Annotated in this window: 181 protein-coding genes, 2 pseudogenes and 1 riboswitch (2 of these 184 cut by a window edge); of the genes and pseudogenes, 68 read left to right on the plus strand and 115 right to left on the minus strand. The window is 73.9% G+C overall.

Annotated features, from left to right (window positions below; all coding sequences use genetic code 11):
• Positions 1-385: the start of an adenosine deaminase gene (locus LIX60_RS11510; protein WP_019710386.1), read on the minus strand. The gene continues 770 nt to the left of window position 1, outside the view; only the first 385 of its 1,155 coding nucleotides appear in the window; it begins with the start codon at positions 383-385; the stop codon falls past the left edge of the window.
• A 156-nt stretch (positions 386-541) separates the two neighbouring features.
• Between LIX60_RS11510 and LIX60_RS11515 the strand changes: the two genes are divergently transcribed.
• Positions 542-1,336: a prolyl oligopeptidase family serine peptidase gene (locus LIX60_RS11515; protein WP_227958348.1), complete on the plus strand. Its 795-nt coding sequence runs from the start codon at positions 542-544 to the stop codon at positions 1,334-1,336.
• A 106-nt stretch (positions 1,337-1,442) separates the two neighbouring features.
• On the opposite strand, the gene LIX60_RS11520 is transcribed toward LIX60_RS11515, so the two are convergent.
• On the minus strand, positions 1,443-2,405 hold the full coding sequence (locus tag LIX60_RS11520) for a LysR family transcriptional regulator (protein ID WP_227958349.1): 963 nt from the start codon (positions 2,403-2,405) through the stop codon (positions 1,443-1,445).
• 120 nt (positions 2,406-2,525) lie between these two features.
• On the opposite strand from LIX60_RS11520, the gene LIX60_RS11525 reads away from it, so the two are divergent.
• Positions 2,526-3,884, plus strand: a complete 1,359-nt coding sequence (locus LIX60_RS11525; RefSeq protein WP_227958350.1) for an MFS transporter — start codon at positions 2,526-2,528, stop codon at positions 3,882-3,884.
• Between the two features lie 86 nt (positions 3,885-3,970).
• Here the strand turns inward: LIX60_RS11525 and LIX60_RS11530 are convergent, their stop codons facing one another.
• From LIX60_RS11530 to LIX60_RS11585, 12 genes are all read right to left on the minus strand, one after another.
• Positions 3,971-4,561, minus strand: coding sequence for a Uma2 family endonuclease (locus LIX60_RS11530; RefSeq protein ID WP_227958351.1), 591 nt, complete (start codon positions 4,559-4,561; stop codon positions 3,971-3,973).
• 130 nt (positions 4,562-4,691) lie between these two features.
• The gene (locus tag LIX60_RS11535) at positions 4,692-5,978 is read right to left on the minus strand and encodes a thymidine phosphorylase (RefSeq protein WP_227962724.1); all 1,287 of its coding nucleotides are present in this window, start codon (positions 5,976-5,978) and stop codon (positions 4,692-4,694) included.
• A gap of 8 nt (positions 5,979-5,986) precedes the next feature.
• Positions 5,987-6,439, minus strand: a complete 453-nt coding sequence (locus LIX60_RS11540) for a cytidine deaminase (protein WP_227958352.1) — start codon at positions 6,437-6,439, stop codon at positions 5,987-5,989.
• On the minus strand, positions 6,440-7,741 hold the full coding sequence (locus LIX60_RS11545) for an ABC transporter permease (protein WP_374117843.1): 1,302 nt from the start codon (positions 7,739-7,741) through the stop codon (positions 6,440-6,442).
• The gene (locus LIX60_RS11550; protein ID WP_227958353.1) at positions 7,738-8,916 is read right to left on the minus strand and encodes an ABC transporter permease; all 1,179 of its coding nucleotides are present in this window, start codon (positions 8,914-8,916) and stop codon (positions 7,738-7,740) included. Before LIX60_RS11550 ends, LIX60_RS11545 begins: the two co-directional genes overlap by 4 nt.
• Complete coding sequence (locus LIX60_RS11555) at positions 8,913-10,640, minus strand: ABC transporter ATP-binding protein (RefSeq protein WP_227958354.1); 1,728 nt, start codon at positions 10,638-10,640, stop codon at positions 8,913-8,915. The genes LIX60_RS11550 and LIX60_RS11555 overlap by 4 nt, the downstream gene beginning before the upstream one ends.
• An 87-nt stretch (positions 10,641-10,727) precedes the next feature.
• Entirely contained in the window at positions 10,728-11,762 is a 1,035-nt protein-coding gene (locus LIX60_RS11560; RefSeq protein ID WP_227958355.1) for a BMP family protein, read from the minus strand.
• A 182-nt stretch (positions 11,763-11,944) separates the two neighbouring features.
• On the minus strand, positions 11,945-13,330 hold the full coding sequence (locus LIX60_RS11565) for an amidohydrolase (protein WP_374117971.1): 1,386 nt from the start codon (positions 13,328-13,330) through the stop codon (positions 11,945-11,947).
• A gap of 247 nt (positions 13,331-13,577) precedes the next feature.
• Positions 13,578-14,600 (minus strand): hypothetical protein, encoded by a 1,023-nt coding sequence (locus LIX60_RS11570; protein WP_227962727.1) that lies wholly within the window; start codon positions 14,598-14,600, stop codon positions 13,578-13,580.
• Between the two features lie 226 nt (positions 14,601-14,826).
• Positions 14,827-15,753 carry an N-acetylneuraminate synthase family protein gene (locus LIX60_RS11575; protein WP_019710398.1) on the minus strand — a complete coding sequence of 309 codons (927 nt, stop codon included), beginning with the start codon at positions 15,751-15,753 and terminating at the stop codon, positions 14,827-14,829.
• 320 nt (positions 15,754-16,073) lie between these two features.
• Positions 16,074-17,357 carry an acylneuraminate cytidylyltransferase gene (locus tag LIX60_RS11580; RefSeq protein ID WP_227958356.1) on the minus strand — a complete coding sequence of 428 codons (1,284 nt, stop codon included), beginning with the start codon at positions 17,355-17,357 and terminating at the stop codon, positions 16,074-16,076.
• Positions 17,358-17,503: 146 nt separating this feature from the next.
• Positions 17,504-18,928 (minus strand): DUF6716 putative glycosyltransferase, encoded by a 1,425-nt coding sequence (locus tag LIX60_RS11585; protein WP_227958357.1) that lies wholly within the window; start codon positions 18,926-18,928, stop codon positions 17,504-17,506.
• Positions 18,929-19,115: 187 nt separating this feature from the next.
• Here LIX60_RS11585 and LIX60_RS11590 point away from each other — a divergent pair, with 187 nt between their 5' ends.
• From LIX60_RS11590 to LIX60_RS11600, 3 genes are all read left to right on the plus strand, one after another.
• Complete coding sequence (locus tag LIX60_RS11590; RefSeq protein WP_227962728.1) at positions 19,116-20,099, plus strand: glycosyltransferase family 2 protein; 984 nt, start codon at positions 19,116-19,118, stop codon at positions 20,097-20,099.
• The gene (locus LIX60_RS11595; RefSeq protein ID WP_227958358.1) at positions 20,099-21,673 is read left to right on the plus strand and encodes an alpha-2,8-polysialyltransferase family protein; all 1,575 of its coding nucleotides are present in this window, start codon (positions 20,099-20,101) and stop codon (positions 21,671-21,673) included. Before LIX60_RS11590 ends, LIX60_RS11595 begins: the two co-directional genes overlap by 1 nt.
• A 106-nt stretch (positions 21,674-21,779) precedes the next feature.
• Positions 21,780-22,958 (plus strand): acyltransferase, encoded by a 1,179-nt coding sequence (locus LIX60_RS11600; RefSeq protein ID WP_227958359.1) that lies wholly within the window; start codon positions 21,780-21,782, stop codon positions 22,956-22,958.
• 863 nt (positions 22,959-23,821) lie between these two features.
• On the opposite strand, the gene LIX60_RS11605 is transcribed toward LIX60_RS11600, so the two are convergent.
• The 3 genes from LIX60_RS11605 to LIX60_RS11615 form a co-directional block, all read right to left on the minus strand.
• Complete coding sequence (locus LIX60_RS11605) at positions 23,822-25,171, minus strand: HNH endonuclease signature motif containing protein (protein WP_227958360.1); 1,350 nt, start codon at positions 25,169-25,171, stop codon at positions 23,822-23,824.
• Positions 25,172-26,118: 947 nt separating this feature from the next.
• Positions 26,119-26,427, minus strand: coding sequence for a glutaredoxin domain-containing protein (locus LIX60_RS11610; RefSeq protein WP_227958361.1), 309 nt, complete (start codon positions 26,425-26,427; stop codon positions 26,119-26,121).
• Between the two features lie 23 nt (positions 26,428-26,450).
• Positions 26,451-26,729, minus strand: coding sequence for a helix-turn-helix domain-containing protein (locus LIX60_RS11615; RefSeq protein ID WP_227958362.1), 279 nt, complete (start codon positions 26,727-26,729; stop codon positions 26,451-26,453).
• 149 nt (positions 26,730-26,878) lie between these two features.
• Here LIX60_RS11615 and map point away from each other — a divergent pair, with 149 nt between their 5' ends.
• Complete coding sequence (gene map, locus LIX60_RS11620) at positions 26,879-27,646, plus strand: type I methionyl aminopeptidase (protein ID WP_227962729.1); 768 nt, start codon at positions 26,879-26,881, stop codon at positions 27,644-27,646.
• Positions 27,647-27,950: 304 nt separating this feature from the next.
• On the opposite strand, the gene LIX60_RS11625 is transcribed toward map, so the two are convergent.
• The 3 genes from LIX60_RS11625 to LIX60_RS11635 form a co-directional block, all read right to left on the minus strand.
• Positions 27,951-28,634 carry a GNAT family N-acetyltransferase gene (locus LIX60_RS11625; protein WP_227958363.1) on the minus strand — a complete coding sequence of 228 codons (684 nt, stop codon included), beginning with the start codon at positions 28,632-28,634 and terminating at the stop codon, positions 27,951-27,953.
• Between the two features lie 230 nt (positions 28,635-28,864).
• Entirely contained in the window at positions 28,865-30,310 is a 1,446-nt protein-coding gene (locus LIX60_RS11630; RefSeq protein ID WP_227958364.1) for a GntP family permease, read from the minus strand.
• Positions 30,297-30,875: a gluconokinase gene (locus LIX60_RS11635; RefSeq protein ID WP_227958365.1), complete on the minus strand. Its 579-nt coding sequence runs from the start codon at positions 30,873-30,875 to the stop codon at positions 30,297-30,299. Before LIX60_RS11635 ends, LIX60_RS11630 begins: the two co-directional genes overlap by 14 nt.
• Before the next feature lie 389 nt (positions 30,876-31,264).
• On the opposite strand from LIX60_RS11635, the gene LIX60_RS11640 reads away from it, so the two are divergent.
• Positions 31,265-31,969, plus strand: coding sequence for a FadR/GntR family transcriptional regulator (locus LIX60_RS11640; RefSeq protein ID WP_227958366.1), 705 nt, complete (start codon positions 31,265-31,267; stop codon positions 31,967-31,969).
• A 106-nt stretch (positions 31,970-32,075) separates the two neighbouring features.
• On the opposite strand, the gene leuE is transcribed toward LIX60_RS11640, so the two are convergent.
• The 7 genes from leuE to LIX60_RS11675 form a co-directional block, all read right to left on the minus strand.
• On the minus strand, positions 32,076-32,816 hold the full coding sequence (gene leuE, locus LIX60_RS11645) for a leucine efflux protein LeuE (RefSeq protein WP_227958367.1): 741 nt from the start codon (positions 32,814-32,816) through the stop codon (positions 32,076-32,078).
• Between the two features lie 312 nt (positions 32,817-33,128).
• On the minus strand, positions 33,129-34,727 hold the full coding sequence (locus tag LIX60_RS11650) for a methylmalonyl-CoA mutase (protein WP_019710411.1): 1,599 nt from the start codon (positions 34,725-34,727) through the stop codon (positions 33,129-33,131).
• A gap of 992 nt (positions 34,728-35,719) precedes the next feature.
• Positions 35,720-37,270, minus strand: coding sequence for a hypothetical protein (locus LIX60_RS11655; protein ID WP_227958368.1), 1,551 nt, complete (start codon positions 37,268-37,270; stop codon positions 35,720-35,722).
• Entirely contained in the window at positions 37,270-37,965 is a 696-nt protein-coding gene (locus tag LIX60_RS11660; protein WP_227958369.1) for an RNA polymerase sigma factor, read from the minus strand. Before LIX60_RS11660 ends, LIX60_RS11655 begins: the two co-directional genes overlap by 1 nt.
• Positions 37,966-38,463: 498 nt before the next feature.
• Positions 38,464-39,774 (minus strand): hypothetical protein, encoded by a 1,311-nt coding sequence (locus tag LIX60_RS11665; protein ID WP_227958370.1) that lies wholly within the window; start codon positions 39,772-39,774, stop codon positions 38,464-38,466.
• Positions 39,771-40,409: an RNA polymerase sigma factor gene (locus LIX60_RS11670; RefSeq protein WP_039820152.1), complete on the minus strand. Its 639-nt coding sequence runs from the start codon at positions 40,407-40,409 to the stop codon at positions 39,771-39,773. Before LIX60_RS11670 ends, LIX60_RS11665 begins: the two co-directional genes overlap by 4 nt.
• A 96-nt stretch (positions 40,410-40,505) precedes the next feature.
• Positions 40,506-41,021 (minus strand): hypothetical protein, encoded by a 516-nt coding sequence (locus LIX60_RS11675; RefSeq protein WP_227958371.1) that lies wholly within the window; start codon positions 41,019-41,021, stop codon positions 40,506-40,508.
• A 434-nt stretch (positions 41,022-41,455) separates the two neighbouring features.
• Here LIX60_RS11675 and LIX60_RS11680 point away from each other — a divergent pair, with 434 nt between their 5' ends.
• Positions 41,456-42,115, plus strand: a complete 660-nt coding sequence (locus tag LIX60_RS11680) for an HhH-GPD-type base excision DNA repair protein (protein WP_227958372.1) — start codon at positions 41,456-41,458, stop codon at positions 42,113-42,115.
• A 170-nt stretch (positions 42,116-42,285) separates the two neighbouring features.
• Here LIX60_RS11680 and LIX60_RS11685 read toward each other — a convergent pair whose 3' ends face one another.
• A complete protein-coding gene (locus tag LIX60_RS11685; RefSeq protein WP_227962730.1) occupies positions 42,286-43,920 on the minus strand; it encodes a glycoside hydrolase family 20 protein in 1,635 nt (544 codons plus the stop codon).
• A 241-nt stretch (positions 43,921-44,161) separates the two neighbouring features.
• On the opposite strand from LIX60_RS11685, the gene LIX60_RS11690 reads away from it, so the two are divergent.
• The 5 genes from LIX60_RS11690 (at position 44,162) to LIX60_RS11710 (ending at position 48,484) form a co-directional block, all read left to right on the plus strand.
• Positions 44,162-44,875: a 2-oxo-4-hydroxy-4-carboxy-5-ureidoimidazoline decarboxylase gene (locus tag LIX60_RS11690; protein ID WP_227958373.1), complete on the plus strand. Its 714-nt coding sequence runs from the start codon at positions 44,162-44,164 to the stop codon at positions 44,873-44,875.
• Positions 44,876-45,074: 199 nt separating this feature from the next.
• Positions 45,075-45,455: a succinate dehydrogenase, cytochrome b556 subunit gene (gene sdhC, locus LIX60_RS11695; protein WP_039822710.1), complete on the plus strand. Its 381-nt coding sequence runs from the start codon at positions 45,075-45,077 to the stop codon at positions 45,453-45,455.
• Between the two features lie 5 nt (positions 45,456-45,460).
• A complete protein-coding gene (locus LIX60_RS11700) occupies positions 45,461-45,937 on the plus strand; it encodes a succinate dehydrogenase hydrophobic membrane anchor subunit (protein WP_019710417.1) in 477 nt (158 codons plus the stop codon).
• 19 nt (positions 45,938-45,956) lie between these two features.
• Positions 45,957-47,711 carry a succinate dehydrogenase flavoprotein subunit gene (gene sdhA / locus LIX60_RS11705; RefSeq protein WP_227958374.1) on the plus strand — a complete coding sequence of 585 codons (1,755 nt, stop codon included), beginning with the start codon at positions 45,957-45,959 and terminating at the stop codon, positions 47,709-47,711.
• Positions 47,711-48,484 carry a succinate dehydrogenase iron-sulfur subunit gene (locus tag LIX60_RS11710; protein ID WP_019710419.1) on the plus strand — a complete coding sequence of 258 codons (774 nt, stop codon included), beginning with the start codon at positions 47,711-47,713 and terminating at the stop codon, positions 48,482-48,484. The genes sdhA and LIX60_RS11710 overlap by 1 nt, the downstream gene beginning before the upstream one ends.
• A gap of 194 nt (positions 48,485-48,678) precedes the next feature.
• On the opposite strand, the gene LIX60_RS11715 is transcribed toward LIX60_RS11710, so the two are convergent.
• The 3 genes from LIX60_RS11715 to LIX60_RS11725 all read right to left on the minus strand — a co-directional run bounded on the left by LIX60_RS11715 (position 48,679) and on the right by LIX60_RS11725 (position 52,189).
• Positions 48,679-50,238, minus strand: a complete 1,560-nt coding sequence (locus tag LIX60_RS11715) for an ABC transporter substrate-binding protein (protein WP_227958375.1) — start codon at positions 50,236-50,238, stop codon at positions 48,679-48,681.
• A 215-nt stretch (positions 50,239-50,453) separates the two neighbouring features.
• On the minus strand, positions 50,454-51,875 hold the full coding sequence (locus LIX60_RS11720; RefSeq protein WP_227958376.1) for a metallophosphoesterase: 1,422 nt from the start codon (positions 51,873-51,875) through the stop codon (positions 50,454-50,456).
• On the minus strand, positions 51,872-52,189 hold the full coding sequence (locus LIX60_RS11725; protein WP_227962731.1) for an SCO4848 family membrane protein: 318 nt from the start codon (positions 52,187-52,189) through the stop codon (positions 51,872-51,874). The genes LIX60_RS11720 and LIX60_RS11725 overlap by 4 nt, the downstream gene beginning before the upstream one ends.
• A 239-nt stretch (positions 52,190-52,428) precedes the next feature.
• On the opposite strand from LIX60_RS11725, the gene LIX60_RS11730 reads away from it, so the two are divergent.
• Positions 52,429-53,874, plus strand: coding sequence for a D-alanyl-D-alanine carboxypeptidase (locus LIX60_RS11730; protein WP_374117972.1), 1,446 nt, complete (start codon positions 52,429-52,431; stop codon positions 53,872-53,874).
• A 127-nt stretch (positions 53,875-54,001) separates the two neighbouring features.
• On the opposite strand, the pseudogene LIX60_RS11735 reads toward LIX60_RS11730, so the two are convergent.
• Positions 54,002-54,826 (minus strand): annotated as a pseudogene (locus LIX60_RS11735) (YihY/virulence factor BrkB family protein); the annotation flags it as partial.
• Between the two features lie 183 nt (positions 54,827-55,009).
• Complete coding sequence (locus tag LIX60_RS11740; RefSeq protein WP_227958377.1) at positions 55,010-55,639, minus strand: TetR/AcrR family transcriptional regulator; 630 nt, start codon at positions 55,637-55,639, stop codon at positions 55,010-55,012.
• A gap of 69 nt (positions 55,640-55,708) precedes the next feature.
• Between LIX60_RS11740 and LIX60_RS11745 the strand changes: the two genes are divergently transcribed.
• Entirely contained in the window at positions 55,709-56,602 is an 894-nt protein-coding gene (locus LIX60_RS11745) for an NADP-dependent oxidoreductase (protein ID WP_227958378.1), read from the plus strand.
• A 154-nt stretch (positions 56,603-56,756) separates the two neighbouring features.
• On the opposite strand, the gene LIX60_RS11750 is transcribed toward LIX60_RS11745, so the two are convergent.
• Both LIX60_RS11750 and trpS read right to left on the minus strand, forming a co-directional pair.
• Entirely contained in the window at positions 56,757-57,347 is a 591-nt protein-coding gene (locus LIX60_RS11750) for a 2'-5' RNA ligase family protein (RefSeq protein WP_227958379.1), read from the minus strand.
• Positions 57,348-57,404: 57 nt separating this feature from the next.
• Complete coding sequence (gene trpS, locus LIX60_RS11755; RefSeq protein WP_125624809.1) at positions 57,405-58,418, minus strand: tryptophan--tRNA ligase; 1,014 nt, start codon at positions 58,416-58,418, stop codon at positions 57,405-57,407.
• Positions 58,419-58,552: 134 nt separating this feature from the next.
• On the opposite strand from trpS, the gene rocD reads away from it, so the two are divergent.
• A complete protein-coding gene (gene rocD, locus LIX60_RS11760; RefSeq protein WP_227958380.1) occupies positions 58,553-59,764 on the plus strand; it encodes an ornithine--oxo-acid transaminase in 1,212 nt (403 codons plus the stop codon).
• Positions 59,765-59,807: 43 nt separating this feature from the next.
• On the opposite strand, the gene LIX60_RS11765 is transcribed toward rocD, so the two are convergent.
• The 6 genes from LIX60_RS11765 to LIX60_RS11790 are packed head-to-tail and all read right to left on the minus strand — an operon-like array spanning position 59,808 to position 65,786.
• On the minus strand, positions 59,808-61,310 hold the full coding sequence (locus LIX60_RS11765; protein ID WP_227958381.1) for a PLP-dependent aminotransferase family protein: 1,503 nt from the start codon (positions 61,308-61,310) through the stop codon (positions 59,808-59,810).
• A 39-nt stretch (positions 61,311-61,349) separates the two neighbouring features.
• Positions 61,350-62,174 carry an IclR family transcriptional regulator C-terminal domain-containing protein gene (locus tag LIX60_RS11770; RefSeq protein ID WP_227958382.1) on the minus strand — a complete coding sequence of 275 codons (825 nt, stop codon included), beginning with the start codon at positions 62,172-62,174 and terminating at the stop codon, positions 61,350-61,352.
• A gap of 54 nt (positions 62,175-62,228) precedes the next feature.
• Positions 62,229-63,185, minus strand: coding sequence for an ABC transporter ATP-binding protein (locus LIX60_RS11775; protein ID WP_227958383.1), 957 nt, complete (start codon positions 63,183-63,185; stop codon positions 62,229-62,231).
• Between the two features lie 38 nt (positions 63,186-63,223).
• Positions 63,224-64,003, minus strand: coding sequence for an ABC transporter permease (locus LIX60_RS11780; RefSeq protein ID WP_227958384.1), 780 nt, complete (start codon positions 64,001-64,003; stop codon positions 63,224-63,226).
• A complete protein-coding gene (locus LIX60_RS11785; protein ID WP_227958385.1) occupies positions 64,000-64,818 on the minus strand; it encodes an ABC transporter permease in 819 nt (272 codons plus the stop codon). Before LIX60_RS11785 ends, LIX60_RS11780 begins: the two co-directional genes overlap by 4 nt.
• The gene (locus tag LIX60_RS11790) at positions 64,815-65,786 is read right to left on the minus strand and encodes an ABC transporter substrate-binding protein (RefSeq protein ID WP_227958386.1); all 972 of its coding nucleotides are present in this window, start codon (positions 65,784-65,786) and stop codon (positions 64,815-64,817) included. The genes LIX60_RS11785 and LIX60_RS11790 overlap by 4 nt, the downstream gene beginning before the upstream one ends.
• A gap of 460 nt (positions 65,787-66,246) precedes the next feature.
• On the opposite strand from LIX60_RS11790, the gene LIX60_RS11795 reads away from it, so the two are divergent.
• The gene (locus LIX60_RS11795) at positions 66,247-66,690 is read left to right on the plus strand and encodes a carboxymuconolactone decarboxylase family protein (RefSeq protein ID WP_227962733.1); all 444 of its coding nucleotides are present in this window, start codon (positions 66,247-66,249) and stop codon (positions 66,688-66,690) included.
• A 146-nt stretch (positions 66,691-66,836) separates the two neighbouring features.
• Here the strand turns inward: LIX60_RS11795 and LIX60_RS11800 are convergent, their stop codons facing one another.
• From LIX60_RS11800 to purN, 13 genes are all read right to left on the minus strand, one after another.
• On the minus strand, positions 66,837-67,799 hold the full coding sequence (locus LIX60_RS11800; RefSeq protein ID WP_227958387.1) for an ABC transporter substrate-binding protein: 963 nt from the start codon (positions 67,797-67,799) through the stop codon (positions 66,837-66,839).
• A gap of 70 nt (positions 67,800-67,869) precedes the next feature.
• Positions 67,870-69,927 carry an ABC transporter permease subunit gene (locus tag LIX60_RS11805; RefSeq protein ID WP_227958388.1) on the minus strand — a complete coding sequence of 686 codons (2,058 nt, stop codon included), beginning with the start codon at positions 69,925-69,927 and terminating at the stop codon, positions 67,870-67,872.
• 112 nt (positions 69,928-70,039) lie between these two features.
• Positions 70,040-71,209 (minus strand): glycine betaine/L-proline ABC transporter ATP-binding protein, encoded by a 1,170-nt coding sequence (locus LIX60_RS11810; RefSeq protein ID WP_227958389.1) that lies wholly within the window; start codon positions 71,207-71,209, stop codon positions 70,040-70,042.
• Positions 71,206-72,783: a GMC family oxidoreductase gene (locus tag LIX60_RS11815; RefSeq protein ID WP_227958390.1), complete on the minus strand. Its 1,578-nt coding sequence runs from the start codon at positions 72,781-72,783 to the stop codon at positions 71,206-71,208. Before LIX60_RS11815 ends, LIX60_RS11810 begins: the two co-directional genes overlap by 4 nt.
• A 62-nt stretch (positions 72,784-72,845) precedes the next feature.
• Complete coding sequence (locus tag LIX60_RS11820) at positions 72,846-74,348, minus strand: aldehyde dehydrogenase family protein (RefSeq protein ID WP_227958391.1); 1,503 nt, start codon at positions 74,346-74,348, stop codon at positions 72,846-72,848.
• Between the two features lie 243 nt (positions 74,349-74,591).
• Complete coding sequence (locus tag LIX60_RS11825; RefSeq protein WP_227958392.1) at positions 74,592-75,581, minus strand: malate dehydrogenase; 990 nt, start codon at positions 75,579-75,581, stop codon at positions 74,592-74,594.
• A gap of 602 nt (positions 75,582-76,183) precedes the next feature.
• A complete protein-coding gene (locus LIX60_RS31450) occupies positions 76,184-77,410 on the minus strand; it encodes an XRE family transcriptional regulator (RefSeq protein WP_265584844.1) in 1,227 nt (408 codons plus the stop codon).
• Positions 77,411-77,882: 472 nt separating this feature from the next.
• Positions 77,883-79,115, minus strand: coding sequence for an XRE family transcriptional regulator (locus tag LIX60_RS11845; RefSeq protein WP_227958393.1), 1,233 nt, complete (start codon positions 79,113-79,115; stop codon positions 77,883-77,885).
• Positions 79,112-80,056 (minus strand): peptidoglycan-binding protein, encoded by a 945-nt coding sequence (locus LIX60_RS11850; protein ID WP_227958394.1) that lies wholly within the window; start codon positions 80,054-80,056, stop codon positions 79,112-79,114. Before LIX60_RS11850 ends, LIX60_RS11845 begins: the two co-directional genes overlap by 4 nt.
• Before the next feature lie 552 nt (positions 80,057-80,608).
• Entirely contained in the window at positions 80,609-81,103 is a 495-nt protein-coding gene (locus LIX60_RS11855; RefSeq protein WP_227958395.1) for a DUF3017 domain-containing protein, read from the minus strand.
• Positions 81,093-81,974 carry a bifunctional methylenetetrahydrofolate dehydrogenase/methenyltetrahydrofolate cyclohydrolase gene (locus LIX60_RS11860; protein WP_125626986.1) on the minus strand — a complete coding sequence of 294 codons (882 nt, stop codon included), beginning with the start codon at positions 81,972-81,974 and terminating at the stop codon, positions 81,093-81,095. The genes LIX60_RS11855 and LIX60_RS11860 overlap by 11 nt, the downstream gene beginning before the upstream one ends.
• A 210-nt stretch (positions 81,975-82,184) precedes the next feature.
• A complete protein-coding gene (gene purH, locus LIX60_RS11865; protein WP_227958396.1) occupies positions 82,185-83,798 on the minus strand; it encodes a bifunctional phosphoribosylaminoimidazolecarboxamide formyltransferase/IMP cyclohydrolase in 1,614 nt (537 codons plus the stop codon).
• Positions 83,795-84,466, minus strand: coding sequence for a phosphoribosylglycinamide formyltransferase (purN, locus tag LIX60_RS11870; protein WP_227958397.1), 672 nt, complete (start codon positions 84,464-84,466; stop codon positions 83,795-83,797). The genes purH and purN overlap by 4 nt, the downstream gene beginning before the upstream one ends.
• Positions 84,467-84,713: 247 nt before the next feature.
• Between purN and LIX60_RS11875 the strand changes: the two genes are divergently transcribed.
• Positions 84,714-85,769 carry a hypothetical protein gene (locus tag LIX60_RS11875; protein WP_227958398.1) on the plus strand — a complete coding sequence of 352 codons (1,056 nt, stop codon included), beginning with the start codon at positions 84,714-84,716 and terminating at the stop codon, positions 85,767-85,769.
• 106 nt (positions 85,770-85,875) lie between these two features.
• On the opposite strand, the gene LIX60_RS11880 is transcribed toward LIX60_RS11875, so the two are convergent.
• The 3 genes from LIX60_RS11880 to sucC all read right to left on the minus strand — a co-directional run bounded on the left by LIX60_RS11880 (position 85,876) and on the right by sucC (position 89,674).
• Positions 85,876-87,378, minus strand: coding sequence for a DUF6350 family protein (locus tag LIX60_RS11880; RefSeq protein ID WP_227958399.1), 1,503 nt, complete (start codon positions 87,376-87,378; stop codon positions 85,876-85,878).
• Between the two features lie 214 nt (positions 87,379-87,592).
• Positions 87,593-88,477, minus strand: a complete 885-nt coding sequence (gene sucD, locus LIX60_RS11885; protein WP_227958400.1) for a succinate--CoA ligase subunit alpha — start codon at positions 88,475-88,477, stop codon at positions 87,593-87,595.
• Positions 88,478-88,498: 21 nt separating this feature from the next.
• Positions 88,499-89,674, minus strand: a complete 1,176-nt coding sequence (sucC, locus tag LIX60_RS11890) for an ADP-forming succinate--CoA ligase subunit beta (protein WP_227958401.1) — start codon at positions 89,672-89,674, stop codon at positions 88,499-88,501.
• Positions 89,675-90,692: 1,018 nt separating this feature from the next.
• On the opposite strand from sucC, the gene LIX60_RS11895 reads away from it, so the two are divergent.
• From LIX60_RS11895 to LIX60_RS11990, 20 genes are all read left to right on the plus strand, one after another.
• Positions 90,693-92,540, plus strand: coding sequence for a phage tail sheath C-terminal domain-containing protein (locus LIX60_RS11895; protein WP_227958402.1), 1,848 nt, complete (start codon positions 90,693-90,695; stop codon positions 92,538-92,540).
• Between the two features lie 7 nt (positions 92,541-92,547).
• Positions 92,548-93,072, plus strand: a complete 525-nt coding sequence (locus tag LIX60_RS11900) for a phage tail protein (RefSeq protein WP_019710451.1) — start codon at positions 92,548-92,550, stop codon at positions 93,070-93,072.
• Positions 93,073-93,091: 19 nt separating this feature from the next.
• Positions 93,092-94,081, plus strand: coding sequence for a hypothetical protein (locus LIX60_RS11905; RefSeq protein ID WP_265584845.1), 990 nt, complete (start codon positions 93,092-93,094; stop codon positions 94,079-94,081).
• The gene (locus tag LIX60_RS11910; RefSeq protein WP_227958403.1) at positions 94,074-94,805 is read left to right on the plus strand and encodes a hypothetical protein; all 732 of its coding nucleotides are present in this window, start codon (positions 94,074-94,076) and stop codon (positions 94,803-94,805) included. Before LIX60_RS11905 ends, LIX60_RS11910 begins: the two co-directional genes overlap by 8 nt.
• A 3-nt stretch (positions 94,806-94,808) precedes the next feature.
• Positions 94,809-95,978, plus strand: a complete 1,170-nt coding sequence (locus LIX60_RS11915) for a DUF4255 domain-containing protein (protein ID WP_227958404.1) — start codon at positions 94,809-94,811, stop codon at positions 95,976-95,978.
• A 45-nt stretch (positions 95,979-96,023) separates the two neighbouring features.
• On the plus strand, positions 96,024-98,186 hold the full coding sequence (locus LIX60_RS11920) for an AAA family ATPase (protein ID WP_374117973.1): 2,163 nt from the start codon (positions 96,024-96,026) through the stop codon (positions 98,184-98,186).
• Positions 98,177-98,614: a hypothetical protein gene (locus LIX60_RS11925; RefSeq protein ID WP_227958405.1), complete on the plus strand. Its 438-nt coding sequence runs from the start codon at positions 98,177-98,179 to the stop codon at positions 98,612-98,614. The genes LIX60_RS11920 and LIX60_RS11925 overlap by 10 nt, the downstream gene beginning before the upstream one ends.
• The gene (locus LIX60_RS11930) at positions 98,611-105,144 is read left to right on the plus strand and encodes a DUF4157 domain-containing protein (protein WP_227958406.1); all 6,534 of its coding nucleotides are present in this window, start codon (positions 98,611-98,613) and stop codon (positions 105,142-105,144) included. The genes LIX60_RS11925 and LIX60_RS11930 overlap by 4 nt, the downstream gene beginning before the upstream one ends.
• Before the next feature lie 10 nt (positions 105,145-105,154).
• Positions 105,155-105,835 carry a hypothetical protein gene (locus tag LIX60_RS11935; protein ID WP_157916280.1) on the plus strand — a complete coding sequence of 227 codons (681 nt, stop codon included), beginning with the start codon at positions 105,155-105,157 and terminating at the stop codon, positions 105,833-105,835.
• Positions 105,832-106,542: a hypothetical protein gene (locus LIX60_RS11940; protein ID WP_227958407.1), complete on the plus strand. Its 711-nt coding sequence runs from the start codon at positions 105,832-105,834 to the stop codon at positions 106,540-106,542. The genes LIX60_RS11935 and LIX60_RS11940 overlap by 4 nt, the downstream gene beginning before the upstream one ends.
• Positions 106,543-106,546: 4 nt before the next feature.
• Positions 106,547-106,963, plus strand: a complete 417-nt coding sequence (locus LIX60_RS11945; protein WP_019712138.1) for a hypothetical protein — start codon at positions 106,547-106,549, stop codon at positions 106,961-106,963.
• 43 nt (positions 106,964-107,006) lie between these two features.
• Positions 107,007-108,098: a hypothetical protein gene (locus LIX60_RS11950; RefSeq protein ID WP_227962737.1), complete on the plus strand. Its 1,092-nt coding sequence runs from the start codon at positions 107,007-107,009 to the stop codon at positions 108,096-108,098.
• 40 nt (positions 108,099-108,138) lie between these two features.
• On the plus strand, positions 108,139-108,678 hold the full coding sequence (locus tag LIX60_RS11955) for a phage baseplate assembly protein V (protein WP_227958408.1): 540 nt from the start codon (positions 108,139-108,141) through the stop codon (positions 108,676-108,678).
• A 22-nt stretch (positions 108,679-108,700) separates the two neighbouring features.
• A complete protein-coding gene (locus tag LIX60_RS11960) occupies positions 108,701-109,150 on the plus strand; it encodes a hypothetical protein (protein ID WP_227958409.1) in 450 nt (149 codons plus the stop codon).
• Positions 109,147-109,542, plus strand: a complete 396-nt coding sequence (locus LIX60_RS11965; RefSeq protein ID WP_227958411.1) for a GPW/gp25 family protein — start codon at positions 109,147-109,149, stop codon at positions 109,540-109,542. Before LIX60_RS11960 ends, LIX60_RS11965 begins: the two co-directional genes overlap by 4 nt.
• Entirely contained in the window at positions 109,539-113,183 is a 3,645-nt protein-coding gene (locus LIX60_RS11970) for a baseplate J/gp47 family protein (RefSeq protein ID WP_227958413.1), read from the plus strand. Before LIX60_RS11965 ends, LIX60_RS11970 begins: the two co-directional genes overlap by 4 nt.
• Complete coding sequence (locus LIX60_RS11975; RefSeq protein WP_308101224.1) at positions 113,180-117,220, plus strand: putative baseplate assembly protein; 4,041 nt, start codon at positions 113,180-113,182, stop codon at positions 117,218-117,220. Before LIX60_RS11970 ends, LIX60_RS11975 begins: the two co-directional genes overlap by 4 nt.
• Positions 117,217-119,553, plus strand: coding sequence for a hypothetical protein (locus LIX60_RS11980; protein WP_227958414.1), 2,337 nt, complete (start codon positions 117,217-117,219; stop codon positions 119,551-119,553). Before LIX60_RS11975 ends, LIX60_RS11980 begins: the two co-directional genes overlap by 4 nt.
• 136 nt (positions 119,554-119,689) lie before the next feature.
• A complete protein-coding gene (locus LIX60_RS11985; protein WP_227958415.1) occupies positions 119,690-121,402 on the plus strand; it encodes a DUF6519 domain-containing protein in 1,713 nt (570 codons plus the stop codon).
• Between the two features lie 338 nt (positions 121,403-121,740).
• A complete protein-coding gene (locus tag LIX60_RS11990; protein ID WP_125622492.1) occupies positions 121,741-122,622 on the plus strand; it encodes a peptidoglycan-binding protein in 882 nt (293 codons plus the stop codon).
• Positions 122,623-122,918: 296 nt separating this feature from the next.
• On the opposite strand, the gene LIX60_RS11995 is transcribed toward LIX60_RS11990, so the two are convergent.
• From LIX60_RS11995 to LIX60_RS12010, 4 genes are all read right to left on the minus strand, one after another.
• Positions 122,919-124,052: a VWA domain-containing protein gene (locus LIX60_RS11995; protein WP_227962739.1), complete on the minus strand. Its 1,134-nt coding sequence runs from the start codon at positions 124,050-124,052 to the stop codon at positions 122,919-122,921.
• 194 nt (positions 124,053-124,246) lie between these two features.
• The gene (locus LIX60_RS12000; RefSeq protein WP_227958416.1) at positions 124,247-127,186 is read right to left on the minus strand and encodes a DUF5682 family protein; all 2,940 of its coding nucleotides are present in this window, start codon (positions 127,184-127,186) and stop codon (positions 124,247-124,249) included.
• Between the two features lie 63 nt (positions 127,187-127,249).
• Positions 127,250-128,359 (minus strand): AAA family ATPase, encoded by a 1,110-nt coding sequence (locus LIX60_RS12005; RefSeq protein WP_227958417.1) that lies wholly within the window; start codon positions 128,357-128,359, stop codon positions 127,250-127,252.
• Between the two features lie 136 nt (positions 128,360-128,495).
• Entirely contained in the window at positions 128,496-128,942 is a 447-nt protein-coding gene (locus LIX60_RS12010; protein ID WP_227958419.1) for an MmpS family transport accessory protein, read from the minus strand.
• A 153-nt stretch (positions 128,943-129,095) separates the two neighbouring features.
• On the opposite strand from LIX60_RS12010, the gene LIX60_RS12015 reads away from it, so the two are divergent.
• Both LIX60_RS12015 and LIX60_RS12020 read left to right on the plus strand, forming a co-directional pair.
• Entirely contained in the window at positions 129,096-130,535 is a 1,440-nt protein-coding gene (locus tag LIX60_RS12015) for an SWIM zinc finger family protein (protein ID WP_227958420.1), read from the plus strand.
• Positions 130,536-130,976: 441 nt separating this feature from the next.
• Positions 130,977-132,848, plus strand: coding sequence for a DUF5691 domain-containing protein (locus LIX60_RS12020; RefSeq protein WP_227958421.1), 1,872 nt, complete (start codon positions 130,977-130,979; stop codon positions 132,846-132,848).
• Positions 132,849-133,034: 186 nt separating this feature from the next.
• On the opposite strand, the gene LIX60_RS12025 is transcribed toward LIX60_RS12020, so the two are convergent.
• Positions 133,035-133,445, minus strand: a complete 411-nt coding sequence (locus LIX60_RS12025) for a cobalamin B12-binding domain-containing protein (protein WP_030542657.1) — start codon at positions 133,443-133,445, stop codon at positions 133,035-133,037.
• 412 nt (positions 133,446-133,857) lie between these two features.
• Between LIX60_RS12025 and LIX60_RS12030 the strand changes: the two genes are divergently transcribed.
• On the plus strand, positions 133,858-134,868 hold the full coding sequence (locus LIX60_RS12030) for a triacylglycerol lipase (RefSeq protein ID WP_227958423.1): 1,011 nt from the start codon (positions 133,858-133,860) through the stop codon (positions 134,866-134,868).
• Positions 134,869-135,063: 195 nt separating this feature from the next.
• A complete protein-coding gene (locus tag LIX60_RS12035) occupies positions 135,064-136,866 on the plus strand; it encodes a peptidoglycan DD-metalloendopeptidase family protein (protein ID WP_227962740.1) in 1,803 nt (600 codons plus the stop codon).
• Positions 136,867-137,000: 134 nt separating this feature from the next.
• Here LIX60_RS12035 and pcrA read toward each other — a convergent pair whose 3' ends face one another.
• Positions 137,001-139,547, minus strand: coding sequence for a DNA helicase PcrA (pcrA, locus tag LIX60_RS12040; protein WP_227958424.1), 2,547 nt, complete (start codon positions 139,545-139,547; stop codon positions 137,001-137,003).
• A 392-nt stretch (positions 139,548-139,939) separates the two neighbouring features.
• Positions 139,940-140,120, plus strand: a riboswitch (cyclic di-AMP (ydaO/yuaA leader).
• A 6-nt stretch (positions 140,121-140,126) separates the two neighbouring features.
• Between pcrA and LIX60_RS12045 the strand changes: the two genes are divergently transcribed.
• The gene (locus LIX60_RS12045) at positions 140,127-141,314 is read left to right on the plus strand and encodes a C40 family peptidase (protein ID WP_227958425.1); all 1,188 of its coding nucleotides are present in this window, start codon (positions 140,127-140,129) and stop codon (positions 141,312-141,314) included.
• Positions 141,315-141,484: 170 nt separating this feature from the next.
• Here the strand turns inward: LIX60_RS12045 and LIX60_RS12050 are convergent, their stop codons facing one another.
• Both LIX60_RS12050 and LIX60_RS12055 read right to left on the minus strand, forming a co-directional pair.
• Entirely contained in the window at positions 141,485-142,783 is a 1,299-nt protein-coding gene (locus LIX60_RS12050; protein WP_227958427.1) for an MFS transporter, read from the minus strand.
• A complete protein-coding gene (locus tag LIX60_RS12055; RefSeq protein WP_227958429.1) occupies positions 142,780-143,007 on the minus strand; it encodes a hypothetical protein in 228 nt (75 codons plus the stop codon). The genes LIX60_RS12050 and LIX60_RS12055 overlap by 4 nt, the downstream gene beginning before the upstream one ends.
• 25 nt (positions 143,008-143,032) lie before the next feature.
• On the opposite strand from LIX60_RS12055, the gene LIX60_RS12060 reads away from it, so the two are divergent.
• From LIX60_RS12060 to LIX60_RS12075, 4 genes are all read left to right on the plus strand, one after another.
• On the plus strand, positions 143,033-143,710 hold the full coding sequence (locus LIX60_RS12060; RefSeq protein WP_227958431.1) for a metalloregulator ArsR/SmtB family transcription factor: 678 nt from the start codon (positions 143,033-143,035) through the stop codon (positions 143,708-143,710).
• On the plus strand, positions 143,707-144,060 hold the full coding sequence (locus LIX60_RS12065; RefSeq protein ID WP_227958434.1) for a sulfurtransferase TusA family protein: 354 nt from the start codon (positions 143,707-143,709) through the stop codon (positions 144,058-144,060). Before LIX60_RS12060 ends, LIX60_RS12065 begins: the two co-directional genes overlap by 4 nt.
• On the plus strand, positions 144,057-145,211 hold the full coding sequence (locus LIX60_RS12070) for a cysteine desulfurase family protein (protein WP_227958435.1): 1,155 nt from the start codon (positions 144,057-144,059) through the stop codon (positions 145,209-145,211). Before LIX60_RS12065 ends, LIX60_RS12070 begins: the two co-directional genes overlap by 4 nt.
• Before the next feature lie 83 nt (positions 145,212-145,294).
• Positions 145,295-145,651, plus strand: a complete 357-nt coding sequence (locus LIX60_RS12075; RefSeq protein ID WP_227958436.1) for a DsrE/DsrF/TusD sulfur relay family protein — start codon at positions 145,295-145,297, stop codon at positions 145,649-145,651.
• Between the two features lie 88 nt (positions 145,652-145,739).
• On the opposite strand, the gene LIX60_RS12080 is transcribed toward LIX60_RS12075, so the two are convergent.
• Positions 145,740-146,093 carry a hypothetical protein gene (locus LIX60_RS12080; protein ID WP_227958437.1) on the minus strand — a complete coding sequence of 118 codons (354 nt, stop codon included), beginning with the start codon at positions 146,091-146,093 and terminating at the stop codon, positions 145,740-145,742.
• A gap of 431 nt (positions 146,094-146,524) precedes the next feature.
• On the opposite strand from LIX60_RS12080, the gene LIX60_RS12085 reads away from it, so the two are divergent.
• Positions 146,525-146,995, plus strand: coding sequence for a tetratricopeptide repeat protein (locus LIX60_RS12085; protein WP_374117844.1), 471 nt, complete (start codon positions 146,525-146,527; stop codon positions 146,993-146,995).
• Between the two features lie 102 nt (positions 146,996-147,097).
• Here the strand turns inward: LIX60_RS12085 and LIX60_RS12090 are convergent, their stop codons facing one another.
• The 4 genes from LIX60_RS12090 to LIX60_RS12105 form a co-directional block, all read right to left on the minus strand.
• Positions 147,098-147,820 carry an RloB family protein gene (locus tag LIX60_RS12090; RefSeq protein WP_227958440.1) on the minus strand — a complete coding sequence of 241 codons (723 nt, stop codon included), beginning with the start codon at positions 147,818-147,820 and terminating at the stop codon, positions 147,098-147,100.
• The gene (locus tag LIX60_RS12095; protein ID WP_227958442.1) at positions 147,820-149,076 is read right to left on the minus strand and encodes an ATP/GTP-binding protein; all 1,257 of its coding nucleotides are present in this window, start codon (positions 149,074-149,076) and stop codon (positions 147,820-147,822) included. Before LIX60_RS12095 ends, LIX60_RS12090 begins: the two co-directional genes overlap by 1 nt.
• 113 nt (positions 149,077-149,189) lie before the next feature.
• Positions 149,190-149,981, minus strand: coding sequence for a response regulator transcription factor (locus LIX60_RS12100; RefSeq protein ID WP_227958445.1), 792 nt, complete (start codon positions 149,979-149,981; stop codon positions 149,190-149,192).
• Positions 149,982-150,165: 184 nt separating this feature from the next.
• Entirely contained in the window at positions 150,166-151,545 is a 1,380-nt protein-coding gene (locus LIX60_RS12105; protein ID WP_095756974.1) for an ATP-binding protein, read from the minus strand.
• Between the two features lie 177 nt (positions 151,546-151,722).
• Between LIX60_RS12105 and LIX60_RS12110 the strand changes: the two genes are divergently transcribed.
• Together LIX60_RS12110 and LIX60_RS12115 are read left to right on the plus strand one after the other, a co-directional pair.
• A complete protein-coding gene (locus LIX60_RS12110; RefSeq protein WP_227958447.1) occupies positions 151,723-153,126 on the plus strand; it encodes a PspC domain-containing protein in 1,404 nt (467 codons plus the stop codon).
• Positions 153,113-153,394 (plus strand): hypothetical protein, encoded by a 282-nt coding sequence (locus LIX60_RS12115; RefSeq protein WP_227958449.1) that lies wholly within the window; start codon positions 153,113-153,115, stop codon positions 153,392-153,394. The genes LIX60_RS12110 and LIX60_RS12115 overlap by 14 nt, the downstream gene beginning before the upstream one ends.
• Before the next feature lie 39 nt (positions 153,395-153,433).
• On the opposite strand, the gene LIX60_RS12120 is transcribed toward LIX60_RS12115, so the two are convergent.
• From LIX60_RS12120 to guaA, 3 genes are all read right to left on the minus strand, one after another.
• The gene (locus tag LIX60_RS12120; protein WP_227958450.1) at positions 153,434-153,955 is read right to left on the minus strand and encodes a DoxX family protein; all 522 of its coding nucleotides are present in this window, start codon (positions 153,953-153,955) and stop codon (positions 153,434-153,436) included.
• A gap of 150 nt (positions 153,956-154,105) precedes the next feature.
• A complete protein-coding gene (locus LIX60_RS12125) occupies positions 154,106-154,705 on the minus strand; it encodes a Uma2 family endonuclease (protein ID WP_227958452.1) in 600 nt (199 codons plus the stop codon).
• Positions 154,706-154,831: 126 nt separating this feature from the next.
• Entirely contained in the window at positions 154,832-156,436 is a 1,605-nt protein-coding gene (gene guaA / locus LIX60_RS12130) for a glutamine-hydrolyzing GMP synthase (protein WP_227958454.1), read from the minus strand.
• Positions 156,437-156,752: 316 nt separating this feature from the next.
• On the opposite strand from guaA, the gene LIX60_RS12135 reads away from it, so the two are divergent.
• Positions 156,753-157,145 carry a chorismate mutase gene (locus LIX60_RS12135; protein ID WP_374117845.1) on the plus strand — a complete coding sequence of 131 codons (393 nt, stop codon included), beginning with the start codon at positions 156,753-156,755 and terminating at the stop codon, positions 157,143-157,145.
• Positions 157,146-157,221: 76 nt separating this feature from the next.
• Here LIX60_RS12135 and LIX60_RS12140 read toward each other — a convergent pair whose 3' ends face one another.
• Both LIX60_RS12140 and LIX60_RS12145 read right to left on the minus strand, forming a co-directional pair.
• Complete coding sequence (locus LIX60_RS12140) at positions 157,222-158,085, minus strand: ABC transporter permease (protein WP_227958456.1); 864 nt, start codon at positions 158,083-158,085, stop codon at positions 157,222-157,224.
• Positions 158,082-159,185: an ATP-binding cassette domain-containing protein gene (locus LIX60_RS12145; protein WP_227958457.1), complete on the minus strand. Its 1,104-nt coding sequence runs from the start codon at positions 159,183-159,185 to the stop codon at positions 158,082-158,084. Before LIX60_RS12145 ends, LIX60_RS12140 begins: the two co-directional genes overlap by 4 nt.
• Before the next feature lie 897 nt (positions 159,186-160,082).
• On the opposite strand from LIX60_RS12145, the gene LIX60_RS12150 reads away from it, so the two are divergent.
• The gene (locus tag LIX60_RS12150) at positions 160,083-161,216 is read left to right on the plus strand and encodes an LAETG motif-containing sortase-dependent surface protein (RefSeq protein WP_227958459.1); all 1,134 of its coding nucleotides are present in this window, start codon (positions 160,083-160,085) and stop codon (positions 161,214-161,216) included.
• A 110-nt stretch (positions 161,217-161,326) separates the two neighbouring features.
• Here the strand turns inward: LIX60_RS12150 and LIX60_RS12155 are convergent, their stop codons facing one another.
• From LIX60_RS12155 to LIX60_RS12180, 6 genes are all read right to left on the minus strand, one after another.
• Complete coding sequence (locus LIX60_RS12155) at positions 161,327-163,291, minus strand: GMC oxidoreductase (RefSeq protein ID WP_227958461.1); 1,965 nt, start codon at positions 163,289-163,291, stop codon at positions 161,327-161,329.
• Positions 163,292-163,482: 191 nt separating this feature from the next.
• A complete protein-coding gene (locus LIX60_RS12160; RefSeq protein ID WP_227958462.1) occupies positions 163,483-165,219 on the minus strand; it encodes a succinic semialdehyde dehydrogenase in 1,737 nt (578 codons plus the stop codon).
• A 210-nt stretch (positions 165,220-165,429) separates the two neighbouring features.
• Positions 165,430-167,211, minus strand: a complete 1,782-nt coding sequence (locus LIX60_RS12165; RefSeq protein WP_227958463.1) for a serine/threonine-protein kinase — start codon at positions 167,209-167,211, stop codon at positions 165,430-165,432.
• A 169-nt stretch (positions 167,212-167,380) separates the two neighbouring features.
• A complete protein-coding gene (locus LIX60_RS12170; protein WP_308101229.1) occupies positions 167,381-168,997 on the minus strand; it encodes a serine/threonine-protein kinase in 1,617 nt (538 codons plus the stop codon).
• Between the two features lie 146 nt (positions 168,998-169,143).
• A complete protein-coding gene (locus LIX60_RS12175) occupies positions 169,144-173,520 on the minus strand; it encodes a protein kinase (protein ID WP_227958465.1) in 4,377 nt (1,458 codons plus the stop codon).
• Positions 173,521-173,800: 280 nt separating this feature from the next.
• The gene (locus tag LIX60_RS12180) at positions 173,801-175,990 is read right to left on the minus strand and encodes a serine/threonine-protein kinase (protein ID WP_227958466.1); all 2,190 of its coding nucleotides are present in this window, start codon (positions 175,988-175,990) and stop codon (positions 173,801-173,803) included.
• A gap of 228 nt (positions 175,991-176,218) precedes the next feature.
• Between LIX60_RS12180 and LIX60_RS12185 the strand changes: the two genes are divergently transcribed.
• Entirely contained in the window at positions 176,219-177,403 is a 1,185-nt protein-coding gene (locus LIX60_RS12185) for a serine hydrolase (protein WP_227958467.1), read from the plus strand.
• A gap of 126 nt (positions 177,404-177,529) precedes the next feature.
• Here the strand turns inward: LIX60_RS12185 and LIX60_RS12190 are convergent, their stop codons facing one another.
• Entirely contained in the window at positions 177,530-178,963 is a 1,434-nt protein-coding gene (locus LIX60_RS12190; protein WP_227958468.1) for a DUF1996 domain-containing protein, read from the minus strand.
• Between the two features lie 313 nt (positions 178,964-179,276).
• On the minus strand, positions 179,277-180,986 hold the full coding sequence (locus LIX60_RS12195) for a glycerol-3-phosphate dehydrogenase/oxidase (protein WP_227958469.1): 1,710 nt from the start codon (positions 180,984-180,986) through the stop codon (positions 179,277-179,279).
• Between the two features lie 196 nt (positions 180,987-181,182).
• Between LIX60_RS12195 and LIX60_RS12200 the strand changes: the two genes are divergently transcribed.
• Complete coding sequence (locus tag LIX60_RS12200; protein WP_227958470.1) at positions 181,183-182,445, plus strand: nucleotide sugar dehydrogenase; 1,263 nt, start codon at positions 181,183-181,185, stop codon at positions 182,443-182,445.
• A gap of 165 nt (positions 182,446-182,610) precedes the next feature.
• Positions 182,611-183,198, plus strand: a complete 588-nt coding sequence (locus LIX60_RS12205) for a hypothetical protein (RefSeq protein ID WP_227958471.1) — start codon at positions 182,611-182,613, stop codon at positions 183,196-183,198.
• A gap of 128 nt (positions 183,199-183,326) precedes the next feature.
• Here LIX60_RS12205 and LIX60_RS12210 read toward each other — a convergent pair whose 3' ends face one another.
• The 4 genes from LIX60_RS12210 to LIX60_RS12225 all read right to left on the minus strand — a co-directional run bounded on the left by LIX60_RS12210 (position 183,327) and on the right by LIX60_RS12225 (position 187,662).
• Complete coding sequence (locus LIX60_RS12210; protein WP_125624209.1) at positions 183,327-184,451, minus strand: GuaB3 family IMP dehydrogenase-related protein; 1,125 nt, start codon at positions 184,449-184,451, stop codon at positions 183,327-183,329.
• 73 nt (positions 184,452-184,524) lie between these two features.
• Positions 184,525-186,027, minus strand: coding sequence for an IMP dehydrogenase (gene guaB, locus LIX60_RS12215; RefSeq protein ID WP_227958472.1), 1,503 nt, complete (start codon positions 186,025-186,027; stop codon positions 184,525-184,527).
• Positions 186,028-186,183: 156 nt separating this feature from the next.
• Positions 186,184-186,789, minus strand: a complete 606-nt coding sequence (locus LIX60_RS12220) for a sigma-70 family RNA polymerase sigma factor (RefSeq protein WP_019710499.1) — start codon at positions 186,787-186,789, stop codon at positions 186,184-186,186.
• A gap of 261 nt (positions 186,790-187,050) precedes the next feature.
• The gene (locus LIX60_RS12225; protein WP_003948568.1) at positions 187,051-187,662 is read right to left on the minus strand and encodes a response regulator transcription factor; all 612 of its coding nucleotides are present in this window, start codon (positions 187,660-187,662) and stop codon (positions 187,051-187,053) included.
• A gap of 382 nt (positions 187,663-188,044) precedes the next feature.
• Between LIX60_RS12225 and LIX60_RS12230 the strand changes: the two genes are divergently transcribed.
• The 3 genes from LIX60_RS12230 to LIX60_RS12240 all read left to right on the plus strand — a co-directional run bounded on the left by LIX60_RS12230 (position 188,045) and on the right by LIX60_RS12240 (position 190,314).
• Positions 188,045-188,374, plus strand: a complete 330-nt coding sequence (locus LIX60_RS12230) for a WhiB family transcriptional regulator (protein WP_095756982.1) — start codon at positions 188,045-188,047, stop codon at positions 188,372-188,374.
• Between the two features lie 213 nt (positions 188,375-188,587).
• Positions 188,588-189,277 (plus strand): MOSC domain-containing protein, encoded by a 690-nt coding sequence (locus tag LIX60_RS12235; RefSeq protein ID WP_227958473.1) that lies wholly within the window; start codon positions 188,588-188,590, stop codon positions 189,275-189,277.
• A gap of 263 nt (positions 189,278-189,540) precedes the next feature.
• Positions 189,541-190,314, plus strand: a complete 774-nt coding sequence (locus LIX60_RS12240; protein ID WP_227958474.1) for an SDR family oxidoreductase — start codon at positions 189,541-189,543, stop codon at positions 190,312-190,314.
• Positions 190,315-190,494: 180 nt separating this feature from the next.
• Here the strand turns inward: LIX60_RS12240 and groL are convergent, their stop codons facing one another.
• The 4 genes from groL to LIX60_RS12260 form a co-directional block, all read right to left on the minus strand.
• Positions 190,495-192,120 carry a chaperonin GroEL gene (groL, locus tag LIX60_RS12245; protein ID WP_227958475.1) on the minus strand — a complete coding sequence of 542 codons (1,626 nt, stop codon included), beginning with the start codon at positions 192,118-192,120 and terminating at the stop codon, positions 190,495-190,497.
• A 93-nt stretch (positions 192,121-192,213) separates the two neighbouring features.
• Positions 192,214-192,522, minus strand: coding sequence for a co-chaperone GroES (groES, locus tag LIX60_RS12250; protein ID WP_019710502.1), 309 nt, complete (start codon positions 192,520-192,522; stop codon positions 192,214-192,216).
• Positions 192,523-192,905: 383 nt separating this feature from the next.
• Positions 192,906-193,313 (minus strand): VOC family protein, encoded by a 408-nt coding sequence (locus LIX60_RS12255; protein WP_227958476.1) that lies wholly within the window; start codon positions 193,311-193,313, stop codon positions 192,906-192,908.
• Positions 193,314-193,512: 199 nt separating this feature from the next.
• Complete coding sequence (locus LIX60_RS12260; RefSeq protein WP_227958477.1) at positions 193,513-194,763, minus strand: polysaccharide deacetylase family protein; 1,251 nt, start codon at positions 194,761-194,763, stop codon at positions 193,513-193,515.
• 71 nt (positions 194,764-194,834) lie between these two features.
• Between LIX60_RS12260 and LIX60_RS12265 the strand changes: the two genes are divergently transcribed.
• The 3 genes from LIX60_RS12265 to LIX60_RS12275 all read left to right on the plus strand — a co-directional run bounded on the left by LIX60_RS12265 (position 194,835) and on the right by LIX60_RS12275 (position 196,714).
• Positions 194,835-196,166, plus strand: a complete 1,332-nt coding sequence (locus LIX60_RS12265; RefSeq protein WP_227958478.1) for a methyltransferase domain-containing protein — start codon at positions 194,835-194,837, stop codon at positions 196,164-196,166.
• A gap of 156 nt (positions 196,167-196,322) precedes the next feature.
• Entirely contained in the window at positions 196,323-196,535 is a 213-nt protein-coding gene (locus LIX60_RS12270; RefSeq protein ID WP_227958479.1) for a hypothetical protein, read from the plus strand.
• Positions 196,481-196,714, plus strand: coding sequence for a DUF397 domain-containing protein (locus LIX60_RS12275; RefSeq protein WP_227958480.1), 234 nt, complete (start codon positions 196,481-196,483; stop codon positions 196,712-196,714). The genes LIX60_RS12270 and LIX60_RS12275 overlap by 55 nt, the downstream gene beginning before the upstream one ends.
• Before the next feature lie 220 nt (positions 196,715-196,934).
• Here the strand turns inward: LIX60_RS12275 and LIX60_RS12280 are convergent, their stop codons facing one another.
• From LIX60_RS12280 to LIX60_RS12295, 4 genes are read right to left on the minus strand one after another with little or no spacing between them, the layout of a single operon-like run.
• Positions 196,935-197,699, minus strand: coding sequence for an LUD domain-containing protein (locus LIX60_RS12280; RefSeq protein WP_227958481.1), 765 nt, complete (start codon positions 197,697-197,699; stop codon positions 196,935-196,937).
• Complete coding sequence (locus LIX60_RS12285; protein ID WP_227958482.1) at positions 197,696-199,240, minus strand: lactate utilization protein B; 1,545 nt, start codon at positions 199,238-199,240, stop codon at positions 197,696-197,698. The genes LIX60_RS12280 and LIX60_RS12285 overlap by 4 nt, the downstream gene beginning before the upstream one ends.
• Complete coding sequence (locus tag LIX60_RS12290; RefSeq protein WP_227958483.1) at positions 199,237-200,076, minus strand: (Fe-S)-binding protein; 840 nt, start codon at positions 200,074-200,076, stop codon at positions 199,237-199,239. The genes LIX60_RS12285 and LIX60_RS12290 overlap by 4 nt, the downstream gene beginning before the upstream one ends.
• A gap of 22 nt (positions 200,077-200,098) precedes the next feature.
• Positions 200,099-201,760, minus strand: coding sequence for an L-lactate permease (locus LIX60_RS12295; RefSeq protein WP_227958484.1), 1,662 nt, complete (start codon positions 201,758-201,760; stop codon positions 200,099-200,101).
• Positions 201,761-201,962: 202 nt separating this feature from the next.
• Between LIX60_RS12295 and LIX60_RS12300 the strand changes: the two genes are divergently transcribed.
• A complete protein-coding gene (locus LIX60_RS12300; RefSeq protein WP_227958485.1) occupies positions 201,963-202,757 on the plus strand; it encodes a FadR/GntR family transcriptional regulator in 795 nt (264 codons plus the stop codon).
• Between the two features lie 81 nt (positions 202,758-202,838).
• Here the strand turns inward: LIX60_RS12300 and LIX60_RS12305 are convergent, their stop codons facing one another.
• The 4 genes and pseudogenes from LIX60_RS12305 to tsaB form a co-directional block, all read right to left on the minus strand.
• The gene (locus LIX60_RS12305; protein WP_227958486.1) at positions 202,839-203,102 is read right to left on the minus strand and encodes a hypothetical protein; all 264 of its coding nucleotides are present in this window, start codon (positions 203,100-203,102) and stop codon (positions 202,839-202,841) included.
• Positions 203,099-204,271, minus strand: coding sequence for a tRNA (adenosine(37)-N6)-threonylcarbamoyltransferase complex transferase subunit TsaD (gene tsaD, locus LIX60_RS12310; protein ID WP_227958487.1), 1,173 nt, complete (start codon positions 204,269-204,271; stop codon positions 203,099-203,101). The genes LIX60_RS12305 and tsaD overlap by 4 nt, the downstream gene beginning before the upstream one ends.
• 163 nt (positions 204,272-204,434) lie before the next feature.
• A pseudogene (locus LIX60_RS12315) lies at positions 204,435-205,025 on the minus strand (GNAT family N-acetyltransferase); the annotation flags it as partial.
• A gap of 143 nt (positions 205,026-205,168) precedes the next feature.
• Positions 205,169-205,855 carry a tRNA (adenosine(37)-N6)-threonylcarbamoyltransferase complex dimerization subunit type 1 TsaB gene (tsaB, locus tag LIX60_RS12320; protein WP_227958488.1) on the minus strand — a complete coding sequence of 229 codons (687 nt, stop codon included), beginning with the start codon at positions 205,853-205,855 and terminating at the stop codon, positions 205,169-205,171.
• Positions 205,856-206,079: 224 nt separating this feature from the next.
• Here tsaB and LIX60_RS12325 point away from each other — a divergent pair, with 224 nt between their 5' ends.
• The gene (locus tag LIX60_RS12325; protein WP_227958489.1) at positions 206,080-206,661 is read left to right on the plus strand and encodes a hypothetical protein; all 582 of its coding nucleotides are present in this window, start codon (positions 206,080-206,082) and stop codon (positions 206,659-206,661) included.
• A 281-nt stretch (positions 206,662-206,942) separates the two neighbouring features.
• Here LIX60_RS12325 and LIX60_RS12330 read toward each other — a convergent pair whose 3' ends face one another.
• From LIX60_RS12330 to LIX60_RS12380, 11 genes are all read right to left on the minus strand, one after another.
• Positions 206,943-207,161 (minus strand): hypothetical protein, encoded by a 219-nt coding sequence (locus tag LIX60_RS12330; protein ID WP_095756987.1) that lies wholly within the window; start codon positions 207,159-207,161, stop codon positions 206,943-206,945.
• A 239-nt stretch (positions 207,162-207,400) separates the two neighbouring features.
• Positions 207,401-208,042, minus strand: coding sequence for a tRNA (adenosine(37)-N6)-threonylcarbamoyltransferase complex ATPase subunit type 1 TsaE (gene tsaE, locus LIX60_RS12335; RefSeq protein WP_374117846.1), 642 nt, complete (start codon positions 208,040-208,042; stop codon positions 207,401-207,403).
• A 391-nt stretch (positions 208,043-208,433) separates the two neighbouring features.
• Positions 208,434-209,684 (minus strand): alpha/beta hydrolase, encoded by a 1,251-nt coding sequence (locus LIX60_RS12340; RefSeq protein ID WP_227958490.1) that lies wholly within the window; start codon positions 209,682-209,684, stop codon positions 208,434-208,436.
• Positions 209,685-210,198: 514 nt separating this feature from the next.
• Positions 210,199-211,341 (minus strand): alanine racemase, encoded by a 1,143-nt coding sequence (gene alr / locus LIX60_RS12345; protein ID WP_227958491.1) that lies wholly within the window; start codon positions 211,339-211,341, stop codon positions 210,199-210,201.
• Between the two features lie 96 nt (positions 211,342-211,437).
• A complete protein-coding gene (locus LIX60_RS12350; RefSeq protein ID WP_227958492.1) occupies positions 211,438-212,289 on the minus strand; it encodes a L,D-transpeptidase in 852 nt (283 codons plus the stop codon).
• Positions 212,290-212,747: 458 nt separating this feature from the next.
• Positions 212,748-214,373 carry an NAD(P)H-hydrate dehydratase gene (locus LIX60_RS12355; RefSeq protein WP_227958493.1) on the minus strand — a complete coding sequence of 542 codons (1,626 nt, stop codon included), beginning with the start codon at positions 214,371-214,373 and terminating at the stop codon, positions 212,748-212,750.
• An 88-nt stretch (positions 214,374-214,461) separates the two neighbouring features.
• A complete protein-coding gene (locus tag LIX60_RS12360) occupies positions 214,462-214,746 on the minus strand; it encodes a DUF1540 domain-containing protein (RefSeq protein WP_227958494.1) in 285 nt (94 codons plus the stop codon).
• Between the two features lie 215 nt (positions 214,747-214,961).
• Positions 214,962-215,714, minus strand: a complete 753-nt coding sequence (locus LIX60_RS12365) for a ZIP family metal transporter (protein ID WP_227958495.1) — start codon at positions 215,712-215,714, stop codon at positions 214,962-214,964.
• A gap of 91 nt (positions 215,715-215,805) precedes the next feature.
• A complete protein-coding gene (locus LIX60_RS12370; protein ID WP_019707859.1) occupies positions 215,806-216,174 on the minus strand; it encodes a holo-ACP synthase in 369 nt (122 codons plus the stop codon).
• On the minus strand, positions 216,171-218,018 hold the full coding sequence (glmS, locus tag LIX60_RS12375; RefSeq protein WP_227958496.1) for a glutamine--fructose-6-phosphate transaminase (isomerizing): 1,848 nt from the start codon (positions 218,016-218,018) through the stop codon (positions 216,171-216,173). The genes LIX60_RS12370 and glmS overlap by 4 nt, the downstream gene beginning before the upstream one ends.
• A 100-nt stretch (positions 218,019-218,118) precedes the next feature.
• Complete coding sequence (locus LIX60_RS12380) at positions 218,119-218,406, minus strand: hypothetical protein (protein ID WP_227958497.1); 288 nt, start codon at positions 218,404-218,406, stop codon at positions 218,119-218,121.
• 223 nt (positions 218,407-218,629) lie between these two features.
• On the opposite strand from LIX60_RS12380, the gene coaA reads away from it, so the two are divergent.
• The gene (gene coaA / locus LIX60_RS12385; RefSeq protein ID WP_227958498.1) at positions 218,630-219,625 is read left to right on the plus strand and encodes a type I pantothenate kinase; all 996 of its coding nucleotides are present in this window, start codon (positions 218,630-218,632) and stop codon (positions 219,623-219,625) included.
• 35 nt (positions 219,626-219,660) lie between these two features.
• Positions 219,661-220,632 carry a DUF389 domain-containing protein gene (locus tag LIX60_RS12390; protein ID WP_227958499.1) on the plus strand — a complete coding sequence of 324 codons (972 nt, stop codon included), beginning with the start codon at positions 219,661-219,663 and terminating at the stop codon, positions 220,630-220,632.
• Between the two features lie 45 nt (positions 220,633-220,677).
• Here the strand turns inward: LIX60_RS12390 and glmM are convergent, their stop codons facing one another.
• From glmM to LIX60_RS12410, 4 genes are all read right to left on the minus strand, one after another.
• On the minus strand, positions 220,678-222,036 hold the full coding sequence (gene glmM / locus LIX60_RS12395) for a phosphoglucosamine mutase (protein WP_227958500.1): 1,359 nt from the start codon (positions 222,034-222,036) through the stop codon (positions 220,678-220,680).
• A 184-nt stretch (positions 222,037-222,220) separates the two neighbouring features.
• On the minus strand, positions 222,221-222,709 hold the full coding sequence (gene rpsI / locus LIX60_RS12400; RefSeq protein WP_043473138.1) for a 30S ribosomal protein S9: 489 nt from the start codon (positions 222,707-222,709) through the stop codon (positions 222,221-222,223).
• Positions 222,710-222,747: 38 nt separating this feature from the next.
• Entirely contained in the window at positions 222,748-223,191 is a 444-nt protein-coding gene (rplM, locus tag LIX60_RS12405; protein WP_019707852.1) for a 50S ribosomal protein L13, read from the minus strand.
• Positions 223,192-223,427: 236 nt separating this feature from the next.
• Positions 223,428-224,369: a LysR family transcriptional regulator gene (locus LIX60_RS12410; RefSeq protein WP_227958501.1), complete on the minus strand. Its 942-nt coding sequence runs from the start codon at positions 224,367-224,369 to the stop codon at positions 223,428-223,430.
• Positions 224,370-224,443: 74 nt separating this feature from the next.
• Between LIX60_RS12410 and LIX60_RS12415 the strand changes: the two genes are divergently transcribed.
• Positions 224,444-225,580: a DMT family transporter gene (locus LIX60_RS12415; protein WP_227958502.1), complete on the plus strand. Its 1,137-nt coding sequence runs from the start codon at positions 224,444-224,446 to the stop codon at positions 225,578-225,580.
• Here LIX60_RS12415 and LIX60_RS12420 read toward each other — a convergent pair.
• Positions 225,485-227,104, minus strand: coding sequence for an ABC-F family ATP-binding cassette domain-containing protein (locus tag LIX60_RS12420; protein ID WP_227958503.1), 1,620 nt, complete (start codon positions 227,102-227,104; stop codon positions 225,485-225,487). The two genes, LIX60_RS12415 and LIX60_RS12420, sit on opposite strands and share 96 nt — an antisense overlap.
• Before the next feature lie 56 nt (positions 227,105-227,160).
• Here LIX60_RS12420 and LIX60_RS12425 point away from each other — a divergent pair, with 56 nt between their 5' ends.
• Both LIX60_RS12425 and LIX60_RS12430 read left to right on the plus strand, forming a co-directional pair.
• Positions 227,161-228,000: a hypothetical protein gene (locus tag LIX60_RS12425; protein ID WP_227958504.1), complete on the plus strand. Its 840-nt coding sequence runs from the start codon at positions 227,161-227,163 to the stop codon at positions 227,998-228,000.
• Between the two features lie 380 nt (positions 228,001-228,380).
• Positions 228,381-230,686, plus strand: the 5' portion of a protein-coding gene (locus LIX60_RS12430) for a LuxR family transcriptional regulator (RefSeq protein WP_227958505.1). It continues 928 nt past the right edge of the window; 2,306 of the gene's 3,234 nt are visible here — the first part of the coding sequence; the start codon lies at positions 228,381-228,383; the stop codon falls past the right edge of the window.

Genomic DNA, 230,686 nt, shown 5'->3' on the forward strand with positions numbered 1-230,686 from the left:
CCTCCAGGCCGAGCCCGCCGGTCAGGTGCTGCTCGGGCGCGTACCGGACCTCGGCGTAGACGACGCCGTCGGCGGCGAGGTCCTCGGCGCACTCCGCGGCCACCCGGAACAGCGCCTCCCGGGTCTGCATGACGGCGCAGGTGTGGGCGAAGGTCTCCAGGTAGCGCTCCAGCGAGCCGGAGTCCGCGGCCTCGCGGAACCAGCGGCCGAGCGCGGCGGGCTCGGTCTCCGGCAGGCCCTCGTACCCCTGTTCGCGGGCGAGTTCGACGACGGTGGCGGGGCGGAGGCCTCCGTCGAGGTGGTCGTGGAGCAGCACCTTCGGGGCGCGGCGGATCTGGTCCGCGCCGGGGGTCCTGCCTCGGGTCTGGTTCGTCGTCTCCGTCATCTCCGTACTCTAACTCCTACGCGCGTAGATCCGCTGCCGTCCCGCTGCCGTCCCGCCGCGGCCCGCCGGGAAGCGGCCGGTGGGCCCGGTGATGGATGCAGAACGGTGACCTCTCCGTGTGATGGAGTACACCCCGTCTTCTGCCAAGGTTCTGTCATGGCTCAGCAAGCAGTGCCGGCGCGGGGTGCCCGGTTGGGACGGGCGGTGGGGACGACCGGGCGGAGAACGGCGGTGAGCGGAGCCGTCGTCCTGCTGGCGGACGGCCCGCCCGCGGGCACGGAACGGCAGTCCCCGCTGACGGCGGCGGCCGTGCTGCCGCTGGCCCGCCACCTCGCCCGCGCCGGGCACGACGACGGGCTCGTCGTCCACTCCGTCCGCTACCGCGGCCGGGGCTGGAACGGTTCCGCAGCCCATCCGGCGGAGGACGCGGCGTGGGCCGTCGACGAGGTCGTGCGGCGCTACGGCGACATACCCGTCTGCTTGGCCGGGACGGGCATGGGTGCCCGGGCCGCGCTGCTCGCCGCGGGCCGGCCAGGGGTCGGCTGCGTCCTGGCGCTCGCCCCGTGGCTGCCGGCGGAGGGCAAGGACGCGCCCGACCCCGACCCCGTGAAGCAGCTGGCGGGACGCCGGGTGCTGCTGGTGCACGGCACGAACGACGAGCGGACCGACCCCGAGCAGTCCTACCGCTACGCGCAGCGCGTGAAGAAGGCCAACCGCGACGTGTGCCGCTTCGAGGTCCACTCGGACGGGCACCGGCTCCAGCAGCACCGCGCCGAAGTCCGGGCGCTGGCCGCGGACTTCGTGCTGGGGTCGCTCTTCGAACGCGGGTTCTCCCGCCCGCTGGAGGACGCGCTGGCGGCCCCGCCGCCGCTCGGGCTGCGGATGCCGCTCGCGGTGGGATTCAGGGCCACCGTGCCCGGGGCCCGGACGGGGCGCCTCCGGCGGGGGTGAGGTCCTCCGGCCGGGCGGGGCCGTTCCGCGCGGGGCGGCCCTCCGCGCAGCCGTCCCCGCTCCCGCCCGGCGTCCCCGCTCCCGCCCCGCCCCGGCCCGCCCCGGCTCAGCGGGGCAGCAGACGGCCGCGGCGGGAGAGGAGGAAGCGCTTGAAGGCCGCCACCGGGGGTGTGTCCGGATGGCCGTCCAGCCAGGCCACGCCGATCTCCCGTACCGCGCGCGGCGCCGTGACCGTCAGCTCGGCCACCCCCGGCCGCGGTACCGCCGGTGGCGGCAGCAGCGCCACGCCGAGTCCGGCGGCCACCAGCCCCCGCAGGGTCTCCGCCTCCTCCCCCTCGAACGCCACCCGCGGTTTGAAGCCCGCCTCCGCGCACAGCGCGTCGGTGATGAGGCGCAGCCCGTACCCCGGTTCGAGCGTGACGAAGACCTCCTCGGCCGCCTCCGCGAGCCGCACGCGCCTGCGCCCGGCCAGCCGGTGGTGGTCCGGGACGACCAGCCGCAGCCGCTGCTCGTCCAGCCGCCGGGCCACCAGGTCCGGGGCGTCGGGGACCGGCGCGGTGAGGCACAGGTCGAGCTCGCCCGTGCGGAGGCGTTCGAGCATCGCCTCCCCGTAGTTCTGGACGAGCTGGAAGCGGACCCGGGGGTGGTCGGCGCGGAAGGCACGGATCAGGCCGGGCACGGTCTCCGGGCCGAGCGTGTGGAGGAAGCCGAAGGCGACCTTGCCCGCGGCCGGGTCGGCGTCGGCCCGCACGGACTCGGCGGCGCGCTCGACCTCGGCGAGGGCCCGTTCGACGGAACGGAGGAAGGTCCGGCCCGCGGGGGTGAGCGACACGGTGCGGCCGTGCCGGGCGAAGAGCGCGACCCCGAGGTCCTGTTCCAGCCGGACCATGGCCCGGCTCAGGGTGGACTGCGGTACGGCCAGCTCCTCCGCCGCCCGCGTGACGTGCTCGTACCGGGCGACGCCCGCGAACTGCGCCAGGCGCGGGGCGAGCAGCGCCGGCCAGGAGCCGGCCTCCAGCCCGGCGGCCGCGGCGTCCGGCGCGGGGGTGCTCCCGGTGGTCACCGGCATGTCTTTTTCGTTCCTGTTCGGTGACACGCGCGCCTCTCAGCTCTCCTCATGCAGCAGTGCATCGTTTTCCCGGAATCCGTGCATTGGACGCATTAAACCGCGCGTGCCTACGGTTCCGGTATGTCTCCCGCCGATACCGGGGCGTCCGCCGTGATCCGCGCGGGCGCCGCCGACCCGACGTCCCCCTCCGCTCCCGGCCCTTCCGCGCCCCGCCCCGACTCCGGGGCCGACTCCGGGGCCGGTGCCGACGCCACCGGGCTCCACCCCGGCGGCCCCGGCTACCGGCGCCTCAGCCTCGCCCTCTTCGCCGCCGGTGTCGCGACCTTCGCCCTGCTCTACTCCACCCAGGCGCTGCTCCCCGCGATCTCGGCCGATCTGCGGGTCACCCCCGACGCGGCGAGCTGGACCGTCTCCGGCGCCACCCTCGGTCTGGCGCTGGCGGTGCTGCCGCTGAGCGCGCTCTCCGAGCGCTTCGGGCGGCGGGCGCTGATGACCGGCTCGCTGACGGCGGCCGCGCTCATCGCGCTGGCTGTCCCCTTCGCCCCGGACCTCGCCTCGCTCGTGGCGCTGCGCACGGTCCAGGGAGTGGCGCTCGCCGGGGTGCCCGCCTCCGCGATGGCCTTCCTGGCCGAGGAGGTGCGGGCGAAGGCCCTGGTCGGGGCGGTCGGCCTGTTCGTGGCCGGCAACAGCATCGGCGGCATGTCCGGCCGGATCGTGACCGGCTGGGTCGCCCAGCTGTGGGGCTGGCGGGCGGCCCTGGGCGCGATCGCCCTGCTCGCGGTGGTCTGCACGGCAGTCTTCCGGCTGCTGGTGCCCCGGGCCGCGCACTTCACCCCCGTCAAGGCCGGCCCGCGGGCCCTGCTGCGGACCGTCGGCGGGCACCTCTCGGACCCGCTGCTGTGCCGGCTGTACGCGATCGGCGCGCTCTTCATGACCGTCTTCGGCGCGGTCTACACGGTGATCGGCTACCGGCTGGCCGACGAGCCGTTCGGACTGCCCCAGGGCATCGCCGGTTCGGTCTTCCTCATCTACCTGGTGGGGACGGCGGCGTCCGCCACCGCGGGCCGGCTCGTCGCCCGGCTGGGGCGGCGCGGCGCGCTCTACGCGGCGGTGGTGACGACGGCGGCGGGGCTCCTGGTCAGCCTGGCCGACGCGATCGCGGCGGTCCTCGCCGGGCTGGTGCTCGTCACGGCGGGCTTCTTCGCGGGCCACGCGGTGGCCTCGTCCTCCGTCAGCCGGTCGGCGCGCACGGGCCGGGCGCAGGCGTCGGCGCTGTACCAGGCGGCGTACTACGTGGGCTCCAGCGCGGGCGGCGCGGTGGGCGCCCTGGCGTACCACGCGGCGGGCTGGCCGGGCACGGTGGCTCTCGGGCTGCTGGCGGTGGTCACGGCGGCAGGCATCACGGTGTACGCCACGCGCAGGGCCCTGGCGGAGCGCCGCTGCCGGGCGGCGCACCCGGCGGCGTACGCGCGGTCCTGACGCCGGCCGGCGCGGGGCCCTTCCCAGCCGGCGGCGAGGAAGGGCCCCGCGTGTGCCGCGGAGCGGAGACGGGAGTCAATCCGCCATCAGTCCACCGGGAAGACACCCGTGTCGATGGTGAGACCGAACGGCTCGGGCAGTTCGATCTCCTCGCCGTACACGACTGTCGCCAGAAGGCGGTACGTTCCGCTCTCGGGCCGCCCGTAGAGGGTCGCCGTCGGTTCCCCGGAGTGCCACGGATCCAGCAGCAGGTACAGCGGGACTCCCGCCCGCGCGTAGCCGTGCACTTTGCTGACTCTGTCGTGGTTGGCGTTGCCGCTGGAGGTGATCTCCACGACCAGCTCCGCCTCGTCGGCCGGTACGGCGTGGCCGGGGCGCTTCATCGACTCCAGGGGGATCACGGCCAGATCGGGAATGTACAGTCCCGACCGCTCGGGCACGGACAGCCCCTGGGTCTGGAAGATCTCCCAGTTCTCCGGGAGTACCTGGTAGAGCATGCGCTGCAGCTTGGCAGCGGTGGTGTTGTGCATGTTGCCCGGCGGCGGTGACACGGTGATGATCCCCTCGATGATCTCCACCCTGCAGCCCTCGGGGGCGTCCGTCTCCTTCCAGAAGCGGACGAGGTCGTCCCACTCGTAGCCGTTGCCGGACTGGTGGTCGACGGTGAGTGCGCTCACGGCGGTCTCCTCATTCGGTGCGTCACCGATCCCAGCATGCCGAAAGGGACCGGTGCGGGTCCACCGGTCCCTTTCACCCGTACGGGGCGGGGTGGGGCCCAGCCCCTGTACGGGCGGTCTTCGGGCCGTCTCAGGCGTCCGGGGCGATGCGCTCCAGCACGATCGGGGACGGCTCGTACGCCGTGCCCGGGGGCGCGATCTCCGCGGCGCCGTCGAGGGCCTCCAGGGCGTAGCCGAAGCGCTCCGGGGTGTCGGTGTGCAGGGTCAGCAGCGGCTGCCCCGCGGTGACCTCCGCGCCCGGCTTGGCGTGCATCTCGATGCCCGCGGCGGCCTGCACCGGGTCCTCCTTGCGGGCCCGGCCCGCGCCGAGGCGCCAGGCGGCCACGCCGACCGCGTAGGCGTCGAGGGCCGTGAGCACACCCGAGGCGGAGGCGGTCACGACGTGCTGCTCGCGGGAGACCGGGAGCGGCGCGTCCGGGTCGCCGCCCTGGGCGGTGATCATGCGGCGCCAGTGGTCCATGGCGGATCCGTCGGCCAGCGCCTTCGCCGGGTCGGCGTCCGGCAGTCCGGCCGCGTCGAGCATCTCGCGGGCCAGCGCCAGGGTCAGCTCGACGACGTCCGACGGTCCGCCGCCCGCCAGCACCTCCACCGATTCCCGGACTTCGAGGGCGTTGCCCGCGGTGAGGCCGAGCGGGGTGGCCATGCCGGTGAGCAGGGCGGTGGTCCGCACCCCGTGGTCGGTGCCGAGGCCGACCATGGTGGCGGCCAGTTCGCGGGCGTCGGCGAGGTTCTTCATGAAGGCGCCGGAGCCCACCTTCACGTCCAGCACCAGGGAGCCCGTGCCCTCGGCGATCTTCTTGGACATGATCGAGGCGGCGATCAGCGGTATCGCCTCGACGGTGCCGGTGACGTCGCGCAGGGCGTACAGCTTCTTGTCGGCCGGGGCGAGTCCGTCGCCCGCCGCGCAGATGACGGCGCCGGCGTCCCGCAGCACGGCCATCATCTCGGCGTTGGACAGCGACGCCCGCCAGCCGGGGACCGACTCCAGCTTGTCGAGGGTGCCGCCGGTGTGGCCGAGGCCGCGGCCGGAGAGCTGCGGCACGGCGGCGCCGCAGGCGGCGACCAGCGGCGCCAGCGGCAGGGTGATCTTGTCGCCCACGCCGCCGGTGGAGTGCTTGTCGGCGGTGGGGCTGGACAGCGCGGAGAAGTCCATCCGCTCACCGGAGGCGATCATGGCGGCGGTCCAGCGGGCGGTCTCCGCGCGGTCCATGCCGTTGAGCAGGATCGCCATGGCGAGCGCGGACATCTGCTCGTCCGCGACCTCCCCGCGGGTGTAGGCGTCGATGACCCAGTCGATCTGGGCGTCGGTCAGCCGGCCCTTGTCGCGCTTGGTCCGGATGACGGAGACGGCGTCCATGGGTTCCATCAGTTCGCTTCTTCTTCCTGGTGTTCGCCGCCCGCCGGGCGGCCGAGGCGCGCCAAGTCCTCCGCGCCGAAGGCGTCCGGCAGCACCTCGCTCATCGGGCGGATGCCGGACGGGGTGTCCACGAGCAGGTCCGGGCCGCCGTGCTCCCACAGCAGCTGGCGGCAGCGGCCGCAGGGCATCAGCCGTTCGCCGTCCCGGCCGCAGCAGGTGAAGGCGGTGAGCCGGCCGCCGCCGCCCGCGACGAGGTCCGAGATCAGGCCGCACTCGGCGCAGAGCGCCACCCCGTAGGCGGCGTTCTCCACATTGCAGCCGGTCACGGTGCGGCCGTCGGCCGCGAGGGCGGCGGCACCCACGGGGAAGCCGGAGTAGGGGGCGTAGGCCCGGGACATGACGTCCCGGGCCGCGCCCCGCAGGGCTTCCCAGTCGGTTTCCCGGACGGGGACAGCGGTCACTTACTTGCCCTGGCCCTTCTGATAGGTACGGCCGATGGCCTTGGGGGGCCGCAGCCGCTGGGCCGCCAGTGCGAGCACCAGCAGCGTGGCGACGTACGGGGTGGCCTCGACGAACTCGCGCGGCACCGTCTCGGTGAAGGCGTACCAGAGCACGAGCAGCACCGCGAACACCGCGCTGATCGCGGCGGTGCGGCGGCTGGTGGCCCGCAGCTTCCACAGGGTGACGGCGACCAGCAGCACCACGGCCAGCAGCAGCAGCGCGTGGACGGTGTCGCCGCCGCCGCGCAGCTGGAGGCTGTCCATGAAGCCGAAGAGGCCCGCGCCCATCGCGACACCGCCCGGCCGCCAGTTGCCGAAGATCATCGTGGCGAGGCCGATGTAGCCGCGCCCGCCGGTCTGGCCGTCGGAGTAGAAGTGCACGCCGATGGCCATGAACGCCCCGCCCAGGCCCGCGAGCCCGCCGGAGACCAGCAGCGCCGCGTACTTGTACGTGTAGACGTTGACGCCGAGCGACTCGGCGGCGGTCGGGTTCTCACCGCAGGAGCGCAGCCGCAGGCCGAAGGAGGAGCGCCACAGGACGAAGAAGGTGCCGACGAAGAGACCCGCGGCGACCAGCGTCAGCCAGGACACGTCCGTGGTCAGACCGCGGAGGATGCCCGCGGCGTCGGAGAGCAGGAACCAGTCCTTCTTCTCCAGGGTGCCCAGCCCGTCGGAGAGCAGGGGGACGGAGAACCTCGACATGTCGTCCATCGGCGGCGACTGCTTGTCGTTGCCACCCGCGGCGGCCGCCTCGGAGCCCTCGGCGCCGAACAGCAGCTTGGCGAGGTACTGGGTGACGCCCAGCGCCAGGATGTTGATCGCCACACCGGAGATGATGTGGTCCACGCCGAAGGTGACGGTGGCGATGGCGTGGATCAGTCCGCCGAGGAGACCGCCGATGACACCCGCCAGCGCGGCGGCCCACGGCCCGTACTGGTAACCGGCCCAGCCGGCGCAGAAGGTGCCGAGCATCATCATGCCCTCGAGGCCGATGTTGATGACGCCCGCGCGCTCGGCCCAGAGGCCGCCGAGTCCGGCGAGGCCGATCGGCACGGCGGCGATCAGCGCGCCCCCGTACTGGCCGGAGGAGGTGAGGTCGCCCGCGCCGGTCCAGGCGCGCAGGACGGAGAGGAGCAGCAGCACACCGGCGATGATCAGCAGGACCACCGGGTACGACAGCCTGCGGCGCTCCCGCTTGCCGTCCTGCTTGCCGTTCCTGCCGCTCAGTCCCTTCGCGACCGCGGCTGTGAGGTTGGTGCTCACGCGGACACCTCCGCCTTCTCGGTCTTCCCGTTGTCCCGGGCCTCGGCGGCGAGGCGTTCGCCGACCTTGCGCTGCTGGGTCCGCAGGCCGTAGCGGCGGACGACTTCATAGGCGATGACGACGCAGAGGACGATCACGCCCTGCATCACGCCGACGATCTCCTGGGCGTAGCCCTCGAATTCGAGCCGGCCGCCGGTGCGCTCCAGGAAGCCCCAGAGCAGCGCGCCGAGCGCGATGCCCACCGGGTGGTTCCGGCCGAGCAGGGCGATGGCGATACCGGTGAAGCCGATGCCGTTGGGGAAGTCGGTGCCGAAGTTGTACGACTCGCCCAGCAGGGTCGGCATGCCGACCAGGCCGGCCACGAGGCCGGAGAGGAGCATGCTGGTGACGACCATGCGGCCGACGCTGACGCCGCCGGCCTGCGCGGCCGATTCGGAGCGTCCGACGGTGCGCAGGTCGAAGCCGAACCGGGTGCGGTTCAGCAGGAACCAGTACAGGACTCCGACGATCACCGCGACGACGATGAAGCCGTTGACCGGGGCCTGCCCGGTCGGGATCTCGAAGAAGTGCGCGGACTCGGGGATCGGCTCGGTGTGGATGATGTTGCCGTCGCGGACCGCGAGCCGGCCGTCCTGGAGGAAGTAGCCGATGATCGCGCCGGCGATGGCGTTCAGCATGATGGTGCTGATGACCTCGCTGACGCCGCGGGTGGTCTTCAGCAGGCCGGCGATGCCGGACCAGAGGGCACCGACCATCATCGCGACGATCATGATCACCGGGATCTGGATGATGCCCGGCAGCGCCAGCGCCCCGCCGACGACGGCGGCGAAGAAGGCGGCGATGCGGTACTGGCCGTCCACACCGATGTTGAAGAGGTTCATCCGGAAGCCGATGGCGACGGCCAGCGCGGACAGGAAGTACGGGATCGCCTTGTTGACGATGACGATCTGGCTGTCGCTCTTGGAGCCGTACTCGACCATGATCGAGAAGGCCCGGAACGGGTTGTCGCCGGTCGTCAGGAAGATCAGCGAGGTGATGGCCAGGGCCGCGACGATGGCGAGCAGCGGGGCGGCGACGCCGAGGCCCACCCGGTGCCAGTCGATGGCGGCGCGGGAGCCGGCCGCCGGGGCGGCGGTCCCTCCGGACCCCTGGGGGGCGGGGGTGGTGGTGCTCATGCCTCTTCCTCCCCACGGGTCTCGTGCGCTTCGCCGTCACGGTCGGCGGACGGCTGCAGGGTGCCGCTGGCGGCGCCGGTCATGGCCGAGCCCAACTCCTCGGGGGTGATGGTCGCGGGGTCGGCGTCGGCGACCAGGCGGCCGCGGAACATCACCCGCAGGGTGTCGGAGAGGCCGATCAGCTCGTCGAGGTCGGCCGAGACCAGCAGCACGGCCAGGCCCTCGCGGCGCGCGGCCCGGATCGCGTCCCAGATCTGCGCCTGGGCGCCGACGTCCACGCCCCGGGTGGGGTGCGCGGCGATCAGCAGCTTGGGGTCGTGGCTCATCTCGCGGCCGACGATCAGCTTCTGCTGGTTGCCGCCGGAGAGGCTGGCCGCGGTGACGTCGATGCCGGGGGTGCGGACGTCGTACTCCCGGACGATCCGCTGGGTGTCGGCACGGGCGGCCTTGATATCGAGCAGGCCGCCCTTGCTGTTGGGGCGTTCGGTCACGTGCCCGAGGATGCGGTTCTCCCAGAGCGGGGCCTCCAGCAGCAGGCCGTGCCGCTGACGGTCCTCGGGGATGTAGCCGATGCCGCCCTCGCGGCGCTTGCGGGTGGGGGCGTGGGTGACGTCCTCACCGTCCAGCACGACGCTGCCGCCGTCGGGTATCCGCATGCCCATGATCGCCTGGACCAGTTCGGCCTGGCCGTTGCCCTCCACTCCGGCGATGCCCAGGACCTCGCCCCGGTGGATGGCGAAGGAGACGTCGTCGAGCACGGCCCGCACCACGCCGTCGGGGTCGGTGGCCGACAGGCTGAGGGAGTCGACCGTCAGCATCGGCACATCGGTGACCGTGGACTCGCGCGTCTCCGGCGAGGGGAGTTCACTGCCGACCATCAGTTCGGCGAGCTGCTTCCGCGTCACGTCCGCCGGCTTGACCGAGGCGACCGTGGTGCCGCGCCGGATGACGGTGATGTCGTCGGCGACGGACAGCACCTCGCCCAGCTTGTGGGAGATGAAGATGACGGTCAGGCCCTCGGCCTTGAGCTCGCGGAGGTTGTCGAACAGCGCGTCGACCTCCTGCGGCACGAGGACGGCCGTCGGCTCGTCGAGGATGAGCGTGCGGGCGCCGCGGTAGAGGACCTTGAGGATCTCCACGCGCTGGCGGTCGGCGACCCCGAGGTCCTCGACGAGGACGTCCGGGCGGGCGCCCAGGCCGTAGGCGTCGGAGATCTCCATGATCCGGGCGCGGGCGCGGCCGGCGATGCCGTGCAGCTTCTCGGCGCCGAGGACGACGTTCTCCAGGACGGTGAGGTTGTCGGCCAGCATGAAGTGCTGGTGCACCATGCCGATGCCGCGGGCGATGGCGTCGCCGGGGCTGTGGAACGACACCTGCTCGCCGTCGACGGAGATGGTCCCCTCGTCCGGCTTCTGCATGCCGTAGAGGATCTTCATCAGGGTGGACTTGCCGGCGCCGTTCTCACCGACGAGCGCGTGGACGGTGCCGCGGCGGACGGTGATGTCGACGTCGTGGTTGGCGACGACGCCGGGGAATCGCTTGGTGATGCCGTGCAGTTCGACCGCGGGGGCGCTGTCCGCCCGTGAACTGCTGCTGGACGCTTTGATGGCGCACTCTCCTCGGAGAAGGGAGCGGGACGGGGGCGCCGGCCGGGACCGGCCGGGCGAGGTGGGAGGGATACAAGCGTTCGGGGGGACAGTAGCGAAGCTACCCCGCCCCACCATGCTACGCGCGTAGCATCCCGTCCGTACACGGGCCCGGAGAAGGTCGGACCTTCCCCGGGCCCGGGGGTTCCGCTACGGAAGCCGGTGTCAGCGCTTCGGCTGCTCGTCGACCTTGACCTCGCCGCTGACGATCTTCTCCTTGGCGGCGTCGATCTTCGGCTGGATGTCGTCGATGAAGCCGCCGGAGGTGGCGAGGCTGACGCCGTCCTCCTTCAGGGTGTAGGCGTTGACGCCGGTCAGCGGCTTGCCGTCCTCGACGCTCTTGATGAGGTCGAAGACCGCCACGTCGACGTTCTTGACCACGGAGGTCAGGATCGAGTCCTTGTACTTCGCCAGACCCGGCTGCTGGTACTGGTCGGAGTCGACGCCGATCGCCCAGGTGTCCTTCTTGCCCGCGATGGCCTCGATCGAGCCGGCACCGGACTGGCCGGCCGCGGTGTAGATCACGTCGATGCCGCGGTCGAGCATGCCCTTGGCCTTCGCCTTGGCGGCGGCCGGGTCGTTGAAGCCCTTGTCGTTGTTCGGGTAGAGGTACTCCGGGAAGACCTCGATGTCCTTCTTGGTGTCCTGCGCGCCCTGGACGAAGCCGGCCTCGAACTTCTGGATGAGCGCGTTGTTCACGCCGCCGATGAAGCCGACCTTGCCGGTCTTGGACTTGAGCGCGGCCGCCACTCCGGCGAGGTAGGAGCCCTCGTGCTCGGAGAAGACCATGCTGTCGACGTTCTTGCCCTCGGACACGGAGTCGACGACGCCGAAGGTGGTGTCCGGGAACTGCTTGGCGACCTTCTCGATCGACTTGCCGTAGTTGAAGCCGACGCCTATGACCGGGTTGTAGCCGGCCTCCGCGAGGGAGGACAGCCGCTGCTCGCGGTCGGCCTCGGTCTCGTTGTTCTTGGCCGTCATCAGCTTGGCGTCGACGCCCAGCTCGTCCTTGGCCTTGTCGACACCGCGGGCCGCCGACTCGTTGAACGAGTGGTCGTCACGGCCGCCCACGTCGAAGGCGAGGCCGACGCCCTTCTCCTTGCCGCCCGACTCCGTCGAGGACTCACCGCAGGCGGCGGTGGTGAACATGAGAGCCGCGGAGGCCATACCCGCGGCAGCGATCTTGGTTACCCGGCGCACGAGGACTTCCCCTTAGGACGAGCGCTGCCGTTGGGCGGCGCTGTGTAGGACGAGCGCCTGGCAACGGCGCTGGCTTTTTCGCATCGTAACGCGCGTAGATGCCGGGAAATCACCTCTTCCGCAGCCGTTATCGGATCGACGCGAAGTGGTGTCGACCAGTATGTGGACGGCGTGTTGCGTGCTTACGGACGGTGTCCGTCCAGCAGCGCAGCGGCGGTGAACAGCTCGACGCCGACCCGGATCGCGTTCTCGTCGACGTCGAAGTCGCCGCAGTGCAGATCGCGGCGCGCGGTGTCCCCGGGCCGCCGCACGCCCAGCCGGGCCATGGCGCCCGGGACCCGCTCCAGGTACCAGGAGAAGTCCTCGCCGCCCAGGCTCTGCTCGGTGTCCTCGACGGCGTCCGCCCCGCGGCGCGCGGTCATCGCGTCGGCCAGCAGCTCGGTGGCGCCGTGCTCGTTGACCACCGGGGGCACCCCGCGGACGTAGTTGATCTCCGACTTGGCCCCGCCGAGGGTGGCGATCTCGTCGATCGCGGCGTGCACCAGGTCGGGCGCCGCCCGCCAGGCCGGCAGGTCCAGGCAGCGGACCGTGCCGGACAGCTCGGCGTGCTGCGGGATGACGTTGCAGGCGTGCCCCGTCTCCAGCCGGCCCCAGGTCACGACGAGCCCGGAGCGGGTGTCGACCCGGCGGGCGAGGAGAGCGGGCACCTCGGTGGCCACCTTCGCGGCGGCCGTCACCAGATCGGTGGTGAGATGCGGACGGGCGGTGTGCCCGCCCGGGCCGTCGAGGGAGACCTCCAGACGGTCGCAGGCCGAGGTGATCGGGCCGGTGCGCAGGCCGATCCGGCCCGCGTCCACCCGGGGGTCGCAGTGCACCGCGAGGATGCGGCCGACCCCGTCCAGCACACCCGCCTCGATGGCGTCGGGCGCACCGCCGGGCAGCACCTCCTCGGCGGGCTGGAAGATCAGCCGCACCGGGTGCGGCAGCCGGCCCTCGCGGGCCAGCGCGGCGAGGACCAGCCCGGCGCCGAGGACGACCGTGGTGTGCACGTCGTGGCCGCAGGCATGGGCCCGGTGCGGGATCGTCGAACGGTACGAGACCGTCTTGGTGTCCGGGATCGGCAGCGCGTCGAGGTCCGCGCGCAACGCCAGGACGGGACGGTCCGTGCCCGGGGCGGGGTCCGTGGCCGTGGCTGTGCCCGTGGCCGTGCTTGTGGCTGTGCCCGGGGCTGTGGCGTCTCCGTCCGGGGCCGGTGCGGAGCCGATGTCGCAGACGAGCCCGGTGCCGGCCGGGAGCACCCGCGGGGCGAGACCCGCGTGCTCCAGCCGCGCCTTGACCGCGGCCGTGGTGCGGAACTCCTGGTTGCCCAGCTCCGGGTGCATGTGGAGATCCCGGCGGAACGCGACGAGCTCGGCGAAGAGGGCGTCGGGCAGCGTGCCGGGCATCCGGGGGCCGGCGGCGGCGATCCGGGCGGACACGGCCGCCGCGGTAGGTGCCGTTCCGGATCCCGGAGCGTGGGGTTCCGCGGTGTCGTCCGCGGACAGCTCGGCGTCGGGCTCGGGGGACATCACATGGTTCACCCTGTGCAGGGTACGGCCGTTGGACCTGCCGTCGCCTGTCGATCAGTAAAAGTTCAGCCCGTCAGGGGAAGAAAAAACGGGTCCGCGCCGCATAACCGCAGCATCTGGGGGGTAGCCAGCTTTGATACCCATCTGCGGCCGCTGCCCGGCATGTGAGACCGCACGGGTGAGCGGGCGGCCGGCGGGGGAACCGGCCGGGTGACCGGGCACCGTTCCCGTCCCCGCCGCCCCTGGTTCACTGCCCGGCCGACGGAGCCGAGCTCAGCCGGTGCACATCGCGGGCCGTCCCCGTGACCACCGCTAGAAACCCCTCCGCCCGGGGCGAGGCGCTCTCCGTCAGCCACCCGGGGTCGATGTCACAGGCCGATACCCGCACCCCCGTGCCCGCGAGCGCGAGCGGCAGCGTGTGCAGCACCGTGGAGGGAAAGCTGACGACGCTGCGCCCGATGGGGCCCCGGCGCGCGATCAGCTCCAGCGGCAGCTCAGGCCGGACGATCTCCAGCCCCGCCTCGTCCGCCAGCCGGTGGAGTTTGTCCGTGCTCTCCCTGCGGTGGGCGAAGTACCGGGTGGCGCCGTGCTCGCGGGCCAGGGCGGTGACGGCGCGGATGTAGTGCTCCGTGTCGACCACCCCGGTCTCGGCGAGGTTGGTGCCGACCAGGTCGGCGCCCCGGGTGAGCGCGGGCGGCCCGAAGCGGTGGCGCGTCCAGGCGAAGTCGTTGGTGCCGAGGGTGATGCCGTCCGGCACCTCGACGGGCATCGAGCTGAACACCTCGACGGACCGCCCCGCGCGCGGGGTGAGCCGCCGGCGGGCGGCGGCCGAGACGGGCGCGTACACGGCGTCACGCACCCCCCCGATGCCGCCCCTGCCGCTGCGGTGCCAGCGCACCAGGCGTTCCCCGCGAGCCAGTTGGGCGACGAACTCCATGGTGGCCGTGCCGTCGTCCACGACGACGATCTCCGGCGCGCCGGTGAGCGTCAGCAGCAGTTGCACATAGCGCGAGAACGGATCGCCGATGACGACCCGGCGTGCGCGCCGGAGCGCGCCGGAGAGCGACCCCACGGTGCGCAGGGGGGCCGACGCGCCGCCGCGCGCGTCCTCCCAGCGCACGCCCACCCCCTCCTCGCGGGCGAGTTCGGCCATCCGCCGCAGCTGGCCGCGGGTCATGGGGTCGTTGTTGGACAGCACCACGACGGTGACCCCGGCCGGCCCCCCGGCGCCCCGGCCGAGGTGCGCGTGCAGCCACTCCAGGACGTTCAGGAGCTGGACGGGGCTTTCGACGAAGGCGAGCGTGTCCCCGCTGCCGGGCCCGTCCGGCTCCGTGGCGGCGCGCCGGGCGGCCCGGCGGCGGAGCGCGCGGGGGCGCTCCGCCGCCGGGTCCGGCCGGCCGTCACGGGCGCCGCTGCCGCCGCCCGTCACGCCGTCCGCCGCCCCGTCCGTCCCCCCGTCCGTACGGGATCTGCTCACCGCGGCCGACCTCCCGGTCTCAGACCGTCGCGGGTTCGCGGTCGGCGCCCTCGGCGACGACCCCGGCGACCCGGCGCAGCTTCTTCATGGGGCCGAGCTCGCTCTCGTAGACCTTCTTGACGCCGTCACCGAGCGCCTCCTCCACGACGCGGATGTCGCGGACGAGGCGCTGCAGGCCCTGCGGCTCGACGGAGGCGGCCTGGTCGGAGCCCCACATGGCGCGGTCGAGCGTGATGTGGCGCTCGACGAAGGCGGCGCCGAGGGCGACGGCGGCGAGGGTGGTCTGCAGACCGGTCTCGTGGCCGGAGTAGCCGATCGGCACGTTCGGGTACTCGGCCTGCAGCGTGTTGATCACGCGCAGGTTGAGCTCCTCGGCCTTCGCCGGGTAGGTGCTGGTGGCGTGGCAGAGCAGGATGTTGTCGCTGCCGAGCACCTCCACCGCGTGCCGGATCTGCTTCGGGGTGGACATGCCCGTCGAGAGGATGACGGTGCGGCCGGTGGCGCGCATGGCGCGCAGCAGGCCGTCGTCGGTCAGCGAGGCGGAGGCCACCTTGTAGCAGGGGACGTCGAACTTCTCCAGGAAGGCGACGGACTCCTCGTCCCACGGGGAGGCGAACCAGGCGATGCCGCGCTTCTTGCAGTGCTCGTCGATCTGCCGGTAGCCGTCCTCGTCGAACTCGACGCGGTGCCGGTAGTCGATGTACGTCATGCGGCCCCAGGGGGTGTCGCGCTCGATCTCCCACTGGTCGCGCGGGGTGCAGACCTCGGGGGTCCGCTTCTGGAACTTGACGGCGTCGCAGCCGGCGTCGGCGGCGGCGTCGATCAGCGCGAAGGCGTTGTCCAGGTCACCGTTGTGGTTGATGCCGATCTCGCCGGTGATGTACACGGGCTGGCCCGGTCCGGCGAGACGGTCACCGAGGGTGCGAAGACGGGACGTGGTGCTCATCAGGAAGATCCTCTTTTTCGGGGTTCGCGGGGTTCGCGGTGTTCCGGGGTGCTCCGGAACGTTGGGAGTTCCGGGGTGCGGGCCCCGGGCGGGCGACCGGTCCGGTCCGGTCGGACCGGGTCGGATCGGGTCGGGTCTGCGGGGACGTGCTGTCGGGTCGGTTCGGGTGGTGGGGCTGTGCGGGTGGGGCGGGTGGGGCGGGTGGGGCGGGGCGCAGCCGGGTGGAGCGGGTGGCCGGTGCGGGGCTCGGGGGCGGTCGGTGCGGGCGGTGGTCGGGACCGGGGTCGGGGTCGGGCGTCGGGAACCGGTGTCGTGTGCGGTCAGAGCGAGGGGCCGAGGACCCATCCGGCGATCTCGCGGATCGCGCCGTCGCCGCCGCGGGTGGCCGTCACCGCGCGGGCGGCGCCGCGGACGATGTCGTGGGCGTCGGCGACGGCCACGGGCCAGCCGACGAGGCCGAAGCAGGGCAGGTCGTTCACGTCGTTGCCGACGTAGAGCACGCGTTCGGGCGCGATGCCCTCCTCCTCGCACCACTGCTTGAGCGCGAGGTCCTTGCGGTCGATGCCGTGGAGCACGGGAACCCGCAGCTTGCGGGCCCGGGCGGCGACGACCGGGTTCTGCTCCGTGGACAGGATCAGCAGCTTCAGCCCGCCGGCGCGGCGGAGCGCTGCGATGCCGAGGCCGTCGCCGCGGTGCACGGCGACCATCTCCCGTCCGTCGGAGTCGACGTACACCCTGTCGTCGGTCTGGGTGCCGTCGAAGTCGAGTACCACCGCGTCCACGTCGTCGCGGGTGGGGAGCGCCCGGGGCCGGGTCGCCGCGTCCCCGCCGGAGCCCGAGGGGGCGTCCAGCAGCGGCGCGAGAGCGCGGGCGCGGGCCAGGTCGTGCGGGTCGTCGATCTCCAGGACCCGGGCCGGGTCGGTGCGCACGGGCACGGTGCGGCCGAAGAAGCGGTGACCCGCCTCGCGGAAGCCCGCGGCGTCCATGGCGTACGCGGCACCGGTCTCCAGGAAGTCCTGGGGGCGGTCCTGGCGGCGCGGGCGGTACGCCTTGTCGTGGTTGACGCCCAGCCCGTCGGCGCCGTCCGCGCCACCGGAGGTCTCGCGCCAGACGAAGCCGTGGAACGGCGCGACGGTCAGCGCACTGTCGGCGCCGTCCTCGGCCACCGCCGCGGCCACCCCGTCGACGTCCGAGCGGAGCAGGAACGGGCTGGTGCACTGCACGAGCAGGACGACGTCCGTGCTGCCGCCGTGCCGGGCCTCGTGGGCGTCCATGGCGTGCAGCACGGCGGCCTCGCTGGTGGCGGTGTCCCCCGCGATGCCGGCCGGGCGGCGCACCACCTCCGCCCCGGCGCCGAGCGCCGCCGCGGCGATGGCGTCGTCGTCGGTGGAGACGACGACGTCCGTGACGAGCCGGCTCGCCAGGCACTCCCGGACGGCGCGCACGACCAGCGGCACGCCCCCGACCGGTGCGAGGTTCTTGGCGGGCACGCCCTTCGACCCGCCCCGCGCGGGGATGACGGCCAGTACGGACCGCTGGTCCTTCCCGGGGCGGCTCGCGGACCGGCCCGCTGCCTCTGCGGCCTCTGCTCCGGCCTGCGGCATGGTGGCTCCTTCGGAGGGGCCCGGGGCCCCGGTCTGCCCGCTCCGGTGCGGCGGCTGCCGCCGTTCCCCGGAAGCGGATACGGATACGGGTGCGGGTCCGGACGGCGCGGACGGGGCCGGGCCGGCGGCCGCGTCCCGGCGGCCGCTCACAGCTCCCCCAGCCGGCGGATGACGGGCGCCACGCGCTGCACTCCGTGGCGGTAGGCGCCGCGCGCCGCGTCCCGTACGGCACCCCGGACGACGTGCCGGACCCCGCGGGCGGCCGTGTCCTCGCCGGCGCCGGCGCCGGTCGGCTCGCCGCGGACGTCCAGGCCGTAGCGCGCGAGGATGCCGGGCAGATATCCGGGTGCGGTGAAGGTGGTGTAGTACGGCGCGATGGGCGGCAGGGCGGGCCCGGCCAGCAGCTCGGCGATCCGCTCGCGGGCGGCGTCGAAGGCGTGTTCGTAGTGGCCGTCGGCGGCCACCCCCTGCCGGGCGAGCCAGGAGCGGTCCGGCTCCGGCCGGTGCCCGGCGTCGAGTTCGTCCCAGGAGGCCAGGCAGCCGGAGCCCAGGAAGTGGTGGTTGCCGAGCGCCTCACGGATGCCGAGATCGGTGAGGACGGCCGTGGGGATCCCCCGGTGCAGGGACTCCAGTGCGGCGGTGGAGCTGACCGTGACCAGCAGGTCCGTGCGGTCCAGCACCTCGCCCATGTGCCCGTAGACCAGGCGGCAGTTGGCGGGCAGGCCGCCGGGCAGCCTGGCCACCAGCTTCTGGTACGGCAGTTCCTCGATGTGCGTGGTGTGCTCACCGGGCTTGCTGCGCAGCTTGATCAGCACCTCGCGGTCCGGGTGCAGCCGCGCGTGCCCGGCGGCCCGGCGCAGCAGGTAGTCGCGGCCCGCGCGGTTGTCCGGGACGGACGGCTGGACGGCGAAGCACACGGTGTGGGGACGCTCCCCCGCGGCCGGCTCCCGGTAGGGCTCGCCGCCGAGGAACGGCAGGGCCGCCTCGACGACGCTCCGCGTACCGGCGCGCACACCGGCGTAGACGGCGCGGAAACGTTCCGCGTCGTGCCGGGAGTTGGCGAGGACCACATCGGCGCCGTGGCGCAGCAGCAGGCCGTCGGCCAGCTTCTCGTAGACGACACCCACATAGCCGGTGACCACGACGGGGCGCCTGCGGGGCGGCTCCCCCGTGGCGCCGCCGTCCGCCGCACCGCCGTCCGTGCCACCGCCGTCCGTGCCACCGCCGTCCGTGCCACCGCCGCTCGCCGCACCGCCGCCGGCCGTGGCGCGGGCCAGACCGTGCAGCATCGCCTGGACGGCGCCACCGACGCACGCCAGGACGACCACGTCGTACGGCTCACGGGTGACCGCGCGGAGGAACCCGGCGGTGGTCACCTCGCGGAGGGAGTCCGCGCGGACTCCCACCTCGTCGAGCTGACGGGCGGTCGGCGTGGCTCGTCCGCGCAGGAGAAAACCGTCGAGCCGGTGTTCCGGCGCGATGCGGTGCGCGGTGAGCGCGCCCCATTTCCATCGCGTATCGGAATCGGCGAGTACGGCGACCCGCGGACGATGACTGGTACTGGCTGGCACATCGAAAACGCTAGGAAGCCTTTTCGTTTCCCGGCCCAACGCCGTCTCAACAAAGGGTTAACAAGAAGTCGCCGGAAGGCGAATCAGTCTGCGCAAAAGTCGAGTTAACCGTTCCGCCATGCTTCGTTCACCAGAATTCTCACCCCTGGACAAGACGAATGACCGGCCTCCGCCTAACGTCGCCCGGGTGGTCAAGCTCTCCGTCATCGTGCCCTTTTACAACGTCCAGACGTTCGCACCCGACGCGCTCAGAAGTCTGCACGCCAACGCACGGCAGGATTTCGAATTCATCCTCGTCGACGACTGCTCGACGGATGGAACACCGGAAATCCTGGCCCGCGCCGAGCGTGAACTCCCGGGCGCCGTGGTGCTCCGGCACGAGAAGAACAGCGGGCTCGCGACCGCACGCAACACCGGCATCGACGCGGCCCGCGGCGAGTACCTGACCTTTCTCGACGGCGACGACTGGCTCGCCCCCGGCCACTACGGTGAACTCGTCGCCGCCATCGAGGACCTCGGCTGCGACTTCGTCCGCACCGACCACGTGGAGAACACCGGCCGGAGCCGCTCGCTCCGCCGCGTACCGCACGGTCCGCGCCAGGTCGTCATGAACCCGCGCGACGCCATCCTGCCCCCGGGGCGCTCCACCTCCGTGGACTACGCCTACGCGTGGGCGGGCATCTACCACCGGCGGCTCGCGGACAACGGCGTACTGCGCTTCCTGGACGGTCTGCGCACCGCCGAGGACCGGCCGTGGATCTGGCGGCTGCACCGGGAGGCGGAGTCCTTCGCGGTCGTCGGCCTGCACGGCGTCTTCTACCGGCGCGGCGTCGCCTCGTCGCTGACCCAGATCGGGGACGTACGGCAGCTCGACTTCATCCGTGCGCTGGATCAGGTCGTCGAGGAGACCTCACGGGACCCGGACGCGGACCGGCTGCTCCCCAAGGCGGTACGGACGTACTGCGCGATCATCGCCCACCATCTCGGCAACATGGAGAGGTTTGAACCGGCCGTGGCACGTAAGTTGCGCTCGATGAGCGCCGCAGCCCTGCGGCGCATGCCGCAGGACGTCCTCAAGGACGCCCTCGACTCGATGGACCTGCGGCGCGGCTCGCGGCTCCGGCGGCTGCGCCGACGGGCCGCCCTCTCCGGCCCGGAGGTGGCGGCCTGATGCCCGGCCCCGCCGAGCGCGACACCGAGCGCGACACCGACCGCGGCTCCGAACGCGCCTCCGAACGCGACGAGACCCCGGGCGGCACCGACGCCGGTCCCGGCCCGGCAGCCGGACCGGGAGCCGGCCGCGGCCGCACGCAGATCTTCGTCGCCTCCACCCTCTACGGCGCCGCGACCCTCGCCGCCGCGCTCGACGCGGGCTGCTTCCGGCCGAGCGGCCGCCGGCTGCTGCTCGTCAGCAACAACGCCGCCACACCGGAGACCGCGCCCCCGCTCGACACCATGCCCGGCTTCCGCCCCCTGCGGTCCCGCTTCGACCGGGTGCTGTCCTGGAACGACACCATCAGCCCCTACCACCCCAGTGGCTGGGCCCCGCGCCCCGACGACGTACCGCTGTGGGAGCGGCAGTTGCGGCTGCTGTGGGGGCTGGGCGACGACGACGTGGAGGTCGTGGTCGAGTCGATCCAGGTGAACCCCGCGCTGGCGCTGGCACAACTGTTCCCGGACGCCGCCGTCGACGTGTACGCCGACGGGCTGATGAGCTACGGGCCCACCCGCAACAAGATCGACGCGCTCGTCGGCACCCGTATCCGCCGGCTGCTCCACCTGGACCTGGTGCCGGGCCTGCGCCCCCTGCTGCTCACCGAGTTCGATGTCGAACAGCGGATCATCCCCACCGCGGCCTTCACCTCCGTACTCGCCGAGGTGACCGCCGCCGTGGACGACGACGTGCTGGGCACGAGCACGAGCACCTCCGGTGCCTCCACCGGTGCGGCCTCCTCCGGTGCCGCTTCCGGCGGGAGGACCGGGACGGCCGACGCGCCGGCCCTGCTGCTGGGGCAGTACCTCTCCGCGCTCGGCATCCTCACCGCCGAGGAAGAGGAACGGCTCCATGTGCGGATGCTGCGCGGGGTTGCCGCGCTCGGCCACCACCACGTCGTCTTCAAACCGCACCCCACCGCGCCCGCACGCTGGTCGCGGATGCTGGAGAAGGAAGCCGGTGAACTCGGTCTCGAACTCACCGTCCTGGACGCCCCGGTGCTCGCCGAGGTGCTCTACGAGCGCATGCGGCCCGCGCTCGTCGTCGGCTGCTTCTCCACCGCGCTGCTGACGGCCGCCGCCTTCTACCGGCTGCCGGTCGCCCGTACGGGGACGGAGCTGCTGCTGGAGCGGCTCAGCCCGTACCAGAACAGCAACCGGGTGCCCGTCACCATCGTCGACGCCCTGCTGCCCGACCTGGACGCCGACAGCGCCGTACTCCGCGGTGCCACCACGCCCGCGCTGCTGCGCTCGGGCGAACAACTGACCGATCTGGTCACGGCCGTCGGCTACGCCATGCAGGCACAGCTCCATCCCGGACTGAGGCCGGCGGCGGAACGCTATCTCCGCGCTCACCTGGACGGTTACACCTGGCGCTACTTCAAGCGCCGCCGCCTGACCTCGCTCGGACTGCCCGGCGCGGTCCCGTCGCAGCTCGCCTTCCTGCCGCGCAACCCGGCGGTCCGGCGGGCCGTCCGGCGGGCGCGCACGGTGCAGCGCCGGATCGCCCGCAAGCGGGGCGGAGCCCGATGACGGGGTTCCCATGACGGGCGCCGGCAGCGACACCGTGCGGGCGGCGCCGCCGCTGACCGCGGCATCATCCGCGGCGGCGGCGCCGAGTGCGCCAGACAGGTCCGACGTGAGGTCCGGCGCCCCGAGCACGCCGGCCGGGCCGGGCACGCCGGACGCCTCCTCCCGTGAGGCCGCGCTGCCCGGCGCGGGGCTGGAGGGCGGCGGGGCCGGAGCGCGCGGACGGCCGCAGCCCCGGCTGCGCGCCCTCGACGGACTGCGGCTCGTCGCCGCCCTGATGGTCGCCTGCTACCACTACGGCGGACGGGACGGCGACATCGGCCGGGCCTGGGGCACCTCACCCGCCGACCAGTTCCCCACCGCCTCACAGGGCTTCGCGTACGGCAGTCTGGGCGTGCAGATCTTCTTCGTCATCAGCGGCTTCGTGATCTGCATGAGCGGCTGGGGACGCCCGCTGCGCTCCTTCTTCGCCTCCCGCGTCGCCCGGCTCTACCCGGCCTACTGGGTGGCGGTCGTGCTCGTCACCCTGGTCTTCACGCTGCCGTGGGTGGCCTACGACGCCGTCTCGCCCAGTGACGCACTGGTCAACATGACGATGCTGCAGGAGCCGGTGGGTGCCGAACGAGTCCTGGGCGTGGACTGGACTCTCTGGGTGGAGCTGCGGTTCTACGTCCTCTTCGCGCTGTTCGTGGTGGTGCCCGGCGCGACGAGAGGGCGCGTCCTGGTGTTCTGCGCCGCCTGGACGCTGGCGGCGGCGATGGCCGAGGCGAGTGGGGAACCACTGCCGGCCGTCGTCCTGATGCCGGAGCACTCCGCCTTCTTCATCGGCGGCATCGGACTGTTCCTGCTGCACCGGGACCGGCGCGACGCGGTCGCCTGGGGTGTCGTGGGCATCAGCTGGCTGATCGGCCAGAAGTACGCGGTGGACAACCTCTGGCACCCTGCGGACGTGCCGGCCTTCTCGTACCGGTCGTCGCTGGTCATCATTCTGATCGTCACGGCCGGCTTCGTGGCGGTCGGCCTCGTCGCGCTGGGACACCTCCACTGGGCGAACTGGAGATGGCTCACCGTCGCGGGCGCGCTGACCTATCCGTTCTATCTGGTGCACGAACACCTGGGCTGGGTCGCGGTCCACCTGCTGCACCGGACGTGGGCAGTGCCGTCAGCCGTGACGTTCGCCGGAACGCTCGCCGGGATGCTGATGCTGGCGTGGCTGCTGCACCGCTGGGTGGAACGGCCGTTGACGCCGTGGATGAGGCGGATGCTGGCGGACACGCGCCGACGGTAGGGGCAGCACCGGTACGGCGGCAGGAAGCCACAGGCCAGGGGCGGCGACGGGAGACGCGAGACGGTCCGGACCGGCGGGCCGGACGGGCGGGGTCAGACGGGCCGGACGGGCGGGACGACGGGCGGGGCCAGGCGGGCCGGGCCCCGGCGGGTACCGGCCACGGGCTGGAGGCAAGGTCACGGAGACTGCACCCGGCAAGGCCACCCCTCGCAGGGACTGATCCGGCCAACGATCCGGAGACCAGTCTCGGTCGGGGCGCCGGACGGGGACGGTTCGGTGGCGTCTGAAGGGGACGGCGCGATGGTGGTGGCGGGTGCGTCGCGGGCTGTCCGGTGGCGTGGTGATTGGGGTTACGGCGCCGGGTGGGCGGCGCGATGGTGGTGACCGGTGCGTCGCGGGCTGCCCGTTGTTGTTTCGGTGGGGGTTACGGCATCCGTGCTGGGGGTGGGCCGGTGGTCGGTCGTCTATCCGGGACCGTGCGCACCCGGGGTCGTTCGGAAAGACGATGGCGTGGCTGGTGCCGGTGGGTGGTTGCGGGGGCACACGCGCGCCTGGGCTTGTCGGCTTTCCCGCCGTCGTGGCGGGCTTTCGGTGGTGACGGTCGTGGCGGGTGGCGGCGTGGCGGGCTCGGTTCTTCCTCTTGACGGTCGCCGGTCGCCGGTCGGTGGTGGCTGGGGCAGCTCGTGCCCGTGGAGGCCGAGGTGCCTGCCGTCGCTGGTACGCATCAACGCCGAGGGGCGTGCCCCCTGCCAGCTGCTGCCCGCCCGGTAGTTGTCCGGAGCAAGGTTCCGGGTTTCAGGCAGGGGTATGGGCCCCTCCGCGCGGTGGCGGAGGGGCTGGTGCCGGTGGTCAGCCCCCTCGGGCTAGGTGTGGGTGTGGGTGTGGGGTGGGTTGGTGTAGGTGTGGCCCGTCGGCGCGGTCCAGGTCACTTCGCCGGTGTCCGGGTTGCGTTCGGCCTGCCATCGGGTGCGGTGTTTCAACAGGTGGTGGCGTCGGCACAGCGGCATCAGATTGTCCGGCTCCGTCGCCCCGCCCGCTTGCGGGTCCTGGTGGTTGAAGGGCTGGATGTGGTCGAGGTCGCAGCGGTGGGCGGGCATCTGGCAGGAGGGGAAAGCGCACGTCCCGTCGCGGGCGATGACGTGCCGTTCAGCCTCCGCGGTGGGCCGGTAAGTGGCCGGGTCGGTCTTGATCAGCAGGCCGGTCTTCGGGTGGGTGATCAGACGCCGCCAGATCGTGCCCGGGGCGAAAGCCACCTCCCGCGCCTGCCCGGCACTGATCGGTCCGTAGCCCTTGAGCTGTCCGGGCTCCTCATCCACCCCGATCAGGGTGTCGAGGGACACCGTCACCTGCACCACCGCCGCCGACCGGCCACCCGGAGTGTCCTGCCCGGCAGGGCGGTTGACGACCAGGTCATACAGAGCGTCCACCCGCTTCTGGTTCAGGGTGCGGCCGTCATCGGCGAAGGTGGCGGCGTGGGCGTCGACGGCCGCGTCGAGCTGTGCGGCCTGCGGGACGGGCAGGAAGGCGGTCCAGGTGGCCATGCCGTCCTCGGTGGCCCGGTGCCAGATCGTGCGGTCCTCCCGCCGCCGGCGATGCCGCACCTCCGCCCCCTGCGGGTCGGCTTTGAGCACCGCCCGGTTCAATGCGCGCCGGGTCTGGCCGACGGACTGGGTGGGCATCTTGGGCAGCACCATGGCCTCCACCTGCCCGGCGGCTTCGGGGTCGAGGGTGCCGGTGACCTCCGCCACCGCCTTCGCCTGCAGATAGCAGATCTCCCCGCGCTCCAACAGGCTGACCGTGGTGGGGAAGCGTCCCTCCAGGGCGGTGGCGACGGCCAGGCGGTCCGCGGCTGTGTTTCCCGACAGCTTCAACGCGCAGGCGACATCCTCACAGGCGAAGTTCCAGTCGTAGTCCGCCCAGCCGATCTCATTCGGCGTCGCGTCCAGTGCATCGGCCTCGATATCGGCCAGCAGACCAACCTGCTGAGCCTGGATCCAGGAGGTGTGCCGCTCCCAGGCCTTCAGCGCATCGATCCGCCCCGTGGTGGAGAGCTGCCCGCGCTCCAGCAGAGCGAGCATCGCCGCCGTCTGCGGACCCGGCACAGCCGACGCCAGATGCGCCGCCCACTCATCCGCCGTCACCGGCTCCCCCGGCACACCGGTGGTGGCCCCGGTGGTGGCCGTGTCGTCGTGGTCGAGCAGCGTGGCCTGCATGACATTCCCCCCGTCCGGATCACCGCGTGAACTCCCGCCCTCACGGAGCGAGTTCTTACCCCCTATTTTCCGTCACGTACGGTGATGAATCCAGGTCCAGAGCGTGGAACCACCCGAACGAGTGAGCGAAAACGGACCCGGGAACTCCACTCATCGCCCACACCGAACACCAGCAACGCCACCCACGATCGCCACCACGACCGAGGACCCGCCACGACAGAGCCCAAGAACAGGGCACGCGCGCCCGGGCCGCGCCTCCCCAGCCGGGTGTCAACACCCGTGAGCGACCCACACCGGCCACCGCCTGCCCACCGGAAGAGCCACCACCCAGGCCCCAACCCCAGCGACAGCCGACATCACCACAGCAGCCACAACAACCGCCACCACCGACAGCCCGCCACGACGAACGGGAAAGCCGACAAGCCCAGGCGCGCGTGTGCCCCCGCAACCACCCACCGGCACCAGCCACGCCATCGCTTTTCGAACCGTCCCCGGGTGCGCACGGTCCCGGATAGACGACCGACCACGGGCCCGCCCCCGGCACGGATGCCGTAACCCCCACCAAAACGACAACGGGCAGCCCGCGACGCACCGGTCACCACCATCGCGCCGCCCACCCGGCGCCGTAACCCCAACCCGCTGCCGGGCCGCAGTTCGCCACTCCGGGGACCCGCGACCCGCCGCTCGCCCACCCGCCGATCCGCCAACCGCCCCCAACCGCGCCGAAGGCCCGGCCGTTTCCGGCCCGCGCCACGTACCGACGGACCCAACGCCGATCAACCGATCCACCAACCTGCCGTGCGCCGACCGTGCACGGGCCTCGGACCGACCTCGGACCGACCTCGGACCGACCTCACGCCGAACGCGCGCCGACCGCGCACCCACCCGCGCACCGGCGGGCGCGTCAGCCGCGAGCCCGCCGGCCCCGGGCCCGGCCCCGGGCCCGTCTACGCCAGCAAGTGCGGGGCGTACGTCTCGACGGCCTGCATCAACTGCCGCTTCGACGGGTTGATCAGTGGATGGCCTGCCACGGTCACCGTTGGCACGGTTTCGTTCCCGTTCGCCACCGAGCGGACGAAGGCCGCGGCTTCCTGGTCCCGCCAGATGTTCACCTCGGTATACCGGAGCCGCGCGAAGCGCAGGCGCAAGCGCAGCTTCATGCAGAACGGGCAGCCCGGCCGCCAGTAGACGACCACGCCCTCGCCCGCCCTCTCGCCCACTTCCTGATCCACACCCTCGCCCGCTTCCTGGTCCACGCCCTCACCCTCACCCTGCCGCCTCATGCGGACAACGCCCGTTCCTGCTCACTGCCCGGGTCCTCCGCGCAGGACGCGGCCAACTCGTCAAGGGACAGCCCCAGCACTCCGGCCAGTGCCGCCACCGTGAAGAAGGCGGGTGTCGGGGCCCGGCCGGTCTCGATCTTGCGCAGCGTCTCCGCCGAGACCCCGGCCGCCACGGCGACCTCCACCATGCTGCGGTCGCCACGGGCCCGGCGCAGCAACGCGCCGAACCGTTCACCGCGCTGCCATTCCCACGGACTCAGAGGAGTTCTCACCATGCCGTGATACTAATACCGGTATAAGAATTGGACGACGGCGCCGTGTCGTGCCATGCGGTGGCGTGCCATACCGTGCCGTGCCCACCGCTACGGGCGCGCTCGGCCGTACGACCAGGTGCCAGCAGCGTGGAGACGGAGTGTCGCAGGACATGGTGGAGATCAAGACCGATACGGCGCTGGAAGCGATGCGGGAGGCCGGGCGCGTCGTGGCCCACGCGCTCGCCGCCGCCCGGGACGCGGCGGGCGTGGGGGTGCCACTGCGCGAACTCGACGAGGCGGCCCGCGCCGTGCTGTCCGAAGCCGGGGCGCGCTCACCCTTCCTCGGCTACCGGCCGTCCTTCGCGCCCACCCCGTTTCCGGCGGTGATCTGCACCTCCGTCAACGACGCCGTCGTCCACGGAATCCCCACCGGTGACCGGCTCCGGGACGGTGATCTGGTGAGTATCGACTGCGGTGCGGAGCTGGACGGCTGGACGGGGGACGCCGCCATCAGCTTCACCGTCGGCACGCCGCGGCCGGCCGATCTGGAGCTGATCGGGGCCACCGAGGAAGCGCTCGCCGCGGGGATCGCCGCGGCGGCCCCCGGCCGGCGGATCGGTGACATCTCCCATGCCATCCAGTCCGTCGCGCTGGCGGCCCGCTGCGGTATGCCCCGGGACTTCGGCGGGCACGGCATCGGCCGGCGCATGCACGAGGACCCGCACGTCCCCAACCGCGGCCGTCCCGGACGGGGATTCCCGCTGCGCCACGGCCTGGTGCTGGCCCTGGAGCCGATGTTCATGGCGGGCGGGGGCGACGACTACCGGACCGAACCGGACGGCTGGACGCTGTCCACCACGGACGGCAGCCGGGCGGCCCATGTCGAGCACACCGTCGCGATCACGGAGGACGGCCCCCGCATCCTGACCCTGCCCTGACGACGGCCCGGCTCCGCACTCGGCCTTCCGCGCACCGCCCTCCGCACACCACGCGCCGCGCGCCGCACACCACACGCCGCGCGCCGTACCCCTCGGGCGCCCCGGTGGCCTGTTCGGCTGTGGCGCGGCTGCTCTCCTCCCGGGCTCCTCCCGGTCTCCTCCCGGGCCGCCCGAGTGGCCGGCTCCTCAAGGGAGATGCCGGTCGAAGGTCGGGGCCCGCAGGAGCTGTGCCGGAGAGGAGGCGCTACGGGGGCGGCGCGGTCCCGACCTTCACGACCGCTTCGGCGGCGCGGGCCGCGGCCCCTCATCGCGTCCCGGTGAAGGGGGCGGACTCCCGGGGCAGGCCGAGGAGTTCACGGCACGGTTCCAGGCCGTGGACCTCCACCGGGACGGTGCGGTGAGCCTCCCAGCCGGCGCGGTCCAGACGCATCCGGTGCAGAGTCCGGGCCTCCCCCCGTACCGCCAGCACCGTCTCGCCGTCCGGGCGGTAGCCGCACTTCCGGGAGACGGCGATCGACCGCGGGTTGTCCGTCATGGCTCCCGTGGTCATGGCGCGGGCACCCAGGCCCTCGAAAGCCAGGTGCAGCACAGCGGCACGCATCTCGGTGCCGATGCCCTTGCCCTGGTGGGCCATGCCGAGCCAGGAGCCGGTCTCGCCCTCGCGCGTCACGGCGAAGTCGTTGGTCACCATGTCCTGCCGGCCGACGACACGGCCGTCACAGAGCACCGCGAGACTCAGCGTCCACTTCTCGGGGCTCCACTCCGCGACGGTGCGCAGCACGTGCTGGAAGGTGGAGCGGCCACGCTCCTCGGGGGTTCCGTCCGTCCACGGGAAGGAGAACGGCATCTCCGCCGGGTCGTGCACCCCGTCCGCCGCTACGGCGGCCAGCGCGTCCAGCAACGCGATGTCCGGGACGCGCAGTTCCAGGCGCGGGGTGGTGATGCGCAGTCCGTAGAGCGGCCAGTAGTGCGAGTCGTGCGTTTCCATGACGGAATCCTGCCGGACGCACACGGGCCCGTCGAAGGCATTACACCCGGGCCGGTCCGGGCAGGGGGCTCGGCCGGGGGCTCGGCCTGGCGCCGGAGCCCGCCGGGCCCGGCCGAGCCACTGGCTCACCGGGACCGGCGGGGCCACCGGGCTCACCGGGCCGGCCGGACTGACAGGTCTGCCAGGGCCGACCGGACCGACAGGGCCGACAGGGCCGGCGGGAACTCTCGTCAGACGACCATCCAGAAGCCCAGCGCGATCACGAAGGCCGACAGGCCGAGCGTGGTCTCCATCACCGTCCAGGTTTTCAGCGTCGTCTTCTCGTCCATCCCGAAGAAGCGGCTGACCAGCCAGAAACCGGAGTCGTTCACATGCGACAGCACGGTCGCGCCCGCCGCGATGGCGATCACTATGAGCGCGGTCTGGAAGTCCCCGAGATCGGCTTCGGCGACCGCGCCGGCGATGAGACCGGCGGTGGTGGTCAGGGCGACCGTCGCCGAGCCCTGCGCCACTCGCAGCAGGGTGGCGATGACGAACGCCTGGACGATCAGCGAGATACCGAGATCGGCGAGGGAGCCGCTCAGCGCGTCACCGATGCCGCTGAGCCGCAGGACGCCGCCGAACATGCCACCGGCTCCGGTGATCAGGATGATGGAGCAGATCGGCCCCAGGGCGTCGTCGAGGATCTTGGTGACCTCGGTCATCCGGGCCCGGGGCCGGCCGAGGACGGCTATCGCGACGAGCACGGTGATCAGCAGGGCCACCGGGGTGTGCCCGAGGAGGCTGAGGAACGCGGCCCAGCTCTCGCCCTCCTCCAGAACGCCGGTGACGGTGAGGGTGTCGAGAACGGTGTCGAAGGAGATCAGGACGAGCGGCACCAGCAGGAGCAGCAGGACGGTGCGGAAGGACGGCGGCTTCCGGTCCATCCGCGCCGCCGCATCGGAGCCGGTGCCGTCTCCGGTCTTCTCCTCGCCGTCGCGCGCTCCCTGCCCGCGCCCGTCGTTGACCTCACCGAACAGTGCGACGGGCACCGAGACGTCGATGCGCGCCCCGAGATAGCGGGAGACCAGCAGGACACCCACGTACCAGGACGCCACGGCGACCGGGATGCCGACGAGCAGGATGACGCCGACGCTGCCGCCGAGCGCCTCGGCCGCGGCGACGGGGCCCGGGTGCGGCGGGACGATCGCGTGCATGGCCGCGAAGGCACCCGCGGCGGGGAGCGCGTACAGCAGCAGGGAGCCGCCGAAGCGCCGGGCCACGGTGAGGATGATCGGCAGGAAGACGACCAGACCGGCGTCGAAGAAGATCGGGAATCCGAACAGCAGGGCGGCGACGCCGAGGGCGAGCGGGGCCCGTTTCTCCCCGAACCGGCCGATCAGGGTGTCGGCGAGCACCTGCGCTCCGCCGGTGACCTCCATCAGCCGTCCCAGCATCACGCCGAAGGCGACGAGCAGGGCCACCGAACCCAGCGTGCTGGAGAAGCCGAACATCATGGCGGCGGGGATGTCCGTGAGCGGGAAACCGACGACCAGGGCCGTCAGAACGCTCACCAGGACGAGCGCCACGAAGGCGTGCAGCTTCACCTTCATGATCAGGAACAGCAGCAGGGCGACGGCTCCCGCCGCGATGAGCAGCAGGGTGGCCGTGCCGTAGGCCGGGTCAATCGCTTCCATGAGAACGCTCCATTGGATTCTCCGGTGTCTCCGTGGGGAGGGTGGGGGGAACGGGTGGTGCGGGCAGGGCGCGGAGGGCCGCGGCCGCGCGGGCGGTGATCTCCTCCGGTTCCGCGGTGACGGACACCGTGATGCCCTGCTCGTCCTCTCGCAGCGGTTCGAGCGCGGCGAACTGGGAGTCCAACAGGGCTCCGGGCATGAAGTGGCCCCGGCGCTGTTCGAGCCGCTGCGCGATCAGGTCGCGGTCGCCCGCGAGATGGAGGAAGAAGAGTCCGGGCGCGGCGGCGCGCAGCCGGTCTCGGTAGGCCCGTTTGAGGGCGGAGCAGCTGACGACCCCGCCCTTGCCGGTACGGCCGTGCGCCCAGGCACCGATGGCGTCGAGCCAGGGTTCGCGGTCCCGGTCGTCGAGCGGGATGCCGGCGCTCATCTTCTCGATGTTGGCCGGGGGGTGGAAGTCGTCCGCCTCGGCGTACGGGACGCCGAGCTCGTCCGCCAGGAGCCGGCCGACGGTCGTCTTGCCCGTGCCGGACACACCCATGACGACCACGACGTGGGGGGTGGGCATCACTACCTCGCTGTCTCTGCCGGTTGGTGGGTGGCGGTCGGTGGTGATCGGTGGTGATCAGTGACGGTTGATGACTGACACCGGCACCGGCCGTCTCGCCCGCCGTCCCGGCCCTGCGGTCGGCGCCGTCAGCCGCCACCGGATCGCGCCTGTCCGCCATCCCTGCCCGGCGGCACAGTGCCGCAGTACTGCCGGGCAGCCGCGGTCCGGTGCCGGGGAGAGGCCCACGGACCGCGTCCGTCGTCCGACGCCACAGCACACTCAAGCCCATATGTATGACGTATTCAAGAGTTCGTCATCTAAAAGACATACTTAACTTGGGAGCGCTGCCGAGCCGTAGGCTTGCTTCCACTCGGTGGAGTGATCCGGAGACGGGGAGACGCAAACGCATGACCAGCGGCCAGGAGCGGGGACTGCACGCGAAGCTGCTGGCGTCGCTCGGCCCCGCGATCGCGTCGGGCGAGTACCCGCCCGGAACGGTGCTGCGTACGGACCAGCTCGAACAGCGCTTCGACGTCTCGCGGACCGTCGTCCGGGAAGCGGTGCGCGTACTGGAGTCGATGCGGCTGGTGGAGTCCCGGCGCCGGGTGGGAGTCACCGTGCGGCCCACGGAGGAGTGGAACGTCTTCGATCCCCAGGTGATCCGCTGGCGGCTGGCGGGCACCGACCGGCCGCGGCAGCTCCGTTCGCTGACCGTACTGCGCTCGGCGGTCGAACCCGTCGCCGCCGGACTGGCCGCCCGGCTGGCGACGGCCGAGCAGTGCGCGGAGCTCACCGGGCACGCGCTGGGCATGGTGGCGACTTCGCGCGGCGGGCAGCTGGAGTCCTATCTGGTGCACGACGTGGCGTTCCACCGCATCGTGCTGCGGGCCTCGGGCAATGAGATGTTCGCCAAGCTGGGCGACGTCGTGGCCGAGGTGCTGACCGGCCGCACCCAGCACCGGGTGATGTTCAGCGACCCCGACCCGGCCGCCGTCACCCTGCACGTCCAGGTCGCGGAGGCGGTACGGGCCCGGGACGAGGAACGCGCGGAACGGCTGACCCGCGAGATCACGGTCGGTGCCATGGCCGAACTGGACGTGCTGGCGCCGTAGCTCACGCCGCCCGAGCGGCGAGTCCCATCCCGGCCCGGAGCCCGAGTCCGGCCCCGGCCCGGAGCCCGAGTCCGGCCCCGGTCCCGAGCCTGAACCCGGGTCCGCGTCAGCCCGCGGCGCTGCTGAGGGACAGCTTCACCGCGAAGCCCAGGAAGAGCGCGCCCGCGGCCGAGGTGACACCGGCGGAGAGGCGGCTGCGGCTGCGGAACCGCTCGGCGATCCGGCTGCCACCCAGGATCAGGGTGGTGAGGTACAGGAAGCTGAAGAGGGTGCAGAAGGTGCCGAGCAGCAGGAACGACAGCGCGGGATGGGCGTAGCCCGGGTCCACGAACTGCACGAAGAAGGAGACGAAGAACAGGATCGCCTTCGGGTTGAGGAGACTGATCACCAGCGCCCGGCGGAAGGGCCGCTCGGCCGGGGCGGCGGTGCCGGTCGCGGTGCCAGTGCCGGTGCCCGCGGTGGCGATGCCGGCGGGGCCACCCCCCGCGCCGGTCGCGGTGGCCGCCAGGCGCCGCTCAGGGGCGTCCCCGTCCCGTCCCTGCCGCTTCCGCCACATCCCGGCGGCGGCCCGCAGCATGCCGACCGCCAGCCACGTCAGATAGCCGGCGCCCGCGTACTTCACGATGCTGTACAGCAGGGCGTTGGCCTGAAGCAGCGAGGCGACACCGGCGGCGGACAGCAGCATGAGCACCGCGTCCCCGCAGAAGACCCCGCCCGCCGCCGCATAGCCGCGCCGCACCCCGCGGCGTGCGGCGACGGACAGCACATACAGGCTGTTGGGCCCCGGCAGCAGGATGATCAGGGCAAGTCCGACCAGATACGTCGGAAGATCGGCGACTCCCAGCATGAGCGGAGTTTCGCACACAAAGGCGGTTGCGCGTCAGGCGGATTCCGGGTGCCGGCGGCCACCGCGGGGCGGCCCGCCGAACACTCCGGCCCCCGGCCCCGGAGCCGGGCAGTGGCGCAACCGGGACACGGCCCGGCCGGGACACGACACGACCCGGACACGACACGACCGGAACCGGACGCGACCGGAACGTGACGCGGCCGGGCCCGTCCCCCTCGCCCGGCGGGACGGCCCCGGCCGCACCGCTCCGCGCCGTGTCGGGTGGGTCGTGTCGGGTCGTGTCGGGTCGGGTCGGGTCGGGTTACAGCGGGATCAGAACGCGTCCGTGGGGACGTACGCCCCCCAGACCTCCCGCAGCGTGTTGCAGACCTCCCCGACCGTGGCCTTCGCCGCCAGCGCCTTCTTCATCGGGTAGAGGACGTTGTCGGTGCCCTCGGCCGCGGCCCGCATCTCGGCCAGCGCCGCGTCCACCGCGTCCTGGTCGCGCTCCGCCCGCAGCTTGGCGAGCCGCTCGGCCTGCTGCGCCTCGATGGCCGGGTCCACGCGGAGCGGCTCGTACGGTTCCTCCTCGTCGAGCTGGAAGCGGTTGACGCCGACGACGACCCGTTCGCCGCTGTCCGTCTCCTGCGCGATGCGGTACGCGCTGCGCTCGATCTCGCTCTTCTGGAAGCCGCGCTCGATGGCGTTGACCGCGCCGCCCATGTCCTCGACCTTCCGCATCAGCTCCAGGGCCGCGGCCTCGACCTCGTCGGTCATCGACTCCACCACATAGCTGCCGGCGAACGGGTCGACGGTGTACGTCACATCCGTCTCGTAGGCCAGCACCTGCTGGGTACGGAGCGCCAGCCGCGCCGACTTGTCGGTCGGCAGGGCGATGGCCTCGTCGAAGGAGTTGGTGTGCAGCGACTGGGTGCCGCCGAGGACGGCGCCCAGGCCCTGCACGGCGACGCGGACCAGGTTCACCTCGGGCTGCTGCGCGGTGAGCTGCACCCCGGCGGTCTGGGTGTGGAAGCGCAGCATCAGGGACTTGGGGTTCTTGGCGCCGAACTCCTCCTTCATCACCCGCGCCCAGATCCGGCGCGCGGCGCGGAACTTGGCGACCTCTTCCAGGATGGTCGTGCGGGCGACGAAGAAGAACGACAGCCGGGGCGCGAAGTCGTCCACGTCCATGCCGGCCGCCACGGCCGTGCGGACGTACTCGATGCCGTCGGCCAAGGTGAACGCGATCTCCTGCGCGGGCGAGGCCCCGGCCTCGGCCATGTGGTAGCCGGAGATCGAGATGGTGTTCCACTTCGGGATCTCGGCCTTGCAGTACTTGAAGATGTCCGCGATCAGCCGCAGGGAGGGCTTGGGCGGGAAGATGTACGTGCCGCGGGCGATGTACTCCTTGAGCACGTCGTTCTGGATGGTGCCCGTGAGCTTGTCCGCCGGGACGCCCTGCTCCTCGCCGACGAGCTGGTAGAGCAGGAGCAGCAGCGCGCCGGGAGCGTTGATCGTCATCGACGTGGACACCTTGTCCAGCGGGATGCCGCCGAACAGGATCCGCATGTCCTCGATCGAGTCGATGGCGACACCGACCTTGCCGACCTCACCGCTCGCGATGGGGGCGTCGCTGTCGTGGCCCATCTGGGTCGGCAGGTCGAAGGCGACCGACAGGCCCATGGTGCCGTTGGCGATCAGCTGCTTGTAACGGGCGTTGGACTCGACGGCGGTGCCGAAGCCCGCGTACTGGCGCATCGTCCAGGGGCGCCCGGTGTACATCGTGGGGTAGACACCGCGGGTGAAGGGGTACGAGCCGGGCTCGCCGAGCCTCTCGTCCGCGTCCCAGTCCTTGAGCGAGTCCGGCCCGTAGACCGGCTCGATGGGCAGCCCGGACTCGGTCATTCGCTTCTTGCCGGACTCGCGCGCCATGTTCGCCTTGCCTCCTGTAGAGCGGGTGGGGTGCCGCCGCCCGGTACTCACCGGTAGTCGGTTGGGTCCGCCACGGACTGTAGCGGCGCGGCGCACGTGCCGTGGAGGCCCGCACGCTGGGACGTTGCTCACAGAGACCAGCATGGGCTCATCCGTGCGGCCACGCAGGCGGGGCGGAGGGCCGGGTGGAGCGGACGCGACGGGCGGAGCGGACGCGACGGGCCCGCGGGAGGCGGGGACGAGGGCGGAGGGAGGAGGCAGAGGACGGGGGTCCGTGGACGGGCCGGGCCACTGCGGGACGGTTCGGCCACCACCGGACGAGGCCGGACCGACGGCGGCCACGGGGCGCTCGCCTGCCTGCCGTCCGTGGTGGCCCGGCGCGCCGCCGTAGCCGTCCGAGCCGGGGCGTTCGTCCTGCTCCGGGCCGGGTTGCCGTGCCGTGATCCGTGGCCCCAGCAGGATGGGCACATTTTTTCGGCGGCAGGTGTGACGTTTTTCGAGCGGGGGGCGCAGTTAGAAGTGAGCCGACTGGTCATCGGCGGCACGTGAGCCCGGGTTCCCCCCGTACCTGAGGCTCCGTGCATGGCGCGGGCGGGGCACGTTCCCCCGGCCCTGCCCGCGCCCTCTCTTCTCCCCGGCCCCCTCTTCTCCGCCGGCTCCCGGGACAGCCCGGTCTCCACGGTCTCCTGGGGCAGCCGGGTTTCCACGGCCCGCCGCCTCGGCCTCGTACCCGCCGCGGCGCAGTCGGTCGCCCGGCTTACCGTTGCGTCCCCACCCGCGTTGCCCCGCTCTGTCGCCCTGCGGCAGTCGGGGCTGTCCGGACTGTCGCCCTGCTGCAGTCGGGGCCGTCCGGCTCGGCCACCCGGCGCAGGGGTGACCGGCAGGAGCCGGGGTGAAGGCGACGGAGCCGGCGGCGGCGGGGCGGCGGGCCTCCGAGGGCCGAGGGCCGGGGGCCGGGGCGGGGCCGCCCGGCGCCGATCCGCGTCCGGTGTCTAACCGGCGTCGGGGGAAGCCGCTGCCGTGGGGGCGCCGTCCGGCGTGCCGGACGGCGAAGTGTCCGACGGCTCGGCGGGAGAGGTCGTCGGGGACGAAGCCCGGGAGCCGGCCGGGGCGTCGTCCCGCTCCGTCGCCGACCCGTCCGAAGAGCGGCCGTTCGCAGGGCGGCTGTTCGCCCGGCTGTTCCCCTGGCCGCTCTCCTGGCCGCTCTCCTGGCTGTTCGGCTGCGTGATTCCCCGCGTGTTGCCCTGCCCGTTCGACCGGCTGCTCGCCGTACCGCCGGCCGGGCCGCTCGTCTGCTTGTTCCCCCGCCCCGTCGCCTGGCTGCTCGCCCTGCCGTCGGCCGCGCCGCTCGTCCGCTTGTTCTGCTGACCGCTCGCCGGGTTGTCCCGGTGGCCCCCAGGGCTGCGGTCATCCCGGCCGGAGCGGTCATCGCGGGCCGGACTGTCACCGCGGCCCGGACGGTCATCGCGTCCGGAGCGGGACCTGTCACGCAGGGTCCGGGTCCGGTCCGCGGTGTCCCCGCGGTCGCCGGCCCTGTCTCCGCCGTCGTGGCTGCTGCCGGGGGTCGGCGGGTTTGCGGTGCCGGGGCCGGCACCGGTGTACGGGTCGGCCTGGGAGCCGGAGCCGGAGCCCGGCGCCGCACCCGAGCCCCCGGCATCCGTCCCCTTGCCGGAGCCCGTGTCCGAGCCGGAGCCCTCGCGGGAGCCCCCGGCATCGTTGTCGTCCGTGGTGTTCAACAGCCGCGCGCAGTAGTCGCCCGCCGCCGCGGGTCCGCCCGCGGCGGCTTCGAGCCGTTCGCGGGTCTTCCGGTCGAGTGTGTCCGCCGCGTACTTCCGGCAGAGCACGATCGCGGCCCCGCGGGTCCTCTCGTCGCCGAAGCCCGGGTGGCCGGGTATGCCGTCCAGCGTGCCGCCCTGGCCGTCGGCGGGCCGGTCCTGTTCGCCGCCCAGGCCCTTCGTGCCGCCGTGGCCCCCGGTGCCGGGGCTCTTCTCACCGTGCTCGTTGGGCTCGTGGCCGTCGCCGGGCGACTCGCCGTCCGTACCGCCCGCGCCGTGCCCGGGGGTGGAGGGGTCGCTGCCGGTGCCGGGAGCGCTGCCGGTCGGCCCCGGCTCGACGGAGTGGTTGAACGGTGTCGGGAGCACCCCCGTGCCGGCGGCGACCGCGACCCCTCCCAGGGCGCAGCCCGCCAGCGCCGCGGCGATGCCCGCACGCAGCGGCCGACCCAGGGACGTACGGCGGCCGCCTCCGGCGGTGGTGCGGGGCAGACGGAACAGGGAACGGCCCCGGGTGCCGGGCCCCGCGCCGGGGGCCGTTTCGCGGAAGGCGGCCAGGACGACGGCCTCCGAGAGGAACGCGCCTTCCTCGTCCGTGCCGGCCGGCAGCCGGGCCGGGTCCGCCACGCACTGGAGGGCGGCCGAGAGTCTTCGGGCCCGCTCCCGCTCCGGGCCGTCACCGGCTCCGGCGCCCGGCACGTCGAGGGGCTCGCCGCGCAGCAACCGCTCCGCGGCGTCCTCGTCGAGCCAGCTGTAGCGGTTGTCGGCCATCACATGTCCTTCTGCGTCCGCACATACGTTTCCGTCACACCGGCCGCCGCCGTGTCACTTCTCGGGCCGCGCTGCGGAGGCACGCCGTCCAGTCCGCCCTGGCGTGCGGGACGCTCGCCGACGGCCGGGACGCCGTCGGCGGCCGCCGTCTCGTCGAGGAGCTCGGCGAGCCGCCGCAGGCCCCGGTGGGCGGCGGTGCGCACCGCGCCGGCGCGCTTGCCCAGCACATGGGCCGCGCTTTTCGCGTCCAGCCCCACGACGACCCGCAGCACCACGGCCTCGGCCTGGTCCTGCGGGAGCTGGGCGATGAGCCGGAGCGTGCGGCCGGTGCCGAGGGCTTCCAGCGCCTCGGAGGCGGTGTCGGCGTCGGCCGCGCGGTCCGCCAGTTCGGTCTCGTCGCCACTGACGGCGGGGCGCCGGCCGCGCATCCGGATGTGGTCGAGCGCCCGGTTGCGCGCGATGCGCGCGGCCCAGCCCCGGAAGCGGTCCGCGTCGCCGCTGAACCGGCCCAGGTCCCGGGCTATCTGCAGCCAGGCCTCGGATGTCACGTCCTCCGAGTCGGGCTCGCCGACCAGTGTCCGGACATAGCCCAGCAACCGCGGGTGCACGGCGCGGTAGACAGCACGGAAGGCGGTCTCGCTTCCGTCCTGTGCCGCGTGCACTGCGGCGGTCAGCTCCGCGTCGTCCCCCAGCACGCTTTCATCCTGCCTGACTATTTCCGGACTTCCGACATCAGGTCCCGGAGATACGGCTCCGTGAACCCGCCGGACGTTCCGGTGGCGGTACGGCCCTCCCGGGCCGCAGGTCATGTCGCGGAAGTGCCCCGGCGAGTGCCACTCCCATGAACGCTACGGGTAGTTGCGCGCTCCAGTCCACGGCCGGGTTCCATGGACGGGATCACGCCACGGGCCGCGGGCCACCGGCCCGGCGGTGGACCGGGCGGGCCGGGCCGGACGGCACTGTGACACAAATCGCTCGTCCGGCGCTGAAGGGAGTACGGACCCCGACGGGTCCTCCAGAACGACGGCCGGGGTCTCTCCTGTGGGGGGTGGCGACCCCGGTCGTCCTCTTTTCCGGGGTGCCGCTCTCCGGGGTGCCGCTTTCCTGGGGGCCGCTCTCCGGGGTGCCGCGGTCCCTGCCGGGTCGCGTCCCGCGCCCCGTCCCGCGAGGGACGGTGGCCGCGGGCCTGCCGCTCACGCATCGCCACCACCGCGTGCGGGGGCGCCGCCGTCCCCGGGCTCTCCCGGGCCGCCCCGGTCGCGGCGGCGGGGAGGGCCCGTCCGCCGGCCGGCCCTTCTCTCGCGGGCGTCGGCGGCGGTACCGGACCTGTCCGCGTTGCCGGCCCGGAGGAGCTCCGCGTCAGCGTCGGCCTCTGGGGCGCCACCGGCTTTGCCGCGCTCCCGGGCGTTCGCCCCTCCGTTCGCGTTCCCGGCGCCGTTCGCGTTCCCGCCGCCGTTGGCATTGCCGCCACCGTTGGCGTTCCCGCCGCCGTTTCCGTTCCCGTTCCCGCCGCTGTTCGCGTTGCCGTTGGAGCCGCCGGTCGCGTTGCCGCGGGAGGTGCCGCTCGTGGTGTCGTTGGTGTTGCCACCGCTGTTGGCGTTGCTTCCCGCGTTCTCGCCGCTGCCGCTGTTGGCATTGCCGGTGCCACCACTGTTGGCATCGTTGCCACCGCTGTTCGCGTTGCTGCCGCCGCTGTTGGCATTGCCGGTGCCACCGCTGTTGGCGTTGTTGCCGCCGCTGTTCGCGTTGCCGTTCCCGCCGCTGTCACCGGCTGCCGGTCCGTTCTCCGCGCCGCCGGTGGCCCCGGGGGCGGTGAGCCAGTCGCAGTAGTCGCCCACCCGGTTCTCGCCGCCCGCCGCCGCGGCGAGCCGTTCCCTGGCCTCGGGGCTCAGCTGTTCACCGGTGCCCTTGCCGCTGCCGCCGCCGTTCGCCTTGTCGTACGTCCGGCACAGCTTCCGCAGGGCCTTCGCGTCCTTCTCCGCGCTGCCGTCGTCGTGGCGGTCCCGGCCGTCGGGACGGGAGCCGTCCGGCCCGCCCGGTCCCGGCTGCCCCGGGCTCTCCGTGCCGTCCCCTCCGGGCCGGGAGCCGCCGGGCTCGTCGCCGGAGACGAACGGCACCGGGAGGACTCCGGTGCCGGCGGCCACTGCCACGCCGCCGAGCATGAGCCCGGCCACGACGCCGCCGACCACCGCCTTCGCCGGGCGGTGCCGCGCCCACAGGCCGGCCAGTCCGCGCTGCCGCTCCGGCCGCCAGTCGTCCTGCGGCCGCGGCTCGGTGCCGGCCACCCCCGCGACGCGGGCGGCCCGGAAGGCCGCCAGGGCCGCCTCCTCGTGGATCCGGGCGCGCTCCGGATCGGCCGCGGGCGGCCGGGCCGCCGCCGCCAGCAGCCGGTCGAGCTCGGAGCCGGCGGCGCCTCCCGCGACACCCGAGGGCTCACGGTTCAGCAAACGCTCCGCCTTCTTCCGGTTCACGCTGCTCCCGTCGGGGTGTCGGTGCCCGCTCATTCCACTTCCCCAAGCGTCCGGGAGGCGGGAGTCGTCACGGACCGGCCCCCCGCCGGCGCCCGGTCCGCGAGTTGTCCGGCCAGCCTCTTGAGCCCCCGGTACGAGGCGGTGCGGACCGCGCCGCTGCGTTTGCCCAGCACACGGGCGGTCGCCGGGCCGTCGAGGCCGACGACCACCCGGAGGAGCACCGCTTCGGCCTGGTCCCGCGGCAGTTCGGCGACCATCGCCAGGGCCTCCTCGGTCGACAGGGTCTCCAGCGCCTCCCGCTCGGTGTCCTGACGGCCCGGCAGCTCCAGCACGTCCTGCTCCAGCAGGGCGGTGCGCGGACGGCTGCGCTGCCGGCGCAGATGGTCAAGGGCGCGGTGCCGGGCGATGGTCGCCGTCCAGCCGCGGAAGCCGTCGCCGTTGCCGCGGAAGCGGCCGAGGTCCCGGGCGATCTCCAGCCACGCCTCGGCGGTCACGTCCTCGGCGTCGTCGCCGACCAGGCCCCGTACGTAGCCGAGCAGCCTCGGCTGAACCAGCCGGTAGAGCAGGGTGAATGCCTCCTCATCGCCGTTCTGGGCGCGTTCGACGGCTTCCCCGAGCCCTCCGTCGTCACCCTGCTGCGTACGTCGGCGCTCCCCACGCTTGCCCACGCTGTCCTCTTCGTCCGCCGCTGTCACGCATCCGGGCCCTGGCCCGCCCTCTTTGTCACGCGGGCCGGACTGCTGATTCACCCGGAGGTGACATCCTCACGCCCCGGCGGCCTGGATGCCGAGCTTTTCCAGGACTTCGTGGAAGAGCTTCTCGACATCCGGGTCCGGTTCCGCGCTCAGGACGTCGGCCAGGCGCCGGGAGTCCACCGTACGCCCGGCCGCCGCGGCCCACCCCGCGGCATGGACGGCGGCGCCCGCCGGGGAGGGGAAGACGTCGTCCAGCACGATCTCGTTCTCGCCGACGTGCCGGGCCAGCGCGGTCCGTCCCAGGCAGGCCGTCCAGGAGCCGCGGACCGGACCGGCGCCCTCCAGAACGGCGCAGTCGCCGTCCATGACGTACGCCAGCAGGGTCGGGGCGCCGGTCTCCCTCGCCAGGGCGCCGGCCACGTCGTCGAGGTCGCCCAGCCCCGGCTCGCTCGGGTGCTGCCACAACTGCCAGCCGTCGGCGAAGGTTTCGGCCAGCTCCAGCCGCTCCCGGCCGGGCGCGAGCGTGGAGCACTCCGCCAGTTCGCGGTCGCTCCTGCCGACGACTAAGTAACCCCAGAAACCCATCGTGATCTCCCTCCGTGGCGGCCCGTCCACCGGCACCAGCGCGAGCGGAGTGGTAAACGTCACACCGGCCCCCGGGTGCGGACGCTGTGACGTTCCGCGGACACGCAGCGCTGAACAGGTAGGACGGCGCCGGTGATTCGGGTGTGGTGCCGCACGGCGCCGCCGGTGGCGGCGCCGGCCGCGGCCACCGGGCAGCCGGGCCGCCGGGCGGGGTTCCGCCCGGCGGGCGTGCGGACGCCGCGACGGTTTGCGGAACCGGGGATCACCCTCCGGTACCGCGCACGCCGGTCCGCCCCTCACAGGGGAGGGGGCGGACCGGCGTTCCCACTCCGCCGCGCCCGCGGCGCCCGGACGGCCCCCGGCCCCGCGCCGCCCGGGCCGCCGGGCGGGCGTGTCGGCGGGCGGCGGGCGGCCCGCGGCCGGACGATGACCGGATGGACGACATCACCCTGCGCATCGCCCAGCAGCCGGAGGCCGACGCCCTGCTCTCCCGCAGCCCGCTGGCCGTGCTGGTCGGCACGCTGCTCGACCAGCAGGTCCCGATGGAGTGGGCGTTCACCGGCCCGTACACGATCGCGCGGCGCATGGGGGGCGACGACCTGGACGCCCACGAGATCGCCGCCCGCGACCCGGAGTCCTTCGCGGCGCTGCTCTCGGAGAAGCCGGCGGTGCACCGCTACCCCGGTTCGATGGCCAGGCGGGTGCAGGAGCTGTGCCGCCATCTGGTCGAGCACTACGGCGGGGACGCGGCGGCGGTGTGGCGCGACGCCGGAAGCGGGGCCGAGCTGCTCCGGCGGCTGGAGGAGCTGCCCGGGTACGGCAGGCAGAAGTCCCAGATCTTCGTCGCGCTGCTCGGCAAGCGGTACGGGGTGCGGCCCGAGGGCTGGCGGGAGGCGGCGGGCCCGTACGGCGAGGAGGGCTCCCGCCGGTCGGCCGCGGACGTCACCGGGCCGGGGTCACTGGCCGAGGTCCGGGCCTTCAAACAGGAGACCAAGCGCGCCGCGAAGGCCGCCAAGTCGGCGAAGGCCGCCGGCGCCGGCGGCACCGGGCCCGGAACGCCGGACCGGACGGTCAGGCGACCCCGGCAGCCCTGAGGCCCCCCGGACCGGCCCGGGCAGCCCTCCCCGGCAGGCCCCCGGCCCCGTCCGCCGCCCGGGCCGCACCCGTCTCAGCCCGGCAGGCCCCCCGGACCGCGTCCGCCGCCCGGCCCCTGCGCCCGGTCCCTGAGACCGGTCCCTGAGACCGGTCCCTGTGACCGGCCCCGTCAGCCGCCCGGTCTCCGCTCCCGCTCGGCCTCCAGGCGGTCGGCGAGCTTCCGGAACTCCGTCCAGCTCGCCGACGGCTTCCGCGGGTCCCACAGCTTCTGCGCGACCGCCCGCAGCGGCATCCGGATCCCGGTGGCCACCTGGGCCTCCGTCTGGGCCCCGGCCAGATCGCACCAGACGGCGAGCCGGCCGCCGAGCACCCGGTCGGGGCCGGACAGCGCGGCCGGCACCGGCTCGGTGCCGCGCAGCACGGCGGGGGTCCAGCTCTTGTAGATCCGCTCACCGGTGGGATAGGTGAACTGGTTGGGCTCGCCGAGCACGTAGTACAGATACTCGTCGTTGAGGTTGACCAGCTTGCGGCCCTCGCGGAGGTACTCCGCCGGCGGCCGGGCGCCGATCTCCTTGCCGGTCCAGTACTCGACCTCGATGTCCTCGTCGGGCCGTACGGATCCGCCGCTGAAGAAGCCGTCGTTCCACGCCTTGGGCCGCTTGCCCGCCTTCCGCACCGTCTCGGCGCGGTTGTTGAGCCAGGCCGTCGCCAGGTCCTGGACGCGCCCGGCGGAGCCGTAGTCGCGGCGGGCCTGCGCAGCGAGGCCCGGGTAGGCGGCCTCGGGGTTCTCGGCCATCAGCGCGCGGTACTCGTCGGCGCCGAGGTGGAAGTACCGGCCGGGGAAGACTCCGGAGTACTCGCGCAGCAGGTCGTCGATGAGCTCGGCCGACCGCGGCTTGGTGATGTCGATGGCGCCCCGGACCGGTACGCCCTGCGCGTTGCGGAGTTGCAGGTCCGGATGCGCCCGGAGGACGGCGCCGAGGTGGCCGGGCGAGTCGATCTCGGGGATGACCGTGATGTGCAGCCGCTTCGCGAGGTCGAGGATCCGCCGCAGCTGCTTCTTGGTGAGGTGCTGCTCGGAGACGATCTCGGGGTGCGAGTCGCTCTCGATGCGGAAGCCCTGGTCGTCGGAGAAGTGCAGACCGAGCTGGTTGAACTTGAGGTCGGCGATCTCCCGGATGCGGGCCTCGATCCACTCGGGGGTGAAGTGCTTGCGCGCGATGTCGAGCATCAGTCCGCGCTGGGCGCGGTCGGGGCGGTCGTCGACGGTTCCCTCGGGGACGGTGCCCTCGGTGCGCAGGACCTGCAGCACGGTGCGGGTGCCGTAGAAGACGCCCGCGTCGGTGGAGCCGGTGATCCGGACGCGGCCGTCGCGGGTGGTGAGCCGGTACGCCTCGGCGCCGCCTTTCCGCTCCCGGTCGATGGCCAGTTCGAGGTCGCCGCGCCGGGCCGGGCCGTCGTGACGGGGCAGGTCCAGCTCCGCGGCGACCGTCCGGGCCTCGTCGGCCAGCGGCCCGTCCGGGTCGGCGACGACGCGGCTGCCGGAGCCGGGCCGCCAGCCGGGCCCCCGGCCGCTCTCGAATTTCCGTACGGCGGGGATGGTCACGGGCGGGGACGACGGCGGATAGGAGCGGGTGGCGGTGGCCGCCGGTGACCTCTCGTCGGTACCGGTTCCGTCGGCCGGTCCGTCCGAACATCCGGCCAGCAGGAGCGCCGCGACCATCACGGCGGTCCGGGCGAGCGGCCGCCGGCGGATTCCCGGCGCGGGGAGCGGCCGCCGGGTCGCCTTCGGCGCGGAGAGCATGGGCAAGGGAAAACCTCCTCGTTCACCCGCGAAGGTAAGGCCCCGTACGGGCTTTCCCGTCCGTCACACGCGCGGGCGGCCCCGACCGGGCGGGCGCCTCCCCCGCCGAGCCGACCGGCCGGCCCGACGAAAGCGCAGGTCGGACCGGGTGGCCGCGGCCGGTGGCACCGGCGGCGCGGAGCCGTCATCAACGCCACGTCAAAAACCCTCCCCCGGTGGGTGAAATTCGCGCATCTGTGGCATGGCGGCCATCACCGCCCGCTACGGTTACCCCCTCACCCCATCGCGTCGCCCGGGCCCACCGCGCGGGTGCGCACACCGCGTCATCTCTCGCACCTCACCTCACCTCACCTCCCCCGGCCCTGCCAGGGGGCTCCCAGAGGAGTCCACCGTCTTCGGCCTCGACCACTTCAACGCCCAGCCGCCCGGCACCGCGGAACGCGCGCTGCTCGCCTGCTGCGGCAGCCGCCGCTGGGCCCGCAGGCTCGCCGGCCACCGGCCGTACCCGGATGTCGCCGCGCTGCTGGCGGCCGCCGACGAGGCGAGCTACGACCTCTCCCCCGCCGATCTCGCCGAGGCTCTGGCCCGGGAGTCCGCGCCCGGGCTGCCGGGGCTCCCGCTGCCGCGCGCCCGCTCGGGCGAGGAGCGGCAGCCCGCCCTGGCGGGCCCGCGCGACTCCTGCTGCGGCAGCGGGCAGCCGGACGCCGTCCCGGCCCGGCGACCGGGCGTCCTGGCGGCGCACACCGCGCTGCGCGCCGCCCACGCCGCGTACGAGAGCCGCTTCGGCCACGCCTTCGTGATCTGCCTGGACGGTGTGGACCCGGCGGAGTCGCTGGACCATGTGCTGGCCGGCCTCCGCACCCGGCTCGGCCACGAGCCGGAGAAGGAGCGGGTCGTGGTGGCGGAGGAGCTGCGCCGGCTGAGCCGCGGCAGACTCGCCCGGCTCGTGGCCTGAACGGCCCGTCCCGGGGTTTCCGGCCGGGTTTCCGGCTTCCGGTAGCCCGTACGTGCCTGTTTGATCACACCTGAGGCCCCCCGTGGGAGTGATCAGCTCCGGCGTGGCTACGATGGCCGGGGCCGGTGGACCGTACCCGGCCGGGCCATACCGACATCCGAGCCGGCAGGCCCCAGTCCCGCTTCCGGAGGGTAAGTCCGTGCCGGCTGGAACGCTTTACCGCGGCCGGGAAGGCATGTGGAGCTGGGTGGCTCATCGAGTCACCGGTGTCCTCATCTTCTTCTTCCTGTTCGTCCATGTGCTCGACACGTCCCTCGTCCGCGTCTCCCCCGAGGCGTACGACGACGTGGTCGCGACCTACAAGACTCCCCTCGTCGCCCTGATGGAATACGGCCTCGTCGCCGCCATCCTCTTCCACGCGCTGAACGGCCTGCGGGTCGTCGCGGTGGACTTCTGGTCCAAGGGCACCAAGTACCAGAGGCACATGCTCTGGACGGTCATGGCCATCTGGATCGTGCTGATGGCCGGGGCCCTGTACCCCGTCCTCGGCCACGCCGCGAGCGAAGTCTTCGGGAGCTGAGCACCATGGCAACCACTGAGAGCTCGTCCGTCGAACTGACCGGCAGCAGTGCCGGCTACAGCCCCGAGAACCCGGCTCCGGTCATCGAGCCGCCGCGGGCCCGCACCCAGAAGACCCCGCGGGCGTCCCGGACCAATTTCGAGATGCACGGCTGGCTGTTCATGCGGCTGTCCGGCATCGTGCTGGTCGTCCTCGTCATCGGCCACCTCGTGCTCCAGCTCGTGCTGGACGGCGGCGTGCAGAAGATCAACTTCGCGTTCGTCGCCGGCCGCTGGGCTTCGCCGTTCTGGCAGATCTGGGATCTGACCATGCTGTGGCTCGCCATGCTGCACGGCGCCAACGGCCTGCGGACGATCATCAACGACTACGCCGAGCGGGACACCACGCGCTTCTGGCTGAAGATGCTGCTGTGGACCGCCACGGTGTTCACCGTTCTGCTGGGCACGCTGGTGATCTTCACCTTCGACCCGAACATCCGCTAGAGCCGGGGCTGACGAGACCATGAAGATCCACAAGTACGACACCGTCATCGTCGGCGCCGGTGGCGCGGGCATGCGCGCGGCCATCGAGTCGACCAAGCGCAGCCGGACCGCGGTGCTGACGAAGCTGTACCCGACGCGCTCCCACACCGGCGCCGCCCAGGGCGGCATGGCCGCCGCCCTCGCGAACGTCGAGGAGGACAACTGGGAGTGGCACACCTTCGACACGATCAAGGGCGGTGACTACCTGGTCGACCAGGACGCCGCCGAGATCCTGGCGAAGGAGGCCATCGACGCGGTCCTCGACCTGGAGAAGATGGGCCTGCCGTTCAACCGCACGCCGGGCGGCACCATCGACCAGCGCCGCTTCGGCGGCCACAGCCGCAACCACGGCGAGGCGCCGGTCCGCCGGTCCTGCTACGCCGCGGACCGCACCGGCCACATGATCCTCCAGACGCTGTACCAGAACTGCGTCGAGGAGGGCGTGGAGTTCTACAACGAGTTCTACGTCCTGGACCTCCTCCTCAACGAGACGGACGGGGTCAAGCGCACCGCGGGCGTCGTCGCGTACGAGCTGGCCACCGGCGAGATCCACGTCTTCCGGGCGAAGTCCGTGATCTTCGCCTCCGGCGGCACCGGCAAGTTCTTCAAGGTGACCTCCAACGCCCACACCCTGACCGGTGACGGCCAGGCCGCCGCGTTCCGCCGCGGTCTGCCGCTGGAGGACATGGAGTTCTTCCAGTTCCACCCGACGGGCATCTGGCGGATGGGCATCCTGCTCACCGAGGGCGCGCGCGGCGAGGGCGGCATCCTCCGCAACAAGGACGGCGAGCGCTTCATGGAGAAGTACGCGCCCGTCATGAAGGACCTCGCCTCGCGCGACGTCGTCTCCCGCTCGATCTACACCGAGATCCGCGAGGGACGCGGCTGCGGCCCCGAGGGCGACCACGTCTTCCTGGACCTGACGCACCTGCCGCCGGAGCAGCTGGACGCCAAGCTGCCCGACATCACCGAGTTCGCGCGGACGTACCTCGGCATCGAGCCCTACACGGACCCGATCCCGATCCAGCCGACCGCGCACTACGCGATGGGCGGCATCCCGACCAACGTCCAGGGCGAGGTGCTGGCGGACAACACCACCGTCGTACCGGGCCTGTACGCGGCCGGCGAGGTCGCCTGCGTCTCCGTGCACGGCGCCAACCGGCTGGGCACCAACTCGCTGCTCGACATCAACGTCTTCGGGCGCCGGGCCGGCATCGCCGCCGCCGAGTACGCCGCGGAGCACGGCTTCGTCGAGCTGCCGGAGGACCCGGCCGCCCAGGTCGTGGGCCAGGTGGAGCGGATGCGGAGCGCCACCGGCACCGAGCGGGTCACCGAGATCCGCAAGGCGCTGCAGGAGACCATGGACACCAACGTCATGGTGTTCCGCACCGAGCAGACGCTGAAGACGGCGGTCGAGGAGATCGGCGCGCTGCGCGAGCGCTACCTCAACGTGTCCGTGCAGGACAAGGGCAAGCGGTTCAACACCGACCTGCTGGAGGCCCTGGAGCTGGGCAACCTGCTCGATCTGGCCGAGGTGACGGCCGTGTCCGCGCTGGCCCGCAAGGAGTCCCGCGGCGGTCACTACCGCGAGGACTTCCCCAACCGCGACGACGTCAACTTCATGCGGCACACCATGGCGTACCGCGAGGTGGGCGAGGACGGCACCGAGTCGATCCGGCTCGACTACAAGCCGGTCGTGACGACCCGCTACCAGCCGATGGAGCGTAAGTACTGATGAGCACCGCAACGCTCGACAAGCACGAGCCCCAGGACGCGCCGGCTTCCGCCACGGCCGCGGACCTGATCACGGTCACCTTCCGGATCCGCCGGTTCAACCCGGAGGTGTCGGCCGACGCGAGCTGGGAGGACTTCCGGTTCGAGATCGACCCGAAGGAGCGGGTGCTCGACGCCCTCCACAAGATCAAGTGGGAGCTCGACGGGACGCTGACCTTCCGGCGCTCCTGCGCGCACGGCATCTGCGGCTCGGACGCGATGCGCATCAACGGCCGCAACCGGCTGGCGTGCAAGACGCTGATCAAGGACATGAACCCGGAGAAGCCGATCACGGTCGAGCCCATCAAGGGCCTGGCGGTCCTGAAGGACCTCGTGGTCGACATGGAGCCGTTCTTCCAGGCGTACCGGGACATCATGCCGTTCCTCGTCACCAAGGGGAACGAGCCGACGCGCGAGCGGCTGCAGAGCGCCGAGGACCGCGAGCGGTTCGACGACACCACCAAGTGCATCCTGTGCGCCGCGTGCACCTCGTCCTGCCCGGTGTTCTGGAACGACGGGCAGTACTTCGGCCCCCAGGCGATCGTGGGCGCGCACCGCTTCATCTTCGACTCGCGCGACGAGGGCGGTGAGCAGCGGCTGGAGATCCTCAACTCCAAGGAGGGCGTCTGGCGCTGCCGCACCACCTTCAACTGCACCGAGGCGTGCCCGCGCGGCATCGAGATCACCAAGGCCATCCAGGAGGTCAAGCGGGCGCTGATCACGCGCCGCTTCTGAGCCGGCCGGCCGCCCGCCTGCGGGCGGCCCCGGGATGAACGCGACCGGGCCCGGTCCGTACGTGCGAGACGTACGGACCGGGCCCGCCGGCGTGCCGGGGCGGATCCGGTGGCGGCCGGGTCCCGGTGGCGGCCGGGTCCCGGGGCGCGGGACGGCTCCTGCTCCGTGCTCCGGCCGGTGCCCCGGGGCGCCGGTCAGATCCTGCTCAGCTCCCAGAGCCGCCAGGCCCCGCTGCCGTCCGACAGGTACTGGTAGCCGGCGACGCCGTCCGTGCTGAGCACATAGTCCTTGCGCTCCCAGAGGGGGATCAGCGGCACGTCCTCGGCGACGATCTCCTGGATCGCCGCGAAGTCGCGGGCGGCCTCGCGGCGGTCGGTGGTGCGCTGGGTGGCGCGGATGAGCCGGTCGACGCGGCTGTCGCGGTACTGGTTGTGGAAGGCGGAGCCGGAGCCGACGACCGGGGTGACGAAGGTCTCCGGGTCCGGGAAGTCGGCGACCCAGCCGATGCAGTAGGCGTCGTACTTGCCCTCGGCGAACCCCTTCTGGAACTGGGCCCATTCGTGCCGGGTGACGTCGACCTCGAAGAGCCCGGTCTCCTCCAGCTGGTCGCGGAGGAGTTCGGCCTCGGCGTCCGTGGCGGAGCCCTGGGAGTAGGCGATGCGGAACCGCACCGGCGTCTCGATGCCCGCTTCCTCCAGCAGTTGGCGCGCCCGGCTCGGGTCGGGCTTGGGGTCGTTCTCGAAGAACGAGGTGGTGTGGCCGTTGACCCCGGTCGGGATGAGCGAGTACAGCGGTGTGACGGTGCGGTCGTGGACGTCCCGCGCCAGGGCCTGCCGGTCGATGACGGCGGCGACGGCCTGCCGTACGGCCGGCTCGCTCAGCGGGGCGTTCTCGCGGAGGTTGAACACCAGCGAGCGGGTGGCGTACGCGGTGTTCTCCTCCACATTGACGTTGCGGGCGCCGGCTTCGACGACGGAGGTCAGGGCCTCCGGCGGCAGTCCGCGCGCGGCGACGTCGATCTCCCGCTTCTGCCAGGCCTTCTCGAGTTCGCCGGGGCCGTCGTAGTAGCGGATGGTGACCCGGTTGCCGAGGCTCCCGAGGGCTCCCCGGTAGCCGGTGTTGGGGACCAGCCGGGCCTCCCGGCCCTCCGAGTAGGAGTCGATGCGGTACGGGCCGGAGCCGTTGGCGTCGCCGTCCTTGCGCAGCCGGTCCTTCTCGTAGGTGGCGGGGTCGACGATCGACCCGGCCCCTGTCGCGATCTTGAACGGGAAGGTGGCGTCCGGCGACTGCAGGAAGAAGGTGACGGTGTTGCCCCGTACCTTCACGGAGCCCAGGGTGTCCAGCAGCGGCAGGGGGCCCTGCGGGCTCTTGATACGGCGGATGCGGTCGAAGGAGAACTTCACCGCCTCGGCCGTCAGGGGGTTGCCGTTGGCGAACTGCAGGTCGGAGCGGAGTTCGCAGCTGTACTGCAGCAGGTCGGCACCGGTGAACTCACAGCTGCGGGCGGCGTCGGGGACGGGCTCCTCCTTGCCGCGCTCGAAGGTCAGCAGCGACTGGTAGAGGTTGGAGTAGACCGCCCAGGAGCCCGCGTCGTAGGCGCCCGCGGGGTCGAGTGAGGAGACCGTGTCCGTGGTCCCCACGAGGATCGGTTTCTCGCCTTTCTCGTAAGCCTCCAGCAGTCGGATGCCGATCACGCCGAACGTCACGGATACCGCGACGATGATCGCGACGATCCGGAATTGGAACCACTCCACGGAAGCCCTCCCACAGCACACCTGCTCCACCGGTGGAAGGGCGCAGAGCGCCCCTGCCCCCCATCCGGTGATCTGCATCACTTAAACACAGTGTGCAGTCAGCGCATAGCCGTATGCGCCCAGGCATTTTCGGGCTGTGCGGGAGATCAAACCTGATAGTCAGATTTAGTCAAGTTCGATCATCAACGATCTGTTTCGATCAGCAAGGGCCGCCGTCAGGCGTGTGGTGAGGCCAGAGTGACCACAGTGATGTCGGATTCCGCCCCCACCCGGACCGGCGGGCCCCAAGCGCCCGCCCCGCGCGTCACATAGAGCTGGGTGTCGCCGTAGCGTTCCAGCCCCGCGACGGTCGGGTTGGCGAGCGCGGCGAGATACTCCCCGGGCCACAGCTGGCCGCCGTGGGTGTGCCCGGAGAGCTGCAGGCCGACGCCGTACCGCACGGCCTCGTCGATCACCACCGGCTGGTGCGCGAGGAGCACCGAGGCCCGCCCCGGGTCGCGGTCGCCCAGCGCCCGGCCGAAGTCGGGGCCCTCCCCCGCCGTGCCCTCGCGCTCCGCCGCCGGGTCGTTGACCCCGGCGAGGTCGAAGCCGGGCAGCTCCACCCGGGCGTTCTCCAGCGGATGGACCCCCAGCTCGCGCACGAAGTCCACCCACTGCGCCGCACCGGAGAAGTACTCGTGGTTGCCCGTCACGAAGAACGAGCCGTCCCGGGACCGCAGACCGGCCAGCGGCTCGGCGGCCGGGCCCAGATCGGCGACGTCGCCGTCGACGAGGTCCCCGACGACCGCGACCAGGTCCGGCCGCGTCCGGTTGATCGTCTCCACGATCCGGCGGGTGTGCGCCCGGCCGAGGACCGGGCCGATGTGGATGTCGCTGACCACGGCTATCCGGTAGCCGTGCGCGGAACGCGGCAGCTTGGCGAGCGGGACCGTGATCCGCTTGACCGAGGGGCCGTTCAGGACGTCCAGGGTGCCGTGGCCGACCGTGCCCAGCGCGGCCGCCGAGGCGGCGACGGCCACCGTGCGGGCCACGAACAGCCTCCGGCTGGGAGCGGGAGGGGCCGGCCGGTCGGACGAGTCCGGCGGGGCGGACGGGCCGGACGGTCCCGGAGCGGCCGCCGGGGCGGGGCCGGACCCGGCGGCCCGCGGAGCCGGCCCGGCGGGACCGGCTCCGGCGGAACCCGCCGTCTCCGCCGCCCCCGCCGGGGCCGTGACGGAGACGGCCTCCGGGGAAGTCTCGGGTGCCGTCTCCCGGGACCCCCCGGGGGAGGTGACAGCCGCGGGCACGGGCTCGCCCGGGGCGGCGGGCCGGGCCGCGCCGTCCCGGGACCGGAGCAGACGGTGGAGCAGCGGCCGCACCGCCTCGCCGGCCAGCAGGGCCAGCGTCAGATAGAGCACCACGGCCAGCCACAGATAGCCCGGCCAGGCCAGCACCTGTTCGACGGCGAAGGGAGCCCCGGCCCGGCCGCTCGTCAGGGCGGCGACCGTGGTCAGGGGCAGCAGCACGGCTGCGGCCGTGCCGATCCGCCGCCCGGCACCGCCCGGCGCCGTGGTGTCGCGGACGATCCGCCGCCACAGGTACCAGTGCACGCCCCCGAACAGGCCGAGGATCACCAGCAGGACGAGGAGGAAGGTCACGTCCGGCTCCCGGTGCCCGGCGCCGCCACGTCACCGCGGCCCGCGTCCTGCCCGCTCCGCCCGGCCCCGGCGCCCGCGGCGGCGCGCCAGGCGCGGACACCGCGCAGCCCGATCAGGCCGACCGCGGTCCCCAGCAGGAGGGAGGTGACGGCGAGCAGCAGATGCACCCAGAAGTACGCGGTCGGCTCACCGGCGTCGTCGAAGGCCAGTCCGCTTCCGTTGCCCCAGAGGTTCCGGGCGAAGGTGGTCCAGATGAACCAGCTCCACACCCCGAAGGCCAGCAGGAACCAGGAAGCCCTGCGGCCGGGCGGCATCGGACGGGAGGTTGCGGGCGGGGAGTCCACGGCAGAACGCGACATGCGTTCCAGTATCACCGGCCCCGCGGCATGCCCGCCGCCCGGGGCGGTACGGCCGTCCGGACTCCACCGGCCTGCGAATTTCCGGGGCGTGGCGCAACTAGGCCACCGCGGTGTGCCGTTGGCGGGCGGCACACGGTACTTTCACGGTCGTGCCTGCTCTCGTACCGGGCGTATCCGCCCGCCGCCCCGCCGCACTGTCGCGCGGACTGATACCGGCCGTCGCGGCCGCCCTGCTGCTGTTCCCGCTCTCCGCCGGGCCCGCGCTCGCCGCGGACGGGGACAGCGGGAAGCCGAAGGAGCCGAAGCCGCCCGCGCGGATGTCCGAGATCGGCGGCGAACTGCTCGGCCGCCCCGGCACGCAGGTGCGCCCCGGCCCCGGGGTTCCCGCGCTCCCCGCGAAGCTGACCGGCCGCTCCTGGATCGTCGCCGACGCCGAGTCGGGCGATGTGCTGGCCGCGCACAACGCGCACTGGAAGCTGCCGCCCGCGAGCACCCTCAAGATGCTGTTCGCGGACACCCTGCTGCCGAAGTTCGACAAGAAGCAGGAGCACAAGGTCCTCCGCACCGAGCTGGAAGGCATGGGCGCGGGCAGCAGCGCCGTCGGCCTCAAGGAGAACCTCACCTACACGGTGCGCGATCTCTGGCTCGGCGTCTTCCTGCGCTCCGGCAACGACGCGGTGCGCGTGCTGGCGCACAAGAACGGCGGCATCGACAAGACCGTCCAGGAGATGCAGGCGCGGGCCGAGGAGCTCAACGCCCTGGACACCACCGTCGTCAGCCCCGACGGTTACGACGCCCCCCGCCAGTTCAGCAGCGCCTACGACCTGACGCTCATCGCCCGCTCCGGGCTGCAGAACGCCGATTTCCGCGAGTACTGCTCGACGGTGAGCGCCGACTTCCCCGGCAAGTGGAAGACGGACAAGAAGACCAAGAAGAAGAAGCGCGAGACCTTCGCGATCCAGAACACCGACCGGCTGCTCACCGGCGACTACGACCTCACCCCGTACAAGGGCGTCGCCGGGATCAAGAACGGCTACACCTCGAAGGCGGGCTGGACGTTCACCGGGGTCGCCCAGCGCGGTGAGCGGGTGCTGCTGGTCACGGTGATGAACCCGTCCTCGAAGGAACACAACGCGGTCTACAAGGAGACCGCGAAGCTCTTCGACTGGGGCTTCAAGGCGGCCGGGAAGGCCGAGCCGGTGGGCACGCTCGTGCCGCCCCGCGGCGCCGAGCCCGCCACGGGCGAGGCGGGCGGCACCGACGGCGCGCGGCCGGAGGATCCCGCGCAGGCCGGGGTCGCCGCGCAGGAGACGCCGGGCGGCTCCGCCGGGATCGGCACGGTGCTGGGCCTCATGGGCGCGCTGCTGGTGGTGCTGGCCGCGGCGGGCCTGCTGGTTCACCGCCGCTGGCCGCTGCCGGAGCGGGCGGGGCGCCACCCGGGGGACGCTCCGGGTGCTCAGGGTGCTCCGGGTACTCCTCCGGGGGTTACTCCGCGGTCCCGGACGCCGTGGAAGCTGTGGAAGCCGGGGAAGCCGGGGAAGCCGAAGGAGCCGGGGAAGCCGAAGGAGCCGGGGAAGCCTGGGGAGACCCCGGCTTCCGGGAAGTCCCCGGAGGGGAAGCCGGAGGAGCCTCGGGGCTGACCCCGGTTCCGGAGGCCGTCGCGCCGGCGGGGACCCGCGCACCGGCGGAAGGCGGCGCACCGGCGCCTGAAGGGTTCTCCCCGGCGGCGTGGTCCCCGGCGGGGCGGGGGAGTTCGGTCGCCGTCCAGGCGGCGCAGTACAGCAGCAGCCGGGCCATGAGGCTGATCCAGAGCAGCAGGGCGACCGGCACGCCGAAGGCGCCGTACATGCTCTTGCCGGCCACGCCCTGCAGATAGCCGCTGAGCAGCAGCTTCAGCAGTTCGAAGCCGACCGCGCCGATCAGTCCGGCGAAGAGCACGGCGCGGCGCTCCGGGTGCACCCGCGGCAGCCTGGTCAGCAGATACGACAGCATCAGGAAGTCCGCGAGGATCCCGATGCCCAGTCCGGCGAGGAAGAGCAGCACGCTGCCCACGCCGCCCTCGTCGAGCCCGAGCCGTCCCGCGGCCCAGCCGACGGCGCTGCTGGCGAACGCCGAGCCGGCCACGGCGCACAGCCCGGTCACCGCCAGGCCCAGGAGCACCGCGATGTCCTTGAGCCGGAGCACCACGGGGTTGCCGGGGTCCTCCTCCTTCCGCCAGACCGTGCGCAGGCACTCCCGGAGCGAGCCCACCCAGCGGGTACCGACCACCAGCAGCACACTGCCGGAGATCAGTCCGACCGTGCCCGCGTTCGTCACCAGCTCGGCCAGGTCGAGCCGCTCGGCGGAGAGGGGCACCTGCTCGGCCACCTGCCGCTGCAGTTCGCGCACCTGGTCCGGGCCGAGGAGCGCGGCGGTGATCGAGGCTCCCAGGCTGAGCAGCGGGAAGACCGCGATGAAGCTGAAGAAGGTGATGGCCGCGGCGAGGCGGTCCCAGTGCACCTCGTCGAGCCGCTGATAGGCGCGCCCGGCGTGCGTGCGCAGCAGCCGGGTGGCGGCGGGGCCGACCACGGGGAGTCTCTTCAGCCAGTCCATGGCGGTCGCCTACCCCCTCCGGCCGCAAGTCGCGCACCGGGGGACCGGGAAACCGGAACGGTGCGCCGCCTCAGCGCGCCCGGTGGTTCGGGTGTGCGCGGACACGGCGGGAGCCGTCGCGGCCGGCCGGTGGACGGTGCCCGCCCCGCGGAGGAGCCGTCCCGGCGGGCCGGGCGGAGCCCCTCATCCGCGGCCCGCCCCCGCCGATCCCGGGGGGACGGGGGCCGGCGCCCGCTCCCCAGAGCGGGCGGCCTCCCAGGCCGCCTCGATCATCCGGAAGATCTCGTCCACCGCAGCCTCCGGATCGGTCGCCTCACGGGCCAGGGAGAAGGCGTCGACCACGAACCTCGCGATCGTCCGGCAGGCCGTGGTGGTCCGGGGCGGGCCGGGTTCGGCGGCGATGGCCGCGGCCAGCGACTCCGCGTGGCGGAGCATCATCGACTCCTCGTACTCCCGCAGGGCGGGGGTCGCGTCGACCATGCGCCACACCGGGGCGGCGCCGTCCGCCGTGCAATGGAGTACCAGGGCCTGGATCTCGCGGCGCAGCGCGGGGATGAGCGGCTCGTGCGGCGCCCGGCCGGTGACCGCCTGCCGGAGACGTTGCCCGAAGCCCTCGTCCTGCTCGAACACCAGGGCCTCTTTCGAGGCGAAGTGCGAGAAGACCGTGGTGACGGCCACGTCGGCCTCGGTGGCCACGTCACGGATGCCCACCGCGCCGTACCCGCGCTCCAGGAAGAGCCGCAGGGCGGTGTCGGCGATCTTCTGGCGGGTCGCGGCCTTCTTGCGCTCCCGGCGTCCGGTCGGCTCGGTCATGGCCTGAAACTATCAGATCCAAATGCGGAACGGTTCCATAAAGCTAACGGTTAGTGTTACGGTCCCCGCATGAAGAAAGTGAGCTTCGCCGAGTTCGGCGGTCCCGGCGTTCTGCGCCTCGTGGATGCCGAGGAGCCCCACGCGGGCCCCGGCCGTATACGCATCGCCGTACGGGCGGCGGGCGTGAACCCCGTGGACTGGAGGATCCGGGAGGGCCAGTTCCAGCAGATCAGTCCGCTCGCGCTGCCCGCCGGAGTCGGTCAGGACGCCGCCGGGGTGGTGGACGAGATCGGCGAGGGCGCCGAAGGGGTGGAGATCGGCGACCCCGTCTTCGGTGGGGGCACCGACACCTACGCCGAGTTCGCCGTGCTGTCGGCCTGGGCCCGTATGCCCGGGGGCCTGACGTTCGAAGAGGCGGCCGGGTACCCCTCCGTGATGGAGACCGCGCTGCGCATCATCCGCGAGGCCGGTGTGACCTCCGGGCAGACGCTGCTCGTCAACGGCGCCTCGGGGGGCGTCGGATCAGCGGTTCTGCAGATCGCCCGCGACCGCGGCATCACGGTGATCGGCACGGCCGGGGCCGCGAACCAGGACTATCTCCGCGACCTGGGTGCCGTCGCCACGACGTACGGCGAGGGCTGGGCCGAGCGGGTGCGGCGGCTGGGCCGTGTCGACGCGGCTCTCGATCTGGCCGGCTCGGGCGTGCTCCGCGAGCTGGTCGGGCTGACCGGGGATCCGCAGAAGGTGATCACCATCGCCGATCCCGCGGCACGTGACGTGGGTGTCCGGTTCTCCGGAGCGGCCGGGAGCATGACGGACGCGCTCGCCGAGGCGGCCCGCCTCATCTCGGAGGGCGGGCTCCACATCCCCGTCGAGAGGTCGTACCCGCTGGCCGAGGCCGCCGCGGCGCACATCGACAGCCAGGCCGGTCACACGCGCGGGCGCCGGGTCATCATCGTCTGAGCCGGTTCGCACACGGCGAGGGGCCGGCCGGTCAAGGGGTCAAGGGGTGCGCCGGCGGCCGGGCTCCCCTTCCCGGCCTCGTCTCCGGAGCTCCCCGGGGGCGGGGCCGTCCGCGTCCCCGGGGGTGTCCTCCGGGGACGCGGGCGCGGCGTCCTCAGGGGCGCGGAAAGGAGGCGGCTGCCGCGCCGGCCGGGGAGGGGTGCACGGGCCGGCCGGAGGCCGTGGCGTCCCGGCCGAAGGGGTACTCGCGCAGCATCCGCCACTGCCCGTCCGTGCCCTGCTCGTAGAGGGCGAAGCCGGAGGCGAGCCAGGCGGCGGTGTAGTCGGCGAGCTCCACCAGCGCCCGGTCCATCGCCGTGTCGGCGATGCCGTGGGCGACGGTCACATGCGGGTGGTACGGGAACTGGAGTTCCCGCTCCACCGGGCCCGAGCGCACCAGTTCCTGGAGCTCGGAGCACTCCCGCATGCCCTCCGCCAGCTTGACGTAGACCACGGGCGAGACCGGCCGGAAGCTGCCGGTGCCCTCCAGCCGCATCGCGAACGGACGGCCGCCGGCCGCCACCTCCGCGAGATGGCGGCGGAAGTCCGGCAGCAGGGCGGCGTCGACCTCGGTGGGGGGAAGGAGGGTGACGTGGGTCGGGATGTGGTGCGCGGCGGTGTCCCCGAAGCCCGCGCGCCGCTCCTGGAGCTGGCTGCCGTACGGCTCCGGGACCGCGATCGAAACGCCGAGCGTTACGGTCCCCACGTCGTTCTCCTCTGCTGGTGTCGTTGTCCCGGACGTACCGGCTCCTTCGGGGCTCGCTCAGTGCTTGGCGGGCAGGAAGCCGACGCGCTCGTAGACCCGCGCGAGCGTCTCGGCCGCCACGGCGCGGGCCTTCTCCGCACCTTTGGCCAGGATTGAGTCCAGCGTCTCCGGATCGTCCAGATATTCCCGGGTGCGGTCGCGGAAGGGGGTCGCCCACTCCGTGTACACCTCGGCGAGGTCGGTCTTGAGCGCACCGTAGCCCTTGCCCTCGTACCGCTGCTCCAGTTCCGCCACGGTGGCGCCGGTGAGCGCGGCGTAGATGGTGAGGAGGTTGCTGACGCCGGGCTTGTTCTCCTCGTCGTAGCGGATCACCGTGTCGGTGTCGGTGACCGCGCTCTTGATCTTCTTCGCGGAGACCTTGGGCTCGTCCAGCAGATTGACGATGCCCTTGGGGGTGGACGAGGACTTGCTCATCTTGAGCGCCGGGTCCTGGAGGTCGGTGATCCGGGCGGTCTCCGGGACGATGAAGGCGTCGGGGACCTTGAACGTCTCGCCGTAGCGGCCGTTGAAGCGCTCGGCGAGGACCCGGGTCAGCTCCAGGTGCTGCCGCTGGTCGCCGCCTACCGGGACGGCGTCCGACTGGTAGAGGAGGATGTCGGCGGCCATGAGGACCGGGTAGGTGAAGAGGCCGACGGTGGTCCGGTCGGTGCCCTGCTTGACGGACTTGTCCTTGAACTGCGTCATCCGCGAGGCCTCGCCGAAGCCCGTCAGGCAGTTCAGCACCCAGCCGAGCTGCGCGTGCTCCGGGACGTGGCTCTGGATGAAGACCGTGCAGCGCTCCGGGTCGAGACCGGCGGCGAGCAGCTGCGCCGCGGCGACCCGGGAGTCGGCGCGCAGCGCCTCCGGGTCCTGGACGACGGTGAGCGCGTGGAGGTCCACCACCATGTAGAACGCGTCGTGGGTGTCCTGCTGGGCCACCCACTGGCGGACCGCGCCCAGGTAGTTCCCCAGGTGGAACGAACCGGAGGTGGGCTGGATACCGGAGAGCACACGAGGTCGATCAAGGGCCATGGGCCCATTGTCTCAGGTGTGCGGGGGCTCCCGGTCCCCCGATCCGGAAGCCGCTTGGAGAGATTGTTTCGCGCGGTGGCCGATCAGCGATAGAAAGAGTTCGCATTCCCCCCGGGCCACCGAATGGAGAAGCCGTGACAGCGCGTACGGAACGCAGTATCGCCGCCGCAGAGGCCCACAGCGCGCGGAATTACCACCCCCTGCCCGTCGTCGTGGCCACCGCCGAGGGGGCCTGGGTGACGGATGTGGAGGGGCGGCGGTATCTCGACATGCTGGCCGGCTACTCGGCGCTCAACTTCGGCCACCGGCACCCGCGGCTGATCGCCGCGGCCCGGGAGCAGCTGGACCGGGTCACCCTCACCTCCCGGGCCTTCCACCACGACCGGTTCGGCGACTTCTGCGAGCGGCTGGCCGATCTGTGCGGCATGGACATGGTGCTGCCGATGAACACGGGCGCGGAGGCGGTGGAGACGGCCGTGAAGACGGCCCGCAAGTGGGGTTACCGGGTCAAGGGCGTGCCGGACGGGCGGGCCAGGATCGTCGTCGCCGCGGACAACTTCCACGGCCGGACCACCACCATCGTCAGCTTCTCCACGGATCCCGAGGCCCGCGCCGACTACGGCCCCTACACCCCCGGCTTCGACATCGTCCCGTACGGGGACCTGGCCGCGCTGGAGGCGGCGATCGGCGAGGACACGGTCGCGGTGCTGCTGGAGCCGATCCAGGGCGAGGCGGGGGTGCTGGTGCCGCCGGACGGCTATCTGGCGGGGGTGCGGGAGCTGACCCGGGCCCGGAACGTGCTGTTCGTCGCGGACGAGATCCAGTCCGGGCTGGGGCGCACCGGCCGCACCTTCGCCTGCGAGCACGAGGGCGTCGTCCCGGACGTGTATCTGCTGGGGAAGGCGCTGGGCGGCGGTGTGGTGCCGGTGTCCGCGGTGGTGTCCTCGCGGGAGGTGCTGGGGGTGTTCCGGCCGGGCGAGCACGGTTCGACGTTCGGCGGCAACCCGCTGGCCTGCGCGGTCGCCCTGGAGGTCATCGAGTTGCTGCGGACCGGCGAGTACCAGCGGCGCGCGGCGGAGCTGGGCGGGCATCTGCACCGGGAGCTGGCCGTGATGGCCGGTGAGGGCCTGGTCGAGGCGGTACGGGGACGCGGGCTGTGGGCCGGTGTGGACATCGCCCCGCGGAACGGCACCGGCCGGGAGCTCTCGGAGCGGCTGCTGCGGGCCGGTGTACTGGTGAAGGACACCCACGGGGCCACGGTCCGTCTCGCGCCGCCGCTGGTGATCTCCAAGGAGGACCTGGACTGGGGGCTGGACCGGCTCCGGGCCGAGCTGCGGGCGGCCTGAGGGCGGCCTGAGGACGGGGCGGATGCCGGTTCCGGCGGCCGGCTCAGGGTGCCGGCGGCAGGACGCGGCACAGCGCGTCCACGGCGGCCGTGAAGGCGTGCTCCGGCGGCGTGCCGTAGCCGACGACGAGGCCGTCGGGGCCGGGGGCCCCGGCGGCCGGGCCGGGGCCGGCGGGCCCGGCGGCGGGCCCGGCGGAGTCGGTGTCCGGCACCGGGACCGGCCCCGGCTCGTGGCGGTAGCGGCTGAGGCCCTCCAGGGCCAGGCCCTCCCAGGCCGCGGCCCGCAGCACCCGGTCCTCGGTGCCGGGCGGGAGTTCGAGCACGGCGTGCAGGCCGGCCGCGATGCCCGTGACGGGGATGTGCGGGGCCCGTTCGGCGAGGGCCGCGACGAGCCGGTCGCGGCGCCGCCGGTAGCGCAACCGCATGGAGCGCAGATGGCGGTCGTAGCCGCCGCCGGTGATGAACTCGGCCAGGATCAGCTGGTCGGGGGTGCCGGTCATCTCCTCGGCCGGGTTCTTGGCGGCGAGGACCTCGCCGACCAGGTGCTGCGGCAGCACCATCCAGGCCAGCCGCAGCCCGGGGGCGAGGCTCTTGCTGGCCGTGCCGAGATGGACGACCCGTTCCGGGTCGAGCCCCTGCAGCGCCCCGACGCGCCGGCAGTCGTAGCGGAACTCGCCGTCGTAGTCGTCCTCCAGGACGAGGCCGCCGGTGCGGCGGGCCCAGTCGACGACGGCGGAGCGGCGCTCCGGCGAGAGCGGCATCCCGGTGGGGAAGTGGTGTGCCGGGGTGAGCAGCACGGCGCCGGCGTCCCGCCGGTGGTCGAGCTCCCCGACCCGGGTGCCCTGTGCGTCCTTCGGCAGCGGTACGGTGCGCAGCCCCTCGCCGCGGATCAGGGACCAGTGGAAGTCGAGCCCGTAGGAGTCGACGGCCACCGCCTCCGCGCCCATGGCCCTCAGCGCGCGGCTGAGCAGCATCAGGCCCTGGACGAACCCCGCGCAGATCACGATGCGTTCCGGGGCGGTGCGCACGCCGCGGGCCCGGGCGAGGTAGTGGGCGAGGGCGTGCCGCAGTTCGGGCCGGCCGGCCGGGTCCCCGTAGCCGAAGGCGTCGGCCGGTGCCGCGGCGAGGGCACGACGGGCGGCGGTGAGCCAGGCGGCGCGCGGGAAGGCGGAGAGGTCGGGTGAGCCGGGCAGCAGGTTGTGCACCCGGCGGCGCGGCGTCCGGGCGGCCGGGACGGAGCGGCCGGCGGGCGGCGGTACGGGGTCGGCGCGGAGGGCGACGCGGGTGCCGGAGCCCTGGCGTGCGGTGAGCCAGCCCTCGGCGACGAGTTCGCCGTAGGCGTCGGCCACGGTGTTGCGGGCGAGGCCGAGGTCGGCGGCGAGGGAGCGGGAGGACGGCAGCCGGGTGCCGGGGGCGAGCCGGCCGCCGCGCACGGCCTCGCGCAGGGCGGTGATGAGGGCGTCGCGCACTCCGGAGGTGCCCGGGGCCGGGAGGTCCAGGTGCAGATCGGAGCCGGTGGTGGTGGTGGCGGCCCGGGGTTCCTCCATGCCCCGGACCCTACCGGGGGCGGCCGGGGCGGCCTCGGTTCAGGACCGGCTGTTCTTGTGCAGGTCGGCCTCGATGCCCGCGGCGGTGTCCAGCAGGACCGGCACCAGGTCCTGCCGGATGGACTCCGGGGTGGCCCGGCTGGCGTGGGTGGAGACGTTGATGGCCGCGACCACCCGCCCCTGCTCGTCGTGGACGGGTGCGGCGACCGATATCAGGCCGAGCTCCAGTTCCTGGTCGACGATGCTCCAGCCCTGGGCGCGCACCGTTTCCAGCTCGGCCGCCAGATCCTCCCGGGAGGTGATCGTCCGTGGGGTGAGCCGGGCGAGTGCGGCGCGCTCCAGGAACGCCTCCCGCTCCGCGGGCGGGAGCCCGGCGAGCAGGACCCGGCCGAGGGAGGTGGCGTAGGCGGGGAACCGGGTGCCGATGCTGATGGACACGGTCATGATCCGGCGGGTGGGCACGCGGCTGACGTACACGATGTCCTCGCCGTCGAGGACGGCCGCCGAGGAGGACTCGCGCACGGTGGCGACGAGCTGTTCGAGGTGCGGCGCCGCCACCTCGGCCAGCGAGAGGCCGGACAGATACGGGTAGCCCAGGTCGAGGACCCGGGGGGTGAGGCGGAACAGCCGGCCGTCGGAGCGCACATAGCCGAGATCGGCCAGGGTCAGCAGGAAGCGGCGGGCCGCGGCCCGGCTCAGGCCGGTGGCCTTGGCGACCTCCGTGAGGGTCAGTTCGGGTGTCTCGGCGCTGAACGTCCGGATCACGGCGAGGCCGCGTTCCAGCGACTGGACGAAGTGCGGGCCACGCCCGCCGTCCGTACCGCCGCCGTCCGTACTGCTGCTGTCCGTACCGCTGTCCGTCATCGTTCTCCTTGCCCCGTTGACCTGCGCGGATCCCGCGCAGATCCCGGGCGGACGTTAGGACTTGGCCGATTCCGGTGTCAAGCCGGAGCTTTTCACCGTCTTCGCGTCTTCTCCGGACTCTCCGGATCCTCCGGACTCTCCGGACTCTCCGGGCTCCCCGGCTGCTCCGGACTCTCCCCCTCCTCCGGGCGCCGCGCCCCTTCCGTGCTCCCCGGTCCCGGTCCCGGTGCCCGTCTCCGCCACGGCGCCGTTCTTGGCGCGCTGGATCTGCTCGTAGACGTGGGCGCGCAGTTCGCCGAAGCGGGCGCTGGATCGGGTGTGCAGCTGGTCGCGCTCGTCGGGGAGGTCGATGACGAGTTCCTCCTGCACGACGGTCGGCGACTTGGAGAGGATGATCGTCTTCTGGCCGAGGTAGACGGCCTCGTCGATGTCGTGGGTGACGAAGAGCACCGTGACCCCCAGCTCGTGCCAGAGCCGGCGGATGAGGTCCTCCAGTTCGGCGCGGGTCTGCGCGTCGACGGCCGCGAACGGCTCGTCCATCAGCAGCACCTGCGGCTCGTACGCCACGGCGCGGGCGATGGCGACGCGCTGCTGCATACCGCCGGAGAGCTGCCAGGGGTACGCGTCGCGGGCGTCGGAGAGGCCGACGAGCTCCAGCGCGTGGTCGACGAGTTCCTCGCGGCGCGCCTTGGACATCTTCTTGCGGCGCAGCGGCAGGCCCACGTTGTCGTGGACGTTCATCCAGGCGAAGAGGGAGCGGCCGTACTCCTGGAGGACGACGGCCATGCCCTCCGGCGGTCCGGTCACGGGGCGGCCCCGCAGCAGCACCTCGCCGCCGGTCGGGGCGAGCAGCCCGGCCATGCACTTGAGCAGGGTGGTCTTGCCGCAGCCGGACGGGCCGACGAGGCAGACGAGTTCGCCGGGCGCGATGTGGAAGGTCAGGTCGCGGACGGCCTCGACGGTGCGGCCGCGGGCGGTGTAGGTCTTGCGCAGACCTTGTACGTCGAGCATCGACGCCTCCTTGGGGGAAACGGGCAGCCGGCCGCCGGTCATGACGACCTCTGGGCCCGGCGCAGGCCGTGGTACCAGGCGAGGGCCCGGTTCTCCACCAGCCGGAAGAGCAGGGAGAGCAGGAATCCGAGAATGCCGAGGAGCAGTACACCGCTCCACATCTCGGGGATGGCGAAACTGCGCTGGAACTGGACGACGGTGAAGCCGAGGCCGTTGCTCGCCGCGAACATCTCGCTGATGACCATGAGGATGATCCCGATGGAGAGCGCCTGGCGCATACCGGTGACGATCTGCGGTCCGGCGCCGGGGAGCAGGAAGTGCCGGAGCCGGGCGAAGCCGGTGATGCCGAAGGCGCGGCAGGTGTCGCTCAGCACCTCGTCGGCGGAGCGGACGCCCTCGACGGTGTTGAGCAGCACCGGCCAGAGGCAGCCGCTGGCGATCACCAGGACCTTCATGGTGTCGCCGATGCCCGCGAAGAGCATGATCACCGGGACGAGGACGGGCGGCGGGATGGCCCGGAAGAGCTCCAGGACCGGTTCGAGGACGTCGCGCACGGCCTGCTTGGTGCCGATGAGCACGCCGAGCGCGATGCCCGCGGCGGAGGCGAGGAGGTAGCCCTCGGCGAGCCGGACGAGGCTGGGCAGCACGTCGGTGGCGAGCCGCTCACCGGTCCAGACGGTGCCGAAGGCGGCGAGGATGTCCCGCAGCGCGGGGAAGTAGAAGTCGGTGCTGTCCGCCGTGGCGAACCACCAGACGGTGAAGAGGACGGCGGGCAGGCCGAGGACGGTCAGCGCCCGTTTGGCGGCCGACAGGATCACGGTGCCTCCTTGCCGCGGACCGACTGGTGCCAGAAGAGCGTGCGCCGCTCGACCGCGCGGGCCGCGAGGTTGATGGCCACGCCCAGCAGTCCGGTGACGAGGACGAGGGCGTAGACCTCGGGGACGGCGCCGGAGTTCTGCGCGACGGCGATCTGCTTGCCGAGGCCCGGGGTGCCGATGATGAGTTCGGCGGTGATGGCGAGGACGAGCGCGACGGCCGCGGCCAGCCGCACCCCGGTCATGACGTAGGGCAGGGCGGTGGGCCACAGCACGTACCGGACGCGGCCCCAGCGGCCGAGCCGGTAGCTGTGCGCGGTGTCGTCGGCGACCGGGTCGACGTCGTGGACCCCGGCCAGCACCTGGACGAGGACCTGCCAGAAGGCGGCGTACACGACGAGCAGCAGGGTGGAGCGGAGGTCGGTGCCGTAGAGCAGCACGGCCACCGGGATGAGCGCCACGGACGGGATCGGGCGCAGGAACTCGATGGTGGAGGCCGTGGCCGCGCGCAGCACGGGGACGGAGCCGATCACGATGCCGAGCACGACGCCGGCGGCGACGGCGATGGCCAGGCCGAGCGCCCAGCCGGTCAGGGTGTCGCCGAGCGCGGTCCAGAATCCGGGGTCGCCGAGGAGCTCGCCGAACGCGCCGAGGATGGAGGTGGTGGTGGGCAGGTAGTCGGCGGAGACGAGGCCGGTGAGCGGCAGCACCTGGAGCAGGGCGGCCAGGCCGGCGAGCCCGGCCAGGCCGCGCAGCGCCGGGCCGAGGCGGCCGGGGCCGGCCGGCCTCGTCTCCCCGGGCAGGGTGGTGGAGGTCATCGGAAGAGAGCGTCCAGGTCCGGGGCCTTGGTGAACACGCCGTCCTTCTTGCCGAGTTCGGCCAGCTTCTCGATCGAGGCACGGTTGGCCTCGGTGGGCCAGCGCGGCAGGGTCAGGGACTTCGCCAGCTTGGCGTCGATCTTGGTGTAGGTGGCGAGGATGTCGCGGACCTCGTCGGGGTGTTCGTCGGCGTACCGCAGGGACTCGTTCATCGCCTCGCCGAACTTCTTCACCAGCTCCGGGTTCTCCTGGGCGAGCTTGGCGGAGGTGAAGTACGTGGCCACGGTCAGGTCGGGGGCGGTGTCGACGAAGTTGGAGGCGATGACGCGGGCGCCCTGGGCCTTGGCGATGGAGAGCGCGGGCTCGACCAGCCAGGCGGCGTCGACCCGGCCCTCGGAGAGGGCGGCGGGCATCTGGTCGAAGGCGAGCTCGGTGAACTCGATGTCCCCGGCGTCGCCGCCGGCCTTGCGCACCGACTCGCGGACGGTGGTGTCGCCGATGTTCTTCAGCGTGTTGACGGCGACCTTCTTGCCGGCCAGGTCCTCGGCCGAGGTGAGCTTGCTGTCCTTCGCGACCGCCACGCCGCCGAAGTCGGCGCCGTCCTTGCCGGTGGAGGCCACGCCGTTGGCGATCGACTGGATCGGCACGCCCTTGGAGTGGGCGACCATCAGGGAGGTCACGTTGGAGAAGCCGAACTGGAACTGGCCGCTGACCACGCCGGGCACGATGGCCGCGCCGCCCTGGCCGCTCTCCAGTGTCAGGTCGATGCCCCGGTCCTTGAAGAAGCCCTGTTTGTCGCCCAGGTAGATCGGGGCGACGTCGAGGATCGGGATGACGCCGACCTTCACCTGCGCGGTGCCGCCGTCCCCCGCCTCGGCGTCGTCGCCGGAGGAGGCCGAGGAACCGCATCCGGCCAGCGCGACGGCGGTCGCCGCCGCGATGACGAGTCTGGAAAGCCGGTGGTGCATAAGGACTCCCGAGTGTGAGGGGCCGGCGGAGGCCGGTGATCCCATAGTGTTCGCTATGCGCACGAGTGTGCGGAGAGTGAAACGAACGTAGGCTGTGCACCGGGACGCGTCAATGGGTGCGGCAGAGCCGTTTCCGAACGGCCGCCTGATGTCCGTCCGGCGCCCGTCCGGTGTCCGCCCGCCGCCGGATGTGCTGCCGGAACCACGGCGGACCCGTCGCGATTGGCCCGTGCACAGACCGGCGAAATGGCCCATACACCTGAGCCACTCGCCTCGTACCGTTCCTGCCATGACGAACACGACGACCGAGACGCAGAGCCGCACGGACGGCACCGGGGGCACGGACGGCGCGGGGGCCGGGAGCGGCGCGGCACCGGCCGGCACGGCGGAGGGCAGGGCAGCAGGCAGGGCTGAGGGCACGGCAGGGGGCAAGGCGGGGGGCAGCCTCGGCGGTCCCCGGATGAACCTGCCGAAGCTGGCCCCCGGCGTCTACCGGGCCATGGTGGCCCTCGACCGGGCCGCCTCCGAGGGCGTGGACCCGGTGCTGGCCGAGCTGGTCAAGATCCGCGCCTCGCAGCTCAACCACTGCGCCTTCTGCCTGGACATGCACATCAAGGACGCCCGCGCGGCCGGTGAGCGCGAGGACCGCATCTACCTGCTGAACGCCTGGGAGGAGGCCACCGGCTACTACACGGAGCGGGAACGGGCGGCGCTCGCCCTCACCGAGGCGGTCACCCTGCTTCCCGGCGGCGTCCCGGACGAGGTGTACGAGCGGGCCGCCGGGCAGTTCGAGGAGCCCGAACTCGCCCAGCTCATCGCGCTCATCTTCACCATCAACGCCTGGAACCGGATCGCCGTGACCACCCGGGCCCTGCCGGGCGTCTACCAGCCCGGCCGGCACTGACGGCCCCCGCGGCCGGCGCCTCCCGCAACGACGGCGCGGGCCGGGCCACCGGTCTCCCGGCGGCCCGGCCCGCGCCGGCTTCCGCTCCCCGGCGGCTCCGCGGCCGGCGAGGGCTCGCGGAGGCGGGGGTTACGGCATCGCGGAGGCTACGGCATCCACGCCTTCCAGACGTCCGGGTTGGCCTTCGTCCACTTCTCGGCGGCGGCCTCCGGCGACATCTTCTCGCCCGCGATCATCTTCGCGATCTCGTTCTGCTGCTCGGTCGTCAGCTTGAGGTTCTTCAGGAACTCGGCCGCCTCGCCACCGTTCTCGGCGAAGTCGGCGTTGAGGAACTTCTGCAGCGGGGTGTCCGGGTAGGCGCACGCGACCTTCTTCGGGTCCTTGTCGCAGCCCTCCTTGTACTCCGGCAGTTCCACCTCGACCAGGTCGATCTCGGCGTTCAGCCACTGCGGGGTCCACCAGTACGTCAGGAAGGGCTTCTTGTCCTTGACGTTCTTCCGGATCTCCGTGATCTGCGCGGCCTCGCTGCCCGCGTAGACGGCCTTGAAGTCCAGGTCCAGGTTCTTGATGATCGCTTCGTCATTGGTGACGTAGTCGGGCGAGCCCTCCAGGATCTGGCCCTTCGAACCCGTCTCCGAGGTGCTCAGCTCGTCGGCGTACTTGTTGAGGTTCTTCCAGTTGGTGACGTCCGGGTTCTCGTCGGCGAAGTACTTGGGGACGAACCAGCCGATGTGCCCGGTGACGCCGAGGTCACCGGCCCGGACGACGGTCTTCTTCTCCTCGATGTACTTCTGCTCCTGCTCGGGGTGACCCCAGTCCTCCAGGATGGCGTCGATGTTCCCCTTGCTGAGCGCGTCCCAGGCGAGGACCTCGCCCATCTGCTGCGCCTTGACCTTGTAGCCGAGTTCGGTCTCCAGCAGATGCTTGGCCACGGCGACGTTCGCCTCGGCGCCGACCCAGGACGGGACGGTGAGCCGGACGGTCTTCTTCCCGCCGCCCGCCGAGTCCGGCGCGCCCGTGTCGGCGGCGCCGCACGCGCTGAGCAGCAGCATGCCGCCCGCGACGGCGATGGCGGTGGCGGTTCTGCGGGTTCGTTCGGTGGTGCGCATAAGAGGGTTCCTTATCCTTTGGTGCGTGAACATCGTTGGTACGGAAGCGCCGTGAGGCGGCCGGCGGTGGTCAGGTGTCCTTCCGCCGGGCGGTGGTGGGCTGGGTGACCCGGTCCAGGACCAGGCCGAGGCAGACGATGGCCGCTCCGGCCACCAGTCCGACGCCGAGATCGCCGCGCGACAGGCCGTAGACGACGTCGTAGCCGAGGGCCCCGCCACCGACCAGGCCGCCGACGATGACCACGGCGAGGACGAGGACGATGCCCTGGTTGACGGCCAGCAGCAGAGCCGGGCGGGCCAGCGGCAGCTGCACCTGGCGCAGCAGCTGGGCACCGCTCGCCCCCAGGGAGCGGGCGGCCTCCACGGCGGCGGGGTCCACCTGCCGCAGGCCCTGGGCGGTGATCCGGACGACGGCGGGGAGCGCGTAGACCACGGCCGCGACGATGGCGGCGACCCGCCCGACCGCGAACAGCGCCACCACCGGGATCAGATAGACGAACTGCGGCATCGTCTGCATGGCGTCGAGGACGGGCCGCAGCGCGCGGTCCACCCAGGGGACCCGCGCCGCGAGGACGCCCGTGGCGAAGCCGAGCAGCAGGGTCACCACCAGGGCCGCGAGGACCTGGGACAGGGTGTTGAGGGACTCCGGCCACACCCCCATGACGCCGATCGCGGCCATCGCGAGCACCGCGGTGAGCGCGGTCCGCCAGGTGCCCACCGTGAGGGCGAGCGCGGCGACCAGCAGCAGGACCAGCCACCAGGGCAGGGCCACCAGCCCGTCGTGCAGCGGGTTCAGCACCCAGTCGGTGAAGGCGGCCGCCCACACCTCGGTGCCGCCGACGACGGGCAGGCCGTCCCGGAGCTGCGCGATGACCGAGTTCTTGAAGTCGTTGACGGCCGGTGAGATGTCGTACGTCCACGCCGCCGGCCACTCCGCGGTGGTGAGGAACCGGCCCGCCACCGCCAGGACGGCCGTCCCGGCGAGGACCGCGGCCCAGGCGGCCGGCCCGCGCAGGAGACGCGGCCCGGCGGTGCGCCCGGTGTCGTCCAGCCGCGCGCCGGCCGCCGCGGTGGTGCGGTCCAGCCAGATCGCGATGAGGACGATCGGGATGCCGGCGGCGAGCGCCTGGCCGACGTCGACGGTCGACAGCGCCTGGTAGATCTCCTCGCCGAGACCGCCGGCTCCGACCAGCGCCGCGATGACGACCATGGACAGCGCCATCATGATCGTCTGGTTGAGGCCGAGGAGCATGTCCTTGCGGGCCAGCGGGATGCGGACGGTCAGCAGCCGCTGGAGCGGGCCCGCGCCGAGCGAGGCCGAGGCCTCCAGCACCGACCCGTCGGTGCCGCGCAGTCCGAGGGCCGTGAGGCGGGCCATCGGCGGCGCGGCGTAGATGACGGTGGAGAACAGGGCGGCGGGGGTGCCGATGCCGAAGACCAGCACGAACGGCAGCAGATAGGCGAAGGCCGGGAGCACCTGCATGGTGTCCAGGACCGGCCGCAGCAGCCGGTGGACGCGGTCGGAGAGGCCGGCGGCCAGCCCGAGCAGCACGCCGATGACGGCCGCCACGGCCACCGCGACGGTCATCAGGGCCAGGGTCAGCACGGCGGGTTCCCACATGCCCAGCAGCCCGCATGCGGCGAACGCCCCGAGGGCGGTGGCGGCGGTCCGCAGCCCGCTGCGGTGCGCGAGGCCGCCGGCCCGCCAGGCGAGGAGCACCCCGCCGGCGGTCACCCCGAGCCAGCCCAGGGACAGCAGCAGCTGGTAGACCGCGTCGACGGAGGCGGTGGCCGTGTTGCTGAGGTGCAGGAGGAAGTACAGGAAGAGGGGGTGGGTGTCCCGGTTGTCGATGATCCAGTCGCTGAGCCCGTTCAGCGGTTCCGAGAGCTCGGCCCGGAGCGCGGCCGGCCAGGTGCCGGTGAACTCGGTCGCGGCGGCCAGGGACAACAGGACGAGCAGGACGGCGGCGAGCATGACCGCCTTGCCGGCGGGCAGGCGGGGCAGGCGGGTGATGGCTACCCCGGTGCGCCCGGCGGTGGTGGTCTTCTCCGGCTGCCCCGGGTCCCCCGGCGGGCCGCCGGTGCCGGGACCGGCCGGTGTCGTGGCCGGGGAGGTGGTCGCGCTCATGCCGCCGCCCCCTCGGGAGCACGGGCCGGGCGGGCCCGGTGGGCCGGACGGAGCCGGGGGCGGGCCCGGGGCCCGGCCGTCCCGGGCAGGTGCCGGGTCGCGGGTCGCGGTCTCATCGGGCCGCCACCGCCTTCTCGCCGGCTATCGCGGCCAGCAGGCACCCGGCGTCGACGACGCCGAGGCAGCGGCCGTCCTCCATGACGCGCACGGGGGCGCCGGAGCCGGCGACGGTCCCGACGGCCTCGGCGACCGTGGTGTCCGGGGCGACCGTCTCCCCGGACCGGCCCTCGCCGTCCTCGGCGGGCCGCATGGCACTCCGTACGGTGACGACCTGTTCCCGGGGCACGTCGCGGACGAAGTCCCGTACGTAGTCGTCGGCCGGGGAGCTCACGATCTCCTCGGGGGTGCCGAGCTGCACGATGCGGCCGTCGCGCATCAGCGCGATGCGGTCGCCGAGGCGCAGCGCCTCGTTGAGGTCGTGGGTGATGAACACCATCGTCCGCCCCTCCTCGCGGTGCAGGCGGATGACCTCCTCCTGCATGTCGCGCCGGATGAGCGGGTCGAGCGCGCTGAACGGCTCGTCGAAGAGGAGCACTTCGGGGTCGACGGCGAGCGCGCGGGCGAGGCCGACGCGCTGCTGCTGGCCGCCGGAGAGCTGGCCGGGGCGGCGGTGCTCCATCCCGGTCAGGCCGACCTTCTCCACCATGGCGGCCGCCCTGGCCCGGCGTTCGGCCCGGCCGACCCCCTGGATCTCCAGGCCGTAGGCGATGTTGTCGAGGACGGTGCGGTGCGGCAGCAGCCCGAAGTGCTGGAAGACCATCGAGGCCCGGTGGCGGCGCAGGTCGCGCAGCCGGGCCCGGTCCATGGCGAGCACGTCCTCGCCGTCCATGGTGAGGGTGCCGGCGGTGGGTTCTATCAGCCGGGTGAGGCAGCGGACGAGGGTGGACTTGCCGGAGCCGGAGAGGCCCATGACGACGAAGACCTCGCCCCGGTGGACGTCGAAGGAGACGTCGCGGACGGCCGCGGTGCAGCCGGTGCGCTCGCGCAGTTCGCGGGCGGAAAGGTCCGCGTGCGCGCTGCCGGGGATCTTGTCCGCGCCGGGCCCGAACACCTTCCACAGGCCGCGGACGGAGAAGACGGGGACGGCGGGGCCCCCGGCCGGGGCCGCGGTCTCGGCGGTCTCCGTGGTCTCCGTGGTCTTCGTGATGTCGGCGGTCTCCGCGGTATCGGTGGTGGCTGGGGCGGCCGGCGTGGCCGGCGGGTCGGCTTTCTCGGCGCTCATCGCGCGTCATCTCCCGGGGTCGTCGGGTCGGCGAGCAGGTCCGCGCACTTCTCCCCGACCATCAGCACGCCGATCATCGGGTTGACGGCGGTCATGGTCGGGAAGACGGAGGCGTCGGCGATCCGGATGCCCTCCAGGCCCCGGATTCTCAGGTGCGGGTCGACCACGGCGAGCGGGTCGTCCGCGGCGCCCATCCGGCAGGTGCCGGCCGGGTGGTAGACGGTGTGGGCCGCCTTGCGGGCGTACTCGCCGAGTTCCTCGTCCGAGGTGACCTCCGGTCCGGGGGCCACCTCGCGCTTCAGCCAGTGGGCGAGGGGTTCGGTCTTCGCGATCTCGCGGGCGAGCCTGATGCCGTCCACCAGCGTGCGGCCGTCGTAGTCGTCCTCGTCCGTGAAGTAGCGGAAGTCCAGGGCCGGTTTCACCGCCGGGTCCGCGCTGGTGAGGTACAGCCGGCCGCGGCTGCGCGGTTTGGGGATGTTGGGGGTCATCGACACCCCGTACGGGGGCTTCTCGTAGCCCAGCCGCTCGGGGTTGTCGGTGAACGGGATCTGGTAGAAGTGGAACATCAGGTCCGGGCCGCGGGACGCGGGGTCCCGGCGGACGAAGAGGCCCGCGTCCGAGTCCATCGCCGAGTTCTCCGGGATGGGCCCGTGGGTCTCCCAGACGATCACCGACTCGGGGTGGTCGAGCAGGTTCTCCCCCACCCCCGGCAGGTCGTGGACGACCGGGACGCCCAGCGCCTCCAGGTCCTCGCGGGGGCCGATGCCGGAGTGCAGCAGCAGCCGGGGGGTGTCGACGGCGCCCGCGCAGACCAGCACCTCGCGCCGGGCCCGCAGCAGCGTCTCCGTACCGTCCGCGGCGCGGACGTGCACGCCGGTGGCGCGGGTGCCGTCCAGCTCCAGCCGGTACGCCCAGGTCTCCAGCAGGATGCGGAGATTGGGGCGGTCGCCGGCCTCGATGTGCGGGTGGAGGTAGGCGACGGAGGCGGAGGAGCGCTTGTTGGTCTCCGGGTGGTAGGCGAGGTCGAAGAAGCCGGCGCCCTCGTGGAACGGCCGCTCGTTGAACCCCTCGACGCGGGGGACGCCGGCGGCCTCGCGGGCGGCCTCGACGAAGTCCCGGGCGATGGCGTTCCGGTCCTTCTCGTCCACGGCGACGATGTTGTTGCGCAGCCTGCCGAAGTAGGGCTCCATGGCGGCCGCGTCCCAGCCGGTGGCGCCCGCCCCGGCCCACTCGTCCCAGTCGCCGGGCAGCGGCTTGAAGCTGATGAGCGTGTTGTGCGAGGAGCAGCCGCCGAGGACCCGGGCCCGGCTGTGCCGGATGTGGGAGTTGCCGCGCGGCTGCTCCGTGGTCGGGTAGTCGTAGTCCAGCTCGCCGCCGAGCAGGCCCAGCCAGCGGCGCAGCGTGAGCACGTCGGGGCGGTCGATGTCGGACGGGCCGCCCTCGACGAGGGTGACGGTGACCGAGGGGTCCTCGGCGAGCCGTGAGGCGATCACCGAGCCGGCGGTGCCGCCTCCGACGATCACGTAGTCGGCGGCGGCCGGATCGGGGCGGGTGGTCGCGGACGGCGGTGGCATGGGTGGTGCTCCTCCTGGAAGAACGTGCGCGTGAGGTCGGTGCGGCGGAGGTCCGGGGTGGGTCAGCCCGCGAACCAGCGCTGCGGGCGGGGGTCGAGGTTCTGGTAGATGTGCTTGGCCTCGCGGTACTCCGCGAGCCCCGCCGGGCCCAGCTCCCTGCCGGTGCCGGACCTGCCGAAGCCGCCCCACTCGGCCTGCGGCAGATACGGGTGGTAGTCGTTGATCCAGACGGTGCCGTGGCGCAGCCGTCCGGCGACGCGCCGGGCGCGGCCCGCGTCGGAGGTCCACACCGCTCCGGCGAGCCCGTACTCGGTGTCGTTGGCGAGGGCGACGGCCTCGTCCTCGTCGCGGAAGGTCTCGACGGTCAGCAGCGGGCCGAACGTTTCCTCGCGGACGACCCTCATCTCCCGGTGGCAGGCGTCCAGCACGGTGGGCGAGTAGAACCAGCCGGTGGCCGGGCGCACGGCGGAGGGCTCGGGGCGGGAGCCGCCGGCCCGGACGATGGCGCCCTCCTCGCGGGCCGAGGCGACGTACATCTCGGTCTTGGCGAGCTGCTGGGCGGAGACGAGGGGGCCGCACTCCACGCCGTCCTCGGTGCCGCGGCCGAGTCTGATCGCGGCGGCGCGGCGGGCGAGTTCGGTGACGAAGCGTTCCCGGACGGACTCCTCGACGATGAGGCGGGCGCCGGCCGAGCAGACCTGGCCGCTGTGGAAGAAGGCGGCGTTGAGCGCCTGGTCGACGGCGGTGTCGAAGCCCTCGTCGGTGGCGCAGGCGTCGGCGAAGACGACGTTGGGGTTCTTGCCGCCCAGTTCCAGGGCGACCTTCTTCACGGTCGCGGCGGCGGCCCGGGCGACCTTGGTGCCGCTGGCCAGTCCCCCGGTGAAGGAGACCAGGTCGACGCCGGGGTGCTCGGAGAGCCGGGCCCCGACGGGGTCGCCGGCGCCGGTGACGAGGTTCGCGACCCCGTCCGGGAGTCCCGCCTCGGCCAGCAGCCGGATCAGGTGGACGGTGGACAGCGGGGTGATCTCGCTGGGCTTGAGGACGAAGGTGTTCCCCGCGGCGAGGGCGGGGGCGACCTTCCAGGACGCCTGCAGCAGGGGGTAGTTCCAGGGGGTGATCAGCGCGCAGACACCGACGGGCTCGTGCACCACGACGCTGTGCACCCGCGGGTCACCCGCGTCGACGACCCGGCCGCCGCTCTCGTGCTCCACGAGGCCGGCGAAGTAGCGGAAGGCCGCCGTCACGTCGTCGACGTCGACGCGGCCCTCTTCGAGGGTCTTGCCGGTGTCGCGGCTCTCGGTGAGCGCGATCTCCTCGCGGTCGCGCTGGAGCAGCGCGGCGACGCGGCGCAGCAGTTCCGCGCGCTCGGCGACCGGGGTCCGGGGCCAGGGCCCGGAGTCGAAGGCGCGGCGCGCGGCGGCCACGGCGGCGTCCGTGTCCCCGGCGTCCCCCTCGGCCACGAGCGCCAGGACGGTGGCGTCCGCGGGGTCGAGCACCTCGCGTGTGGCGCCGGATGAGGCCGCGCGCCAGATGCCGTCGATATGGAGGGTGTCGAGGGCCGACATGGGGGTTCCACCTTCTCTGCCTGGATGTGCGTGCCGGTGCGGTCGGGATTGAGGCACCGGCGACGGGGAACCATCCCCCCTTGGCCGAAAAGTATGCGGAAAACTTAACGCTGAGTGGTTTTCCTCACTTACGGTTCGGTTAAGGGCCCTGACGGACGACGGCCCGCCGCCGGTCGTGTAACAGACCGGCGACGGGCCGTCGCCAGGCTCCGTACCGGCCGCGGGCCGGGCCGGGGCGGCAGATCAGAGCAGGCCGAGACCGCGCACCGCGTCGCGCTCCTCCGCCAGCTCCTGCACCGAGGCGTCGATGCGGGTGCGGGAGAACGCGTTGATGTCCAGACCCTGGACGATCGTGTACGCGCCGCCCTCGCAGGTGACCGGGAAGGAGGAGATCAGGCCCTCCGGGACACCGTAGGAGCCGTCCGACGGGATGCCCATGGAGGTCCAGTCGCCCTCGGCGGTGCCGTTCACCCAGGTGTGGACGTGGTCGATGGCGGCGTTGGCGGCCGACGCGGCCGAGGACGCGCCGCGGGCCTCGATGATCGCGGCACCGCGCTTGGCGACGGTCGGGATGAAGGTGTCGGCGAGCCAGGCCTCGTCGTTCACGGCCTCGGCGGCGTTCTTGCCGGCGATCTCCGCGTGGAAGATGTCGGGGTACTGGGTGGCGGAGTGGTTGCCCCAGATCGTCAGCTTCTTGATGTCGGAGACCGCGGCGCCGGTCTTCGCCGCGAGCTGCGAGATGGCGCGGTTGTGGTCCAGGCGGGTCATCGCGGTGAAGCGCTCGGCCGGTACGTCCGGGGCCGCGGCCTGCGCGATGAGCGCGTTGGTGTTGGCCGGGTTGCCGACGACGAGGACCTTGACGTCGTCCGCCGCGTGGTCGTTGATCGCCTTGCCCTGGGGCTTGAAGATGCCGCCGTTGGCCTCCAGCAGGTCGCCGCGCTCCATGCCCTTGGTCCGGGGGCGGGCGCCGACGAGGAGGCCCACGTTCGCGCCGTCGAAGGCCACGTTCGGGTCATCGGTGATCTCGATGCCGCGCAGCAGCGGGAAGGCGCAGTCGTCGAGCTCCATCGCGGTGCCCTCGGCGGCCTTGAGCCCCTGCGGGATCTCCAGGAGGCGCAGCTTGACCGGCACGTCCGCGCCGAGGAGGTGACCGGAGGCGATACGGAAGAGCAGCGCGTAGCCGATCTGCCCGGCCGCGCCGGTGACGGTGACATTGACGGGAGTGCGAGTCATGTGCGATCTCCTGCTGCGGGTCGTGGTGGGTGTCCCTGCCCCATGTGATCTTCGGCCTCCCGGCCCGGTGGTGCCCGGGAAAAGCAAGGTGCGGGAGACCGGCGTCAGGCTATCCGACCGCGGGTCCGCGGGGCCCTGCCGCCCCTGTGTGTCCCGGCTCACGGCCTGCGGGGGCGGCTGCGCGGCGGGGGCGGGGGCGGCGTACGGGACGCGTGCGCGGGGTGCGGGGTGCGCGGAGTGCGCGGAGTGCGCCGGGAGGAGATGCGGGATCGCCGGTGGACGGCGGGGGCGGCCGCTCGTCGAGGAGGGGGGAGACGAACGGCCGCCAAGGGGGTGTGCCGCACCCGTGGGGGGTAGTCGGTCGCCTGCCCCCGGGCGCCGGACCCATGCGCCCCGGACGGCGGAAAGAAACGGACGGACCGCCACCGGGGGCGGTGACGGTCCGGCCTTACGGGTGAACGGCGGGCCCATGGGCGAACGGCTGCCCTCTCCGTCCGCGGCGGCTCCGTGGACGCACGGCGCTCCCACAGGTGCACGACGGTCCCGACGGAGGCGCCGGGCCCACGAGCGCGCGGCGGCTCCCGGCCCGGGGGCGAGGGCGGCTATCCCGCAGCGGTCGGGCCCCCCTCGGTCTCCGACGTACCCGACCCGGTGCCGCCCGGCGGGGCGGAGGTCCCGGGGCCGTCCTCGCCGCTGGGCCGCGCGCAGCCCTTCTCACCGGCCACCGTGGTGCCGCAGACCTCGGCGTCGGCCGGCTCGCCGGCGGCCACCATCAGCGTGTACGCCTCCGTCACCCCGGGTTGTCCCCCGCTTCCCGCGGCGACCTCGGCGCTCTCGCTCTGCTTCCCCACGGCGACCCGCACCGAGTCGCCGGCGGCCGCCTCGGTGATCCGTGCCCAGACCGCGCCGCAGACCTCGCTGTGCCGCATCTCGACGAACGCGGCGCCGACCCGGACCTCCGTGACGGTGCGGGCGTACTCACCGCCGCAGCCCTGCTCCTCCGGGTCCTCGCCCGTGCAGGCGTCACCCGAGCAGTTCACGCCCTCCGGGAGTTCCGTCGGCTCCGGAGTGGGCGTCGGCGTGGTGGCCACCCGGGCCTTGCCGTCCGCCGGGGCCCCGTCGCCGAGGTCGAGGAAGAACACGGCACCGGCGGTCACGGCCAGCGCCCCGGCCAGCCCGAGGCCGAACAGCAGCAGGCGCCGGGCGCCGCCGCCGGAGCCCGTGCCGCCGGAGCCCGTGCTGCCGCCGGAGCGTGCGTCGCGGCCCCCGCCCGGCCCGGCCCCCTGAGCCGTCACGACGGACAGCGCGACGGTGTCGGGGGTGGGGTGCCCGGGCTCGTCGGGAGCGGCGGCCGGGCGTCCGGGCGTTCCCCGCCCGGGAGCCGGCGGGCCGGGCGGGGACGCTCCGGGCGCCGTGTGTCCGGCTGCCGCGCCGCCGAAGGCCGGCCCGCCGGGAGCCGGCTGCCCGGGCGCCGGCTGCCCGGACGCCGGCTGCCCGGACGCGGGTTGCCCGGGCGGCGGCGCCTGCCCTTGTTCCGTGGCGGGATCGTGCCCGGCCTCGGCGCGGGCCCAGGCCGCCTCGGCCCGTTCCCACTGGGCCGTGAGCGGCCCGGTGGCGTAACCCGTCACCTCGGCCAGCGCCACCACGGCGCCCAGCGGCGGCAGCAGACGGCCGTTCAGGTAACGGTCCCACGAGGTCTTGCTGTAGCCGGTACGGTCCGCGACGGACCCGACCCCCAGACCGCTGAGCTCGACGATCCGGCGGAGCTGTCCGGTGAACTCCCGTATTTGCGGGTCCAGTTCCTCCGGCAGCACCTTCCAACGAGGCATTGCCTCCCCCTGTTCCCCCCGCGTGTGCACAAGTACCCGGCCGCGGTGTGGCCTCCCAGCACAACACCGCCTGCCGCCAAGGATGTTCAGGATCAGGATGTCAGTTCCCCCGCGGCCGCGACACGGGTGTCCCCCCGTTCGGAACGCGGGCGCCCGGGACGACGTCCCGCGCCGGCGGCGGTACGCCCGTATCCGTCCCGGTCGGGAGGGGTTGGGCCGTGGGGCGGAACGGATACGGGGCCGGGGCGCGGCCCGGCGCGGCCGTTCGGAGCCGTTACCGACTGCCGACACACCGCGCACAGCGTGATCACGGCGTGCCGGAACGGTCACTTCCGAGCCACAGAGCACCCATCTCTCTTGTTCCCGAACACGCGGACGAAGAGGCTCTGAGCCAGGCGGAGCTCGTCCTGACCCGGGGGAGGGGACGGGCTCCGCCGTTCGCGGTGGCGCGGGGGAGCCGGAGCCGTACCGGTCAGGTCGTGTCGGCACCGGCGGCCGCGGCCCCGGTCGTGTCCCCGTTCCGGGTCGGGTTCCCGTCCTCGGTCGTGTCCCCGTCCTCCGTCGTGCCGAAGCACTCGCGCTGCCCTCCCGTGGCCGGGAGCAGGCAGGCGCGGAGCGCCGATCGCTCTCCGGCCCCGACCATCGGCGTGTAGAGATAGCTCTCGGCGTCGTACCGGTCGGCCACGGTCGCCTGCTGGAACCGGCCGCCCGAGGCGGTGATCCGGATCCGGTCACCGATGCCCGACTGCCAGATCCGGGCCCATGCGGCACCGCACCGTTCGCTGTAGCGGATCTCCATGCCCGCACCCCCCGCCGTGCGGTGACCGCCGAGCGTCCGCACGGCGATCCCGCAGCCCATGCTCTCCGGGTCCTTGCCGTCGCACGCCGCTCCCCGGCAGCCCGGCGGCGGCAGGCTCGGCGACGCGGAGGCGGAACTGCCCGGTCCCGCGGCCGCCTGCCGCCCGGAACCGTCGGGCAGCACACCGCCCAGAGCCAGCGCGCCCACGACGGCCACGGTCGCGCCGGCCGCGGCGACGACCGCGGCCCGCCACCGCGCCGCGGTCGGCCATCGGAACGGACGGGGCGGACGGCTGCCCGGGCCCGGTGCCTCCGGGCGGGCTGCGACCGCTTCCCCGGCCGTCCCGGCCGTCCGTGTCGTCCCGGCCGCGCTGCTCCCGGCCACCGCGCCTCCGGCCGTCTCCGCGGATGTCCCGGCGCCGTCCGCCCCGCCCCGCGCGGCTCCCGGCGGCCGGCCGGCCTCCACCGCCGTTCCGGGCCCCTCCGTTCCGGGCCCCTCCGTTCCGGGCCCCTCCGTTCCGGCCCGTCCTCCGGCCGTCCGGCCTCGCGGGGTGCGCGCGGCGCGCGGTGGGCGCGGGGCCGCCGAGCCGAAGGCCCCGCGGCCGCTCCACTCGGCGTCGGCCAGGTCCCAGAGCACCAGCAGCCGCTCCGGGCGCTCCCCCGCGAGCCGGCAGAGGGCTTCCACGGCCTGCCGCGGCGCCTGCTTCTTCCCGTTGAGGTACCGCTCCCAGGAGGACTTGCTGTACGGGGTGCGCTCCGCGAGCGCCGCGAGGCTGAGCCCCGTCCCCTTCCGCAGTTCCCGCAACTCCTCGGCCAGACGGGCGCATTCGGGCGCCAGGCCGGGCGGCCGGGCGGCGGGCGCACGCCCCGGTCCGGGCGGGCGGGGAGACCCCTGGGTCCCGGTCATCCGCGCAGCACTCCCCAGGTGTGCGGGCCGACCTTGCCGTCGACCACGAGTCCGTGCTCGTCCTGCATGCGCTTGACGGCCCGGGCGGTGAGATCGCCGTAGATGCCGTCGATGCCGCCCGGGGAGAAGCCGTGGTGCTTCAGCAGGCACTGGGCCTCGACGACGTCCCACCCGGTGGTGGAGTTCTGGAGCACCGCGTCGCGGGTCGCGCTGTGCCCGGCGCCGAGGAGGCCGTTCTCCCGGCGCACGTCGCAGCGGTAGGTGCGTCCCGGCTCGTAGACGAACGGGCCGTCGTGCGCCCGGGCGGAGGGCTCCGCCGGGGTGGAGGAACCGGCCGCCCCGGGAGCGGCCGGGGTGTCCCCGTCCTCCCAGGGCGCGGCGACCACCAGCGCGGTCCCGGCGGCCACGGCGGCCACCGCGAGGCCGGCCACCACGGGTACGCGGAGGCGGCGGCGCCGGGTGGCCTCCGGCGCGCGGGCCGGATCGGGGCCCGGCCCGGGGAGCGGGTCCGCCGGGGGGTCCGGGCGCGGTACGGGAGAGGCCGCTCGGGCCGTGCCGTCCTCCGCCGGGGCTTCCGCCGCGGGGCTGTCCCCCGCAGCGCCGTCTTCCGCCGGGCCGTCCTCCGCCGGGCCGTCCTCCGCGCCGTTGCCCGCGGTCGCCGGGGCCCCGGCGGTCCGGGGTCCGGCCGCCTCGGCCAGTTCGTGGAGCACCAGCAGCCGGGTGGGGTCGGTACCGCCGAGCCGGGCGAGCTGCTCCACCGCCTGGCGCGGCGGCAGCGCCTTCCCGTTGAGATAGCGCTCCCACGAGGAGCGGCTGTACGCGGTCTTCCTGCCGAGCGAGACCAGGCTCAGCCCGCTGCGGTCCTTGAGCCGTCTCAACTGCACCACCAGGTGCCGTGTGCGCTCGTCGAGCGTGTCCGGCAACTGCTTCCAACGCGACATGCTCCACCTCATCCGCGTCCGGAGCCCCGGAGGGAGGTTATCCCCCACCACGCCCGAGAACTTGGCGGCGGAGCACGGGGTTTCTGCGCCGGACATCCGAACCGACGGGTTCCGGTCAGGGTCCCGGCCCCGGGCGCGTCCCCGCTCCGTACCGTTCCGGGCGGCGTCCCAGCAGGTGGGGGCGGGTGGCGTCCCACGATCGCCCCCGCCGGCGGGCAGGCGTGGCGCCGTCGAGGAATGGCCCGCACTATCGGTTGTGCGACAAGGGCGGCGCGGTCCACCCCGCGCCGCCCCCGCCCGGACCAACGGAACCTCCCGAACCACACGAACCGCCCGACCCATCAGCACCACCGGCACTGTCCGGACCGCAGGCACCACCGGCACCACCCACACCGCCCGCACCGCTCCGGAGGAATCCATCGCGGGAACGGGCCCGGAGACCTGGAGGGTGCCGCGCGGCACCCAGGCCGCGGCGGCTCCTCCCGCACACGGCGGCGGCCCGTCCTCTCACGGGGGAGAGGACGGGCCGCCGTCCGGGGTGCCGGGGCCGGGTCAGCGCACGGCGAAGCGGATGATCTTCTCCAGCCAGGGGATCTCCAGCCAGGGGTCGGGGAGCGACATCAGGGCCAGCAGCGAGATGAGGACGCCCAGCACGCCGTAGGTCACCATGTCCGTGAAGCGGGACCGCACGGCCAGCATCCCCACCGACGGCAGCGCCCACCGCAGCACCGCGCCGGCGAGCAGCGAGAGCCCGATGAGCAGGGTGCCGACCCGGGACACGCCGAAGGCGACGAGGATCAGGCCGATCGCGGTGCCGCCCAGCACGGACAGCAGCGGCCACTGCCGTACCGGGGCCGGCGCGTCGCCCGGCGCCGCACGGCCGCCGCCCTCGGGACGGGCCGTGCTCCGGGTGAAGCGGGGGAAGCGGCGGCTGCGGCCCGGCCCGGACTCCCTGCCCGGCCCGGCGCTCCCGTCCGTCCCGTGGTTCCCCTCCGGCCCGGCGTTCCCCTCCGCCTCGCGGCTCTCCACGGCGGCCTCAGCCCGCATGGTCCGCGGTGTCCCGGACCCCGGCCTGCCGTTCGGCGGCCTCCACGACGTTCTGCAGCAGCAGCGCGCGGGTCATCGGGCCCACACCGCCCGGGTTGGGCGCCACCCAGCCCGCGACCTCCGCCACACCCGGGTGCACATCGCCGACGATCTTCCCGCTCTCGTCCCGGCTGACGCCGACGTCCAGGACGGCCGCGCCCGGCTTGACGTCCTCGGGCCGGACGATGTGCGGGGCCCCGGCGGCGGCGACGATGATGTCGGCCTGCCGGAGCTGCGCGGAGAGGTCACGGGTGCCGGTGTGGCAGAGGGTCACGGTCGCGTTGACCTCGCGGCGCGTGAACAGCAGCCCGATGGAGCGGCCGACGGTCATCCCCCGGCCGACGACGGTCAGATGCGCGCCCTTGGTCTCCACGCCGTGGCGGCGCAGCAGCGCCAGGATGCCGTTGGGGGTGCAGGGCAGGGCGGCCTCCTGGTTGAGCACCAGCTTGCCCAGGCTCATGGGGGCGAGGCCGTCGGCGTCCTTGGCGGGGTCGATCAGCTCCAGGACGCGGCCGGTGTCGATGCCCTTGGGCAGCGGCAGCTGGACGATGTAGCCGGTGCAGGCCGGGTCCTCGTTGAGCTCCCGTACGACGGCCTCGATCTCCTCCTGCGTGGCGGTCGCGGGCAGCTCGCGCTGGATGGAGGCGATGCCGACCTGCGCGCAGTCGCGGTGCTTCCCGGCGACGTACTTCTGGCTGCCGACGTCGTCGCCGACGAGGAGCGTGCCGAGACCGGGCGTCACGCCGCGGGACTTGAGCTCCGCCACGCGGGTGGCGAGTTCGGACTTGATCGCGGCCGCGGTGGCCTTGCCGTCGAGAATCTGGGCAGTCATGGCTTCATCCTCCCGGATGACCGGCGGCGGTGGCCAATGTGGTCCGCCGCGACGGGGCGGGGGCCCGCGGGGGTACGGGCGGTGGTGCGGGGCGCGGCGCCGGCGGCCGGCCCCGGGGCGCGCGCCCCGGCGGGCGTACGGGCCCGGGCCGCGCCGCCCGGGAAGGGGGCGCGGCGCCGGGTGGTCCGCGGGGTGCTGGGGCGGGCCGGCTCAGTGGAAGAAGTGCCGGGTCCCGGTGAGGTACATCGTGACGCCGGCCGCCTTCGCCGCCTCGGTCACCTGCTCGTCGCGGACGGAGCCGCCCGGCTGGACCACGGCGGTGACACCGGCCTCCAGCAGCACCTCCAGGCCGTCCGGGAACGGGAAGAAGGCGTCGGAGGCGGCGTACGCGCCGGCCGCCCGCTCCGCGCCGGCCCGCTGCACCGCGAGCTTCGCGGAGTCGACGCGGTTGACCTGGCCCATGCCGACGCCGACGGTCGCGCCGCCCTTGGCGAGCAGGATGGCGTTGGACTTCACGGCGCGGCAGGCCCGCCAGGCGAAGGCCAGTTCGGCCAGCCCGGCCTCGTCCAGCGCGTCCCCGGAGACCCGGGTCCACGTCTCGGGCAGGTCGCCCTCGGCCTGGAGGCGGTCGCCGTGCTGGAGGAGCACACCGCCGGAGACCGGCCGCAGCTCGTTCGCCCGGCCCGGGGCGCCCCCGACGCGCAGCACCCGGATGTTCTTCTTGCGGGCCAGCACCTCGACGGCGCCGTCCTCGTACGCCGGGGCGGCCACGACCTCGGTGAAGATCTCCGCGACCTGCTCGGCCATCGCCACGGACACCGGGCGGTTGACGGCGATCACGCCGCCGAAGGCCGACAGCGGGTCGCAGGCGTGGGCCTTGCGGTGCGCCTCGGCCACGTCGGCGCCGACGGCGATGCCGCAGGGGTTGGCGTGCTTGATGATCGCCACGCAGGGCTCGTCGTGGTCGTGGGCGGCGCGGCGGGCGGCCTCGGTGTCGACGTAGTTGTTGAAGGACATCTCCTTGCCGTGCAGCTGCTCGGCGTTGGCGATCCCCTCGGGGGTGCCGTCGGTGTAGAGGGCGGCGGACTGGTGCGGGTTCTCGCCGTAGCGGAGGGTGCTCTTGCGGCGCCAGGTCTCGCCGAGGAACTCGGGCAGCGCGGTGACGTTCTCCGCGTGCTCGGGGGCGTAGGCGCCGGTGAACCAGGAGGCGACGGCGACGTCGTAGGCGGCGGTGTGCTGGAACGCCTCGGCCGCGAGCCGCTTGCGCGCGTCCAGGCCGAAGCCGCCGTCGCGGGCGGCGGCGAGGACGTCCCCGTAGCGCGCGGGGCTGGTGACCACGGCGACCGAGGGGTGGTTCTTGGCGGCGGCGCGCACCATGGACGGCCCGCCGATGTCGATCTGCTCGACGCACTCGTCGGGGGTCGCGCCGGAGGCCACGGTCTCCCGGAACGGGTAGAGGTTGACGACGACCAGTTCGAAGGGCTCCACCTCCAGCTCGGCGAGCTGCTTGCGGTGCTCCTCCAGCCGCAGGTCGGCGAGGATGCCGGCGTGCACCCGGGGGTGCAGGGTCTTGACGCGCCCGTCCAGGCACTCGGGGAAGCCGGTCAGCTCCTCGACCTTGGTGACGGGCACACCGGCGGCGGCGATCCGCCCGGCCGTGGAACCGGTGGAGACCAGCTCGACCCCGGCCTCGTGCAGCCCCCGGGCCAGCTCCTCCAGGCCGGTCTTGTCGTAGACGCTGACCAGCGCGCGGCGGATGGGCCGCTGGGTGCCGTCGGGGCCGTGGAGGCCCGCGGGGCCCGCGAGGCCTTCAGGAGTGGTCATGGGATCTGTACCTTTCGTCCCTCGATGCGATAGCCGTTGCGGGCCAGGCGCCCCACGACATCGACGAGCAGCCGTCGTTCGACTTCCTTGATCCGCTCATGGAGCGCCGCTCCCCCGTCCTCGTGGTCCTCGTCCCGGACCTCGACCACGCCCTGGGCGATGACCGGTCCGGTGTCGACGCCGTCGTCGACGAAGTGGACGGTGCAGCCGGTCACCGTGACCCCGTACGCGAGGGCGTCGCGCACGGCGTGGGCACCGGGGAAGCTGGGGAGCAGCGCGGGGTGGGTGTTGATGAACCGCCCCCCGAACCGGGCGAGGAATTCCTTGCCCACGATTTTCATGAAACCCGCCGAGACCACGAGGTCCGGTGCGAAGCGGGCGGTGGCCTCGGTGAGCGCCCGGTCCCAGGCCGCCCGGTCCGGGTGGTCGCCGAGGCGGCAGACGAACGTCGGCAGCCCGGCGCGCTCGGCGCGCTCCAGGCCGGCGATGCCGTCGCGGTCGGCGCCGACGGCGACGATCTCGGCGCCGTACGAGCCGTCCGGGGCGGCCGCGACCGCGTCGAGCAGCGCCTGGAGATTCGTACCGGAGCCGGAGACCAGCACCACCAGCCGGGCGGGCCGGCCCCCGTCCGGAGTCCGGGAGCGGGCGCTGGGAGGGGGCGAGGACACGGCGGAACTCTCTCTCAAGGGGCGCAGGTTTGTGGGGTCGCACAAGCGAGGAGCATCCTGGTGTCCGGAAGACCCTACGAAGCCGCCGACCACGGGCCACGATACCGGCACCGCGGGCAGCCCCCGCGGGACGGGGGCGCGCGCGGGAGGTAGCGTGCGTCTCAGACACCGACGTCACTCCGAGGGCCGAATCCGCCGACGCGGGCCCGCGGCCCGGACGACGACACGAGGGAAGACAACACTCCAGATGCCGGACCGACGCCTCCGCGCGACTCCCAGCCTCCCGCCGTTCCCCACCCCGCTCCTGCGCGAACGCCCCCCGGCATCGGCGTCCCCGGCCTCCGGCGGGCGGGACGGACGCGACGGACGCGACGGACATGACGCGCACGGCAACGGCAGCGGCGGTGACGGCGGCGGACCGCGGGACACCGGGCGGGGCCCGGAGGGCGACGGTGACGGCGCAACGGCCGGAACGCCGGAGCCGGGCGCGGACCGCGGGAACGCGGACGGCGACCGGGGCGGCGAGGACCGGGCCGGCGGTGACCGGCCGTCCGGTGGCCGCGCCGGTGAGCCCGACAACCCCTTCGCACCGCCGCCGGAAGGCCGTCCCGACCAGGAGTGGCGGCCCCGCGGCGGGCGCGGCGAGGGCCGCGGCGGCGGCGAGGACGGCGGCCGGCGCCCCTCCTGGGGCAGCTCCCGGTGGAGCAGCCGCCAGCCGGGCCGCCAGAGCGGCGGTTTCGGCGGCGGACGCCAGGACGGGCCGGGCCGCTCCGAGGGCCCGGGCGGTCCCGGCGAGCTGCGCTGGGACCCGACGGATCCGAATCAGCGGCGCGCCCGGTACGCGATGGTCGCGGGCATGTGGGGGTTCATCCTCGCCCTGTTCAGCCTGCCGGAGATCGCCCTGCTGCTGGGCTCCCTCGCCCTGTACTGGGGCATCAGTTCCCTGCGGGGCAGGGCACAGCGCCCGGAGAGCTCGCCGTCGCGCACCGCGGCCGCCCGCCCGGAGGACGTGTCGGGCGCACCGGACACCACCGCAGGACCGGACGCAGGACCGGCCGCCGGGCCTGCCAAGTCCCCGTCGCAGAACGGCGGTTACGGGGCCAGGTCGCAGAAGAGCGCGGCGGTCAGCGGGCTGGTCACGGGCAGTCTCGCCCTGGCCGTCGTGGCGACGACCTACACCTTCCAGATCGTCTACCGCGACTACTACACCTGTGTGGACGACGCTCTGACCCGCTCGTCCCAGCAGCAGTGCGAGGAACTCCTCCCCGAGCGCCTCCGCCCCCTCCTCGGCGTCCCGGACTGACCCCGGGCACCAGCCGTCCCGGGCCTCTCCCGAGCCTCCTCCGAGCCTCCCGAGGAGGCCCTCGCGCTCTCCGCCGGCGCGGCGCTCCGGCCGCGGTCCCGGCCCCTCAGGCCGTGGCGGTGACGGCGTCCGGGCCCGTGCCACGCCACCGGCTCTTCCGCAGCCACCAGCCGTGGAGCACGAGTGCGGTGGGCAGCCCCAGCGCGCCCGTCCAGGCGGCTGCGGCCACTCCGGTGCTCCAGGCGTCGGGACCGAGCCGGGCCAGCGCGCCGGTGCCCAGGGTGCCCCCCGACACCGCCGCGATCAGCGTCATCGCGAGCCCGCAGACCACCGCCCCGTGGAGGGCGGTCAACGGCGTCTGCCACCAGGCGGGGACGGGCCGCCCCGCCGCCCGTGCCCGGTACGCGGCGAGGGCCGCGCGCCGGCCGAGGGCGACCCCCGCCGCCACGGGGATCGCGCCGGCGGCCCAGGTCAGCGGGGAACCGGGGCCCTCGGCCGGGAGCGCGGCGAGGAGGGGGAAGCGCGGCAGCTCCGGGTAGCCCGTGGCGGCGAGGGCGGTGACGGTGCTCCCGGCACCGGCCGTGAAGCCGGGCCCCAGTCCGTAGGCCGCGGACCAGACGGCGGCGTTGGGCGCCAGGGCCAGGCAGAGCAGCAGGACGGCGGCCCGGCCGGGCACCGTTCCGTCGAGGGCGAGCAGCGCGTCCCGCGCCTCGGCGCCGTGCACGGCGAGGGAGCCGGCCGTGAGCAGCGCACCGCCGCCGAGGAGCACCGCGACTCCCTGCGCCGCCGCCCGCGGCCCGGCCCCCGCCTCCGGATAGCCGAACGGGGCGCGCACGGCGCGCGGCAGCCGGTGCAGGGCGGCGCGCACGCCCGCGGGCAGCCGCCGTTCGGCCAGGCCGCCGGAGGCCCAGGTGCCGCAGAGCACCGTCACGGCGCAGACGGCACCGAGCCGGGGCAGCACCTCGGCGGGCACGGCCCGCAGCGGCCCCTCGTCGGCGTACAGGGCGGCGCCGAGTCCGACGAGGAGGTAGCCGGCGCAGAGCCAGCCGAGTGCGCCGAACGCGCTGTACGCGGGCGGGCGCGGGGGCTCCTCGCTCTCCGGCGCCCCGTCCCGTGCCGCGTCCCGGTCACCGGCCGCTCCTCTCGGTCCGGCGGACTCCGTCCGTGCGATACGGGCCGCCAGGGCCGCCTCCGCGAGCGCCGCGGATTCCGCCGCCTCCGCCTGCTCCGCCTCCTCGGTGGCCCGCCGCGCCGAGCGGAACAGCAGCCACACCGGCAGCAGCCCGACCAGCAGCGGCGGCAGCCCCACGGGCGCCGTACCGCCGTCCGCCCCGGTGGCGCGGAGGAGTTCCACGCCGTGGCCGAGGAGCCAGAGGGCGGCCGCGGTCCGCAGCGCGCCCTCGGGTCCGGTGCCGGCGTCGGCCGAGACGATCCAGTGGGCGAGCACCACCACGGCGGGCACGCCCACCCCCAGCCCGGCCGCGACCGCGCCGCCCGCCACCCCGGCTCCGGCGGTGCGGAGGCGCTCGTCGGCCGGGACGGGCGGGGCGGCGGAGTGGTCGCGGGCGGGGAGGGGCAGCAGGCCGGGGTCGGCGATCGGTCGGCTCACACGGCCATGCTGCCAAGCGGCATCCGGTATATCCGGTTAGCCGCAAATATTCGTTGTGTCGTGTGAGCGTCCGGCCTGATCGGACGCTTCCGGGCCCGGGGCGCCCGCGGCGGTTCCGTACATGCCCCAGGGCGCCGGCTCCCGCCCGGAGGGGGAACCGGCGCCCTGGGGAAGGCCGGCCGCGCGGCCGTACGGCCGTGCGACGGGCCGGAGATCAGCCGGCGAGGGCGGCGCGCGCCAGGCGGGCCGTCTCGGACGGGGTCTTGCCGACCTTCACGCCCGCGGCCTCCAGGGCCTCCTTCTTCGCCTGCGCGGTGCCGGAGGAGCCCGACACGATGGCGCCGGCGTGGCCCATGGTCTTGCCCTCGGGCGCGGTGAACCCGGCGACGTAGCCGACGACCGGCTTGGTCACGTTCGCCTTGATGTACTCCGCGGCCCGCTCCTCGGCGTCGCCGCCGATCTCACCGATCATCACGATCAGGTCGGTGTCGGGGTCGGCCTCGAAGGCGGCCAGGGCGTCGATGTGCGTGGTGCCGATGACCGGGTCGCCACCGATGCCGACGGCCGAGGAGAAGCCGAGGTCGCGCAGCTCGTACATCATCTGGTACGTCAGCGTGCCGGACTTCGAGACCAGGCCGATGCGGCCGGCGTTGGTGATGTCGGCCGGGATGATGCCGGCGTTCGACTGTCCGGGGGAGATGAGGCCCGGGCAGTTGGGGCCGACGATGCGGGTCTTGTGACCCTGGGCACCGGCGTGGGCCCAGAACGCGGCGGTGTCGTGCACCGCGATGCCCTCGGTGATGACGACGGCGAGGCCGATCTCGGCGTCGATCGCCTCGACGACCGCGTCCTTGGCGAACTTCGGCGGTACGAAGATGACCGTGACGTCCGCGCCGGTGGCCTCCATGGCCTCCTTGACGGAGCCGAAGACGGGCACCTCGGTGCCGTCGAAGTCGACCGTGGTGCCGGCCTTGCGCGGGTTCACGCCGCCGACGATGTTCGTACCCGAGGCAAGCATCCGCTTGGTGTGCTTCTGGCCCTCGGAGCCGGTCATCCCCTGGACGATGACCTTGCTTTCCTTGGTGAGGAAGATAGCCATGGTGTTGGTGACCCGTTCCCTTTACTTAGCAGCCAGCTCGGCGGCACGGTCGGCCGCACCGTCCATGGTGTCCACCTGCTGGACCAGCGGGTGGTTCGCGTCGGAGAGGATCGTGCGACCCAGCTCCGCGTTGTTGCCGTCGAGCCGCACGACCAGCGGCTTGTCGACCTCCTCGCCCTTGGACTTGAGCAGCTCCAGGGCCTGCACGATGCCGTTGGCGACCGCGTCGCAGGCGGTGATGCCGCCGAAGACGTTGACGAAGACGGACTTGACGGCCGGGTCGCCCAGGATGATCTCCAGGCCGTTCGCCATCACCTCGGCGGACGCGCCGCCGCCGATGTCGAGGAAGTTGGCGGGCTTGACGTTGTTGTGCGCCTCACCGGCGTACGCGACGACGTCCAGGGTGCTCATCACGAGACCGGCGCCGTTGCCGATGATGCCGACCTCGCCGTCGAGCTTGACGTAGTTGAGGCCCTTGGCCTTGGCGGCGGCCTCCAGCGGGTCGGCCGCGGCCTTGTCCTCCAGCGCCGCGTGGTCCGGCTGGCGGAAGTCGGCGTTGGCGTCCAGGGAGACCTTGCCGTCCAGCGCCAGGACCTTGCCGTCGTCACCGGTCTTGGCCAGCGGGTTGACCTCGACGAGGAGCGCGTCCTCGGCGATGAAGGCCTTCCACAGGGTCTGCAGGATCTCGGCGATCTGGTCCGCCACGTCGGCGGGGAACTTCGCCGCCTCGACGATCTCGCGGGCCTTCTCGGGGGTCACACCTTCGTTGGCGTCCACCGGGACCTTGGCGAGGGCCTCGGGCTTGGTGGCCGCGACCTCCTCGATGTCCATGCCGCCCTCGACGGAGGCCATGGCCAGGAAGGTGCGGTTGGTGCGGTCCAGCAGGAAGGAGACGTAGTACTCCTCCTTGATCTCCGCGGTCTGGGCCAGCATCACCTTGTGGACCGTGTGGCCCTTGATGTCCATGCCCAGGATCTGGCCGGCCTTCTCGACCGCGTCGGCCGGGTCCTTGGCCAGCTTCACGCCGCCGGCCTTGCCGCGGCCACCGACCTTGACCTGCGCCTTGACGACCGCGCGGCCGCCGAGACGCTCGGTCACCTCGCGCGCCGCCTCAGGCGTGTCGATCACTTCACCGGCCAGCACCGGTACACCGTGCTTGGCGAAGAGGTCCCTCGCCTGATACTCGAACAGGTCCACGCGCGTCCGTCCCTTTGCGTCTCGATACCGCTGTCGTGGTGATTGCGGTGCGTTGTCTGCATGGGCGTGCCGCAGGGGCAGCGTGACGACGCGGTCACTGGGAGGCGCACACACTGGCCGGTACGCGGCATGTCCGTCCCGCAGGTTATCGCCGTCCGCCGGAGCGCCCTAAATCGCAGATCACATGTGCGCGGTGATTACAGTCACAGATCACGGGAGTGGCGGCGCGCCGTACCGGGGATATCCCCGGCATCGGTGACAGTGGCCTCGCCCGGGGCGGCTGCGCCGACCGGGCGGCGCCCGGCACCAGCGGTGGAGGCCGGTGCCGGGCGCCTCTCCTCGCTCCCCGCTCCCCGCTCCGGGCCTCAGGCGTTCGCCTCCCCCTCCCCTCTTCTCGCCCGCCTCGCTCGTCTCGCTCGTCTCTGTCGTCGGGTGCGCGGCCCGCCCCGGACCGGGCCGCCCCGCGGCCGTCGCGATCGGCGCCGCCGGAGCGCTCCCGGGTGGGCGCCGTCGGCATCCGACAAGCCCGCCGGTCCTTCTCCCGCCGGGCCGTATACGGCTCTTTCACACCTTGTACAGATGCCGGTGATCCCGCGACCCATGGCCAAAGCGCTCATTTTTCGCCTTCCGGTACACAAACCGGCGCGCCGACACCCTCACTCTTTCGACTTAATCCGATTCCCGGAATATTGAATTCCGCCACGGCATTGATCACCCACTTCCGCTCCGGCCCCGGAAAATGCCCTGATCCACCACCTCGGCACGGCCGGCGGAAGGGTGCCATCCGCTTCATGGAAAGGCCGGAAACCATCCTTGACCCTCACTTGACGGGGCGCCCAGACTCCAAGTGGCACTCATGCACCAAGAGCCACAGGCAATTAACGCCTGGGCGCGCGGTACCGAAAATCGCGCGGGGTGTGCGTCGGGGGGACGGAGAACGTGCGCGCGCGTTCATGGGCCGTACACAACTCCTTCATCCCTTCTTCTCATCTCTTGGTGCGCGAAGGGAATGGAGGGAATGCCGGTGCGAACGGCCCATCCCGGCGTATACATCGAGGAACTTCCCAGTAGCGTCCGCACCATCGGCGCGGTCACCACCTCGGTGACCGCCTTCGTCGGGCACACCCGCCGAGGGCCGCTCAACCAGCCGGTGCGGATCACCAGTTTCGCCGACTTCGAACGCCGCTTCGGGGGTCTCACCGCCCGCAGCGCGGTCGGCCACGCCGTCCACCAGTTCTTCGGCAACGGCGGCTCCGCCGCGGTGATCGTGCGCGTGGCCGCGTCCGGCTCCGGGGAGGAGGCCGAGGTCACGCTCGAGTCCACCGAGGACGGCAGCGCCCGCCCGGTGCTCCGGGTCACCGCCCGGGAGGCCGGCGTCTGGGGCTCCGGCCTGCGGGTGTTCGTCGACCACGACACCCGGCGCCCGGACGAGACCTTCAATCTGCGGATCACCGACGCGAACGGCGAGGCCCGGGAGAGCTACACCGGGCTGTCCATGGACCCCGGTCACGGGCGCTTCGTGGAGACCGTGGTGAACGAGGGCTCCGAGCTGGTGCGGGTCAGGGTGACCGGCGAGGGCCGGCCCGACCCGTCCGGCACGGTGTCGAAGCCGTTCGGGGCCGAACTGCCCGACCTCGCCGTCGAGCTGACCGTCAAGATCGGCAAAACGGAGCGCAGCTTCACCCTGTACGACCCCGCGGTGGACGGCCCGGCCCCGGTGACCGTCACCGAACTCGCCCTGCTGCTGGAGCGGAAGCTGCGGGCGCTGCCCGACGCGCCCGGCAAGCGGGCCTTCGCCCGGGCCGAGGCCACCGCCTTCGGCGACCGGATCCAGGTGGTCGCCGGGTCCGCGGACCCCCGCGACACCGTCCGGTTCCTCGGCGAGTGCGCCAACGACCTGGGCCTGGAGGGCTCGGTCAACCCGCCCGTCTTCCCGCTCACCGGCGGCGCGGACGGCGATCCGCCCGGACCGCGGGACCTCATCGGCAGCGAGGACCTCAAGACGGGGCTGCACGCGCTGCGCGACGCCGACGACGTCAACCTGCTGTCCCTGCCCGAGCTGGCGGCGTACGAGTCCACCGAGGACATGGTCACGGTCATCTCGGCGGCGGTGGCGCTCTGCGAGGAGCGGCGGATCTTCCTGCTGGTCGACGCCCCGGCGTCCTGGACCAGCGTGGACCGGGCGCGGGCCGGGCTGGCCGCGTTCGACCCCGTCCGCAGCGACCACGCGGCGCTCTACTTCCCGCAGGTGCGGCTGACCGACCCGCTCACCGGGCGGCTGCGCGCCTTCCCGCCGTCCGGCGCCGTGGCCGGCGTCACCGCCCGTACGGACGGTGAGCGCGGGGTGTGGAAGGCGGCGGCGGGCACGGAGGCCCGGCTGGCCGGCGTGCGGTCGCTGACCGTGCGGATCACCGACCGGGAGAGCGGCCTCCTCAACCCGCTGGGCGTCAACTGCCTGCGCACCTTCCCGGTACTCGGCCCGCTGGTCTGGGGCGCCCGCACCCTGGAGGGCGCGGACGGCCTGGACAGCGACTGGAAGTACGTACCGGTGCGGCGGCTCGCCCTGCACATCGAGGAGAGCCTCCACCGCGGGCTGCAGTGGGTGGTCTTCGAGCCGAACAGCGAACAACTCTGGCAGCAGATCCGGCTGGACGCCTCGTCGTTCCTGCACACCCTGTTCCGCCAGGGCGCGTTCAAGGGCCGCACCCCGCGCGAGGCGTACTACGTGAAATGCGACGCGGACACCACCACCGAGCAGGACATCGCACAGGGCGTGGTGAACGTCGTGGTGGGATTCGCGCCGGTCAGGCCCGCGGAGTTCGTGGTCGTCAAGATCCAGCAGATCGCCGGACAGTTCGAGATTTAGGAATCCGATGGCCGAGTTTCAGATCAACGCCCATCGCTTCGACCCGTACAAGAATTTCAAGTTCCTCGTTCTCTGGGGCGGGCGTACGGTCGCGGGCATCAGTAAAATCAGCCCGCTGAAGCGCACCACCGAAGTGGTCAAGCACCGCAATGGCGGCGACCCCAGCACTCCGCGCAAATCGCCCGGGCGTTCCGAATTCGAGGGTGTGACGCTCGAACGCGGTGTCACCCACGATCCGGAATTCGACCGCTGGGCCAACAAGGTCTGGCAGGTCGGGGCCGGGCTGGGCGCCGAGGTGTCGCTCGCCGACTTCCGCCGGGACATCGTGATCCAGGTCCTCAACGAGGCCGGGCAGGTGGCCGTCTCGCACAAGCTCTACCGGGCCTGGCCCAGCGAGTACCAGGTCCTGGGCGAGCTGGACGCCAACGCCAACGCCGTCGCGATCCAGAGCCTCAAGCTGGAGTGCGAGGGCTGGGAGCGGGACTACGAGGTGCCGGAGCCGACGGAGCCGTCCTTCACCAACCCGGTCTGAGCGCCGGACGGTCCGCGTGATGGAGACGACGGCGCCGGCGGAGGCCCCGCGGCCCGGGACGGTGCACCCGCCCGGGACCGCGGAGCTGCTGGCCGTGTGGGAGGCGGGGCTCGCGCAGCACGGCCCCGGGCGGGCCCTGCTGCTGCACCGCGCGGCCCGCCCGGGGACCGGCACCGGCGAACTGCTGGCGATGCCGGTCGGCGAGCGGGAGACGGATCTGTTCGCGCTGCGGAGCGCGCTCTTCGGCGAGCGGATGGAGGTGCGGATCGAGTGCCGTGCCTGCGGGACGTCGATGGAGTTCGACCTCGACGCGGGGCGGTTGCCCGGTGAACCGCCGCGGCCCGGGGGCCCGTTGCGGGTCGCGGAGGACGGCTGGGTGGTCGAGTTCCGGCTGCCCACGGTCGCCGACCTCGCGGCGGTGGCCCGGGCGGCGGCGGACGGCGGGACGGACGGCGGGACGGGGACGGACGGCGGAGCAGAGGCCGGGCCCGGGTCCCGTACCGGCTCCGGGGCGGACTCCCGTACCGGCTCCGGGGCGGGGCCGGATCCGGATGCCGGTGGGGAGGGCGGCGTGCGTGGTGCCTCGGACGGTTCCGCCGGTTCCACCGCTGCCGCCGGTTCCGCCGGTTCCGGCCCCGCCGCGCCGGCCCGGCGGATGCTGCTGGCCCGCTGCATCGTCTCCGCGGTACGGAACGGCGAGCCGGTCCCCGGGGACCGGCTGCCCGACGCTCTGCCCGAGCGGGTGCGGCGGCGGATCGCCGAGGCCGCCGAGCGCGCCGACCCGGCCGCCGAGGTGACGCTCCACGTCACCTGCCCCGAGTGCGGCGAGGCCACCCCGGCCGAGCTGGACATCGCCTCCTACCTCTGGACCGAACTCGACTCCTGGGCGCGGGACCTGCTGCTCGACGTCCACCTGCTCGCCACCGCCTACGGCTGGAGCGAGCCGGAGATCCTGGCGCTGAGTCCGCTGCGGCGCCGCTACTACCTGGAGCTGTGCGCAGATGGCTGACCCCGACTACTTCGACCGGCTGCTGGCCCGGTACACCCCCGTACGGGCGGTGACCGGCGCCGCCGCCCCGGCGCGGGTGCGGCCCCGGCTGCCCGGCCCGTTCGAACGGGTCGAGTCGCTACGTCCGGCGGGCCCCGGGGAGGACGAGGACGGATTCCTCTCCGCGCCCGCGCCGCCGGCCGCCCGCGGGGTGGTCGAGACGGTCCGGCGGGAGCGCGAGGTCCGGACCGACCGGCACACCGTCGTCCGCTCCGAGGTGCCCCGCGGCGAGCCCGGACCGCCGGTCACCCCGCGGCCCGCGGCGCCGCTGCTGCGGCCCGCCGCGCCGGTCGCACCCGGTCCGCGTCCGGCGGGGCGGGAGGCCCCGCGGCGGGAACGGCGGGCCGCGGCCGCCGCGCCCGCCCCCGGCGTGCCGGAACCCACGGTCGCGGCGGCCGCGCCCCACCCCCCGGGCGTGGTCGCCGCTCCCCCGGCCGCCGTACCGCCGCGCCCGCGCGAGGCGGACACGGCCGCGGCCCGGGAAGCCGCCCGCTCCGGTGCCGGACGGCGCCGGGGACGGGGCGCGGAGCAGGTCGTGCATGTGGAGATCGGCCGGCTGGAGGTCAGCGCCGCGGGCGCGGCCCGTCCCGGCGAACGGGCGGGCGGCGGTTCCGGCCGTACGGGCCGGCCCGCGCCGGCGCTGAGCCTGGAGGACTACCTGACGCGCGGCGGACGGAGGAGCTGAGGCATGAGCAACGCACTCGCCATCGCGACGGTCACCCAGGCGCTGGCCCACCTGATCGCGAACAACCTGACGCCCGAGTTCAACGAGGCGGTCCGCGTCGAGCCCCGCAAGCCCCCGGCCGACCCGCCGCCCGACCCGCTCATCACGGTGTTCTGCTACCAGGTGACGCCGAACGCCTCGATGCGCAACAACGACCTGCCGACCCGGGCCTCCGACGGCACCCTCGTCCAGCGGGCCGCGGCCGCGCTCGATCTGCACTATCTGATCAGCGCCTACGGGGAGGAGGCCGAGCTGGTCGGGCAGCGGCTCATCGGATGCGTGGTGCGCACGCTGCACGAGATCCCGGTGCTGCCGCGCGACGTGATCACGCAGGCCGCCGAGCGCCCGCATCTGGCGGGCAGCGATCTGGCCGACTCCGTGCAGAAGGTCCGCTTCACCCCGACCCAGATGGACATCGACGAGACCTCCAAGCTCTGGGGGATGCTCCACCAGACGCCGTACTCGCTGTCGGTGGCCTACCAGGCGTCGCTGGTGCTGATCGAGGGCCGTGAACTGCCCGTCCAGGCGCCGCCGGTGGAGCGGCACACGGTACGGGCGCTGCCCTTCGGCGCCCCGGGGGCTCCGGTGCCCCCGGGCGGCGGTACGGAGGCGCCGGACGGTCGGGCGCGGGCCGGGGGCCCGGCGCCGGTCGGCGGTGGCGCGTCGCGCGCGGGGCGCAACCCCGGCGCGGCCGCGGCCTCTTCCGCGGCCCGGCCCGGGACGGCCCCCGCCGCCGCGACGGCCTCCGCGGCCCCGTCGGCGACCGCGGCTTCCGCTCCGGCGGCGGCCGGCGCGGCCGCCCGGCGGACCACGGCCCGGGCCGGCCGGCCCGGGGCCGTGTCACCGGCGGCACGGACGAGGCCCGAGGAGCCCGCGCCCGCCGCCACGGCGCCGACGCGCAAGTCCCGTGTCACCGGCGCGTCCCCGGTCCCCGGGCCCGGCGCGGGCCGGAGCACCGCCGCCGTGCCCACCGGCACGGCCGGCACGGCGGGCTCCACCGGCACAGGAGGTGACGCCGGCCCGGCGGGCCCGGCGGGCCCGGCGGGCACGACCGCCGGGAACGGCACCACCGGCCCCGGAAGCGGCGGCGCCGACGGCGCCCCCGGCGCGGCCGGCGAACAGCGGGAGGGCTGAGGCGCGGTGGCGGGGACAGGCGAGGGCGGGATGGCGTCCGGCGGGATGGCGTCCGGCGGGGCCGGGCCGGCCGCCGCGTCCGGGTACGCGGACGGTGCGGCGCTGGCCGCTGCCGTGCGGTCGGTCCTGGCGCGCCTCGACGCCCACGCCGCCCGCGCCCGGACGTCCACCCGGCCGGAGACCGGCGGACCCGGCACCGCCGGCCCGGCCTCCCCCGGCCCGGCCCCCGAGCCAGTCCCCGGCGCGCGTCCGGGAGCGTCCGGGACGGAACCCCACCCGGCTCCCGCCCACGCCCACGCCCACACCGACGCCCCGGGCCCGGGCACCGGACCGGACCGGCCCGGGAAGGAGCCGTCCGCCGGCCCCGGGCCGGGGGCTCCCGAGCGGTCCGCGTCCGGCGGCCCCGCCACCCTCGACGCCCTCGTGGCCTGCTTCGGCCTCAGCTCCTTCGAACGCGACGTCCTGCTGCTCGCCGCGGCCGCCGAGCTGGAGCCGACCACCGCCTCCCGTTGCGCCGCCGCGAGCGGGGACCCCGAGCGCCCGTACCCGACGTTCTCCCTCGCCCTGGCCGCGCTGACCGAGCCGCACTGGAGCGCCCTGACCCCCGTGGCCCCGCTGCGCCGCTGGCGGCTGGTCGAGCCGGCCGACGAGACCCGGCTGACCGGCTCGCGCCTGCGCCTGGACGAGCGCATCCTGCACTTCCTCCTCGGCTCGCCGTATCTCGACGCCCGGCTGCACGGGCTGCTGCGGCGCGTGCCGCTCCCCGCCGGCCTCCCGCCCTCGTACGACGCCGCCGCGCAGCGGATCGCCACCGGCTGGGCGGAGTCCGGGCCGGGCGTGCCGCCGCGGGTGGAGCTGGTCGGCGGCGACCGGCACACCCGGGAGGAGATCGCCGCGTCCGCCGCCCGCCGCAGCGGACTCGGGCTCTACACGATGGCCGCCGAGGACGTGCCGTCCGGTCCCGCCGAGCGCGACCGTCTCTCCCGGCTCTGGCAGCGCGAGGCGATCCTGCTGCCCGCCGCGCTGCTGCTGGAGAGCGGCGAGCTGGACCGCGAACAGGCCGCGGCGGCCGACGCGTTCATCGCTGGCGCCGCCGTGCCGCTGGTCGTCGCCAGTACGGACGCCCGGCCCGCCACGCACGCGACCCGCGGGGAGCGGATCACCGTCCCGGAGCTCGGCGACGAGGAGCAGCTGCGGCTGTGGACGGAGGCGTTCAGCGGGGTGCCGGGCGTCGGCGAGGAGCAACTGCGGGAGCTCGTCGCGCAGTTCTCGCTGCCGCCGCACGTCGTGCGGTCCGCCGCCGCGACGGTGCGCCGCAGCCTCGCCGGCGGGGAGGCCGCGGGTCTGGACGCACAGTCACTCGCCTGGCGGGCCGGGCTGACCGAGGCCCGGATGGGCCTGGACGAGCTGGGCCGCCGGATCGAACCGGAGGCCGGCTGGGACGATCTGGTGCTGCACGAGCGCCAGTTGCGCATCCTGCGCGAGATTGTGGCGCACGTACGGCAGCGCGGCACCGTCCACCAGGAGTGGGGTTTCGCCCGGACGCTGCGCCGGGGCCTCGGCGTCACCGCGCTCTTCGCGGGCGGCTCGGGCACCGGCAAGACCCTGGCGGCCGAGGTGATGGCCAAGGAACTGGGGCTGGACCTCTTCGTCATCGACCTCTCGCAGGTGGTGTCGAAGTACATCGGCGAGACCGAGAAGAACCTGCGCAAGGTGTTCGACGCGGCGGAGCGCGGCGGGGCCCTGCTGCTGTTCGACGAGGCCGACGCCCTGTTCGGCAAGCGCAGCGAGGTCAAGGACAGCCACGACCGGTACGCGAACCTGGAGGTCAGCTATCTGCTGATGCGGATGGAGGCCTACCGCGGCCTGGCGATCCTCACCACGAACATGAAGAAGGCCCTGGACACGGCCTTCATGCGGCGCATCCGCTTCGTCGTCGACTTCCCCTTCCCCGGGGAGGCCGAGCGGGCCGAGATCTGGCGCCGGGTGCTGCCCGCGCAGGCTCCGGTCAAGGACATCGAACCGGAGCGGCTGGCGCAACTCACTGTGGCGGGCGGCTCCATCCGCAACATCGCGCTGGCGGGCGCCTTCCTCGCGGCGGAGGAGGGCGAGTCGCTCCGGATGCGGCACATGCTGGCCGCCGCCCGCACCGAGTACCTGAAGCTGGAACGCTCCCTGACGCCCTCGGAGGTCCGCGGATGGATCTGAACGGGACCCGTCGGAACGAGACGGGACGGAACGCGGCGGGGCCGACGACGGGAGCCCTGCCGGACGAAACGCCGCGGTCCGCCGGGCCGGAGCGGGCCCGTCCGCCCCGGGAGATCCGCGTCGAGATCGGTGAGCTGGTGCTCGACGGCTTCGACGCCCGCGTGGACACCGACCGCGTGACGGCCGCATTCCGCACCGAACTCACCCGGCTCGTACGGGAGCGGGGCGTGCCGCTGGCGTCCGGCGGCCGGGACCTGACGGTGGAGGCCCTGTCCGGGCTGCCGCCGCTGCCGCGCACCGCCTCACCCGCCCGGCTGGGCGAGGCCCTGGCGCGCGCGGTGCACGCGGGGCTTTCGGGGGACGGCGCGCCGGACGCCTCCGGCGGCCCGGAGCGGCGGCCGGGTTCAACGGGACGGGGGCGCACATGAGTTCGCACGCGTCACAGGACTCCCGCGCGGAGGCGGCGCGGAACGCCAAGCGCCGCAAGCGCCGGGAGCGCTCGGCGAAGAACACCGCGCCGGAGCCCAAGGACATCGTCAGCGGCGCCGGGCAGCCGCTCGACCTGAGTGTGCGCCGGGAGCTGGAGGAGCAGCTCGGCCACGACTTCAGCCGGGTGCGGCTGCACACCGACCGGGACGCGGGTGCGCTCACCGACCTGCTGGGCGCGGACGCGGTCGCCGTCGGCCAGGACATCTTCTTCCGGGAGGGCACCTACCACCCGGGCACGGCGGAGGGGCAGCGCCTCCTCGCCCACGAACTGCTGCACACCGTGCAGAACCCGGACGGCCTCGGCGCCCTGCGCGCGGGCCGCGACCTGGGCGCGGTGAGCCTGCCGCAGCAGGCGGCGGAGCGCGAGGCGGAGTCGGCGGCGCAGGAGTCCGTACGGAACGCGATGCTGGGCTCCGTACGCGAGGACGAGCCGGCGGCCGAGGTGGAGCCGGGACAGCCGACCCCGGGCTGGCTGCGCTACGCGACCGTGGACGCGGACCGGCGGCGGGCGGAACTGCTGGACCCGGCGACGCTGGTGGACCGGTTGGCGAACTCGATCGTGCGCTCCCTGCGCGGCGACCCGGAGGACCGGTCGAAGCGGACCCGCATGCAGTTGGCCCGGCTGCCGGAGGACTTGCAGGAGTCGGTCCTCGACCGGCTGGAGGCGAGGCTCCTCAGCTCGGAGCACGAACGGGTGCTCGACCTCGTGGACGAGATCGAGGACCGGGACGACGACTTCGGGCAGGAGTCGCACGAGGCCCCGCGGATCGAGCCGGATCTCGCCGAGGAGCTGCGGTTCCAGGAGGAGACACAGCGGCGGTCGGCCGAGGAGGAGCAGCAGCGCGAGCAGCGGCCGCCGACCGCGCCCGGCCCGGAGAAGGACCGGTCCGACGACGGCGGCGCGACCGGCAGCACCCCGCAGAACGGCGGCGAGCAGGGGGAGAACGCCACCACCCCGCAGGGCGGAAGCACGCGGGAGCAGCAGCCGGGCGGCGCGGATTCCAGCGGTACGGCGGCCGGGGAGCAGCAGACGGAGAGTCCGGCCGCGGCACCCGCGCAGGAGGCGGCGGCTTCCCAGGGCCAGGGCGACTCCGCCGACGCCAAGTCCGACGACGGTGCCGCGGGCGGCGAGCAGAAGAACGCCGAAGAGGGCGCGGAGCGGACCGAGCAGGAGAGCACCCCGGCCGCGAGCGAGGAGGAATCCGCGGCCAGGAACCGGCCGGGCGCGGCGGATGCCCTGGTGGCGGGCCAGCAGGTCAAGAAGGAGGACAAGGCCGGGCAGGAGAAGCCCACGGGCTCTCCGACGACGGCCGGGCAGGACACCCAGCTCTCCCGTGCCGTCAGCACCCTGGACGGCGTACGGGGACAGGATCTCGACGAGCTGGCGGAGGAGCCCGACGAGGACCCGTTCGGCCAGGGCAGCCAGTCCGAGGTCGAGGTCGGCGGCGCTCCGAAGAGCGCCTGGGACATCAAGCTCCAGCCGGAGGACTTCCTCCCGCAGCAGGACCTCGACGTGTCCGCAGTGCCGACCGCGGACGAGCTGGACCCGTCCTCCTCCGCCGCCCCCGCCATGCCGTCCTTCCCCGCTCCGCCGGAGACCAGGGCCGACAGGGTGCAGGCCGAGCGTGACGCGGAGGACGCCGAGGACGCGGCGGCCGAGGCCGAGCCGGAGGAGAAGGACCACACCGCCGGCTCCGAGACACCCGAGCGGTCACCGGAGACCGAGGGCACCGGCCCGGACGGGCAGCCGGGCGGGCTCGACCTGGAGAAGCCGGAGGCGCGGCCCGGCCCGGGCACGGCGTCGAGGGACCCCAAGGCCGGTGCCGACCCGAAGGAGGGACCGGTCGCGGCGCAGACCGCGGTGCAGGAGGGTCCGGCCGGTTCCGAGAAGGAAGAGAAGACCGAGGAGCAGTCCGCCAAGGAGGAGAAGGGCACCTCGGCCAAGGGCGAGGAGTCGGGGAAGAACCCGGAGAAGGCGTCCCAGGAGGCGGCGGGCGGCCAGTCGGCGGAGAAGGACCCGGCGGCCGAGGAGGGCAAGGGCGGCCCGGCCGGTGAGAACGGCGGGGGCCAGACGCAGCAGGAGTCGGCCGAGGGCGGCAAGAGCGAGCCGGCGGCGGAGGCGCAGGACACGTCCGCCGCGCGGGACAGCCATGTCTCCGGCACGTCCAACGCCGACGTGCCGGGCGGCGCGAGCAGTGACGCGGCCTCGGGCTCGCAGAGCGAACCGTCGGGCGGTCCCGCGCAGACGGAGGAGAGCCCCACCACCACGGACGCCCCGGCGGCACGGACCTCCGCACCGGCCGCGCCCGCACCCAAGAAGGCCCCCGCCGCGGCACCCGCGCCCACCGCGGCGCCCAAGCCCGAGACGGAGAAGCCGAAGTCCTCCCCCGCCAAGTCCGGCTCGGCGGCCAAGGCACCACGGGGCGGAGGCGGAGGCGGCGGCGGCGGTCCGGCCAAGGGAGGCAAGGGGAAGGGCAGGAAGAAGGACACCGGCGCGGCCCCGAACCTCTCCCAAGTCTCCCCGGAAGCCGGCCTGTCCACGGCCTCGAAGCTCAAGCCGCACAAGGCGATGGAGGCGATGGGCTCAGTCAGCGGCTCCGTGGACCGCACCGTCGGCGACGAACACCAGCAACTCGCGGCCTCCCCGCCCTCGATGGAGCGGCCCGCCGGTGCCCCGCAGACCCTCCAGGGCCGGCCGAAGACCGACGCGCCCGCCCAGTACTCCGAGGACGAGGCCGCGAAGTCGAAGGCGCCGGAGGGCGAGAAGGCGGAGGTCAAGGGCGCCAAGGAGCCCGAGGGCGACATCGAGGCCGAGAAGGCCGAGGAGCCCGGCGGCTGGGACACGTTCAAGATGGCGCTCGGCTTCGGCCTCGGCAAGGTCGCGAGCTGGCTGGGCTTCGAGGTGGACGCCTCCGAACTGGCGGCCAAGTTCGCCGGGCTGCCGACGAAGGACGAGGCGCTCAAGCAGGCCCAGGCGGGGAACGCGCCGGGCGTCGGGATGAAGGACGCCGCCGACGGCACGGCGGACGAGCAGGGCGCCGCCGTCGACAGCAAGGGCGAGGACACCGTCGCGACGGGCCGCGACGACGCGAACCGCAAGATGGGCGAGGACCAGGTCTACCCGGACGCTCCCAAGGAGCAGATGCAGGCCAAGGTCCCGGGCGCACAGGGCGGCAAGGGCGGCGGCCCGGGCGGCGGCGGAGCCGGCACAGGCGTGGTCCCGCCCGAGGCGGCGTCCGAGGTCGCGGAGCACGACAAGGGCCCGGAGTTCCAGGCCGCGTTCAGCAAGGGCCAGAGCGACATGTCCAGCGGCCGGCAGGCCAAGGACAAGGACTTCCGGGTCTCCCAGCAGAAACACAAGGAGCAGGTCGACTCCGAAGTCGCGAAGAACACCGAGAGCCAGGCGGGCGAACGCGAGAAGGCGATGAGCGAGGTCACCGCCGAACGCGAGAACTGGCGCACGGAGCAGGACAAGGAGCTGGAAAGCCTCGGCACCAAGAAGACCGAGCGCCACGAGAAGGTCCGCAAGGACGTCAAGGACAAGGAAGAGGAGACCGACAAGGACACCGAGAAGGAGAAGGAGGACAGCGACAAGAAGATCAAGGACAAGAACACCGAGGCCGAGCAGGACGCCGAGAAGAAGCGCGACAGCAGCGTCGAGGAATCCGGAAACTGGGTCACCAAGGCGTTCGACTGGATCAAGCAAAAAGTCATCGAGATCAAGAACGCGATCGTCAGCGTCATCAAGAACGCGCGCGAGGCGGTCGTCGGCTTCATCAAGAACTTCAAGGAGACGGTCGAGCGCTGGATCAACGAGGCGCGCGAGGCCATCGTCGAGGCCATCAAGAACTTCATCGACGATCTGATCGAGTTCGCCAAGGCCATGGTGCGGGCCGTCATCGAACTGGCCAACCGCATCCGGAAGTTCATCACCGACCTGATCGCCGCCGCGATCGCCCTGGTCAACAAGCTCGCCAACATGCTCAAGCAGGTCATCAGCGATCTGCTCAACGCCATCGGCAAGCTGCTGAGCAGACTCCTGGAGATTCTCAGGAAGGCGCTCCTGGACGTCGTGAAGGCCGTCATGGACGCCATCAAGACGGTCCTCGAATACGCCTCCAAACTGCTCGCCGCGCTCGGCGACTTCATGCTGATCGCCGTCGACTTCCTCTCCGACCCGGGCGGCTGGCTGAGCGGCGCGAAGAACTCCGCGGTGGACGGTGCGAAGAACCACCTGTTCGCCGAGGTGAAGGCCGCGGTCAAGGAATGGTTCCAGTCCAAGATCGAGGAGATCCTGGGCATCCCGAAGGCGATCATCGACAAGCTGATCAAGGGTGGCTACACCCTGGAGAAGATCGTCAAGGAGACGTGGGACGCCATCGTGCCCTCGCTCCCCTTCATCATCGGCGAGATCGTCATCACCAAGGTCGTCGCCAAGCTGATCCCGGGCGCGGGCTGGGCCATGGCCGTCATCGACGCCATCAGGGTGGCCATCGGCGCCCTGGGCGAGATCCTGCGCGCGATCGGCGCGGTCATCACCTGGCTGAAGGCCGTCCGCCAGGGAGGCGCGGGCGTGCTCTTCGCGAAGGCCGTGGCGGCCGGAATCGTGGCGCTCCTCGAACTCGCCTACGAGGCGCTGCTGAGCGGCATCGGCAAGTACATCGGCAAGGTGGGCCGCCGGCTCAGGGGCGTGGCGGCGAAGCTCGGCAAGAAGAAGGACAAGCCGGGGGACAAGAAGGACGCGGGCGGGGACGGCTCGGACCCCAAGAAGAACACGGACAAGGACAAGGGCGGCGACAAGAAGGACCAGGACCGTCCCGGCACCCAGAAGCCCACCACGAAGACCTCGGACACCCCGGGCAGCACCCGCCCGACCACGACAAAACCGAAGCCGGACACGTCGAAGCCGGACACGAAGCCAAGCACGAAACCGGACGGCAAGCCCGACCGGAAGAAGGACACCGACAAGCCCGGCGCCAAGCCGGACACGGGCAAGCCCGGCCCGAAGAAGGACCAGGACAACACCCCGAGCACCCCCGACAGGCCGAAAGGCCCGTCCGACAGGGACGGCGACAGCACCAGGCCCAGGGGCACGGACACGGACACGGACACCAAGCCGAAGCCGGACAAGGACGACGACAAGCCGGCCACGACGCCCCCGTCCCCGAAGCCCAAGCCGAAGGACAAGGACAGGGACGCCGACAGCACCAAGCCGAAGGAGGACACCCCAGGCAAGCCCAAGAACAAGGACGACGACTCCACCCAGCCCAAGAAGGACGACCCGCCCTCGACGAAGCCCAAGAACAAGGACGGGGACGGCACGAAGCCGGACAAGGACGACGACAAGGACGGCCCGGGGCGCCCGAAGTCCGACAAGGACAAAGAGGAACGGAAGAAGGAAGAGGAATCTCCGGATGCTCTGGATCAGCGACTGGACATCATAACGGCGCGTATCCGTGCATACCTTCTCCCGAAGTTGAGGGAGGGGATACCGGAGAACACTTTCGACGCGACCCTCATCGCCCTGCGGAACCGGTACCGCCTGAGAAGTTTGCGAGCCTACGGCAACCCTGACATCGACGTCATCGCCAGGCTGAATCCCACTTCGAACCCGGTGGATGCAGTCCGTACGGATGAGCCGGGACAACCGCAACCGATCATCCGCCTGGAAGAAGAAGAAAGGCCGCTCCCCCCAACAGATTACCCCGACCTTCCGCCCGGTGTGCGCGCGAACGAGGTCACCAAGGTTCATTACCTGCACAAACCCATCAGGCAGGGCGAGCCGGCCGGTGCCGCAAATGATAAAGAAGGCGAGAACCCTCCTGGCCACAAAAAGGAGATGCGGTACTGGCCGGATGCGATCGTCAAAATGCACTTGATTCCCGACAAAATGGGTGGCCCTGCCACCGGCGCGAATCTGGTTCCCGCCCCCTCGCGCACGAACAGCCGCTTCAATACACAGGTGGAAACCCCTGCGGTGAACGAAGCGAAATCATCAGACAAATCCATGTCCTGGTACAAAGCTGTGGTCCAATTCTCACACCCCTCCCCATGGGAGAATTTCCCCTCACGTATTACCGGGTCGTGGAATACGTACGAACCATCTGACAAGGAAGCCAGCGGCTGGAAGGAAAAAACGGCAACACCCGACAAGACGTACTCGGAACCCGTAGCCATCCCTCGCAAGCCAGACGAAGACTGGAAGATCAGAGTCAGCGACCAGTACGAGTCTAAAACTCGCCTCAAGGAACGGTTGACAAATCCAAGGCCTCCCATTCGGAAGCCATCGAAACGACTCCTGGAAGACATCCTGGAGATGGCCCAGGAAAGGAAGTTCGACAACGCGGACGACCTTCTCGATCGCTTGAGGAAGAAGGGAAAATACACAAAGGATGAGATCGACGGCATCGAGGAAGCGCTACGCGGCCTGGACAGAGAAGATCTGATCGACTACGAGCCCTTGGAATAGCGGTGACCCCATGAACACGCATGATGAATGCAAGAGCCGCCTACACACGGCACTCCACGAGCTTAGAACAAGGACCGAGATCGAAATCCTTGCGCATGACTTCGAAGGGGCACCGCTGAGCTACGCGAGCCCGGAGGAGGTGGACGGGGCACTACAGCAACGTTTCGACACACATCTCCCGTCTTCGGTGCTGGCATGCACAGCAGCACACGAAACATTCGGCTGTCACTGGAGCCTCAAGCACACCTCAGGGACTGTGAACGGAGAATTTAACCTACACCCGCCCGCAACCTCCCTGCCCATCGAACCGCCATCTCTCGAATGGGACCTAGCAGAATCCGAGGAAGAACTCAGCGAGCAATTCCTCGTCATCGACGAATTCCCTGGGGGAGGTACAGATTCCTACACGGCGTTGCGGCTCGTCCCAGGCGGCACACAAGCACTGATGTGGTACCACGAGGCGGAACGTGGCGCACTGCCGATGAATATCGATTACTGCATGTACCTACGGGCGCTTGCCGTGACCAAGGGCACTCTCGGGTGGCAATTCTTGTTCGTCGACGTGTCATTGGAGGACTCGGAATTCAGCCCTTATGTCATGGGCCTCAAAGCCATGCTCGCGGCGTTCCCGGGCCTCTTCCCGGATCACGACTATGCACCCCTTCGTGAACGCTTGGAGGCCCGCCTGTGACCCGCTACGCAGACATCCCCAAGCCCATCCGCTCCGGCATCGTCATCGTCGACCCCGAGCGCGGCACCCCGCAGCGCATCATCGTGCTGCAGTTCAACCCCGACACCCTTGAGCGTTCACTCGCGCCACAGGCCGCGGGGACCGGTGATGCCGGTGGCGGCGGAAGTGGGCAAGGGGACCGGAACGAGGCGTTGCGGCTCAAGGGGCCCGCCGAGGAGACCTGGAAGTTCACCGCCGAGATCGACGCCACCGACCAGCTGGAGGTGCCGGCCCCGGACGGCATCCACCCGCAGCTCGCGACGCTGGAAATGCTGGTGCAGCCCACCACCGCGCAGCTCCGCGAGGCGAGCCGGCTCAGCAAGAAGGGCACCATCGAGATCTCCCCGATCGAGATGCCGCTGACCCTCTTCACCTGGGGCAGCAAGCGCGTCATGCCCGTACGGCTGACCGAGCTGTCCGTCAACGAGTCCGCGTTCGACGTCAACCTCAACCCGATCCGGGCCGCGCTCAGCATCGGGATGAAGGTGCTCACCGTCAGTGATCTGCCGGCGGGGCACCGCGGGGCCGAGCTGTATCTCGCGCATCTGGCGCAGAAGGAACGGCTGGCCGGGACTGTCCGGTCCGGGACGCTCGGTTCGCTCGGCCTCACCGGGGCCGACATCGGCATGGGGCCCCGGGCGGCGTCCACACGCATGGGGAGGGCGTAACACCATGATCGAGCCGTATGACAGCGCGCTGGACGCGATCCCCGGAGCGCATCCGTATCCGCGCGGCAGCCGGTACCACGACGCCGAGATCGGGGCGTACTGCTTCCCCGACGGCACCGAAGTCCGTTACGCCAAGCGCCGGTTGCTCCCTCCACTGCCGGACGAGGACGGGTCCGGGGACGACGGCGACACCGCCACGCACATCGTCGGCGCCGGCGAGCGGCCCGACCATCTCGCACAGCACTACTTCGGCGACCCGGGCCAGTGGTGGCGGATCGCGGACGCCAATCCGGTGCTCGACCCGCGCGAGCTGACGGCCGAGCCGGGGCAGGAGATCGCGATTCCGCTCCCGGGCGCCTTCACCGCGCCCGGAAGCGGCGCGCCGGGGCGCGGAGCGGCGGGGGGCGGCGGACGTGGCTGACGAAGATCCGGTCGGCGGCGGCCCGGTCCATCTCACCCTGCACATGGGGCCGAAGCTGGTCCGCCCGGTGCCGTACGAGGTGTCGGAGGCCCTGCTCTCCGTGCAGATCACCAGCACGGCGGGCGAACGCAGCGGCTTCCAGCTCGCGTTCGACCTCACCAAGCGCGGCGCGATCATCCAACGGCTGCTCCCCGACGGTTACTTCGACCCGCGCACCCGGGTCATCGTCACCGCCTCCGTGCGCGGCACCCCGCGCGTCCTGCTCGACGGGCTGATCGTGCGGCAGGAGGTCGGGGCCAGCAACCAGCCGGGGCAGACGACCCTCACCGTCACCGGCGAGGACCTGAGCCTCCTCATGGATCTGGAGGAGCGCACCGAGCGCTACCCCAACCTCGCGCCCTCCGCCCGGGCCGCCCGCATCCTGCGCGGCTACGAGGACTACGGCATCCAGCCGTACGTCGTACGGGAGCAGATCGAGCAGCCGCCGCGCGCCCAGCTCCGCGTCGAGTACCAGACCGGTACGGATCTCGCGTACCTCAACGAGTTGGCGCAGGCGAACGGTTATGTGTTCTATCTCGAACCCGGTCCGACGCCCGGCTATTCGACCGCCTACTTCGGTCCGCAGAAGCGGGTCGGGCAGCGGCAGCACGCGCTCAACGTCAACATGGACGTCAACTCCACCGTGGACCAGCTCACCTTCGCCTATGACGGCACCGCGCGCGAGGAGCCGCAGGCGCGGGTGCTGGACCCGGTGACCCGGCGGGCACCGCTGCTCCCCCAGCCCGACATCAGCCCGCTGCGCCCGCCGCTGGGAAGGCGGGCCAGCCCGGCGCTGAAGCGCCGCAAGCTGACCGGCACCGCCAAGTTCAGCCCGGAGCAGGCCCGCGCCGAGACGCTGGCGCGGGCCGCGACCTCCGCCGACGCGGTGTCCGGCTCGGGGCAGCTGGACGTCAACCGGCACGGCTACATCCTCCGGCCTCGCGAGCTGGTCGGGGTGCGGGGCGCCGGGCTGACGTACGACGGCGACTACTACGTCACCAGCGTGACCCACAACCTCCGCCCCGGCTCGTACCAGCAGAACTTCACGCTTTCGCGGGAGGGCCTCGTCGCGCTGAGCGACACCGTCCGTCCGTGACCGGAAACCGGGCAGCCACAGGAACCTGGAGAAGCACACGATGGCGCCAGCAGCAGGACCAGGACCCAACAACCGCTATCTCGGCAAGTTCCGCGGCCGGGTGGTGGACAACGACGACCCGTTGCGGATCGGCCGGATCACGGCGCTCGTGCCGGACGTGCTCGGGGACGAGCCGTCCACCTGGGCCATGCCCTGCTTCCCGTTCACGGGCCGGGAGGCCGGCCAGTACGTGGTCCCCGAGGAGGGGGCCGGGGTGTGGATCGAGTTCGAACAGGGGGACGCGAGTTTCCCGGTCTGGACGGGCTGCTGGTACGGCGACGCGGACGAACTGCCCCCGGACGCGCGGGCGGCGGCCCGGACGGGCGCCGAACCGGTCGTCATCGAGAACCGGAGCCACCACAGGATCGTGCTCCACGACTCCCCGGACGGCGGGATTCTCCTGCAGGCGCCGGGCGGCGCGTTCATCCGGATCAACAACGCCGGTGTGCAGATCAACAGCGGTGCGGGGACCTCGATCGTCCTCGACGGCGATCAGGTGGACGTCAACGAGGGCCGGCTGACCGTGCCCAAGAAGAGCTAGCAGAGGAACGGGGAGAGACGTCGTGTCCAGGAGTTACGGAAGCGGGGGCCGCGGGGGCCGGTGGAATCACGGGAGCGGAAGCCACGGGCATCCCGGGAGCCCCGTCCACACGGAGGCGGAGCTGCGCTGCCCGCACGGCGGCCGGGTCGCGGCCGCCTCCGCCGCCGGGTCGGGGGCGTACGCCGCGTCCGCGGTGCGGCTGGACGGGCTGCCGCTGATGACCGCGGCGGACGTCCACACGGTCAGCGGCTGCGGGCACACCGCCGGCGGCCGGCCCTCGCCGTGCACGAGCGTCCGCTGGAGCGCGGGCGGCGGCGGCCGGGACGCCGTGACCGTCGACGGCGCGCCCGTGCTGCTGGACACGGCGGCCTCGCGGGGGCAGTGCCTCAGCGACGCCCTGCTGCCGCAGGGAGCGCCGCTTGTGGCGGGAACGGGGTCCGAAACCGCACAGCGGGGGGTGGAGTGCCGATGAGGGCGAGGACGGCGAGGACCGCGCGGGAGGACATCGCGTTCCCGTTCCGGATCGACGGCCGGGGGCGCACGGCCCGCGCCGCGTCGTACGAGGACCATGTGCGCGATCTGATCGAGCAGTTGCTGTTCACCAGCCCGGGTGAGCGCGTGATGCGCCCCGACTTCGGCTGCGGGCTGCTCGACCTGGTGTTCACCCCCAACAGCCCTGAACTGGCGTCCGCGCTGGAGCTGTCCGTGCAGGCGGCGCTGCAGCGCTGGCTGGGGGATCTGATCGAGGTGGAGGACGTGGACGTGGAGAGCGAGGAGAACGTGGTCCGCGTCCATCTGCGGTACGTGGTGCGCGCCACCGCGGACCGCCGCGACGAGGTGTTCGAGGGGAGGGGCGCCGCATGAGCGCGCCGGACAGGGAATCGACGGCCGGGTCCGCCGGCACCGCACTGGTGTGCCGGGGCGACGGCAGGCGCGGCAGAGTGCGCCGGGCCGAGCTGAACGGAGTGGACGCGGTCGAGGTGAGCGACGACGGCCGCACCCTGACCGTCACCTTCCTCGGCAAGGCCCCACGCGGCCTGTGCCCGGAGAACATCCGCGTCGACGGCGGCCGGCGCGTCACCGGCATCGAGGCGCTGGAGGTGGAGGTCGAACGGGAGGACGACCCGGAGCTGGACGACCGGCTGTACGTCACCGTCGACAAGGCCGGTGACACCTCCCGCTACCGGCTGTCCGTGGTCGAGACCGACCCGTACGGGCGTCCGGGCACCGAGCCGTACCGCGGCTTCGACCAGCGGTACCACGCGGCGGACTTCTTCTTCCGGCCGGACTGCCCCACGCCGTTCGACTGCGCGGACGAGCAGCCGGACTGCCCGCCCACCTTCAAGCCCGCCCCGGTCATCGACTACACGGCGCGGGACTACGACACCCTGCGGCAGGTGGTCCTGGACCGGCTGGCGCTGACCTCGCCCGGCTGGGTGGAGCGGCACGCCCCGGACCTCGGGGTCACACTGGTCGAACTGCTGGCGCACACGGCCGACTTGATCAGTTACCAGCAGGACGCGGTGGCGACCGAGGCCTATCTGGACACGGCGCGACGACGGGTGTCGGTGCGCCGGCACGTCCGGCTGGTCGACTATCCGATGCACGACGGCTGCAACGCCCGCGCCCATGTGGCCGTGGAGGTGGCGCGGCCGCTGACGCTGCCGCCCGGCCGCTTCCGCTTCGCCTCCGTGGATCTCCGCGACCGCGGTCCGCGCGACCGGCACGGCGCACGGCCCGGCACCGTCCTCGGGGACCACGAACTGACGGCGCTGGACGAGCGCGCCCGGGTGGAGGTCTTCGAGCCGGTGGAGCGGAAGCCGCTGCGGCTGCGGCCGGAGCACAACACCATCCGGTTCTGGACCTGGGGCGGTGAACAGTGCTCGTTGCCGAAGGGAGCCACGTCGGCCACCCTGCGCGACGAGTGGGCGCACCGGGAGCACGGCCCGCACGACGGGAACGACAGCCACGGGGACGACCGGCACGGGAACGACAGCCACGGAGACGACCGGCACGGAGACGGCGACCGGGAGCACAGTGCCGCCGGCGGCCGCGACCACGTCCGCGGGGCCGGAGACAGGGACGGACGCGGCCCCGGGGACGGTCGCGGCCACCACGGCCACGGGCGCCCCCGGCGTCGCCTGCTGGACCTTTCCCCCGGCGACGTGCTGGTGTTCGAGGAGGTCCGCGGCCCCCGCTCCGGCACCCCCGGCGACGCCGACCCGGCGCACCGGCAGGCCGTGCGCCTGACGTCCGTCACCCCGGCCGTCGACCGGCTGTGCGGACAGCCGGTCCTGGAGATCACCTGGGCCCGCGAGGACGCCCTGCGCTTCCCGCTCTGCCTCTCCACCACCGGCGGCACGCGCTGCGAGCCCGTCCCGGATGTGAGCGTGGCGCGCGGCAACATCGTCCTGGCCGACCACGGCCGGTCGACGTGCTTCTGCGACGGCGAACCGGAACGCGTCACCGTGCCGCCGGTGCCGGCCGTGCCGGCCGGGTGCGAGCCGCCCGCCTTCGGCTGCCCGGACCGCGCGGGCGGCAACGAACCCGCGCGGCTCGCCGCCGCGCTGCTCGATCTCACCGACAGCGGACGGCTGCTGACGCCCGCGCACGTCCGGGAGGTGTTCACCGCGTTCGGCGAGGACGCCACCGCGCGGACCGGGCTGGGGATCGGCGGCGAGGGGCGGCGCGAGGAGGTCGTGCCGGACACCGCCCGCGCCCAGGCGGCCGCCCTGCGCACGCTCGTCGCGCAGTCCGTGTATCCGGGCATCGTGCCGCGCTTCCGGCCGGTCCTCGACCGCTTCCCCGTCGTCCAGGCCGTGCCCTTCCCCGAGCCGCGCCTCGTCGCCGCCGGGCAGGCCGAGCGGCTGGCGGCCATTCCGGAGCGGGTGCGGCAGCGGCTGGTGGAGCTGTGGCGCAGCGCCCGCGACCGCGACGGGCTCTCCGAACGGGAGACGGCCGAACTGGCCGTGCTGTTCGGGCTGGGGGTGCTGGAGTGGCTGGAGCTGCGCGTCCACCCGCGGCGCGCGCTGCGCGAACTGCTGGTCCGCAGCGACCGGTTGCTGGCCCGCAAGAAGCGCCGGCTGGAGGTGCTGACGGCCCGTGCCCGCGCGGGCACGGTGCTGGACCGGCGCACCGCGTGGGAGATCGCGCAGTGCTGGGGCCCGCCGTACGCGGCCGGGCTCGACCCGGAGGACCCGGTGCTGGCCGGTTCCGCCGCCGCGTCGCTCCGCCAGGACCCGCGGGCGGCGCTCCCGGCGGTCCGGGTGCTGGAGCGGACCCCGGACGGCACCCGGGTGTGGGAGCCCCGGCGGGACCTGCTGGAGAGCGGGTCCCGGGACCGGCACGTCACCGGCGAGCCGGAGGACGACGGCCGTCTCGCGCTGCGCTTCGGCGACGGTGTCCACGGCGCCGCCCCGGAGCCCGGCAGCACGCTGGAGCCGCGGTACCGGCTGGGCGGCGGCACCGCGGGCAACGTCGGCGCGGAGGCCGTCAACCGGCTGGTGCTGTGCCGGTGCCCGAACGACGACGGCCCGGAGGAGCCCGGCCCGTACAGCGGCTGGGATCCGTACACGGACACGGCCCCGGACACGGAAACGGAAACGGACCGGTCGGCGGGACCGGCTGAGCACGGCGGGTACGGGGAAGCGGAGCCCGGCCGGGACGCGGACCCGGAGTCCGGGGACGCCGAGGAGACCGGCGGGCCCGGGACCGGCGCGTGGCGCGGCTTCCCGGTGCTCCGGGTGCGCAACCCGCTCCCCGCGACCGGCGGCACGGAGCCCGAACCCCTCGAACAGGTGCGCAGGCTGGCGCCGCTGAGCCTCAAGCGCACCCGGCTGCGGGCCGTGACCGCCGGGGACTACGCCGAGCTGGCGTCCGCCGTCCCCGGGGTGCAGCGGGCGGCGGCGGAGATGCGCTGGACCGGCAGCATCCAGGAGGCGCATGTCGCCGTGGACGCCCTCGGCTCCGGGGAGCCGTCCCCGGAGCTGCTGGACGCGGTGGCGCAGCGTCTGGAGAGGTATCGCCGGATCGGCCACGACGTGGTCGTCGTCCCGGCGCGGACGGTGCCGCTCGACATCGCGCTGACCGTCTGCGCGGCGCCGGGGCAGCAACGCGGCCCGGTCCTGGCCGAGCTGCACCGGGTACTCGGCTCCCGTGCCCTGCCCGACGGCCGGCTCGGCTTCTTCCACCCCGACGCCCTGGGCTTCGGGGACCCGGTGCGGCTGAGCCGGCTGGTGGCGGTGGCGGCCGCGGTGCCGGGCGTGCGGAGCGTGCACGTCACCCGGCTGCGGCGGCTCTTCGGCGGCGGCACCGACAACGGCCACGACAGCGACAGCGGCACCGACAACGGCACCGACAACACAAGCGATTCCGGCGACGTCCGCGACCCGGCCCTGGACGAGGGCGTGCTGCGGCTCGGACCGCTGGAGATCGCACAGTGCGACAACGACCCGGACCGGCCCGAGAACGGCCGGCTGGAGCTGGAGTTCGGGGGCGGACAGTGACCATCGAACCGACCGACACGACCACCACGGGCCGCGGCGGCCGGGGCGGCGCCGACAGCTGCGGATGCGGCTGCGGCGGCCACGACGAGCGCCGCCCGGCGGCCTCCCCGCACAACCCGCCGGGCCGCTCGGCCCTCGACTACCGGGTCGGCGAGTACGGCTCCTTCCTGGCCGCCATGCTCGACCAGCTCGCCTCACCCGCCTATCCGGCGCTGCGCCGGCTGACCGTGCGGACCCCGGACGATCCGGCGATCGCCCTGCTGGACGCCTGGGCCGTCCTCGGCGACCTGCTGACGTTCCATTCCGAACGGATCGCCGACGAGGGCTATCTGCGCACCGCCCGCGAGCAGCGCTCCCTGGCGCTGCTGGGCCGGCTGGTGGGCCACCGCCCGCGGCCCGGGATCGCCGCGGACACGCATCTCGCGTACACCGTGGACCGCGACCCGCGGTCCGGCGGGGAGGACATCCCCGTGCTGATCCCGCGCGGGGCGCGCAGCCACAGCGTTCCCGCCGTGTCGCGGGAGGAGCCGCACACCTTCGAGACGGACGAGGAGCTGACCGCCCGCCGGTCCTGGAACGAGCTGGCGGTGCGGCGCCGCCGCCCGGCCCTGCTGACCCCGGACGATCTGGCGCAGCGGTCCGAGCTGTACGTCGCGGGGACGGACGCCGGTCTGCACGTCGGTGACCGGCTGCTGTTCCTCTTCGGCGGGGGCGGGGCGCCCGGCGCCGGGCAGCGGCTGCTGCTGCCGGTCGCGCGGCTGCGCGTCGACCGCGAGGACGGCGTGACGGCGGTCGCCCTGCCGCGGTCGGCGCCGCCGAGCCTGTTCGAGCTGCTGACCGAACTCCGCCAGTGGATCACGGAGCAGGAGGGCTCGGGGGACCCGGAGGAGCCGGCGGAGCCGAGCCCGGAGCACCCGAATCCGCGTCCGGTCAGCCGTCTGGTCGACGACTTCGACGCGCAGGTGCTGGCCCCGCTCCGGGACGACCTGGACGGCGTCACCACGCCCGAGGAGTTCGCGCACCGGCTGGAGGAACCCCTGGACCGGCTGGCGGAGGCGGAGATCATCGCCCGGCCGTACGAACATGTCGCCGCCTGGTTCGAACGGCTGGCGGCCGTGGTGGCCGAACTGCGGGAACGGGCGATCGAGCTGGGCCCGAGCCGCACGGCAGCCGAGGACGCCGCCTTCGACGGGCGCGTCCTGGAGACGGAGGCGCAGGCGGAGACACAGGCCGGGGCGGAGGCCGGCACCGGTGGCACGGGGCACCCGGCGGTCCCGTCCACCGCGCCCGCCGGCGCACAGAGCCCAGGGAGTCCGCAGAGCCCGCAGACGGCACCGGACCCGCAGGCCCCCGCCGCCCTCCGCACCCTCGGCGCGCTGCTCCCCGCCCTCCGCTCCTCCCGCTCCGTCCGCCCGCCGGCCGCGGCCCGCACCGCGGCGCGGGACCCGCGGCGCCTCTTCGGCCCGGAGTCGGGCCTCGCCACCCGGCTGCTGACCGCCCTGGACCCGCAGCTGGACGGCGGCGAGCTGCACGCGGCCTGGCGCCGCGCCACCCCGGCGGCCACCGCCACCGGCACGGCGGCCGCCGTGCCCGTGCCCGGCCCCGCCCTCCTGCGCGATCTGCTGGCGATGCGGGTGACGGCCGCGCCGTTCGGGGCCGCGGCCCCGCTCAAGCCCGTGCAGGACGAGCGCGGCCGGATCATCCGGCAGTCCGACTGGCCGCTGACCGGCTCGGCGCTGACCACCATGCGGGTCGTGTTCGACACGGCCGGCAAGGTGCCCGTGAAGGCCGAGTTCGTCCACGCCCAGCTGGACGCCTCCTGGCAGCGCAGCGAGAACCTACCGAACGAGCTGACGTTCGACCTCGGCCCCGGCACGGTCGTCCTCTCCGCCCAGAGCCCCCAGGAGCAGGGGAGCGGCCGCACCGGCCGGCGGGCGGCGGCCGCGGAGCCCGCGGAGCCGGGCGTGACCGCGCAGTTGCTGGCGGATCTGCCGGAGCGGACGCTGTTCGTGTCCCGGCCGGCCGAGGACGGCACCATCCATGTGTCCGTGGCGGACGGCGGCAGCCACGACTGGCGGCTGGCGCCCGGCGAGCGCCGGCAGGAGACCGTCGGCGGCTACGAGATCTACGCACGCCGTTCGACGGCCAGCGAGCAGCACAGCGTCGAGATCGGCATCGCCACCGTCCCCTCTGCGCCCAACCGCCACGTCCTGCCGCTCGACACCGTGCACGACTCGCTCACGGTCGGCAGCTGGGTCGCCGTCGAACGCCCCCGTAAGGGCACCCCGGACGAGATCCCCGGCGACCCCGCGCTCCGCCGCGTCATCACCCGGGTCACCGCCGTGCGCACCGTCGCGTACGCCAACTACGGGATCACCGGGCGCGGCACCGAGCTCACTCTCGCCGACCCGTGGCTGGACGACCAGGACGTACTGCTCTCGCACATCCGGGACACCACGGTGCACGCGGGCGGCGAGCCGCTGCGGATGGCGGACGAGCCGCTGGGCGAGGACGTGCACGGCAACGAGCTCGAACTCGGCGATCTGCACGAGGGGCTGGCGCCGGGCCGCCGTGTCGTCGTCACCGGCGAGCGCACCGACATCCCCGGTGTCGCCGGGCTCCGCGCCACCGAGCTCGCCGTGATCGCCGGCGTCGAACAGCGGCTCGATCCGGAGCTGCCCGGCGACCACGTCCACACGGTGCTGACGCTCACCGCCGATCTGGCCCACCGCTACGACCGCGACACCGTCCGCGTGCTGGGCAACGTCGTGCCCGCCTCGCACGGCGAGAGCCGCGACGAGCCCGTCGGCAGCGGTGACACCACCCGCCCCAACCAGACGTTCACGCTCTGGCGCGCCCCGCTCGCCTGGCTCCCCTCGGACAACGCGCTGGGCGCCGTACCGGCGCTGGAGGTGCGGGTGGACGGGCTGCTGTGGCACCGGGTGGACAGCCTCGCCGGACGCGGCCCCCGCGAACGGGTCTACGTGCTGGGCGCCGGGGCGGACGGCCGTCCCACGGTGACCTTCGGCGACGGTGTGAACGGCGCGCGGCTGCCGACCGGGCACGACAACGTCCGCGCCCGCTACCGCCACGGCACGGAGGGGCCGGGCGGCACGGAGGTACCGGCCAACCTCCCGGCGGGCCGCGTCACCCAGGCGGTCACCCGGCCCCTGGGAGTCACCGGCGTCACCAACCCGCTGCCCGCGACCGGCGGCGCGGCGGGCGACGGCCCGGGCCTCACCCGCCGCACCATCCCTCTCGCGGTCTCCGCGCTGGACCGGCTGGTGTCCGTCCCCGACTACGCGGACTTCGCCCGCTCCCGGGCCGGCGTCGGCCGGGCCGCGGCCCGCGAGCTCTTCGACGGGCGGCGCCGGGTGGTCCAGGTGACCGTCGCCGGGGTGGACGACGTCCCCCTGGGCCCGGACTCGGACACCCTGCGGGCCCTGCGCTCCGCGCTCGCCGAGCACGGTGACGCGCGGCTGCCGGTCCGCGTCGACGTGCGGGAACTGGTGGTGCTGCTGCTCGCGGCGAGGGTGAAGGTGGCGCCGGACCACTCCTTCGAGACGGTGGAGCCCCGGCTGCGGCAGGCCCTGCTGCGCCGGCTCGGCTACCCCGGCCGCGAGCTGGGGCAGCCCGCGCTGCTCTCCGAGGTGCTGGCCACGGCCCACACCGTGCCCGGTGTCGACTATCTGGACGTGGACGTCTTCACCGGGGTCCCCGTCACCGGCGGCCCGGACGGGCTCGTACCACCGGCGGACCTCGACGGGCCGCGGTCCGTGGTGCCCGCCCGGCACGCCGAGTTCGACGAGACGACGTACCGGGTGACGGCCGAGGGCGGCGAGACCCTCACCGGGGTCGCCGCCCGCCACGGCATCACCCTGACCGAACTGCTGCGCCTCAACCCGGACATCGGCAGCGTCCGGCGGCTGCCGAGGGGCCGCTCGGTGCTCGTCTTCCGCGGCGTGCGCCCCGCCCAGCTGGCGCTGCTGTCACCCGAGGTCCCGGACACGCTGATTCTTACGGAGGTCACCCGATGAGCAGGGAACCGGACGGGCTCGCGGATCTCCTTCCGCAGTGGCACCGGCTGCGGGACGCCGAACAAGGCGAGGGGCCGGGCGGTGAGCCGCTGCGCGCGCTGCTCGCGGTGATCGCCGAACAGGTCGACCTGGTGCGCAGCGGCGTCGAACAGCAATACGACGACTGGTTCGTGGAGACGGCCGCCGAGTGGGTGCTGCCCTACCTCGGCGACCTGGTGGGCCACCGCCCGCTGCCCGGCTACGAACACCTGCTCGCCACCGGCCCGGAGGACGGCGGCCGGCCCGACCTCTCCCGGCGGCGGCTGGCCGCGGCGCTCTCACCGCGCCGGGAGGTGGCCGCCACGGTCGCCAACCGGCGCCGCAAGGGCACCCTGCCGCTGCTGGAGGAGCTGGCGGAGTCGGTCGCCGGCTGGCCCGCGCGCGCCGTGGAGTTCTCCCGGCTGCTCTCCCACCACCAGCCGGTCCGGCTGTACGGGCCGGAGACGGCGGCCGTGCGCGCCCGGCGCTCCGGGCGCGGCCGGCTCGCCGATCTGCGGGACCCGGCGGAACTCGACCTGGCGGGCGGCCCGTTCGGCGCGGTGGCGCGCTCCGCGGACGTACGGCGCGCGGGCTCCGCGCGCCGCGCCGCCGGCCTCACCCCGGCCGGGGTCGGCCTGTTCGTATGGCGGCTGCGGCCGTACCCGGTGACGGACGCCCCCGCGTACTGCGTCGACCGGGCCCGGAACCTCTACACCTTCTCGATCCTCGGCAACGACACCCGGCTGGTGACCAAGCCGGAGCCCGAGCCGTCCGCCGCGCACCTCGCGACCGTCGACAACGTCCCGGCGTACATCCGGCGCCGGCAGTTCGCGGACCGGCTCGCGGACTACTACGGCCCCGGCAAGAGCCTGGAGATCCACCGGGACGGCCGGGAGGAGCCGGTGCCGCTGTCGGACATCGTCGTGGCCGATCTGACGGACTGGCGCTACCGGCCGCAGCGCGGTCAGGTGGCGGTGGACCCGGAGCTCGGCAGGATCGCGTTCGCCTCCCACTCCGCGCCCCGGCGGGGGGTGTGGGTGAGCTACCACCACGCCTTCGGTGACGACCTGGGCGGCGGCGAGTACGACCGGGACCGGGACACCCCGGCGACGGCGAAGGTCTACCGGGTCGGCCCCGGCCGGAGCTTCCTGCGGATCATGGACGCGTACGAGCGGTGGCGGCAGGACCGGCGCGAGGGGCGGGTGGGCCCCGAGGGCGTCATCGAGATCACCCACAGCGGCGCCTACCAGGAACAGCTGGACTTCGACCTGGCGCCGGGCGACCGGCTGGAGGTGCGCGCGGCGGAGGGCACCCGTCCGGTGATCCGGCTCCTGGACTGGTACAGCAACCGGCCGGACGCCCTCAACATCCGCGCGCACGGCTGCGACTGCCGGGACGGCGGACCGGGCGCGACGGCGGAGGCGGACGGAGCGGAGAGAGCGGCCCCGGAAACGGCCGGGGTAACAGCCGAGGGAGCGACGGCAGGGACGGAGCCGGCGGACCGCACCGGCAAACCCGGCCACCGCCCCGGCCGCCCCGGCTGCCCGCACGGCGAGCCCGCCCGGATCGTCCTCGACGGGCTGCTGATCGCCGGCCGCGGCATCAACGTCACCGGACCGGTCGGCACGGTCGTGCTCCGCCACTGCACCCTGGTGCCCGGCTGGTCCCTGGAGCCGGACTGCGAGCCGGCGTCCCCCGAGGAGCCCAGTGTCGTCCTCGAACGCACCACCGCCTGCCTGCAGATCGAGCGGAGCGTCCTCGGCACCATCGAGGTCATCGGGGACGAGGTGAGCACCGACCCGCCGGCCATCCACCTGCGGGACAGCGTCCTGGACGCCACCGGCCACACCCTGCCCGCGCTCTCCGCCCCGGACTGCCGGCACGCCCACGCCGTGCTGCACGCGCACCGCTCCACGGTGATCGGCGAGGTCCACACCCATGCCGTCCGGATCGCGGAGAACAGCGTCTTCACCGGGCGGATGCACGTGGCCCGGCGCGGCATCGGCTGTCTGCGGTACAGCTACGTCCCGCCGGGTTCGCGCACTCCGCGGCGCCACCGCTGCCAGCCGGACCTGGTGGGCCCGGAGGAGGCAGGGCGGGTCCGGCCGCTGTTCGAGAGCGAGCGGTACGGCACCCCGGCGTACGCGCGGCTCGCCGCGGTCTGCGCCGAGGAGATCCGCCGGGGCGCCGACGACGGGTCCGAGATGGGCGTCTTCCACGACCTGTACGAGCCACAGCGGATGGACAGCCTCCGGGCCCGGCTGGCCGAGTACGCGCCCGCGGGCACCGACGCCGGGATCATCCCCGTCACCTGACCGCCGATCACCGACCGAGCCGCCCGAGCACCCGAGCACCCGAGCCATACGAGCCACGAGAGCCACCAGCGCCGGTGCGGGCCGCGGGCAACCGCGCCCCCGCCCGGCCGCCGAACCTTCCGAGGGGGACCCCTTCATGTACGCAGACATCTCCCGCTCCACCTTCCGCCCGGACCGCCACTACTCGGCCGTGATCGCCCAGCAGGGACGGGTCCAGCTCGACGCCGACGCCAACGAACAGGCGGCCATCCAGCTGTGGTTGGCCCGCACCACCGCCCACGACCTGATCGGCCCGGACGGCGGACCGGCCGGCGCCGCCGGTTTCGCCGTCGGCCCGCTGACCGGCAGCCGCGATCTGGACGATCTGACGATCGGCGGCGGCCGCTACTACGTCGACGGCATCCTCTGCGACGCGGACCGCCCCGGGCCGGGCGACGCCGTCGGGGACGACCCGGACGGGGACGGCGCGGACGGCGGCGGGGCGGCGGAGCCGGAACCGCCCGCCACCTGGACGTACTGGGACCAGCCGGACGGCTTCCGGGACCCGGAGCGCCCGGAGGACCGGCTGCCCGGCCGCTACCCGTACCTCATGTATCTGAAGGTGTGGGAGCGTTCGGTGACCGCGGCCGAGGACCCGGAGCTGCGCGAGGTCGCCCTCGGCTCGGCCCTGCCGGACACCGCGGCCCGCACCAAGGTCGTCTGGCAGGTGCTGCCGCTGGAGGGCTCGGCGCTGGGCCTGGGCGAGGACCCGGACAAGCCGGCCGTCCGGGAGGCCTTCCGCACCTGGGCGGAGAACGAGCGGTCCGGGCGCCCCCGGCTGGCGGCCCGGAGCGAGCGGCCGGCCCGGGCGGACGAGGACCCCTGCCTCACCGCGCCGGACGCCCGCTACCGGGGACCGGAGAACCAGCTCTACCGGGTGGAGGTCCACGAGGGCGGCGCGGCGGGCGAGGCCACGTTCAAGTGGTCCCGGGAGAACGGCTCCGTGGTCTTCCCCGTCGACGGACTCGACGGCACGTGGGTGGAGCTGGCCTCCCTGGGCAGCGACGACAAGCTGGACCTGAACGTGGGCGACTGGGTCGAGTGCGCCGACACCGCCTACACCAGCCGCGGCGAACCGCTGCCACTGCTGCGGGTGGAGGAACTGGACCTGCCGGGGCGCCGGGTGCGGCTGTCCGGTGAGCCGGACCCCCGCGTGGGGCGGCGGCCGGAGCTCCACCCGTTCCTGCGCCGCTGGGACCAGAAGGAGAGCTCCGCGCGGGGCCGGAAGGGCGCGGCGGGACGCTTCCGCGGCGGCGCGGCCCACGTCGAGGAGGGCCGCTGGCTGCCGCTGGAGGACGGCGTCGAGGTGTACTTCGAGGCCGGCGGCGGCCGGTACCGGTCCGGCGACCACTGGATCGTCCCGGCCCGTACGGCCACGGGCTCGGTGGAGTGGCCGGTGAACGCGGCGCGCAGGCCGCTGCTGCGGCCGCCCGCCGGCATCACGGCGCACTACGCGCCGCTGGCCTGGGTGACGGGCGAGGGGACGATCGCGGATCTGCGGATGGTCTTCGGGCCGCTGGGCGTTCCGGTGCCGCCGGCGAGCGAGGCCGAACTGGCGGCCGAGGCACGGGCGGAGGCGGAGGCGAGGGCCGCCGAGGCCGCGGAGGCTGCGGAGACGGAGGACACGGAGACGGAGGCCGCACGGGCCGGGGCCGGTGATGGCGAGCAGTCCGCTTCCTCCGGTGCGTCCGGCTCCTCCGGGAGCTCCGGCTCGGGCACCAGGGCCACCGCGCGCAGGCGGCGCGCGTCGTCGGCGTCCGCGCCGGGCGAGGGAAGCGGCGAGGAGGGCGGCGAGGCGGCGAAGAGCTGAGCGGCGGCGGGCTCCGTTCCCCCGGCGGGGCCCGCGCCAGGAGGGCCCGGGCCGGGACCGGGACGGCCGCGCGCACCGGCGCCGGTCCGGTCCGGGTCCGGCCTCGCGACCCCGTGTTCCGGTCCAGCCGTCCGGCGTACCGGACGTGATCCATCCCATCGAACCGCTCATGAGCCGAACCGCATGCGGAGGCGTACCGCCCGGTGAGGCGTGCCGCGCCGACGGAGGACCGCGAACGGGTCCGCGAACGGCGGAACCGCGAGCGGCGGGCGGTGAACCACACCCGCGCCGGACCCGGGCCTCCGGAAGCCGGCGGACGAACGAGAGGAGTACCGGCGATGGCGACGCCTTTGAGCGCCTCCCGCCTGCTGAAGGCACTGCGCGACGAAGGACTGGAGGTCCGGGAGTACCGCAGTTGGCGCTCGCACAACCGCAATCACAAGGGCCCCTGGGGCCCGGTCAACGGGGTGATGATCCACCACACCGTGACCTCCGGGACCGACGCCACGGTGCGGCTCTGCTACGAGGGTCACTCCTCGCTGCCGGGCCCGCTCTGCCACGGCGTCATCGACAAGAAGGGCGTGGTCCACCTGGTCGGCAACGGCCGGGCGAACCACGCCGGCCTCGGCGACGGCGACGTCCTGCGGGCTGTCATGAACGAGACAGCACTGCCCCGGGACAACGAGGCCGACACCGATGGCAACCGCCGCTTCTACGGCTTCGAGTGCGTCAACCTCGGTGACGGCAGGGACCCGTGGCCGGAGGCGCAGAAGCTGGCGATCGAGAAGGTGTCGGCCGCGATCTGCCGCGCGCACGGCTGGACCCACCGGTCCGTGATCGGGCATCTGGAGTGGCAGCCGGGGAAGGTCGACCCCCGGGGCTTCTCGATGAACACCCTGCGGAACCGGATCGCCGGGCGGCTGGGGAAGAAGCCGGACGGGCCGCCGAAGACCTCACCGAAGCCGCCGCCGCGGTACGAACCCTTCCCCGGCGCCGACTTCTTCCGGGCGGGCCGCAACAGCAAGATCATCACGGCGATGGGGAAGCGGCTCGTCGCCCAGGGTTGCGGGCGCTACCGGGTGGGCCCGGGCCCGCGGTGGTCCGAGGCGGACCGGCAGTCCTACGCCGCCTGGCAGCGGAAGCTCGGCTACTCGGGCTCCGACGCGGACGGCATCCCGGGGGCCACGAGCTGGAAGCAGCTGAAGGTCCCCAACGTCTGACGGCACGCGCGCCGGGCACGGAGCCCGGACCGGATCCGGCCGCCGGCACGCGCCGGACGGGTCCCCGGCTGGGCATCCCCGACGGGACCGGCGGCCGGGGGGCCGGGCCGGAACCGGCGTCCGGGGCCCGCCGGGAGCGGCATCCCGCCACCGTACGCAGCGATCCGGCCAACAGCCGTTCCGGGCAGGTCAGTTGGTGAAACCATGAAGCGCCGTCCGGGCGGAGCCCACCTGACAGGGCCCCGCCCGGGCGGTCACCGGACCCCCGTGTCCGGCGCACCCGGCCCACCCGGCGGTCATCGCGCGGCCGGCTCCTCCGGGACGGGCAGCGGACGCTTCTCGATGGCCGCGGCCATCACCTCCGGGAAGAGGTCCGGGGTGCAGGCGAACGCCGGTGCCCCCAGCGCCGCCAGCGCGGCGGCGTGCTCACGGTCGTAAGCCGGGGCCCCCTCGTCGGAGAGCGCCAGCAGGGCCACGAACTGCACCCCGGACTCCTTCATCGCGGCCACCCGCCCCAGCATCTCGTCGCGTATCCCGCCCTCGTAGAGATCGCTGATGAGCACGACGACGGTCTCGGCGGGCCGGGTGATGCGGGACTGGCAGTACGCGAGCGCCCGGTTGATGTCCGTGCCGCCGCCGAGCTGCGTGCCGAACAGCACGTCCACCGGATCGTCCAGCTGCTCGGTGAGGTCCACGACCGAGGTGTCGAAGACGACGAGCCGGGTGGAGACCGAGCGCATCGAGGCCAGCACCGCGCCGAAGACGGAGGCGTGCACCACGGAGGACGCCATCGACCCGGACTGGTCCACACACAGCACGATGTCCTTCTTCACGCCGTGCGCCGCGCGCCCGTGGCCGACCAGCCGTTCCGGTATGACGGTGCGGTACTCCGGCAGGTAGTTCCGGAGGTTGGCCCGGACGGTGCGGTCCCAGTCGATGTCGCGGTGGCGCGGACGGCTGGTGCGGGCGGACCGGTCGAGCGCGCCGGTGACCGTGGCCCGGGTCCGCGCGGCCAGCCGCCGCTCCAGCCGGTCGACCACCGTGCGGACCACGGCCCGCGCGGTGGTCCGCGTCGTCTCCGGCATGGCCTGGTGGAGCGACAGCAGCGTGCCGACCAGGTGGACGTCCGCCTCCACGGCCTCCAGCATCTCCGGCTCCAGCAGCAGCGCCGAGAGCCCGAGCCGGTCGATCGCGTCCCGCTGCATGACCTGCACGACGGAGGTGGGGAAGTAGGTGCGGATGTCCCCGAGCCAGCGCGCCGTGCGCGGCACGGAACCGCCGAGCCCGCCCTCCCGGCCGCCGCCCTCGCCCCCGGCGCCCGGGCCCGCGCCCGCGCCGCCGTAGAGGGCGGCCAGGGTGCGGTCCATCGCGGCGTCCCGGCCGGACGGCTCGTACCCCGTCCCCTCGGCGCCCTCACCGCCGAGGACCATCCGCCACCGCCGCAGCCGCTCCTCGCCGTCCACCGGGACGGCCCCGGCCGCCGCGGCGCCGCCGTGGACGGTGCTGTCGTGGACCGCGCCGCCGTGGGGCGCACCGCCGTGGGGCGCACCGCTGTGATCCGCGCCGCCGTGATCCGCGCCGTCGTGGGGCGCATCGTCGTGGAGCGCACCGCCGTGGACCGTGCTCAAGGGGCCACCTCCGTCAGGTCGTTGTGAGCGCTGCCGAGCAGCATCCGCAGGACCGGGAGGACCGCCGAGGCCCGCTCCTCGTCCAGACCGGGCCCGAATCCGGGCGCACCCGGGGCCTCCGCCCGGTCCGCCCCCGGGCCGCGCCCGGCCGCCGGGCCGCGGCGGACCAGTTCGCCCAGGGTGCGCCGGACCCCGGGCTCGTAGGCCGCGAACGTGCGCCGCAGCAGCGGCAGGACGTCCGTGAAGGCGGCGTCCGGCACACCGGTGAGCCAGCCGTCGACGAGGGCGAGCAGCCGTGCGTCGTGCACGAGCAGCAGCCCGCCCCCCGACTCCCCGCCGACGAACCCCTCGATCCAGGCGGCGCCCGCCGCGGGCGGGGTGCCGGGTGAGAGGGCCAGGCCCATCAGCCGGGCCGCCTCTCCCTCGTCCAGCCGCCCGTCGTCCAGCAGCAGCCGCACGGCCCGCCCGCGGATGCCCGGCGCCGCGGTCTCCCGCCCGGCCAGGCTCCGCAGCACCCCGGCCCACCGGTCCCGTATCCCCTCGCCCCGGGCGGACGCGGTGGCACCCGCATCCCGCCCGGGCCCACCGCCCTCCGCCAGGGCACCGGCGAGCAGGCCCACCGCTCCGTGGACCGCGTCCACATGACCGCGCATCACCGCGGCGCCGTCCCCGTCCAGCCCCGCGCACGCCGGGGGCAGGCCGACGAACACCCGGTCGGCCAGGCCGGCCGCCACCTCGGTCAGCGCCGAGGCGTCCGTGCCGCGCACGTCCCCGTAGCGGACGGACCGCGCCAGGGCCGGCAGGGCCTCCGCCAGCCGGCCGACGTCCGCGTCGAGAGCGGCGCGGTCGGCGAGCGCCCGCATCACGGCGGGCAGCGCGTCGGAGAGACCGGCCCGCAGGCAGCGTTCGGCCAGGGCCGTGACCTCCGGCAGCGACGCGGCCGACACCGCCTCGGACTCCGCCCGGGCCGTGGCCGCGGACAGCACGGTGGTGCCCCACACCCCCGCCTCCGAGACCCGTACGGACAGCTCGGGCTCCCAGCACAGCCGCCAGGACTCCCGGAACGTCCCCAGGCCGCCGCGTCCGCGCACCGGCTCGCCCCAGTCGATGCCGAGGATCCGCAGCCGGTGCAGCAGCCTGCTCCGCCCGGCATCGGTCTCCCGGCGCAGGTCGAGGTCGAGCCGCCGCTCCGCCGCCTCCGGCTTGAGGCGCAGCCGGCGCTGGACGGCACCGAGATCGCGCTGCAGGGGCACGGCCGGGGCGGACCGCGGCACCTCTCCCAGCGCGTCGCCCACCACCAGGCGCCGCGCGACGAGCTCCAGCGGCACGTCGGACCCCTCGCACATCACCGCCCGGACGGCGTCGGTCGTCTCGGTGAGCCCGGCGAGCGGCCGTCCGCGCAGGACGGCGAGGGCGCCCGCGAGCCGCACCGCCTCGATGACATGGGCGGAGGACACCGGATAGTCCTCGCCCCGCAGCAGCCGGGCCACCTTGGTCATCCACCGCTCGACGGGACGGTCCGGCGCCCGGAAGAGGTGCTCGTACCAGCCCGGGGAGGAGATCCCGGCGCCGTAGCCGCTGTGCCGGGCGAGCCGCCGATGGGTCCAGGGCACCCAGGTGATCTCCGCCCTGGCCTTCGGCAGCCCGCGGAGCAGCCGCCGGTCCGCGGCCGCGGTGGTCCGCGCGGCCAGCGCGGGGACGTGCCAGGCGCCGCAGACCACGGCCACCCGCCCCCCGAACTCCCGCCGCGCCTCCCGCAGCCGCAGCCGCATATGGGCCTCGCGCACCAGGTCACGCCTGTGCCCGCCGTCGCCGTACACCTCTCGCAGGACGCCCATCGCCTCGGCGAGCGCGGTGAACGGCGCGAGCGCGGCCTCCGGACCGCCTCCCGCCGGACCGCCTTCTGCCGGACCGCCTTCTGCCGGACCGTCTTCTGCCGGACCGTCTTCTGCCGGGGAGGCGTCGGCGGATTCCGCGCCGCGGCCGTCCGCGCCCGGACCCCCGCTCCCCGTGCCGGGCCGGGCGGCTGCCGGCTCCGCCACCACCCGGGTGGGGGATGGCCCGGTCGGGGTGAGGGAGGCCCCGGTGAGGGAGGCCCGGTGCTCGACGGCGTCCTCCCACCAGCGCTCCGGATCGTCGTACCCGGCGGCCCCGGCGAGGACGGCGATCGGATCGATCCTTACCTCGTCCGCCGTCTCCCCGGCGCCCTCGGCCGCACCGGCCGGGCCGGAGGAACCGGGCGGGCCCGGAGAACCGGCGGAAGTCCCGGAGCCCTCCGCACCCTCCGGCCACGCCGGACCGCCCGGAACCGCGGACTCCCCCGGGCCACCGGGAGAACCGTGCCCACCGGCGGAACCGGCACCGCCGGATCCCGTCCCGCCGGATGCCCCCGGAGCTCCCGGAGCACCCGGAGCACCGGGACCGCCTGAACCACCCTCAGCCCGGTCGCCGCTCTCGCCGTGGCCACCCGGACCGCCGTCGTCCTTCCCGCCCTGCCCGCCCGGACCCCGGGGGCCGCCCGGGGCCTCCGCGCCGGACGCACCGCCCGGTGGCCCGCCGCCCCCGGGGCGGCCGTTCTCCGGTGCCCCGCCGCTGCCGGGCTCCTCCCAGGCCAGCACATGAGCCGCCGGGAGATCGATGAAGCGGACCGGAACCCCGCGCTCCACCGCCCAGCGGAGCGCCACCCACTCCGGGGAGAACTCGGCCAGCGGCCAGAAGGCCGAGCGCGCCGGCTCCCCCGCGACATGGGCGAGCAGGGCGACGGGCGGCCGCATCCCCTCCTCGCACACGAGCGGGGCGAGCGCGTCCGCCTCGGGCGGCCCCTCGATCAGCACCGCGGGCGGCTCGTACGCGTCCAGCACCGCGCGGACGGCCCGTGCCGAACCGGGCCCGTGGTGCCGCACGCCCAGCAGCAGCGGCTCATCGGGCCGTACCACAGCGCTCCACCTCCCCGGCCCGGCGGCGGAGTCCGCACGCCCCGAACGGCTGCCGTCCGGCCATCAGGCGGCCACCTCCCGGCAGGCGCGGTAGAAGTCCTTCCAGCCCTCGCGCTCGCGGACCACCGCTTCCAGATACTCCTGCCAGACCACCTGGTCGGCGGACGGATCGCGCACCACGGCCCCCAGCAGACCGGCCGCCACGTCGGACGGGCGCAGCACCCCGTCGCCGAAGTGGGCGGCCAGGGCCAGGCCGCCGGTGACGACGGAGATCGCCTCGGCCGTGGACAGCGTGCCCGAGGGCGACTTGAGCTTGGTGCGGCCGTCCGCCGTGACGCCGTCGCGGAGTTCGCGGAAGACCGTGACCACCCGCCGTATCTCGGCCAGGCCGTCGGTGGCGGGCGGCAGATCGAGGGAGCCGCCGATCTGGTCGACGCGGCGGGAGACGATCTCGACCTCCGCCTCGGCGGTCGCCGGGAGCGGCAGCACCACCGTGTTGAAACGGCGGCGCAGGGCGCTGGACAGCTCGTTGACGCCCCGGTCGCGGTCGTTGGCGGTGGCGATGACGTTGAAGCCCCGGACGGCCTGCACTTCCTGGCCCAGCTCGGGAATGGGCAGGGTCTTCTCGGACAGCACCGTGATGAGCGTGTCCTGGACGTCGGCGGGGATGCGGGTCAGCTCCTCGACCCGCGCGGTCATCCCCTCCGCCATCGCGCGCATCACGGGGCTGGGCACCAGCGCCTCCCGGCTCGGCCCGTGGGCCAGCAGCCGGGCGTAGTTCCAGCCGTAGCGGATGGCCTCCTCCGGGGTGCCGGCGGTGCCCTGCACCAGAAGGGTGGAGTCGCCGCTGACGGCGGCCGCGAGATGCTCGGAGACCCAGGTCTTGGCGGTGCCGGGCACGCCGAGCAGCAGCAGCGCCCGGTCGGTGGCGAGTGTGGTGACGGCGACCTCGACGATCCGGCGCGGGCCGACGTACTTCGGCGTGATGACGGTGCCGTCCGGCAGCGTGCCGCCGAGCAGATAGGTGGCGACGGACCGGGGCGACAGCCGCCAGCGCTCCGGCCGGGGCCGGTCGTCGGCGGCCGCGAGGGCCCGCAGCTCCCCGGCGAAGGCGTCCTCGGCGTGCGGCCTCAGCGCTGCGCCCGGGCCGGTCGTGGTGGCGTCCGTGGTCATGGCTCCCCCTCCGCGGAAACGGACGGCCCACCGCCGACGACCGCGGGCCGGTTGCTTCGTCGTCCACCCTGCACGAGGGCACTGACAACGGCGGGCGCCGCGGAGGCCGGTGCGCCGCCCGGCCCGGACGGGGCCGCTACCCGGCGACCGGTGAGAGGGCGACGCAGGAGGCCGGGGCCGTGGCGCCCTCGCTGGTCTGCTCCTCGATGACCTCACCCTTATGGGTGATCGTGCAGGTCACTTCGGAGCCGCCGGGGCCGGGCACCGCGAGAACGGTCGGCGCGGCGACGCCCTTGAGCTCGACCGTCTTCCGCCACGGGGTCTCCGGCTTCTCCACGGCGTCGAGTTCGGGCTCGGTGGCCGTGCCCCGGCCCGCGTTGAACTCGATCGCCTCCACGCCGTCGCCGGAGACCTCGTAGGTGACCTCGTACTTCTCGTCGAAGGCCCGGTCGACGCCCTCGGTGATCTCGTCCGCGGCCCGGTCCCCGGCGGCGGCCGGCGCGTCCCCGGAGCAGCCGGAGGCGGTGAGCGCGGACAGGACCGCGGCGAGGGCGGGAAGGACGGTGCGGACGGAACGCTTCACGGCGGGGACGCCTCCGGATCACGGGACGGGAGAAGGCAGATCAAACCGCAGACACGGCCGCCCCGCCACACGGCGCCCGCCCGGGAGCGGAGCCGGGGCGGGCCCGCCCGCGCCCGGAGGTGATTGTCAGTGCCCGCCCGTACGGTCGGAGACATGACTCAGCAGGGGGTGCGCTGGACGGTCGAGCAGGTGCTGGCGCTGGCACCTGACGCCGCGTCGCGGAAGGCCGGCGGCCGGCTCGGCACGGCCGGTCCGTGGTCGGGGACGGGCGTGGGAGAAGAGGCGGTGTGGGGGCTGTGCGAGGGCAGCGGAAGCGCTCCGTACCGCACGGTCGTGGCGCTGCGCGGCGCGGACCGCCCGGGTGCGGCGCCGGGCTGCCACTGCAGCTGCCCGAGCCGCAAGGTGCCGTGCAAGCACGCGCTGGGGTTGCTGCTGCTGTGGGCGTCCGACGGCACCGGGCCGGCCGGTGCGGGCTCCGTGCCGGGCGGGGAGCCGCCGGACTGGGCCCGGCGCTGGCTGACGGAGCGGGAGCGGCGCGCGGAGCGCCGGGCGGCCGGTCCGGGCGCGGGCGAGCCCGGGCCGAAGGACGCCGCCGCGGCCCGGCGGCGGGCTGAGCAGCGGGCGGAGCGGATGGCCGCCGGCGCCTCGGAGCTGGAGCGCAGACTGCTGGATCTGCTCCGGGGCGGGCTGGCGGGCGCGGACCGGGCGGGGTACGGGGCGTGGGAGGAGACCGCGGCCCGGATGGTCGACGCCCAGGCCCCCGGACTGGCGGCGAGGGTAAGAGAGTTGGCGGCCGCGGCGGGCTCGGGGCCGGGCTGGCCGGGAAGACTGCTGGAGGAGTGCGCGCTGCTGCATCTGCTGAACCGGGCCCTGCTCGGTGTCTCCGCCCTGCCCGACGCCCCGGCCGCGACGGTGCGGGCGCGGGCCGGGGTTCCGGTGAAGACGGCCGAGGTGCTGGCCGCCGAAGGGGCGGCCGTCCGCGACGACTGGCTGGTGCTGGGCCGGCGGGACGGCTCGGACGGCTCGCTGACCACCCGCCGCACCTGGCTGCGCGGGGCGCGGACGGGGCGGACGGCGCTGCTGCTGAGCTTCGGCTCCCTGGGCCGCGCTCCGGAGATCGACCTGCCCACCGGCGGGTCGCTGGACGCGGAGGTCGCCCCCTACCCCGGCTCCCCGCCCCTGCGGGTCGCGCTCGGCGAACGGTTCTCCCCGCCCCGGGCGGGCGGCCGTCCGCCGGGTTCGGACACCGGCACGGCTCTCGCCGCCTACGGCCGCGCGCTCTGCGAGGACCCGTGGCTGGACGCCTGGCCGGCGGTCCTGACCGAGGTGGTCCCCGTGCCGGGCGGCAGTGCCCTCCGGCACACGGCCGGCGGTCCGGGCGTCGAACAGCCTGGTGAGGGCTGGCAGTTGGCGGACGCGGACGGCGGGGACGCGCTCCCGGTGGACCCGCGGTCCGCGGAGCGGCCGGGTCTGTGGCGGCTGCTCGCGGTCTCCGGCGGCGGCCCGGTGACCGTCTTCGGCGAATGCGGCCACCGCGGCTTCCTGCCGTACACCGTCTGGTCGCCGGAGACCGGCGAGGCGATACCGCTGTGAGCCTGCCCTGAACCACCGGGGGCTCCGGAGCGTCTTTCCCCACCACCGGTGAGGAGGCGCGCCCCGACGGCCGGACGACCAGCGCCCGGAGATGCCCGACCGGCGGCCGGGGCCGGCCCGGCGCCGCGGAACCGCCCCGTCCGCCCGGGCCGGGGCCCGAGGCAAGCGGCGCCCTCGGACCGCTCGCCACCACGCACCCGGCCGGAGGGACGGGCGCCCTCACCCGGGAGCACACCCGCACCGCCCCCCACCCACGACCACCACACCCACACCCGAACCCGGCTCCACAGGCCCGGCCACAACGACCACAGCGACCACGGCCACAGCAGGCGGAGCCACAGCCACCGCACAGGACGAACGGCCAGAACCACGGGAACAGCGGCACAGCGGGAGAAGACGGCCCGCGAGGGTCCGGATGATCCGCATACAGGGGGATTCATGATGACGGCCGACGATCACATGACGACCACCGGCAATGTCTCCGACAACCACGTCACCCAGGCCGCCGGCCACCACCCGGCCGACTGCCGCACGACATCGACGGACAACCACGCGACCGTCCACTGGGACGACCTGGTGGCCACCGCGCTGCTGGGCACGGAGCGGCGCACCCCGCCCGGCACGGCGCCGGGCGCCGAACCGGCGGCCGCGCTGCTGGACGCGGCGGCGGCCGCCACGCTGCGGCGGCGGGCCGGACTGCGGCCCGCCGCTCCCCGGCCCCGGCCGGCACCCGCCCCGCCGGACACCCGGCCGCCGCTGCCGGCGGCCGCGCGCCGCCGGCTGACCCTGCTGCTCGCCGACCGTCTGGGACCGGGGAGCGGCGGGGGCCGCCGGGGCACCGCACCGGATCTCACGGAACTGCTGCCGCAGTGGCTGTCCGCCGCCAACCGGCACGGCTACCGGGCGCCCGCCGCCCTGCTCCCCGCGCTGCTGGACGCGGCGCGGGCCCGGACCGATCTGCGGTCGGCGGCCCTCGCCCTGGCCGGCCCCCGGGCCCTGTGGCTGGCCCGGGCCAATCCGGACTGGAAGTTCGCCCTGCGCGGCTCGGTCCCCCCGGCCGTGCCGGAGCCGTCCGGGCCGGGCGCACCATCCGCTCCGGCCGCCGCCGGCGTCCCCGTACCGGCGGCGGAGCGGCGGGGTGGAGCGGAGGCCGCGGCGGCGGTCCGCCGTCTCTGGGAGGAAGGGCTGTTCGCGGAGCGGGTCGCGCTGCTGGAGGCCCTGCGCCGCCGGGAGCCGGCCGCGGCGCTCGCCCTGCTGGACGCCACCTGGCGGACCGAACGGGCGGAGGACCGGCTGATGTTCCTCGACTCGCTGCGGACCGGCCTGTCCGGTGCCGACGAACCCTTTCTGGAACGGGCGCTGGCGGACCGCAGCCGCAATGTACGGGCGACGGCCGCCGAGTTGCTGTCCGCCCTTCCCGGTTCGGCGTTCGCCGCCCGGATGGCCGCGCGGGCGGCCTCCTGCGTCTTCCTGGACCCGGCCGCGCCCGTCCCGCTTCTCACCGTCGTGGCCCCGCGCGCCTGCGACGCGGCGATGCAGCGCGACGGCGTCGTACCCAAGCCGCCGTCGGGCCGCGGCGAACGAGCCTGGTGGTTCGGGCAGTTGGTGGAGGCGGCCCCGCTGAGCTGCTGGACGGAGCGGGTCGGCGGGCGCTCGGCCGCGGAGATCACGGCGCTGCCGGTGGCCGACGGCTGGCAGCCCGAGCTGCACGCGGCCTGGTCCCGGGCGGCGGTGCGGCAGCGGGACGCGGAGTGGTCGCGGGCCCTGCTCGGCTCCCCGTCCGCGGTGTCGGGGGCGGCCCCCGGCACGGCCTCGCCCGGCGAGCGGACCCGGCTGCTGTCGGCGCTGCCTCCGGACGAACGAGCGGGCTGGGTGGCCGGGTTCATCGCGGCCCACGGCCTGTCGGACGCCTTCCAGCTGCTGGGGGTCTGCGCGGTGCCCTGGGCCGCCCCGCTCGGCCGGGCCGTGGTCGACGCGCTCGACATCGCGCGGGAGGCGGGCAGTTACCCCTGGAGTTTCAGCGGGGTGATGGGCCTGGCCGAACGGTGCCTGGACCCGGCCGAGGCCGACCGGCTGGAGTTGCTGACGGCCGCGACCGACGAGCCGGAGGGAGCCTCACCGGGCGCGGGGGGCTACTGGTCCGAGGCGTTCCAGCGTCTGGTCCGCACTCTCCGGCTGCGCCGGACGATGCTCGACGAACTCGCCGGACGCGCCGAGCCCGCCGGAGCCTCCGGAGACGCCCGCAGCCCCGCCCCTACCGGGAGGACCGGCGTGGCGGTCCCCCGTCCTCGCGACGACGACCGCTTCCCCTGACGTGACAGTCCGCGTGCTCACCGTTCTCGTCAGGTCCGTACGGCCGTCCAGCCCGTACGGGCTGTGGCTGTGCCGGCACGGCACGCGAACGGGCGGGAGCGGGGCGGCACGGCACGGGAGGGGCACCGTACGGGGGCCCGGTCGGGCCCGCCCAGGGGTCAGGCCCCAGGGGTCAGGCCCCAGGAGTCAGGCCGCGAGCTCGCGGAGGTTGGACCGCACCCAGGTGACGACATCGCCCGTCGGCGTGCCCGGGGTGAAGATCTCCGCGACGCCCAGTTCCTTGAGCGGGGGGATGTCGCCCTCGGGGATGATGCCGCCGCCGAAGACCTTGATGTCCGCCGCGTCGCGCTCCTTGAGCAGCTCCAGGACCTTGGCGAAGAGGGTGTTGTGCGCGCCGGAGAGGATGGAGAGGCCGATGGCGTCCGCGTCCTCCTGGATCGCCGTGTCGACGATCTGTTCCGGTGTCTGGTGCAGACCGGTGTAGATGACCTCCATACCGGCGTCCCGCAGCGCCCGCGCGATGACCTTCGCCCCGCGATCGTGGCCGTCGAGCCCCGGCTTGGCCACCACCACGCGGATCGGACCCGACACACCCATCATCTGCCTCCTGTACGCATGCCGTCACCGGCCCTGTGGTGTTCCCCCGCCGCCGCCCGCGGCAGGGTGGTGAACGAACGTTATCCCCAGCATCGCGCGCCCGGCAGTTTCACGACCACCAGGGAGGGGGAAATCACACGTGGGACATATTCGCTTCGCGTGCCGTCCCGGCTGCTCGGGCCGTGGGCCGGCCGCTTCCCCGCCGGAAGCCCGGCGGGCGCCCCGATCCGCCGGGCGGTCGCCGGGGCGGTCGGAGCGGGGCCGCCGCAGCGAGCCGCAGCCGTCATCGCAGGAGCGGGGAGCCGTGTGCCCGCTCCGCGACGCCGGGTGACCCCGTTCACCACGGCCACCCCTCAGAGCGCACGGGGCCGGAGACCGCGGCCACCGCCGTGTGCGATCCGGAGGTCTGCCGATGAAGGCGTTCACCCGCAGAGCACTGGGGGCCCTGCCGCGGCCCTCCCTGCCCCTGCCTTCTCTCCCCGCGTCGGTGCTCCCGCCGCTGCCCCGGCCGCCCTCCGGTGCCCTGATCCGGGCCTCCGTCCTGGAACTGCTGGTTCTCGCGGGCCACGCCCTGCTCTATCCGACGGGCCTCACCCAGGAACGGCGTGCCGTCCCCGGGCCGCCGGGGGTGCCCCCGAGCGCGGAGCCGTCCGGTGCCGGGAAGCCACGGGGAGCCGCCGCTCCGGGTTCCCGGGGCTCGGGCACCCGGGCCCTGCCGACCGAGGCGGCCGGCCCCGCGCCCCGGACGCCGTCCCGGCTGCGGCTTCCCGCCCCGGCGAGCGGACCGGACCGGCCGCCCGTGCTGCTGCTGCACGGCTTCATCGACAACCGTTCCGTCTTCGTCCTCCTCCGCCGCTCCCTCCGCCGGCACGGGCACCACCAGGTGGAGGCGCTCAACTACTCACCGCTGACCTGCGACATCCGCTCGGCGGCAGCGGCGCTGGCGGAGCGGGTCGAGGAGATCTGCGAGCGCACCGGCCGGGCCCGGATCGACGTGGTGGGCCACAGCCTCGGCGGGCTCATCGCCCGCTACTACGTCCAGCGGCTGGGCGGTCACGCACGGGTCCGGACCCTGGTCACGCTGGGCACCCCGCATTCCGGCACCACCGCCGCGCCCTGGCTGAGCGCGCATCCGATCGTCCGGCAGATGCGCCCGGACTCCCCCGTCATCGAGGAATTGTCCGCTCCCGCGCCGGAATGCGCGACCCGCTTCGTCTGCTTCTGGAGCGATCTGGACCAGGTGGTGCTTCCGCCCGCCACCGCCCGCATCGAGCATCCGGATCTGGCCGTGGTGAATATCAGGGTCAGCGGGATCGGGCATCTCGCGCTGCCCGTGCACGGCGCCGTCGCGGAGGAGATCCTGCGGGCGCTGGACGCGCCCGAGGCCAACACGGACGCCGGAGAGGCCGGTTCGGTGGCCTGACGGCCGGGCGCGCAACCGATTATTTATCGAACGCCATTCGAACACAGGGCCAAACCGCGGCCGACAGTTCGCCGAAAGGTATCCAAATGCCCGTCGCCGGGCGGCCGGAAACCCGGGGAAGATTGTGGGCGTCGTGTACCGCCGGGTACAGTCGCCGCTAATTCTCCTGCTGTCGAGGCGAAAGAGAAGTTGGTGGTGAACGATCGTCACCCGTCTGGTACCCCCATCCAGACGGCCCACGCTCCTGAAGCCTCGTACGGGTATTACGACCCCTACGGCCAGCAGGGCACCCAGATCGGTTACGCCGGCTACAGCGACCACGCTCCGGGCGCGCCCGGCCATCACGACGCCTCCTCCTACGGGGACGGCGACCCGCTCTTCGGCGCGGCCCCGGCCGGCGACCAGCACCACTCCACCGCCTGGGACACCGGCGCCCACGCCCAGCCGTACGGCCCGCACTCCTACGGCCCCGGCGAGACCGGCGCGCACCACAACTCCGGCTACGACACCGGCGGTTACGACACGAGCGGCTACGACACGGGCGCGCACTGGACACCCGAGGGCCACCAGGCCACCGGCCAGTGGGAGTCCGGCGCCTGGGAGAGCGCGGGCGACCACGGCGCGAACGCCGCCACCGGCTCGTACCCGACGGCCGACCCGTACGCCGCCGAAACGCAGGGCTACAACCCCGCCGCCCCGTACGACACGGGCCAGTACGCGACCCTCGGCCACGACACCGGCTCCTACGAGACCGCCGCGGCCTACGGCACCGCCGCCGGCTTCGACGGCTCGGGCCAGTGGGACGCCACCGCGTGGCAGGCCGACGGTCCGGCGCCCGCCGACGGCGCCCACCACCCCGCGCCCGAGGCGGAGCACGAACGCACGGCCGTCTTCGAGCAGTTGCCCGAGACGGCCGCCCACGGCGAGCACGACCCCGGTCATGACGGTCACGGCGGTCACGACGGCTATGACCCTTACGACGGTTACGCCGACGCGAACGAAGCGGGCCACGCCCACACCGCCGAGGACACCGACGGCGGCCTCTCCTCCGCCGGCTCCCACGGGGCCGATCCGTACACCACCGATCCGTACGACCCCGATCCATACGGCCCCGAGCCGTACGACGCCGAGCCGTACGACGGCGCCGCCGACGGCCACCTCGACCCGGGCCACCCGGACGCCGAGGAGATCGCCGTCCTCAGCACCGCCACCTCCGCCGCCTCCTGCGCCGCCGGCCCGCCCCCGCGCCGCGGCGGCTCCGGGAACCGCAGCCGCCGCCGGGCCCCCGCCAAGCGGTCCGCGCTGCTCACCGTCGCCGTCCCCTCCGTCGCCGTGATGGGCGTGGCCGGGATCGCCGCCGCCTCCGTCGGGGGGACCTCCGCCGACGACTCCACGACCACCCAGGCCGCCGCCGACGAGGACGCGGTCAAGCCGGCCCTGGCCAACAACAAGCTGGACACCCAGCTCGCCACCCTCACCGCCGACGCCGGCGACTTCGCCGACCGCGCCAGCCGCACCCAGGAGCGCATCGACCTCCGGGAGCGCCAGGCCGAGGAGAAGCGGCGCAAGGAGGAGGAGGCGGCACGCAAGGAGGCCCTGCGCCCCAAGTTCGCCCTTCCCGTGGCGCAGAAGGGCCTGAGCGCCTACTACGGCCAGGCGGGCGTCAACTGGATGTCCGTGCACAGCGGCATCGACTTCCCCGTCGCCTACGGCACGCCCGTGATGGCGGCCACCGACGGCACGGTCCGCACGCAGTACAACCTCGCCTACGGCAACATGGCGATCGTGACGGCCCCCGACGGCACCGAGACCTGGTACTGCCACCTGAGCAGCACCAAGATCCGGTCCGGCACGGTCAAGGCGGGCGACACCATCGCCTACGCGGGCAACTCCGGCAACTCCACCGGGCCGCACCTGCACTTCGAGGTGCGCCCGGGCGGCGGTTCGGCGGTCGACCCGCTGGGCTGGTTCCAGAGCCACGGCCTCGACCCGCAGTAACCCGGTCCGGCGGCAGCAGCCGGACGGCGGTGAGCGAAGAGGACAGGACGACACGCGAGCGGGCCCCGGGAGAGACCCGGGGCCCGCTCGCGTAGGGGCTCACCGGCCGCGGGCCCGGCCCGCCGGCCGTCGCGTCACAGCTTCTCGACCGGGGCGTAGCGCAGCAGCAGCACCTTGGGCTTGGTGTCGCCGAAGTCGATGGTGGCCTTCGCGTCGTGTCCGCTGCCGGCCACCGACAGGACCGTGCCCAGCCCGAACTGGTCGTGCGTCACGCGGTCCCCGGCGGCCAGCGCGATCACCGGGCGGTCGGCCGTCCGGCGGGTGGCGAAGCCGCTCGGCCCCTTCGCCCGCGCCGACGACAGCGACGCGGCCACGCCCGCCCCGGCCGCCGACGCGGAGGGGACGGCCGGGCCGGTGCGCCGCCATTCCACGTAGGTGTCGGGGATCTCCTCCAGGAAGCGGGAGGGCGGGTTGTACGAGGGCTGGCCCCAGGCGCTGCGCAGGACGGAGCGGGTGAGGTAGAGCCGCTCGCGGGCACGGGTGATGCCCACGTAGGCCAGGCGCCGCTCCTCCTCCAGTTCCTTGGTCTGGCCGAGGGCGCGCATGTGCGGGAAGACGCCGTCCTCCAGGCCGGTGAGGAAGACCACCGGGAATTCCAGGCCCTTGGCGGTGTGCAGGGTCATGAGCGTGATGACGCCGCCGCCGTCCTCCGCCTCGTCGGGGATCTGGTCGGAGTCGGCGACCAGGGCGACGCTCTCCAGGAAGTCGGCGAGCGTGCCCGGGCTCTCTCCCCCGGCCGGAGCCCCTTCCTCGGTCTCCTCCCCGGTCCCGCCGTCTCCGGCGGCCGCCTCCGCCCCGCGCTCCTGCTCGAACTCCAGTGCCACGGCGGCGAGTTCCTGAAGGTTCTCGATACGGGTCTCGTCCTGCGGGTCGGTGGAGGCCTGGAGCTCGGCCAGATAGCCGGTGCGTTCGAGCACGGCCTCCAGAACGGTGGCCGGCCCGGCGCCGGATTCGGCGATCGTCCGCAGCTCCTCCATCAGCGTGTTGAACCGCTTGACGGCGTTGGCCGAGCGCGCGGCCATGCCGTACGCCTCGTCGACGCGGCGCAGCGCCCGCGCGAAGCTGATCTTCTCCCGGGAGGCGAGGGCGTCGATCATCGCCTCGGCGCGCTCGCCGATGCCGCGCTTGGGGACGTTGAGGATGCGCCGCAACGGGACGGCGTCCTCCGGATTGGCCAGCACCCGCAGATACGCCAGGACGTCCCGAACCTCCTTGCGCTCGTAGAAGCGCACGCCGCCGACGACCTTGTACGGCAGCCCGACCCGGATGAAGATCTCCTCGAACACCCGGGACTGGGCGTTGGTGCGGTAGAAGACCGCGACGTCACCCGCCCTGGCCTGGCCGGCGTCGGTCAGCCGGTCGATCTCGTCGGCGACGAACTGGGCCTCGTCGTGCTCGGTGTCGGCGACGTAGCCAGTGATCGCGGAGCCCGCGCCGGCGTCCGTCCAGAGGTTCTTGGGGCGGCGGTTCTCGTTGCGCTCGATGACGGCGTTGGCGGCGCTCAGGATGGTCTGGGTGGAGCGGTAGTTCTGCTCCAGCAGGATGGTGGTGGCGTCGGGGTAGTCCTCCTCGAACTGGAGGATGTTGCGGATGGTCGCACCGCGGAAGGCGTAGATCGACTGGTCCGCGTCGCCGACGACGCACAGTTCGGCCGGCTCCACGGCCGGCTCGCCCCGGCCGCCCTCGGTCCCGCCCCGCTCCGCCCCGCCGGCCGTGCCGACGAGTTCGCGGATGAGCGTGTACTGCGCGTGGTTGGTGTCCTGGTACTCGTCGACGAGGACGTGCCGGAAGCGGCGCCGGTAGTGCTCGGCGACGTCCGGGAACGCCTGGAGGAGATGGACGGTGGTCATGATGATGTCGTCGAAGTCGAGGGCGTTGGCCTCGCGCAGCCGCTGCTGGTACATCGTGTACGCCTCGGCGAGCGTCTTGTCGAAGCTGCTCGGTGAGGACTCGGCGGCGGCCTGGGCGGCGAAGTCCTCCTCGTCGATCAGCTCGTTCTTGAGGTTGGAGACCTTGGCCGTCAGGGACTTCGGCGGGAAGCGCTTGGGGTCCAGGTCCAGATCGCGGCAGACCAGGGCCATCAGCCGCTTGGAGTCGGCGGCGTCGTAGATCGAGAAGCTGGAGGTGAAGCCCAGCTTCTTGCTCTCGCGGCGGAGGATGCGGACGCAGGCGCTGTGGAAGGTGGAGACCCACATGGCGTTCGCCCGCGGGCCGACCAGCTCCTCCACGCGCTCCTTCATCTCGCCCGCGGCCTTGTTGGTGAAGGTGATCGCGAGGATCGAGCCGGGGTGCGCGCCGCGGGCGGCGAGCAGATACGCGATGCGGTGCGTGAGGACCCGGGTCTTGCCGGAGCCGGCACCGGCGACGATGAGCAGGGGCGAACCGGTGTGCAGCACGGCGGCGCGCTGCTGGTCGTTGAGACCGTGCAGCAGCGCGGCGGGGTCGGTGACGGGCCTCGGGGCGCCGTCGCGGTAGTACGCCTCCCGGGGCGCGCCGTCGAACGCCCCGCCGAAGAGATCGGCCGGGATCTCCTCGCCGGGGGCGTCGTGCTCGGGCGGCGGGGGCTCCTCGTCCGCGGGGCCGAGGTCTGCCAGGAAACTGTCGTCAAAGAGGCTGCTCATCGCCCCCCGAGTCTAGGCGGCCCCGCCGACAGGCGGCACCGGGTTGCCCGCTTCCGCCGTCACGGGGCCGTACGGGCGGGTGGACGGGCGCGCGGAGCCCGGGGTGCCGGCCCCGCCGGCCCGTTCCCGGGGCGCCCCGGGACGCGTCGGGACGCGTCGCCCGGCCCCGGCCGCGGGAGGGGTCCGGGCCCCGAACTCCCGTATCGCTTCCGGCCCTTATGCGTTACTTACCGTGCCCGGTCAGCCACCCGGACGGCAGAATTCCACTCCACCCCGAAAATATAACGGAATGGTTTCGGGCATATCGCACACCGGCCTTCACACGAGCCGCACAACTGGCTACGGTGCTCGATCAGGCGGCCCGCACTCCCCGCCGGCGACCGCGCCGGCACGGGCAGCCACCGCCGAATCCGGCCCCTTCCCCAGGGCGTCCGGAACCGGGGACCCAGACGCGGCACCGGGGTGAATCGGTCACCGCGCGGCGCGCACCGCGCCGCGCACCGACCGTAGGGCAGCCTTCCGAATACGCCCGAACCCGACAGCTAACCCGGTAGGCGGTCCACGGAAGGAGCGCCGATCTTGGCGTCGCACCGCAAATCCCGGCCCCTCGGTACCCCGGCTTCGCGTCGCACCGCCGTCGGCCTCGGCACAGCGGCCCTCGCCTCCGTCACCCTCCTCCAGAGCGCGCAGGCCGCGCCCGGCGACGGCGAACCGAAGCAGTCCATCGAGGAAGTGCAGAAGAAGGTCGACGAGCTCTACCGCCAGGCGGGAAGCGCCACCCAGCAGTACAACCAGGCCAAGGAGCGCACGGAGGAACAGCGTTCCAAGGTCGACGGCCTCCTCGACGCCGTCGCCAAGCGCACCGAGAAGCTCAACGAGGCGCGGAGGAGCCTCGGCAGCTTCGCGACCGCGCAGTACCGCAACGGCGGCATGAGCCCCACCGCGACCATGCTCCTCGCCTCCGACCCGCAGGACTACTTCGACCAGACGCGCGTGATGGCCCGGATGACGGACCAGCAGGAGCAGGCCGTCGAGGAGTTCCGCGAGCAGCAGATCGCGACCACGGAGAAGCGCGAGGAGGCGGGCAAGAGCCTCGCCACGCTCACCGACGCGCAGGAGAAGCTGCGGGAGAGCAAGCGGACCGTCCAGGCCAAGCTGGCCGAGGCGCGCGAACTGCTCGGCCGGCTGACCGCGGAGGAGCGGGCCCGGCTGGCGGAGATCGAGCGCAAGAAGGAGGCGGAGGCCCAGCGCAAGGCGGAGGAGCTGGCGCGGCAGCAGGAGGCCGAGCGGCAGCGCCTCGCGGAAGAGGCACGGCAGCAGGAGGAGGAGCGGACGGAGACCGCGTCCGGCTCCGGCACCGGTACGTCCACCGGGACGGACACCTCGGCCGGCACGGGCACCTCGGAGACGACGACCGGCACCAAGGCCCAGCAGGCGATCGAGTTCGCCCGCGCCCAGATCGGCAAGCCCTACGTCTGGGGCGCGACCGGCCCCAACTCGTACGACTGCTCGGGTCTCACCGGCGCCGCCTGGAAGGCCGCCGGTGTCACGCTGCCGCGCACCACCTACGACCAGGTGAACACGGGGACGCGCGTCGCGAAGTCCGCCATGCAGCCGGGTGACCTGATCTTCTTCTACGGCGACATCAGCCACGTCGGCCTGTACATCGGCGGCGGCCAGATGATCCACGCCCCGAAGCCGGGGACGAACGTGCGCATCGAGTCGATCGACACCATGCCCTTCTACGCCGCGACGCGCCCCGCATAACCGGACGGCGCGGACGGACTCCGGGCACGGCGGCGGGCATCAGCACGCGGCAGGCGGCACGGAACACGGCACGACGGGCGGTACCCGGCCTCGGGGGGAGGCCGGGCACCGCCCGTCGCCGCGTTCGGGGCTGCGGGGCCGGTCCCCGGAGGCCGCCCGGTGCTCCGCCGTCAGCCGTGGCCGGGCTCTCCCGCGGGGACGGCGCGAGGGGGCCGGGTCTCGTACATCCGTACCGCGACCACCAGCCCGGAGGCGGCGGTCAGGGCGGCGATGACCCAGAGGGCGGTGGTGAGGCCGTAGAGGTCGGCGAGGACGCCGGCGAGCAGCGCGCCGACCGCGAACCCGCCGTCGCGCCACAGCCGGTAGACGCCCACGGCGCGGGCGCGCCAGGCGGGGTGGGCGACGTCGCCGATGACGGCGAGGAGCGTCGGGTAGACCAGGGCGGTGCCGACACCGAGCAGGATCTGGGCGGCGGCCCAGACGCCGAAGGTGGAGCCGAGGGCGACGAGGCCGATGGCGGCGGCCTGGAGCAGCATCCCCGCGGTGATGAGGTTCTTGCGGCCGATGTGGTCGGACCACCAGCCGGTGAGCATCTGGCCCGCACCCCAGATGGCCGGGTAGAGGGCGGCGAGGACGCCGATCTGCGCGATGGACAGGCCCTGGGCGGCGAAGATCAGCGGGAAGATCCCCCAGGCGAGGGCGTCGTTGAGGTTGTTGACCATGCCGGCCTGGCTGGCGGCGGACAGGGCCCTGTCACTCAGGCTGGTGAGGCGCGCCACCTGCCCGGTGGTCAGCTCCGCGTGGTGCTCGCTGCCCGCCGGGGTGGTGTGGCGGGCGGCTTCGAAGCGGGCGTGTCCGCGGGTCTCGCGGACCGCGAGGGTGGACAGGCCCAGCGCCAGGACGACGTAGGCGGCACCGAGCAGGAACGGCTCGGGCCGCAGCCCCGCGCGGTCGGCGATGGCGCCGGTGGCCATGGCGGTGACGGCGACGGCGACATAGCCGGCGGCCTCGTTGAAGCCCATGGCCAGGCCACGGCGTCCGGGGCCGACCAGGTCGATCTTCATGATGACCGTGGTGGACCAGGTCAGACCCTGGTTGATGCCGAGGAGCACATTGGCCGCGATGATCCAGCCCCAGCTGGGACCCCAGGCGAGCATCGCCGGTACGGGCAGGGCGATCAGCCATCCCGCGATCAGGACCGGCTTGCGGCCGAAGCGGTCGGACCAGGTGCCGGCGAAGAAGTTGGTGACGGCCTTGGTCGCGCCGAAGGCGAGGATGTAGGTGAGGGCGGAGGTGTACGCGGAGAGGTGGAAGACGTCCTCCGCGAGCAGCGGCAGGACGGTGCGTTCCTGCCCCAGCATGCCGCCGACCAGCGCGTTGACGAGGACGAGCAGGCTGAACTGGGCGAGGTTGGCGCGCAGCCCGAGCCGTATGCCGTCGTGCTCCGAGGTGGTGCGGGGGGTGGTCACGCGTTCTCCTTGAGGGGGCGTCCGGTGGCTTCGGCCCAGTCGGCGGGTCCGCCGTCGAGCACGGCGAGGCCGCGGTGGCCGTCGCGGCCCGGGTGGTCGTCACGGCCGCAGTGGTCGTCGGCGAAGCCCATCGGATCCTCCAGGTGCTGCGGGTACCGGATGCGGGGGTTGCCGGATACGGGAAGGTGCCGGCTGCCCGGGCACCGGGTCGCTTCAGCCCGCACACAAGCTACAATATTCCATGGATGTATGGAGGATGCCATGGGAGACGCCGCGCGCAAGAGTGCGCTGTACGACGCCTTCGCCCGCACCGGCAAGGCCCTGAGCAGCGGAAAGCGCCTTGAGCTGCTGGACCTGCTGGCCCAGGGCGAACGCCCCGTCGAGGCCCTGGCCAGAGCGGCCGGGCTGAACCTCACCACCGCCTCGGCCCATCTGCAGACCCTCAAGCAGGCCGGACTGGTCACCACCCGCCGCGAGGGGGTCCGCGTCCACTACCGGCTGGCGGGAGAGGACGTCGCCGCCCTGTACGCGCAGCTGCGCCGGGTCGCCCGGGCCCACCAGCCCGCCGTCGAGCCGGCCCGGGCCGCCTACCTGGGCGCGGACACGGGGGAAGGGGTCGGCCGGGAGGAGCTGCTCGCCCGCGCGGAGGCCGGCGAGGTCGTCGTCCTCGATGTGCGTCCGGCCGAGGAGTACGCCGCCGGGCACATCCCCGGAGCCGTGTCCATCCCGGTCGGGGAACTCGCCGAGCGGATAGCCGAGTTGCCGCCGGACACCGACGTGGTGGCGTACTGCCGCGGCACCTACTGCGTCCTCGCCCACGACGCCGTGCGCCTGCTGCGCGAACGGGGCCGCACGGCCGCCCGGCTCACCGACGGGATGCTGGAGTGGCGGCTGGACGGGCTGCCCGTCGAAACGGCCGCGGCGTGACGGCGGCGGGCCCGGCCTCCCCCGCCCCGCTGGTCATCGACGGCGGCGACCGGCTGTGCGCCGAGCTGATCCTCGAACTGAGCCGCCGGGTCGGCCGGACCGAACCCGGCACGGTCGTCCACCTGATCGCCACCGATCCGGCCGCCCCGCTGGATCTCCCGGCCTGGTGCCACCTCACCGGCCACACCTACCTCGGCCCCGTCCCCGGTACGCCCCGGCCGGCCTACGCCCTGCGGGTGAGCCCCGGCGCCCGCCGCACCCGGGGTGACGCCCCCTGGCACCCACTGGACCCGCCACCGCAGCACGCCGAGGACGATCCCCGCCCTCCGAACGCCGGAGATCCCGCATGAACGACCGGCCGGTCTACCTCGACCACCAGGCCACCACCCCCGTCGACCCGCGCGTGGTGGAGGCGATGCTGCCGTACCTGACCAGCGAGTTCGGCAACCCCTCCAGCTCCCACGCCTACGGCCGCGCCGCGGCGGCGGCGGTCGCGGCGGCCCGCACCCGGGTGGCCGCGCTGATCGGCGCCGCCGGTCCCGACGAGATCGTCTTCACCTCCTCCGGTACCGAGAGCAACCACCTCGCGCTCACCGGAGCCGCCCACGCGTTGCGCGCCGCCGGCCGCGGAAACCACATCGTCACCACCGCCGTCGAGCACCCCGCGACCCAGGCCACCTGCGACCGGCTCGCCGGCGAGGGCTTCCGCGTCACCCGCCTGCCGGTCGGCACCGACGGACGCCTCGACCCCGCCGACCTCGTCCACGCCGTCGGGCCGGACACCGTCCTGGTGTCGGTGATGCACGCCAACAACGAGATCGGCACGCTCCAGCCGCTCCCCGAACTCGCCGCCGTCACCCGTGAGCGCGGCATCCTGCTGCACACCGACGCGGCCCAGACCCCGGCCACCGTCGCGGTCGACGTCGACGCCCTCGGTGTGGACCTGCTGACTCTCGTCGGACACAAGATGTACGCCCCCAAGGGCGTCGGCGCGCTCTACATCCGCCGCGGAACGCCCGCCCTCCGGCCCCAGCTCGTGGGCGGCGGCCAGGAGCACGGCCTGCGGGCCGCCACCGAGAACGTGCCCGGCATCGTCGCCCTCGGCGCCGCCGCGGAGATCGCCCGGGCCGAGCACGGCACCGACGCCGCACGCATCGGGGCCCACCGCGACCGGCTGCTCGGCGCGCTCACCACGGCCGTGCCCGGCCTGCGGCTCAACGGCTCCTCCCGCCACAGGCTGCCCGGCAATCTCAGCCTCACCTTCCCCGGCCACACCGCCGACCGGATCATGACCGCCACGCCCGGACTGGCGTTCTCGGCCGGCAGCGCCTGCCACAGCGGCGCCGCCACACCCTCCCCGGTGCTGACCGCCATCGGCCTCACCCCGGACGAGGCGGCCCGCACCGTCCGCCTCGGCATCGGCCGCCACACGACCAGCGCCGACATCACCACCGCCGCGGAGCTGCTCGTCTCCGCCGCCACCGCACCCGTCCGGCCCTGAGGAAGCACGGGCACGCCCCGCCGCCCGCTCCGGACCCGGAGCGTCCCGACAGCCGGTCACCTCTCCCACCACCGGAGGCCACCATGAGCCGCAAGATCCTCTTCATCCTCAACGACCCGCCCTACGGCACCGAGCGCTCCTACAACGGCCTGCGCCTGGCCGGAGCCCTCGCCAGGCGACCCGAAACCGAGATCCGGGTCTTCCTCATGGGCGACGCGGTCGGCTGCGCGATCGCCGGCCAGCGAGTCCCCAACGGCTACTACCACCTGGACCGGATGGTCGAGTCCTGCCTCCGCCACGGCGCCGAAGTGGGCTGCTGCGGGACGTGCATGGACGCCCGCGGCCTCGGCGAGGACCTCCTCACGGGTGAGGCCCACCGCTCCACCCTCGAGGAACTGGCCGACTGGACCCTCTGGGCGGACCAGGTCGTCACCTTCTGACAGACCCTCCGGCTTCCGGAGACAGCGGGCCCGCCCCGAGCACGTGCCCCGGGACGGGCCCCGCCGCAGTCATCAGGTCATCGGGTCGTCAGTGCCAGAGGACGGCGATGAAGATGTTGAGGACGGTCAGCAGGCCGACGGCGCCGAAGACGCCCTTCGACACCCGCTCATCGTCCCGCTTGACGTAGACGAGCCCGAGGATGGCGACCAGCACGACCAGCTTCACGCCGACCTTGACGTTGTTGACCATCGCGTCGTTCATCTCGTTGAACCCGACCAGCAGCACGCCGGTGACGAGCATGGTCAGCGCCCCGTGCAGCATGGCGGGCACCATGCGCGCGGTGCCGGCGCCCATCGCCTTCATCTGGACGAGGAAGCCGCCCAGCAGCGAGGCGATACCGATGATGTGCAGGCCGACGAAGACATCGATGAGTACGTCCATGCCCGCGAGCCTATGCGGGCCCCCGACCGGCCCGGCACCCAGGTGTCCCCATGGTTTCCGGAGCGTGACCGGGCCGTGCCCGGCCCCGGTTGCCCCGCCTCCCGGACCCCCGGCTCGGGGACGCAACCGGCCCCGGAGTGCGGCGGTTCGGCAGGGCACCCCGCTCCGGGCGGCCGGAGGTGGGCGGGAGCGACGCACCGCCCGGAACGGGGCTCCGCGAGCGGCTACGACAGGGGGCGCCGGACCGCTCACGGCCCCGCCATCATGGCCCGCCCCGCACCTCCGTGACAGCCCGTGGGCTCGTACAGACGCTCCGCGTACGAGCCGAGGGTGACGCCGGCGCTCCGCTTATCGGCCACAAACAGCCCGGGAGGCCGCCTCCGGACCCGTTCCTTCGCTTCCGGCCCTTGCGGTATGCCCGCACTGCCACGATGGGCCGCATGAACGCACCGGAGGACGACCGTCCCGACGAGAGCAGGGAGCAACTGCTGGACCTGGCCGCACGGTTCCCGGACGATGCCGGCGTGGCGTACCGCGCGGCCTGCGTCCACGACCGCCTGGGCCTGGAGGCCGAGGCGGTGCCGTTCTACGAACGCTGCCTGGCCGGGACGGGCCTCCCGGACGAGGACCGCCGCGGGGCCTTCCTCGGGCTGGGCAGTACCTACCGGGTGCTCGGCCAGTACGCGCGTGCCGTGGAAACACTGCGCCGGGGCGTCGCGGAGTACCCGGACGACGGCGGTCTCCGGACGTTCCTCGCCATGGCCCTGTACAACACGGGCGAACACCACGAGGCCATGAGCCTCCTGCTGGACCTGCTGGCCACGACGAGCCAGGACCCCTCCGTGCGGGAGTACCGCCGCGCCATCGCCCTCTATGCCGAGGATCTCGACAGCGCGGACTGACCCCGGTGCCCGCCGACGGCCCGCGCTGTGTGGAATCCGCGACCCGAACCGGCGAGTTCGAGCACTGACGCACGTACTCTCGGCACCCGGCCGGTGTCAGCTTCAGTAGCCGGCGATACCGACGGCTTCCTCGACAAAACGCCATACGTCGGTGTACGGATCCCAGGCGGTCTGATCGGGCCCGTGGTGCTCCGCGTTGAGCTGCTGGGCGTATCCCCTGGCCTTCTCGTACCGTTCGACGAGCTGTCCGGGCATCACGTGCTTCGCCTGCTCCTCGGACACACTCCGGACGCTGCGGCTGTAGGTCTGCGCGAAGCCGGGGCGCTGCCGCAGCTTGGCCGCCGCACTGCCGCAGACGCCACTGAAGGTGCTCGTGTAGTTCTGGTAGTGGAGCAGCCGCCACAGCTCGAAGCACGGGTGGGAGTAGCCGATGCGCACCCCGGCCTGCCGCGCTCTGGCGAAGGCGGTGGGGATCTGGTCGTGCTCGTCGCGGTCGAACAGGCACCAGACCTGCGGCCAGTTCCAGTCGTCCTTCTTGAGTCCGGCCTTCTTGGCGTCGCGTTCCACCTCGCGGAGGACGGGGATCGCCGCCTCGACCAGGGGCAGCGGCTTGCGGCGCTTGGAGGGGGCGTGCTCGTCCGGGTAGTGGATCTCCACCGGCCGGTCCGGGAAGGCCGGGACGCCGTGCTGCAGGACGAGGTCGATGTACATCGGCTCGGTGACCTCGCCCTCGGTGAAGACGTACACGCCGCGCGGCCGTAACCGCGTCCGGCCGTGGTCCCTTCGCCGCCGGGCCGTGTCGTCCCGCCCCCTGGACCTCGTCATCAGGACCCCTCCGCCTCCGTTCCCGTCTCCCGCGTCATCAGCAGCCTGCGGCCGATCTGGCCTTCGGACACCCGTGGCACGGCTCCGAAGGCTCCCGCCAGATACGACTTCGTCAGGTCCTCTTCGTCGGTCGGCTCCGCGTCGGTGAGCGGATAGACCTCGGTGCCGCCCCGCTCGTCCTTCTCCGTCAGCCAGACCTGGCCCGGGTCGAGCAGCCGGCCACCGCCCGGTGCGCGCAGCAACGAGGGGTCGTGCGAGGTGAAGACCAGTTGCGCTCCCCGCGGGTTCACCCAGGGGGCCTGGAAGAGGCGGACCACTTCGGCGGCCATGCGCGGATGGAGGCTGGCGTCCAGTTCGTCGATGAGGAGGACGGCGCCCTCGTCCAGAGCCAGCAGCAGCGGGCCGAGCAGAGCGAACCAGGACCGGGTGCCGAAGGACTCCCGGCTCCAGTCCAGGGGCACGGGCTGTTCGCCGCCGCCGGTGTGGCGCAGCCGCACGGCCGGGGGCTCCCCCGGTTTCTGCTCCACGTCGAGGCCGCTGATGCCCAGGTCGGCCACGCGCAGCAGCTCTTCGGCCCGTTTCCGGAAGGCGTCGTCGAGGAGACGCTCGGCGGTGTAGGTCTCCCGCTGGGAGCGTTCGGCTTCCGGGTCGATGTCCCAGAGGTTTCCCTCGAACCACCGGTAGATGGGCGTGAGTTGCGGGTGGTTGTCCGTGGCCGCGCGGGAGAGGAGGAGCGCGTTGGGTCGTGTGGTGCGGGCCAGCCGGGCGCGGTCGTGGATGCGGTCGCCGGGAAAATCGAAGGGGTTCGTGCGCGTCGCGTCGCGGTCGAGCCAGACCTGGCGCCGGCCCTTGGGGTAGGAGTGCAGCCATTCGGACTCGACGCGAAGGTCCCCCAGCTCGAAGCCGTAGGTCCAGCGGACGCCGTCCTCCAGGACGAAGTCGGCTTCGTAGAAGGTGCTCTCCGCGGCCGTCTTGGGATCAAGGGCGAAGGGTTCCCGGGGGATTCCGCGGTAGGAGGTCCACTGCGCGTAGGAGTTGAGAACGGCCTCGCGCATCTTCTTCATGGCCGTGATCACATTGGACTTGCCGGACGCGTTGGCCCCGAAGACGCCGAGCACCGGGTAGGTCCGGAGGCTCTTCCCGTCGGAGAGCGGCAGCGTGCGGGCGGCGTCCTCCTCGTCCGCGGGCGCGACGAACGACAGCTCCTGCTCGTCGCGCAGGGAGCGGAAGTTCGCCACGCGGAATCTCAGCAGCACGCCACCCTCCTCACCGCGCACAGAGTAGCGGGGTGATCACATGTACGCCTCTCCAGCGGCAGTGGCAGGGCCCGGCCGGTCCGGTGTGAGCCCGGTGCGTCACACCCCGAGCGTCACACCAGCCGGCGGGCCGTGGCCCAGCGGGTGAGTTCGTGGCGGTTGCTGAGCTGGAGTTTGCGGAGGACCGCCGAGACGTGGGACTCGACCGTCTTGACGGAGATGAAGAGCTGCTTCGCGATCTCCTTGTAGGCGTAGCCGCGCGCGATCAGGCGCAGCACCTCGCGCTCGCGCTGGGTGAGGCGGTCCAGGTCCTCGTCCACCGGCGGGGCGTCCGTGGAGGCGAAGGCGTCCAGGACGAAGCCCGCGAGGCGCGGGGAGAAGACGGCGTCGCCCTCCTTGACCCGGAAGACCGCGTTGATCAGGTCGGTGCCGGTGATGGTCTTGGTGACGTAGCCGCGGGCGCCGCCGCGGATCACGCCGATGACGTCCTCGGCCGCGTCGGAGACCGAGAGGGCGAGGAACCGCACCGGCTGCTCCTGGTCGGCCATCAGGGGCGCGCACCGGCGCAGCACCTCCACGCCGCCGCCGCCCGGGAGGTGGACGTCCAGCAGGACGACCTCGGGCCGGGTCGCGGTGATCACCGTGACCGCCTGGTCGACGTCCGCGGCCTCGCCGACGACCTCCACCCCGGTGGTCTCCGTCTGCCCGATCTCGGCCTGGACGCCGGTGCGGAACATCCGGTGGTCGTCGACGAGGACGACCCGTGCGTGGCGGCCGGCGCTCTCCGGGCCGTTGGTGCCGCTGTCCGTGGGGCCGTTGAAGGCCCCGGCGGCGCCGGTGCCCTCTGCTCCCGGGCCTCCTCCCGCGCCGCTGGTGCCGCCCGCGTTCTGCGTTCCGTCGTTCATCGCCCGTCCGTCCCTCTTCCGTACCGCGCGGCCGCGCGTGCGGTCGTGTCGTCGTCGCCCCGGCCCTTGTGCACCAGCGTAGGTGCGTGCGCGCGTACGCGGCTGGGGGCGGTCGGGCCCTGTCCTGGCCCGGTCCGGCCGGTGTGGCGCCCGGCGGCCGCGCGGGTCGTGCCGCCCCCGCCTGTCATGCCGCGCGTTCCATCTCGAGTTCCACCTCGGTGCCTCCGTCCGGTGCCGAACGGAGCCTCGCCGTACCGCCGTTGCGCTGCATCCGGCCGATGATCGACTCCCGGACGCCCATCCGGTCCGCCGGCACCGCGTCCAGGTCGAAGCCCGGGCCCCGGTCCCGTACGGAGATGAACACCGTCGTCCCCTCGACCTCCGCGTAGACCTGCACCGCCCCGCCCTCGCCACCGTACTTGGCCGCGTTGACCATCGCCTCCCGTGCGGCCTGGAGCTGGGCGCCCAGCCCTTCGTCCAGCGGGCAGTCGCCGACGCAGACGACCTCGACCGGCACCCCGTGGTCGTCCTCCACCTCCGCCGCCGTCGCCTTCACCGCCTCGGCCAGGGTGTCCGGTTCCTCCTCCTCGTCCTTTCCGCGGCCCTCCGGCTTGTAGAGCCAGGCCCGCAACTCCCGCTCCTGGGCGCGCGCGAGACGGGCGACCTCACGGGCGTTCTCCGCGTTGCGCTGGATCAGCGTCAGGGTGTGCAGCACCGAGTCGTGGACGTGGGCCGCGACCTCGGCGCGCTCCTGCGCGCGGATGCGCATCAGCCGCTCCTCCGACAGATCCTGCGCCATCCGGATGAGATACGGGCCCGCGAGCAGGGCGATGCCGACCAGCACCGCGAGGGACGCCTGCAGCACCGTGCCCAGGTGCCGCGCCGAGCCCTGCATCACGACGATGGCGCTCACGCCCACACCCACGAGCAGCACCCCGGCCGCGCCGCGCACCAGCGGCAGCACCCGCTTGCGCCGGGTGACGGCGGCCCAGTGGGCGCGGCGGGCGTTGTCGGCCTGCCGCCAGACCAGGACGACGCCCGCGCCGATCAGCAGGGCCGGCCAGAGGTAGGCGTTGGCGCGGCGGCCGAGCTGGAGGTTGTCCACGAACACGGCCACGCCGACGACCATGGCGAGGAGCGCGATGATCTGTCCCCGGTCGGGTTTCCGGACGAGGAGCCGGCGCCGGCCGTCCGGCCCGGCGGCGGCCTCCGCTCCCGCCTCCGTCGCCGCGCCGGCTCCGCCCCTGGCCGCCGCCGGGCCGCCGCCCGCGCCGCGCGGTGCCTCCACGCCGCCGACGCCAAGCGGCACCACGAACCAGAAAGCCGCGTACAGCAGCGCGCCGAGCCCTTCCACCATGAAGAGCGCCACGAAGAAGATCCGCACCCAGGACACCGGCAGCCCGAGATGGCCGGCGAGGCCGCGGGCCACCCCGCCGAGCATGCGGCCCTCGGCGCTCCGGTAGAGCTTGCGAACCGGTGGCTCGTCGGGGACGTCGGGCCCGGGGGCGGGGGCGGGGTAACTGCCCGCGCCGGGGGTCCCGGCGCGGGGCGCGGCGGCGGTCATGACCCGATGGTCACACGGGACGGTGCGGCTGGGCATCAGGGTCGGACCCTGAACGGCCCCGGGGGTCCCGGCGGGGTCGCTCCCGGGCCTGGTGGCGGCCCGTCTCGGGGAAAGGTCAGGGTTCCGCCAGGGTCGTCACGGGTGGGTCCGGGGCCGCCGGGCCGTCACCATGGACGCATGAGCGATCAGCAGCCCGCCCCGGGCCCGGCGGCGGACGCGCCGGGAGGCGCCCCGGCGGCCCCCGGCGGTTCCGCGCGTCCGGGTCCGGCGGTCCCGGGAGGGTCCTCGGGTTCCACCACCGGCAGCACTGCCGATCCCGCCTCCGGTGTCCCCCCGGTGCTGCCCCGGCTGCGGCGCAGCCGCCGTACGAAGACGATCGCCGGGGTCTGCGGCGGTCTCGGCCGGCAGTTCGACCTGGACCCGGTGATCTTCCGGGTCGTCCTCACCGTGCTCGCCATGTCCGGTGGCGTCGGCCTCATCGCCTACGGCTTCGCCTGGCTACTGATTCCGCTCGACGGCGAGGACGAGAACGAGCTGCGGCGGCTGCTCTCCGGCCGCGTCGAGGGCCCGGCGCTGACCGCTGTGCTCTTCGCGCTGGTCGGTTCCGGTCTGCTGCTGTCGATGCTCAACAACGGGTCGGTGTTCTTCTTCGCCGTGCTGCTGTCGTCCGCGCTGGCCGGCGTCTGCTCGTGGTCGCTGCGGAAACGGCGCGTGGAGCAGGCGGGCGCCGCGGTGGACGCGGCGGCGGCGCAGGCCGTGGCGGACGCGCCCCCCGAGACGACGGCCCCGCCGTCCCCCGGCGGGCCGTCCTGGTGGCGCGACCCGATCGTCAAGGACGGCACCACGGGCCCGCCGGGTACCGGCTACCTCTGGGGTCCGGACGACGGGCGGGACGCCGGCCCGTACGCCCCGCGGGCGGGTGCCGCCGCGCGTGGTGGCCGGCGCGGTCCGTCGGGCCCCTGGACCGGCGGCTGGACGTTCCTGGCGGCGGTCGCCGCCGCCGTCACCGGCACCCTCGTGACCTGGGAGCAGGGGCCGCTGACCACCAGTCTGCAGACCGGACTCGCCGCCGCCCTGGCGGTGTTCGGACTCGGGCTGGCGGTGGCCGCCTGGTACGGCCGGGCGGGCGGTGGCACGGTCGTCGCGGCGGTGCTGACCTGCGGGCTCCTGGTGGGCGCGGGCGCGGTCCCGGACAACGTCACCACGCACTGGCAGCAGAGCACCTGGCGCCCGGGCTCGGCGGCCGAGGTCCGGCCGGTGTACGGCATCGGCACGGGACGGGGCGTACTCGACCTCACCGCGCTCGACCTGGAGCGGGGCGAGACGGTCAGCACCCGCGCGAGCGTCGGCGCCGGGGAGCTCCGCGTCCTCGTCCCGCCGGACGCCGTCCTCGAACTCGGCCTGGAGATCGGCCTCGGCGACAGCCGGCTGCCCGGCGACCCGCAGAACGACATCGACATCGAGCCGGGCGCCCGGCGGACCGTCACCCTGCGGCCGGAGGGCCTCACCCCGGCCGGCACCCTCGTCCTCGAACTGGAAGCCGGCATGGGCCGGGTGGAGGTGGAACGTGCCGCCCCGTGAGCACGGCGGCCGCGGCCGTCACGCGTTCGAACCGGCGAAGCTGGTCGCCGGACTGGTGCTGCTCGCCGCGGGTGTCGTGGCCCTGCTGTCCTCGGCCGGCACCGTGGACCCCGGGCCTGGCCCGCGGCTGCTGCCCGCCGTCCTGCTCGGCCTGTGCGCCGCGGGGGTCGTGGGGGCGGTCTCCCACGGCGTACGCCGACGGCGCGCGAGGCGCCGGGCACTCCGAGGTCTCCCGGGCGACGGGCCGCCGCCGGACGCCCCGGGGTGACGCCCGGCGCCGGACGCGCGAGGGGGCCGTGCGCGCGGCTCAGCCGTAGAGCTGCTGTCCGTGGCGGGCGCGGCGGTTGGCGATGGCCGAGTCCAGTGACAGATACGGGGCGCCCGCCAGCACCAGCGGCAGCCAGGCCATCAGATAGGCCAGGTCGTTGCCGTAGTAGTAGGGGTCGCTCTGCCAGCTGACGGTCAGCCAGAGGCTCAGGGAGATCAGCGCGCCGCCGAACGCCGCGAGCCGGGCGAGGAGTCCGAACAGCGTGCCGAGACCGACGGCGATCTCCCCGCCGGCGATGGCGTAGCCGAAGAGCGTGGGGTCGCGGAGAGCGAGATCCACCAGCGCCGGGACGGCGGAGGCGTCCCGCACGGAGTTCATGAGCTGGCCGATCGATCCGGCTCCGGAGTCGGCGATGAAGGCCGGATCGGTGAGCTTGTCGATGCCCGCGTAGACGAAGGTGACGCCGAGGAAGATGCGGAGCGGGAGCAGGGCGTAGCGGGCCGCGGTGGCCCGTGCTCCCGCCGGCTCCGGCGTATGTGCCCGGTGGAGCCCGTGCGCCATGAGGTCCGCCTCTCGATCGCTTCCGGAGGAGGATTCTCCACGATCCGGCCCGATTACGGGAGACGAAGTACATCAACAATCAAATAAATGGAGCAGATCCGATCACCTTCGAGCAGGTGCCCCTCGGGTGCGGGCCCGGCCCCCGGCCGCTCAGGGGCGGGCGGTCCCGGTCAGGTCGATGTCGATGGTGAACGGAACGGACAGCTTCAGCCGGTTGTGGTGCATGCCGGTCGCCACATAGGCGCCGGTGGCCGGGTCGCGCTCGTAGACGTGGACCACGGGCCGCCCGTTGTCGCTCTCCACCCGCCAGAAGTGCGGGATGCCCGCCTTGGCGTACTTCAGCGGCTTGGTCTCCCGGTCCCGCGCCCTGGAGTCGTCGGAGACGACCTCGACGGCGAGGAGTACGTCCTGCGGACGGTAAGCCGTCTGGTCCAGCCCCGTGCCGGCGTCGGCGCGGGCGACCATCACGTCGGGCTCGGGCCGTTGCCGGTCGTCCAGGACGATGGTCATCTCCCTGAGGACCTCCATGTCCTCGGGCGCGGTGCGCAGCAGGCTGTGCTCCAGCAGGCGCAGAGTCCGCGTGTGGAAAACCGTCTGCGGGCTCCGGAAGACAAGGCTTCCGTCGATCAACTCCGTGTGCGGAGGCAGGCCGGGGAGCCGGTCCAGATCGTCGGCGGTGTAGCCACCCGGCGGCGGCTTCGGCCAGGTGTGCCGCCGCGGTGGTTCGGCGCCGGGCCGTGACGCTTCCATGGGACGCATCGTTGCCGACCTGATCGGCGTACCCGGGACAAACCCCGGCGCCACCACTCATCCGTGTGAGCAGCGGCGCCGGGGTTGACGTGCGGAGGGGTCAGGAGCGGGGACCCGGAGGAGTCGTCACTCCCACTCGATGGTGCCCGGGGGCTTGCTGGTCACGTCGAGGACGACCCGGTTCACCTCGTCCACCTCGTTGGTGATCCGGGTGGAGATCCGCGCCAGGACCTCGTACGGCAGGCGCGTCCAGTCCGCCGTCATGGCGTCCTCGGAGGAGACCGGGCGGAGGACGACCGGGTGGCCGTACGTCCGGCCGTCGCCCTGGACGCCGACCGAGCGGACGTCCGCCAGCAGCACGACCGGGCACTGCCAGATCTCGCGGTCCAGGCCGGCGGCGGTCAGCTCCTGGCGGGCGATGGCGTCGGCCTCGCGGAGCAGGTCCAGCCGCTCCTTGGTGATGTCGCCGACGATGCGGATGGCCAGGCCCGGACCCGGGAAGGGCTGGCGCTGGACGATCTCCTCGGGGAGGCCCAGCTCCTGGCCGACCATCCGGACCTCGTCCTTGAAGAGCCGGCGCAGCGGCTCCACCAGCTGGAACTGGAGGTCCTCGGGGAGACCGCCCACGTTGTGGTGGGACTTGATGTTGGCGGTGCCGGTGCCGCCGCCGGACTCGACGACGTCCGGGTAGAGGGTGCCCTGCACCAGGAACTCCACGGACTCGCCGTGCTCGCCCGCCTCGGCGACGATCTCCGACGCGGCCTGCTCGAAGACCCGGATGAACTCCCGGCCGATGATCTTCCGCTTCTGTTCGGGGTCGGAGACCCCGGCCAGCGCCGTGAGGAAGCGCTCCTCGGCGTCCACAACCTTGAGCTTGACGCCGGTCGCCGCCACGAAGTCCTTCTCGACCTGCTCCGACTCGCCCTTGCGCATCAGGCCGTGGTCGACGTAGACGCAGGTGAGCCGGTCACCGATGGCCTTCTGCACGAGGGCCGCGGCGACCGCGGAGTCGACGCCGCCGGAGAGCCCGCAGATGGCGCGCTTGTCGCCGATGCGCTCGCGGATGGCGGCCACGGACTCGTCGACGACGTTCGCCATCGTCCAGTCCGGGCTGAGGCCGGCGCCGCGGTAGAGGAAGTGCTCCAGGACGAGCTGGCCGTGGGTGGAGTGCATCACCTCGGGGTGGTGCTGCACGCCGTAGAGCTTCTTGTCGTCGCTCTCGAACGCGGCGACGGGGGTGCCGGGGGTGGAGGCGGTGACGGTGAAGCCCTCGGGGGCCTCCGCGACCGAGTCGCCGTGCGACATCCACACCGACTGCTCGGCGGGGGTGCCCTCGAAGAGGGTCGAGCCGGGGCGGGCGACGGTGAGGTCCGTGCCGCCGTACTCCCGGGTGCCGGTGCGGGCCACCGTGCCGCCGAGCGCCTTGGCCATGGCCTGGAAGCCGTAGCAAATGCCGAAGACGGGGACGCCGGCCTCGAACAGCTCGGGGCCGACGTGCGGGGCGTCCTCGGCGTAGACCGAGGAGGGGCCGCCGGAGAGGATGATCGCCTTGGGGTTGCGGGCGAGGATCTCGGCCACCGGCGTGGTGTGCGGGACGATCTCGCTGTAGACCCGGGCCTCGCGGACGCGACGGGCGATGAGCTGGGCGTACTGCGCACCGAAATCGACGACGAGGACCGTGTCCGGGGAGTGGTCGGCGTCGGGAGCGGAAGCGGGGGTCGCTGAGGGCACTGCGGCGGCCTTCCGGCGTGGACGGTGGAGCTGGCTGGATCCCGATTCTAACGGCGCGGGGCGGCGCCCCCGTCCGTCTCAGCATCCGGCCCGCCCTGGCACCGTCCGCCCCGGGCGGGCCATACTGTCGGCATGTTCTCGCAGCTCACCTTCCGCTTTACCTATGGCACCGGCCCGTCCGGCTGCCAAGGTCGCGCTGCGTGAGCCACTGACACGCGACTTTCCAGGCGCCCCGGGCCGGTCAAGGCCCGGGGCGCTCTGCGTTCGGTCCGGGCCGCGGCGGTACCGGGGCCCACGGCTCCGAGGAGACACGGACATGAACACGGACCTGAACACGGACCTGAACACCGACCTGAGCAGGAACAGCGGCACGGACAGCACCACGGACACGGCCACCGGCCCCGCGGCGGACGCCCGGGTGCCCGCGCAGGCCGCCGCCCCCGACACGGGAGCCCGCACCGACGAGGCCGCGGCCCTCATCGCCGGGGCCCGCGAGCGGATCGACGATCTGGACGCCCGGATCATCGGCCTGGTGCGGGAGCGGATGGCCGTCTCGGCCGCCATCCAGGAGGCCAGGATCACCTCCGGCGGGCGCCGGGTGAACCTCTCCCGCGAGATGGAGGTGCTCCACCACTACCGCGAGCAGCTCGGCAAGCCGGGCACCGCGCTGGCGATGACCCTCCTGGATCTCTGCCGCGGGCGGGTCTGAGCCGCACACCCGTGTCCGCGCCGCGCCCCGGCGTCGCCCGCCGTCCCCGGGGCGCGGCACACCGTCCCGCCGGGCGTCACTTGCGGTTGTACAGCCGCATCGTGACCGTCCCGAAAACCAGGACGAACACCCCGGCCCAGCCCAGGGTCCAGGCGATCTCGTCCGCGGGCCACTCCCCCGCCATCAGCTCCCGCACGCCGGAGGACAGATGGGTGATCGGGCTGTTGTTCACGAAGACCTGCAGCCAGCCCGGCATGGTCCGCGGGTCGACGAAGATGTTGCTGAGGAAGGTCAGCGGGAAGATCACCATCATGCTGACGCCCATCACCGACTTCTCGCTGCGCAGCAGCAGGCCGAACATCGTCCACGTCCACGAGAAGGCGAACGAGAAGACCACCAGCAGCGCCACCCCGGCGAGCACACCGGCCACGCCGCCGTCCGGCCGGAAGCCCATGATCAGGCCGAGGGTCAGCATCACCACCGAGGCGATGGCGTAGCGCAGCATGTCGCCGAGGAGATAGCCGACCATCGCCGAGGGGCGCCAGATCGGCAGGGTGCGGAACCGGTCGAAGACGCCCTTCTGGATGTCGGTGTTGACCGACACCCCGGTGTACATCGTGATCATCACGACGTTCATCACCAGGATGCCCGGCAGCAGGAACTGCAGGTAGCGGCTGGTCGAGCCGGCGAGCGCGCCTCCGAAGAGGTACGTGTACATCAGCACCATCATCACGGGGAACGCCGTGACGTCGAAGAGCTGCTCCGGCACGTGCTTGATCTTCAGTACGGCGCGCCATCCGAAGGTGACCGACGCGGACCACGCGCTGGGCCGCGGCGGCCGCCGCCCGGCGACGAGCAGTTCGGCCAGGCTCTCGGTGGCGACGGGGGCCGGTTCCCCGGTCCGCGCGTCGGTGCTCGCGGTGCTCGTCGCGGTGCTCATGCCGGGACCTCTTCCTTGCTGTCCTTGCCCGTGGCGGACGCCGTACCGGTGGCGGCGTGTTCGGCGTGTTCGGTGTGTTCGGTGTGTTCGGTGTGTTCGGTGTCTTCGGTGTGTTCGGTGTCTTCGGTGTCTTCGGTGCGGTCGGTGAGGGCGAGGAAGACCTCGTCCAGACTGGGCTGGCCCAGCGAGAAGTTGTCGACGACGATGCCGGCGCGGCCGAGCTCCGCGAGGGCGTGGGCGGCCTGCTCCGCCGCGCCCCTGCCGTCGCCGCCGGTACCGACGCGGGCGGTCAGGGCCACCGGGTCGTGGTCGAGCTGGATGTGCGCGGCCATCGCCTCGGTGAGCAGCCGTTCGGCCTCGGGCCGCTGGGCCGCGTCCCGCAGCCGTACGTGCACCGTGCCGGCGCCCACCGACGCCTTCAGCTCGCCCTTGGTGCCCTCCGCGATGACCTTGCCGTGGTCGATGACGGCGATACGGGAGGCCAGTTGGTCGGCCTCGTCGAGGTACTGGGTGGTCAGCAGCACCGTGGTGCCCTGGGCCACGACGGCCCGCACGATGTCCCAGACCTGGTTCCGGCTGCGCGGGTCCAGGCCGGTCGTCGGCTCGTCGAGGAAGAGCAGGTCGGGGGTGTTGAGGATGCTCGCCGCGATGTCGATGCGGCGCCGCATACCGCCCGAATAGTTCTTGACCTGCCTGCCGGCCGCCTCCGCCAGCCCGAACGCCTCCAGGAGCTGCCCGGCCCGCTCCCGGGCCGGGCGTTTGCCGTGGCCGAGCAGCCTGCCCAGCAGGATCAGGTTCTCCATGCCGGTGAGGTCCTCGTCCACCGAGGCGTACTGCCCGGTCAGGCTCACCCGGCCGCGGACGGCGTCCGCCTCGCGCAGCACGTCGTGGCCAAATACGCGGGCCTCGCCGCCGTCGGGGCGCAGCAGCGTGGCGAGCACCTTGACCGTGGTGGTCTTCCCGGCGCCGTTGGGGCCGAGGACCCCGTAGACCGTGCCCGTGGGGACGGTGAGGTCCACACCGTCCACGGCGCGGGTCTCCCCGAATACCTTCACCAGCCCCGACGTCTCGATCGCCGGGCCGGAACCGCTGTTACTCATGATCGGTCGTCCCCATCTCGTCTTCCGTGTTCCGTCTTCCGCCGTGCCTCGTGTGTCGTGCGTCGTGCACGTCGCGTCCGGTGTGGCCGCCGGCCGGGGGCCCGTGGTGTCCGTCGCCGGGCCCTGCCCCGGCAGCCGCTCCGTCCTATGGGACTCCTCCGGCGGGCGAAACTCATCGGCTTTTCCACGGAACGGGCATGGCTCCGCCCGGACGGTCGGCACCGCGCGACCGCGGAAGAGGTTCCCGGTCCGCGTTTCCCGGTGCCGGGGAGGCCGTGACCGTTCCCCGCGCCCCTCGTTGAGCCGGTTGTCCGTGCCGGCCGGGCGCGGGTCGATCGCGATGACGCGTGGCTTCCGCCCAGCTCCTCCGGGCGCCCGGTGCGGCAGGGGCGGATCTCACTGAAGCGTGTGGCGTGCCGAGTGGCTTGGGGACAAGCGGTGCACGTCGTGGGACCGCGCTTCAGTGTGTGACCGGACAGCAGGGGACAGCAGCCCGGTCACTGCCGAAGCGGCCGGTTCCGGGGACGCCCGGAACCGGCCGTCTCCGGTCACCGGCCCCAGCCCCGGCCCCGTCCCCCTCTCTCCGTCCCTCCTCCGGCGGGCGTTCCCCCGGCGCCCGCCCTCCCCCGGTCCGGCCCTTCTGGCGCCGGGCCGGCCGTCGAAGGGCCTCACGCCCGCCCCACCCCCCGGCCCCGTGAGGCCCTTCGGCATATGCCTGTGATGGGCATCACCCGGGCGCCTGTGTCCTGGGCATACAACCATTGCCGATCTTTACCGGTCACTTATGGCGATCGCTCCGCCATAACGCGTCCCCCCACCGCGACGGCAGGGCGCCACCCTTTCTTTTTTCTTTCCGGTGCCGCAAATACCACGGCACCGCTGACCGAAGAGGTCTGCATGAGAATTCGCCGCGTTCTGGCGACCGCCGCCGCGACGGCTGTCATAGCCCCGGCAGCGCTGATGGCGGCCCCGGCCGCGTACGCGAACGAGAACGACACCGCGGTGACCGCCGCGGAGAGCCCGTCCCCCGAGGACTCCGGGACGAGCGAGTCCGCGCCCGGTGACGAGCAGGGGGACGCCGCGCCCGAGTCCGGGGACGAGCAGCCCTCCGCCGAGGAGCAGAAGCCGGCCGAGGAGGACGCCGAGGGGACGCCCGAGAAGGACGGCGAGGCCGGGGACGACACCGAGGGTGAGACGTCCGAGAAGGACGCCGGGGCCGAGACCGGGGACGAGGACGAGGACAAGCCCGCCGAGCCGGGCGAGCCCTCCGCCGCCGAGCCTGGTGAGGGCGAGGAGGACTTCGAGTTCCCGCTCTTCTGCGAAGAGGTCGACGAGAACTACACCCAGGCGGTCACGGCCGAGCTGAGCGGGCTGCCGGGCAAGATCGAGGCCGGCAGCGGCTGGCACGGCTTCGAGCTGACCGTCACCAACACCTCGGAGAAGGAGCTCAAGGAGGTCGCCTTCTACGCCGAGGTGGAGAACTACGAACTGGACGAGGACAAGTTCCTCAGCCGCTTCGTCCAGCTCCAGTTCAAGGTGCCGGGCACCGACCAGTGGGTGGCCATCGGTGACAAGGAGTGGGCCGGTGCCTACTTCTGGGGCGTCGACGCCATGAAGGCGAAGGACTACGTCGCCATCGACCTCCGCGTCAACATCAACAAGAACGCTCCGGCCGGTGACGGCTACACCTTCGGCTCCGGCGCCTTCCTCGACAACGTCGAGGGCCAGGAGTGCATCGCCGAGGGCTGGGACGACTACGAGTTCACGGTCGTCAGGCCGGGCACGAACGTCCCGGACCCGGGTGAGGCCGAGCCGAAGCCCGGCAACGAGGCCAAGCCGGGTACCGGCACCGGCCCGAAGCCGCAGGGCGGTGTGGAGAAGCAGCCGGTGACCGGCAATCTCGCCGAGACCGGTTCCTCCTCCATGCTGCCGACCATCGCCATGATCGGTGGCGTCGCCATGGTGGCCGGCGCGGGTGCGGTCTTCGTCGTCCGCCGCCGCCGGACCGGTGACATGGGCGCCGCCGCGTAAGGCGTCGCGCTCACGGCAGGAAGACGCCGGGAAGGGGCCGCACCCTGGAGTGCGGCCCCTTCCCGTTTCCGCGGGGGGACGTCAGCCGCGGGGCCGTCCGCCCGGAGCGGTCATGCCCCGGCGGGGCGGCCGTTCGGTGACGGCTCCGTCGCCGCCGCGGCCCCGTCGGCCGCCGCCGGTGCCACCGGAGCGGCGGACCCGGCGGACCCGGCCGGCTCCACGGGCCCGGCCGGCTCCACGGCCCCGGCGGGCTCGGCCGGTACCGTCTCCTCCGTCCTGGGCTCCGGCACCTTCGCCTTCGGCGGCACGGCCGGCACCGGGAGCATCACCGGGAGCCGCAGTTCCGCGAAGGCCCCCTCCGGGACGGCGGGGGAGCGCGGCTCCACCGCGGGCAGCCGTACGTACTCCTCGCCCTGGGCCGGGCGGGGGTCCGCGTCCCCCTTGTTCGGCCAGAGGGAGATGGCGCGTTCGGCCTGCGCCGTGATCGTCAGCGACGGGTTGACGCCCAGGTTGGCGGAGACCGCGGAGCCGTCCACGACGTGGATGCCGGGGTGGCCGTAGAGCCGGTGGTACGGGTCGATGACGCCGTGGTCCGCGTCCTCGCCGATCGGGCAGCCGCCGAGGAAGTGGGCGGTGAGGGGGGTGCCCATCACTTCGCCGATGTTGGTCCCGGGGAAGCCGTTGATGTCCTCGGCGATGTGCCGGGCGGCCTCGGCGCCCTCCGGCAGGAAGACCGGGTTGGGCGCGCCGTGGCCCTGGCGGGCGGTGAGCAGTCCCTTGCCCGGGCCCTTGGTCTTGCGGTACGTGGTCAGGGAGTTGTCCAGGGACTGCATGACGAGGCCGATGATGGTCCGCTCCGACCAGCGGCGGTTGGACAGCGAGCGGAGCAGCAGCACGGGGTGGCGCAGGCAGTGCAGGGCGTGGGCGAGGGCGGTCGGCAGCCGGGTGCCGTGCGGCACCTGGAGGGTGGTCATCAGGCCCATCGCGTTGGAGCCCTTGCCGTAGCGGACCGGCTCGATGTGGGTGTTCTCGTCCGGGTGGATCGAGGAGGTGATGGCGACGCCCCTGGTGAAGTCCGGCTCCTTGCCGTACTTCTTGCGGTAGCGGGCCGGTGAGGTCATGGAGCCCACCAGGGCCTCGGAGTTGGTGCGGGTGAGTTCGCCGAGCCGGCCCGAGACGCGCGGCAGCAGGCCCTGGTCGCGCATGGTGTGCAGCAGTGTCTGGGTGCCGTAGGTGCCGGCGGCGATGACGACCTGCCGGGCGTGGAGCACCTTCGGCTTCTTCCGGAACTTGCGGCGCTTGTCCGTCGGGACGGTGGAGACCGCGTAGCCGCCGTCCCCGTCCTCGGTGACGGCGGTGACCGAGGTCATCGGGTGGACGACGGCACCGGCCTTCTCGGCGAGGTGGAGGTAGTTCTCGTTGAGGGTGTTCTTGGCGCCGTGGCGGCAGCCCGTCATGCACTCGCCGCACTCGGTGCACGCCTTGCGGTCGGGTCCGGCGCCGCCGAAGTACGGGTCGGGGACCTCGGCGCCCGGCTCGGCCAGGGTCCGGCCGTCCGCGTCCTTGCCGTCGCCGAAGAAGACGCCGACGGGCGCGTGGTGGAAGGTGTCGCCGACGCCCATCTTCTCGGCGGCGGCCTTCAGGTGGACGTCCGAGGGGGTGGTGGTCGGGTTGAGCCGGACCCCGAGCATGCGCTGGGCCTGCTCGTAGTAGGGCTTCAGCTCCTCCTGCCAGTCGGTGATGTGGCCCCACTGGCGGTCCTCGAAGAACGGGCGCGGCGGTACGTAGAGGGTGTTGGCGTAGTTGAGCGAGCCGCCGCCGACCCCGGCGCCTGCCAGGATCATGACATTGTCGAGAAGGTGGATGCGCTGGAGGCCGTAGAGGCCGAGCGCGGGCGCCCACAGGAAGTTCTTGAGGTCCCAGGAGGTCTTGGGAAGGCTGTCCCGGGTGAAGCGGCGGCCGGCTTCGAGGACGCCGACGCGGTAGCCCTTCTCGGTCAGCCGCAGGGCGGATACGGATCCGCCGAAGCCGGAGCCCACGACGATCACGTCGTAGTCGTACTTGCCTTCGGCCACGGTGTCGGCCCTCCCATGCTGTGTGGTTCTGTTCCGGCCGCGCCCGTGGTGCCGTCGCGGACGGGAGCGGTGTGGGGTCGTGCGGCCGGCGGCGCCGGTCCGCGGACGGACGCGGGCCGGCGGCGCCGGGTCGGGGGTCGGGATCGGGGGCCGAGCGGGGGGGTGGCGGTCGCGGTCCGGCCCGGGGGCGCTCAGCGGAAGCGGAGCGCCTTCATGGCGCGCAGGCTCACCGACATCAGCGCCGCGTACTTCTCGTCCGTCAGCCCGAAGGACGGGGCGAGCGGCATCAGCCGCTGGTGGGCGACGGTCTGCGCCTCGGTGTACTTGAGGATGCCCTCGGAGCCGTGCCGGCGGCCGAGCCCGGAGTCGCCCATGCCGCCCATCGGCGACTGGACGCTGCCGTAGCCGGCGGCGTAGCCCTCGTTGACGTTGACGGTGCCGGTGCGCAGCCGGGCGGCGACGGCGCGGCCGCGGCGGCCGTCCTTGGTCCAGACGCTGGAGTTGAGCCCGTAGGTGGTGGCGTTGGCGCGTTCGATCGCGTCGTCCTCGTCGGCGAAGCGGTAGACGGAGACGACCGGGCCGAAGGTCTCCTCGGAGCAGACGGTCATCGGGTCCGCGACGCCGTCGAGGATGGTCGGCTCGTAGAAGAGCGGGCCGACGTCGGGGCGGGCGCGGCCGCCGGCGACGACCTTGGCTCCGCGCGCCACGGCGTCGTCCACATGGCGGCCGACCGTCTCCAGCTGGCGTTCGGAGACGAGGGAGCCCATGTCGGCGCCGTAGGCGAGGGCGGTGCCGAGCTTCATGGCCTTGGTGCGGGCGGCGAAGCGCTCCAGGAAGTCGTCGGCGACCGACTCGTGGACGAAGAGGCGTTCGATGGAGATGCAGAGCTGGCCGCTGGAGGAGAAGCAGGCGCGGACGGCTCCTTCGGCGGCCTTGTCCAGGTCGGCGTCGCGGAGCACCAGCATGGCGTTCTTGCCGCCCAGTTCGAGCGAGCAGCCGACGAGCCGGAGGGCCGCGGTCTGCGCGACGGTGCGGCCGGTGCGGGTGGAGCCGGTGAAGGAGACGTAGTCGGCGTGCTGGACCACGGCCGGGCCGACCACGGGGCCGTCGCCGATGACCACCTGCCACACCTGTTCGGGCAGGCCGGCCTCGATGAGCAGCCGCCGGGCCCAGAGCGCGGTGAGCGCGGTCTCGGTGTCCGGCTTCATCACGACGGCGTTGCCCGCGGCGAGGGCGGGCAGCGCGTCGCCGGCGGACAGCTCCAGCGGGTAGTTCCAGGGGGCGATCTGGCCGACGACGCCGCGCGGCTGGCGCAGCTCTGTGACCTTGGTGAGGACGGGGACGGCGCCGGTGTGCCGCCTGGGGCGCAGATAGGCGGGGCCGCGGCGGCCGTAGTGGCGGGCGGCCATGGCCACGGCCTGCACTTCCTCGTGGGCGTGCATCCGGGTCTTGCCGGTCTCCAGCTGGATGAGGTCGAGGACCTCGTCCTGCCGTGCCAGCACCAGGTCGTGGAAGCGGAGCAGCACCGCGGCCCGCTTGCGTACGGGGACGGCGGCCCAGGCCCGCTGGGCCGCGCGGGCCCGTTCGAAGGCGGCGGCCACGTCCTCGGGGGTGGATTCGGGCAGCTCGGCCAGGCGTTCGCCGGTGAAGGGCGTGTGGTTGGCGGTGCTGCCGGTGCCGGTGAGGCCGGCGGTGAGCCGGGCGACGAGTTCGGGCGTCACCACGTCGGCGGCGGTGCGGGTGCCCGCCGGGGCGGTGAAGACCGGATTGCCACCGGTCACGTCCGCCGGGGTGGGCTGGGTCGCGTCCGCCGGGGCGGGCGGTGCCGGGGTGCCGCCGGTCGCGTCCGCCGGGGCGGGCTGGGCCGGGATGCCGCCGGCGGTGGCGGGTGCTGCGCTGTCCTGCGGGGTGGCCTGCGTCTCCGTCATGCGGGTGAGGGTATGCCGGGGCGCTCCGTTTGTGTACCCGGCAGTAACACCGATTTCACTACGGCGGAACGAAACGGTGTGATCGCGCCAGTGATTACTGGCAAAAGGGCGCTGGTCAGGGAGTTCTCATGGCCGACCGGTGAGGGAAATGTGCCCGGGAAGGATCATGGCGGTGGCCCGGCCTCCGCCGGGGACACCGGGCCGCCGCGCTCAGAGCTCCTGGATCCTCAGATGGCTCACGATCTCGTCGAACAGCTTCTCGCCCTCCGGGCGCGCGTGGCCCTCGGCGGGCATCCGCACCCGGAGCCGCCAGACGACCCGGTCCTCGTTGACGTAGACGTGCTCCCGGAAGTGCCGGGTGATGTCGTCCTCGTTCGCCCCGTAGTCCCGGTAGGTGGTGAGGACCTGGACCGCCTCCCGCTCCTGCTGGCGCGCCTTGCGCGTGGTGCTGCGGGCCTCCTTCACGGAGTTCTCGGCGCCGTTCCCGTAGTACGCGATCAGCTCCTCGGCCGCCTTCTCCGCCGAGTCCGGGTTCGGCGGGTCGTCCGGCTCCCCGGTGTCCTGGTCCCGCCAGAGCTCGACGGTGTAGACACCGCTGGGGTCGGCGAAGGTGACGTACCCCTCCTCCGAGTCGGTGCGCTCGTAGTCGGGCGGCAGGAACAGGGACGCCTTGACGATCTCGCCCTCCTCCCGGACCCGCCAGTCCTCCGGCGGCCCGTCGCCGCCGAACGGATTGGCGACGACCAGCACCAGGGCGAGCACCGCCGCCAGCAGCCCGCCGCCCAGCCCGAAGCGGCCCCTGGGGGTGCGGAGCAGGCCGCCCGGGCCGCCGCCCGCCATGGCGCGCGTCGGCAGCAGGGCGGGCTGGGGCTGCGGCGGGCGGGCGACGTTCTCCAGGGTCTGCCGGATCTCGGCCGGTGCGGGCCGCGCCGCCGGGTCCTTCCGCAGCAGCTGCATGACGAGATGGCCGAGCGCCCCCGCCCCGCGCGCCGGAGCGGGCGGTTCGGCGGAGAGCACGGCCTGCAGCGTCGCCGGGGTGTGGGAACGCCGGTACGGGGACATGCCCTCGACCGCGGCGTACAGCAGCACGCCCAGCGACCAGAGGTCGGACTCCGGCCCGGGGAGCTGGCCGAGCACCCGTTCGGGCGCGATGTACTCCGGGGAGCCGACGAACGCGCCGGTCTCCGTGAGCCGCTGCTCCCCCTCGACCTGCGCGATGCCGAAGTCCGTGAGCACCACCCGGTCGTGCCGGCCCAGCAGGACGTTGTCCGGCTTGACGTCCCGGTGCAGCACCCCCGCCTCGTGCGCGGCGGTCAGCGCGCCCAGCACGGACAGGCCGATACGGGCCGCCTCCCGCGGGTCGAGGGTGCCCTCGCCGAGCCGGTCGCCCAGCGACTGGCCGCGGACCAGCTCCATGACGATCCACGGGCGGCCGTCCTCCACCACCACGTCGTGCACGGTGACGACGGAGGGATGGTCGATGGCGGCGGCGGAGCGGGCCTCGCGCCGCATCCGCTGGTAGACGGTCTGCCGCTCCTGCTCGCTCAACTGGTCGGGTACCCGGGGCTCCTTGACGGCCACTTCGCGGTCGACGACCTCGTCCCGGGCCCGCCAGACGGTGCCCATGCCGCCGTGTCCGAGCCGGGACAGCAGGCGGTAACGGCCGCCGATGGTCCGGCCGGGCGCGGGGCAGGCGGCGCCCGGGGCGGCTCCGTGCGGAGGCCGGGGCGGCGGGGTGGCGACCACTTCGGTCGGCACCGGGGCCGGGGTTCCCGGCGCCGGATGGGACGCGGGCGGCCGGTGGGACTCCGGTGGATGCGCGGCTGCCCCGTGGGACGCGGCGCCGGGCGCCGGCGTCCCGGGAGCCCCGCCCGGCTGCCCGGGCGCGGGCGCCGCGGCGGGGCCGGCGGCCGGGGGCGGCGGCGCGGGCGCGCCCGGTGGCGGGATGAGATAGCTGGTGGGCTCGTCGGCCCGTCCCCCGTCGTTCTTCATGGCCCCATCATGGCCGTCCCCCGGCGCCCGGTTCCAGTCGGTCCCCCGCGACGGTGCAGCACCGTGACACAGCGCGCCACCGGGCGGGGCGCGCGGCACGGGCCCCGGGAAACGACCCCGCGGCCCCCGCGGCCCCGCACACCGCACGCGCCGCGCGGCACCCGTGGAACTACCAGGGCGCGCGCGGGTGTTCGCGTTCGCGGCCCGCCGCCGCCTCCTCGTCCGCCCGCAGACGCTCCGGCGCGCCGTCGCCGCCGCCGTCCGCCGCCGTGCCGGTCCCCGCCGCGGCCGGGAGCCGTCCGGTGAGCGGCGGAACGGGCACCTCCGGGAGGGACCGCGCGGACGCCGGCGCCGACGGGAGCGGGGCGCCCGCGGCGGGGCCACCGGCGGGCGGGGCCGGAGCGGACGCCCCGTCCACCCCGGACAGCCGGCCCGGCACGGACGGACCGGCGGCGGACGAGGCGGAGCCCGACGGTCCGCGGCCGGACGGGCCCGCCCCGGACGGTCCCGGCGGCGCGGAGGACGACGGCCCGCTGCCGGACGGCCCGGGAGAGGCGGAGGAACGGGACGCGCTGGGCGTCGCCGTCGGGCTCGTGGGCCCTCCGCTGCCGCTGCCCTCGCCGTCTCCCGTCCCGTCCGGGCGCGAGGTCGACGTCGGCCGGTCGTCCAGCGGGGTCTCGCCGTTCACCAGCATCGCCACCGCGGCCACACCCGTACCGCCGGCCGCCGCGACCATCAGGGCCGCGGCCAGCGCCGTGCGCCCCCGGTGCCGGCTCCAGCGCGGCGGCAGCAGCGGGCCGAGCGGCGGCCCGCCGGGGTGACCGCCGCCGGGGCGGACCGCGTCCGGCGGCGGGCCCGCGTACCCGGCCGCCGCGGCGGCGTCCGCACCGGCGCCGCCGACCGCGCCGCCCCGTCCGCCCCCGGCCCGCGCGAAGCGCGGCACCTCCGGCATCCGGCCGGTGCCCAGATACTCCGTCAGCAGCTCCTCGGCCTCCGCCGCGCCCATCCTGCGCGCCGGGTCGCGCTCCAGCAGGCCGAGGATCGCGGGGAGCAGCGGGCGGGCGGCCTCCGGCGGCCGGATGTCGCCCGCCATGACGGCGTGCAGCACCCCGCCCAGCGAGTCCTGCTGGAACGGGGTGCGGCCGCTGAGCGCCGCGCACAGCAGCACCCCGAGCGACCACAGGTCGGACTCCGGGCCCGCGCCGGTGCCCGCCATCCGCTCGGGCGCGGTGTACTCGGGCGAGCCCACGAAGGTGCCGCTCTCGGTGATCGTCGTGCCGCCGTCCATCCGTGCGACGCCGAAGTCCGTCAGCACCACCCGCCCCGCCGGGGCCTCCAGCAGGACGTTGGCGGGTTTGAGGTCCCGGTGCAGCACGCCGTGCCGGTGCGCCTCGCGGAGCGCGCCCAGCAGGGCGAGCCCGATCCGGGCGGCCTCGCGCGGCGGCACGGAGCCCTCGGCGGCGATGCGGTCCGCCAGCGTCCGGCCGACGATCAGCTCCATGACGATCCAGGGGCGTTCGTCCTCCTCCACCACGTCGTGGACGACGACCACACTGGGATGCCGCACCTGCGCGACCGTACGGGCCTCACGCAGGGTGCGCTCGCGCTGCGACCGCGCGTCGCTCTCCGGAAGCCCTTCGCCGACATGGATCTCCTTGACGGCGACGTGCCGTTGGAGCAGTTCGTCGGTGGCGCGCCACACCGTCCCCATGCCGCCCCGGCCGAGCCGGAAGTCCAGGCGGTAGCGGCCGGCGATGAGTGGGCTCTCCGCCCCGAAGCTCCCCATGATGCCCATGGTGCCCCAGGTTTTCGGGCGATCCGAGGGTCTTCGCCCGCCGGTTCCGTTTAAACTTCCCGGCCGGGAACGTCTTTCGGCCAGACCTCGGCAGCGCCGGAGAGCGGCCCCGCGGGGCTCCGGCCGCGCCGCGCCGCTCAGTCCGTGGGGCTGTAGGTGGCGGTCGCCTGCTCGAAGAAGCGGGCCACTTCCTGCTTGTCCGCGGCCGGTCCGGAGACCAGGACGAGGTGGTAGCGGCCGTCGATGATCATCGCCAGATTGCGGGTGTGAATCTGCCGGTCGGCGTCGTCCCGCCAGCTGAAGGTCCCCTCGGCCATCGAGGTCCGCCCGACCTCGATCCGCCGCAGCCCGGAGGCCGAGGACCACTGCGACTCCCGGAACGGGGCCAGCTCCCGCTCGGCGTCCTGCTGGTAGGCCATCGGGTCGCCGCCGAACTCCTCGACGGTGTCCCGCCCCGGCACGACGGTCAGTTCGAAGTCGCCCCGGCCGTAGCGGATCTGACCGAGGGAGTTCTCACCGCGCCGCTCCCAGCTCTCGTGCACCGCGATCCGGAAGCCCTCCGGGTCGGTGCGGAGCTTGAAGCCCTTGGCGAGACCCGAGGTACCGGACGAACCGGAGGAGCCGTCCTTCTCCCGCTCGTTCCCGCTCTCCTTCCGGCCGCCGTCCCCGCCGTCGCCGTTCCCGGCGCCCGCGGTTCCCTGTTCGCCCTCGCCCTCGCCCGGGGAGGCTTCGGCGGACGGGGCCGGGCTCGGCGCTCCCGCCGTGCCCGCGCGGCCGGTGCCGCCGTCGGCCGAGTCCCCGGCGCGGGGCATGAAGAGCATCGCGTACGCGACGGCACCGGCCAGCGCCAGCAGGATCAGCAGAAGCAGCAGCCGTCCCAGACGGCGCGGACTGTGCCGGTGCTCCTTCGCCCGCTTGTGCCGGCCGTGCACCACCGCTGCGCCGGCGCGGCGGCGGCGCACCAGTTCGCCCCGGCGGCGTATCACCGGCAGCCGCCGCGGGTCGGCGTCCGCACCGGGGCCCAGGGAGGGGACGGTGACCGTGCGCGCGCCGACGTCCGGCTCCGGAGCCGTACGGATGAGCGACCGCAGCCAGCCGCGTACCTCCTCGAACTCCGGCCGTTCGGTCGGGTCCTGACGCAGCAGCGACTCGACGACGGGCCGCAGCGCACCGCACTCCTCGGCGAACGCGGGCGCCTCGGTGCAGACGAGCTGGACCAGTTCGGCCGCGCTCTCCTCGGGGTAGGGCGCGTGGCCCTGCACGGCGCGGAAGAGGAGCGCGCCGACGGCCCACAGATCGGTGGCGGGGCCGATGGGCGGCGCGAGCTGCCAGTTGCCGTGCACGGGACCGGCCTGTTCGGGCGCCCAGCGTTCGGTGACGGCACCGACGACCAGGATGCGGGCCTGGCGGGCCCGTTCGGCGGCCAGCGGCGTGGTGGGACCGCGCTGGTACCGCCCGGCGCCCGGGCCGCCCGCAGGGTTCTCGCCCCAGCCGCCGCCGGACGGCGCGGGCTCGTCCCAGCCGGCAGGGGGCCGGGGGCCGCCCGGGCCGGGGGACGGGATGGCCTGGGTGGCCGGGGCGTCCGGGGTCGTCCCGGTGCCGTCGCGGTGGCCGGCGGACGGCAGGCCGGCCACGCCGGGCCGCTCCCCGCCCGGCCGGCGGGCCGGCTCCACGGCACCGGGACGCCGGGCCTGCTCGACGGCGCCGGAGCGGTGCGGCGGACGGCCCTCGGGGCCGGGGCGTTGCGCCGGCGCGGGCGGGCCCGGGCGGCCGTCGGGACCGTACGCGTAAGGGCCGTGCTGCGGCCGCGGGGCCTCGCGGTCGTACGGACCGGGCGAGGCGTACGGACCTGGCGAGGCGTACGGACCGGGCGAACGGCCGGGGCCGTGGCCGTCCTCGGGGCGGTCCTGCTCCGAGGCTCCGGACCGCCGGTCCGCGTCGGGCCCGGGTCCGCTCCCGGCACCGGTCCGCCGGGCCGGGTCGCCGTCCGGTCGGCGGGCCGGATCGAAGGAGCCGCGCGGCCGGGGCGGCCCGGCGGCGCCGGACCGGCCCGACTGCTCTCCGGAGCCCGGCTGTTGGGGCTGCTGAGGCTGTTGCGGCTGCTGCGGCTGTTGCGGCTGCTGCGGCTGCCCGGGCCATCCGGCCGTCTCGGGCCGTCCGGCTTCCGCGGACCGGCCGGTCTCGCCGTGCCGGCCGGTCTCCCCGTGCCGTGCGAACGCGCCGGACGGACCCGGCTCCCCGGACCGCCCCGGGGGGCGGGGCTGTTCCTCGCGGCGGCCCGTCCCCGGGGGCAGCGCATGGCCGCCGAAAGGCCGTTCGGCGGGCGGCAGAGCCGAGCGCTCGCGGTCCGCACGGTCCGTGCCGCCGGATGGACGGTCCGGTTCACCGGCGCCCTCGGGGCGGCGTCCGGAGGGGGCCGGCCTTCCGCCGCCCTGCTGTCCGGCGCCGGGGGAGCCCGGGGGCCCGCCCGGGCGCCCGGGCCGCCCCGTACTGCCGTGCCAGCTCGACTCCGCCGGCACGGGGGCGCCGGGCAGTCCGCCCCGGTGCGGTGCGGGCGTCCCGCCGGACCCCGGAACGGGCTCGGCGCCCGGCCACCGGGGACCACCGGAACCGGGCCCCCCGGAACCGGGGACGGCACCGTCCGGGGCGGCGGGCCCGGACACCGGACGGCCCGGGACGGCGGGACCGGGGATGCTGCCGCCGGGCACGGCGGGGCCCAGTGCCGTGCCGCCCGGTACGAAGCCGCCCGGTGCGGCGGGACCGGGAACGCTGCCGCCGGGCACGGCGGGGCCGAGAGCGGGGCCGCCGGGCACGGCGGGGCCCGGGGCGCCGCCCGGCAGAGCGGGACCGGGCAGGCCCGGTGCCGGCGCCGGGCCGTTGCCCTCCGCGCCGCGGGAACCCTCGCGGGCCGCGTCGTCCCCGGACGGTCCCTGTCGCCCGGGGCCGCCCGTCGCGCTGCCGTCCGGGCCCGGCAGGGCGGACAGCGGACGGACCCGGGGCTGCGCCTGCGGCTGGATCTGGGCGCGGGCCGCCGCACGGGCGCCGGCCGAGTAGGCGGCGATCGCACGGGAGCGGGGCTGCCTGCCCTCCGCGCCGGACTGGTCCGCGGGACCGCCCGGTCCGGAGCCCGGCGCCGGTCCGCGGCCGGCCGATCCGGGGTCCCGCTCCGCTCCGGCCACGGGGCGGAGGCCGCCGCCGTCCGCGCCGTCCGTCCGGCCGGGGCCCCCGGGCCCGTCCGGTCCGGAGGCCGACAGGCCGGTGCCGGTGCCGGGCGCGCCGGGGTCGGCGGCAGGGGCGCCGTCGGAGCCGTGGTACGCCGGGGCGGCACCTTCCCCGCCCGCGACCGGGGTGCCCCCGGTACGGGCGTCCGGCCCCTGCCCCGGGGCGAGTTCGGGGCGTTGCGGGGCCGGACCGCTGCCCGGGGGGCGGGGCCCGTACGAGGTCCGGACGCCGTCCAGGTCGGCGGCGGACGCGGCCCGGCCGGACGGGGACGGGCGCCGGAAGGCGCGGTGTGGATCGGGGCCGGGCACGGCACCGGTGTGCGGGGCACGCCCCGGGCCCCCGGAGCCCGGACCGGCCGGGCCCGCCATGCCCGCGGGGCCGGCCGGACGGCCGGCGCCACCGCCGTACGACCGGCCGGAACCCCCTTCGCCACGGGGGCCGTTGGCCCGCCCCCGGGCAAAGCCCGGCTCACCGGAACCCGGGCCCTGCCGACTTGGACCACCAGGCCCACCCGGGCCGTCCGGACCGCCGGAACCTCCGCCCGGACGGCCAGGACCCCCGGGCCCGCCCGGACCACCGCCGAGGCGCTCGGAGCCGCCCGGACTCCCCGGACCCCCGGACCCGCCGTCGAAGCCTCCCGGACCATCCGGCCCGCCCGGTCCACCCGGCGCTCCCGGTCCGCCGGGCCCGTCCGGCCCGGCCTCCGGGGGCGGGGTCGGGTCGTAGCCGCAGAGCGCTTCCTCCGCCGCGCCGGACGCGAGCCCCGTCAGCATGGCCCGGCCGTCCTCGCAGACGAGCACCGTGCGGGCCGTGATGTTGCGGTGGATCCAGCCCTGGGCGTGCAGCGCCGACAGGGCGGTCAGGACGTCGGCCGCGACCTCCGCCGCGCGGTGCGGGGAGAGCGTGTGTTCGGCGAGCAGCGCGGCCAGCGGCCGGCCCACCACGAGTTCGCTGACGATCCACAGCCCGCCGCCCTCGGCGAACACGTCGAACACCTGGTCGTACCGGGGATGGTCGGACACCGCCGCCGCGGCCTGGGCGGCGGCCAGGGCGCGCCGCACCGCCGGGTCACCGGCCCCCCGCGCGGGGCCGCCGGGGGCTCCGGGCCCGTAACTGCCGTCGGCGCCGACGATCTCGGCCTCGACGGTCTCCGGCAGGGGGATGTGCCGGATCAGGACTTCCTGGCCGCTGTAGGTGTCGAAGGCGCGGGTCTCGGTGGCGTCGAGCACGTCGTCGGCGGTTCGGGGCAGGCGGTAGCGGTCGGCCAGCACCCGGCCCGCGTAGTCCTCCACGACGCCTCCCCAAGCGCGCGTTCCGCATCCACCCGGAACAGTCAACCCTGTTCGTCCACCGACCCGTTGCGGCTGCGTAGCGTCCGCACCGTTTCACGATACGTGCCCCGGCGGGGCAGTGCGGAGCGGACGGCGTAACCGGTTGCCCCGCCCCGCACGGAGCGGGCCTGGGGACCGCGGCAGGACGGGCGCACGCGCTGTACGGGAGCCGTCCCGCGCGCCGCCCGTCGCGCCCTCGGTGCGCCCCCGGCGCGCCCGTCCCGCCGCCCGGAGAGCGAACTCAGCCGGTGGGCTTGAACGTCCGGAACGCCGTCTCGCGGAGCGTGGTGCACTCCTTGCCGTCCCACTCGTCCGCCACGCACGTGATCATGATCGAGTAGGCGTGGCTGTCGTCCACCTTGAAGCCGCGGTTGAGCACCCGCACCCGCTCGCCGCTCCGGTTGTACTCGAACTCCCAGTCGGCCACGGTCGGATAGTCCCGGTACTCCGCGCTCTTGATGCCCCGTGAGGAGTATCCGGGGAACGAGCCGCGCGACGCCTGCTCCTGGGCGCGCCAGGCCGCGACCGCGTCGTCCTTCGGCTGGGAGCTGAAGTCGACCTGGATCCGCGGCACTCCGCCGGACTCGCTGTACTCGCCGCCGGAGTTCTGGCCCGCTATCCGCGTGAGCTTCCAGTTCCCGGGCATCGCCATGGAGAAGTTGAAGCGGTTCTCGGTCCTGGTCTCGTAGCCCTCGGGGATCTTGTCCGCGTCTCCGGCATCCGTGCCGCCGTCCTTGCCGCTCTCGCCGTCCTGTCCGCCGTCCTTGCCGGCGGAGCCCTCGTCCTCCTGCTTCCCCTCGCTCGTGCCGTCATGCGCGGATTCCGAGGGGTCGGCCGACGCCCCGGCGTCCTTGCCGGCGTCCGCGGAATCGTCCGTGCCGCCGTCGGCGCCGCTGGTGGCCGCCCTGTCGTCCTTGGCGCCGCCCGACGGCTCGCCGCCACTGCCGTCGCTGTCGAGGGTGAAGGCCAGCACCACGCCCAGCACGGCGAGCGCCAGGACACCCGCGATGAGGGCCAGCACCCGTCTCGGCACCACGTCCGTGATCGCGGCGGTGACGGGCCGCCGGGTGCCGGTGCCTGTGTCCGCCGAGGGCGAGGCGTGGGTGGCGGTGGCCGGGGCGGCCGTACCGGCGGACGAGGCCGGGCCGGAGGAGGGTTCCGAGGCGGAGGAGGCCGGGGAGGACGCCTTGGAGGCGGCCCCGGCAGCGGCGGCGGCCCGCGCCGAGCGCAGCGCGGAGCGCAGCCGCCCCTCCTTGGCGCTGCGGCCGTCGGGCTGCGGCGCGGAGTCCGGCGCGGAATCCGGCGGGGAGTCCGCCGCCGAGCCGGCCGGGGCGTCCGCGCCGGCCGCGGGCTCTCCGGCCGAGGACCGCTCCGGCTTCCGGCCGTTCCCGCTCCCGCTCCCGCCGCCGTTCCCGTTCCCGGCCGCGGCGGCACCCGCCGCGGCGCCCACGACGCCCGCCGCACCCGCGGCCGCGGCCCTCTTCGTCCCCTTGTTCCCCTTGCTCCCCTTGCTCCCCTTGGTGCCCTTGCCGGACGGCTCCCCCGGAACCGCCATCGTCCGGGTCTTCGCGGCCTGCGGGCGTTCCTCGGTCTCCGCGAGGACCCCGGTCAGCAGGGCCCGCGCCCCCGCGTCGTCGAGGCGCCGCTGCGGGTCCTTCTCCAGCAGCCCGTAGATGACCTCCGCCAGCGGCCCCGCGTGCTCCGGCGGCGGAACCGGCTCCGTCATCACGGCCGTCAGGGTGGCGAGCCCGTTGCCCTTGTCGTACGGCGGCACGCCCTCCACGCAGGCGTACAGCAGACCGCCGAGCGACCAGAGGTCGGAGGGCGGGCCGGGCTTGTGGCCGCGGGCCCGTTCGGGGGAGATGTACGAGGGCGCGCCGACGAGCATGCCGGTCGAGGTGACGGACGGGTCGCCCTCGACCTGCGCGATGCCGAAGTCGGTGAGCACCACCCGGCTGTCGTCGCCGGAGATCAGCACATTGGACGGCTTCACGTCGCGGTGCAGGATGCCCTCGCGGTGCGCGGCGCGCAGCACGTCGAGGACGGCGAGGCCCACCTCGGCGGCCCGGCGCGGGGAGAGCCGGCCCTTGTCCCGGATGACCTCGGCGAGCGAGGAGCCCTCGATGAGTTCCATGACGATCCAGGGGCGGTCGTCCTCGTCGACCACGTCGTAGACGGTGATGCCGCCGTTGGCGCGGATCCGGGCGATGGCCTTCGCCTCGCGCAGGGTCCGGGTGATCAGCCGCCGCTTCTCGTCCTCGTCGACGGACGACGGGAAACGCAGTTCCTTGACCGCGACCTGACGGCCCAGCGTCTCGTCGACGGCGCGCCAGACGGTACCCATGCCGCCGCGCCCCAGCACCTCGCCCAGCCGGTAGCGGCCGGCCAGGATCCGTCCGCTGGCGCCCTGTGTCTGCTCCGGCTCCGACATGTGTCCCCTCAGCGCTGCGATGTCCAGGCGGTGGCGCCGAGTTGGCAGTGGCTCACCGCGCCTCTGTCGCAACCGCGGTGGTCCGCCCCGGCAGAGTCTCCATTCTCCCCCATGCCCCGCCATGCCCATGCCCGGGGTCCGGCGCGTCACGCCCCGCGTATACGGGCCGCGCCGCCGGCCGTCATCATGGGCGCGTACACGGAGCGGAGCCCGGAGGGAGGCCGGAGGGTGCCGGTTCGCGGAGTGCGCCCGCGCCTGCTGGCAGGGATCGCGGCGGCCCTGTGCGCGGCCCTGATGGCGGGGTGCGCGCTGCCGGCGGCGGATCACGGCCGCGCCGGCGCGGTGGTGAAACGCCCGTCCGCCCGGACCGACCGGCTGGCGGCGGCCGTCGAACGGCTGGCCGACGCGGCCGACGCCCCCGGCGCCGCCGCGTACACCCGCGAGGGCGGCCGGGCCCGGTTCGCCACGGCGGGGGTCGCCGACCGGCGCAGCGAGCGGCGGATCGGGCGGGCCGACCGCTTCCGCGCGGGCAGCGTCACCAAGGTCTTCGTCGCGACCGTGGTGCTCCAGCTGCGCGCCGAGGGCGCCCTGCGGCTCTCCGACCCGGTGGAGCGGCATCTGCCCGGTCTGGTGCGCGGGCCCGGTTACGACGGCGCGCGGATCACGCTCCGTCAGCTCCTCACCCACACCAGCGGGCTCTTCGACTACGTCCGCGATCCGCGGCTGGCGGAGGAGTCCTTCGGCCGCGGCTTCCGGAGCCACCGCTACGACACCCGCTCGCCCAGGGAGCTGGTGCGCGCGGCGCTGCGGCACCGGCCGTACTTCGCGCCCGGCACCGGCTACCGCTACTCCAACACCGACTACATCCTGCTGGGGCTGGTGGTGGAGCGGGTCACCGGCCGCCCGTACGCCCGTGCGGTGGAGGAGCGGATCATCCGGCCGCTGGGTCTCGGCGGCACCTCCTTCCCCGGCACCCGGCACGGACTGCCGCGCCCGCACGGCCGGGCCTACTCGGCGGCGGCCGCGCCCGGCGGCTCCGGCGCGCTGATGGACGTGACGGAACTGAACCCGTCGACGGCCGGCGCCGCCGGCGAGATGGTCTCCACGCTCGGCGATCTGGAGCGCTTTCTGCGCGCTCTGCTGGGCGGCGAACTGCTGCCCGCGCCGGAGCTGCGCCGTATGACGGACACCTCGGTGACCCGCGGGCGCTACGGCTACGGGCTCTTCCCGGAGCGGCTGCCCTGCGGCGTGACGGTGTGGGGGCACAACGGCAGCATCAGCGGCTCGTACGTCCGGATCACCGCCACCGCGGGGGGACGGCGGGTGCTCGGCTACCGGGTCAACACCGACGAGGTGGGCGACACGGAGGCCGAACGGCGGCTGCTGAGCGCGGCGTTCTGCCCGCGGGAGTGACGGGGACGGGCGGTGCCCTCCGTGCCCGTCCGGGGGCGTGCGGTGGGGCCCGGCCTTGCCCGGGTGTGTGACGCTCCGGGCAGGGCCGGGCCCGCTTGGGGTGGTGGGTCGTTCAGCGCACGCGGGTCATCGGCAGCTGCGGCCGGTGTTGATGCACTGGACCATCGTGTTCATCAGGTCTTCGTCGAAGACGTTGACGAAGTCGCCGTGATCGGTGACCGGCTTGTGGAGCTGTTCCGGGAAGCCGTCCACGGCGAAGAAGGGGGTGGACCGCCCGTTGTCGTCCAGGCTGGGTGCGTCGACGTCGTAGACCAGGCGCTGCACCAGTTGCGGGATGGCCTGGAATCCGCTGGGGCAGGCGCCGGTTTCGGGATCGGCGAACGCGACATGGGAGCGGTGGTTGGCGCTGTCGGTGTTCCGGCCGTCCCAGCAGCTCTGGAAGGTGGAGGTGCGCACCACGTCACTGCCATCGGGGCAGAGCGGGTACTTGTCCGTCAGCTGCCGGTCCTCGAAGCCGGTGCAGCTCCAGGAGGCGTTGGCGTTGGCTGTTCCGTTGGTGAACGCTTTGGCGTCACCGGTGATGATCCGCAGGAACCTGGGCATCGCCACGACTTTGCCGCGCGGGTTTCCCACGAATTCCAGGGTCGCCTCCTTCGCCGTGAGGATCCTGCCGACGTTGCCCTCGGCGCCGCCGCCCTGCTGATCGGCGTCGAACTCATCGGTGCCGTCCTGCAGGCGCAGGACCGGCCAGTAGTACGAGGACTTGTCGCCCGGGTTCTCACATGTCGTCTCACCGCCTGCGAAGTCCTGGTCGTCGGCGAAGGCGTCGTTGGCCTGGTTGCCGATGTAGTCGTGGGTGTGATGCGCGCCGTTGGACACGCCGGGCGCGACGATGATGTTGTCGGTGTTGTACAGCTTGTTCTCGTTCACTCCGCACGTGCTGGTGAACGTGCCGCGGGATCCGCCCCGCGTCATACGGGGCTTGTCCGCCGTGGGCTGGACGGTGGTGATGTCCACGAAGTCCGCCGCGACCGGGCCGTTTCCCGCCTGGCCGCCGGCGCCGCCCTGGTCACCGCCGTCCTGGTTTCCGGAGGCGCGCAGTGTGCAGGCGGCGAGCGCCTCCAGGCCCTGGGGGCGGTCGGCCGCCCTGCCGATGGCGATCGCGATCCGGTCGATGGTCGCCGTCCGTTTCGCCTTGAGCGGGCCCATGATCGCGTTGTCGGCGAAGTTGCGGTCCTGCTGGATGGCCCGGGACGAATTCTGCAGCCGCTGGTACGCCTCCGCGACCTGCTGGTCCAGGAGCGCGAGGTTCTTGTCGACCTCCTTCCTGGCCCGGTCCGGCACGGCGCGCAGTTCACCGCCGACGTCCGGGCAGTCGATGGTGGCGTCGCCGGAGGCCAGGACCTGCCGGGCCCCCTCCGGCTTCGCCCCGGAGCCGCTCTCACCGGCCGAGGCGTACACGTTGGCCGCCACCAGCCCGCCCGCTCCCAGGGCCAGAGCCGCCGCGGCGGCGGTCGTCCGGCGTATGGCCTTCGATCGTTTGCGGGTGTTGCGTCGCATGGAACTCCTCCGAGATCTCCGTGAGATACGCATCCCGGGCCGACAGCGTTCTGGCGCTGCATCAGGGCTGATGCGTAACCGGAGTTACGGACGGGGCCGCGGAATCGGCGGGTCGCCGACGGCTCGTCATTCTCTCGTAAGGACTGGCCGCCCCGCCCGCTCGGATGTGCGCGGCGGGGAGGCTCCCGGGCGGCGGCCGTTCCCACGTGCTTCATGACCCGGCAGCCCGCGGCACGGAGAACGGCCACGTCCGCCGCCCTGGGAGAAACCGCGGATCAGCCAAGGGGGTGACCTGCGATGTTGAGCGTCGGGCTCAGCTCAGCGGCACGATGTCCGGTGCGCCCAGCCGGGCCGCGTCCGCCGTCTGGTCGTCCGGCTGGCGCTGCGACTCCCGCTCGGCCTCCACCCGCTTCTCGTAGTGCTCGACCTCCTTCTCGATCTGGCCCTCGTCCCAGCCGAGCACCGGGGCCATCAGCTCGGCGCACTCCCGCGCGCTGCGCGTGCCGCGGTCGAAGGTCTCGATGGAGATGCGGGTGCGCCGGGTGAGCACGTCGTCCAGGTGCCGGGCGCTCTCGTGCGAGGCGGCGTAGACGATCTCGGCGCGCAGATAGTCGTCGGCGCAGGCCAGTGGTTCGCCCAGCGACGGCTGCTCCTCGACGAGCCGGAAGACCTCCTCCGCCAGGGAGCCGTAACGGTTGAGCAGGTGTTCGACGCGGACGACGTGCAGGCCGGTGCGCGCGGCGAGCCGGTTGCGCGCGTTCCACATCGCCCGGTACCCCTCGGCGCCGACCAGCCGGACGTCCTCGGTGACGCACGCCGCCACGCGCTGGTCCAGCCCGTGCACCGCCTCGTCCACCGCGTCCTTGGCCATCACCCGGTACGTCGTGTACTTGCCCCCGGCGACGACGACCAGCCCCGGCACGGGGTGCGCGACGGTGTGCTCACGGGACAGCTTGCTCGTCGCGTCCGACTCCCCGGCCAGCAGCGGGCGCAGCCCGGCGTAGACGCCCTCCACGTCGTCCCGGGTGAGCGGCACGGCCAGCACGGAGTTGACGCGCTCCAGCAGGTAGTCGATGTCGGCGCTGGAGGCGGCCGGGTGGGCCTTGTCCAGGTCCCAGTCGGTGTCGGTGGTGCCGACGATCCAGTGCCGGCCCCAGGGGATGACGAAGAGGACGCTCTTCTCGGTGCGCAGGATCAGGCCGGTGGTGGAGTGGATGCGGTCCTTCGGCACCACCAGGTGGATGCCCTTGGAGGCGCGGACCTTGAACTGCCCGCGCTCGGCGATGAGCCCCTGGGTGTCGTCCGTCCAGACGCCGGTCGCGTTGACCACCTGGCGGGCGCGGATCTCGTACTCACCGCCGGCCTCCACGTCCCGCACCCGGGCGCCCACGACGCGCTCGCCCTCGCGCAGAAAACCGATGACACGGGCCCGGTTGGCGACATCGGCGCCGTAGGCGGCGGCGGTGCGGACCAGGGTGGCCACGAAGCGGGCGTCGTCCACCTGCGCGTCGTAGTACTGCAACGCCCCGACCAGGGACTCCTTCTTGAGGGCGGGGGCCACGCGCAGGGCGCGGCCGCGGCTGAGGTGACGGTGCACCCGGAGGCCGCGGCCGTGCCCGGAGGAGATGGACATGGCGTCGTACAGCGCCACGCCCGCACCGGCGTACCAGCGTTCGAAGCCCTTGCGCCGCAGCGGGTAGAGAAACGGCACCGGCTTGACGAGATGCGGCGCGAGCCGTTCCAGCAGCAGGCCGCGCTCCTTCAGCGCCTCCCGGACGAGCGCGAAGTCGAGCATCTCCAGATAGCGCAGCCCGCCGTGGATCAGCTTGCTGGACCGGCTGGAGGTGCCGGAGGCCCAGTCCCGGCCCTCGACCAGGCCGGTGGAGAGTCCGCGGGTGGCGGCGTCCAGGGCGGTGCCCGCGCCGACCACTCCCCCGCCCACCACGAGAATGTCGAGTTCGTGTTCGGCCATCCGGGCGAGTGCCTCGGCACGCTCGGCCGGTCCCAGTGTCGCTGTCCTCACCGCTGCCTCCGGTCGTGGTCGGGTCGCGCGTTCCCCACCCAGCGATTCTCACCGCCCGGCGCCCGCGCAACCCCGGGCGCCCTCGCACGGCAACACCGGGCCGTCACATCGCGGGCAATACTCACTATCAGCAATATGTCTGTTTAGCCTTACATAGATCGACAAAGCTGTGCCCCCGGGAAGGACGGCCCCAGCCATGCCCGCAGACCTCGCCGTCCTCGGTCTCGGCCCGCTGGGCCTCCCCCTCGCGCGGGCCGCCGCGGGGGCCGGTATCGCCACCGTCGGCTACGACACCGACAGCCGCCGCGTCGACGGGCTCATGGCCGGCCGCCCGCCCGCGGACGGCTCCCTCACCGCCGCCGGCCTGCGGCGGATGCTCTCCGCCGGCTTCCGCGCCACCACCGACCCGGCCGAACTCGGCCGCGTCCGCACCGCCGTCATCTGCGCCCCCACACCGCTCGGCGAGGACTCCGCGCTCGATCTGCGTGCGGTCGGCCGGGCCGCCCGCACCCTCGCCCCCCATCTCAGGCCCCACACCGCCGTGTTGCTGGAATCGACCGTCTACCCGGGCACCACCGAGGAATACCTCCGCCCGCTGCTGGAGGAGGGGTCCGGGCTGCGCGCCGGCCGCGACTTCCACCTCGCCTACGCGCCCACCCGGCTCGACCCGGGCAACCGCGCGTTCGGCTGTGCCAACACCCCCAAGGTCATCGGCGGTCTGACCCCCGCCTGCACCGAGGCGGCCGCCGCCTTCTACGGGCGGGTCACCGACCGCGTCGTCCGCGCCCGCGGCCCGCGCGAGGCCGAGACCGTCAAGGTCCTGGAGACCAACTACCGGCACGTCAACATCGCGCTCGCCAATGAGATGGCCGTCCTCTGCCACGACATCGGCGTCGACCTGTGGGACGTCATCCGCTGCGCCGAGACCAAGCCGTTCGGTTTCCAGCCCTTCCGGCCGGGCCCCGGAGCCGGCGGACACGGCGTTCCCATCGACCCCAACTACCTGGCCTACCGGCGGCGCAGCCCCGGCTATCCGCTGCGGATGGTGGAACTGGCCAAGGAGGTCAACGACCGGATGCCGCGCTACGTGGTGCAGCGCTGCGCGACCCTCCTCAACGAGCACGGCAAGTCCGCGCGCGGAGCCCGGGTGCTGCTGCTCGGCGTCACCTACAAGCCCGACCTCGGGGACCGGACCGGCTCCCCCGCCGGCGAGATCGCCTCCCGGCTGATGGAACTGGGCGCCCAGCTGAGCTACCACGATCCGCATGTGCCGCAGTGGAGCGTCCTCGGCCGGCCGGTGCCGCGCGCCGACTTCCCCTACGAGGCCGCGGCCGACGCCGACCTGACGGTGCTGCTCCAGCCGCACCGCTTCTACGACCTCCAAGGGCTCGCGGTGAAGGCCCAGCTGCTGCTGGACACCCGAGGCACGAGCCCGGCGGGCACGGCACACCGCCTCTGACGCGCCCCGTCCCCTCCGCCTCCGCGACGTACCGGACCGGTCCCAGCCTTGTCACGGACATGAAAACACCTGCCGGGCCGTCGGTGGCGGCTGTTAGCCTCAGGGCGCTTTCCGGCCAACGGACAAGCGTTTCCGCCTTTCCCAGAACTTCATCACGGGGGACCCATGAGCACCGAGCCCTGGCAGCAACAGCAGTCCGGCCAGAACCCCTACGCCCAGCAGCCCCAGCCGGGCGCCCCGCAGCAGGGCGTGCCCCCGCAGGGCGGCTACGGCCACCAGCCCCAGCAGCCGGGCGGCGCCCCCGGCGGCATGCCCGGTGGTTTCCCGCCGCCCCCGCCGCCGGCCGGACGGAGCGGCAACACGGCCCTGGCGATCGCCGCCGCGATCGTCCTCATGCTCGTCGGCTCCGCGATCTACGGCCTCATCCTCAAGGAGGCCGAGGTCCAGATCGGTTACATCGCCGTCGGCGTCGGCGCCCTGATCGGCCTGGCGCTCGGCAAGCTGGGCGGCCACAACCCGGTCCTGCCGTTCGTCGGCATCGTGCTCGGCCTGCTGGGGGTCTACCTCGGCCAGGTCTTCGGCGTGGCCATGGCCTTCGCCGACCTCCCGGGCGCCCCGGGCTTCTTCGAGATCCTCACCCAGCACTTCGGTGACATCAACGAGGGCCTGAAGGAGAACCTGGAGGCCATCGACTACCTCTTCTACGCCCTCTCCGGCGCGGCGGGCTTCTCCCTCACCAAGAAGTTCAGCTGATCCACCCGGGCACGCCGGGGCGGCCCCCGCCCCGGCACCCACCGCACCACCGCGAAGCCCCGGACCAGCGACTGGTCCGGGGCTTCGCGGTGCCGGGGCGGCGGCCGGTTCCCGGCCGCACGGCGCTCTCAGCGGTCGTGGCGCGACGGCGCGACCGTCACCTCGACCCGCTGGAACTCCTTGAGGTCGGAGTAGCCCGTGGTCGCCATCGCCCGGCGCAGCGCGCCGAAGAAGTTCATCGAGCCGTCCGGCGTGTGCGAGGGGCCGAGCAGGATCTCCTCGGTGGAACCGACCGTGCCCAGGTTCATGACCTTGCCGCGCGGCACGTCCTCGTGGACGGCCTCCATGCCCCAGTGGTGGCCGCGGCCCGGGGCGTCCTCCGCCCGGGCCAGCGGGGAGCCCATCATCACCGCGTCCGCGCCGCAGGCCACGGCCTTCGGCAGATCGCCGCTCCAGCCCACGCCGCCGTCCGCGATGACGTGGACGTACCGGCCGCCGGACTCGTCGAGGTAGTCCCGGCGGGCGGCGGCCACATCGGCGACCGCGGTGGCCATCGGCACCTGGATGCCCAGGGTGTTGCGGGTGGTGTGCGCGGCGCCGCCGCCGAAGCCCACCAGCACGCCGGCCGCTCCGGTGCGCATCAGGTGCAGCGCGGCGGTGTAGGTGGCGCAGCCGCCCACGATCACCGGCACGTCCAGCTCGTAGATGAACTGCTTGAGGTTGAGCGGCTCGGCGGCCCCCGACACGTGCTCGGCGGAGACCGTCGTCCCGCGGATCACGAAGATGTCGACGCCGGCGTCCACCACGGCCTTGGAGAACTGCGCGGTGCGCTGCGGGGAGAGCGCGGCGGCGGTGATGACGCCGGAGTCGCGCACCTCCTTGATCCGCTGCCCGATCAGCTCCTCGCGGACCGGGGCCGCGTAGATCTCCTGCATCCGGCGGGTGGCGGTGCGCTCGTCCAGCTCGGCGATCTCGGCGAGCAGCGGCTCCGGGTCGTCGTAACGGGTCCACAGCCCTTCGAGGTTGAGCACTCCCAGGCCGCCCAGCTCGCCGATCCGGATGGCGGTGGCCGGGGAGACCACCGAGTCCATCGGGGCGGCCAGGAACGGCAGCTCGAACCGGTAGGCGTCGATCTGCCAGGCGATCGAGACCTCCTTCGGGTCGCGGGTGCGCCGGCTCGGCACCACGGCGATGTCGTCGAACGCGTACGCCCTCCGGCCGCGCTTGCCGCGCCCGATCTCGATCTCAGTCACAATTGGCCTTTCCCAGTTCGGTCTGCCGTCCCAGTATCGCCGACCCCGTGCGGGCGCCGGTGCGCGGCAGCGGTCACCGGCGGCTGTAGTTCGGGGCCTCGCCGACCATCTGCACGTCGTGCGGGTGGCTCTCCTTGAGACCGGCCGCCGTGATCCGCACGAAGCGGCCCTTCTCTTTGAGCTCCGGGACATCCGCCGAGCCGACGTACCCCATGGAGGCGCGGAGGCCGCCGATGAGCTGGTGGGCCACCGAGCCGAGCGGGCCGCGGTAGGGCACCTGGCCCTCGATGCCCTCGGGGACGAGCTTGTCCTCGGAGAGCACGTTGTCCTGGAAGTAGCGGTCCTTGGAATACGAACGGGCCCGGCCGCGCGACTGCATGGCGCCCAGGGAGCCCATGCCCCGGTAGGACTTGAACTGCTTGCCGTTGATGAACACCATCTCGCCGGGCGACTCCTCGCAGCCCGCCAGGAGGCTGCCCAGCATCACGGAGTCGGCGCCGGCCGCGATGGCCTTGGCGATGTCGCCGCTGTACTGGAGACCGCCGTCGCCGATCAGCGGGACACCCGCCGGGCCGCAGGCGCGGGCGGCCTCGTGGATCGCGGTGACCTGCGGGACGCCGATGCCGGCGACCACGCGCGTGGTGCAGATGGAGCCGGGGCCCACGCCGACCTTCACCCCGTCCACGCCCGCGTCGATCAGCGCCTGGGCGCCGTCGCGGGTGGCGACGTTGCCGCCGACCACATCGATCTCGACGTTCGACTTGATCTTGGCGATCATGTCGAGGATGCCGCGGCTGTGGCCGTGCGCGCTGTCCACGACCAGGAAGTCGGCACCGGCCTCGACCAGGGCCTGCGCCCGGTCGTACGCCTCGTCGCCGACGCCCACCGCGGCCCCGACGACCAGCCGGCCCTCGGCGTCCTTCGCGGCGTTCGGGTACTGCTCGGCCTTGACGAAGTCCTTGACGGTGATGAGGCCCTTGAGGATGCCCGCCCCGTCCACCAGCGGCAGCTTCTCGATCTTGTGCCGGCGGAGCAGCTCCATGGCGTCCGCGCGGGAGATCCCGACCGTCCCGGTGACCAGCGGCATCGGCGTCATGACCTCGCGGACCCGGCGGCTGCGGTCCATCTCGAAGGCCATGTCGCGGTTGGTGACGATGCCGAGCAGCTTGCCCGCCGGGTCCGTGACGGGCACCCCGCTGATCCGGAACTTGGCGCAGAGCGCGTCGGCGTCGTGGAGGGTCGCGTCCGGGCGGACGGTGATCGGGTCCGTGACCATGCCGGACTCCGAGCGCTTCACCAGGTCGACCTGGTTGGCCTGGTCCTCGATGGAGAGATTGCGGTGCAGCACGCCCACGCCGCCCTGCCGGGCCATGGCGATGGCCATCCGCGACTCGGTGACCTTGTCCATCGCGGCGGACACCAGCGGAATGTTGACCCGGACGTTGCGCGAGACCCGGGACGAGGTGTCGACCGCGTTCGGGAGTACCTCGGAGGCACCCGGCAGCAGGAGCACATCGTCGTATGTCAGCCCGAGCATCGCGAATTTCTCGGGCGTTCCGTCGACGTTGTCAGTCATGACACCTTCCCAGTGCTCTTGCCCAGCGCGGACTCCCCATGCTAACGGCCTGCGGAAGCTGCCCGTCCCCCCGCCGGATCACCCCCCACCACCCGCCGCGGCCGCCCCGGAAGCAGGTACGGACCGCGCCGCCGCGCCGTTCGCCCGGGGCCGTTCCTACTGCTCGGCCAGGGCCCGCAGACGGCTCAGCGCGCGGTGCTGGGCGACCCGTACGGCGCCCGGCGACATGCCGAGCAGATGACCGGTCTCCTCGGCCGTCAGCCCGACGGCGACCCGCAGCAGCACCAGCTCGCGCTGGTGGTGCGGGAGATTGGCGAGAAGCTTCTTGGCCCATTCGGCGTCGCTGCTCAGCAGCGCCCGCTCCTCCGGGCCCAGGGAGTCGTCCGGCTGCTCCGGCATCTGGTCCGAGGGCACGGCCGTGGAGCCGGGCCCGCGCATCGCGGCCCGCTGCAGATCGGCGACCTTGTGCGCGGCGATGGCGAAGACGAAGGCCTCGAAGGGCCGGCCGGTGTCGCGGTACCGGGGCAGCGCGCACAGCACCGCCAGGCAGACCTCCTGCGCCAGGTCGTCCACGAAGTGCCGGGCGTCACCCGGCAGTCGCGAGAGCCGGGTGCGGCAGTAGCGCAGGGCGAGCGGGTGCACCTGGGCGAGCAGGTCACCGGTGGCCCGCTCGTCGCCGTCGGCCGCGCGCCGCACGAGTGCGCCGATCCCCCCCGGGCCGCCTCCGGCCACGGGGGAACCCGGCTTCTCGGTGTCACGCATCGGTCCATGGTGCCTTGGTCCCGGACCGTGCGGCGCACCGCCTCCGCACTTGTGCACCGAAGCGTTATGAGCAGGTGCGCCGGCTGTCATGTCGCGCGCCCTCCCCCCGACCGAGCCGTCCCCGAGGAAGTTCATGTCTCCAAGGATGCGGCAGCCCGCGCGAAACGGGGATGTGACTCCCCTCGCCGCGCACTCCGGCGGTGCACCGCCTCGCCCGCGCCCCGCGGGCGAGGACCGTCGTTCCCCCGCTGCGGCGCACTGCTAGCGGACCAGGCCCCAGCGGAAGCCGAGGGCGACGGCGTGGGCGCGGTCGGAGGCCCCCAGTTTTTTGAACAGCCGGCGGGCGTGGGTCTTGACCGTGTCCTCGGAGAGGAACAGCTCGCGGCCGATCTCGGCGTTGGAGCGGCCGTGGCTCATGCCCTCCAGCACCTGGATCTCCCGGGCGGTGAGGGTGGGGGCGGCGCCCATCTCGGCCGAGCGCAGCCGGCGCGGGGCCAGCCGCCAGGTGGGGTCGGCGAGCGCCTGGGTGACGGTGGCCCGCAGCTCGGCGCGGGAGGCGTCCTTGTGCAGGTAGCCGCGGGCGCCGGCGGCCACCGCGAGGGCGACGCCGTCGAGGTCCTCGGCGACGGTGAGCATGATGATCCGGGCGCCGGGGTCGGCCGAGAGCAGCCGGCGCACGGTCTCGACACCGCCGAGGCCGGGCATCCGGACGTCCATCAGGATCAGGTCCGAACGGTCGGCACCCCAGCGGCGGAGGACTTCCTCGCCGTTGGCGGCCGTCGTCACGCGCTCGACGCCGGGCACGGTCGCTACCGCCCGGCGCAGCGCCTCTCGGGCAAGCGGGGAGTCGTCGCAGACGAGGACGGATGTCATGGCCGTCCTCCGCAGCTGATGCGCGTCACCTTGAGCCTCCAGGCTGGTACGTAGTCGTCACCTGGGCGGTGGCCGCGGTCCGGGCCCTGCCCGGCTGCTTGCGGCGTCAACCGCCTCCGCACTTTCAACGATGGTCACCCGAAAGAGTTACGGGCCCCGGCCCCCGGCTCCGGCCGGGGGCTCCGGACGGACTATGCCCTATTTGGTGGCATTCATACCGCTTTGCTGACGAGTGTGGCTAGATTTTCCATGAGTAATATTTTCAGGTGGTTACACATGGAACGTGCGGTCGTGGGCACTCACGGACGCGCGGTCGCGAGCTCCACCGGCCGTGGCCACCCGGCCTCCGACGCCGTACCGGTACCTCCCGAGGAGACGAGCCATGGCAGATTTCTCCCGCCTTCCCGGACCCAACGCCGATCTGTGGGACTGGCAGCTGCTGGCCGCCTGCCGCGGGGTCGACAGCTCGCTCTTCTTCCACCCGGAGGGCGAACGCGGGGCGGCCCGGAGCGCGCGGGAGAACTCGGCCAAGGAGGTCTGCATGCGCTGCCCCGTCCGCGCCCAGTGCGCCTCGCACGCGCTGACGGTGCGGGAGCCGTACGGCGTGTGGGGCGGGCTCACCGAGGACGAACGGGAGGAGCTGATGGGCCGGGCCCGCAACCGGCTCGTCCCCACCGGGCAGGCGCCCGGGTACCAGGGCCCGCCCCGGTGAGCCGGGGCCCGGTACGGCGGGCCGCGGCGCGCCGCCGCGCCGGCTGCCGCGCCGGCCGCCGTGGTTGACCGGGGCGGACCGGGGCAGCCGACGGTCATGACGACGGGCATCACAGACGAGCGGGCGGTGCGGCCCCACCCCGCGCGCAAGCACGAGCACGGGCCGGGGCGCGACCGCGGGCCGGGGCACGGGAGGCCCCTCTCCTCCGCCCCCATGCGCCTCCTCTCCGTGAACACCGGCCGCCCCCGCCGCTCCGGCCACACCGACCGGGCCCGGAGACTCACCGGGATCGGCAAGCGGCCTGCGGAGGGACCGGTCGCCGTGACGGCGCCCGGGCCCCGGGGCTCGGGCGGCAGCGGCCTCGCCGGGGACGCGGTGTGCGACCGGCGCTTCCACGGCGGCGAGCACCAGGCGGTGTACGCCTACGGCCGCGAGGACCTGGACCGCTGGGAGGCCGAACTCGGCGGCGCCCTCCCCAACGGCGTCTTCGGCGAGAACCTGACCACCGCCGGTGTGGACGTGAACGGCGCCCTGATCGGCGAGCGCTGGCGGGTGGGACCCGACCTGGTGCTGGAGGTCAGCGGCACGCGGATCCCCTGCCGCACCTTCGCCGGCCATCTGGGCGGAGCCGGGCTGCTGCCCACGGCGGACGGCCGGGGCTGGATCAAGACCTTCATGCGCGCCGCGGTCCCGGGCGCGTACTTCCGGGTCGTCCGGCCGGGCTCCATCCGGGCCGGGGACACCGTCGCCGTCGAGCACCGGCCGGACCACGAGGTCACGGTCTCCTTCCTCTTCCGGGCCCTGACGCTCGAACCCCGGCTGCTGCCGCGCATCCTCGCCGCGGGCGACGCCCTGCACCCGGAGTCCCGCGAGACCGCGCTGCGGCGGGCCGCCGCCGGCTGACGCCGGCCCGGCCGCGGCCACGGCCGCCCGGCCTCAACGCCCTGAGCGGCAGGGCCGGTTGCGGCCCCGGGCGGTATCCGGGTCCCACGGGGCGCGGGCTGACATCCCGTGGGTTCCGGGCCGGGAGGGGCCTGGCTCTGACGGGCCGTCAGTTCTCTTGCGCCGCAAGCCACCGGCGGCCCGGGGCGGCGGGGCGGAAGCCGGGGCCCCGGAAGGTGAGGAGCGGCACGGCGGCCGTCGACGGCGCCGGATACCGTGCGCGTATGACGACTGCGTTGATTACGGGAGCCACGGCGGGCATCGGTGCGGCCTTCGCCCGGCGGCTCGCCTCCGACGGGCACCATCTGGTGCTGGTGGCGCGTGACGAGAAGCGGCTCCGCGAACAGGCCACCGAGCTGCACGACCGGCACGGCATCGAGGTGGAGGTGCTGCCCGCCGACCTCTCCACCGAGGAGGGGATCGAAGCCGTCAAAGCCCGGCTGGAGGAGCGGACCCACCCCGTCGACCTGCTGGTCAACAACGCCGGGTTCGGGCACCGCGGCGCCTTCCTCGACGTACCGGTCGAGGACGAGCTGACCATGCTCAAGGTCCACTGCGAGGCGGTGCTGCGGCTGACGTACACGGCCGTCGCCGGGATGCGGAACCGGGGCCGGGGCGGGGTGATCAACGTGGCGTCCGTGGCCGCGTTCGTCCCGCGCGGCACCTACGGCGCCAGCAAGGCGTGGGTCGTGCAGTTCACCCAGGGCGTGGCCCACGACCTCGCCGGGTCGGGCGTGCGGCTGATGGCCCTCTGCCCCGGCTTCGTGCGGACGGAGTTCCACGAGCGGGCCGGTGTGGGGACGGACAACATCCCCGGCTGGATGTGGCTGGACGCGGACCGCCTGGTCGAGGCCGCGATAAAGGACCTTGGACGCGGCAAGTCGCTGAGCGTTCCGGACCCCCGCTACAAGACCCTCACGGGACTGGTGAAGCTCGCGCCGCGCAACATGCTGGGCGGGATCAGCTCCCGTACGGGGCGCAAGTTCGGCCCGCGGTGACGGCTGCGCCGGGCCCGGAACCCCGGGACGGAGCAAGGGCGTTACGCGACCGGGGCCGTGAGCCCGCGGCCCTGCCCCCCGAACCGCCGAAGCCGGCGCCCCCAGCGGGGCGCCGGCTTCGTCCGTACGGCCGGAACCGGTCCGGACCACCCGTGCGGGCGGCCCGGGGCACCGGTCGCGTCAGTGGGCGTGGCCGTGGCTGTGGCCACCGGCCTCCTGCTCCTCCTCGGCGGGCTTCTCGACGACCAGGGTCTCGGTCGTCAGCAGCAGCGAGGCGATGGAGGCCGCGTTCTCCAGGGCGGAGCGGGTGACCTTGACCGGGTCGATGACCCCGGCCTTGACCAGGTCGCCGTACTCGCCGGTCGCGGCGTTGAAGCCGTTGCCCTTCTCCAGCTCGGCGACCTTGGAGGTGATGACGTAGCCCTCCAGGCCGGCGTTCTCCGCGATCCAGCGCAGCGGCTCGACGACGGCACGGCGGACGACGGCGACACCGGTGGCCTCGTCGCCCTCCTTGCCGAGCGAGTCCTTGAGCACCTTGGCGGCGTGGACCAGCGCCGAACCGCCACCGGACACGATGCCCTCCTCGACCGCGGCGCGGGTCGCGGAGATGGCGTCCTCCAGACGGTGCTTCTTCTCCTTGAGCTCGACCTCGGTCGCGGCGCCGACCTTGATCACGCACACGCCGCCGGCGAGCTTGGCGAGGCGCTCCTGGAGCTTCTCGCGGTCCCAGTCGGAGTCGGTGGTCTCGATCTCGGCCTTGATCTGCGCGACGCGGGCCTGCACGTCCTCGCTCTTGCCGGCACCGTCGACGATGGTGGTGTCGTCCTTGGTGACGGTCACGCGGCGGGCGGAGCCCAGCACGTCGAGACCGGCCTGGTCGAGCTTGAGGCCGACCTCCTCGGCGATGACGGTGGCACCGGTGAGGGTGGCCATGTCGCCGAGCATCGCCTTGCGGCGGTCGCCGAAGCCGGGGGCCTTGACGGCCACGGCGTTGAAGGTGCCGCGAATCTTGTTGACGACGAGGGTGGAGAGCGCCTCGCCCTCGACGTCCTCGGCGACGATCAGCAGCGGCTTGGAGGAGCCGGCCTGGATGACCTTCTCCAGCAGCGGCAGCATGTCCTGGATGGAGGCGATCTTGCCCTGGTGGATCAGGATGTACGGGTCGTCGAGGACGGCCTCCATACGCTCCTGGTCGGTCACCATGTACGGCGAGAGGTAGCCCTTGTCGAAGGCCATGCCCTCGGTGAAGTCGAGCTCCAGGCCGAAGGTGTTGGACTCCTCGACGGTGATGACACCGTCCTTGCCGACCTTGTCCATCGCCTCGGCGATGAGCTCGCCGACCTGCTTGTCCTGGGCGGACAGACCGGCGACCGCGGCGATGTCCGCCTTGGAGTCGATCGGGCTGGCGGTGGCCAGCAGCTCCTCCGACATCGCCTTGACGGCGGCGTCGATGCCCTTCTTCAGGGCGGCCGGGGAGGCGCCGGCGGCGACGTTGCGCAGGCCCTCGCGGACCAGCGCCTGGGCCAGCACGGTCGCGGTGGTGGTGCCGTCACCCGCGATGTCGTTGGTCTTGGTCGCCACCTCCTTGACGAGCTGGGCGCCCAGGTTCTCGTACGGGTCTTCGACCTCGACCTCGCGGGCGATGGTGACACCGTCGTTGGTGATGGTCGGAGCGCCGAACTTCTTGTCGATGACGACGTTGCGGCCCTTGGGGCCGATCGTCACCTTCACGGTGTCGGCGAGCTTGTTGACGCCGCGCTCGAGGGCGCGACGGGCGTCCTCGTCGAACTTAAGGATCTTCGCCATGGGTTGCCTGAGTCCTCTCAACGAGCCGCGCCCCGGCGCCCGGTGGTTCAGTACACGGGAGAGCCGGGGCGCAGATCAGAATTGCTGGGTGAATTACTTCTCGACGATCGCGAGCACGTCGCGAGCCGAGAGGACGAGGTACTCCTCGCCGCTGTACTTCACCTCGGTGCCGCCGTACTTGCTGTAGAGCACGACATCGCCGACGGAAACGTCGAGCGGAAGACGGTTGCCGTCCTCGAAGCGGCCCGGACCGACGGCAAGGACGACGCCCTCCTGGGGCTTCTCCTTCGCGGTGTCCGGGATGACCAGGCCGGAAGCCGTGGTCTGTTCGGCGTCGAGCGGCTGGACCACAATGCGGTCCTCGAGCGGCTTGATGGCAACCTTGGAGCTGGCGGTCGTCACGATCCGACCTCCCCCTTCGGAGATCTCACGGGGTTAACTGTCTGAGGTGGCGACCGGGTAAATCCGTCGTCGCGGGTGCCGGACCTGCCCGTCGCTGTGTTGGCACTCGCCGGTGGTGAGTGCCAGCGCCGAGCCTATGACGGCGTTAGCACTCGGTCAAGCTGAGTGCCAACGAGTCGTGGCGCCGGCGGCCCGGAGCGGGGGCGGGCAGAGGACCGTCCGGGGGGATACGGGGTGCCCGAGGGCGCGCACGGGGCGCGTACGCGCCGGTTCCGGGCAGGCCGACGCGCCGCCGGCGCCGGGGCGTGGCGGCGCGTGACGGCGCGTGGCGGCGCGTGGGAGAAGCCGGGGCCCGCGGACCCGCGGTGGCGGGCCGGGCGGCGTCACTGCATGGCGGACATGTCCATGTTCACGACCTCCCAGTGGTGCCCGTCCGGGTCCTGGAAGGAACGGACGTACATCGGGCCCTCCTCCATGGTGTCGCTCGCCGGCGAGCCGCCGGACGCCAGCGCCGTGTCCACCAGCCGGTCGACCTCCTCGCGGCTCTCGGCGGCGAGGGCGGTGATCACCTCGGTGCTGCTCGCGGTGTCCGCGATCTCCTTCCTGATGAAGCCCTTGAAGAAGGGCTCGGCCAGCAGCATCGCGAAGATGCTCTCCTCCTTGAGCACCAGACACGCGGACTTCTCGTCGGAGAACCGCTCGTCGAAGGAGTAGCCGAGTGCGCCGAAGAAGGCGCGGGAGCGCTGGACGTCCTTGACGGGGAGGTTGACGAAAACGCTGGTGACAGCCATGGTGTCGCCTCTTCTCTCTCGCTCGCGCCGCTCGCCGGCGCGAAGCTCTGCTGTGGGGTCGCTGTACGGGGGCGGACCGGCGGACGGGGCGGAACTCATCGGTGGCGACGGGCTTTTCTCGGGTCTCCCTCGGCGGGCCGGCGGCCCCGGCCGGGCCGGCGCGGGCGGGCGGGGCGGGCGCCCAGGGGCCATCGCCCGCTCAGGAGCCGCCGACGTAGTCCTCCAGCAGGGCCACCGCGAACCCCTCCTCGGTGGCCTGGTCCAGCACCCGCCGCAGGACGTCCCGCATGTCGCCCTTCCAGTGGGCCCGCCCCCGGAAGTGCGTGAGGACGATGTCGCCGGGGCGGAACCGCCCGTCCAGCGCCCCGCGGCGGTACTCCGTCCGCCCGGGGAAGACCTCCTGGTTCCACAGCGGCACGACCTCGATCCCGCAGGACGCGGCCGCGCGCAGGGTGGAGCGGTCGTAGCCGCCGAACGGGGGGCGGAACATCGTGGGGCGCACGCCGGTCTCCCGCTCCAGGTTGTCCTGCTGGCCGCAGATCTCGCGGCGCTGCTTCTCATAGGGGAGAGCGGGGAGGTAGGGGTGGGTGAGGGTGTGGTTCTGCGTCCCGGCGCCCAGGTCGCGCAGCCGGCGGAAGTACCCGTAGTCCTCGCGGGCCAGGCTGTGCGTGAGGAAGGCGCTGACCGGGACGTTCAGCTCCCGGACCATGCGGAGCAGCCGGGGGTCCTTGTCGGCGCCGTCGTCGATGGTCAGGAAGATGACGCGGTCGTCGGTGGGGACCCGGGTGATCACATGCGGCAGCCCGTCCTCCGGGCGGTGCGGGCCGCGGCGGAGCCCTTCCGGGGTGGTCAGCACCGGCTTGACGACGGGCGGGGGCGGCGGGGCGAGCGGGGCCGAGCGCAGCCCCCACCTGCGGGCCACGGCGGGGCGCGCGGCCGGGGCGCGCCGCAGCCGCTCGGCGCGGGCGGCGAGGGCCCGGGCGGGGACGGAGAGCAGGTCGCCCGAGCCGGGCGCCTCGTCCGGGGCGGCGTTCCGGGCGTCGAGGGAGGGATCGGGGACCGGCCCGTGCTCCTCGGAGGGGCCGCAGGCCGCGGCGAGGAGTCCGGTGAGGACGAGGGCGGCGGCGGTGCGGCCGGTACGGCCGGCACGGGGCCGGGCCGTTCCGCGGGAACGGGGGCGGGAGCGGGGGCCCGGGCACGGTTGGTTCGGGGGCCGGGGGGCACGGCCGGGATGGCCGGAGCAGCCGCAGTCGCCGGCCCCGCCGGCCCCGCCGGGGCCGTGGGGGCAGCGGGAGCGGACCGCTGCCTCCCACGGCGGCGCCGGGGACGTCTGCCGGCCGGAGCGGAGGCGGGCCGGCGAGGCGGAGGTCCGGGGAGCACGGGGCCGTGCCCGCCGGGTCTGTGCCTTCGCAGGCCCGATTGACTTGTAGGCTTTTCGTACAAACCCCATGAAACGGGATGCTGCCAGGGGCCCCACCCGGCGCAACTCCGGTGCCCCGTCCGCCGGTCACCGCCCCCCGGATGGCCCACAATGGGCAGGTGAACGACCCCGCCGCCACCTCCCCCGGCTCTCCCGACCACCCGGGTTCCACCCCCGGCGCCGTCGATCCCGCCGTCTCCGCCTTCTCCGCCCTGCTCACCGACGAGGGACGGCACCTCCTCACCGCACTCCGCGACCACGACCCGGCACACGAGCTGGCGACCGCCACCCGGCTGCGCCGTGAGCACCCCGCCGAGCTGGTGTCGGCCGCGCTGGGCCAGGCGCGGCTGCGGCAGCGGGCGGTGGCGAAGTTCGGCACCGGGGACGCCCACCGGATGTTCTTCACCCCGAACGGGGTCGAACAGGCGACCCGCACGTCCGTCGCCGCGTACCGCGCGCGCCGCCTCTCCGCCCTGGGCGTGCGGCGGGTGGCGGACCTGTGCTGCGGTATCGGCGGGGACGCGATCGCCCTGGCGCGGGCCGGGATGTCGGTACTGGCCGTCGACCGTGATCCGCTGACCTGCGCGGTCGCCCGGGCCAACGCCGAGGCGCTGGGGCTGGACGGGCTGATCGAGGTGCGCCGCGCGGAGGTGACGGAGGTGGACACGGCCCCGTACGACGCGGTGTTCGTGGACCCCGCACGGCGCGGGGGACGCGGCCGGGTGTTCGACCCGGAGGCGTACTCGCCACCGCTCTCCTGGGCCATCGGGGCGGCGCGCCGGGCACCGTACGCCGCGCTGAAGATCGCCCCCGGGGTGCCGCACGAGGCGGTGCCGGAGGACGCCGAGGCGGAGTGGATCTCGGACGGCGGCGAGGTGAAGGAGGCCGTGCTCTGGTTCGCCCCGGGCACCGGCTCCCCCGAGGGCCGTCCGGACGCCGAGGCCGACGCCATGCCCCACACCGCCGCTCGCGTCGCACCGGGCACCCGCCGCGCCACCCTGCTGCCGTCCGGCGCCTCCCTGCCGGCCTCCGGACTGCCCGACCCGGAGGCCGGACCGGTGGGCCGCTACCTCTACGAGCCGGACGGCGCCGTGATCCGGGCCCACCTGGTGGCGGACGTGGCGGCGGAGCTGGAGGGCGGACGCCTGATCGACCCGACCATCGCCTACATCACGGCGGACGCGCTCACGCCGACCCCGTACGCGACGGCCTACGAGATCACCGACGCCCTCCCCTTCAACCTCAAACGGCTCAAGGCGCTGCTGCGCGAACGCGAGGTCGGAACGCTGACGGTCAAGAAGCGCGGCTCGGCGGTCGAACCGGAGGAGCTGCGCAAGCGGATCAAGCCCAAGGGCCCGAACGCGGCCACCGTCTTCCTCACCCGCGCGGCCGGAGCCCCGGTGATGCTGATCGGCCGGCCGGCGCCGCGCTGAGACGGCCGAACGAAGCCAAATGCCCTGGTGAGGCGCATCACCGTCCAGTGGGTGAGACGGGTGGAATGGGATGTACCCCCTCCCGTGTTGAGTCCCGACACCGTACGGATGTACGGATACACGGGTGCACGGATGAGCGGGGACGGAGAACCGGGAATGGGCCGCAGGGACGAGCGGGACGGCCAGATCGCCGACATCACGATCGTGGCGGTGGTCTGCGTCCTGTGCACCGGGGCGTTCGGCATGGCCGGGCGGGCGGTGTCGGAAGGGCTGCTGGACCAGTCGCTCGCGGGCCGGGCCGTCGAGATGGCCGCGTGGTTCACCGGGGTGCTGGTCTCCACGTTCTGGGCGGTCGGCCGCCTCCGCTGAGCCGGGCCCGGCACACGCGGTCGCATGACCGGGCGGCCGGGCGGCCGGGCGAGGTTGATCGCCGCCGGACCTTTCCCGGCACCGTCCACGTCCGCGACTCCAAGGACAAGGCCGGTCCTCAGCTCGCCCTCTCCACCGTCGCCTGGTCCGCGTTCGTCTCCTACGCGGCCCGGGGCTGACCCGGCGGCACCGAACCGGACGGACACCGAGGCGCCCCGCACCGGATGCGACATGGTGCGGGGCGCCCCCGTCTCCGTACAGGAAAAAGACGGACCGGCCCGGCTTCCGTGCGGCGGAAGCCGGGCCGGTCCCGGTGGGCGCGGGTATCGGGACGCTGTGCGCGCGGGGTCCCCGATGCCCTGCCCCGGTCGGGGAGTTGGGTGGTCGGCGCCCGGGCCGTCAGCCGGTCACCAGCAGGACCTCCAGGGTGCGGGGGCCGTGGACGCCCTCGACGCGGCGGAGTTCGATGTCGCTGGTGGCCGAGGGGCCCGAGATGAAGGTGAGCGGGCGGGCCGGGTCGAGCCGCGCCATCGCCTCCGGTACGGACGCCACCACCTGGTCCGCGCGGATCACGCACAGGTGGTGGTCCGGCACCAGGGTCAGGGCGCGCCGCCCCTGGCCCGGGCCGCCGTCGAGGACGAGGGTGCCGGTGGCGGCGATGGCGGTGACCGCCGTGGTCACCACGCCGTCCACGTCGTCGAGTTCGGTCACGGTCAGCGGCGGGTCGCCGTCCGGGAGCAGCCGGGGCGCGGGGCCCGGGGCCGCGCCCGGGGGCGGCTCCGGGCGCCAGTGCTCCGGGAAGCCCTCCGGCAGGACGACCCGGGCGGCGCCGCGTGCGGCCAGGGAGTCGGCGATGGCGCCCGCCACCGCGTCGTCCGCGACCGTCCGCACCGTCGCCTTGTAGTCGACGAGCCGGTCTTCGAGCAGCCGCAGCGCCTCGGGCGAGCCGGGCGCCTCGGGCCCCGCGTGGGAGTAGGGGCGCTCCACCGGGACGGCCCCGGGGACCGGCCCCGGCTCGGACGCTCCGGGTACGTCGGACAGGGCGCGGCGGATGCGGCCGAGGACCGCCGCGCGGGCCTCTGCGTTGCGCCGGGCCGCCGGTGCGGCGGGGCTCGGGGCGGAGGCGTGCCCGGGTGCGGGTTCGGGGGTGTCGGGTGTGGTCATTGGTGAGTCCTCTTCCACCAGGCGCGGAACGATTCCTGCGGCGGGGCGGGGGTGTCGCGGGCGTCGCTCCAGGCGGACAGCGGGCCGGGCAGCCGGCCGATCCTCCCCGGGGGCGTGTTGCCCCGTCCGGCGAGCAGCCGTCCGCCGAGGGAGCCGAGCCGCTGGGCGGCGGCCAGCCGGCGGGCGTCGGAGAGCACCCAGCGGGCGGCCTTCATGGCCATCCGTTCGGAGAAGGCGCCGCGGCGCCGGTCCGGCTCCCGGGCCGGGGCGTCGCCGCTTCCGGCCGCGCCCGTGCCCGTACCCGAACCCGTGCCCGCGACCTTGCCGGTCTCCGGTGGCCCGTCCGCGACCCTGGCCCGCAGATGGACCAGCACCTCCGGGATGTTGATCTTCACCGGGCAGACGTCGTAGCAGGCGCCGCAGAGCGTGGAGGCGTAGGGCAGGGACTTGTCCACCTCCGACCGCGTGCCGCGCAGCTGCGGTCCGAGGATCGCGCCGATCGGGCCCGGGTAGACCGAGCCGTAGGCGTGGCCGCCGACCCGTTCGTAGACCGGGCAGACGTTCAGGCAGGCCGAGCAGCGGATGCAGTTGAGGGCCTGGCGGCCGATCTCGTCGGTGAGGACGTCGGTGCGCCCGCCGTCGAGGAGCACCAGGTGGAAGGTGCGCGGGCCGTCGCCGTCGGCGGTGCCGGTCCAGGTGGAGGTGTAGGGGTTCATCCGCTCGCCGGTGGAGGAGCGGGGCAGCAGTTGGAAGAAGACCTCCAGGTCCTGCCAGCTCGGCACCAGCTTCTCGATGCCGACGACCGAGATGAGGGTCTCCGGGAGGGTGAGGCACATCCGCCCGTTGCCCTCGGACTCGACCACCACGGCGGTGCCCGTCTCGGCGACGAGGAAGTTGGCGCCGGAGATGCCGACCTTGGCGCGGAGGAACTTCTCCCGCAGATGGCGCCGGGCGGCGCCCGCCAGGTCGCGGGGCTCGTCGGTGAGGCCCTCCGGTGCCGGGGTGCCGTAGTCGCCCATGGAGCGGAGGAAGGTCTCGCGGATCTCCGAGCGGTTGCGGTGGATGGCCGGGACGAGGATGTGCGAGGGGAGGTCGTCGCCGAGCTGGACGATCAGCTCGGCCAGGTCCGTCTCGTACGCGGCGATGCCGGCCTCGGCCAGCGCCTCGTTGAGCCCGATCTCCTGGGTGGCCATCGACTTGACCTTGACGACCTCGGTCTCGCCGGTGGCCCGGACCAGGTCGGTGACGATGCGGTTGGCCTCGTCGCCGTCCCGCGCCCAGTGCACCACGCCGCCGGCCGCGGTGACCTTCTCCTCCAACTGGAGGAGATAGCGGTCGAGATGGCGCAGGGTGTGCTCCTTGACGGCGCGCCCGGCCTCGCGCAGCTCCTCCCAGTCGCCGAGTTCGCCGACGACCGCCGCCCGCTTTCCGCGGATGGTGCCGGTGGCGTGCGCGAGGTTGCGGCGCAGTTGGGTGTCGGCGAGTGCCGTCGCGGCCCCTTCGGGGAAGGCCGGCATGCCGACGAATGTTCCGCCGCTCATCGCTTCGCCCCCTTCGTCGTACCGGTTGTCTTCGTAGCGGACTTCGGCTTCCCGGATTTCGGCTTCCGTGTGCCGGTGACGGCGGCGGCCGGCGTCCCGGGGGCCGGGTCCGCCTCCGTACTGGCCAGGATCTCCGCCAGGTGCAGGGTGCGCACGCCGGTGCGCTGCCGGGACAGCGCACCGCCGATGTGCATCAGGCAGGAGTTGTCGCCCGCGACGAGCACCTCGGCGCCCGTGCTCCGCACATGGCGGACCTTGTCGGAGCACATGGCGACCGAGGTGTCCGCGTTCTTCAGCGCGAACGTGCCGCCGAAGCCGCAGCACTGGTCGGCCTCGGGCAGCTCCACCAGGTCGATCCCGCGCACCGCGCGCAGCAGCCGGAGCGGCTTGTCGCCGACCCGGAGCATGCGCAGGGAGTGGCAGGTGGGGTGGTAGGTGACCCGGTGGGGGAAGTACGCCCCGACATCGGTGACCTTCAGTACGTCCACCAGGAACTCGGACAGCTCGTACACCTTCGGCGCCGCCGCCACGGAGGCGGCCAGGTCCGGGTCGCCGGAGATCTCGGCGACCCGGCCGTGGTTCTCGCGCACCATGCCGGCGCAGGAGCCGGACGGGGTCACGACGGCGTCGTATCCGGCGAAGACCTCGCCGAACGAGCGGACGAGCGGCACGCAGTCCCGCTGGTAGCCGGTGTTGAAGTGCATCTGCCCGCAGCAGGTCTGGTCCGGCGGGAACTCCACCGTGCAGCCGAGCCGCTCCAGCAGCGTCACCATCGCCCGGCCGGTGGCCGGGAAGAGGGTGTCGTTGAAGCAGGTGATGAACAGGGCGATTCGCATGAGGGGGATTCTCCGTCCGCCGTTACGGCAGCATCCAGGCCAGGACGTTGGACTGGAGGTAGACCAGGACGCACATGGCGAGCAGCAGTCCGAGGCTCCACTTGATGGCGCCGCGGAAGAGCTGGGACTCCTTGCCGACCAGGCCGACCGCCGTGGCGGCGATGGTGAGGTTCTGCGGGCTGATCATCTTGCCGACCACGCCGCCGGAGGTGTTGGCGGCGACCAGCAGGGTCGGGTCGAGGCCCGCCTTGGCGGCGGCCGCCTGCTGGAGGGTGGCGAAGAGGGCGTTGGCGGAGGTGTCGGAGCCGGTGACGGCGACGCCCAGCCAGCCCAGGATCGGGGAGAGGAAGGCGAAGGCCGCACCGGTTCCGGCGATCCAGGTGCCCATGGTGATCGTCTGGCCGGACATGTTGAGGACGTAGGCCAGGGCGAGCACGGTGGCGACGGTGAGCAGGGCCCAGCGGAGCTTGGCGACGGTTCCGCCGAACTCCCGCACGGTGGTGGCCGGGTCGACCTTGTAGACGAGCGCGACGAGCACGCCGGAGATCAGCAGCAGGGTGCCCGGGGAGGAGAGCCACGGCAGGGTGTAGACGGTGCTGGTCACCACGTCGCCCGCGGCGTTGAGGATGTTCCCGTCCAGACCGGGCCAGGGGATCTTCACATCGGTCGAGGCCAGGAACTCCTTGAGCGGCGTCCACAGCTTGGCCAGCGAGAAGATCGCGATGATGATCAGGTACGGCAGGAAGGCCATGAGGAGGGAGCCCTCGCGCCGGTCCGAGGTGGCGTTGGCCGCCTCCTGGGCCTCGGCGGCCTCCGTCCCGAGCTCCTTCTCGGTGGCGGCCTTCAGCGACGCCTTGGCGTCCTGGCCGCCCTGCGGCTTCCAGACGCGGAGGAAGACGACCAGCGCGGCCAGGCCGATGAGCGAGGCGATGATGTCGGTGAGCTCGACGGAGATGTAGTTGGCGCTGACGAACTGGGCCAGGCCGAAGGCGGCACCGCAGACCAGGGCGGCGGGCCAGGTCTGCCGCACACCGCGCTTGCCGTCGACGAGCGCCACCAGCAGCAGCGGGACGAAGACGGCGAGCAGCGGGGTCTGCCGGCCGACGTAGGCGCCGATCTCGGTGTACGGGATCTTGGTGAGTTCACCGGCGGTGATGATCGGGATGGCGATCGCGCCGAAGGCCACGGGCGCGGTGTTGGCCACCAGGACGGTGATCGCCGCGCGGACCGGGGAGAAGCCGAGGGCCATCAGCATCACACCGGTGATCGCCACGGGGGCGCCGAATCCGGCGAGCGCCTCCAGCAGACCGCCGAAGCAGAAGGCGATGATGACCGCCTGTATCCGGGGGTCGTCGCTGATCAGGCCGAAGGCCCGGCGGAGATCCTCGAATCGGCCGCTGACCACGGTGAGCTGGTAGACCCAGATCGCGGTCAGCACGATCCACATGATGGGGAAGAGGCCAAAAGCCGCCCCCTGGGTCGCCGAGAGCAGGGCGAGGCCGGGGGCCATGCCGTAGCCGGCGACGGCGACCAGCACGGCCACGGCGAGCGAGACGAGGCCCGCCCAGTGCGCCTTCATCCTGAGGCCGCCGAGCAGGACGAAGAGGGTGAGCAGGGGAAGGGCGGCCACGAGGGCGGACAGGCCGAGGCTGTCCGCGATGGGAGAGATATCAGGCTGGTACATACGGTCCTCTTGAGGGTTTGGTCAGACCATACGGATGGGGCGCGCACACGCTATTGAGCCGATCGCGAGGTGTCCAGAGGTTCGACCACGTCAATTTGATTGGTCAGACCTTTCGCTTCCAGGACCTCACGTATGCTCACGGAGTGGGGCGAGGGGACCCGTCCCGTCCAACGACGGCCCTCGGAAAGGGAAGAAGCGTTCTATGGCTGACGCCGCGGCCTGGGAACCGGTGCCGCGTTCCCGCACCTTCGAGCTCGTACTGGCCCGCATCGAGGAGCAGATCCTCGCGGGCAATCTGCGGGTCGGGGACCGGCTGCCCCCGGAGCGGGAACTCGTCGACCTGCTGGGCGTCAGCCGCGCGGCCGTCCGTGAGGCCCTGCGCGTCCTGGAGGCCCACGGCGTGCTGCGCGCCCGGGTCGGCACCGGGCCGTCCTCCGGCAGCGTGATCGCGGCCATGCCCAGCGAAGGGCTCACCCAGCTGCTCCGGCTGCACATGGCGCTGGCGAACTTCCCGCTCGACGACGTCGTCGAGTCACGCGCCACGCTGGAACGGGCCAGCGCCCGCCTCGCCGCCCGGCGCGCCACCGTCGAACACCTCGCGCGGATGCGGGCCGAGCTGGACGCCATGGACCGGCCCGGACTCTCCCGGGAGCGCTTCAACGACCACGACACCGCGTTCCACGTCGCCATCGCCGAGGCCGGCGGCAACCGGCTGATGACGGACATGACCGTCGCCGTGCGCAACGCCTTCCGGCACGTCCTGCTCAAGGCGTTCAACAAGATCGACGACTGGGAGGCGGTGGCGCGGCGGCTGCGCGGCGAGCACCGCGCCATCTACGACGCGATCGCCGCCGGGGACCAGGAGCGCGCGGGCGACCTGGTGGAGGCCCACATCCGCGGCTTCCACGGGGACATCATGCGGGGGAAGCTGGACGACTCCGATCTGAACGGCGGCGGCAGCGGCGGCGTCGCGAGCGGGTCGTCCGGGCGGCGCTGAGGCGCACAGCCGGACGGGGCCGAGGCGGGACCGGGCCGAGGCATGGGGTGCCCTGCGCCGCGCCCGGCGTCCGCGCGCCGGTCAGCCCGTGCCGAGGGACTCGAAGCGCCAGCGGTGCACCGGGCGGGCCGCCAACTCCGGGCTGGGATCGGGGAGTTCGGGGACATCGGCGTCCAGCGGGGCGTCCCACCAGGTGATCACCAGCACCCGGTCGCCGGACGCGGCGAAGGTCTCGCGGCGCAGCGGCGCCCGCTCGCCGTCGAGCCGCTGCTCGCGCACCCAGGCCAGCAGCTCCGCGGCGCGCCCCCCGGCGGCACGGGCCTCCCACATCAGGGCCACGGTCATGAGTACAGATTCCCCTTGCTCAGCTCGTGCACGTGATCGTGCGAGTGCGTGTGGGAGTGCGAGTGCGTGTGGGAGTGCGCGGGCGGGTGCGTGTCTCCGTGGCCTCGCTCCGCCTCGGCGGGCTCCCCGCCCGGGACGTGCGGTTCCGTGACCGGGAGGGACGAGTCCGCGGACAGGTCCCAGGCCGAGACCGACCGGCCCCGGGCCACCATCTCGGCGCCCAGCGCGGCGACCATCGCGCCGTTGTCCGTGCAGAGCTTCGGCCGCGGTACGCGCAGAATGATGCCCGCGTCCTCGCAGCGGCGCTCCGCCAGGGCGCGCAGCCGGGAGTTGGCCGCGACACCGCCGCCGATCATGAGATGGTCCACGCCGTTGTCACGGCAGGCGCGGACGGCCTTGCGGGTGAGGACGTCGACGACCGCCTCCTGGAAGGACGCCGACACATCCGCCACGGGCACGTCCTCGCCCGCGTTCCGCTTGGCCTCGATCCAGCGGGCCACGGCCGTCTTGAGCCCGGAGAAGGAGAAGTCGTAGGCGGCGTCGCGGGGGCCGGTCAGGCCGCGCGGGAAGGCGATGGCGTCCGGGTCGCCGTCGCGCGCCATCCGGTCGATGACGGGGCCGCCGGGGAATCCGAGGTTCAGGACCCGGGCGACCTTGTCGAACGCCTCGCCGGCCGCGTCGTCGATGGTCGAGCCCAGCGGCCGGACGTCGCTGGTGATGTCCGGGGCGAGCAGCAGGGAGGAGTGGCCGCCGGAGACGAGGAGGGCCATCGTCGGCTCGGGCAGCGGTCCGTGCTCCAGCTGGTCGACGGCGATGTGCGAGGCGAGGTGGTTGACGCCGTACAAGGGCTTGCCGAGGGCGTACGCGTAGGCCTTGGCCGCCGAGACGCCGACCAGCAGGGCGCCCGCCAGGCCGGGCCCGGCCGTGACGGCGATGCCGTCGAGGTCGCCGGGCGCGACCCCGGCCTCCTTCAGGGCGCGCTGGATCGTCGGGACCATCGCCTCCAGGTGGGCGCGGCTGGCGACCTCCGGCACGACCCCGCCGAAGCGGGCGTGTTCGTCGACGCTGGAGGCGACGGCGTCGGCGAGGAGGGTGTGGCCGCGGACGATGCCGACGCCGGTCTCGTCGCAGGAGGTCTCGATACCGAGGACAAGGGGCTCGTCAGCCATGGATGGTCGTTCCCTGTTCGTCTGGGTCCGCTGCCGGGATGTCGGGGCTGCCGGGGGTGCCGGGGGTGCCGGGGGTGGTGGCTTGGCCGGCGCGTCCGGCGGTGGGTTCGGGCTCGGCTCCGGATTCGGGTCCGGATTCGCGTTCGGGTTCGGGTCCGGGTTCCGTCCCGGATACGGACCCGGGTGCGCGGCCGGGGGCCGGGGCGTCCGGAGCGGCGGGGCCCGGCGCCGTGCGGCGCATGACCAGGGCGTCCACGTTGCCCGGCTGGTAGTAGCCGCGGCGGATGCCGAGGGGCCGGAAGCCGAAGCGCTCGTAGAGGCGCTGGGCGCGGGTGTTGTCGACGCGGACCTCCAGCAGCACCTCCTCGCAGGCGAACGCCCAGGCGGCCGCGAGCAGTTCGGCCAGCAGGCGGGCACCGAGGCCGGTGCCCCAGTGGGCGCGGGTGACGGCGATCGTCTGCACGTCACCGGTACCGCCGGAGGCCGCGAGGCCGCCGTAGCCGACGATCCGGCCGGCGGCCGCCGGGGCGGCGAGCGGTGGCGCGGCGCTCCCGGGCTTCCCGGTTCCGCCGGGCCCGGCGCTCCCGCCGGGCTCCCCGTCGGGGCCGGTCTCCTCGGCGACGAGGTAGCGGCGGGAGGCGTCCCTGCCGCGGGCGTGCGCGAGTTCCGACCAGAACATGCCCTCCGTCCAGGCGTCCTCCGGGAACATCTCGCGCTCCAGGTCCAGCACCGCCGGGATGTCCCACCAGCGCATCTCGCGCAGCACGACGGCGGGTACGGGGGCGACGGGTACGGGGGCGGGTGCCGGGGCGTGCGCGCCGGTGCGCACACCGGGCGTCGCGCCCCTCGCCGCGCCCCCGGCCGTCCCGCCGGTGGCTCCGGGTGTCGCCGCGCCGGTCACCGTGGCGTGACCACCTTGTAGTTGGCCGGCACCTGGGCGTCCGGGCGGCGCAGATAGAGCGGCCGGACCGGCTCTCCGGCGCTCGCCAGGAACTCCGGGTCCCCGGCCGCGAGCCGTTCGGCGGCGAGAGCGGCCAGCGCGCCCGCCGACTGGTGCTCCGGCATCCCCTCCGGCACGTCGCGGAAGACGTCCCGGTAGAGCAGCGCGCCCGCGCCGACCGCCGGCCCGTCCGCGACCTGCTCCGCGATCTCGGCGGGGCGGTCCACGGCGGGTGCGGTGAGGCGGGTGCGGGCGTCGGCGTAGCGGGCCCAGTAGACCTCTTTGCGGCGGGCGTCCGTGGCCACGGTGAACGGGCCGTCGAGCCCTGCCCGCCCGGCGGCGTACGCGATGCCGTCGAGGGTGCACAGTCCGTACACCGGGGCGCCGGTCGCGGCGCCGAAGGCGGCCGCCGTGACCAGGCCGACGCGCAGTCCGGTGTACGGGCCGGGCCCGGCCCCGACGACGATGCCGGTCACCGAGGGCAGCTTCACCCCGGCCTCTCCGAGCACCCGGTCCACGGCGGGCATCAGCAGCTCACCGTGGCGCCGGGCGTCCACGCGGGACGCCTCGGCGAGGACGCGCTCACCGTCGTGGAGGGCGACGGTGACGGCGGGGGTCGCGGTGTCAAGAGCGAGCAGCAGCACGGGTACAGCCTACGGCGCTCCGCGCGGACCCCGGCCCGGCCCGTGGCCCGCCCCACCCGGGCCGGGGGCCCCGGCCCGGGTCCGGGAGAGGAAGCGGGGGCGTGCCCGCGGGCGGGCCGGGGCGCCGGAGTGGGCAGGGCTCCGGCGCGGGCGCGGGGCGGGGTTCCGGCGGTGCTAACGTCGGGCCCACGCACGTACGGCGGTACGAAAAGGTGGTCGCAGGGGTGGCAGTGAGCAGCTCGGGGAAAATCGTGGCCGGGCTGACCGCGGTGGCTCTCGCCGCGGTCGGATTCCTGACCTACCAGGCTGCCGCCAGCGCCTCCGACCGGCCGGCCGCCTCCAAGGACCGCGCCGCCGCCTCGGCCTCGCCCGAGCCCGGCAGCAGCGAGGACGCCGGACCGGAGAGCGGGGAGACGGCGGACGAGAAGCCGGCCGTGCCCGCGGACTCCGGCACCGGGCTGCGCGTCGTCTACTCGCTGGGCGCCGAGCGGGTGTGGCTGGTCGGCGAGAACGAGCAGCCCACCCGGACGTACGAGGTCTGGCCCAGCGCCGTGAGCCCGGCACCGGGCGAGTACGCGGTGGTGTCGCGCGCGGAGAGCGTCGCCGGGTCGGACGGGGTGCCGATCGAGCACTCGGTGGTGTTCACGACCACCGAGGGGGTGGTCATCGGGTTCAGCGCCGCGGTGGACGGCTCCAAGCCGGACCCGGACGCGGGGAAGACCGGCGGGATACGGGCCACGCGCGAGGACGGCGCGGCGATGTGGAAGTTCGCGCCCGTCGGCACGAAGGTCGTCGTGGTTCCCTGATCCGCCCGGTCCGGAGGCGGCGCCGGGGGCTTACCCCGGCCCCGGCCGCGCCGCGGCGCCCACGCTGTTCGCCCCGCGCTGTTCGCCCCGCGGTGTCCGCGCTCGGCGCGGAGTGGTTCGTCTTGCGTCCGCCCGGCGCGCGGAGCCCGCGGACGGTCCGTTCCCGGCCGGCTCCCGGTCCGTTTCGGGTCCGTTTCGGGTCCGTTTCGGGTCCGTTTCGGGTCCGTTTCGGGTCCGTTTCGGGTCCGCTTCCGAAGATCAGAGCGAGGGCGGAATCCGCGTCAGGCGGCTTGACGCACGGTGGCCGCGCCCGGGGTACCGGGGCGGCCGTCCCGGGCACCGCCGGCGTTCCCGGCGCGGCTCTCCTCCGGGCCCTTCGGCGGGGTGGAGACGGCCGCGGCCGCCGCGCAGGCGGCGAGCAGGCGGCTCACCGACGGCGGCCGGCCCTCGGGACGGGTGCCCGGTGCCGCCGCGTCGGCGGCGGGCTCATGGCGCTGCATGGTGCCTCCCGGGGAGCTCCGGTACGAACGTTCGGAGGATGGGTTAGGTTCACCTAACCACACTGCTCTCCCATGGGACCACGCACGGCGCCGTCGACGCAACATCTTGCCGACACGATGTCGGAACGCCGCCTCCGGAGTTTCCCCGGGCGCCCGCGCCGGATGGTCCTCCGGCCCCCCCGGCCCGGTCCGGGCCGTCCCGGCCGTCCCGGCCATGCAGCCGCGGCCGTCCGGTCCGTTCAGCCGCGGCCGTCCGCCCCCTCCGGCCCGTCCGACCGGCCGGGCAGGTCCATGAGGGACGACAGACCGGCGGCCGCCCAGCGGTGGCCGACGCCCGTCACGGAGACATCCCGCACGTCGTCCCCGGCCGCCGCCTCGTCCGGGCCCGGGCCGTCGGCACCCTCCGCGCGCTCGATGACCACGTGCAGCCGGTCCTCCGACAGTTCCTCCATCCGGCCCTCGCCCCACTCCACGACGACCACCGACTCGGGCAGCGACACGTCCAGATCGAGATCCTCCATCTCGTCCAGGCCACCGCTCAGCCGGTACGCGTCCACATGCACCAGGGCCGGGCCCGTGCCGAGCGGCGGGTGCACCCGCGCGATGACGAAGGTCGGGGAGGTGACCGCGCCGCGCACGTTCAGGCCCTCCCCCAGACCGCGCGCGAGCGTCGTCTTGCCGGCGCCCAACTGGCCGGTGAGGAGCACGAGATCGCCGGGGCGCAGCAGCCGGGCCAGGCGGCGGCCGAGCTCGCGCATCGCGTCGGGGGTGCGGACGGTCAGCCGGACCGGGGGTGCGGCGGCTGCCGGGTCCGCGGGGGTGACGGTGTCCGCGCCGGTACCCGCGCCCGGGGCGCGGCTCGTGTCGTACGGGGCTTCCATCTCTCTCCTTGCGTGGTCCCGTCCCGCCTTCGCACGGGAGGGAGGCGTCCTGCTCCTCCGGTGCCCGAGGCGGCGGAGGGCCGGGCGGGAACCGCCCCTTCGGGCCGGGAGGGGCACTGCGGCCGATGGTACGAGCCGCACGGCCGGGGCGCCGCCGGGACGCCTGCGGCACGTCCTCCGGGCGTAGGCCGTGACGCACCGCCGGGCGCGGCCGGGCGCGGCCGGGCGGACGCACCGCGGCGGCCGCCCGCGCCGCGCGGAGCCGGAACGTCGGCGCGGCCCGGCAGGCGGGCGCCGGTGGCCAGTGGGCGGAAGGCGGTGGCCGGAAGACCGGTCACCGGGAGGCCGGTGACCGGGAGGCCGGTGACCGGGAGGCCGGAAGCCCCGCCGGCTAGCTGCGGACCGGGCGCTGCGGCCGCCGCTTCCGCGGCGCCCCGCGCACCGCGGCGGCGCGGGTGATCAGCTCGGCCAGCCGGTCGTTCACCGTCTCGGGGTGCTCCAGCATCACCAGATGACCCGCGTCCGGGACGAGCACCAGCTCGGCATCCGGCAGCGCCTCGGCGATCGCCTGACTGTGCGAAGCGGGCGTGACCAGATCCCGGTCGCCGCTCAGCACCAGGACGGGCAGGCCCGCGAAGACCGCCAGCGCGTCCGCCTTGTCGTGCTCCTGGAAGGCCGGAAAGAACTCCGCGACCACGTCGATCGGCGTCGACTCGATCATCCGTTCGGCGAAACGGGCCACCGCCGGGTCCACGTGCCGCGAGCCGAAGGAGTACCGCTTGACGATCCCCGTGAAGAGGTCGGCGGTGGCCCGCCGGCTCCGCTCCACCAGGTCCACCCGCGAGCCCAGCGCCCGGAGCACCCCGGGCAGCATCCGCCGCACCGCGTTCACCCCGGCCACCGGCAGCCCGAAGTTGACCTCCCCGAGCCCGCCCGCCGACGTGCCGATGAACGCGACGCCCGCGACCCGCTCCCGCACGTACTCCGGGTAGTGGGCGGCCAGCGCCATCAGCGTCATGCCGCCCATCGAGTGGCCGACGAGCACCACCGGGCCCTGCGGCACGGCGGCGTCGAGCACGGCCCGCAGGTCGCGCCCGAGCTGGTCGATCGTCACCGGGACGCCGTCCGCCTGCGCCATGCCGCGCTGGGAACGGCCGTGGCTGCGCTGGTCCCAGTGGACCGTGCGGACCACACCGTTCATCGCCGCGCGCTGGAAGTGGAAGGAGTCCTGGTTCAGGCAGTAGCCGTGGCAGAACACCACGGTGAGCGGGCCGGGCCCGCGACGCCCGAAGAGCCTGCGGCGGCGGTGGGCCGCCGGCTCGGCCTCCGCCTCGTGGACCTCGTAGCGGAGCACCGTGCCGTCGTCCGCCACGGCCTCGCCGGGGGTGCCGCGCAGCGCGCCGTACGGGCCGGCGGTGTCGAGGGCGAGCCGGGCCTTGCGGCGCATCCCGCGGTGGACGGTCAGCCGTTCGATCGCGACACCGGCCGCGGCGGTCGCGGCGACGACGCCGAGCGCCGTGCCCGCCAGGCCGACGCGGCGCCGGTGCCCGCCGTGAGCGGCATGACCGCCCGCGGCCACGGCGGACGCCGCGGCGTCCAGTACCGCACCGGCTGCCGGCTCACCGGCAGTGATCTCAGCCATCGTCGTGCCGCTCCTCGTCGTCCGTCCCTCGCCCGGCGGCCGGCCGGCCGCTTCCCGGCCGTCGTCCCCGTCCGTCTCTGCACCGCCTCGCCCGTCACAGCGACCGTATGCCCCGGATCGGGGCCGGCCGATGCCCGGCCCCCTCCCGGGCACTCCCGCACGGGCTCCGGGGGCGTGGTACGCCGCGCGGGGCGGCGGACCGGCGGTCCGTACCGGGCAGCGACGATACGGGCTCGGCCGCCGGGCGGGGGAGCCTCCCCGTGTATCGATCGCGTCCCCCGGGCCGCGTGGGTCGTGTGTCCCGGGAGGCCCACGGGTCCCGGGGGGTTCTGTAAGGACAACACCGCCGGGCCCGTTCCCCGTTCCCGGTGCCGGTGGTCCGGCCCCCTGGCCCCCGGCGGCCGGAGCGGCGGGCGCACCGGTGCGGCCGCACCGGAGGCCGCGGCGTCTCGGGCCGGGCGGGTGCGGCGGGCCACCGGGCCGCCGGGGCCCCGCCTCCCGCGGCCCCTATCCGCTATCCGCCGTCCGCGTTCACGTACACCCGGGGCACCCTCGCCCCGATCCGGGTGACGATCTCGTACGCGATCGTGCCGGCGGCCTGCGCCCAGTCCTGGGCGGTCGGCTCGCCCGCGTCGCCCGGGCCGAACAGCACGGCCTCGTCGCCCGCCGCGGCGGTGTCGCCGCCCAGGTCGACGACGAACTGGTCCATGGCGACCCGCCCCGCGACCGTCCGCCACTTGCCGCCGACCAGCACCGGGCCGGTGCCGGACGCGTGCCGGGGAATGCCGTCCGCGTAGCCGACGGGCACCAGGGCGAGGGTCGTCTCCCCGGCGGTCACGTAGTGGTGGCCGTAGCTCACGCCGTGCCCGCCCGGGACCCGCTTGACGCTCGCCAGCCGCGCGGAGAGCGTCATGGCCGGGCGGAGACCGAAGTCCCCCGGCTGGCCGACCTCCGGGCTCGGCGAGATCCCGTAGACGGAGATCCCGGGCCGCACCAGGTCGAAGTGCGCCTCGGGGAGCGTCAGCGTCGCCGGGGAGTTGGCCATGTGGCGCACCTCCGGCCGCAGCCCGGCGCGCTCCGCGGCGGCCAGCGCCTCCCGGAAGGACTCCAGCTGCGCGGCGATCGACGGGTGCCCCGGCTCGTCGGCGCAGGCGAAGTGCGACCAGACGCCGGTCACCTTCAGGACGCCCTCGGCCTCGGCGGCCCGCGCGGCGGCGGTGAGCGCGTCCCAGTCGTGCGGCTGGCAGCCGCCCCGGCCCAGACCGGTGTCCGCCTTGAGATGGACCCGGGCGGTGCGGCCGCAGGCGCGGGCGGCGTCCGCTGCCTCGCGGAGCGCCCACAGGGCGCTTGCCGAGACGTCGACGTCCGCCTCGATGGCCTGGCGCCAGGGCCCGCCGGGGGTCCACAGCCAGCACAGCAGACGGCCCGTGTCGCCCGCCGCGCGCAGGGCCAGCGCTTCCTGCGGCGTGGCGGTCGCCAGCCAGCTCGCGCCGGCCTGCCGTGCGGCGCGGGCGCAGGGCAGCGCGCCGTGGCCGTACGCGTCGGACTTGACGACGGCCATCAGTTCGGAGCGGGGTGCGCGGGCCCGCAGCGCCCGGACATTGGCCCGGAGGGCGCCGAGATCGATCTCGGCACGGGCCCGCATCTCTTCGTTCATCGGGTTCAGTGTCTCACCGGCCCGGCGGGGCGTACCCGCCGAGGGAGCGGCGGGCGCGGGCCCGGGGCCGGCGGGCTCACGGGCGGGCCGCCGGGCTCAGGTCCCGGCGCGGCGGCCCCAGATGTAGACCCGGTCCCCCACCCGCAGCGTCTTCCACAGCCGTTCCGCGTCGGCCCGGGTGAGGTTCACACAGCCGTGCGAGCCGCCGTCCGGGTCGTAGACGTCGTCGCGCACCCCGTGGAACGCCTGCCCGCCGTTGAAGAACTGGGCGTACGGCATCGGCGTCTTGTAGATCGTCGAGACGTGCTTCTCGTTCCGCCAGGAGATGCGGTTCCAGCCGGTACGGGTCGGGCGCCCGTCCTTGCCGCTGCGGATCGGCACCGGTCCGAGCAGCACCTTCCTCCCCTGCTGCACCCACATCAACTGGCGCGGCAGGTCGACGCAGGCGATGCGGTCCCTCGTCTCCGGGCACCGGCCCCCGGCGTTCGGGTCGCGGCGGGCCTCGACGACGCGGAGGTGGCTCCGGGTCTTCACGCCCGCGTAGCCGGGGACGGCCGGTCGCAGCTTCTCGCGCCGCTGCCAGGCGCTGATGGCGCGGCAGTCCGCCTCCGACTGCCGGCCGTCCACGGGCAGTCCCAGGAACTCCTCCACCCTGCGCTGGTACGGGCCGGCGGGAGCGGTGCAGGGGCCGGCCCCTCGGCCGGGCGAGGCGGACGGAGCGGCCGAGGGGCCCCGGGAGGCCGGGGCGGCCGAGGCGGCCGAGGGGGCTCCGGGGTCACGGGGCGCGCCGTCGTCGGCGCGTGCGTGCTGCTGTCCGTGCCGGGGGCTGCCGTTCACGGCCGGTGACGGCCGTCCCTGCTCCGCCACCACGGCGCCGCAGCCCGCCACTGGCAGCAGGACCGCCGCCGCGGCCGCCCAGCGCCCGTATCTTCTCGCCGCAGGACCCATACCGGCTCCCCGTACCTCTCCACGGCGGCCGCCGCGGTCCGGCGGCTCACCGGCGCGCGGCCGATCCATCGGATGATCGGAACGGAGTGACCATCCCGCCGGCCCCCGGGCGGCACACCGCCACCCCCGGCTCCCCACCCGGTTGCCCCAGGACTTTCACCCGGATCACGGGCACCGGGCGGCGGCTGCCGGTGCCGCCCGGTGCCCGGTGCCCGGTGCCTGGTTGCCGGTGCCTGGTTGCCGGTGCCTGGTTGCCGGTGCCTGGTTGCTCAGTGCCTGGTGCCGGACTCGATCACGCCGCCCGGTCCGCCCGGCTCCCCAGGGCGAGAGGGCCCTGGGCGGACGGCCGAACCGGGCCGGCCGGACGAGCGGGTCGGGCAGCCGGGCAGCCGGGCGGTCAGCCGGCCGGCCGGAGGCGCAGAGTGAGCCGGAGGCGGACGGGGAGCCGGTGACGGAGGCTAGGCGGTGGCCGAGGCGACATCGCGCCAGGCCGTCACCAGGGCCGCCGCCACGTCGGACGCTCCCACGGGCGCCCCCGTGCGCCCCGCCGCCAGACGGCCCGCCAGTCCGTGCAGATACGCGCCCGCCGAGGCCGCGTCACGGGGCTCCAGGCCCGCCGCCAGCAGAGAGGCCGTCAGCCCGGACAGCACGTCACCGGTGCCCGCCGTGGCCAGCCAGCCGGTGCCCGTCGGGTTGGCCCGTACCGGCCCGTCGGCGGCGGCCACCAGCGTCGTCGAACCCTTGAGCAGCACGGTCGCCCCGAACTCCGCCGCCAGCCGCCGCACCGAGGACAGCCGCGACGCCTCGACCTCCTCACGGGCCACACCCAGCAGCGCGGCCGCCTCGCCCGCGTGCGGGGTCAGCAGCGTCGGCGCCGTCCGGCGCCGCACCTGCTTGCGGTCCAGCAGGCGCAGCCCGTCCGCGTCCACCAGCACCGGCACGTCCGAGGCCAAAACGTCCTTCACCGCCCGGCGCGCCTCCGGGCCGTCCCCGAGGCCGGGACCGACGGCCCAGGACTGGACGCGGCCCGCCTTCGCGGGCGGTCCCCCGTGCACCAGGGTCTCGGGGAAGCGGGCGATCACGGCGTCCCCGGCCGGGCCCACGTACCGTACGGCGCCCGCCCCGCCGCGCAGGGCGCCCGCCACGGCGAGCACCGCGGCGCCCGGGTAGCGCGCCGAGCCCGCCACCACGCCGGTGACTCCGCGCCGGTACTTGTCGCTCTCGCCGGTCGGCACGGGCAGCAGCGCGGCCACGTCGGCGTGCTGCGGCGCCTCCAGTTCGGGGACGTCCGGCAGATACGGGGCCAGGCCGATGTCCACCAGCCGCAGCGCGCCCGTGTGCCCGGCCCCCGGGTCGATCAGCAGGCCGGGCTTGTAGGTGCCGAAGGTGACCGTCGCGTCGGCCCGTACGGCCGTTCCCGTGATCTCGCCGGTGTCGGCCTCCATGCCGCTGGGGAGGTCCACCGCCACGATCGCCGCCCCGGACTCCCGCGCGGCGAGCGCCAGTCCGGCCGCGGCGGGGCGGAGTCCGCCGTGCCCGCCGATGCCGACGATCCCGTCGAGGACGAGATCCGCCCGGCGGACGGCCGCCAGGGCGGCACGGCCGACCGTCCGGCCGGCGGTGCCGGTCCCCCTCCCGCCGGCCCTCCCGCCGGCCCTGCGGCCGCCCCCGGCCCGGGTCTCCGCGGACCCCGTCTCCGTGGTCCCGGCCTCCGCCGACTCCCCCGGCTCCCCCGGCCCCGCCGTCTCCCCCGGTTCCCCGGCCGCCGGTACCGCCCAGCCGCCCGCCGCGCGCAGGGCGGCGAGACCACCGGCATGGGTGCGGTCCGCGGAGAGCAGAACGGCGGTGACACCGGCTCCCCGCCGGGCCAGCCGGGCCCCGGCGTAGAGGGCGTCACCGCCGTTGTCACCGCTCCCCACCAGCAGCGCGATCCGCGCTCCGTACACCCGTCCCGGACCCAGCAGTCCGGCGCACGCGGCCGCGAGCCCGGCGGCCGCGCGCTGCATGAGCGCCCCCTCCGGGAGGCGCGCCATCAGCGCGCGCTCGGCTGCCCGTACGGTTTCCACGCTGTACGCAGTTCTCATGTCCCCAGTGTCCCGGTCCGCGGACCGGTCCGGCCGCTCCCGGCACACCCGGTCCGGCCACCGTCACATCACCGGGGCGGGGCACCGGTCACGCGGGCGCGTAGGTGAGGCAGTCGGCCGCGTTCTGCTGGAAACCGACGGTGATGCCCGGCGCCCGGCACTCCAGCTGGTCGTTGTGCCGGCACTCGGACATCTTGCAGGCACCGACCCGGCCGGTGGACGACATGTCGCCGCCCCTGGCGCCGGAGTCGATGAACGTGTCGCAGTGCGCGTGGCCGGGATCGCCCACGGTGATGGCGAGCGCGTGGCAGGTGCTCTCCCGGTTGTACGCGCAGGAGGTGGCCGCGCAGTCATTGACGATCGGCATGTCCATCAGGGGTCCTCCGGGGGTGTCGGGGCGGTCCGGCTGCGGGCCCGGACCGAGCGGCCCACGAGCCCACCGGATCGAGCCTCGCAAGGGGCACCCGCGCCGACCAGCGGAAGGACGCCGAACGGGGTACGGACACCCGCGCCCCGTACCGCCCCGCTTCCCCCGCATCCCCCGCATCCCCCGCTCCCGTGCCTCACCGGACCGGCCGGCGGCCCCGGTCAGGAGATCAGCAGGGCGAGGGCCAGCAACGTTCCCAGCCCCACCGCGAAACTCGCCGTGTGGAGCGCCTTCTCGCGCGGTACCGGCGAGGTGGTGATCTCGGGCAGCAGGTCGGCCAGGGCGATGTAGACGAAGTTGCCGGCGGCGAAGGGCACCAGCACCGCCACGTCGACCTGCCCGGCCAGGCCGTAGGCGATCAGCCCGCCGAGCGGGAAGGTCAGCCCCGAGGCCAGATTGAAGGCCAGCGCCCGGCGGGAGCTCCACCCGCTGTGCACCAGGACACCGAAGTCGCCGAGTTCCTGGGGCACTTCGTGCGCGGCCGCGGCGAGCCAGGTCGCCACGCCGAGCCGTACGTCGACGACGAACGCGCCGCCCACCGCCAGGCCGCCGATGAAGTTGTGCAGCCCGTCGGCGACGAGGATCAGCGGGCCGAGCGGCCGGCCCCGGGGGACCCGGTGCGCCTCGGGCGGCCGGTGGCAGTGGTGCCAGTGCAGGAACTGCTCCAGCACCAGGAAGAAGAACAGGCCCGCCGCGACCCACGCGTAGACGCCCAGCCCGTTGCCGAGCACCCGCACCGCGCCGGGGAGCATGTGGAACAGCGCGCCGCCGAGGAGGGCGCCCGCCGCCAGCCCGACCAGCGGCAGCACCACTCGTCCGAAGAGCCGTTCGGGCAGCAGCAGCGCCACCGCTCCCGACAGGGCCAGACCGCTCATGGCCAGGCCCGACAGGACGATCCACCACAGCACGGGCATAACCGGACGCTACCGCCCCCATCCGGCCCGGCGGCAGAGGCCGTCCGGCCCGTGCCGCCGGGCTCCCGCCCCACGACGGCTGAACGGCGGCTCAGCCCTCCGCGATGACCACCGCCGACGCGACTCCGGCGTCATGGCTCAGCGAGACATGCCAGCCGGTCACCCCGAGCCGGGCCGCGCAGGCCGCGACCGTGCCCTTCACCCGCAGCGTCGGCCGTCCGTTCGACTCGGTGACGACCTCGGCGTCCGTCCAGGAGAGCCCCCGGGGCGCGCCCAGCGCCTTGGCCAGCGCCTCCTTGGCGGCGAAGCGGGCGGCGAGCGAGGCGACACCGCGCCGCTCGCCGCTCGGCAGCGTCAGTTCGTGGTCGACGAAGAGCCGGTCGGCCAGCGCGGGCGTACGCGCCAGCGCCTCGGCGAAGCGGTCGATCTCGGCGACGTCGATACCGACGCCCAGGATCACTCGACCGTCACCGACTTCGCGAGGTTCCTCGGCTGGTCCACCTCGTTGCCGCGGGCCGTGGCCAGTTCGCAGGCGAAGACCTGCAGCGGGACCGTCGCCACCAGCGGCTGGAGCAGCGTCGGGGTGGGCGGGATGCGGATCAGGTGGTCGGCGTACGGCACCACCGTCTCGTCGCCGTCCTCGGCGATGACGATGGTGCGCGCGCCCCGGGCCCGGATCTCCTGGATGTTGGAGACGATCTTGTCGTGCAGCACCGACCGCCCGCGCGGCGAGGGCACGACCACGACGACCGGAAGGTCCTCCTCGATCAGCGCGATCGGACCGTGCTTGAGCTCGCCGGCGGCGAAGCCCTCGGCGTGCATGTAGGCGAGCTCCTTGAGCTTGAGCGCGCCCTCCAGGGCGACCGGGAAGCCAACGTGCCGGCCGAGGAACAGCACGGTGTTCTTGCCGGCGAGGCTGCGGGCCAGCTCCCGTACCGGCTCCATCGTGCCGAGCACCTGTCCGACCTGGACGGAGATCGCCGACAGCTCCTGGATGACGGAGTGGATCTCGTCGCCCCACTTGGTGCCGCGCACCTGGCCGAGGTAGAGCGCGACGAGGTAGCAGGCGACGAGCTGGGTGAGGAACGCCTTGGTGGACGCGACCGCGACCTCCGGCCCGGCGTGGGTGTAGAGCACGGCGTCGGACTCGCGCGGGATCGTCGAGCCGTTGGTGTTGCAGATGGCGAGGACGCGGGCGCCCTGCTCGCGAGCGTGCCGGAGCGCCATCAGGGTGTCCATGGTCTCGCCGGACTGGCTGATGGCGATGACGAGGGTGCGGTGGTCGAGGATCGGGTCGCGGTAGCGGAACTCGCTGGCCAGCTCGGTCTCGCAGGGGACGCGCGTCCAGTGCTCGATGGCGTACTTGGCGATCATCCCGGCGTGGTAGGCGGTGCCGCAGGCCACGATGACGATCTTGTTGACCTCGCGCAGCTCGGACGGCGGGATGCGCACCTCGTCCAGCAGCAGGGTGCCCGAGCCGTCGATCCGGCCGAGGAGGGTGTCGGCGACGGCCTTCGGCTGCTCGGCGATCTCCTTGAGCATGAAGTAGTCGTAGCCGCCCTTCTCGGCGGCGGAGGCGTCCCAGTCGACGTGGTATTCGCGGACGTCGGCCGGGCTGCCGTCGAAGTTCGTGACCGTCACACCGTCCCGGCGGAGTTCGACGACCTGGTCCTGGCCCAGCTCGATCGCCTCGCGGGTGTGCGCGATGAACGCGGCGACGTCGGAGGCGAGGAAGGACTCGCCGTCGCCGACGCCCACCACGAGCGGCGAGTTGCGGCGCGCGCCGACCACCACGTCCGGCTCGTCGGCGTGCACGGCGACCAGCGTGAAGGCGCCCTCCAGCCGGCCGCACACCTGGCGCATCGCCTCGGCCAGGTCGCCGCAGGAGGAGAACTCCTCGGCCAGCAGGTGGGAGACGACCTCGGTGTCGGTCTCGGAGAGGAGCTGGTGGCCCCGGTCGGTCAGTTCGGCCCGCAGCTGGGCGAAGTTCTCGATGATGCCGTTGTGGACGACGGCGACGCGGCCCGCGTTGTCCAGATGCGGATGGGCGTTCGCGTCCGTGGGGGCGCCGTGGGTGGCCCAGCGGGTGTGGCCGATACCGGTGGAACCGGACGGCAGCGGGCGGCCCGCCAGCTCCTTCTCCAGGTTGGCCAGTTTGCCCGCCTTCTTCGCGGCGGCCAGCCCGCCGTCGGCGAGCACGGCGACCCCGGCCGAGTCATAGCCCCGGTACTCCAGGCGCTTCAGACCGGCGATGACAACGTCGAGGGCGGACTGCCCTCCCACATACCCAACGATTCCGCACATGACCGCAGCCTACGGCCCCGCACCGGCGGCCGGCCGCCTCGGGGGCCCGGCGAGGGTCCGGCGAGGGCCAGGCGGCGGTCACGGGTGGAGCGGCGTGCGGTCAGCCGCCCCGTTCCATCCGGTCCCGGGCGTCCCGCAGCAGCCACAGGTACTCGGACTCCTCGCAGCTGGGCTTGGAGCCCGTCCGGTAGAGGTCTATGGAGTCGTCGAGGTCCTCCATCAGGTCCTCGTCGGGCAGCTCGTCGGCCAGCTCGCTGACGATCCGTCCCGCCGCTCCCCGCCGCTCCGCGCGGGTGTCGGGGCGCCGGGGCCGCGGGGCCGGGCCGTCCCGCCGCCTGCCGAACAGGTGCCCGAAGATCCGGGCCGGGCCGTGCACGGATACGGACATGGGTTCCCCCTGGTCGCGGGTGCGGACGGCCGGCGGCCCGCGGGACGCGCCTGCGCCCCGCTCCCCCGGGCAGGCTCTCGGCCGGTGTTCCGTTGCCCGAACGTTATGCCGTGCCGAACATTCTGTGTAGGCCCCGGGGAGAACGGATGTGCGCCCCGGGGGGCGCGCACGAGAGCGCTCCCGCACCCCCCGCGCCCCGTCCCGCTCCGCGCCCACCCGCACAATGGGCCTCGTGTCCCTCACCGAGCCGCAGCAGCGACGCCGTTCCGACGCCACCCCCTATATGGACCTCACCCGTGCGGAGTGGAGTGCGCTGCGCGAGCGGACCCCCCTGCCCCTGACCGCCGACGAGGTCGAACGCCTGCGCGGTCTCGGCGACGTCATCGACCTCGACGAGGTCCGCGAGGTCTACCTGCCGCTCTCCCGGCTCCTCAACCTCTATGTGGCCGCCGCCGGCAATCTGCGCGGCGCGCTCAACACCTTCCTCGGCGACACCGCGAGCGGGCACGGCGTCCAGCCCGGCACCCCGTTCGTCATCGGCGTCGCGGGCAGCGTCGCCGTCGGCAAGTCCACGGTGGCCCGGCTGCTCCAGGCCCTGCTGGCCCTCTGGCCGGAGCACCCGCGGGTCGAACTCGTCACCACGGACGGCTTCCTGCTGCCCAACGCCGAACTGCACCGGCGCGGCCTGATGTCCCGCAAGGGCTTCCCCGAGTCGTACGACCGGCGGGCCCTGACCCGCTTCGTCGCCGAGGTCAAGGCGGGCCGGGACGTGGTCACCGCCCCCGTCTACTCCCACCTCATCTACGACATCGTGCCGGGCGAGCGGCTGACCGTCCGCCGCCCCGACATACTGATCGTCGAGGGGCTCAACGTCCTCCAGCCCGCCCTGCCGGGTCACGACGGACGCACCCGGGTCGGCCTCGCCGACTACTTCGACTTCAGCGTCTACGTGGACGCGCGGACCGAGGACATCGAGCAGTGGTACCTCGGCAGGTTCCGCAAGCTGCGCGAGACCGCCTTCCAGAACCCGTTCTCCTACTTCCGCAAGTACACCCAGGTCTCCGAGGAGGAGGCGCTGGACTACGCCCGGCGGATGTGGAGCACGATCAACCGGCCCAACCTGGAGCAGAACATCGTCCCGACCCGGGGCCGCGCCAACCTCGTCCTCCGCAAGGGCGCCGACCACAAGGTGCAGCGGCTGAGCCTGCGCAAGCTGTGACCCGGCCGGGGGCCCGGCGCGCGTAATCTGCGCCCATGCTGCAGCTCCGGATCATCTGCCCCGCCGACCGCACCGAGCAGGTCACGGCGCTGCTGCGGCGGGCCGTGGGCACCGCGAACCTGATGGTCGTTCCGGGGGCCGGACGGGACCCCGCCGGGGACCTGGTGGTGTGCGACGTGGCGCGCGAGGCGGCCGACGAACTGACGGACGAGCTGCGGGAGCTGCGCCTCCACGAGGACGGGTCGGTCGCCCTCCAGGACATCGCCGTCTCCCTGTCGCGACGGGCCGAGCAGGCCGAGCGGGACGCCCCGGGCGAGCCGGCGGACGCGGTGCTGTGGGAGGAGCTCTCGGAGGCCACCCACGAGGAGTCGACCATCTCGGCCACCTATCTGGCGTTCATGACGGTCGCGGTGATGATCGCGGCCTGCGGCGTGATGCTGGACAACGCCGTCCTGATCGTGGGAGCCATGGCGGTCGGCCCGGAGTTCGGGCCGCTGTCGGGGGTGAGCACCGGGCTGGTGCTGGGACGCCTGCGGGAGGCCGGACGCTCTTTCACCGCGCTGACCGCCGGGTTCGCGGTCGCCGTGGCCGTCGCCACGGCCTTCGTCCTGGCGCTGGACGCGACCGGGGTGTTCACCGCGGACATGCTGGCCGGCGAGGACGGGCCCACCGAGTTCGTCTGGCAGCCGGGCCATGTCTCGCTGGCGGTGGCGCTGCTCGCGGGCATCGCCGGGACGCTCTCGCTGACCTCGGAGAAGTCGGGCGCCCTGATCGGCGTGGCGATCTCCGTGACGACGATCCCCGCGGCGGCCAACGCGGCCGCCGCGCTGGCCTACGGCGACCTGGAGGAGCTGCGCGGTTCCGGTGTGCAGCTCGCGGTGAACCTGGCCGGCATCATCGCCGCGGGCGCGCTCACCCTGCTCGTCCAGAAGAAGCTGCTGGAGCGGACGAAGCGGCGTGAGCGCGCCCTGGCGGAGCAGCGGGCCGGGGGCGGGGCCGGCCGGTAGCAGGCGCCGGCCGGCCGCGGGCACCGGCCGGGCGTCCGGCGCGGGCTACCCCAGCGCGGACTTCACCGCGTCGGCCAGCCGTCCGGCGACCGAGCGGGCCTGCTCGGTGTCGGGTGCCTCGACCATCACGCGGACCAGCGGTTCCGTTCCCGAGGGGCGGAGCAGCACCCGCCCGGTGGCGCCGAGTTCGCGCTCCGCGTCGGCGACGGCCGCGGCCAGCTCGGCACTGGAGTCCACCCGGGACTTGTCCACGTCGGGGACGTTCACGAGGACCTGCGGCAGCCGGTCCATGACGGACGCCAGGTCCCGCAGGCCGCGTCCGGTGGCGGTGATCCGGGCGGCCAGCATCAGGCCGGTCAGCGTGCCGTCGCCGGTGGTCGCGTGGTCGAGGATGATGACGTGGCCGGACTGCTCGCCGCCGAGGGCGAAGCCCTCCCGCTTCATCTCCTCCAGGACGTACCGGTCGCCGACGGCGGTCTGCACCAGTTCGATGCCCTCGCGCTCCATGGCGAGCTTGAAGCCGAGGTTCGACATCACGGTGGCGACCACGGTGTTCTTCCGCAGATGGCCCTGCTCCCGCAGGCCGAGCGCGAGGACGGCGAGGATCTGGTCGCCGTCGACCTCGTTGCCCTGGGCGTCGACGGCGAGGCAGCGGTCGGCGTCGCCGTCGTGGGCGATGCCGAGGTCCGCGCCGTGCTCCAGGACGGCGTCCCGGACCAGGGAGAGGTGGGTGGAGCCGCAGCCGTCGTTGATGTTGAGGCCGTCCGGGTCGGCGGCGATGGTGACGACCTCGGCGCCGGCCCGCGCGAACGCCTCCGGGGAGACCCGGGCAGCCGCGCCGTTGGCCTCGTCGAGGACGACCTTGAGGCCGTCGAGGCGGTTCGGGAGGACGCCGATGAGGTGCGCGACGTAGTTGTCGAAGCCCTCGTCGTAATTGCGGACCCGGCCGACGCCCGCGCCGGTGGGGCGGTCCCAGGGCTCGCCGGCGCCGTGGGAGGTGTAGAGGGCCTCGATGCGGTCCTCCAGCTCGTCGGCGAGTTTGTGGCCGCCGCGGGCGAAGAACTTGATGCCGTTGTCCGGCATCGGGTTGTGGCTGGCCGAGAGCATCACGCCGAGGTCGGCGCCGAGCGCGCCGGTGAGGTACGCCACCGCGGGGGTGGGCAGCACACCAACGCGCAGGACGTCCACGCCCGCGCTGGCGAGGCCCGCCACGACGGCCGATTCCAGGAACTCTCCGGAGGCGCGCGGATCACGTCCCACCACGGCCGTCGGGCGATGGCCCTCGAACGTACCCGCCTCGGCGAGCACGTGCGCCGCCGCGACCGACAGGCCGAGCGCGAGCTCGGCCGTCAGATCCGCGTTGGCGACACCGCGCACACCGTCCGTGCCGAAGAGTCGTCCCACTGGTGTCCTCCGTCTGTGCTGCACAGGTGCCGCGCACGGCCGCACACTGCTGTGATCTCGCCGGGAGCCTGCCTGGCTTCGGGGCGTCCTGCTGTCTGTATACGCCTCTGGCCGACCATATGACGAACGCCCCGGCAGGCACGGAGTGTGCCCGCCGGGGCGAGTCGTACGGTGGGGTGAACGCTCAGCGCTTGCTGTACTGCGGCGCCTTGCGGGCCTTCTTGAGACCGGCCTTCTTCCGCTCGACGGCGCGGTCGTCGCGGCTCAGGAAGCCGGCCTTCTTGAGGGGGCCGCGGTTGTTGTCCACGTCCGCCTCGTTCAGGGCGCGGGCCACACCGAGGCGCAGCGCGCCGGCCTGGCCGGAGATGCCGCCGCCGCTGATGCGGGCGATGACGTCGTAACGGTTGTCGAGCTCCAGCACCTTGAAGGGCTCGTTGACTTCCTGCTGGTGCACCTTGTTGGGGAAGTACTCCTCAAGGGTGCGACCGTTGATCTTCCACTGGCCGCTGCCCGGCACGATGCGGACGCGGGCGATGGCGTTCTTGCGACGGCCCAGGCCGGCGGCCGGCTGCGGGTCGCCGAAGCGGGACGCGAGCGACTCGCTGGTGTACTCCTCGACGCCGGGGGTCTCCTCGACGTCGACGACGGGGGCTTCTGCGGTGGTCTCGGCCACGATTCTCCTCAGATTCTTTTCTGTTGGGGGTGGCCGGACTACTGCGCGACCTGGGTGATCTCGAACGGAACCGGCTGCTGGGCGGCGTGCGGGTGCTCGGAGCCGGCGTAGACCTTCAGCTTCGAGAGGACCTGGCGGCCCAGCGAGTTCTTCGGGATCATGCCCTTGATGGCCTTCTCCACGGCCTTCTCGGGGTTGTTCCGCAGCAGGTCGTCGTAGCGGACGGACCGCAGACCACCCGGGTAGCCGGAGTGGCGGTAGGCCAGCTTCTGGGTCCGCTTGTTACCGGAGAGGTGCACCTTGTCGGCGTTGATGATGATGACGAAGTCACCAGCGTCAACGTGCGGCGCGTACACCGGCTTGTGCTTGCCACGCAGGATGGTGGCGGCCTGGGAGGCCAGGCGTCCGAGAACCACGTCGGTGGCGTCGATGACGTACCACTGACGCTGGACGTCGCCGGGCTTGGGGCTGTACGTACGCACGGTCGTTAGCCTTCGCTTCTGCAGTGATGGGGTCTCCCCCAGCCCGCCAGGGCTGTGGGGAAAGGTCCTGACAAGGTCACCCGGACGATCACGACAGCCGTGGCGCCACGGGTGACGCAGCCCGTGCCTGCCGCTGGTGTTCGGCCCGGTGGACCGGCGTAAGGCCCCCTCACGTGAGATAGAGCAAGCCAATACGCATAACGAACCCGCAGAATACCGGCCCGCCCCCGTGCCGGTCAAAACGCCTCCCGCCCGCCGGCCGGCACCGCGCCCGGCCGCGCGGCGGCGGCCCCGCGGAGCGCGTCGAGCCCGGCCGCGACGGCCGGGTGCCCCGCCCCGCCGCGCCGCGTCCCCGCGACGATCCGCCGGAACGGCACCGGCTCCCCGGTCAGCGGCACCCGGACCACCGCGTGCGGGGACGGCAGCGGCACCAGCCGCGGCAGCAGGCACACCCCGAGCCCCTCGGCCACCAGCGCCGACACCGCGAACCACTCCTTGGCCTCGTGCGCCACCCGGGGCGTGAACCCGGCGGCGGCGCAGGCGGCGGCCAGCAGCCCGAAGGTGTCGTTGTCCCGCCGCTTGACGATCCAGGGCTCCGCCGCGGCCTCGGCGAGGGTCACCCCGCCCGGCCGGGCCAGCCGGTGCCCCTCCGGCACCAGCAGGTCCTGACGGTCGTCCAGCAGCGGGAACTGTTCGAAGCGCGGGTCGGGCACCGGCGGCACCCCCGGGCCGGGCAGCACGAGCGCCAGATCGGTCTCACCGGCGAGCAGCAGCCGGAAGCAGTCGCCGCTCTCCTCCTCCCTCACCTCGGCCGTCAGCCCCGGATGGGCGGTGCGCAACGCCGTCACGGCCGGGGCGGCCAGCGCCGCGACGGCCGAGGAGACGCCGCAGAGCCGCAGGGTGCCGGTGATCTCCCGCCCCTCGGCGGCCAGTTCGGCCCGGGCCGCCTCCCACTGGGTGTGCAGCGTCTCGGCGTGCCGCAGCAGGATCCGCGCGGCCGGTGTGAGCCGTACGCCGCGCCCCTCGGGCCGGAGCAGTTCGACGCCGAGCTCGCGCGCGAGCTGCCGCAGCTGCTGGGAGACGGCGGAGGGGGTGAGGTGGAGCGCCGCCGCGGCCTCCGTCACCGTGCCGTGCTCGGCCAGGGCGCGCAGGACGCGCAGTCTCCGTAAATCGACCATGTAGCAAATGCTAAAGGAATTCGACCCTAAACGTTCGATGGACGTACACAGTTGGGGCGCCGGAGCCTTGGGGGATGAGGGAGTCCACCGCCCCCGTTCTGGTGCTGGGCAGCATGCTCAGCATCCACTTCGGTCTGGCCGTGGGGAAACAGCTGTTCGACACGGTCGGCCCAATGGGGGTCGTGGCCCTGCGGCTGGGACTGGCCGCCCTGCTGCTGCTCCTCCTCCACCGGCCCGCACTGCCGCGCACCCGGGCCGACGTCCTCCTCGTCCTCGCCTTCGGGACGGCGATCGCCGGCATGAACCTCGTCTATCCCGCGCTGCGGTACCTGCCGCTCGGCACGGCCTCGGCCCTGCAGCTCATCGGGCCGGTCACGCTCGCGCTGCTGGCCTCCCGGCGGACGGCCGACCTCGCGCTCGCCGCCCTGGCGGGCCTCGGCGTCTGGCTCTTCCACCTGCCCGGCGGCGCCGGGCTCCCGCTGCCCGGGGTACTGCTCGCCCTGGCGTCGGGCGCCTCCATGGCCTGTTATCTGCTGCTCAGCCGGCGGGCCGGGGCCCGGTCCGCCGACGGCGCGCCCCTGGCGCTGGCCGTCGCCTGGTCGGCCGTGCTCACCGTGCCGTTCGGGGCGGCGGAGAGCGGGACCGCGCTGCTGGGGACGCGGGCGCTGATCGTCGGCGCGCTGGTGGCCGTCTTCGCGACGGTGCTGCCGTACTCGCTGGAGATGGCCGCGCTGCGCCGGATTCCGCCCCGGACGGTGGGGGTGCTGCAGAGCCTCGAACCGGTGAGCGCGGGGCTCGCGGGCGCCGTCCTGCTGTCCGAGCATCTGGTGCCGGTGCAGTGGCTGGCGCTCGGCTGCGTCGGCGCCGCGAGTTCCGGCACGGTGTTCCGGGTACGGGGGCGGTGCCGGGGCCGGCCGGCGGCCGCCCGTGCCGCCGGGGAGATCCCGGCCGGCCGGGCCCGGGCGGCCCCGGCCCGGACCGGACCCGGCCGAGCGGCACGGCGGGCGACCGGCCCCGTGCCGCCGCAGTCGGGCACCCGGGCGGCCCGGGGCGGGGCCCCGGGGCTGCACACCCGGGCCGGGCACCCGGCGGGACGCGCCGGACCGGCCCGCGGCTCAGCGGGCGCGGGCCACCCGGGTCTCGTCCCACACCGGCTCCGGGGTCTCCCGGACGACACCGTCGGCGCCGAAGACCAGGAACCGGTCGAATGAACGGGCGAACCAGCGGTCGTGCGTCACCGCGAGCACCGTTCCGTCGTACGCCTCCAGCGCCTGCTGGAGGGCGTCGGCGCTCTCCAGGTCGAGGTTGTCCGTCGGCTCGTCCAGCAGCAGGGCCGTGGTCCCCGACAGCTCCAGCAGCAGGATCTGGAAGCGCGCCTGCTGGCCGCCGGAGAGCCTGCCGAACGGCTGGTCGCCCTGGCGCTCCAGCTCGTACCGGCGCAGCACGCTCATGGCGGCGCCCCGGTCGCGCGCGTGTTCGGTCCAGAGAATGTCGGTGAGGGTGCGCCCCTCCAGCTCCGGGTGGGCATGGGTCTGCGCGAAGTGGCCGGGCACCACGCGGGCGCCGAGCCTCCAGCTTCCGGTGTGGGCGACCTCGTCACCGGCCAGCAGCCGCAGGAAGTGCGACTTCCCGGAGCCGTTCGAGCCGAGCACGGCGACCCGCTCGCCGTAGTGGACCTCCAGCGAGAAGGGCCGCATCAGCCCGGTCAGCTCCAGCCGCTCGCAGATCACGGCCCGTACGCCGGTGCGCCCGCCCCGCAGCCGCATCCGGATGTCCTGCTCGCGCGGCGGCTCGGGCGGCGGGCCGGCCTCCTCGAACTTGCGCAGCCGGGTCTGCATCGCCCGGTAGCGGGAGGCCATGTCGGGGCTGTTCGCCGCCTGCTGCCGCAGCCGCAGCACCAGCGCCCTGAGCCGGGCGTGCTCCTCGTCCCAGCGCCGCTTCAGCTCCTCGAACCGGGCGAAGCGCTCCTTGCGCGCGGCGTGGTACGTCTCGAAGCCGCCGCCGTGCACCCAGACGTCGCTGCCGGCCACCCCCGGCTCCACGCTGATGATCTTGCTCGCGGAGCGGGCCAGCAGCTCGCGGTCGTGGCTGACGAAGAGGACCGTCTTGCGCGTCTCGCGCAGCCGCTCCTCCAGCCAGCGCTTGCCGGGCACGTCCAGATAGTTGTCCGGCTCGTCGAGCAGCAGCACCTCGTCCGGACCGCGCAGCAGCGCCTCCAGCACCAGCCGCTTCTGCTCGCCCCCGGAGAGGGTGCGCACCTCGCGCCACTGCGCCCGTTCGTACGGAACGCCGAGCGCGGCCGTGGTGCAGATGTCCCACAGGGTCTCGGCCTCGTAGCCGCGGACCTCCGCCCAGTCGCTGAGCGCCTGCGCGTAGCCGAGCTGCGCCGCCTCGTCGTCGGTGGTCATGATGGCGTGCTCCGCCGCGTCGACCGCCCGCGCCGCCGTGCGGATGCGGTGCGGGGCGACGGACACCAGCAGGTCGCGCACCGTCCGCTCGTCCCGTACCGAGCCGACGAACTGGGGCATCACCCCCAGGCCGCCGCTGACCGTCACCGCACCGCCGTGCGGCGTGAGCTGACCCGCGATCAGCTTCAGCAGAGTCGTCTTGCCCGCGCCGTTGGCCCCGACGAGGGCCACGGCCGATCCCTCACCGACCCGGAAAGAGGCGTCGACCAGCAGAGGTCTGCCGTCCGGCAGGTAATACTCGACGTGCGCCACTTCCACATGCCCCATGCGGGCGATTGTCACAAGACAACAGCCGGGGTACCAACCGGTTTAGACTGCACCGCATGAGCTTTGGGCAAAGGGGCTTTTCGGGGCCCGGGGGTTCCTTCGATTCTTCGACGCCCGACTGGGGCGCCATGGCGGACCGGACCGCCGCCCGCAACCGCCGCCGCAAAATGCTGCTGATCGGCGGAGGGGCCGCCGCCACGGCCATTGTCGGCACCATCGTGGCCTTCGGCGTCGTCAACGGGGGCAATGCCGAGGGCAGACAGGAGGGTCTCCCCGCGCCGGAGACCCTGCCCAGCGAGCCACAGCAACCGGAACCGTCCTTCTCGGAGGTCAAGCCGCCGCCTCCGCCCGACCCGCGCGAGTTCATCTCGGACGCCGACAAGGACACGGCACCGCTCACCGCGACCACCCTGTTCCCGGACACCCGGATGACCATGGCCAGCCGGGCGTACGGCAAGGGCGCCACCGACTCCGTCACCAACTGCGCCACCGCCGCCTCCGGCCGGCTCGCGCCCGCGCTGACGGAGAACGGCTGCGACCAGGTCATCCGGGCCACGTACACGCGGGACGGCGTCGCGGTCACCGTGGGCGTCGCCGTGTTCGGCACCGAGGCGCAGGCGGCGAAGGCCAAGGAGGACGCGACCGGCAACATCCGGTCACTGCCCGGCGACGGCGTGCCGGTCTTCTGCCGGGCCACGGCCTGCCGGCTGACGGCCAACTCCATCGGCCGCTACGCCTACTTCACGGTCGCCGGCTACACCTCCGGCGAGGACGTCACCACCGCCGACACCCGGGCGCGGCAGGCCGGCAAGGACGTCGCCGACTACACCTTCAACAGCATCGTCAACCGGGGCGAGGCACAGGCGGCCAAGGCGGCCACGGCCCAGGCCGGCTGACACCGCCGGCCGGGGCGGCTCCGGAAGGGGCAGCTCCGGGCAGCGCGGCGCCGGCCGGCTCGGTCCGGCCGCTGTCCGGTCACCCGCCGGCCCGGCCTGCGGCCCGCGCCGGGGTCTCCGCCCCGCCCGAAACGAGACCGCCGGTCCACCGGCCCTCGCTCCGGATCCCGCCCCGTCTCTCCCGTTCCGGCCGGGTCCCGTCCGGTCCGCTCCGGTCCGGCCCGGTTCCGGCAATAGCGGCCGGGCCATTGCCGCTCGCGCACCGGGCTGGTTAAGGTCGGCGCGTTATCCCGTCCCGTCCCGCTCCGAGCCGGGAGGACACCATCACAGGCACCCCGGCCGTTCCGGCCGCAGCCGCCTTCCGGTCCGCGCCCCGTCTGGTGGGCCGGGCGGCTCTCCTCGCCTCCGTGGAATCCCGCATCGCTGCGGGCGGCAGCGTCGTCCTGACCGGCCCGAGCGGCATCGGCAAGACCGCCCTGCTGGAAGCCGCCGGCGCTGCCGCCGCCGCGCGCGGCGAACTGGTGCTGCGCGCCGCCGGTGCCGAGACCGAACGCTGGATCCCCTACGCGGCGCTCGCCGAGCTGCTGAGCCAGGTGCCCGCCGCGTGGCTGGACGCCCTCCCGGGGCCGCAGCGCGCCGCCATGGACGGGGTGCTGCTGCGCGACCGTCCCGCCGTCACCGCGGGCCGCGCGCAGTTCGCCTGCCGGCTCGCGTGGCAGACGCTGCTCACCCGCTGTGCGGAGGCGGGACCGGTACTGCTGCTCCTGGACGACGCGGAGTGGCTGGACACGGCCTCCGCCGACACCCTCGCCTACGCGGCACGGCGGCTGACCGGCGGTGCCGTGCGCGTCCTGCTCGCCGGGCAGCGGCCGGAACAGGCCGTGGACGCGGCCCCGGCCGGCGCCGGAGCGGAGTCCGGCGCTCCCGGCGGCCCCCTCCCGGACCCCGGCACGGGCACGGGCCCGGCCCCGGGGCCGGGATACGGCAGGGCCCGCCGGGCCCCGTGGCCCGTACCGCCCGGCACCACGGAGATCGCCGTACCCCCGCTCGCGCCGGACGAACTGGCCGAACTGCTGGACCAGTACGGCCTGCCGGCCCGGGTGGCGAACACCGTGCACGCGGAATCGGGCGGCAATCCGTATCTCGCCCTGGCGCTCGGCGGCGCCTTCACCGACCGCCTCCCCCGGCACGGCCGTCCCGTCCCGCTCCCCCGGCATGTGCACGCCCTCATCAGCGAGCGGGTCGCCGCGCTGCCCTCGCAGACCCGCGAGACGCTGCTGGTCGCCGCGCTGGCCGCGCATCCCACGGCGGAGCTGCTGCTGCGGGCGGGCCGCGCGGACGCCGAGCGGGACATCCGCCGCGCCGTCGAGGCCGGGCTGCTGGTGAGCGAGAGCGGCACCCTGCGGTTCACCCCGCCGGCGGTCGGCACCGTCCTGGCCGAGTCGGCGTCGGCCGGGCACCGGGCCGCCACGCACACCGTGCTCGCGGGGGTCGTGACCGACGCGGCGGGCCGCGTCCGGCACCGCGCCCTCGCCTCCGCCGACCCCGACGCCGAGGTGGCCCGTTCCCTGGTCACCGCCGCCGAGGCGGCCCGCCGCCAGGGCTCCCACCGGCTGGCCGCGGAACTGTACCTGCTGGCCGCCGACCGCACACCGTACGAGTTCGAGGCCGAGCGCCTGGAGTGGCTGGTGGCCGCCGCGGAGGTCGGCGCGGCGGCGGGCCTCCCCGGCATCGTGCACCGCGCGGCCGACGCCGTCCTCGCCGCCGACGCCCACCGCGACCAGCGGGTACGGGTCCGGCTGGCGCTGATCGACCTGTCCGGGCAGGCACTCGCCGAACGCGACGAGGTGTTCGCCGCCGCCCTCGTCGACGCGGGCGACGACCCGTCCCTGCTGGCGCCGCTGCGGCTGCGGCTGTCCTGGGCGGCGCTGGTGGACGGCCGCCCGGGCCCCGGCTCCGAGGAGGCGGAGCGGGCCGCCGGACTGGCGCGCACCGTCGGGGACACCGGCACCGAGGCCATGGCGCTCTGCATCCGCGCGATCGCCGCCCGGGTCATGGGCCGCGCCGACCACCGGGCGATCATGGACGCCGCGCTGGCCCTGCCGCAGCCCGCCGTCGACGGCCGGCTGCACATGGCGCCGCGCTTCCACGCCGCCCGGTTCGCCGTCTTCGACGACCGGCTGGAGGAAGCCCGCCAGGACCTGCTGCGGATGCTCGCCCTCACCGAGCGCGGGCACGGCGAGGAGGTCATGGAGGTCCTGCGCAGCCTCTCCGAGGTCTCGGCCCGGCTCGGCCGGTGCGCCGACGCGCTGCACTTCGCCGACCGGGCGATCCGCATCACCGAGGACGCCGCGCTCAGCCCCGGCCCTGCCTGGTACAACGCCGCCGTCGCGGAACTGGCGGGCGGCAGCGTCCAGCGGGCCGTCGCCTACGCGGAGCGCGGCGTGCGCGCCTCCGAACAGGAGCGCGACTCCATCTTCCTGGGACGCCATCTGCACGTCCTGGGCCAGGCCCGGCTGCGCGGCGGAGACGTGCGGCGCGGGGTCGAGGCGCTGCTCCGCATCCGCGCGCTGGAACGCGAACAGGGGGTGTCGGCGCCCCTGGTGCTCCGCTGGCACAGCGATCTGGCGGCCGGGCTGACGGCCCTCGGACGCCATGAGGAGGCCGCGGAGACCATCGCCTCGGC

This window comes from Streptomyces sp. S07_1.15 (assembly GCF_020739505.1).
Taxonomy (GTDB): domain Bacteria; phylum Actinomycetota; class Actinomycetes; order Streptomycetales; family Streptomycetaceae; genus Streptomyces; species Streptomyces xinghaiensis.

Excerpts from the sequence above, each read along its gene's own strand:
- LIX60_RS11515 (WP_227958348.1), top strand. The coding sequence starts at position 542 with ATGGCTCAGCAAGCAGTGCCGGCGCGGGGTGCCCGGTTGGGACGGGCG.
- LIX60_RS11520 (WP_227958349.1), bottom strand. The coding sequence starts at position 2,405 with ATGCCGGTGACCACCGGGAGCACCCCCGCGCCGGACGCCGCGGCCGCC.
- LIX60_RS11525 (WP_227958350.1), top strand. The coding sequence starts at position 2,526 with ATGTCTCCCGCCGATACCGGGGCGTCCGCCGTGATCCGCGCGGGCGCC.
- LIX60_RS11535 (WP_227962724.1), bottom strand. The coding sequence starts at position 5,978 with ATGGACGCCGTCTCCGTCATCCGGACCAAGCGCGACAAGGGCCGGCTG.
- LIX60_RS11550 (WP_227958353.1), bottom strand. The coding sequence starts at position 8,916 with ATGAGCACCACCACCCCCGCCCCCCAGGGGTCCGGAGGGACCGCCGCC.
- LIX60_RS11555 (WP_227958354.1), bottom strand. The coding sequence starts at position 10,640 with ATGGTGGGGCGGGGTAGCTTCGCTACTGTCCCCCCGAACGCTTGTATC.
- LIX60_RS11565 (WP_374117971.1), bottom strand. The coding sequence starts at position 13,330 with ATGTCCCCCGAGCCCGACGCCGAGCTGTCCGCGGACGACACCGCGGAA.
- LIX60_RS11575 (WP_019710398.1), bottom strand. The coding sequence starts at position 15,753 with ATGAGCACCACGTCCCGTCTTCGCACCCTCGGTGACCGTCTCGCCGGA.
- LIX60_RS11580 (WP_227958356.1), bottom strand. The coding sequence starts at position 17,357 with ATGCCGCAGGCCGGAGCAGAGGCCGCAGAGGCAGCGGGCCGGTCCGCG.
- LIX60_RS11595 (WP_227958358.1), top strand. The coding sequence starts at position 20,099 with ATGCCCGGCCCCGCCGAGCGCGACACCGAGCGCGACACCGACCGCGGC.
- LIX60_RS11605 (WP_227958360.1), bottom strand. The coding sequence starts at position 25,171 with ATGCAGGCCACGCTGCTCGACCACGACGACACGGCCACCACCGGGGCC.
- LIX60_RS11615 (WP_227958362.1), bottom strand. The coding sequence starts at position 26,729 with ATGGTGAGAACTCCTCTGAGTCCGTGGGAATGGCAGCGCGGTGAACGG.
- map (WP_227962729.1), top strand. The coding sequence starts at position 26,879 with ATGGTGGAGATCAAGACCGATACGGCGCTGGAAGCGATGCGGGAGGCC.
- LIX60_RS11625 (WP_227958363.1), bottom strand. The coding sequence starts at position 28,634 with ATGGAAACGCACGACTCGCACTACTGGCCGCTCTACGGACTGCGCATC.
- LIX60_RS11630 (WP_227958364.1), bottom strand. The coding sequence starts at position 30,310 with ATGGAAGCGATTGACCCGGCCTACGGCACGGCCACCCTGCTGCTCATC.
- LIX60_RS11635 (WP_227958365.1), bottom strand. The coding sequence starts at position 30,875 with ATGCCCACCCCCCACGTCGTGGTCGTCATGGGTGTGTCCGGCACGGGC.
- LIX60_RS11640 (WP_227958366.1), top strand. The coding sequence starts at position 31,265 with ATGACCAGCGGCCAGGAGCGGGGACTGCACGCGAAGCTGCTGGCGTCG.
- leuE (WP_227958367.1), bottom strand. The coding sequence starts at position 32,816 with ATGCTGGGAGTCGCCGATCTTCCGACGTATCTGGTCGGACTTGCCCTG.
- LIX60_RS11650 (WP_019710411.1), bottom strand. The coding sequence starts at position 34,727 with ATGGCGCGCGAGTCCGGCAAGAAGCGAATGACCGAGTCCGGGCTGCCC.
- LIX60_RS11655 (WP_227958368.1), bottom strand. The coding sequence starts at position 37,270 with ATGGCCGACAACCGCTACAGCTGGCTCGACGAGGACGCCGCGGAGCGG.
- LIX60_RS11665 (WP_227958370.1), bottom strand. The coding sequence starts at position 39,774 with ATGAGCGGGCACCGACACCCCGACGGGAGCAGCGTGAACCGGAAGAAG.
- LIX60_RS11675 (WP_227958371.1), bottom strand. The coding sequence starts at position 41,021 with ATGGGTTTCTGGGGTTACTTAGTCGTCGGCAGGAGCGACCGCGAACTG.
- LIX60_RS11680 (WP_227958372.1), top strand. The coding sequence starts at position 41,456 with ATGGACGACATCACCCTGCGCATCGCCCAGCAGCCGGAGGCCGACGCC.
- LIX60_RS11685 (WP_227962730.1), bottom strand. The coding sequence starts at position 43,920 with ATGCTCTCCGCGCCGAAGGCGACCCGGCGGCCGCTCCCCGCGCCGGGA.
- LIX60_RS11690 (WP_227958373.1), top strand. The coding sequence starts at position 44,162 with ATGGCGGCCATCACCGCCCGCTACGGTTACCCCCTCACCCCATCGCGT.
- LIX60_RS11700 (WP_019710417.1), top strand. The coding sequence starts at position 45,461 with ATGGCAACCACTGAGAGCTCGTCCGTCGAACTGACCGGCAGCAGTGCC.
- sdhA (WP_227958374.1), top strand. The coding sequence starts at position 45,957 with ATGAAGATCCACAAGTACGACACCGTCATCGTCGGCGCCGGTGGCGCG.
- LIX60_RS11710 (WP_019710419.1), top strand. The coding sequence starts at position 47,711 with ATGAGCACCGCAACGCTCGACAAGCACGAGCCCCAGGACGCGCCGGCT.
- LIX60_RS11725 (WP_227962731.1), bottom strand. The coding sequence starts at position 52,189 with ATGCCGCCCGGCCGCAGGGCTTCCTGGTTCCTGCTGGCCTTCGGGGTG.
- LIX60_RS11740 (WP_227958377.1), bottom strand. The coding sequence starts at position 55,639 with ATGACCGAGCCGACCGGACGCCGGGAGCGCAAGAAGGCCGCGACCCGC.
- LIX60_RS11745 (WP_227958378.1), top strand. The coding sequence starts at position 55,709 with ATGAAGAAAGTGAGCTTCGCCGAGTTCGGCGGTCCCGGCGTTCTGCGC.
- trpS (WP_125624809.1), bottom strand. The coding sequence starts at position 58,418 with ATGGCCCTTGATCGACCTCGTGTGCTCTCCGGTATCCAGCCCACCTCC.
- LIX60_RS11765 (WP_227958381.1), bottom strand. The coding sequence starts at position 61,310 with ATGGAGGAACCCCGGGCCGCCACCACCACCACCGGCTCCGATCTGCAC.
- LIX60_RS11770 (WP_227958382.1), bottom strand. The coding sequence starts at position 62,174 with ATGACGGACAGCGGTACGGACAGCAGCAGTACGGACGGCGGCGGTACG.
- LIX60_RS11775 (WP_227958383.1), bottom strand. The coding sequence starts at position 63,185 with ATGCTCGACGTACAAGGTCTGCGCAAGACCTACACCGCCCGCGGCCGC.
- LIX60_RS11785 (WP_227958385.1), bottom strand. The coding sequence starts at position 64,818 with ATGACCTCCACCACCCTGCCCGGGGAGACGAGGCCGGCCGGCCCCGGC.
- LIX60_RS11790 (WP_227958386.1), bottom strand. The coding sequence starts at position 65,786 with ATGCACCACCGGCTTTCCAGACTCGTCATCGCGGCGGCGACCGCCGTC.
- LIX60_RS11795 (WP_227962733.1), top strand. The coding sequence starts at position 66,247 with ATGAACCTGCCGAAGCTGGCCCCCGGCGTCTACCGGGCCATGGTGGCC.
- LIX60_RS11800 (WP_227958387.1), bottom strand. The coding sequence starts at position 67,799 with ATGCGCACCACCGAACGAACCCGCAGAACCGCCACCGCCATCGCCGTC.
- LIX60_RS11805 (WP_227958388.1), bottom strand. The coding sequence starts at position 69,927 with ATGAGCGCGACCACCTCCCCGGCCACGACACCGGCCGGTCCCGGCACC.
- LIX60_RS11810 (WP_227958389.1), bottom strand. The coding sequence starts at position 71,209 with ATGAGCGCCGAGAAAGCCGACCCGCCGGCCACGCCGGCCGCCCCAGCC.
- LIX60_RS11815 (WP_227958390.1), bottom strand. The coding sequence starts at position 72,783 with ATGCCACCGCCGTCCGCGACCACCCGCCCCGATCCGGCCGCCGCCGAC.
- LIX60_RS11820 (WP_227958391.1), bottom strand. The coding sequence starts at position 74,348 with ATGTCGGCCCTCGACACCCTCCATATCGACGGCATCTGGCGCGCGGCC.
- LIX60_RS11825 (WP_227958392.1), bottom strand. The coding sequence starts at position 75,581 with ATGACTCGCACTCCCGTCAATGTCACCGTCACCGGCGCGGCCGGGCAG.
- LIX60_RS31450 (WP_265584844.1), bottom strand. The coding sequence starts at position 77,410 with ATGCCTCGTTGGAAGGTGCTGCCGGAGGAACTGGACCCGCAAATACGG.
- LIX60_RS11845 (WP_227958393.1), bottom strand. The coding sequence starts at position 79,115 with ATGACCGGGACCCAGGGGTCTCCCCGCCCGCCCGGACCGGGGCGTGCG.
- LIX60_RS11850 (WP_227958394.1), bottom strand. The coding sequence starts at position 80,056 with ATGTCGCGTTGGAAGCAGTTGCCGGACACGCTCGACGAGCGCACACGG.
- LIX60_RS11855 (WP_227958395.1), bottom strand. The coding sequence starts at position 81,103 with ATGCGGGCTGAGGCCGCCGTGGAGAGCCGCGAGGCGGAGGGGAACGCC.
- LIX60_RS11860 (WP_125626986.1), bottom strand. The coding sequence starts at position 81,974 with ATGACTGCCCAGATTCTCGACGGCAAGGCCACCGCGGCCGCGATCAAG.
- purH (WP_227958396.1), bottom strand. The coding sequence starts at position 83,798 with ATGACCACTCCTGAAGGCCTCGCGGGCCCCGCGGGCCTCCACGGCCCC.
- LIX60_RS11875 (WP_227958398.1), top strand. The coding sequence starts at position 84,714 with ATGCCGGACCGACGCCTCCGCGCGACTCCCAGCCTCCCGCCGTTCCCC.
- sucD (WP_227958400.1), bottom strand. The coding sequence starts at position 88,477 with ATGGCTATCTTCCTCACCAAGGAAAGCAAGGTCATCGTCCAGGGGATG.
- LIX60_RS11895 (WP_227958402.1), top strand. The coding sequence starts at position 90,693 with ATGCCGGTGCGAACGGCCCATCCCGGCGTATACATCGAGGAACTTCCC.
- LIX60_RS11900 (WP_019710451.1), top strand. The coding sequence starts at position 92,548 with ATGGCCGAGTTTCAGATCAACGCCCATCGCTTCGACCCGTACAAGAAT.
- LIX60_RS11905 (WP_265584845.1), top strand. The coding sequence starts at position 93,092 with ATGGAGACGACGGCGCCGGCGGAGGCCCCGCGGCCCGGGACGGTGCAC.
- LIX60_RS11910 (WP_227958403.1), top strand. The coding sequence starts at position 94,074 with ATGGCTGACCCCGACTACTTCGACCGGCTGCTGGCCCGGTACACCCCC.
- LIX60_RS11915 (WP_227958404.1), top strand. The coding sequence starts at position 94,809 with ATGAGCAACGCACTCGCCATCGCGACGGTCACCCAGGCGCTGGCCCAC.
- LIX60_RS11920 (WP_374117973.1), top strand. The coding sequence starts at position 96,024 with ATGGCGTCCGGCGGGGCCGGGCCGGCCGCCGCGTCCGGGTACGCGGAC.
- LIX60_RS11925 (WP_227958405.1), top strand. The coding sequence starts at position 98,177 with ATGGATCTGAACGGGACCCGTCGGAACGAGACGGGACGGAACGCGGCG.
- LIX60_RS11930 (WP_227958406.1), top strand. The coding sequence starts at position 98,611 with ATGAGTTCGCACGCGTCACAGGACTCCCGCGCGGAGGCGGCGCGGAAC.
- LIX60_RS11935 (WP_157916280.1), top strand. The coding sequence starts at position 105,155 with ATGAACACGCATGATGAATGCAAGAGCCGCCTACACACGGCACTCCAC.
- LIX60_RS11945 (WP_019712138.1), top strand. The coding sequence starts at position 106,547 with ATGATCGAGCCGTATGACAGCGCGCTGGACGCGATCCCCGGAGCGCAT.
- LIX60_RS11950 (WP_227962737.1), top strand. The coding sequence starts at position 107,007 with ATGGGGCCGAAGCTGGTCCGCCCGGTGCCGTACGAGGTGTCGGAGGCC.
- LIX60_RS11955 (WP_227958408.1), top strand. The coding sequence starts at position 108,139 with ATGGCGCCAGCAGCAGGACCAGGACCCAACAACCGCTATCTCGGCAAG.
- LIX60_RS11965 (WP_227958411.1), top strand. The coding sequence starts at position 109,147 with ATGAGGGCGAGGACGGCGAGGACCGCGCGGGAGGACATCGCGTTCCCG.
- LIX60_RS11970 (WP_227958413.1), top strand. The coding sequence starts at position 109,539 with ATGAGCGCGCCGGACAGGGAATCGACGGCCGGGTCCGCCGGCACCGCA.
- LIX60_RS11980 (WP_227958414.1), top strand. The coding sequence starts at position 117,217 with ATGAGCAGGGAACCGGACGGGCTCGCGGATCTCCTTCCGCAGTGGCAC.
- LIX60_RS11985 (WP_227958415.1), top strand. The coding sequence starts at position 119,690 with ATGTACGCAGACATCTCCCGCTCCACCTTCCGCCCGGACCGCCACTAC.
- LIX60_RS11990 (WP_125622492.1), top strand. The coding sequence starts at position 121,741 with ATGGCGACGCCTTTGAGCGCCTCCCGCCTGCTGAAGGCACTGCGCGAC.
- LIX60_RS11995 (WP_227962739.1), bottom strand. The coding sequence starts at position 124,052 with ATGGTCCTCGGCGGTGAGGGCGCCGAGGGGACGGGGTACGAGCCGTCC.
- LIX60_RS12005 (WP_227958417.1), bottom strand. The coding sequence starts at position 128,359 with ATGACCACGGACGCCACCACGACCGGCCCGGGCGCAGCGCTGAGGCCG.
- LIX60_RS12015 (WP_227958420.1), top strand. The coding sequence starts at position 129,096 with ATGACTCAGCAGGGGGTGCGCTGGACGGTCGAGCAGGTGCTGGCGCTG.
- LIX60_RS12020 (WP_227958421.1), top strand. The coding sequence starts at position 130,977 with ATGACGGCCGACGATCACATGACGACCACCGGCAATGTCTCCGACAAC.
- LIX60_RS12025 (WP_030542657.1), bottom strand. The coding sequence starts at position 133,445 with ATGGGTGTGTCGGGTCCGATCCGCGTGGTGGTGGCCAAGCCGGGGCTC.
- LIX60_RS12030 (WP_227958423.1), top strand. The coding sequence starts at position 133,858 with ATGAAGGCGTTCACCCGCAGAGCACTGGGGGCCCTGCCGCGGCCCTCC.
- pcrA (WP_227958424.1), bottom strand. The coding sequence starts at position 139,547 with ATGAGCAGCCTCTTTGACGACAGTTTCCTGGCAGACCTCGGCCCCGCG.
- LIX60_RS12060 (WP_227958431.1), top strand. The coding sequence starts at position 143,033 with ATGGAGGATGCCATGGGAGACGCCGCGCGCAAGAGTGCGCTGTACGAC.
- LIX60_RS12070 (WP_227958435.1), top strand. The coding sequence starts at position 144,057 with ATGAACGACCGGCCGGTCTACCTCGACCACCAGGCCACCACCCCCGTC.
- LIX60_RS12075 (WP_227958436.1), top strand. The coding sequence starts at position 145,295 with ATGAGCCGCAAGATCCTCTTCATCCTCAACGACCCGCCCTACGGCACC.
- LIX60_RS12080 (WP_227958437.1), bottom strand. The coding sequence starts at position 146,093 with ATGGACGTACTCATCGATGTCTTCGTCGGCCTGCACATCATCGGTATC.
- LIX60_RS12085 (WP_374117844.1), top strand. The coding sequence starts at position 146,525 with ATGGGCCGCATGAACGCACCGGAGGACGACCGTCCCGACGAGAGCAGG.
- LIX60_RS12090 (WP_227958440.1), bottom strand. The coding sequence starts at position 147,820 with ATGACGAGGTCCAGGGGGCGGGACGACACGGCCCGGCGGCGAAGGGAC.
- LIX60_RS12100 (WP_227958445.1), bottom strand. The coding sequence starts at position 149,981 with ATGAACGACGGAACGCAGAACGCGGGCGGCACCAGCGGCGCGGGAGGA.
- LIX60_RS12105 (WP_095756974.1), bottom strand. The coding sequence starts at position 151,545 with ATGACCGCCGCCGCGCCCCGCGCCGGGACCCCCGGCGCGGGCAGTTAC.
- LIX60_RS12110 (WP_227958447.1), top strand. The coding sequence starts at position 151,723 with ATGAGCGATCAGCAGCCCGCCCCGGGCCCGGCGGCGGACGCGCCGGGA.
- LIX60_RS12120 (WP_227958450.1), bottom strand. The coding sequence starts at position 153,955 with ATGGCGCACGGGCTCCACCGGGCACATACGCCGGAGCCGGCGGGAGCA.
- LIX60_RS12125 (WP_227958452.1), bottom strand. The coding sequence starts at position 154,705 with ATGGAAGCGTCACGGCCCGGCGCCGAACCACCGCGGCGGCACACCTGG.
- LIX60_RS12135 (WP_374117845.1), top strand. The coding sequence starts at position 156,753 with ATGAACACGGACCTGAACACGGACCTGAACACCGACCTGAGCAGGAAC.
- LIX60_RS12140 (WP_227958456.1), bottom strand. The coding sequence starts at position 158,085 with ATGAGCACCGCGACGAGCACCGCGAGCACCGACGCGCGGACCGGGGAA.
- LIX60_RS12145 (WP_227958457.1), bottom strand. The coding sequence starts at position 159,185 with ATGAGTAACAGCGGTTCCGGCCCGGCGATCGAGACGTCGGGGCTGGTG.
- LIX60_RS12150 (WP_227958459.1), top strand. The coding sequence starts at position 160,083 with ATGAGAATTCGCCGCGTTCTGGCGACCGCCGCCGCGACGGCTGTCATA.
- LIX60_RS12160 (WP_227958462.1), bottom strand. The coding sequence starts at position 165,219 with ATGACGGAGACGCAGGCCACCCCGCAGGACAGCGCAGCACCCGCCACC.
- LIX60_RS12165 (WP_227958463.1), bottom strand. The coding sequence starts at position 167,211 with ATGAAGAACGACGGGGGACGGGCCGACGAGCCCACCAGCTATCTCATC.
- LIX60_RS12170 (WP_308101229.1), bottom strand. The coding sequence starts at position 168,997 with ATGGGGAGCTTCGGGGCGGAGAGCCCACTCATCGCCGGCCGCTACCGC.
- LIX60_RS12180 (WP_227958466.1), bottom strand. The coding sequence starts at position 175,990 with ATGTCGGAGCCGGAGCAGACACAGGGCGCCAGCGGACGGATCCTGGCC.
- LIX60_RS12190 (WP_227958468.1), bottom strand. The coding sequence starts at position 178,963 with ATGCGACGCAACACCCGCAAACGATCGAAGGCCATACGCCGGACGACC.
- LIX60_RS12200 (WP_227958470.1), top strand. The coding sequence starts at position 181,183 with ATGCCCGCAGACCTCGCCGTCCTCGGTCTCGGCCCGCTGGGCCTCCCC.
- LIX60_RS12205 (WP_227958471.1), top strand. The coding sequence starts at position 182,611 with ATGAGCACCGAGCCCTGGCAGCAACAGCAGTCCGGCCAGAACCCCTAC.
- guaB (WP_227958472.1), bottom strand. The coding sequence starts at position 186,027 with ATGACTGACAACGTCGACGGAACGCCCGAGAAATTCGCGATGCTCGGG.
- LIX60_RS12220 (WP_019710499.1), bottom strand. The coding sequence starts at position 186,789 with ATGCGTGACACCGAGAAGCCGGGTTCCCCCGTGGCCGGAGGCGGCCCG.
- LIX60_RS12225 (WP_003948568.1), bottom strand. The coding sequence starts at position 187,662 with ATGACATCCGTCCTCGTCTGCGACGACTCCCCGCTTGCCCGAGAGGCG.
- LIX60_RS12230 (WP_095756982.1), top strand. The coding sequence starts at position 188,045 with ATGGCAGATTTCTCCCGCCTTCCCGGACCCAACGCCGATCTGTGGGAC.
- LIX60_RS12235 (WP_227958473.1), top strand. The coding sequence starts at position 188,588 with ATGCGCCTCCTCTCCGTGAACACCGGCCGCCCCCGCCGCTCCGGCCAC.
- LIX60_RS12240 (WP_227958474.1), top strand. The coding sequence starts at position 189,541 with ATGACGACTGCGTTGATTACGGGAGCCACGGCGGGCATCGGTGCGGCC.
- groL (WP_227958475.1), bottom strand. The coding sequence starts at position 192,120 with ATGGCGAAGATCCTTAAGTTCGACGAGGACGCCCGTCGCGCCCTCGAG.
- LIX60_RS12255 (WP_227958476.1), bottom strand. The coding sequence starts at position 193,313 with ATGGCTGTCACCAGCGTTTTCGTCAACCTCCCCGTCAAGGACGTCCAG.
- LIX60_RS12260 (WP_227958477.1), bottom strand. The coding sequence starts at position 194,763 with ATGGGGTTTGTACGAAAAGCCTACAAGTCAATCGGGCCTGCGAAGGCA.
- LIX60_RS12265 (WP_227958478.1), top strand. The coding sequence starts at position 194,835 with ATGGCCCACAATGGGCAGGTGAACGACCCCGCCGCCACCTCCCCCGGC.
- LIX60_RS12270 (WP_227958479.1), top strand. The coding sequence starts at position 196,323 with ATGGGCCGCAGGGACGAGCGGGACGGCCAGATCGCCGACATCACGATC.
- LIX60_RS12280 (WP_227958481.1), bottom strand. The coding sequence starts at position 197,699 with ATGACCACACCCGACACCCCCGAACCCGCACCCGGGCACGCCTCCGCC.
- LIX60_RS12285 (WP_227958482.1), bottom strand. The coding sequence starts at position 199,240 with ATGAGCGGCGGAACATTCGTCGGCATGCCGGCCTTCCCCGAAGGGGCC.
- LIX60_RS12290 (WP_227958483.1), bottom strand. The coding sequence starts at position 200,076 with ATGCGAATCGCCCTGTTCATCACCTGCTTCAACGACACCCTCTTCCCG.
- LIX60_RS12295 (WP_227958484.1), bottom strand. The coding sequence starts at position 201,760 with ATGTACCAGCCTGATATCTCTCCCATCGCGGACAGCCTCGGCCTGTCC.
- LIX60_RS12300 (WP_227958485.1), top strand. The coding sequence starts at position 201,963 with ATGGCTGACGCCGCGGCCTGGGAACCGGTGCCGCGTTCCCGCACCTTC.
- LIX60_RS12305 (WP_227958486.1), bottom strand. The coding sequence starts at position 203,102 with ATGACCGTGGCCCTGATGTGGGAGGCCCGTGCCGCCGGGGGGCGCGCC.
- tsaD (WP_227958487.1), bottom strand. The coding sequence starts at position 204,271 with ATGGCTGACGAGCCCCTTGTCCTCGGTATCGAGACCTCCTGCGACGAG.
- LIX60_RS12330 (WP_095756987.1), bottom strand. The coding sequence starts at position 207,161 with ATGCAGCGCCATGAGCCCGCCGCCGACGCGGCGGCACCGGGCACCCGT.
- tsaE (WP_374117846.1), bottom strand. The coding sequence starts at position 208,042 with ATGGAAGCCCCGTACGACACGAGCCGCGCCCCGGGCGCGGGTACCGGC.
- LIX60_RS12340 (WP_227958490.1), bottom strand. The coding sequence starts at position 209,684 with ATGGCTGAGATCACTGCCGGTGAGCCGGCAGCCGGTGCGGTACTGGAC.
- alr (WP_227958491.1), bottom strand. The coding sequence starts at position 211,341 with ATGAACGAAGAGATGCGGGCCCGTGCCGAGATCGATCTCGGCGCCCTC.
- LIX60_RS12350 (WP_227958492.1), bottom strand. The coding sequence starts at position 212,289 with ATGGGTCCTGCGGCGAGAAGATACGGGCGCTGGGCGGCCGCGGCGGCG.
- LIX60_RS12355 (WP_227958493.1), bottom strand. The coding sequence starts at position 214,373 with ATGAGAACTGCGTACAGCGTGGAAACCGTACGGGCAGCCGAGCGCGCG.
- LIX60_RS12360 (WP_227958494.1), bottom strand. The coding sequence starts at position 214,746 with ATGGACATGCCGATCGTCAATGACTGCGCGGCCACCTCCTGCGCGTAC.
- LIX60_RS12365 (WP_227958495.1), bottom strand. The coding sequence starts at position 215,714 with ATGCCCGTGCTGTGGTGGATCGTCCTGTCGGGCCTGGCCATGAGCGGT.
- glmS (WP_227958496.1), bottom strand. The coding sequence starts at position 218,018 with ATGTGCGGAATCGTTGGGTATGTGGGAGGGCAGTCCGCCCTCGACGTT.
- LIX60_RS12380 (WP_227958497.1), bottom strand. The coding sequence starts at position 218,406 with ATGTCCGTATCCGTGCACGGCCCGGCCCGGATCTTCGGGCACCTGTTC.
- coaA (WP_227958498.1), top strand. The coding sequence starts at position 218,630 with ATGGGCCTCGTGTCCCTCACCGAGCCGCAGCAGCGACGCCGTTCCGAC.
- LIX60_RS12390 (WP_227958499.1), top strand. The coding sequence starts at position 219,661 with ATGCTGCAGCTCCGGATCATCTGCCCCGCCGACCGCACCGAGCAGGTC.
- LIX60_RS12410 (WP_227958501.1), bottom strand. The coding sequence starts at position 224,369 with ATGGTCGATTTACGGAGACTGCGCGTCCTGCGCGCCCTGGCCGAGCAC.
- LIX60_RS12415 (WP_227958502.1), top strand. The coding sequence starts at position 224,444 with ATGAGGGAGTCCACCGCCCCCGTTCTGGTGCTGGGCAGCATGCTCAGC.
- LIX60_RS12420 (WP_227958503.1), bottom strand. The coding sequence starts at position 227,104 with ATGGGGCATGTGGAAGTGGCGCACGTCGAGTATTACCTGCCGGACGGC.
- LIX60_RS12425 (WP_227958504.1), top strand. The coding sequence starts at position 227,161 with ATGAGCTTTGGGCAAAGGGGCTTTTCGGGGCCCGGGGGTTCCTTCGAT.